Origin of the sequence: Micromonospora sp. PLK6-60 (assembly GCF_019890675.1) — a bacterium.
Lineage (GTDB): Bacteria > Actinomycetota > Actinomycetes > Mycobacteriales > Micromonosporaceae > Micromonospora.
The window spans coordinates 1-204,974 of sequence record NZ_JAIOAA010000010.1 but is presented as its reverse complement, the minus strand read 5'-3'; the positions used below and the strand labels follow the sequence as shown (position 1 = coordinate 204,974).

At 72.5% G+C, this 204,974-nt stretch carries 199 protein-coding genes, 4 tRNA genes, 2 pseudogenes and 1 riboswitch; of the genes and pseudogenes, 53 read left to right on the top strand and 152 right to left on the bottom strand.

Annotation, left to right across the window (positions count from 1 at the left end):
• The 3 genes and pseudogenes from K7640_RS20180 to K7640_RS20170 form a co-directional block, all read left to right on the top strand.
• Positions 1 to 871 (top strand): LiaF domain-containing protein (locus K7640_RS20180; protein ID WP_222956411.1); only part of this gene is annotated, 871 nt, incomplete at its 5' end.
• Positions 868 to 1,152: pseudogene (locus K7640_RS31025) on the top strand (hypothetical protein); the annotation flags it as partial. The gene K7640_RS20180 and the pseudogene K7640_RS31025, both read left to right, overlap by 4 nt.
• Positions 1,153 to 1,810: 658 nt before the next feature.
• Positions 1,811 to 3,058, top strand: a complete 1,248-nt coding sequence (locus K7640_RS20170) for a phosphatidylserine decarboxylase (RefSeq protein WP_222956410.1) — start codon at positions 1,811 to 1,813, stop codon at positions 3,056 to 3,058.
• A gap of 59 nt (positions 3,059 to 3,117) precedes the next feature.
• Here K7640_RS20170 and K7640_RS20165 read toward each other — a convergent pair whose 3' ends face one another.
• From K7640_RS20165 to K7640_RS20155, 3 genes are all read right to left on the bottom strand, one after another.
• Positions 3,118 to 4,032, bottom strand: coding sequence for a phosphatidylcholine/phosphatidylserine synthase (locus tag K7640_RS20165; RefSeq protein WP_222956409.1), 915 nt, complete (start codon positions 4,030 to 4,032; stop codon positions 3,118 to 3,120).
• Positions 4,033 to 4,394: 362 nt separating this feature from the next.
• The gene (locus K7640_RS20160) at positions 4,395 to 5,306 is read right to left on the bottom strand and encodes an NUDIX domain-containing protein (RefSeq protein ID WP_222956408.1); all 912 of its coding nucleotides are present in this window, start codon (positions 5,304 to 5,306) and stop codon (positions 4,395 to 4,397) included.
• Between the two features lie 64 nt (positions 5,307 to 5,370).
• Entirely contained in the window at positions 5,371 to 6,318 is a 948-nt protein-coding gene (locus K7640_RS20155) for an NUDIX hydrolase (protein ID WP_222956407.1), read from the bottom strand.
• A 144-nt stretch (positions 6,319 to 6,462) separates the two neighbouring features.
• On the opposite strand from K7640_RS20155, the gene K7640_RS20150 reads away from it, so the two are divergent.
• Positions 6,463 to 6,813 (top strand): PspC domain-containing protein, encoded by a 351-nt coding sequence (locus K7640_RS20150; RefSeq protein WP_222956406.1) that lies wholly within the window; start codon positions 6,463 to 6,465, stop codon positions 6,811 to 6,813.
• Between the two features lie 7 nt (positions 6,814 to 6,820).
• Here the strand turns inward: K7640_RS20150 and guaA are convergent, their stop codons facing one another.
• Positions 6,821 to 8,374: a glutamine-hydrolyzing GMP synthase gene (gene guaA / locus K7640_RS20145; RefSeq protein ID WP_222956405.1), complete on the bottom strand. Its 1,554-nt coding sequence runs from the start codon at positions 8,372 to 8,374 to the stop codon at positions 6,821 to 6,823.
• Positions 8,375 to 8,430: 56 nt separating this feature from the next.
• Positions 8,431 to 10,128, bottom strand: a complete 1,698-nt coding sequence (locus K7640_RS20140; protein WP_222956404.1) for an FAD-dependent oxidoreductase — start codon at positions 10,126 to 10,128, stop codon at positions 8,431 to 8,433.
• 126 nt (positions 10,129 to 10,254) lie between these two features.
• Here K7640_RS20140 and K7640_RS20135 point away from each other — a divergent pair, with 126 nt between their 5' ends.
• Positions 10,255 to 11,391 carry an LCP family protein gene (locus K7640_RS20135; RefSeq protein ID WP_222956403.1) on the top strand — a complete coding sequence of 379 codons (1,137 nt, stop codon included), beginning with the start codon at positions 10,255 to 10,257 and terminating at the stop codon, positions 11,389 to 11,391.
• Between the two features lie 55 nt (positions 11,392 to 11,446).
• Here K7640_RS20135 and K7640_RS20130 read toward each other — a convergent pair whose 3' ends face one another.
• The 4 genes from K7640_RS20130 to guaB form a co-directional block, all read right to left on the bottom strand.
• Positions 11,447 to 12,910: a M1 family metallopeptidase gene (locus K7640_RS20130; protein ID WP_222956402.1), complete on the bottom strand. Its 1,464-nt coding sequence runs from the start codon at positions 12,908 to 12,910 to the stop codon at positions 11,447 to 11,449.
• Between the two features lie 93 nt (positions 12,911 to 13,003).
• Positions 13,004 to 14,392, bottom strand: coding sequence for a M1 family metallopeptidase (locus K7640_RS20125; RefSeq protein ID WP_222956401.1), 1,389 nt, complete (start codon positions 14,390 to 14,392; stop codon positions 13,004 to 13,006).
• Positions 14,393 to 14,477: 85 nt separating this feature from the next.
• Entirely contained in the window at positions 14,478 to 15,596 is a 1,119-nt protein-coding gene (locus tag K7640_RS20120; protein ID WP_222956400.1) for a GuaB3 family IMP dehydrogenase-related protein, read from the bottom strand.
• A gap of 28 nt (positions 15,597 to 15,624) precedes the next feature.
• Positions 15,625 to 17,187 carry an IMP dehydrogenase gene (guaB, locus tag K7640_RS20115; protein ID WP_222956399.1) on the bottom strand — a complete coding sequence of 521 codons (1,563 nt, stop codon included), beginning with the start codon at positions 17,185 to 17,187 and terminating at the stop codon, positions 15,625 to 15,627.
• 207 nt (positions 17,188 to 17,394) lie between these two features.
• Here guaB and K7640_RS20110 point away from each other — a divergent pair, with 207 nt between their 5' ends.
• Positions 17,395 to 17,805 carry a DUF5319 domain-containing protein gene (locus K7640_RS20110; protein WP_222956398.1) on the top strand — a complete coding sequence of 137 codons (411 nt, stop codon included), beginning with the start codon at positions 17,395 to 17,397 and terminating at the stop codon, positions 17,803 to 17,805.
• Between the two features lie 136 nt (positions 17,806 to 17,941).
• Here the strand turns inward: K7640_RS20110 and K7640_RS20105 are convergent, their stop codons facing one another.
• Positions 17,942 to 18,760, bottom strand: coding sequence for a response regulator transcription factor (locus tag K7640_RS20105; protein ID WP_222956397.1), 819 nt, complete (start codon positions 18,758 to 18,760; stop codon positions 17,942 to 17,944).
• Positions 18,761 to 19,011: 251 nt separating this feature from the next.
• On the opposite strand from K7640_RS20105, the gene K7640_RS20100 reads away from it, so the two are divergent.
• A complete protein-coding gene (locus K7640_RS20100; protein WP_222956396.1) occupies positions 19,012 to 19,416 on the top strand; it encodes a WhiB family transcriptional regulator in 405 nt (134 codons plus the stop codon).
• Between the two features lie 176 nt (positions 19,417 to 19,592).
• Here the strand turns inward: K7640_RS20100 and K7640_RS20095 are convergent, their stop codons facing one another.
• Positions 19,593 to 20,261: a DUF998 domain-containing protein gene (locus tag K7640_RS20095; protein WP_222956395.1), complete on the bottom strand. Its 669-nt coding sequence runs from the start codon at positions 20,259 to 20,261 to the stop codon at positions 19,593 to 19,595.
• Between the two features lie 131 nt (positions 20,262 to 20,392).
• Here K7640_RS20095 and K7640_RS20090 point away from each other — a divergent pair, with 131 nt between their 5' ends.
• Both K7640_RS20090 and K7640_RS20085 read left to right on the top strand, forming a co-directional pair.
• A complete protein-coding gene (locus K7640_RS20090; RefSeq protein ID WP_222956394.1) occupies positions 20,393 to 21,682 on the top strand; it encodes a sensor histidine kinase in 1,290 nt (429 codons plus the stop codon).
• The gene (locus K7640_RS20085; RefSeq protein ID WP_222956393.1) at positions 21,670 to 22,341 is read left to right on the top strand and encodes a response regulator transcription factor; all 672 of its coding nucleotides are present in this window, start codon (positions 21,670 to 21,672) and stop codon (positions 22,339 to 22,341) included. The genes K7640_RS20090 and K7640_RS20085 overlap by 13 nt, the downstream gene beginning before the upstream one ends.
• On the opposite strand, the gene K7640_RS31020 is transcribed toward K7640_RS20085, so the two are convergent.
• From K7640_RS31020 to groES, 3 genes are all read right to left on the bottom strand, one after another.
• A complete protein-coding gene (locus K7640_RS31020; protein WP_222956392.1) occupies positions 22,328 to 24,112 on the bottom strand; it encodes a molybdopterin-dependent oxidoreductase in 1,785 nt (594 codons plus the stop codon). The genes K7640_RS20085 and K7640_RS31020 overlap by 14 nt on opposite strands.
• Before the next feature lie 126 nt (positions 24,113 to 24,238).
• A complete protein-coding gene (gene groL, locus K7640_RS20075) occupies positions 24,239 to 25,885 on the bottom strand; it encodes a chaperonin GroEL (RefSeq protein ID WP_222956391.1) in 1,647 nt (548 codons plus the stop codon).
• A 70-nt stretch (positions 25,886 to 25,955) separates the two neighbouring features.
• Positions 25,956 to 26,270 carry a co-chaperone GroES gene (gene groES, locus K7640_RS20070; protein ID WP_018222648.1) on the bottom strand — a complete coding sequence of 105 codons (315 nt, stop codon included), beginning with the start codon at positions 26,268 to 26,270 and terminating at the stop codon, positions 25,956 to 25,958.
• 267 nt (positions 26,271 to 26,537) lie between these two features.
• On the opposite strand from groES, the gene K7640_RS20065 reads away from it, so the two are divergent.
• Entirely contained in the window at positions 26,538 to 27,803 is a 1,266-nt protein-coding gene (locus tag K7640_RS20065; protein ID WP_222956390.1) for a methyltransferase domain-containing protein, read from the top strand.
• On the opposite strand, the gene K7640_RS20060 is transcribed toward K7640_RS20065, so the two are convergent.
• Genes K7640_RS20060 through K7640_RS20050 form a run of 3 tightly spaced genes read right to left on the bottom strand, consistent with a single transcriptional unit; the run spans position 27,800 to position 29,514 of the window.
• Positions 27,800 to 28,414: a TetR/AcrR family transcriptional regulator gene (locus tag K7640_RS20060; protein ID WP_222956389.1), complete on the bottom strand. Its 615-nt coding sequence runs from the start codon at positions 28,412 to 28,414 to the stop codon at positions 27,800 to 27,802. The two genes, K7640_RS20065 and K7640_RS20060, sit on opposite strands and share 4 nt — an antisense overlap.
• Before the next feature lie 30 nt (positions 28,415 to 28,444).
• Positions 28,445 to 28,762 (bottom strand): quaternary ammonium compound efflux SMR transporter SugE, encoded by a 318-nt coding sequence (gene sugE / locus K7640_RS20055; RefSeq protein ID WP_222956388.1) that lies wholly within the window; start codon positions 28,760 to 28,762, stop codon positions 28,445 to 28,447.
• A gap of 11 nt (positions 28,763 to 28,773) precedes the next feature.
• Entirely contained in the window at positions 28,774 to 29,514 is a 741-nt protein-coding gene (locus tag K7640_RS20050; protein ID WP_222956387.1) for an SDR family NAD(P)-dependent oxidoreductase, read from the bottom strand.
• A gap of 112 nt (positions 29,515 to 29,626) precedes the next feature.
• On the opposite strand from K7640_RS20050, the gene ybaK reads away from it, so the two are divergent.
• The 5 genes from ybaK to K7640_RS20025 all read left to right on the top strand — a co-directional run bounded on the left by ybaK (position 29,627) and on the right by K7640_RS20025 (position 34,831).
• On the top strand, positions 29,627 to 30,106 hold the full coding sequence (ybaK, locus tag K7640_RS20045) for a Cys-tRNA(Pro) deacylase (protein ID WP_222956386.1): 480 nt from the start codon (positions 29,627 to 29,629) through the stop codon (positions 30,104 to 30,106).
• A 205-nt stretch (positions 30,107 to 30,311) separates the two neighbouring features.
• Positions 30,312 to 31,415 (top strand): sugar ABC transporter substrate-binding protein, encoded by a 1,104-nt coding sequence (locus K7640_RS20040; protein ID WP_222956385.1) that lies wholly within the window; start codon positions 30,312 to 30,314, stop codon positions 31,413 to 31,415.
• Positions 31,416 to 31,534: 119 nt separating this feature from the next.
• Entirely contained in the window at positions 31,535 to 32,353 is an 819-nt protein-coding gene (locus K7640_RS20035) for an ATP-binding cassette domain-containing protein (protein ID WP_222956384.1), read from the top strand.
• A complete protein-coding gene (locus K7640_RS20030; RefSeq protein ID WP_222956383.1) occupies positions 32,350 to 33,609 on the top strand; it encodes a sugar ABC transporter permease in 1,260 nt (419 codons plus the stop codon). Before K7640_RS20035 ends, K7640_RS20030 begins: the two co-directional genes overlap by 4 nt.
• 40 nt (positions 33,610 to 33,649) lie before the next feature.
• Positions 33,650 to 34,831, top strand: a complete 1,182-nt coding sequence (locus tag K7640_RS20025; RefSeq protein ID WP_222956382.1) for an ROK family protein — start codon at positions 33,650 to 33,652, stop codon at positions 34,829 to 34,831.
• Between the two features lie 85 nt (positions 34,832 to 34,916).
• On the opposite strand, the gene K7640_RS20020 is transcribed toward K7640_RS20025, so the two are convergent.
• The 6 genes from K7640_RS20020 to K7640_RS19995 all read right to left on the bottom strand — a co-directional run bounded on the left by K7640_RS20020 (position 34,917) and on the right by K7640_RS19995 (position 42,752).
• Positions 34,917 to 36,161 carry an ROK family protein gene (locus K7640_RS20020; protein WP_374198106.1) on the bottom strand — a complete coding sequence of 415 codons (1,245 nt, stop codon included), beginning with the start codon at positions 36,159 to 36,161 and terminating at the stop codon, positions 34,917 to 34,919.
• A gap of 107 nt (positions 36,162 to 36,268) precedes the next feature.
• Positions 36,269 to 37,372, bottom strand: a complete 1,104-nt coding sequence (locus K7640_RS20015; RefSeq protein WP_222956381.1) for a sugar-binding protein — start codon at positions 37,370 to 37,372, stop codon at positions 36,269 to 36,271.
• 53 nt (positions 37,373 to 37,425) lie between these two features.
• On the bottom strand, positions 37,426 to 38,727 hold the full coding sequence (gene mmsB / locus K7640_RS20010; protein WP_255609504.1) for a multiple monosaccharide ABC transporter permease: 1,302 nt from the start codon (positions 38,725 to 38,727) through the stop codon (positions 37,426 to 37,428).
• Positions 38,724 to 40,271: a multiple monosaccharide ABC transporter ATP-binding protein gene (mmsA, locus tag K7640_RS20005; protein WP_222956380.1), complete on the bottom strand. Its 1,548-nt coding sequence runs from the start codon at positions 40,269 to 40,271 to the stop codon at positions 38,724 to 38,726. Before mmsA ends, mmsB begins: the two co-directional genes overlap by 4 nt.
• Before the next feature lie 433 nt (positions 40,272 to 40,704).
• Positions 40,705 to 42,057, bottom strand: coding sequence for an MFS transporter (locus K7640_RS20000; protein ID WP_222956379.1), 1,353 nt, complete (start codon positions 42,055 to 42,057; stop codon positions 40,705 to 40,707).
• Positions 42,054 to 42,752 (bottom strand): helix-turn-helix transcriptional regulator, encoded by a 699-nt coding sequence (locus K7640_RS19995; RefSeq protein ID WP_222956378.1) that lies wholly within the window; start codon positions 42,750 to 42,752, stop codon positions 42,054 to 42,056. The genes K7640_RS20000 and K7640_RS19995 overlap by 4 nt, the downstream gene beginning before the upstream one ends.
• 167 nt (positions 42,753 to 42,919) lie before the next feature.
• On the opposite strand from K7640_RS19995, the gene K7640_RS19990 reads away from it, so the two are divergent.
• Positions 42,920 to 43,660 (top strand): DUF4142 domain-containing protein, encoded by a 741-nt coding sequence (locus K7640_RS19990; RefSeq protein ID WP_222956377.1) that lies wholly within the window; start codon positions 42,920 to 42,922, stop codon positions 43,658 to 43,660.
• Between the two features lie 15 nt (positions 43,661 to 43,675).
• On the opposite strand, the gene K7640_RS19985 is transcribed toward K7640_RS19990, so the two are convergent.
• The 5 genes from K7640_RS19985 to ung all read right to left on the bottom strand — a co-directional run bounded on the left by K7640_RS19985 (position 43,676) and on the right by ung (position 46,996).
• Entirely contained in the window at positions 43,676 to 43,930 is a 255-nt protein-coding gene (locus K7640_RS19985; RefSeq protein ID WP_222956376.1) for a hypothetical protein, read from the bottom strand.
• A 16-nt stretch (positions 43,931 to 43,946) separates the two neighbouring features.
• Positions 43,947 to 44,993 (bottom strand): tRNA (adenosine(37)-N6)-threonylcarbamoyltransferase complex transferase subunit TsaD, encoded by a 1,047-nt coding sequence (gene tsaD / locus K7640_RS19980; protein ID WP_222956375.1) that lies wholly within the window; start codon positions 44,991 to 44,993, stop codon positions 43,947 to 43,949.
• 3 nt (positions 44,994 to 44,996) lie between these two features.
• Positions 44,997 to 45,440 carry a ribosomal protein S18-alanine N-acetyltransferase gene (gene rimI, locus K7640_RS19975; RefSeq protein ID WP_222956423.1) on the bottom strand — a complete coding sequence of 148 codons (444 nt, stop codon included), beginning with the start codon at positions 45,438 to 45,440 and terminating at the stop codon, positions 44,997 to 44,999.
• A 41-nt stretch (positions 45,441 to 45,481) separates the two neighbouring features.
• Positions 45,482 to 46,159 (bottom strand): tRNA (adenosine(37)-N6)-threonylcarbamoyltransferase complex dimerization subunit type 1 TsaB, encoded by a 678-nt coding sequence (gene tsaB / locus K7640_RS19970; protein WP_222956374.1) that lies wholly within the window; start codon positions 46,157 to 46,159, stop codon positions 45,482 to 45,484.
• Positions 46,160 to 46,294: 135 nt separating this feature from the next.
• Positions 46,295 to 46,996, bottom strand: a complete 702-nt coding sequence (gene ung, locus K7640_RS19965; protein WP_222956373.1) for a uracil-DNA glycosylase — start codon at positions 46,994 to 46,996, stop codon at positions 46,295 to 46,297.
• Positions 46,997 to 47,129: 133 nt separating this feature from the next.
• Between ung and K7640_RS19960 the strand changes: the two genes are divergently transcribed.
• On the top strand, positions 47,130 to 47,342 hold the full coding sequence (locus tag K7640_RS19960) for a type II toxin-antitoxin system HicB family antitoxin (protein WP_222956372.1): 213 nt from the start codon (positions 47,130 to 47,132) through the stop codon (positions 47,340 to 47,342).
• On the top strand, positions 47,339 to 47,563 hold the full coding sequence (locus K7640_RS19955; RefSeq protein WP_222956371.1) for a type II toxin-antitoxin system HicA family toxin: 225 nt from the start codon (positions 47,339 to 47,341) through the stop codon (positions 47,561 to 47,563). Before K7640_RS19960 ends, K7640_RS19955 begins: the two co-directional genes overlap by 4 nt.
• A 24-nt stretch (positions 47,564 to 47,587) precedes the next feature.
• Here K7640_RS19955 and tsaE read toward each other — a convergent pair whose 3' ends face one another.
• Genes tsaE through K7640_RS19930 form a run of 5 tightly spaced genes read right to left on the bottom strand, consistent with a single transcriptional unit; the run spans position 47,588 to position 52,210 of the window.
• Positions 47,588 to 48,070 (bottom strand): tRNA (adenosine(37)-N6)-threonylcarbamoyltransferase complex ATPase subunit type 1 TsaE, encoded by a 483-nt coding sequence (tsaE, locus tag K7640_RS19950; protein ID WP_222956370.1) that lies wholly within the window; start codon positions 48,068 to 48,070, stop codon positions 47,588 to 47,590.
• Positions 48,067 to 49,164, bottom strand: coding sequence for an alpha/beta fold hydrolase (locus tag K7640_RS19945; protein WP_222956369.1), 1,098 nt, complete (start codon positions 49,162 to 49,164; stop codon positions 48,067 to 48,069). The genes tsaE and K7640_RS19945 overlap by 4 nt, the downstream gene beginning before the upstream one ends.
• Positions 49,161 to 50,279 carry an alanine racemase gene (alr, locus tag K7640_RS19940; protein ID WP_222956368.1) on the bottom strand — a complete coding sequence of 373 codons (1,119 nt, stop codon included), beginning with the start codon at positions 50,277 to 50,279 and terminating at the stop codon, positions 49,161 to 49,163. Before alr ends, K7640_RS19945 begins: the two co-directional genes overlap by 4 nt.
• Positions 50,280 to 50,303: 24 nt before the next feature.
• Positions 50,304 to 51,797, bottom strand: coding sequence for an NAD(P)H-hydrate dehydratase (locus K7640_RS19935; RefSeq protein ID WP_222956367.1), 1,494 nt, complete (start codon positions 51,795 to 51,797; stop codon positions 50,304 to 50,306).
• Positions 51,798 to 51,841: 44 nt separating this feature from the next.
• The gene (locus K7640_RS19930) at positions 51,842 to 52,210 is read right to left on the bottom strand and encodes a holo-ACP synthase (RefSeq protein WP_222956366.1); all 369 of its coding nucleotides are present in this window, start codon (positions 52,208 to 52,210) and stop codon (positions 51,842 to 51,844) included.
• Positions 52,211 to 52,388: 178 nt separating this feature from the next.
• Here K7640_RS19930 and K7640_RS19925 point away from each other — a divergent pair, with 178 nt between their 5' ends.
• Together K7640_RS19925 and K7640_RS19920 are read left to right on the top strand one after the other, a co-directional pair.
• On the top strand, positions 52,389 to 52,685 hold the full coding sequence (locus tag K7640_RS19925; RefSeq protein WP_222956365.1) for a hypothetical protein: 297 nt from the start codon (positions 52,389 to 52,391) through the stop codon (positions 52,683 to 52,685).
• A 58-nt stretch (positions 52,686 to 52,743) separates the two neighbouring features.
• A complete protein-coding gene (locus K7640_RS19920; RefSeq protein WP_308042615.1) occupies positions 52,744 to 54,375 on the top strand; it encodes an alpha/beta hydrolase in 1,632 nt (543 codons plus the stop codon).
• A gap of 418 nt (positions 54,376 to 54,793) precedes the next feature.
• Here K7640_RS19920 and glmS read toward each other — a convergent pair whose 3' ends face one another.
• Positions 54,794 to 56,707: a glutamine--fructose-6-phosphate transaminase (isomerizing) gene (glmS, locus tag K7640_RS19915; RefSeq protein ID WP_222956364.1), complete on the bottom strand. Its 1,914-nt coding sequence runs from the start codon at positions 56,705 to 56,707 to the stop codon at positions 54,794 to 54,796.
• A 188-nt stretch (positions 56,708 to 56,895) separates the two neighbouring features.
• Between glmS and K7640_RS19910 the strand changes: the two genes are divergently transcribed.
• Together K7640_RS19910 and K7640_RS19905 are read left to right on the top strand one after the other, a co-directional pair.
• On the top strand, positions 56,896 to 57,498 hold the full coding sequence (locus K7640_RS19910) for an MmpS family transport accessory protein (RefSeq protein ID WP_222956363.1): 603 nt from the start codon (positions 56,896 to 56,898) through the stop codon (positions 57,496 to 57,498).
• Positions 57,499 to 57,503: 5 nt separating this feature from the next.
• Positions 57,504 to 58,697, top strand: coding sequence for a pyridoxal phosphate-dependent aminotransferase (locus tag K7640_RS19905; protein WP_222956362.1), 1,194 nt, complete (start codon positions 57,504 to 57,506; stop codon positions 58,695 to 58,697).
• Positions 58,698 to 58,745: 48 nt separating this feature from the next.
• On the opposite strand, the gene K7640_RS19900 is transcribed toward K7640_RS19905, so the two are convergent.
• Positions 58,746 to 59,354: a PadR family transcriptional regulator gene (locus tag K7640_RS19900; RefSeq protein ID WP_222956361.1), complete on the bottom strand. Its 609-nt coding sequence runs from the start codon at positions 59,352 to 59,354 to the stop codon at positions 58,746 to 58,748.
• A gap of 98 nt (positions 59,355 to 59,452) precedes the next feature.
• Between K7640_RS19900 and K7640_RS19895 the strand changes: the two genes are divergently transcribed.
• From K7640_RS19895 to K7640_RS19885, 3 genes are read left to right on the top strand one after another with little or no spacing between them, the layout of a single operon-like run.
• Positions 59,453 to 62,281, top strand: a complete 2,829-nt coding sequence (locus tag K7640_RS19895) for an ABC transporter permease (RefSeq protein ID WP_222956360.1) — start codon at positions 59,453 to 59,455, stop codon at positions 62,279 to 62,281.
• Positions 62,282 to 62,283: 2 nt separating this feature from the next.
• Positions 62,284 to 63,030 (top strand): ABC transporter ATP-binding protein, encoded by a 747-nt coding sequence (locus K7640_RS19890; protein WP_222956359.1) that lies wholly within the window; start codon positions 62,284 to 62,286, stop codon positions 63,028 to 63,030.
• Positions 63,031 to 63,074: 44 nt separating this feature from the next.
• The gene (locus K7640_RS19885) at positions 63,075 to 65,900 is read left to right on the top strand and encodes an FtsX-like permease family protein (RefSeq protein WP_222956358.1); all 2,826 of its coding nucleotides are present in this window, start codon (positions 63,075 to 63,077) and stop codon (positions 65,898 to 65,900) included.
• Between the two features lie 47 nt (positions 65,901 to 65,947).
• On the opposite strand, the gene glmM is transcribed toward K7640_RS19885, so the two are convergent.
• From glmM to K7640_RS19855, 6 genes are all read right to left on the bottom strand, one after another.
• Positions 65,948 to 67,303: a phosphoglucosamine mutase gene (gene glmM / locus K7640_RS19880; RefSeq protein WP_222956357.1), complete on the bottom strand. Its 1,356-nt coding sequence runs from the start codon at positions 67,301 to 67,303 to the stop codon at positions 65,948 to 65,950.
• A 111-nt stretch (positions 67,304 to 67,414) separates the two neighbouring features.
• Positions 67,415 to 67,879, bottom strand: coding sequence for a 30S ribosomal protein S9 (gene rpsI, locus K7640_RS19875; protein WP_139582597.1), 465 nt, complete (start codon positions 67,877 to 67,879; stop codon positions 67,415 to 67,417).
• A 20-nt stretch (positions 67,880 to 67,899) separates the two neighbouring features.
• Positions 67,900 to 68,343 carry a 50S ribosomal protein L13 gene (gene rplM / locus K7640_RS19870; RefSeq protein ID WP_088647410.1) on the bottom strand — a complete coding sequence of 148 codons (444 nt, stop codon included), beginning with the start codon at positions 68,341 to 68,343 and terminating at the stop codon, positions 67,900 to 67,902.
• 207 nt (positions 68,344 to 68,550) lie between these two features.
• Complete coding sequence (locus K7640_RS19865) at positions 68,551 to 69,915, bottom strand: NarK family nitrate/nitrite MFS transporter (protein WP_222956356.1); 1,365 nt, start codon at positions 69,913 to 69,915, stop codon at positions 68,551 to 68,553.
• 190 nt (positions 69,916 to 70,105) lie between these two features.
• Positions 70,106 to 70,399, bottom strand: coding sequence for a type II toxin-antitoxin system PemK/MazF family toxin (locus K7640_RS19860; protein ID WP_222956355.1), 294 nt, complete (start codon positions 70,397 to 70,399; stop codon positions 70,106 to 70,108).
• On the bottom strand, positions 70,389 to 70,646 hold the full coding sequence (locus tag K7640_RS19855) for a DUF6364 family protein (RefSeq protein ID WP_222956354.1): 258 nt from the start codon (positions 70,644 to 70,646) through the stop codon (positions 70,389 to 70,391). The genes K7640_RS19860 and K7640_RS19855 overlap by 11 nt, the downstream gene beginning before the upstream one ends.
• A gap of 172 nt (positions 70,647 to 70,818) precedes the next feature.
• On the opposite strand from K7640_RS19855, the gene K7640_RS19850 reads away from it, so the two are divergent.
• The 7 genes from K7640_RS19850 (at position 70,819) to K7640_RS19820 (ending at position 79,708) form a co-directional block, all read left to right on the top strand.
• A complete protein-coding gene (locus tag K7640_RS19850) occupies positions 70,819 to 71,286 on the top strand; it encodes a helix-turn-helix domain-containing protein (protein WP_222956353.1) in 468 nt (155 codons plus the stop codon).
• A 40-nt stretch (positions 71,287 to 71,326) separates the two neighbouring features.
• Positions 71,327 to 71,926, top strand: a complete 600-nt coding sequence (locus K7640_RS19845; RefSeq protein WP_222956352.1) for a PIN domain-containing protein — start codon at positions 71,327 to 71,329, stop codon at positions 71,924 to 71,926.
• A gap of 175 nt (positions 71,927 to 72,101) precedes the next feature.
• Positions 72,102 to 74,210, top strand: coding sequence for a molybdopterin oxidoreductase family protein (locus tag K7640_RS19840; RefSeq protein WP_222956351.1), 2,109 nt, complete (start codon positions 72,102 to 72,104; stop codon positions 74,208 to 74,210).
• Positions 74,211 to 74,259: 49 nt separating this feature from the next.
• Positions 74,260 to 75,690, top strand: a complete 1,431-nt coding sequence (locus K7640_RS19835) for an FAD-dependent oxidoreductase (RefSeq protein WP_308042614.1) — start codon at positions 74,260 to 74,262, stop codon at positions 75,688 to 75,690.
• Positions 75,691 to 75,771: 81 nt separating this feature from the next.
• A complete protein-coding gene (gene nirB / locus K7640_RS19830; protein ID WP_222956350.1) occupies positions 75,772 to 78,285 on the top strand; it encodes a nitrite reductase large subunit NirB in 2,514 nt (837 codons plus the stop codon).
• A complete protein-coding gene (gene nirD, locus K7640_RS19825) occupies positions 78,282 to 78,620 on the top strand; it encodes a nitrite reductase small subunit NirD (RefSeq protein ID WP_222956349.1) in 339 nt (112 codons plus the stop codon). The genes nirB and nirD overlap by 4 nt, the downstream gene beginning before the upstream one ends.
• Entirely contained in the window at positions 78,620 to 79,708 is a 1,089-nt protein-coding gene (locus K7640_RS19820; RefSeq protein WP_222956348.1) for a uroporphyrinogen-III synthase, read from the top strand. Before nirD ends, K7640_RS19820 begins: the two co-directional genes overlap by 1 nt.
• A gap of 7 nt (positions 79,709 to 79,715) precedes the next feature.
• Here K7640_RS19820 and K7640_RS19815 read toward each other — a convergent pair whose 3' ends face one another.
• The 5 genes from K7640_RS19815 to K7640_RS19795 form a co-directional block, all read right to left on the bottom strand.
• A complete protein-coding gene (locus K7640_RS19815; protein ID WP_222956347.1) occupies positions 79,716 to 80,675 on the bottom strand; it encodes a ferritin family protein in 960 nt (319 codons plus the stop codon).
• A 170-nt stretch (positions 80,676 to 80,845) separates the two neighbouring features.
• Positions 80,846 to 81,469, bottom strand: coding sequence for an ATP/GTP-binding protein (locus K7640_RS19810; RefSeq protein WP_222956346.1), 624 nt, complete (start codon positions 81,467 to 81,469; stop codon positions 80,846 to 80,848).
• On the bottom strand, positions 81,450 to 81,815 hold the full coding sequence (locus K7640_RS19805; protein ID WP_222956345.1) for a DUF742 domain-containing protein: 366 nt from the start codon (positions 81,813 to 81,815) through the stop codon (positions 81,450 to 81,452). The genes K7640_RS19810 and K7640_RS19805 overlap by 20 nt, the downstream gene beginning before the upstream one ends.
• A gap of 53 nt (positions 81,816 to 81,868) precedes the next feature.
• Entirely contained in the window at positions 81,869 to 82,276 is a 408-nt protein-coding gene (locus tag K7640_RS19800; protein WP_007465177.1) for a roadblock/LC7 domain-containing protein, read from the bottom strand.
• Positions 82,273 to 85,557, bottom strand: a complete 3,285-nt coding sequence (locus K7640_RS19795; protein ID WP_222956344.1) for a sensor histidine kinase — start codon at positions 85,555 to 85,557, stop codon at positions 82,273 to 82,275. The genes K7640_RS19800 and K7640_RS19795 overlap by 4 nt, the downstream gene beginning before the upstream one ends.
• Positions 85,558 to 86,313: 756 nt before the next feature.
• Here K7640_RS19795 and K7640_RS19790 point away from each other — a divergent pair.
• The gene (locus K7640_RS19790; protein ID WP_222956343.1) at positions 86,314 to 89,166 is read left to right on the top strand and encodes a hypothetical protein; all 2,853 of its coding nucleotides are present in this window, start codon (positions 86,314 to 86,316) and stop codon (positions 89,164 to 89,166) included.
• Between the two features lie 42 nt (positions 89,167 to 89,208).
• On the opposite strand, the gene thiC is transcribed toward K7640_RS19790, so the two are convergent.
• The 7 genes from thiC to thiE all read right to left on the bottom strand — a co-directional run bounded on the left by thiC (position 89,209) and on the right by thiE (position 95,028).
• Complete coding sequence (gene thiC, locus K7640_RS19785; protein WP_222956342.1) at positions 89,209 to 90,801, bottom strand: phosphomethylpyrimidine synthase ThiC; 1,593 nt, start codon at positions 90,799 to 90,801, stop codon at positions 89,209 to 89,211.
• Positions 90,802 to 90,818: 17 nt separating this feature from the next.
• Positions 90,819 to 91,607, bottom strand: a complete 789-nt coding sequence (thiD, locus tag K7640_RS19780) for a bifunctional hydroxymethylpyrimidine kinase/phosphomethylpyrimidine kinase (protein WP_222956341.1) — start codon at positions 91,605 to 91,607, stop codon at positions 90,819 to 90,821.
• Positions 91,604 to 92,233: a thiamine phosphate synthase gene (locus K7640_RS19775; RefSeq protein WP_222956420.1), complete on the bottom strand. Its 630-nt coding sequence runs from the start codon at positions 92,231 to 92,233 to the stop codon at positions 91,604 to 91,606. Before K7640_RS19775 ends, thiD begins: the two co-directional genes overlap by 4 nt.
• A 53-nt stretch (positions 92,234 to 92,286) precedes the next feature.
• A complete protein-coding gene (locus K7640_RS19770) occupies positions 92,287 to 93,057 on the bottom strand; it encodes a thiazole synthase (RefSeq protein ID WP_308042613.1) in 771 nt (256 codons plus the stop codon).
• A gap of 5 nt (positions 93,058 to 93,062) precedes the next feature.
• Positions 93,063 to 93,263: a sulfur carrier protein ThiS gene (gene thiS, locus K7640_RS19765; RefSeq protein WP_222956339.1), complete on the bottom strand. Its 201-nt coding sequence runs from the start codon at positions 93,261 to 93,263 to the stop codon at positions 93,063 to 93,065.
• Positions 93,254 to 94,408 carry a glycine oxidase ThiO gene (gene thiO / locus K7640_RS19760; protein WP_222956338.1) on the bottom strand — a complete coding sequence of 385 codons (1,155 nt, stop codon included), beginning with the start codon at positions 94,406 to 94,408 and terminating at the stop codon, positions 93,254 to 93,256. The genes thiS and thiO overlap by 10 nt, the downstream gene beginning before the upstream one ends.
• Positions 94,402 to 95,028, bottom strand: a complete 627-nt coding sequence (thiE, locus tag K7640_RS19755; RefSeq protein WP_222956337.1) for a thiamine phosphate synthase — start codon at positions 95,026 to 95,028, stop codon at positions 94,402 to 94,404. Before thiE ends, thiO begins: the two co-directional genes overlap by 7 nt.
• Positions 95,023 to 95,131: riboswitch (TPP riboswitch) on the bottom strand. It overlaps the preceding gene by 6 nt.
• Before the next feature lie 353 nt (positions 95,132 to 95,484).
• On the opposite strand from thiE, the gene K7640_RS19750 reads away from it, so the two are divergent.
• The gene (locus K7640_RS19750) at positions 95,485 to 101,262 is read left to right on the top strand and encodes a ThuA domain-containing protein (protein ID WP_308042612.1); all 5,778 of its coding nucleotides are present in this window, start codon (positions 95,485 to 95,487) and stop codon (positions 101,260 to 101,262) included.
• Between the two features lie 74 nt (positions 101,263 to 101,336).
• Entirely contained in the window at positions 101,337 to 102,032 is a 696-nt protein-coding gene (locus K7640_RS19745; protein WP_222956336.1) for a hypothetical protein, read from the top strand.
• Positions 102,033 to 102,305: 273 nt separating this feature from the next.
• On the opposite strand, the gene K7640_RS19740 is transcribed toward K7640_RS19745, so the two are convergent.
• The 4 genes from K7640_RS19740 to K7640_RS19725 are packed head-to-tail and all read right to left on the bottom strand — an operon-like array spanning position 102,306 to position 106,417.
• The gene (locus tag K7640_RS19740) at positions 102,306 to 103,268 is read right to left on the bottom strand and encodes an aldo/keto reductase (protein WP_222956335.1); all 963 of its coding nucleotides are present in this window, start codon (positions 103,266 to 103,268) and stop codon (positions 102,306 to 102,308) included.
• A gap of 1 nt (position 103,269) precedes the next feature.
• A complete protein-coding gene (locus K7640_RS19735; protein WP_222956334.1) occupies positions 103,270 to 104,094 on the bottom strand; it encodes a nucleotidyltransferase domain-containing protein in 825 nt (274 codons plus the stop codon).
• The gene (locus tag K7640_RS19730; RefSeq protein WP_222956333.1) at positions 104,091 to 105,770 is read right to left on the bottom strand and encodes an ATP-binding cassette domain-containing protein; all 1,680 of its coding nucleotides are present in this window, start codon (positions 105,768 to 105,770) and stop codon (positions 104,091 to 104,093) included. The genes K7640_RS19735 and K7640_RS19730 overlap by 4 nt, the downstream gene beginning before the upstream one ends.
• A 41-nt stretch (positions 105,771 to 105,811) precedes the next feature.
• Positions 105,812 to 106,417, bottom strand: coding sequence for a class I SAM-dependent methyltransferase (locus tag K7640_RS19725; RefSeq protein WP_222956332.1), 606 nt, complete (start codon positions 106,415 to 106,417; stop codon positions 105,812 to 105,814).
• Between the two features lie 124 nt (positions 106,418 to 106,541).
• Between K7640_RS19725 and K7640_RS19720 the strand changes: the two genes are divergently transcribed.
• Complete coding sequence (locus tag K7640_RS19720; RefSeq protein ID WP_222956331.1) at positions 106,542 to 107,705, top strand: hypothetical protein; 1,164 nt, start codon at positions 106,542 to 106,544, stop codon at positions 107,703 to 107,705.
• 119 nt (positions 107,706 to 107,824) lie between these two features.
• On the opposite strand, the gene truA is transcribed toward K7640_RS19720, so the two are convergent.
• From truA to K7640_RS19430, 58 genes are all read right to left on the bottom strand, one after another.
• Positions 107,825 to 108,658 (bottom strand): tRNA pseudouridine(38-40) synthase TruA, encoded by an 834-nt coding sequence (truA, locus tag K7640_RS19715; protein WP_222956330.1) that lies wholly within the window; start codon positions 108,656 to 108,658, stop codon positions 107,825 to 107,827.
• Positions 108,659 to 108,731: 73 nt separating this feature from the next.
• A complete protein-coding gene (rplQ, locus tag K7640_RS19710) occupies positions 108,732 to 109,289 on the bottom strand; it encodes a 50S ribosomal protein L17 (RefSeq protein ID WP_222956329.1) in 558 nt (185 codons plus the stop codon).
• Positions 109,290 to 109,323: 34 nt separating this feature from the next.
• The gene (locus K7640_RS19705) at positions 109,324 to 110,346 is read right to left on the bottom strand and encodes a DNA-directed RNA polymerase subunit alpha (protein ID WP_007073009.1); all 1,023 of its coding nucleotides are present in this window, start codon (positions 110,344 to 110,346) and stop codon (positions 109,324 to 109,326) included.
• 98 nt (positions 110,347 to 110,444) lie between these two features.
• Positions 110,445 to 111,071: a 30S ribosomal protein S4 gene (rpsD, locus tag K7640_RS19700; protein WP_089155247.1), complete on the bottom strand. Its 627-nt coding sequence runs from the start codon at positions 111,069 to 111,071 to the stop codon at positions 110,445 to 110,447.
• A gap of 14 nt (positions 111,072 to 111,085) precedes the next feature.
• A complete protein-coding gene (rpsK, locus tag K7640_RS19695; protein WP_014440747.1) occupies positions 111,086 to 111,493 on the bottom strand; it encodes a 30S ribosomal protein S11 in 408 nt (135 codons plus the stop codon).
• Between the two features lie 18 nt (positions 111,494 to 111,511).
• Positions 111,512 to 111,892: a 30S ribosomal protein S13 gene (rpsM, locus tag K7640_RS19690; RefSeq protein WP_222956328.1), complete on the bottom strand. Its 381-nt coding sequence runs from the start codon at positions 111,890 to 111,892 to the stop codon at positions 111,512 to 111,514.
• Between the two features lie 265 nt (positions 111,893 to 112,157).
• Positions 112,158 to 112,271, bottom strand: coding sequence for a 50S ribosomal protein L36 (rpmJ, locus tag K7640_RS19685; protein ID WP_012184307.1), 114 nt, complete (start codon positions 112,269 to 112,271; stop codon positions 112,158 to 112,160).
• A gap of 90 nt (positions 112,272 to 112,361) precedes the next feature.
• Complete coding sequence (gene infA, locus K7640_RS19680) at positions 112,362 to 112,583, bottom strand: translation initiation factor IF-1 (protein WP_007073013.1); 222 nt, start codon at positions 112,581 to 112,583, stop codon at positions 112,362 to 112,364.
• Between the two features lie 194 nt (positions 112,584 to 112,777).
• Positions 112,778 to 113,443 carry a DUF1707 domain-containing protein gene (locus K7640_RS19675; RefSeq protein ID WP_255609496.1) on the bottom strand — a complete coding sequence of 222 codons (666 nt, stop codon included), beginning with the start codon at positions 113,441 to 113,443 and terminating at the stop codon, positions 112,778 to 112,780.
• A gap of 332 nt (positions 113,444 to 113,775) precedes the next feature.
• The gene (gene map, locus K7640_RS19670) at positions 113,776 to 114,627 is read right to left on the bottom strand and encodes a type I methionyl aminopeptidase (RefSeq protein ID WP_222956327.1); all 852 of its coding nucleotides are present in this window, start codon (positions 114,625 to 114,627) and stop codon (positions 113,776 to 113,778) included.
• Positions 114,628 to 114,719: 92 nt separating this feature from the next.
• Positions 114,720 to 115,373 carry an adenylate kinase gene (locus K7640_RS19665; protein WP_222956326.1) on the bottom strand — a complete coding sequence of 218 codons (654 nt, stop codon included), beginning with the start codon at positions 115,371 to 115,373 and terminating at the stop codon, positions 114,720 to 114,722.
• Positions 115,374 to 116,702, bottom strand: coding sequence for a preprotein translocase subunit SecY (gene secY / locus K7640_RS19660; RefSeq protein ID WP_222956325.1), 1,329 nt, complete (start codon positions 116,700 to 116,702; stop codon positions 115,374 to 115,376). It lies immediately after the preceding gene.
• A 231-nt stretch (positions 116,703 to 116,933) separates the two neighbouring features.
• A complete protein-coding gene (gene rplO, locus K7640_RS19655; RefSeq protein ID WP_222956324.1) occupies positions 116,934 to 117,377 on the bottom strand; it encodes a 50S ribosomal protein L15 in 444 nt (147 codons plus the stop codon).
• Positions 117,377 to 117,559: a 50S ribosomal protein L30 gene (gene rpmD, locus K7640_RS19650; protein ID WP_013473693.1), complete on the bottom strand. Its 183-nt coding sequence runs from the start codon at positions 117,557 to 117,559 to the stop codon at positions 117,377 to 117,379. The genes rplO and rpmD overlap by 1 nt, the downstream gene beginning before the upstream one ends.
• Complete coding sequence (rpsE, locus tag K7640_RS19645) at positions 117,559 to 118,173, bottom strand: 30S ribosomal protein S5 (protein ID WP_222956323.1); 615 nt, start codon at positions 118,171 to 118,173, stop codon at positions 117,559 to 117,561. Before rpsE ends, rpmD begins: the two co-directional genes overlap by 1 nt.
• A gap of 33 nt (positions 118,174 to 118,206) precedes the next feature.
• Positions 118,207 to 118,596: a 50S ribosomal protein L18 gene (gene rplR / locus K7640_RS19640; RefSeq protein WP_222956322.1), complete on the bottom strand. Its 390-nt coding sequence runs from the start codon at positions 118,594 to 118,596 to the stop codon at positions 118,207 to 118,209.
• Positions 118,593 to 119,135, bottom strand: a complete 543-nt coding sequence (rplF, locus tag K7640_RS19635) for a 50S ribosomal protein L6 (RefSeq protein WP_222956321.1) — start codon at positions 119,133 to 119,135, stop codon at positions 118,593 to 118,595. Before rplF ends, rplR begins: the two co-directional genes overlap by 4 nt.
• A 16-nt stretch (positions 119,136 to 119,151) precedes the next feature.
• Entirely contained in the window at positions 119,152 to 119,559 is a 408-nt protein-coding gene (gene rpsH / locus K7640_RS19630) for a 30S ribosomal protein S8 (RefSeq protein ID WP_067301438.1), read from the bottom strand.
• 96 nt (positions 119,560 to 119,655) lie between these two features.
• Positions 119,656 to 119,841, bottom strand: a complete 186-nt coding sequence (locus K7640_RS19625) for a type Z 30S ribosomal protein S14 (RefSeq protein ID WP_007073023.1) — start codon at positions 119,839 to 119,841, stop codon at positions 119,656 to 119,658.
• Position 119,842: 1 nt separating this feature from the next.
• The gene (gene rplE / locus K7640_RS19620; RefSeq protein ID WP_222956320.1) at positions 119,843 to 120,412 is read right to left on the bottom strand and encodes a 50S ribosomal protein L5; all 570 of its coding nucleotides are present in this window, start codon (positions 120,410 to 120,412) and stop codon (positions 119,843 to 119,845) included.
• On the bottom strand, positions 120,412 to 120,732 hold the full coding sequence (gene rplX, locus K7640_RS19615; protein ID WP_018217055.1) for a 50S ribosomal protein L24: 321 nt from the start codon (positions 120,730 to 120,732) through the stop codon (positions 120,412 to 120,414). Before rplX ends, rplE begins: the two co-directional genes overlap by 1 nt.
• Positions 120,729 to 121,097 carry a 50S ribosomal protein L14 gene (rplN, locus tag K7640_RS19610; RefSeq protein ID WP_007465279.1) on the bottom strand — a complete coding sequence of 123 codons (369 nt, stop codon included), beginning with the start codon at positions 121,095 to 121,097 and terminating at the stop codon, positions 120,729 to 120,731. Before rplN ends, rplX begins: the two co-directional genes overlap by 4 nt.
• A gap of 101 nt (positions 121,098 to 121,198) precedes the next feature.
• Positions 121,199 to 121,477 (bottom strand): 30S ribosomal protein S17, encoded by a 279-nt coding sequence (gene rpsQ / locus K7640_RS19605; RefSeq protein WP_222956319.1) that lies wholly within the window; start codon positions 121,475 to 121,477, stop codon positions 121,199 to 121,201.
• Entirely contained in the window at positions 121,474 to 121,710 is a 237-nt protein-coding gene (gene rpmC / locus K7640_RS19600; protein ID WP_013288628.1) for a 50S ribosomal protein L29, read from the bottom strand. Before rpmC ends, rpsQ begins: the two co-directional genes overlap by 4 nt.
• Positions 121,710 to 122,135: a 50S ribosomal protein L16 gene (gene rplP / locus K7640_RS19595; RefSeq protein ID WP_007465292.1), complete on the bottom strand. Its 426-nt coding sequence runs from the start codon at positions 122,133 to 122,135 to the stop codon at positions 121,710 to 121,712. The genes rpmC and rplP overlap by 1 nt, the downstream gene beginning before the upstream one ends.
• A gap of 3 nt (positions 122,136 to 122,138) precedes the next feature.
• Positions 122,139 to 123,011: a 30S ribosomal protein S3 gene (gene rpsC / locus K7640_RS19590; protein WP_222956318.1), complete on the bottom strand. Its 873-nt coding sequence runs from the start codon at positions 123,009 to 123,011 to the stop codon at positions 122,139 to 122,141.
• The gene (gene rplV / locus K7640_RS19585; RefSeq protein WP_222956317.1) at positions 123,011 to 123,469 is read right to left on the bottom strand and encodes a 50S ribosomal protein L22; all 459 of its coding nucleotides are present in this window, start codon (positions 123,467 to 123,469) and stop codon (positions 123,011 to 123,013) included. Before rplV ends, rpsC begins: the two co-directional genes overlap by 1 nt.
• A gap of 40 nt (positions 123,470 to 123,509) precedes the next feature.
• On the bottom strand, positions 123,510 to 123,791 hold the full coding sequence (gene rpsS / locus K7640_RS19580; RefSeq protein WP_007465299.1) for a 30S ribosomal protein S19: 282 nt from the start codon (positions 123,789 to 123,791) through the stop codon (positions 123,510 to 123,512).
• Positions 123,792 to 123,803: 12 nt separating this feature from the next.
• Positions 123,804 to 124,643 carry a 50S ribosomal protein L2 gene (rplB, locus tag K7640_RS19575; RefSeq protein ID WP_222956316.1) on the bottom strand — a complete coding sequence of 280 codons (840 nt, stop codon included), beginning with the start codon at positions 124,641 to 124,643 and terminating at the stop codon, positions 123,804 to 123,806.
• Positions 124,644 to 124,655: 12 nt separating this feature from the next.
• Entirely contained in the window at positions 124,656 to 124,958 is a 303-nt protein-coding gene (rplW, locus tag K7640_RS19570) for a 50S ribosomal protein L23 (protein ID WP_222956315.1), read from the bottom strand.
• Complete coding sequence (rplD, locus tag K7640_RS19565) at positions 124,955 to 125,605, bottom strand: 50S ribosomal protein L4 (protein WP_222956314.1); 651 nt, start codon at positions 125,603 to 125,605, stop codon at positions 124,955 to 124,957. The genes rplW and rplD overlap by 4 nt, the downstream gene beginning before the upstream one ends.
• Positions 125,602 to 126,267 carry a 50S ribosomal protein L3 gene (gene rplC / locus K7640_RS19560; RefSeq protein ID WP_222956313.1) on the bottom strand — a complete coding sequence of 222 codons (666 nt, stop codon included), beginning with the start codon at positions 126,265 to 126,267 and terminating at the stop codon, positions 125,602 to 125,604. Before rplC ends, rplD begins: the two co-directional genes overlap by 4 nt.
• Before the next feature lie 11 nt (positions 126,268 to 126,278).
• Positions 126,279 to 126,587 (bottom strand): 30S ribosomal protein S10, encoded by a 309-nt coding sequence (rpsJ, locus tag K7640_RS19555; protein WP_007073037.1) that lies wholly within the window; start codon positions 126,585 to 126,587, stop codon positions 126,279 to 126,281.
• A gap of 357 nt (positions 126,588 to 126,944) precedes the next feature.
• Positions 126,945 to 128,138 (bottom strand): elongation factor Tu, encoded by a 1,194-nt coding sequence (gene tuf, locus K7640_RS19550; protein WP_091065773.1) that lies wholly within the window; start codon positions 128,136 to 128,138, stop codon positions 126,945 to 126,947.
• A 220-nt stretch (positions 128,139 to 128,358) separates the two neighbouring features.
• Positions 128,359 to 130,455, bottom strand: coding sequence for an elongation factor G (gene fusA / locus K7640_RS19545; RefSeq protein WP_222956312.1), 2,097 nt, complete (start codon positions 130,453 to 130,455; stop codon positions 128,359 to 128,361).
• 76 nt (positions 130,456 to 130,531) lie between these two features.
• Positions 130,532 to 131,002, bottom strand: a complete 471-nt coding sequence (gene rpsG / locus K7640_RS19540) for a 30S ribosomal protein S7 (protein WP_222956311.1) — start codon at positions 131,000 to 131,002, stop codon at positions 130,532 to 130,534.
• Between the two features lies 1 nt (position 131,003).
• The gene (gene rpsL / locus K7640_RS19535) at positions 131,004 to 131,378 is read right to left on the bottom strand and encodes a 30S ribosomal protein S12 (RefSeq protein WP_007465318.1); all 375 of its coding nucleotides are present in this window, start codon (positions 131,376 to 131,378) and stop codon (positions 131,004 to 131,006) included.
• Positions 131,379 to 131,851: 473 nt separating this feature from the next.
• A complete protein-coding gene (locus K7640_RS19530; RefSeq protein ID WP_222956417.1) occupies positions 131,852 to 132,232 on the bottom strand; it encodes a hypothetical protein in 381 nt (126 codons plus the stop codon).
• A 667-nt stretch (positions 132,233 to 132,899) separates the two neighbouring features.
• Positions 132,900 to 133,268 carry a hypothetical protein gene (locus tag K7640_RS19525; protein WP_222956310.1) on the bottom strand — a complete coding sequence of 123 codons (369 nt, stop codon included), beginning with the start codon at positions 133,266 to 133,268 and terminating at the stop codon, positions 132,900 to 132,902.
• Between the two features lie 81 nt (positions 133,269 to 133,349).
• Positions 133,350 to 137,240 (bottom strand): DNA-directed RNA polymerase subunit beta', encoded by a 3,891-nt coding sequence (locus tag K7640_RS19520; RefSeq protein ID WP_222956309.1) that lies wholly within the window; start codon positions 137,238 to 137,240, stop codon positions 133,350 to 133,352.
• An 80-nt stretch (positions 137,241 to 137,320) separates the two neighbouring features.
• Entirely contained in the window at positions 137,321 to 140,752 is a 3,432-nt protein-coding gene (locus K7640_RS19515) for a DNA-directed RNA polymerase subunit beta (RefSeq protein ID WP_222956308.1), read from the bottom strand.
• 580 nt (positions 140,753 to 141,332) lie between these two features.
• Positions 141,333 to 141,722 (bottom strand): 50S ribosomal protein L7/L12, encoded by a 390-nt coding sequence (rplL, locus tag K7640_RS19510; protein ID WP_222956307.1) that lies wholly within the window; start codon positions 141,720 to 141,722, stop codon positions 141,333 to 141,335.
• A gap of 54 nt (positions 141,723 to 141,776) precedes the next feature.
• Complete coding sequence (gene rplJ / locus K7640_RS19505) at positions 141,777 to 142,325, bottom strand: 50S ribosomal protein L10 (RefSeq protein ID WP_222956306.1); 549 nt, start codon at positions 142,323 to 142,325, stop codon at positions 141,777 to 141,779.
• A 330-nt stretch (positions 142,326 to 142,655) separates the two neighbouring features.
• The gene (locus K7640_RS19500; protein WP_222956305.1) at positions 142,656 to 143,345 is read right to left on the bottom strand and encodes a hypothetical protein; all 690 of its coding nucleotides are present in this window, start codon (positions 143,343 to 143,345) and stop codon (positions 142,656 to 142,658) included.
• Positions 143,342 to 144,220, bottom strand: coding sequence for an ATP-binding cassette domain-containing protein (locus K7640_RS19495; RefSeq protein WP_222956304.1), 879 nt, complete (start codon positions 144,218 to 144,220; stop codon positions 143,342 to 143,344). The genes K7640_RS19500 and K7640_RS19495 overlap by 4 nt, the downstream gene beginning before the upstream one ends.
• Before the next feature lie 80 nt (positions 144,221 to 144,300).
• On the bottom strand, positions 144,301 to 145,017 hold the full coding sequence (rplA, locus tag K7640_RS19490; RefSeq protein WP_222956303.1) for a 50S ribosomal protein L1: 717 nt from the start codon (positions 145,015 to 145,017) through the stop codon (positions 144,301 to 144,303).
• A gap of 83 nt (positions 145,018 to 145,100) precedes the next feature.
• Positions 145,101 to 145,532, bottom strand: a complete 432-nt coding sequence (gene rplK, locus K7640_RS19485) for a 50S ribosomal protein L11 (RefSeq protein WP_222956302.1) — start codon at positions 145,530 to 145,532, stop codon at positions 145,101 to 145,103.
• Positions 145,533 to 145,718: 186 nt separating this feature from the next.
• Positions 145,719 to 146,438 (bottom strand): transcription termination/antitermination protein NusG, encoded by a 720-nt coding sequence (gene nusG, locus K7640_RS19480; RefSeq protein WP_222956301.1) that lies wholly within the window; start codon positions 146,436 to 146,438, stop codon positions 145,719 to 145,721.
• A gap of 38 nt (positions 146,439 to 146,476) precedes the next feature.
• The gene (gene secE / locus K7640_RS19475; protein WP_222956300.1) at positions 146,477 to 146,866 is read right to left on the bottom strand and encodes a preprotein translocase subunit SecE; all 390 of its coding nucleotides are present in this window, start codon (positions 146,864 to 146,866) and stop codon (positions 146,477 to 146,479) included.
• Between the two features lie 218 nt (positions 146,867 to 147,084).
• Positions 147,085 to 147,157, bottom strand: a tRNA-Trp gene (locus K7640_RS19470).
• A 127-nt stretch (positions 147,158 to 147,284) separates the two neighbouring features.
• Entirely contained in the window at positions 147,285 to 147,677 is a 393-nt protein-coding gene (locus tag K7640_RS19465) for a MaoC family dehydratase (protein ID WP_222956299.1), read from the bottom strand.
• A 2-nt stretch (positions 147,678 to 147,679) separates the two neighbouring features.
• Positions 147,680 to 148,126: a MaoC family dehydratase N-terminal domain-containing protein gene (locus K7640_RS19460; protein WP_222956298.1), complete on the bottom strand. Its 447-nt coding sequence runs from the start codon at positions 148,124 to 148,126 to the stop codon at positions 147,680 to 147,682.
• Positions 148,127 to 148,251: 125 nt separating this feature from the next.
• Positions 148,252 to 148,419, bottom strand: coding sequence for a 50S ribosomal protein L33 (gene rpmG / locus K7640_RS19455; protein ID WP_067301359.1), 168 nt, complete (start codon positions 148,417 to 148,419; stop codon positions 148,252 to 148,254).
• A 133-nt stretch (positions 148,420 to 148,552) separates the two neighbouring features.
• Positions 148,553 to 148,625, bottom strand: a tRNA-Met gene (locus K7640_RS19450).
• Between the two features lie 25 nt (positions 148,626 to 148,650).
• Positions 148,651 to 148,723: transfer RNA gene (locus K7640_RS19445), tRNA-Thr, on the bottom strand.
• Positions 148,724 to 148,820: 97 nt separating this feature from the next.
• On the bottom strand, positions 148,821 to 151,349 hold the full coding sequence (locus K7640_RS19440; protein WP_222956297.1) for a bifunctional diguanylate cyclase/phosphodiesterase: 2,529 nt from the start codon (positions 151,347 to 151,349) through the stop codon (positions 148,821 to 148,823).
• A 35-nt stretch (positions 151,350 to 151,384) separates the two neighbouring features.
• A complete protein-coding gene (locus tag K7640_RS19435; protein WP_222956296.1) occupies positions 151,385 to 151,564 on the bottom strand; it encodes a hypothetical protein in 180 nt (59 codons plus the stop codon).
• Positions 151,565 to 151,882: 318 nt separating this feature from the next.
• Entirely contained in the window at positions 151,883 to 152,098 is a 216-nt protein-coding gene (locus tag K7640_RS19430) for a hypothetical protein (RefSeq protein WP_222956425.1), read from the bottom strand.
• Positions 152,099 to 152,221: 123 nt separating this feature from the next.
• Here K7640_RS19430 and K7640_RS19425 point away from each other — a divergent pair, with 123 nt between their 5' ends.
• Positions 152,222 to 152,578: a PadR family transcriptional regulator gene (locus tag K7640_RS19425; RefSeq protein ID WP_255609491.1), complete on the top strand. Its 357-nt coding sequence runs from the start codon at positions 152,222 to 152,224 to the stop codon at positions 152,576 to 152,578.
• Positions 152,575 to 153,483: a hypothetical protein gene (locus tag K7640_RS19420; RefSeq protein ID WP_222956295.1), complete on the top strand. Its 909-nt coding sequence runs from the start codon at positions 152,575 to 152,577 to the stop codon at positions 153,481 to 153,483. The genes K7640_RS19425 and K7640_RS19420 overlap by 4 nt, the downstream gene beginning before the upstream one ends.
• Before the next feature lie 683 nt (positions 153,484 to 154,166).
• Here the strand turns inward: K7640_RS19420 and K7640_RS19415 are convergent.
• From K7640_RS19415 to K7640_RS19370, 10 genes are all read right to left on the bottom strand, one after another.
• Positions 154,167 to 154,580, bottom strand: coding sequence for a hypothetical protein (locus K7640_RS19415; protein WP_222956294.1), 414 nt, complete (start codon positions 154,578 to 154,580; stop codon positions 154,167 to 154,169).
• A 22-nt stretch (positions 154,581 to 154,602) separates the two neighbouring features.
• Positions 154,603 to 155,322, bottom strand: a complete 720-nt coding sequence (locus tag K7640_RS19410) for an HNH endonuclease (protein WP_374198107.1) — start codon at positions 155,320 to 155,322, stop codon at positions 154,603 to 154,605.
• Between the two features lie 312 nt (positions 155,323 to 155,634).
• On the bottom strand, positions 155,635 to 157,074 hold the full coding sequence (locus K7640_RS19405; protein WP_222956292.1) for a tyrosine-type recombinase/integrase: 1,440 nt from the start codon (positions 157,072 to 157,074) through the stop codon (positions 155,635 to 155,637).
• Complete coding sequence (locus tag K7640_RS19400) at positions 157,071 to 157,256, bottom strand: AlpA family transcriptional regulator (RefSeq protein WP_091594889.1); 186 nt, start codon at positions 157,254 to 157,256, stop codon at positions 157,071 to 157,073. The genes K7640_RS19405 and K7640_RS19400 overlap by 4 nt, the downstream gene beginning before the upstream one ends.
• Complete coding sequence (locus tag K7640_RS19395; protein ID WP_222956291.1) at positions 157,253 to 159,022, bottom strand: replication initiator; 1,770 nt, start codon at positions 159,020 to 159,022, stop codon at positions 157,253 to 157,255. The genes K7640_RS19400 and K7640_RS19395 overlap by 4 nt, the downstream gene beginning before the upstream one ends.
• The gene (locus K7640_RS19390; protein ID WP_222956290.1) at positions 159,019 to 159,555 is read right to left on the bottom strand and encodes a DUF2637 domain-containing protein; all 537 of its coding nucleotides are present in this window, start codon (positions 159,553 to 159,555) and stop codon (positions 159,019 to 159,021) included. Before K7640_RS19390 ends, K7640_RS19395 begins: the two co-directional genes overlap by 4 nt.
• On the bottom strand, positions 159,552 to 159,740 hold the full coding sequence (locus tag K7640_RS19385; protein WP_222956289.1) for a hypothetical protein: 189 nt from the start codon (positions 159,738 to 159,740) through the stop codon (positions 159,552 to 159,554). The genes K7640_RS19390 and K7640_RS19385 overlap by 4 nt, the downstream gene beginning before the upstream one ends.
• Before the next feature lie 3 nt (positions 159,741 to 159,743).
• Positions 159,744 to 159,998: a hypothetical protein gene (locus K7640_RS19380; RefSeq protein ID WP_222956288.1), complete on the bottom strand. Its 255-nt coding sequence runs from the start codon at positions 159,996 to 159,998 to the stop codon at positions 159,744 to 159,746.
• The gene (locus tag K7640_RS19375; RefSeq protein WP_222956287.1) at positions 159,995 to 161,587 is read right to left on the bottom strand and encodes an FtsK/SpoIIIE domain-containing protein; all 1,593 of its coding nucleotides are present in this window, start codon (positions 161,585 to 161,587) and stop codon (positions 159,995 to 159,997) included. The genes K7640_RS19380 and K7640_RS19375 overlap by 4 nt, the downstream gene beginning before the upstream one ends.
• A gap of 180 nt (positions 161,588 to 161,767) precedes the next feature.
• Positions 161,768 to 162,163: a transcriptional regulator gene (locus K7640_RS19370; protein WP_222956286.1), complete on the bottom strand. Its 396-nt coding sequence runs from the start codon at positions 162,161 to 162,163 to the stop codon at positions 161,768 to 161,770.
• Between the two features lie 243 nt (positions 162,164 to 162,406).
• On the opposite strand from K7640_RS19370, the gene K7640_RS19365 reads away from it, so the two are divergent.
• Positions 162,407 to 163,684 (top strand): RES domain-containing protein, encoded by a 1,278-nt coding sequence (locus tag K7640_RS19365; RefSeq protein ID WP_222956285.1) that lies wholly within the window; start codon positions 162,407 to 162,409, stop codon positions 163,682 to 163,684.
• Positions 163,685 to 163,687: 3 nt separating this feature from the next.
• Here K7640_RS19365 and K7640_RS19360 read toward each other — a convergent pair whose 3' ends face one another.
• Entirely contained in the window at positions 163,688 to 164,209 is a 522-nt protein-coding gene (locus K7640_RS19360) for an SLATT domain-containing protein (RefSeq protein ID WP_222956284.1), read from the bottom strand.
• A 120-nt stretch (positions 164,210 to 164,329) separates the two neighbouring features.
• Between K7640_RS19360 and K7640_RS19355 the strand changes: the two genes are divergently transcribed.
• Positions 164,330 to 164,773, top strand: coding sequence for a hypothetical protein (locus tag K7640_RS19355; RefSeq protein WP_222956283.1), 444 nt, complete (start codon positions 164,330 to 164,332; stop codon positions 164,771 to 164,773).
• Here K7640_RS19355 and K7640_RS19350 read toward each other — a convergent pair.
• The 4 genes from K7640_RS19350 to K7640_RS19335 all read right to left on the bottom strand — a co-directional run bounded on the left by K7640_RS19350 (position 164,757) and on the right by K7640_RS19335 (position 167,115).
• Positions 164,757 to 165,533: a glycosyltransferase gene (locus K7640_RS19350; protein WP_308042610.1), complete on the bottom strand. Its 777-nt coding sequence runs from the start codon at positions 165,531 to 165,533 to the stop codon at positions 164,757 to 164,759. The two genes, K7640_RS19355 and K7640_RS19350, sit on opposite strands and share 17 nt — an antisense overlap.
• Positions 165,521 to 166,342, bottom strand: a complete 822-nt coding sequence (locus tag K7640_RS19345; protein WP_222956281.1) for a GntR family transcriptional regulator — start codon at positions 166,340 to 166,342, stop codon at positions 165,521 to 165,523. The genes K7640_RS19350 and K7640_RS19345 overlap by 13 nt, the downstream gene beginning before the upstream one ends.
• A 133-nt stretch (positions 166,343 to 166,475) precedes the next feature.
• On the bottom strand, positions 166,476 to 166,820 hold the full coding sequence (locus tag K7640_RS19340) for a hypothetical protein (RefSeq protein WP_255609490.1): 345 nt from the start codon (positions 166,818 to 166,820) through the stop codon (positions 166,476 to 166,478).
• The gene (locus K7640_RS19335) at positions 166,813 to 167,115 is read right to left on the bottom strand and encodes a hypothetical protein (RefSeq protein WP_255609489.1); all 303 of its coding nucleotides are present in this window, start codon (positions 167,113 to 167,115) and stop codon (positions 166,813 to 166,815) included. Before K7640_RS19335 ends, K7640_RS19340 begins: the two co-directional genes overlap by 8 nt.
• 580 nt (positions 167,116 to 167,695) lie before the next feature.
• Here K7640_RS19335 and K7640_RS19330 point away from each other — a divergent pair.
• A complete protein-coding gene (locus K7640_RS19330; RefSeq protein ID WP_222956280.1) occupies positions 167,696 to 168,118 on the top strand; it encodes a GntR family transcriptional regulator in 423 nt (140 codons plus the stop codon).
• Between the two features lie 139 nt (positions 168,119 to 168,257).
• On the opposite strand, the gene K7640_RS19325 is transcribed toward K7640_RS19330, so the two are convergent.
• The 3 genes from K7640_RS19325 to K7640_RS19315 all read right to left on the bottom strand — a co-directional run bounded on the left by K7640_RS19325 (position 168,258) and on the right by K7640_RS19315 (position 172,936).
• Positions 168,258 to 169,322, bottom strand: a complete 1,065-nt coding sequence (locus K7640_RS19325; protein ID WP_222956279.1) for a hypothetical protein — start codon at positions 169,320 to 169,322, stop codon at positions 168,258 to 168,260.
• 479 nt (positions 169,323 to 169,801) lie between these two features.
• Complete coding sequence (locus K7640_RS19320) at positions 169,802 to 172,192, bottom strand: class I SAM-dependent DNA methyltransferase (protein ID WP_222956278.1); 2,391 nt, start codon at positions 172,190 to 172,192, stop codon at positions 169,802 to 169,804.
• A 660-nt stretch (positions 172,193 to 172,852) separates the two neighbouring features.
• A tRNA-Tyr gene (locus tag K7640_RS19315) sits at positions 172,853 to 172,936 on the bottom strand.
• Positions 172,937 to 173,084: 148 nt separating this feature from the next.
• Here K7640_RS19315 and K7640_RS19310 point away from each other — a divergent pair.
• The 3 genes from K7640_RS19310 (at position 173,085) to K7640_RS19300 (ending at position 174,572) form a co-directional block, all read left to right on the top strand.
• A complete protein-coding gene (locus K7640_RS19310; protein WP_222956277.1) occupies positions 173,085 to 173,579 on the top strand; it encodes a YajQ family cyclic di-GMP-binding protein in 495 nt (164 codons plus the stop codon).
• A 118-nt stretch (positions 173,580 to 173,697) separates the two neighbouring features.
• The gene (locus K7640_RS19305) at positions 173,698 to 174,054 is read left to right on the top strand and encodes a hypothetical protein (protein WP_222956276.1); all 357 of its coding nucleotides are present in this window, start codon (positions 173,698 to 173,700) and stop codon (positions 174,052 to 174,054) included.
• A gap of 68 nt (positions 174,055 to 174,122) precedes the next feature.
• Complete coding sequence (locus K7640_RS19300; protein WP_222956275.1) at positions 174,123 to 174,572, top strand: MerR family transcriptional regulator; 450 nt, start codon at positions 174,123 to 174,125, stop codon at positions 174,570 to 174,572.
• 437 nt (positions 174,573 to 175,009) lie between these two features.
• Here K7640_RS19300 and K7640_RS19295 read toward each other — a convergent pair whose 3' ends face one another.
• Positions 175,010 to 176,269, bottom strand: coding sequence for an MFS transporter (locus tag K7640_RS19295; RefSeq protein WP_222956274.1), 1,260 nt, complete (start codon positions 176,267 to 176,269; stop codon positions 175,010 to 175,012).
• Positions 176,270 to 176,458: 189 nt separating this feature from the next.
• Between K7640_RS19295 and K7640_RS19290 the strand changes: the two genes are divergently transcribed.
• Positions 176,459 to 178,096 (top strand): hypothetical protein, encoded by a 1,638-nt coding sequence (locus K7640_RS19290; protein WP_222956413.1) that lies wholly within the window; start codon positions 176,459 to 176,461, stop codon positions 178,094 to 178,096.
• Positions 178,097 to 178,139: 43 nt separating this feature from the next.
• Here the strand turns inward: K7640_RS19290 and htpX are convergent, their stop codons facing one another.
• The 7 genes from htpX to K7640_RS19255 form a co-directional block, all read right to left on the bottom strand.
• Complete coding sequence (htpX, locus tag K7640_RS19285; protein WP_222956273.1) at positions 178,140 to 179,018, bottom strand: zinc metalloprotease HtpX; 879 nt, start codon at positions 179,016 to 179,018, stop codon at positions 178,140 to 178,142.
• A gap of 153 nt (positions 179,019 to 179,171) precedes the next feature.
• The gene (locus K7640_RS19280) at positions 179,172 to 180,638 is read right to left on the bottom strand and encodes an NADH-quinone oxidoreductase subunit N (RefSeq protein WP_222956272.1); all 1,467 of its coding nucleotides are present in this window, start codon (positions 180,636 to 180,638) and stop codon (positions 179,172 to 179,174) included.
• Between the two features lie 37 nt (positions 180,639 to 180,675).
• Positions 180,676 to 182,175: a NuoM family protein gene (locus K7640_RS19275; RefSeq protein WP_222956271.1), complete on the bottom strand. Its 1,500-nt coding sequence runs from the start codon at positions 182,173 to 182,175 to the stop codon at positions 180,676 to 180,678.
• A 58-nt stretch (positions 182,176 to 182,233) separates the two neighbouring features.
• Complete coding sequence (locus tag K7640_RS19270; RefSeq protein WP_222956270.1) at positions 182,234 to 184,183, bottom strand: NADH-quinone oxidoreductase subunit L; 1,950 nt, start codon at positions 184,181 to 184,183, stop codon at positions 182,234 to 182,236.
• Positions 184,180 to 184,530 carry an NADH-quinone oxidoreductase subunit NuoK gene (gene nuoK / locus K7640_RS19265; protein ID WP_222956269.1) on the bottom strand — a complete coding sequence of 117 codons (351 nt, stop codon included), beginning with the start codon at positions 184,528 to 184,530 and terminating at the stop codon, positions 184,180 to 184,182. Before nuoK ends, K7640_RS19270 begins: the two co-directional genes overlap by 4 nt.
• Positions 184,527 to 185,150, bottom strand: a complete 624-nt coding sequence (locus K7640_RS19260) for an NADH-quinone oxidoreductase subunit J (protein ID WP_255609487.1) — start codon at positions 185,148 to 185,150, stop codon at positions 184,527 to 184,529. The genes nuoK and K7640_RS19260 overlap by 4 nt, the downstream gene beginning before the upstream one ends.
• Positions 185,150 to 185,791, bottom strand: a complete 642-nt coding sequence (locus K7640_RS19255) for an NADH-quinone oxidoreductase subunit I (RefSeq protein ID WP_308042604.1) — start codon at positions 185,789 to 185,791, stop codon at positions 185,150 to 185,152. Before K7640_RS19255 ends, K7640_RS19260 begins: the two co-directional genes overlap by 1 nt.
• Positions 185,792 to 185,976: 185 nt before the next feature.
• Here K7640_RS19255 and K7640_RS19250 point away from each other — a divergent pair, with 185 nt between their 5' ends.
• Positions 185,977 to 186,552: a Uma2 family endonuclease gene (locus K7640_RS19250; protein WP_222956267.1), complete on the top strand. Its 576-nt coding sequence runs from the start codon at positions 185,977 to 185,979 to the stop codon at positions 186,550 to 186,552.
• Here K7640_RS19250 and K7640_RS19245 read toward each other — a convergent pair.
• On the bottom strand, positions 186,533 to 186,955 hold the full coding sequence (locus K7640_RS19245) for an ester cyclase (RefSeq protein ID WP_222956266.1): 423 nt from the start codon (positions 186,953 to 186,955) through the stop codon (positions 186,533 to 186,535). The two genes, K7640_RS19250 and K7640_RS19245, sit on opposite strands and share 20 nt — an antisense overlap.
• Before the next feature lie 237 nt (positions 186,956 to 187,192).
• Here K7640_RS19245 and K7640_RS19240 point away from each other — a divergent pair, with 237 nt between their 5' ends.
• Positions 187,193 to 188,218, top strand: a complete 1,026-nt coding sequence (locus K7640_RS19240; protein WP_222956265.1) for a glutathione S-transferase family protein — start codon at positions 187,193 to 187,195, stop codon at positions 188,216 to 188,218.
• 85 nt (positions 188,219 to 188,303) lie between these two features.
• Here the strand turns inward: K7640_RS19240 and K7640_RS19235 are convergent, their stop codons facing one another.
• Complete coding sequence (locus K7640_RS19235; protein WP_222956264.1) at positions 188,304 to 189,266, bottom strand: complex I subunit 1 family protein; 963 nt, start codon at positions 189,264 to 189,266, stop codon at positions 188,304 to 188,306.
• A 485-nt stretch (positions 189,267 to 189,751) separates the two neighbouring features.
• Positions 189,752 to 190,375 (bottom strand): annotated as a pseudogene (locus K7640_RS19230) (NADH-quinone oxidoreductase subunit C); the annotation flags it as partial.
• A 173-nt stretch (positions 190,376 to 190,548) separates the two neighbouring features.
• On the opposite strand from K7640_RS19230, the gene K7640_RS19225 reads away from it, so the two are divergent.
• A complete protein-coding gene (locus K7640_RS19225) occupies positions 190,549 to 191,595 on the top strand; it encodes a glucose 1-dehydrogenase (RefSeq protein WP_222956263.1) in 1,047 nt (348 codons plus the stop codon).
• A 9-nt stretch (positions 191,596 to 191,604) separates the two neighbouring features.
• On the opposite strand, the gene K7640_RS19220 is transcribed toward K7640_RS19225, so the two are convergent.
• Complete coding sequence (locus tag K7640_RS19220) at positions 191,605 to 192,174, bottom strand: NADH-quinone oxidoreductase subunit B (RefSeq protein ID WP_222956262.1); 570 nt, start codon at positions 192,172 to 192,174, stop codon at positions 191,605 to 191,607.
• Positions 192,175 to 192,310: 136 nt separating this feature from the next.
• Between K7640_RS19220 and K7640_RS19215 the strand changes: the two genes are divergently transcribed.
• The 3 genes from K7640_RS19215 (at position 192,311) to K7640_RS19205 (ending at position 195,190) form a co-directional block, all read left to right on the top strand.
• Positions 192,311 to 192,874 (top strand): RNA polymerase sigma factor, encoded by a 564-nt coding sequence (locus K7640_RS19215; protein ID WP_222956261.1) that lies wholly within the window; start codon positions 192,311 to 192,313, stop codon positions 192,872 to 192,874.
• Positions 192,867 to 194,105, top strand: coding sequence for a hypothetical protein (locus K7640_RS19210; RefSeq protein ID WP_222956260.1), 1,239 nt, complete (start codon positions 192,867 to 192,869; stop codon positions 194,103 to 194,105). The genes K7640_RS19215 and K7640_RS19210 overlap by 8 nt, the downstream gene beginning before the upstream one ends.
• 158 nt (positions 194,106 to 194,263) lie before the next feature.
• Positions 194,264 to 195,190, top strand: coding sequence for a hypothetical protein (locus K7640_RS19205; RefSeq protein ID WP_222956259.1), 927 nt, complete (start codon positions 194,264 to 194,266; stop codon positions 195,188 to 195,190).
• A gap of 84 nt (positions 195,191 to 195,274) precedes the next feature.
• Here K7640_RS19205 and K7640_RS19200 read toward each other — a convergent pair whose 3' ends face one another.
• The 3 genes from K7640_RS19200 to K7640_RS19190 all read right to left on the bottom strand — a co-directional run bounded on the left by K7640_RS19200 (position 195,275) and on the right by K7640_RS19190 (position 198,566).
• Entirely contained in the window at positions 195,275 to 196,759 is a 1,485-nt protein-coding gene (locus K7640_RS19200; protein WP_222956258.1) for an aminotransferase class V-fold PLP-dependent enzyme, read from the bottom strand.
• A complete protein-coding gene (locus K7640_RS19195; RefSeq protein WP_255609485.1) occupies positions 196,756 to 198,150 on the bottom strand; it encodes an MFS transporter in 1,395 nt (464 codons plus the stop codon). The genes K7640_RS19200 and K7640_RS19195 overlap by 4 nt, the downstream gene beginning before the upstream one ends.
• A 101-nt stretch (positions 198,151 to 198,251) precedes the next feature.
• A complete protein-coding gene (locus K7640_RS19190) occupies positions 198,252 to 198,566 on the bottom strand; it encodes an MGMT family protein (protein WP_222956257.1) in 315 nt (104 codons plus the stop codon).
• Positions 198,567 to 198,579: 13 nt separating this feature from the next.
• Between K7640_RS19190 and proB the strand changes: the two genes are divergently transcribed.
• Together proB and K7640_RS19180 are read left to right on the top strand one after the other, a co-directional pair.
• Positions 198,580 to 199,737 carry a glutamate 5-kinase gene (gene proB / locus K7640_RS19185; protein WP_222956256.1) on the top strand — a complete coding sequence of 386 codons (1,158 nt, stop codon included), beginning with the start codon at positions 198,580 to 198,582 and terminating at the stop codon, positions 199,735 to 199,737.
• A 67-nt stretch (positions 199,738 to 199,804) separates the two neighbouring features.
• Complete coding sequence (locus tag K7640_RS19180) at positions 199,805 to 201,046, top strand: glutamate-5-semialdehyde dehydrogenase (RefSeq protein ID WP_222956255.1); 1,242 nt, start codon at positions 199,805 to 199,807, stop codon at positions 201,044 to 201,046.
• 96 nt (positions 201,047 to 201,142) lie between these two features.
• Here K7640_RS19180 and K7640_RS19175 read toward each other — a convergent pair whose 3' ends face one another.
• From K7640_RS19175 to K7640_RS19160, 4 genes are all read right to left on the bottom strand, one after another.
• On the bottom strand, positions 201,143 to 201,961 hold the full coding sequence (locus K7640_RS19175; protein WP_222956254.1) for a prenyltransferase/squalene oxidase repeat-containing protein: 819 nt from the start codon (positions 201,959 to 201,961) through the stop codon (positions 201,143 to 201,145).
• Between the two features lie 78 nt (positions 201,962 to 202,039).
• Positions 202,040 to 203,287 (bottom strand): adenylyltransferase/sulfurtransferase MoeZ, encoded by a 1,248-nt coding sequence (moeZ, locus tag K7640_RS19170; RefSeq protein WP_255609484.1) that lies wholly within the window; start codon positions 203,285 to 203,287, stop codon positions 202,040 to 202,042.
• 41 nt (positions 203,288 to 203,328) lie between these two features.
• A complete protein-coding gene (locus K7640_RS19165; protein ID WP_255609483.1) occupies positions 203,329 to 204,192 on the bottom strand; it encodes a DUF3152 domain-containing protein in 864 nt (287 codons plus the stop codon).
• 57 nt (positions 204,193 to 204,249) lie between these two features.
• Complete coding sequence (locus tag K7640_RS19160; protein WP_374198105.1) at positions 204,250 to 204,972, bottom strand: DUF3152 domain-containing protein; 723 nt, start codon at positions 204,970 to 204,972, stop codon at positions 204,250 to 204,252.
• Positions 204,973 to 204,974: the final 2 nt, after the last annotated feature.

Below are 204,974 nucleotides of genomic sequence, written 5' to 3'. Positions count from 1 at the left end.
CCCCCCGGAGCAGCCGGTCTCCGCCGAGCCCGCCACGCTCGGCGGGGCGCCGACCGCGCCCGCCGCCGCCCCGCCCACGCCGGTCCCGCCGGTCGCCGAGCCGGCCGCCTGGTCGCCGCCGCCGGTCACCGTGCCGCCGGCCGCGCCGCCCCCGGCCGGCTACCGGCCGCCGTTCGCCCCGCACGGCCCGTTCGCCGGAACCCCGCAACCACCCCTCGGGTACGCCCCGGCGCGGCCGAGCCGCCCGCCGAAGCGACCCCGCGAGCGGTCGCCGCTGGGCGCGATCACCTTCTCACTGATCTTCCTGGCGCTGGGCGTGGTCGCCCTGCTCGACCTGCTGGACGTGTTCCCGATCGGGGCGGCCGCGTACTTCGCGGCGGCACTGGCCGTCATCGGCGCCGGGCTGCTCGTCGGCGCCTGGTTCGGCCGGGCCCGCTGGCTGGTGGCGCTCGGCCTGGTCACCGCCGCCGCGCTGGGCTTCGCCACGGTGGCCGAGTCGTACGACCGGGTCGGTGGCCTGGACGGCAACGTCACCTGGGCCCCGCAGAGCTACCGGGACGTCGCCGTGCGGTACGAGAACAACTTCGGCGACGCGGTGCTGGACCTGCGCGCGGTGACCTTCGACGAGCGGGACACGAACGTCAACGTGGTGGTCAACTTCGGCAACACGACAGTGGTGGTGCCGCCGAACGTCGACGTCACCGCGGTGGCCGACGTCAAGGCCGGCGAGGCGACGGTCTTCGGCCAGCACGCCGCCGGGATCGGTGGCCGGCCACGGCAGTGGACCGACCTGGGTGCCGACGGGGCCGGCGGCGGCCGGCTGCACCTGGTCATCAACGTCAACGCGGGCAACCTGGAGGTGACCCGGTGAAGGCGCACCGCACCGACGCTTTCTCACTCGTGTTCGGGCTGCTGTTCCTCGGGCTGTCGGCCTGGTGGCTGCTCGCCCAGCTGCTCGGGCTCGCGCTGCCGCCGGTCGGCTGGTTCCTCGCCGGTGGGCTGATCCTGGTCGGCCTGCTCGGGCTGCTGGGCGCGTTGCGCTCCGGCCGGCACACCGCTCCGGCGGCCCCGGCCGCGGCCGGGCAACAACCCGCCGGACCCGGCTGGCCGGTCGCTCCGGCGCCGCCGGCCGGTCCGCCGGGCCCGGCCGACTTCGCCCCGGGCGGATGGGGGACCCGGTGGCCGGGCGCGGCGGCGCCGACCACCGAGTGGCCGGCCGCACCGACCGGGCAGTGGCCGGGCGCGGAGCCGACGACCGCGCGGTGGCCGGGCGGTGAGCCGGTGACCGAGCAGTGGCCGGACGCGGAGCCCGCGACCGCCGAGCAGCGGCCGGGCGCGGAGCCCGCGACCGCCGAGCAGCGGCCGGGTGCGGAGCCGGCGACCGAGCCGCTGCCGGCAACCGGTCCCGGCGGACCGTCCGCCGCCGGCACCGAGCGGTCCGATGCCGCGCCGGAGGCCGCGGACGAGGTGCCGCCCGTCGCGGTGACCGACGCGCCCCGGGACGCGGTCGAGGACCGGACGGTCGACGAGCCGGTCGGACCGGCCCGCTGGTCGCCGGCGCTGCCCGACGCGGATCGACCGGGGGACGGTGCCGGGCCGGCGTCACCCGCCGAACCGCCCACGGTGGAACGACGCGGGGACCGCTGACCAGTGCGGTGCGGCTGCCCCGAACCGGCGCATATGCTGGCCGTGGAGAAGTCGCCTCCGCCGGCCGGTCCGCGCCGCCCGGCCCGACCGTCCCGAGCCGCCCGGCTCGCCCGGGTGGTCCCGCCGCGATTCCCACCGCTACCTCGTCAGGAGTCCTTCCGAGATGACCCAGTCCCCCGCCGTGCGGACCTCCGGCCGGTCCGGTCCGGTCCGTGTCGGCGAGCGCGCCGCCCGTACCCTCGTCAGCGAACTCGCCCGTCGCAACGACCCGAAGTCGGCCCTGCTGGTCGGCGCGACGCCGGAGTCCGTGGTGCTCGCCGCCGCGATCGACGCGCTGCTGCCCGGTGACGCGCTCACCGTGGTGCCGGCCGAGCCGGCGGGTGCCGCCGCGCTGCGTGACCACGTCACCGCCCAGGGGCGTTGGGTCGCCGACCGGGTACGCGTCGTCGACTCCCTCGCCGAGGCCGACGCCGCCGAGGTGGTGGTCGCCGCCGAGCCCTTCACCGGCACCGCCGACGAGACCCGGGCGGCGGTGGACGGCCTGGCCAAATACCTGACCGACGGTTCGACGCTGAGCGTCGCCGCCCCGCTGTACGGCACCGCCGGCGCGAGCGCCGAGCTGGACCGCCAGGGCGTCCTGCACGGGGTCCGCACCGACCTGGTGCTGCGCAACACCCCGCCGGTACGCGTGCACCAGCTGCGGTTCTCCCCGGCGGGCGCGGCGCTGGCCGGCCGGCTGGCCCCGGCGTACCGGCCGTCGAGTGTGCCGCTGACCCGGAGCATGCACCTCGACTCCAACGGCGTGGTCGCGGCCGGCATCACCCTCGGCCTGGCCGCGCTGGCCCGCGCCGCCCGGCCGAAGTCCAAGCTGTGGCTGCTCCCCGCGCTCGCCGCCGCCCCGGTCGCCGCATTCTTCCGGGATCCGGAGCGGGACGTCCCCGAGGACCCGGCCGCGGTGGTCGCGTCGGCCGACGGGCAGGTGCTGTCGGTGCAGCGGCTGCACGACGAGCGGTTCGGCGCGGGCGAGTGGCTGCGGATCGCGGTCTTCCTGTCCGTGCTGGACGTGCACGTCAACCGCTCCCCGGTCGCCGGCAAGGTGGTGGACTACTTCGTCGCCGACGGCGGCTTCGTCAACGCCATGAAGCCGGACGCCGAGCACAACGTCGCCGCGTACACGGTGCTGGACACCGAGCGCGGCACGGTGGTGGTGGCGCAGCGGACGGGCCTGATCGCGCGGCGGATCGTGCAGCGGGCGCCGATCGGCGCGCTGCTGGCCCGGGGCGAGCGCTTCGGGCTGATCCGGTTCGGCTCGCGCACCGACGTCTACCTGCCGGCCGACGCGGCGGAGCCGCTGGTCGGCCCCGGCGACAAGGTGGTCGGCGGCTCGACCGTCATCGCCCGCTGGCGCTGATCGCGGACACGAAAAGGGGCGCCGCTCGTCGCGGCGCCCCTTTTCGTCAGGTGCGGGGGTCAGGCGTCCCGGCGCTGGTGCAGCCAGAGCAGCGGGCCGCTGACCAGGTAGCCCACCACGACCAGGGCGAAGGTGAGCCGGATGTCGATCAGGGCGCCGACCACCGGGGCGAGCCACAGCCACGGCGGCAGCTTGAGCAGCCGGGCCAGCTTCGCGTACGGGAAGCTGGAGACCATGGCGAAGGCCAGCAGCACGACCCCGGCGACCATCACCGCGCCGGACACGGGCAGCCCGATGGCGACCGTCAGCGCCAGCACCGCCGCCGCCATCGTGGTCGGCACGCCGCAGAAGAACCGGCCGTCCTTGGGCGAGACGTTGAACCGGGCCAGCCGGACGGCGGCGCAGGCCGCGACCAGCACGCAGGCCACCCCGGCGGCGGCCGGCGGCACCGACCCGGCGAGCGAGGCGTACACGACGACCGGGGCGGCGAGGCCGAACGAGCACATGTCGGCCAGCGAGTCCATCTGGGCGCCGAACGGGCTGGCCACGCCGAACTTGCGGGCCAGGGCACCGTCGAGGCCGTCGAAGGCCACGCAGGCGATCAGGCAGAGCGCGGCGGTCCGGACGTCGCCCTGCATGGCCAGGAAGATGGCCAGCATGCCGAGCGCCAGGCTGCTCAGGGTGCAACCGTTGACCAGCGCGAACTTCATCCGGCGGGCGGCGGTGCGCTCGCCGGGGAGCAGCGGGATCGCCCGCGCCGGCGAGTCGTCCACCGGCTCACTGGGCGCGAGGGCCGGGCTGACCGGCATGATCGCCTCGATCTCGCGCTCGTAGCGACCGCGGGCGGGCCGGTGACGCCGGCCGGCGAGGCGGCGCTCGGGCAGGACCAGGTCGGAACCGGGGGTCAGGTCGCCGTCGCGGCGACCGACGCGGACCAGCAGCACCTGACGGGCGAACGTACTGCTGCGGCGCAACCTGCCCGCCCAGCGACGCCCTGCGGGGCGCGGACTGTCAGTCGTACGACGCCGGCGCCATGGGGCTCTCGGCACGTTTCCTCCATCACCGGATCGGGTGGCCCGCCACGTGGGGCGGGGTGTCCGGCTGTCTCGTGCCGGACCTTTCTGGCCCGGCAGCCGTTTCAGCGGAGTACACCATTGCACAGGGAACGGGGCTTGGCGATAGCTACCGGCGGTACTTATACCTGGCTTAACCCGCGCAGACCGCCCTCTTATTCCCATCCCGGGCTACATCGCCCATTTCTTTCATCGGCCGCCTTCTTCGCAGCTCGCCTCCTGACTGTACCGGAGTTGGCCGATGTCCGCCCCGCGAGCGGGGGCTACCGACCCCGGCGTCCGGTTGCCAGGGCGGCCACCCCGGTCATCGACAGGCCGTCGAGCTGCGCGGCGGTGAACCAGGCGGCGCGGGCGGTCGAGCCGCCGGCCAGCTCGGTGACCACCGCCTCGGTGGGGGCGTCCACCACCACCCGGTAGACCACCCGCACGGAGTGCCAGTCCATCGGCCGGCCCTCCGGTCCGAGCGCCGCCGGGTTGTGCAGGTGGTCCACGGTCACCAGCCCCAGCACCCGGCCGAGCTGGCCGGCCTCCTCGACCAGCTCCCGCAGCAACCCGGTGGCCGGCTGCTCGCCGTGGTCGGTGCCGCCGCCGGGCAGGTGCCACCGCCCGGCGCCCGGGTACCCCTCCGCGATCATCGTCAACAGCACCCGCCCCGCCGGGTCGGTGACCAGCCCGTACGCGGCGAAGCGCTGCCCACGGTCGAGCGGCGGCGGGGTGAGCAGCTCGGCGGGGGCGGCCCGGGGCAGCTCCGGCGGCAGGGGGGTGACCGGCACCCCGAGCAGCTCCGCGGTGAACGGCATCAACGGCAGCCCGGCCGCCTCCGCCGGGGTCACCCAGGCCAGCTCGTCGCCGCCACCGGCGGGCGCCGGCCGGAGCTGCCCGGAGCGCGCCTCGACGTCGAACACCAGCCGGTCGACGTGCAGCGCGACGTCGTCGTCGCGGAAGGTGACCACGTCGGCCACGGCGGCCCGCACCCCGGTCACCCCGACGGTCAGCCCGGTCTCCGCGCCGAACTCCCGGACCACCGCGTGGGCCGGGTGCTCGGCGTGTGCCAGGCCACCGCCGGGCAGCTGCCACACCCCGGGGAACGGGCCGGTGGCGGCGCCCCGGGCGAGCAGCACCCGCTCGCCGCGCCGCAGCACCCCGTACGCGCCGATCCGCCGCCGCTGCTCCATGGACCGCTCCCCCGCTCCCGCGCCACCTCGTCGATCATGAGGTTAGCCGCAGCGGGGGCGGCGCTCAGGTCAGCTGGGCGGCCTGGACGGCCTCGGCGGTGACCTCGGTGAGCCGGTCGGTGGGGAGCGCGCCCAACTCCTCGCGGGCGAACCAGCGCGCCTCGCAGGTGGAACCGCCCACGTCGGCCACGGTCGGCGGGGCCGGCTGGTCGACCACCACCCGGTAGAAGGCGCGGACCCCGTGCCAGTCGATCGGGTAGCCCTCCGGGCCGAGCGAGGCGGCGTCCCGGTGGCTGGCCACGCCGAGCAGCTCCACGAGCCGCCCGGTCTGTCCGGTCTCCTCGACCAGCTCCCGGATCAGCGCCGCGCCCGGCTGCTCGCCGTAGTCGGTGCCGCCGCCGGGCAGGTGCCAGCAGCCGGCCCCCGGGTAGCCGTCCGAGACCCGGGTGAGCAGCACCCGGCCGTCCGGGTCGGTCACCACCGCGTACGCGGCGAAGCGCTGCGCGCGGTGCAGCCCGTCGGGGCCCGGCACGGCATAGAAGGAGGGGAACTCCGGCGCCTCGTCCGGGACGATGTCGGCGGAGGAGGCGGGCAGTCCCAGGGCGCGCGCGGTGAACGAGCGCAGCGGCAGTTGCCGCGCCTCGTCGAGGGTGAACCAGCGGGCCAGGTCGGTGGGGCGGTCGATCCGCTCGGTGAGCGTGCCGCCGCGCACCGTCACCCGGTAGAGCAGCCGGTCGGTGTGGATGGTGATGCCCCGCTCCGGCAGCGCCCGCATGTCCGCCAGGACGTCGTGCAGGCCGGAGACGGCGACGGAGAGGCCGGTCTCGGCGGCGGTCTCCCGGACGACTGTGTGGTTCGGGTCCTCGCCGTGGTCGACCGCCCCACCGGGCAGGGACCACGTGCCGGGGGTGCCGGAGCGCTCCGATGCGCGGACCAGCAACACTCGGCCGACTGAATCAGCACAAACTGCGTATGCCGCGATCCTGCGGAGCGGCTCCAGCAAGGTGGTCACGGGGGGAAATTCTCCCCCTCGGCGGTTACCTCCATCGAAAACTGTCAGGTTCCTGACTCTTCGCTGGCACCTCAGGGGCGGGTCAGGGTATTGATCCGGGCGGTCACCGAGGTCGATCCGCCGGCCGGCGCGGACCGTGGAGACATGACCTCGACCCACGCACCCCAGCCCCCGTACAAGCAGCTCCGGCGACCCACCACCGACCGCATGGTGGCCGGCGTCGCCAGCGGCCTCGGCCGCTACTTCGGCCTCGACCCGACCCTGGTCCGGGTGGTCTTCGCGGTGAGCGCACTGCTCACCGGCGGCTTCCTCGCGCTGGCGTACCCGATCATGTGGTTCCTGATGCCCGAGGAGCCGGCCGGCGCCCCCGCCTGGCCGCACGGCCCGGCCGCCGCGCCCCGGCCCGGACCGGCCGGCTGGCCCACGGCCGACGCCACGCCGCCCACCGGTCCGGTGCCGCCGCAGCCCCGGCCGGCGGCTCAGCCGCCGGCCTGAGCCGCGCTCACTCCCACTCGATGGTGCCCGGCGGCTTGCTCGTCACGTCGAGCACCACCCGGTTGACCTCGGCGACCTCGTTGGTGATCCGGGTGGAGATCTTCGCGACCACGTCGTAGGGCAGCCGGGACCAGTCGGCGGTCATCGCGTCCTCGCTGGACACCGGGCGCAGCACCACGGGATGCCCGTAGCTGCGCCCGTCGCCCTGCACGCCGACGCTGCGCACGTCCGCCAGCAGCACCACCGGGAACTGCCAGACGCCCCGGTCCAGGCCGGCGGCGCTCAGCTCCTGCCGGGCGATCAGGTCGGCCCGGCGGAGCACCGCGAGCCGCTCCTCGTCCACCGCGCCGATGATCCGGATGGCCAGGCCCGGGCCCGGGAACGGGTGCCGCCAGACCATCGCCTCCGGCAGCCCCAGCTGGAGGCCGAGCGTGCGGACCTCGTCCTTGAACAGCGTGCGCAGCGGCTCGACCAGGGCGAACTTCAGGTCCTCCGGCAGGCCGCCGACGTTGTGGTGGCTCTTGATGTTGGCGGTGCCGGTGCCGCCGCCGGACTCCACCACGTCCGGATAGAGGGTGCCCTGCACCAGGAACTCGACGTCGCCGTGCGCGGCGACCTCCCGGGCGGCGGCCTCGAAGACCCGGATGAACTCGCGACCGATGATCTTGCGCTTCTGTTCCGGGTCGGTCACCCCGGCCAGCGCGCCGAGGAACCGCTCCCGCGCGTCGACCACCTTGAGCTTGATCCCGGTGGCCGCGACGTAGTCCTTCTCCACCTGCTCGGCCTCGCCGGCCCGCAGCAGCCCGTGGTCGACGAAGACGCAGGTGAGCTGGTCACCGACCGCCCTGTGCACCAGCGCCGCGGCGACCGCGGAGTCCACGCCCCCGCTCAGGCCGCAGATGACCTCCTTGTCGCCGACCTGGGCCCGGATCCGGGCCACCTGGTCGTCGATGATGTTCTCCGGCGTCCAGGTCGGCTCGATGCCGGCGATGTCGTACAGGAAGCGGGTGAGCATCTCCTGGCCCTGCGCGGTGTGCCCCACCTCGGGGTGGAACTGCACGCCCGCGCGGCGGCCGGCCAGGTCCTCGAACGCGGCGACCGGGGCGCCCGCCGACTCGGCGGTCACCGTGAAACCGGCCGGCGCCTCGGTCACCGCGTCGCCGTGGCTCATCCACACCGGCAGCTCCGCCGGCAGGTCCCGGAGCAGCACGCCGGCGTCGAGGCGGGGACGCAGCGGGGTGCCGCCGTACTCCCGGTTGCCGGTCCGCGCCACCGTGCCGCCCAGCGCCCGGGCCATCGCCTGGAAGCCGTAGCAGATGCCGAAGACGGGCACCCCGGCGTCGAACATGCCGGCGTCGATCTGCGGGGCGTCCGGCGCGTAGACGCTGGACGGGCCGCCGGACAGGATGATCGCGGCCGGGTCCTTCGCCAGCATCTCGGCGACCGGCATGGAGTGCGGGACGATCTCCGAGTAGACCTTCGCCTCGCGCACCCGGCGCGCGATGAGCTGGGCGTACTGGGCTCCGAAGTCCACCACGAGGACGGGGCGAGGCGTGCTCATGCGCAGAAAGCCTACCGACAGTCACCGCCGGCCGTGTGCGGGGTGCGGGACCCCGCCTACCACCGCAGCGCGGCGGGGGCCTCGGCGGGGACGGCCGGCGCTCGCGGCGGCACCGGGTCGAGCCGCCGGTACGCCGAACCCAGCGGCGGCCGGGGATCCTCGTCGCCCTTGTTCGGCCAGAACGACAGGGCCCGCTCGGCCTGCGCGGTGATCGTCAGCGACGGGTTGACGCCGAGGTTCGCCGAGACCGCCGCGCCGTCCACCACGTGCAGCCCCGGGTGCCCGAACACCCGGTGGTACGGGTCCACCACCCCGTCGGCCGGGGTGGCGCCGATCACCGCCCCGCCCAGGATGTGCGCGGTCATCGGGATGTTGAACGGCTCGGTCAGCGCGCCGCCCGGCGTACCGCCGATCTCCTCGGCGAGCAGCCGGACCGCCTGGTTGCCGGCCGGGATCCAGGTCGGGTTGGGCGCGCCGTGACCCGGGCCGGAGACCAGCCGCCGGCCCAGCGGCCCGCGGCGCAGCCGGGTGGTGAGCGAGTTGTCGACCGACTGCATCACCAGCGCGATCACCGTCCGCTCCGACCAGCCCCGCACGGACACCATCCGGGCGGCCAGGGCGGGCTGCCGCACGATGCTGCCCAGCCAGCGCCGGACCCGGCGCGGGCCGCCGTCGACCAGCAGGGACTGGAGCAGGCCCATCGCGTTGGAGCCGCGGCCGTAGCGCACCGGCTCGATGTGGGTGCGCGGGTCCGGGTGGAACGAGCTGGTGATCGCCACTCCCTCGGTGAAGTCCAGCCCCGCGTCGCGGGCCCGCCGGCGGGGCACCGAGGCGCCGAGGATCGCCTCCGAGTTGGTCCGGGTCAGCTCGCCCAGGCGCGACGACAGGGCGGGCAGCGCGCCGGTCGCCCTCATCTCGTGCAGCAGCCGCTGGGTGCCCAGCGCCCCGGCGGCGAGGACCACCTGGTCGGCGTGGATCACCTGACGGCGGCGGCGCAGCCAGGCCCCGGTGCGCTCGGCGGACACCTGGTAGCCGCCGTCGGCGGCCGGCCGGACGGCGGTCACCGTGGTGAGCGGGTGGACCTCGACGCCGAGCCGCTCGGCCAGCCACAGGTAGTTCTTGACCAGGGTGTTCTTGGCGCCGTGCCGACAGCCGGTCATGCACGACCCGCAGTGGGTGCAGCCGGTGCGGGCCGGCCCGGCCCCACCGAAGTACGGGTCGGCGACCCGCTCGCCGGGGCGGCCGATGTGCACGCCGACCGGGGTGGCGTGGAAGGTGTGCCCCACCCCCATCCGCTCGGCCACCGACCGCATCGCCCGGTCCGCGCCGGTGACCCTCGGGTACGTGGTGACGCCGAGCATCCGCTTCGCCTGGTCGTAGTGCGGGGCCAGCTCGGCCCGCCAGTCCGTGACGTCCCGCCACTGCGGGTCGGCGTAGAACGCGTCCAGCGGCTCGTAGAGGGTGTTGGCGTACACCAGCGAGCCGCCGCCCACCCCCGCACCGGAGAGCACCATGACGCCGCCGCCGGTCCTCCGGTCGGCCGAGCGGAGCAGGGTGATCCGTTGCAGCCCGTAGCAGCCCAGCCGGGGCGCCCACAGGAACCGCCGCAGCCGCCAGGAGGTCCGGGGGAACTCGTCGTCGGCGAAGCGCCGGCCCGCCTCCAGTACGCCGACCCGGTAGCCCTTCTCGGCCAGCCGGAGCGCGGTCACGCTGCCACCGAAGCCTGAGCCGATCACCAGCACGTCGTACCGCATGCACGCATCATTACCGACGGGTAGCCATCGCGCCAGGGCCGGTTTTGGGCGATCATGCTGCGGTCCGGCGACCGACCCGGCGGAGCATCCGTCCGGGCGGCCAGCCGGCACGGGGAGGGGATCGGCATGGTTCACCCGAGTGCGGCACCGCGACGCCGGCGCTGGGGCTGGGCGGCGCTCGCCGCGGTGGTCCTGATCGCGGCGGGCACGGTGACGGTCACCCGGCTGGTCGGCCGGCCGGTGGTCGAGGCGCCGTCCGGGCCGGTCGCGGCGTCGCCCTCCGCGACGGTGCCGGTCACCCCGAGCCCCACCGTCCCCGCGCCCACCGCCAGCCCCACCCCGCCACCCGGCGCCGACATCACCGGCCCGCTGACCCTGCTGCTGGTCGGTGTGGACACCCGGGTGAAGATCCCCGGCTGGGTGCCGCACTCGGATGCGGTGCTGGTGCTGCACGTGCCCAAGGGGCTGAAGCGGGCGTACCTCTTCTCGCTCCCCCGCGACCTGCTGGTGGACATCCCGGCGTTCCCCAAGGCCGGCTACCGGGGCGGGCGGACCAAACTCACCCACGCCATGAGCTACGGCGCCCGGGTGCCCGGCAAGCCGCAGCAGCCCAGCGCGGCCCAGGGGTACGAGCTGCTGCGCGCCACGGTGAGCCGGTACACCGGGTTGAAGATCGACGCCGGCGCGGTGCTCACCTTCGGCGGCTTCGACGGCCTGGTGGACGCCCTCGGCGGGGTGGACCTCTACGTCGACCAGCGGGTCCCGTCGAAGCACCGCCGGCCGGACGGCCAGCACCGGCCGGCCGGGGCGGGCGGCTACGTCGGCCCGCAGATGGTCTACGAGAAGGGCAACCGGCACCTGAACGGCTGGCAGGCGCTGGACTACGCCCGGCAGCGCTACATCCCCGGTGGCGACTACAGCCGGCAGCGCCACCAGCAGCAACTGGTCCGGGCGCTGGCCCGCAAGATCCTCAGCGCCGGGCTGGCCCGGGACCCGGAGCGGCTCCAGCGGGTGGTCCGGGCGCTCGGCGCCGCCCTGCTCTACGCCGGCGGCGAGCGCCTGATCGACCTCGCGTACGCCCTGGGCGGGCTGCCGTCGAACGCGTTCACCCTGGTCGGCCTCCCCGGCACGGGGGTCGGCTCGGGCGGCGCCTACCGGGGCGAGCAGCTGCTGCCGCTGGGGCGCGGCTTCCTGCCGGCGCTGCGCGCCGGCAAGGCCGACGCGTACCTCGCCGCCCACCCCCAACTCCGCATCCGCGCCTGATGTGCAAGGAGGGGCCCCTTATTAACAGACGTCTGTTAATAAGGGGCCCCTCCTTTCACTCGGGGCGGGCGGGGCGCTTCTTGCCGTAGAGCCAGGCGTCGAAGAGCTTGTCGAGCTGCTTGCCGGAGACCCGCTCGGCCAGCGCGACGAACTCGTCGGTGGTGGCGTTCTCGTTCTTCTTCTCCGCCGTCCAGGTCTTGAGGATCTTGAAGAAGGCGGCGTCGCCCACGGCCAGCCGCAGGGCGTGCACGGTCATCGCGCCGCGCTCGTACACCGAGGCGCTGAACAGGTCCTTCACCCCCGGCTTGCCCGGCGGCACCCGCCACACCTCCGGCGGCACCCCGGCGTAGCGCTGGTCGAAGGCCCGCTGGGCGGTGTCCCCGCCGGAGTGCTCCGTCCAGAGCCAGGCGCCGTAGCTGGCCAGGCCCTCGTTCAGCCAGATGTCCTGCCACCGGCTCAGCGCGATGCTGTCGCCGAACCACTGGTGGGCCAGCTCGTGCGCGACCACCTCGGTGTTCTCGCCCCGGTCGAAGAACCCGCCGGAATAGACCGGCCGGCTCTGCGTCTCCAGCGCGAAGTTGATCCGGTCGTCGGAGACGACCACCCCGCCGTACGCGTCGAACGGGTACGGCCCGAAGACCGTCTCCAGATAGTCGGCCACCCGTACGGTCTGCTCGATCGACCGGTCCGCCGCCCCCTCGGGCAGCCGGGTGGTCACCGCGCTGAACACCGGCCGGCCCTTGTGCTCGCCGGTGCGCACCCGGAACTTCCCGATCACCACGGTGCTCAGGTAGCTGGCCATCGGGGCCGCCTCGGACCACTTCCAGGTGGTCCAGCCGGCGCTGGTGCTCTTACCCTTGGGCACCCCGTTGCTGACCGCGACCAGCCCCTCCGGGACGGTGATCTCGAAGTCGTAGGTGGCCTTGTCGGACGGGTGGTCGTTGACCGGGAACCAGGTGCTCGCCGACTCCGGCTGGCCCAGCGCGATCGCCCCGTCCGGGGTGTGGAAGAAGCCGCCCGAGCCGGCCGTGGTGCTCTCCAGCGGCTTCGGCTTGCCGCCGTAGCTGATCTCGGCGACGAAGCCGTTGCCGCTGGCCAGGCCGCTGGCCGGGGTGATCACCAGCTCGTTGCCCTGCCGGGCGTGGGTGGCCGGGGCGCCGTCCACGGTCACCTTGCGCACGGTCAGCCCGGCCAGGTCCAGGTTGAACGAGGACAGGTCGGCGGTCGCCGTGGCCCGCACGGTGGCCGTGCCGGAGAGCTGGTCCTTCGCCGGGTCGTAGCGGACCTTCAACAGATACCCGCCGACGTCGTAGCCGCCGTTGCCGTACTTCGGGTAGTAGCCGTCGCCGGCGCCGGCCGCGCCGGGCTTGAACTGCCGGGTCGGCGACGGCGACGGCTCGGCCGCCGGACTGTCGGTCGCGCCGCCGCCGGCCGGCTCGTCGGTCGTGGTGCACCCGGTCAGCCCGAGGGCTCCGGCAAGCAGCAGCGCGACCCCACGTCGCGGCTCCCACCAGGTCATCTGCGAGGTCCTTCCCCCGTGCGTCCACGACGGACCGCCACCGTCGGGTCCGCCGTCCGCGGCAGACTACGCGAGGATCCGGCGCCGCCGGGTCTACAGCGGGGTCGGCGCGCCGGTGCCGATCAACCAGGCGTCCAGCAGGGGCTTCAGCGGGCGGTCGGCGACCCCCTCGGCGTACGCGACGAAGTCGTCCGTGGTGGCGTTGCCGCCGCGCCGCTCCGCCACCCAGCCGCGCAGGATCCGGAAGAAGGTGTCGTCGCCGACCGTCCGGCGCAGCGCGTGCACGGCCAGCGCGCCGCGCTTGTAGACGGCGTCGCCGAACAGGCCCGACCGCCCCGGGTCCACCGACGGCCGCGACCAGTCGGTCACCGCGTACTGGAGCTCCGCGTTGCGCTGCGCGGTACGGCCGCCGTCGTGTTCCTCCCAGAGCCACTCCGCGTACGTGGCGAAGCCCTCGTTGAGCCAGATGTCGCTCCACCGGGCCACCGACACCGAGTCACCGAACCACTGGTGGGCCAGCTCGTGGGCGATCACGTTGCCGTTCGCACCGGAGCGGAAGAAGCCGGGCCCGTACACCGGCCGGGACTGCGTCTCCAGCGCGTAGCGGATCCGGTCGTCGGCGATCGCGATCCCCCCGTACGAGTCGAACGGGTACGGCCCGAACCGGCTGGCCAGGAAGTCCACCACCGCCCCGGTACGGGCCAGCGAGGCGGCCGCCGGGCCGTCCGCGGGCAGCGCGGCGGCGACCGCGGTCACCATCGGCTTGCCGGCGTGCGTGCTGGTCTCGACCCGGTAGTCGCCGATCACCAGGGTGGTCAGGTAGCTGGCCATCGGGGTGGCCTCCACCCACCGCCAGGTGGTCCAGCCGCCGGTGCTGGTGCGCCCCTTCGGCACCCCGTTGCTCAGCGCGGCCAGCCCGTCCGGGACGGTCACCTCGATGTCGTAGGTGGCCTTGTCGGACGGGTGGTCGTTGACCGGGAACCAGGTGCTCGCCGAGACGGGTTGGCCGAGGGCGACGGCGCCGTCGGCGGTGGCGAGCAGGCCGCCGCTGCCCAACTGCCCGTCGGTGACCGGGGCGGGCACCCCGCCGTAGGCGACGTCGACGGTGAACCGTCGGCCCGAGTCGAGGCGGTGGGCGGGGGTGATCACCAGTTCGGCGCCGTCCTGGCGGTGCCGCGCGTCGGCGCCGTCGACGCGTACCGAGTCGACGGTCAGGCCGGCGAGGTCCAGGTTGAACCGGGAGAGCTTGGCGGTGGTGGTGGCGGTGACGGTGGCCTGCCCGGTGAGCCGGTCGGTCGCCGGGTCGTAGCGCACCCGCAGCCGGTAGTCGCCGACGTTGTAGCCGCCGTTGCCGCTGCCCGGCACGTACGGGTCGCCCGCGTCGGCCGCCCCCGCCCGGTACCCGTCGTCCCGCGCCGGGCAGCCCGTCAGCAGCAGCACCGTCACCAGCGCCGCCCCCGCGTACCGCCGCAGCTGCCTCATCCGCCGAGCGTAGATGCGCGGCGGCGCGGGCGGGACCGAAATCCCCACCCGCGCCGCCGGTCGCCACCCAGGTCAGCGGTCCAGGTCAGCGGTCCAGGACCAGGCCGACCTTCTGGAACTCCTTGAGGTCGCGGTAGCCGCACTTGGCCATCGCCCGGCGCAGCCCGCCGAAGAGGTTGAGCTGGCCGTCGGGCTCGTCGGCCGGGCCGAAGAGCAGCCGCTCCAGCGAGCCGATCGGCTCGCCGGCCACCTCGAACGCGCCGCGCGGCAGGGACGGGTGGCTGGCGGCGGAGTGCCACCAGGCGCCGCCGGCCGGGGCCTCCTCGCAGAGCGAGAGCGGCTCGCCGAGCATCACCGCGTCCGCGCCGCAGCCCAGCGCCTTGGCGATGTCGCCGGAGGTTCGCAGGTCACCGTCGGCGATCAGGTGCACGTACCGGCCGCCGGTCTCGTCCAGGTAGTCCCGGCGGGCGGCGGCGGCGTCGGCGATCGCGGTGGCCATCGGCACCCGGATGCCGAGCACCGACTCGGTGGTCGACCACTCGTCGCCGCCGATGCCGACGATCACACCGGCCGCGCCGGTCCGCATCAGGTGCAGCGCCGTCTTGTAGTCGGTGCAGCCGCCGACGATGACCGGCAGGTCGAGGTCGGCGATGAACTCCTTGAGGTTCAGCGGCTCGTCGGTGGTGGAGACGTGCTCGGCGGAGACGATGGTGCCCTGGATGACCAGGATGTCCACGCCGGCGTCGAGGATCACCGGGGCGAGCGCCAGGGTGTGCTGCGGGGAGACCCGGACGGCCACCGTGCCGCCGCCGGCCCGCAGCTCACGGACCCGCTCGGCGATCAGCTCGGGCCGGATCGGCTCGGCGTAGACCTCCTGGAGACGCTTGGTCGCCCGGGCGTCCTCGCCCAGGCCGGCCAGCTCCTCCAGCACCTTGGCCGGGTTCTCGTACCGGGTCCACAGGCCCTCGACGTTGAGCACGCCGAGGCCGCCGAGCTGACCGAGCCGGACCGCCGAGGACGGGCTCATCGTCGCGTCGGAGGGGTGCCCGACGCAGGGGATGCCGAACTGGTACGCGTCGAGCTGCCAGGCGGTGGAGACGTCGTCGACGTCCCGGGTCCGGCGGCTCGGCACGATGGCGATGTCGTCCAGGTGGTAGCCGCGCTGCGCGGTCTTGCCCAGCCCGATCTCGACCACGTCACGCATGGGGACTCCAGGTGGTTGGGGGTGATGGTCAGCGGGTGTGGTAGTTGGGCGCCTCGACGGTCATCTGGATGTCGTGCGGGTGGCTCTCCTTGAGCCCGGCCGCGGTGATCCGGATGAGCTGGCCGCGCTGGTGCAGGTCGGGGATGTTCTCCGCGCCCGCGTACCCCATCGCCAGCCGCAGGCCGCCGACCAGCTGGTGGGCCACCCGGGACAGCGGCCCACGGTACGGCACCTGGCCCTCGACGCCCTCCGGCACCAGCTTCTCGTCGCTTGTCACGTCCTGCTGGAAGTAGCGGTCCTTGGAGTACGACTTGGCCTGCCCGCGGGACTGCATCGCGCCGAGCGACCCCATCCCGCGGTATGCCTTGTACTGCTTGCCGTTCACGAAGATCAGCTCGCCGGGGCTCTCCTCGCAGCCGGCCAGCAGGCTGCCGAGCATCACCGTGTCGGCGCCGGCGACCAGGGCCTTGGCGATGTCGCCGGAATATTGGATGCCGCCGTCGCCGATCACCGGCACCCCCGCCGGCCGGGCCGCCCGGGTGGCCTCCATGATGGCGGTGATCTGCGGCACGCCCACGCCGGCCACGATCCGGGTGGTGCAGATGGCGCCCGGCCCCACGCCGACCTTGACCCCGTCGGCACCGGCGTCGACCAGGGCCTTCGCGCCGGCGTAGGTGGCCACGTTGCCGCCGACGATGTCGATGGCGACGTCCTTCTTGAGCCGGGCGACCATCTCCAGCACGGCCCGCTGGTGGCCGTGGGCGGTGTCCACGATGAGCACGTCGACGCCCGCGTCGACCAGCGCCCGGGCCCGCTTGTACGAGTCCTCGCCGACGCCGATCGCCGCCGCCACCCGCAACCGGCCGGCGTCGTCCTTGGTGGCCTCCGGGTACTGCTCGCTCTTGGTGAAGTCCTTGACGGTAATCAGCCCGCGCAGCTTGCCGGCGCCGTCGACGATCGGCAGCTTCTCCACCTTGTGCCGGCGCAGCAGCTCCAGTGCCTCGTCCTTGCTGACCCCGACCGCGGCGGTGACCAGCGGCGACCGGGTCATGATGTCGCGCACCGGGGTGGCCGGGTCGGAGACGAAGCGCATGTCCCGGTTGGTGACGATGCCGACCAGCTGGCCCTCGGCGTCCACCACCGGCACACCGGAGATCCGGTACCGGCCGCAGAGCTCGTCGACCTCGCGCAGGGTGTCGTCCGGGCTGGCGGTGACCGGGTTGGTGATCATGCCGGACTCGGAGCGCTTCACCAGGTCGACCTGGAGCGCCTGGTCCTCGACCGAGAGGTTGCGGTGCAGCACGCCGATGCCGCCCTGGCGGGCCATGGCGATCGCCATCCGCGCCTCGGTGACGGTGTCCATCGCGCTGGACAGCAGCGGGATGGTCAGCTCGACGTTGCGGGTCAGCTTGGTCCGGGTGTTCACCCGGCTCGGCACGACGTCCGACTCGCCGGGCTGGAGCAGCACGTCGTCGAAGGTCAGCCCGAGCGGCACCACCCGTGCCGAGCCGGCCGGCAGCTCCGGCAGGTGGCCGCCCAGCTCGCCGGGATCGGTGCCGGCTGGCAGGTCGGTGCTGGGCGAATTCTCCACGATTGCTCCCCTGAGCTGCTCGAACGGGCTTCAGCGAGGCGGCGCGCGCGGGCACCGGCGCACGCCGGGGTGACGGCGCGTGGCTTCATCGTACTCACCGGGCCGGGGCGCCTCCGCCGGTGGCGGGGCGGGTCGCGCGGGGCGGAGCACGCATTCCCGCCGGCCCGGGGGCGGACTTGGCCCGCGGGTTGGGACTACGGTGAGGGGGTGCACGACGAGCCCATGGACCCGTTCAACGGCGACCCCGCCGACCCGGCGGCCGGTCTGCACGGCCCGGGCGACGACGGCGAGCTCGATCCGCTGACCGACGTCGAGCGCCAGGACGTGCTGGAGGACCTGGCCGACCTGGAGATCTACCAGGCCCTGCTGGCGCCGATCGGGGTGCGCGGGCTGGTGATCGAGTGCGAGGACTGCCGCGAGCCGCACTACTTCGACTGGGACCTGCTCCGCGGCAACCTGCGCCACCTGCTCAGCTCCGGCCGGCCCCGGGTGCACGAACCGGCCTACGACCCGGATCCGGACCACTACGTGACCTGGGACTACGCCCGGGGCTACGCGGACGGCGTGCACGACACCCTGACCGAGGGCACCGACGAGGACGCTCCCCCGGCGCGCTGAACCGCTCGCCCGGCACCGACCCGACCGGCGCTCAGGCCACCACGCCGACCCCGACCCGACCGGCGCTCAGGCCACCACGCCGACCCCGACCCGACCGGCGCTCAGGCCACCACGCCGACCCCGACCCGACCGGCGCTCAGGCGACCAGGCCGGCGCGGAAGCCGGCGGCCACCGCGTGCGCCCGGTCGCGGGCGCCGAGCTTGCGGAACAGCCGCCGGGCGTGGGTCTTGACGGTGTCCTCCGAGACGAACAGCTCCCGGCCGATCTCGGCGTTGCTCTTGCCCTCGGCCATGCCGAGCAGCACCTGAAGTTCCCGCTCGGTCAGCCCGACCGAGGAACGGTCGGCCGGGGCGGGGCGCGGGGTCGCGCCCGCGTCGCCGTTCGCCTCCTCGGCGGGGTCGACCTCGTCGTCCCCGCGCTGCACGGGCACCATCGCCGGGCTGTTCCCGGTCGCCTCGGCGGGGCCGCCGGACCAGGCCGGCCCGGGCTTGCCGGGGGTCCGGGCGGGCGTACCGGACCGGGCCGGCCCGCCCACCGCGGCGGCGTCCCGCGCCGGGTCGGTGACCCGGGGCCGGGCCGGCCGGCCGGGCGCGGAGAGCAGCAGCAGGAGCGCCTTGGCCACCGCGGTGGTCAGATCGTGGTCGGCCCCCTGGATCAGGCCGCGGGCGCCCGCGTTCATCGTGGCCGTCGCGGCCTCCGACTCCTCGGCCCCGAACAGCAGCACGGCGGCCTGCGGGGCGCGGGCCAGGACCCGGCGTACGAAGCCGGCGCTGTCCGGCCGGGTGAGCGCCGTGTCGGCGAGCACCACGTCGGTCGGACGCTCGGCCAGCCGCAGCATCACCTCGGGATCGGAGACGGCGGTACGGATCACCGCGGACAGCCCCAGCCGGGCCGCCGCGGAGGTCAGATGCTGGGCCGCGACCGGTGTCCGGACGCACACGAGAACCGTACGCACAGTAGCTCTCCTCTCCGCCACAGAGCAGAACACGAGGGCGTCGCTCCGGGAGGAGGTTCCGGGCAATCCTCCGAACTTTTCCGACAGATGGGGCATATGCCGCAGACTGTCCAACCTTTTGGATCACAGAAGTGTGAGGTGCGGATCGGCAGGGTACCGACCTGCCAGGCCGGAAACGGTGTGCCTGCGCGGTCCGCCGCCCGGGTCGGTTCACAAGATCTCCGCGGTGCCGCGCGGGAGGAGGGGTGCTGATGTCCAACGTACGCAGACTGCCCGGACCTATCGTCGACCTCTGGGACTGGCAGCGGCTCGGCGCCTGCCGGGGTCGCGACAGCGCCCAGTTCTTCCACCCGGACGGCGAGCGGGGTTCGTCGCGGCTGCGCCGCGAGTCGGGCGCCAAGTCGGTGTGCCGGGCCTGCCCGGTGCGCGCCGAGTGCGCCGCCCACGCCCTGGCCGTGCGCGAGCCGTACGGCGTGTGGGGCGGGTTCAGCGAGTCCGAGCGGCTGCGGCTGCTCGCGCTCGGCTGGGAGGACCTGGCCGACCGCCGGCAGACCCGGGTCGACGTGGCCCGGCTGGAGGCGCGGCTCGGCTCGCCGCACAAGTCCACCGTCCCGGACCAGCTCAAGACCGTCCCGGACCAGCGCAAGGTCGCCTGACCGATACCCAGCTTTCGCCACCGGCGCCGCTCCCGCTCAGGGGGCGGCGCCGGTGCCGTTGCCGGGGGTGTGCGCCCGTGCGGCGCGGCCCGCGGCCGTTCGCCAGGTGCGATGGCGCCGCGTCGCGGGGGCCACACCGCCGGGCCGGGGCGACCCAGCGCGGCGTGCGCCCGGGGTCATCGGGACCGGTCGGCGGAGCGCAGCAGCCGCGCCCCGACGATCGCGGCCCAACCGAGCAGCGGGAAGACCGCCACCCGCTCCATGCCACCCACGCCGAAGCCCAGGTCGACCTGGGCCAGGAACAGGGCGGTACCGACCAGCCCCAGCAGGCCGAAGGTGACGCTGGCCCAGCGGACCGCGGCGAGCGCGGCGCCGCCGCCTCCCGGGTCACCCTCCCCGGACCGGCGGACCAGGGCCGCCACCGGCATGGCCAGGTTTCCCGACCCGAAGATCAGCAGGGCGCCGAGCACGTGGGCGTTCTCGTGCGCGTCCGCCGGGAAGAGCCCGACCAGGAGGTAACCGCCGGCGGCGCCGAGGACCAGCCAGCGGGTGACCCGCACCGCCGTGCCTCGGCCCAGCGCCGACCAGGCGAGCAGCACCCCCAGCGCCAGCAGGATCCCGGTGGTCACCGCGGCGGAGTTCAGCAGCAGGTGCCAGGGTGAGCAGACCTCGCGCGGGCGGGTGGTGTCCCACCGGCCACAGGTCACGTTCCCGAGGTCACTGATGTTGTGCTGGGTCCAGTCGTACGGCGGGCGACGCCAGCCCAACCCGGTCACCAGGTTCGCGGCGAGGAACAGCGGGCCGGCGAGCAGCCAGCACAGCCCGCCCAGTCGATTGGTGGTCATGCCGCCAGTCCAACCGGCCCGCCGGCCCGGCGCACGGGGCCCGGACCGACGATCCGGGTAGGGCTGGACCCACCACCACGGTGGCCCCAGGCGGCTGGGCCGGCGCCGGCGTCCCGAATAGCGTCGGCGACATGAGTCCACCCCCACCCACCCATCTGGCCGCCGCCCTGCCGCGCCGCCGTTACCTGCTCGGCCGGTGGCCGTGGCGGGCGCTGGTCTACCTGCTGACGACGGTGCCGATCGCCGGGGTGCTCGCCGCCGGGCTGGCCCTCGCCGGAGCGCCCCTCCTCGCCGTCGTCAACCGGGTGCGGCGGGGCGAGGCGGTGCCCGTCGCGCTGGTGGCGGTCCTGACCGTCGCCGTCGTCTTCGTCCTGGCGACGGCGCCGCTGGTCGGCCTGGCCGTCGCGGCGGTCGAGCGGCGGCGGCTGCGGCTCGTGGACGACCGCCCGCTGCCACCGCCCGACCGGCGGGGCTGGGCGGCCCGGTTCAGCACCGGCGCGGCGTGGCGGGAGGTCGGCTACGCCTTCCTGCTGGGCGCCGTCGTGCCGCTGGCGTACTGGTTGGTCGCCCTGCTGGTGCTCGTCGACCTGCTGGTGGTCGCCGGCCCCTGGCTCGCCGACGGGAGCGACCCGATCGTCCTGCTCTGGGCGACCGTCGAGACACCCACCGAGGCCGTCCCCTTCGCCGTGCTCGCGGCGCTGCTGCTGCCCGTGCTCTGGTACGGCCTCGGCGGGCTCGCCGCCGGCCAGGCCGCGCTGGCCCGCCGGCTGCTCGGCCGGCCCGCCGACGCCACCGCGTTGCGCGAGGTCTCCCGCTCCCGGGCCCGCCTGGTCAACGCGTACGAGGCCGAACGCCGACGGATCGAGCGGGACCTGCACGACGCGGTCCAGCCCCGGCTTACCAACCTCACCCTGCACCTCGGGCTCGCCCGACTGGACGTACCCGCCGAATCGGCGGCGGCCCGACCCCTCGCCGTGGCACACGACCAGGCCAGGTCCCTGATGTCCCTGCTGCGGCAGGTGGTGCACGGCATCCGTCCGCAGGGTCTCACCGACCTCGGCCTGGCCGGCGCCGTACGGGAACTGGCCGAGGAGGCGAGCCTCCCGGTGACCGTACGCGCGGACCTCCCCCACCCCCTGCCCCACGTCGTCGAGACCACCGCCTACCTCGTCGTCGCGGAGTGCCTGGCGAACGTCGCCCGGCATGCTGGCGCGACCCGCGCGGACGTCCGGCTCACCTGCTCCGGCGGCGGTCTCGTGGTCGAGATCGCCGACGACGGCCACGGTGGCGCCGACCCGGCCCGGGGCAGCGGCCTGACCGGGCTCGCCGACCGGGCCGCCGCGATCGACGGCCGGCTGTTGCTGGCCAGTCCGCCCGGCGGCCCTACGCTGGTGCGGGTGGAGCTGCCGTGCCGCCCCTGACCCGGATCGTCCTCGCCGAGGACGAGGTCCTCCTGCGGGAGGGCCTCGCCGGGCTGCTGACCCGGTTCGACTTCGAGGTCGTCGCGGCCGTCGGCTCGGCGCCGGAACTGCTGGACGCCGTCCGGTCCCACGAGCCGGACCTGGTGGTCACCGACATCCGGATGCCGCCGGCCCGGCGCGACGACGGCCTGCGGGCGGCCCTCACCCTGCGGACCGAACGGCCGGACCTCGCGGTCGTGGTGCTCAGCCAACACGTCCGGACCGAGTGGGCCGCCGCGCTGCTCGACAGCGGGGACGGCCGGCGGGTCGGCTACCTGCTCAAGGACCGGGTGGCCGACGTCGCCGACTTCCTCACCACGCTCCGCTCGGTGGCCGGCGGCGGCACCGTCATCGATCCCGACGTGGTACGCCGGTTGCTGCGCCGCCCCCGCGACCCGCTCGCCGCGCTGTCCCCGCGCGAGCGCGAGGTGCTGGCCCTGGTCGCCGAGGGCCGGTCCAACCAGGCCATCGCCGCGCACCTGCACGTCACCGAGGCGGCCGTGGGCAAGCACGTCGGCAACATCCTGACCAAGCTCGGCCTGCTGCCCAGCGACGACACCAACCGCCGGGTGCTGGCCGTGCTCGCCTACCTCCGGGGCTCGCCGGTCAGCGGACGGTGACCGGCACGGTGTGCCAGCCGGTGGCGCCGTCGGGGGCGACCGGGCGGCGCTGGCCGGTCTGGGTGTCGCCGGCGGCGTCGGTGGCCCGGACCTGGAGGGTGTGGTCGCCGGGGGTGGCCGACCACCGCCAGGACCACTGCACCCAGGTGTCCACCGAGGCGGTCGGGGCGAGGGTCGCCTCCTGCCAGGGGCCGTCGTCGACGCGTACCTCGACCCGGCGGACGCCCCGGTGCTGGGCCCACGCCACCCCGGCGACGGTGACCGGGCCGGCGGTGACCCGGTTGCCCCGCCGGGGGGTGTCGATCCGCGACTGCGTCTTGATCGGCCCCTGCGCCGACCAGCCCCGCGGCACCCAGTACGCGTCGAAGTCCGCGAAGCTGGTCAGCTCCAGCTCGGTCACCCACTTGCACGCCGAGACGTACCCGTAGAGCCCCGGCACCACCATCCGCACCGGGAAGCCGTGCTCCACCGGCAGCGGCTCGCCGTTCATACCCACCGCGAGCAGCGCGTCCCGCCCGTCGCGCAGCACCGCGGTCGGGGTGCCGCAGGTCCAACCGTCGACCGACCGGCCCACCACCTGGTCGGCGCCCTCCTCCGGCTGCGCCTCGTCCAGCAGCTCCTTGATCGGTACGCCCAGCCAGCGCGCGTTGCCGATCAGGTCGCCGCCCACCTCGTTGGAGACGCAGGCCAGCGTGACGTACCGCTCGACCAGCGGGCGGGCGAGCAGGTCGGCGAAGCTCAGCTCGATCGGGTTGCGCACCCGGCCGTGGATCCGCAGCCGCCAGGTGTCCGGGTCCACCTGCGGCACCACCAGCGCGGTGTCGATCCGGTAGAACCCGCTGTTCGGCGTGCTCCAGGGAGCGAGCTGGGTCAGCGACAGGTCCGCGCCCGCCGGCACCGGGGGCGCGGGCGAGGCCGGGGCCGGCAGGGTCACCGCCCGCCGGGCCGAGGACACCCCGCGCAGCCCGGCCAGCCAGTGCCCGCCGAGGCCGACCGCCACGGCCGAGCCGGTCAGCCAACCCACCCCGGCCAGGAACCGCCGCCGCCCGTCCGGGTCGACCTCCACCCGGGCCGGCGCACGACCGGCGGACTCGGCCCCTGACGCACCCGGCGTGGCCGGCTGGGGCACGGCCGGTTCGGGCTGCCCGGCCGGCGCGGCTCGCTCGGGTGGCTCGGCTGGCGCGGGTGGCGCGGCTGGCGCGGGTGGCGCGGCCGGCTCGGGTGGCGCGGCCGGCGCGGATGGCCCGGATGGCGCGATCGGCGCGGCTCGCCCGGTCGGCGCGGCGGATGGGACGGTCGATGCGGGCGGCTCGGGGGGCGTCCACGGCCAGAGGTCCGGTCGCAGCGGGCCGGCCAGCAGCAGCCAGAGCGTGCCGGCGCCGAGGCCCGCCCCGATCAGGGACGGCAGGGCGTCGAACGGGTCGGCGCCGGGCCGGGTCAGCGCGGCGGCCACCCCGAGGGCGGCGAAGGCCGCGATGCCGGCCAGCCCGATCCACAGCCGTCGGGCGGCCAGCACCCCCAGCAGCGCGGCGAACGCGGCCAGCAGCAGCACCGTGCCGGCCAGCAGCGCGATCTTGTCGTACCGGCCGAAGAGACCGATGGCGAACTGCTTGAGCGGCTCGGGGACGACGTCGACGACCAGCCCGCCGACCGCGATCAGCGGCGCGGACCGGGGGCCGGTGAGGACCGCCACCGGCTCGGCGGCGCCGATCGCCACCGCCGCGGCGGCGACCCCGGCCAGCGCGGCGTCCCGGCGCGGAAGAGGACTCATGGCGTCCAGTGTCGTCGCCCCGGTGCCCGGTCCGCCAACCACGTCAGCGTTCCGTAATCCGGCCCCGGAGATGCGGCAGGGCGCACCGCCTCATGGCGGTGCGCCCTGACCGGCGTACGGCTCGGGTCAGAAGCCCGGGCCGTGCTGGTGGCTGTGCCCGTGGCCGTGGCCGTGCCCACCGGCGGCGGCCGGCTCCGGCTCGGCGGGCTTCTCGACCACCAGGCTCTCGGTGGTGAGCAGCAGACCGGCGATCGACGCGGCGTTGGTGACCGCGTTGCGGGTCACCTTCACCGGGTCGATGATGCCGGACTTGACCAGGTCGACGTACTGGCCGGCGGCGGCGTCGAGGCCGTTGCCCCACTCCTGGCCGGCGACCTTCTGCACCACGACGTAGCCGTCGTGGCCGGCGTTCTGCGCGATCCAGCGCAGCGGCTCGACCAGCGCCTTGCGCACGATCGAGACGCCGACCTTCTCGTCACCGGTGAAGCCGAGGTCGTCGTCGAGCACCGGCAGGATCTGGGCCAGGGCGGCGCCGCCGCCCGGGACCGTACCCTCCTCGACCGCGGCCTTGGTCGCGGCGATGGCGTCCTCGATGCGGTGCTTGCGCTCCTTCATCTCGACCTCGGTGGCCGCGCCCGCCTGGATGACCGCGACGCCACCGGAGAGCTTCGCCAGCCGCTCGGCCAGCTTCTCCCGGTCCCACTCCGAGTCCGAGGCCTCGATCTCCTTGCGGATCTGCGCGACCCGGTCGGCGACCTCGGCGGACTGCCCGCCACCGTCGACGATTGTGGTGTTCTCCTTGTCGACCACGACCCGCCGGGCGGTGCCGAGCACCTCCAGGCCGACCTGGTCGAGCTTGTAGCCCAGCTCCGGCGCGACCAGCTCGGCGCCGGTCTGGATCGCCATGTCCTGGAGCATCGCCTTGCGCCGGTCGCCGAAGCCCGGGGCCTTGACCGCGCAGACCTTGATGGTCTTGCGCAGCGCGTTGACCACCAGGGTGGACAGCGCCTGGCCCTCGACGTCCTCGGCGATGATCAGCAGCGGCTTGCTGTTCTGGAGGACCTTCTCCAGCAGCGGCAGCAGCTCCTCGATCGCCGAGATCTTCTGCGTGGTGATCAGGATGTACGGGTCCTCCAGGACCGACTCCTGCGACTCCAGGTCGGTGACGAAGTTCGGCGAGATGAAGCCCTTGTCGAACTGGAGACCTTCGGTCACCACCAGCTCGGTGCTGAGCGCGGAGCCCTCCTCGACGGTGATCACACCGTCGCGGCCGACCCGCTCCATCGCCTCGGCGATCAGCTCGCCGATGGTGGCGTCCTGCGCGGAGATCGTCGCGACGTGCGCGATCGACTCCTTGCCGGAGACGTCCACGGCCTTGCCGAGCAGCGCCTCGGAGACCTTGGTGGCCGCCGCGTCGATGCCCCGCTTCAGGCCGGTCGGGTTCGCGCCGGCGGCCACGTTGCGCAGGCCCTCCCGGACCATGGCCTGGGCCAGCACGGTGGCGGTGGTGGTCCCGTCGCCGGCGACGTCGTTGGTCTTGGTCGCCACCTCCTTGACCAGCTGCGCGCCGAGGTTCTCGTACGGGTTGGTGAGCTCGATCTCCTTGGCGATCGTCACGCCGTCGTTGGTGATCGTGGGCACACCGAACTTCTTGTCCAGGACGACGTTGCGCCCGCGCGGGCCGAGAGTGACCTTGACCGCGTCCGCGAGGGCGTTGACACCGTGCTCCAGCAGGTGTCGGGCGTCGTCCGAGAAGCTCAGGATCTTCGCCATCAGTATCCCTTCGAAGCGACGTTGCCCCGGCCCGGCGAGCCGGACCGGGGCAGCGTCACTGATCGGTTGCTTACTTCTCGATGACCGCGAGGACGTCGCGGGCGGAGAGCACCAGGTACTCCTCGCCGGCGTACTTGACCTCGGTGCCGCCGTACTTCGAGTAGAGGACGGTGTCGCCGACCTTGACGTCGATCGGCACGCGGTTGCCCTTGTCGTCGATCCGGCCCGGGCCGACAGCGAGGACGGTGCCCTCCTGCGGCTTCTCCTTGGCGGTGTCGGGGATCACGATGCCCGAGGCGGTGGTGGTCTCGGCCTCGTTCGCCTGGACCACGATGCGGTCCTCGAGCGGCTTGATCGCAACCTTGGTCGCGGTAGTCACGGGCATACCCTCCTGGGGTACTTGGTTTCGTTGCTGGTCGGCACGCCGACCAGCGTCAATCTGCCACATGCCACCGGGCGGGGCCGTCGTCGCGGGTGCCGGTCCGCCTGGCGTTCAACCCCCGGGCGCGAGGCCCGGACGTTGGCACCCTCAGGGTGAGAGTGCTAATCGCAGGTTATTCCTCGGCTAGCACTCCGTCAAGGAGAGTGCCAACGCCGGGCCGTCGTGTCGCCCCCGTCACCCCGCCCGCGTACCGGGCCGGAGAATGGCCGGGTGGATCTGGACCAGCTCGCCGCCCTGCGTACCCCCGAGGGGTCGGCCGCGCTCGCCGCGGCGACCGAGGTGGCCGGCGGCGACCCGCTGGCCGCGGCGGCCGCGCTCCGCTCCACCGGCGTGCCGCCCGGGTTGGCCGCCGCCGCGCTGACCCAGGCCGAGCTGCGCCGCCGCGCGGTCGGCAAGTTCGGACCCGAGGCGGACGGCATGTTCCTCACCCGCCCGGGGCTGGAGCAGGCCACCCGCCGGGTGGTCGCCGACCGGCGGGCCGCCCGGCTGCGGGCCGCCGGGGTACGCACCCTGGCCGACCTGGGCTGTGGCCTGGGCGCGGACGCGCTCGCCGCCGCCCGCGCCGGCATCCGGGTGTACGGGGTGGAGGCCGACCCGCTCACCGCCGCGATGGCCGCCGCCAACGCCGAAGCCGCCGGGCTGGCCGAGCTGTTCACGGTCGAGTGCGGCGACGCCACCTCCTTCGACGTGTCCCGGGTGGACGGGGTGTTCTGCGACCCGGCGCGGCGCAGGGCGGGCACCGGCCGGCGGATCTTCGACCCGAACTCCTACTCCCCGCCGTGGGACTTCGTCACCGGGCTGGCTGAGCGGGTGCCACGGACCGTGGTGAAGGTGGCTCCCGGGCTCGACCACGCGCTGATCCCGGCCGGCGCCGAGGCCGAGTGGGTAAGCGTGGACGGCGACCTGGTCGAGGCGGCCCTCTGGTGCGGCGCGCTCGCCGAGGTCCCCCGCCGCGCCACCCTGCTGCGGTGCAAGGAGGGGCCCCCTGTTAACGCATTCGGTAGAGGCGGGGCCCCCTGTTATCACCCCGGCGCCGAGCAGCTGACCGGGCCGGGCACCGCCGAGGCGCCGGTCGGCCCCGTCCGCCGCTTCCTGTACGACCCGGACCCGGCGGTGGTCCGCGCGCACCTGGTCGCCGAGTTGGCCGCCGACCTGGACGCCACGCTCGCCGACCCGAGCATCGCCTACCTGTACGCGGACACCGCCACCCCGACCCCGTACGGCCGCTGCCTGGAGGTGATCGACGTGCTGCCGTTCTCGCTGAAGCGGCTGCGCGCCCTGCTCCGCGAGCGGGGGGTCGGCCGGGTGGAGATCCTCAAGCGCGGCTCGGCGCTGGAGCCGGACCAGCTCCGGCGGGACCTGCGACTGGCCGGTGCTCTGGCGGCGTCCCTGGTGCTCACCCGGGTGGCCGGCGCGCCCACCGCGCTGGTCTGCCGGCCGGTGACCGGCAGCCACGGTCGGTGGATCGAGCCCTAGCCGCGCGCCGTGGCCAGCACCTGGTCCCAGGAGGCGAGCGCCGCCTCGGCGATGGCCCGCAACGTCCGGTCCGAGGCGCCGTCGCGGGCGCGTACGGCCATGCCGAGCGCCACCGCGTGGAAGAACTCGGCCACGGCCGCGGTGTCGGTGCCGGCGGGTACGTCGCCGTCCTCGACACCGCGATCGAGTCGGCGCGCGAGGTCGGCGACGTCGGCCTGCCGGCAGTCCGCGAGGAAGCGACGGACGGGTTCGTTCTCCGCGCTGATGGTGGTGGCGGCCAGCGCCACCAGGCAGCCGGTGGGCCGGGCCGGGTCGACGTAGGCCCGCGCGTGGTGGCGCAACAGCGCCGCGACGCCTGCTCGGGCGGTGGGCGAGTCGTGCAGCGCCTGCTGCGGGACGCGCCCCTCCACCTCGTTGTACCGCGACACCGCTTCCCGGAACAGCTTCTCCTTGCTGCCGAAGGCCGCGTAGAGGCTGGGCGAGGCGATGCCCATCGCGGTGGTGAGGTCGGTCATGCTCGCGCCCTCGTACCCGCGCTGCCAGAAGACCTCCATGGCCCGGTGCAGCGCGACGGTCCGGTCGAAGGCACGAGGCCGACCCCGCCTACCCACCGACACCGCTTCCCGCCATCCCTGTCCCGGCTAGCCCCCGGACGTCTTCAGGCCGATGATGCCGATGCCGACGAGCGCGATGAAGACCAGTCGCTGTGGGGTGGCACTTTCGCCGAAGGCGACGATACCGGCCAGCGCCACGCCGACGGCGCCGATGCCGACCCACACGGCGTACGCCGTGCCGACGGGCAGGCTCCTGAGGGCCAGCGACAGCAACACGAAGCTGAGCAGCGCCGTCGAGCCCGCGAGCAGGCTCGGCCACAGTCGGGTGAAGCCGTCGGTGTGCTTGAGCGCCAATGCCCACACGATCTCCAGCAGGCCGGCGACGAGCAGCAACATCCAGGCCATGACTACCTCCTTCAGGCCGCGAATCCGCCGTCGACGGCGATCGAGGCGCCGGTGATGTACCGCCCGCCCGGGCCGGCGAGGTGCGCGACGGTCGCGGCGATCTCGTCGGGTGCGGCGTAGCGGCCGAGTGCGATGTAGCCCCGCTCGGCATCCGCGCCGTCGCCGTCGGCCGGGTTCATCTCGGTGTCGGTGGAGCCGGGGTGCACAACCGTGACGGTGATCCCGCGCGGGCCCAGGTCGCGCGCCAGTGCGCGGGTGAGCCCGACCAGGGCGCTCTTGCTCATCGCGTACAGGCTGAGGCCCGGGTAGGGGACCCGGTCGACGAAGCAGCTACCGATGTTGACGATGCGCCCGCCGTGCGCCATGTGCCGGAGCGCGGCCTGCGCCGCTACGTACACCCCGCGCACGTGGACGGCGAGGGCCCGGTCCACGTCCTCGACGGACGTCTCCTCGATCGGCCCGTACGGGAAGACACCCGCGTTGTTCACCAGGATGTCGAGGCGGCCGTACTCGGCGGCCACCCGGTCCACGGCGGCGGTGAGGGCCGCCGGGTCGCCGCTGTCGGCCGGCACCGCGACGGCGCGCCGCCCGAGCGCGGTGATCTGCCGGACGACCTGCCGCGCCCGGTCCTCGGCCCGCAGGTACGTCAGCGCGACGTCCGCGCCGTCCTGGGCGAGACGCACCGCCACGGCGGCGCCGATGCCCCGGCTTCCTCCGGTGACCAGCACGGCCTTGCCGGCGAGTGGGTCCACGTCGATCCCCCAATTCTGTGTCGATCGCTACATTATTAGAGGACTGTACGACACGGCCGCCCGCCCGGGAAACCCGGTGAGCGTCGGCGGGAGCCGCGCTAGCTTGTCGGGCATGGCGGGACAGGGCACTCCGGCGACGGCACTGCTGACCAAGCGCGGGGTCAGGCACAGCACCCATCCGTACCGGGTCTCGCCGGACGCGCCGAACTACGGCGCGCTGGTCGCGGCGGCCCTCGGGGTGCCCCCGGAGCAGGTGTTCAAGTCGCTGGTCGCCGAGGTCGACGGCGCGCTCACCGTGGCGGTCGTGCCGGTCACCGGGGAACTGGACCTCAAGGCGCTCGCCGCCGCCGTCGGCGGCAAGCGGGCCGCGATGGCGGAGCGGGCGGTGGCCGAGCGGGCCACCGGTTACGTGCGCGGCGGGATCAGCCCGCTGGGCCAGCGCAAGCGGCTGCCCACGGTGGTCGACGCGTCGGCCCTCGACCAGCCGAGCGTCTACGTCTCGGCCGGTCGCCGCGGCCTGCAACTGCAGCTCGCGCCGGCGGACCTGCTCGCATTGACCGACGCCGTCACCGCGCGGATCGCCACCGCCTGAGCCACCCCGCGTGGGCGAGCGCTCCGGCGCCGGGCGGGAGCGCTTCCACCCGGGGTGACGGCGGGGCGACAATCGCGTTGCTGAATTGTTACCGCCGCCAACAAACTTCCATCCACATCGCTCTTGCGCGCATGGTGTGGCCGGAAATACGTTGCCGGGCACAACAAATAACCGCTATCCCCCACCCCCGAAAGGACCCGTGCAGATGCGCAAGGGCTTCCTCACCTTCGCCGCCGTGGGCCTGCTGGCCACCGGCAGCATGGCCGCCTGCGGCGACGACTCCGGCGGCAACGAACCGGCCGGCGGCGGCAACGACAAGAAGCCGAAGATCGGCGTGATCCTCCCGGACAGCCAGTCCTCCGCCCGCTGGGAGAACGCGGACCGCAAGTTCCTGAAGGCGGCCTTCGACGCCGCCGGCGTGGAGTCCGACATCCAGAACGCGGAGAACGACAAGAACGCCTTCCAGACCATCGCCGACCAGATGATCACCGGCGGCGTGACCGCGCTGATGATCGTCAACCTGGACTCCGGCACCGGCAAGGCCGTGCTGGACCGGGCCAAGTCGCAGGGTGTGGCCACCATCGACTACGACCGGCTGACCCTGGGCGGCTCGGCCCAGTACTACGTCAGCTTCGACAACGAGGCGGTCGGCAGGCTCCAGGGCGAGGGCCTGAGCAAGTGCCTGACCGACAAGGGGGTCAAGAACCCGGCGATCGCCTACCTCAACGGCGCACCGACCGACAACAACGCGACCCTGTTCAAGAACGGGTACGACTCGGTGCTCAAGCCGAAGTTCGACTCGAAGGAATACACCCAGGTCGCGGACGACTCCGTGCCGAAGTGGGACGGCGGCCAGGCGACCACGATCTTCGAGCAGCAGCTCACCAAGGCCCGCGGCAAGATCGACGGGGTGCTCGCCGCGAACGACACGCTCGGCAACTCCGCCATCTCGGTGCTGAAGAAGAACAAGCTCAACGGCAAGGTCCCGGTGACCGGTCAGGACGCCACCGTGCAGGGCCTGCAGCACATCCTCGCCGGCGACCAGTGCATGACCGTCTACAAGGCGGTCAAGAAGGAAGCCGACGCCGCCGCCGAGCTGGCCATCGCCGTCGCCAAGGGCGAGAAGAAGGACACCGGCCAGACGGTGAAGGACCCGGAGGGCAACCGCGACGTCCCGGCCGTGCTCCTGGAGCCGAAGGCCATCTACAAGGACAACGTCAAGGACGTCATCGACGACGGCTACGTCACCAAGGAAGAGCTGTGCACCGAGGCGTATGCGAAGCTCTGCGCCGACGCCGGCATCAGCTGACCCTCGCCGAACCTCGTACCGCTGGTGAGGTGGCGTCGCCCGGCACGGATCACCCCGTGCCGGGCGACGCCCGCGCCGGACGGGACCCGAGATCTTCCCTCCGCCCGAAGGAGACCCCCGTGTCCGCAACCCCCCTGCTGGAACTGCGCGGGATCGACAAGAGCTTCGGTCCCGTCCAGGTCCTGCGTGACGTCGCCCTCTCCGCGCACGCCGGCGAGGTGACCGCGCTGGTCGGCGACAACGGCGCCGGCAAGTCGACCCTGGTCAAGTGCATCAGCGGCATCTATCCCACCGACGCCGGCGAGTTCCTCTTCGACGGCCGCCCGGTCAGCATCAACAGCCCCCGGGACGCCGCCGCCCTGGGCATCGAGGTCGTCTACCAGGACCTCGCGCTCTGCGACAACCTCGACATCGTGCAGAACATGTTCCTCGGCCGGGAGAAGCGCAGCGGCATCGTGCTCGACGAGCCGACCATGGAGCAGATGGCCGCCGAGACGTTGGCCGGGCTGAGCATCCGTACGGTCAAGTCGCTGCGCCAGCACGTGGCCAGCCTCTCCGGCGGCCAGCGCCAGACGGTGGCCATCGCCAAGGCGGTGCTCTGGAACAGCAAGCTGGTCATCCTGGACGAGCCGACCGCCGCCCTCGGCGTCGCGCAGACCGCCCAGGTGCTCGAACTGGTCCGCCGGCTGGCCGACAACGGTCTCGCGGTGGTGCTGATCTCGCACAACATGAACGACGTCTTCGCCGTCTCCGACCGGATCGCGGCGCTCTACCTCGGCCAGATGGTGGCCCAGGTGAAGACCGCCGACATCAACCACTCGCAGGTGGTCGAGCTGATCACCGCCGGCCGCTCGGGCAACCTCGGCCTCCCCGCCGAACCGGGTGGCAACGGCACCGGCGCCGCGCCCGCCGACACAATCCCAGGAGCCGTCCGATGACCACCACACTCGTCAAGAAGGACGGCCCGGCCGCGGTCGCGCCGCAGCCGACGGTCGGCAGCCACGTCCGCACCTACCTCAGCCGGGTACGCGGCGGCGACATCGGCGCGCTGCCGGCGGTGCTCGGGCTCGTCGTGCTCTGCGCGTTCTTCGCGATCCAGCAGCCGACGTTCCTCACCGCCGGCAACTTCGCCAACCTCTTCACCCAGGGCGCGGCGGTGGCCCTGATCGCGATGGGCCTGGTCTTCGTCCTGCTGCTCGGCGAGATCGACCTCTCCGCCGGTTTCGCCAGCGGCGTCTGCGCGGCCATCCTGGCCAACGTCGCCACCGTGCGCGGCTACCCCTGGTACGTGGCGGTGCTCGCCGCCATCGCCACCGGTGTCGCGATCGGCGCCCTGCTCGGCGTGCTGGTCGCGAAGATCGGCATCCCGTCCTTCGTCGTCACGCTCGCCGGCTTCCTCGCATTCCAGGGCATCGTGCTGATGCTGATGGACGAGGGCGCGAACATCTCGATCCGCGACGACACCCTGGTGGCCATCGCCAACCGCAACCTGTCACCGGCGATCGGCTGGGCGCTCGCCGCCGTCGCCGTCGCCGGCTACGCGGCCGTGCAACTGCTCCGGCACCGCAAGCGTTCCGCCCGCGGGCTGCTCACCGACCCCTTCGCCGTGGTGCTGGCCCGGATCGGCGGGCTGGCGCTCATCCTCGGGCTGGCCGTCTACATCCTCAACCTGGAGCGCAGCCGCAACGTGCTGATCTCGTCACTCAAGGGCGTGCCGATCGTGGTGCCGATCATCGCGGTGCTGCTGGTCTTCTGGACCTTCGTGCTGCAGCGGACCAGCTACGGCCGGCACGTCTACGCCGTCGGCGGCAACACCGAGGCGGCCCGCCGGGCCGGCATCAACGTCGACCGGATCCGCATCTCGGTCTTCGTGATCTGCTCCGGCATGGCCGCCATCGGCGGCATCGTGGCCGCTAGCCGGGCCAACTCGGTGGATCCGAACACCGGTGGCAGTAACGTACTGCTCTACGCCGTCGGCGCGGCGGTCATCGGTGGCACCAGCCTCTTCGGCGGCAAGGGCCGCGTCCTGGACGCGGTGCTCGGTGGCGCCGTGGTGGCCGTGATCGACAATGGCATGGGTCTGATGGGTTACAGCTCGGGTCGCAAGTTCGTCGTCACCGGTGTGGTGCTGCTGCTCGCCGCGAGCGTCGACGCGATCTCGCGACGGCGGGCCGCCGCGACCGGCACCCGTTGACCGGCGAACGCCGTCCACGGAACACGGAGTACCAGTAGCGATGCGCGCAGGACCGAGCCAGGAGGAGATCCGTCGGCAGAACCTGGGCGCCCTGCTGCGGTACGTCCACGTGCACGGGGCCACCACGCGGGCGGAACTCACCACCGCGCTCGGCCTCAACCGCAGCACCATCGGCGCGCTGACCGCCGACCTGGCCGGCGCCGGTCTGGTCAGCGAGGGGACGCCGAGGGAGACCGGCCGGGCCGGGCGCCCGTCGCTGGTCGTCCGGCCCGCGTCGGAGCGGGTCTACGCGTACGCGTACTCGATCGAGGTGGACCGGCTGCGGGCCGCGCGGGTCGGTCTCGGCGGTGAGGTGCTCGACCGCCGGGACCTGGACCGGCCGCGTGGCCTGGACGCGGCGGAGACCGCACCGCTGCTGGCCGCGGCGCTCAAGGAGATGCACCAGTACGCTCCGCCGGACGCGCTCTGCATCGGCGCCGGGGTGGCGGTCTGCGGCATGGTCCGCAAGGCCGACGGCCTGGTCCGGCTCGGCCCGACCACCGGCTGGGTGGACGAGCCGCTGGGCACCGCGCTCGCCGACGAGCTGGGCCTGGCCGTATCGGTCACGGTGGGCAACGTGGCCGACGTGGCGGCCTTCGCCGAGCACGCCCGGGGCGTCGCGGCCGGCTGCGACAACGTCATCTATCTCTACGGCGACGTGGGCGTCGGGGCCGGCATCATCGCCGGCGGCCGGCGGCTGACCGGCCACGGCGGGTACAGCGGCGAGGTCGGCCACATGGTGGTGGTCCGCGCCGGTGCGCCCTGCGACTGCGGCCGCCGGGGCTGCTGGGAGACCGAGATCGGCGAGCACGGGCTGCTCCGCGCCGCCGGGCGTTCCGAGGCCCGGGGGCGGGACGCGCTGCTCGCCGTCTTCGACGCCGCCGACCGGGGCGACGCCCGCGCCACCACCGCCGTCCGCCAGGCCGGCGACTGGCTCGGCTTCGGCGTGGCGAACCTGGTAAACATCTTCAACCCGGAGATGGTCATCTTCGGTGGCACCATGCGCGACCTCTACCTCGCCGCGGCGGCCCAGGTCCGCAGCCGGCTGCACGCCAACGCCCTGCCCGCCTGCCTGGAGCACGTCCGGCTGCGCACCCCGAAGCTGGGCGAGGACGCTCCGCTGATCGGCGCGGCCGAGCTGGCCTTCGACCGGCTGCTGGCCGACCCGCTCGACGCCGGCTGACCGCACGTCACCCGCCGGTCCGTGAGATGAAAGGAGGGGGCCCTTATTAACAGACGTCTGTTAATAAGGGCCCCCTCCTTTCACTTCAGGCATCCCGCCAACCGGCGGGCCGGGAGCCCAACGGGTCGGCCAGCAGCCGCTCGAAGGCGAGTTCGGCCGCGCCGATCAGCGGGGCGTCCCGGTCCAGCGCCGCCGCCCGCAACCGGACGTGCTCGCGTACCCCGGGCCGGGCCATCTCGCCGAGCCGGCGGCGGACCGCGTCCGCGCCGAGGATGTAGACGGCGCGCAGCGACCCGCCGAACACGACGACATCCGGGTCGACGACGTTCACCAGGTTCGCCACGCCGAAGCCGAGCCACTCGGCGACCCGGTCGACCGCGGCCCGGGCCACCGGCTCGTCGTCGGCCGCCGCGGCCAGGATCTCGCGTACCGCGTCCCGCCGGTCGGCCGTCCGGCCGGCGTGCCGCAGCAGCGCCGCCTCGCCGACCTCGGTCTCCCAGCAGCCGCGCGAGCCGCACCCGCACGGCAGGCCGTCCGGCCGGACCACCATGTGGCCGACCTTGCCGCTGTGCCCGCGATGGCCGACGACCAACCGGCCGTCGACGATGAGGCCGGCGCTGACCCCGACGTCGCCGTGCAGGTAGACGAGGTGGCTGCTGTCCGTGGCCACGCCCCGGACGTGTTCGGCGACGGCGGCGATGTCGGCCAGGTCCCCGGTGACGAAGTCCTGGCAGACGGCGAACTCGGCGGCGAGGGCCGCGCCGAGCCGGTCGTCGGCGCCGCCGGGCCGGACCGTGCCGTCGGCGTCGCGGACGGCGTCGGTGACCGCGACCGCGCCGCCCACGCACCGCCCGCCGGCGGTGATCCGCCGCTCCATGTCGCGGACCAGTCCGGCCAGCGGGCGTACGGCCTCGACGGCCGGGGTGGCCTGCGGGCGGCTCGCCTCGCGCAGGTCCAGGATGCGGCCGCCGAGGCCGATCCGGGCCGCCCGGAGGCGGTCGGTCTCGATGCTCAGCGCGTACGCGTACACCCGCTCGGAACGGGGGCGGACCACCAGCGAGGGGCGGCCGGCGCGGCGGGCACCGGTCGGCACCTCCTCGGTGACCAGGCCGATGGCGGCGAGGTCGGCGGCGAGCGCGCCGATGGTGCTGCGGTTGAGCCCGAGCCGGCTGGTCAGCTCGGCGCGGGAGGTCGGGCCGTGCAGGTGGACGTGGCGCAGCACGGCGCCGAGGTTCTGCCGGCGGATCTCCTCCTGGCTGTTACCCGCCGACGGGAGCAGCCGCTCCGAGGCGCGGCGGGGACGGGGAAGCCCAGGGTGTTCGGGATCCACCGGCGTCGGCCTCCTTACGGGTCGTTCGTCGAACCGGACACCGTGACGACGAAGGGTCCCGGAGTGACACCCCCCGGGACCCTTCGCGTCGTCGACCCGCCGTCAGCTCACTTGGTGAGCGGCGCGAGCTTCGGGTCGTTGGCGTACGCCTCGGCCGCGTTGGCCTTGGTGACGGCGACCGGCGGGAGCAGGTAGGTCTCGACGACCTTGCTGCCGTTGTTGTACGACTCCTTGTCGTTCACCTGCGGAGTCTCACCCTTCTGCAGCGCCTGGACCATGGCGATGGTCTCCTTGACCAGGTTGCGGGTGTCCTTGTTGATCGTCATGTACTGCTCGCCAGCCATGATCGACTTGACCGACTCGACCTCGGAGTCCTGGCCGGTGACGACCGGGACCGGCTTGCCGGCGCCCTTGATCGAGGTGATGATCGCCCGGGCGAGGGTGTCGTTCGGGGACAGGACGCCGTCCAGCTCCTTGTTGCCGTACGTCGAGGTCAGCAGCTGGTCCATGCGGGCCTGCGCACCCTCGGCCTTCCAACCCTGGATGGCGGTCTGCTTGACTTCGGTCTGCTTCGAGGCGACGACCACGTTGCCCTTGTCGATCTCCGGCTTGAGCACGTCCATCGCGCCGTTGAAGAACACCCCGGCGTTGTTGTCGTCCGGCGAGCCGGAGAAGAGCTCGATGTTGTACGGGCCGTTCGGCTTCTTGGCCTTCATGCCCTCCAGCAGGGCCTGGGCCTGGAGCTGGCCGACCTTGAAGTTGTCGAAGGCGACGTAGTAGTCCAGGTCCGGCGTGTTGGTGATCAGGCGGTCGTAGGCGATGACCTTCGCGCCCGCCTGGTGCGCCGCGGCGACCTGGGTGGAGAGCTGCGCGGCGTCGGTCGCGCCGATGACGATGACCTTGGCGCCCTTGGTGACCATGGCGGTGATCTGCGCCTGCTGGTCGGCGACCGTGGTCGACGCGCCGGCGTACTGCACGTCGCTCTTGAAGCCGGCCTCCTTCAGGCCGTTGGTGAACAGGTCACCGGCCAGGACCCAGTTCTCCGAGGTCTTGGCGGGCAGGGCGACACCGATCAGGGAGTCGGCCGGGAAGCCCTTGGCCGAGTCGCCCGAGCCGCTGCCCGAGTCGCCGTCCCGGCCGGAACCACAGCCGGTCAGCGCCAGCGCGGCGATGGCACCGACGGCCACCGTCTTGGCGAGGAAGTTACGCATGAGGATGTGAGGCCCTTCTGCAGAGGTGGAACGGGATGGTGAGGCGGTGCCCCTCAGCTGGGCGCCGTCGTGGCGGGCTCACGGTCCGCCGTCGACGCTGCCGGGGACGGGGACGAGCCGGGTGGGTCTCGGCGGAAGTTGCGGGTGAGGCTGCCGATGATGGAGAAGCGACCCTGGCTCTTGTTGTAGACGTCGAGGGCGACGGCCAGCAGCAGGACCAGTCCCTTGATGATCTGGACGCGGTCGGTGCCGACGCCGAGCAGCTGGAGGCCGTTGTTGAGCACGGCCATGACCAGACCGCCGACGATGGAACCGCTGATGGTCCCGATGCCGCCGGAGACCGCCGCGCCGCCGATGAAGACCGCGGCGATCGCGTCCAGCTCCCAGCCGTTGCCGTCCTGCGGCCCGGAGGCCGCCGAGCGGGCCACGAAGATCATGCCGGCCAGCGCGGCCAGGGTCGACATGTTCATCATGACGAAGAAGTTGACCCGCTTGAGCTTCACGCCGGACAGCTCCGCCGCCCGCGAGTTGCCGCCGACCGCGTAGATGTGCCGGCCGCCGGCCGTGTTGCGGGTGTAGAAGGAGTACGCCAGCATCAGCGCGACCAGGATGATGCCGGAGACCGGGAAGCTGGTGCCGACCCGGCCGCTGGCGAAGCGCAGCGTGACGAAGACGATCACGCCGACCATGACCGCCATCCGGAGCACCGAGATCCACATCGGGGCCGGATCGGCGTCCATCGCGTGGCGGGTCTTCCGCGCCTGGAACTCGCGCCACACCACGGCCACGCAGGCGGCCAGGCCGAGCAGCAGGGTCAGGTTGTTGTAGCCGGTGTTCGGCCCGACCTCGGGCAGGAACCCGGAGCCGATCACCCGGAAGCCCTCCGGCACGGGGATGGTGTTCGCGTTGCCGATGAACTGGTTGCCGCCCCGGAACAGCAGCATGCCGGCCAGCGTCACGATGAACGCCGGGACGCCGATGTAGGCGACCCAGAAGCCCTGCCAGGCGCCGATCGCCGCGCCGATCGCCAGCCCGAAGAGGATGGCCAGCGGCCAGGGCAGTGACCACTCGAACATCGCCTTGGCCACCAGGATGCCGGTGAAGGCCGCCACCGAACCGACCGACAGGTCGATGTGCCCGGCGACGATCACCATCAGCATGCCGATGGCCAGGATCAGGATGTACGAGTTCTGCTGGAACAGCGCGATCAGGTTGTCCGACCGCAGCGTCAACCCGTCCGTCAGGATCTGGAACAGGACGACGATCGCCACCAGCGTGAAGATCATCCCGAACTGCCGGGCGTTCGACGTGGTGCCGCCGAAGAGGTTCTTCTGCAGGTCCTTGTAGCGGCTCATGCTGTCTGCATCCTCTTGGTCGAGGTCATCTGCTTCATGAGGGTCTCCGGGTCGGCGTCCTTGCGGGCGATCTCGCCGGTGATGGCGCCTTCGAAGACGGTGTAGATGCGGTCGCAGAGCCCGATCAGCTCGGGCAGCTCCGAGGAGATGACGACGACGCCCTTCCCCTGGTCGGCGAGCCGCTGGATGATGGCGTAGATCTCGTACTTGGCGCCCACGTCGATGCCGCGGGTCGGCTCGTCGAGGATCAGCAGGTCCGGGTCGGTGAACATCCACTTCGCCAGGACGACCTTCTGCTGGTTGCCGCCGGAGAGCTTGGAGACGCTCTCGTCCACCGTCGGGGCCTTGGTCCGCAACTCCCGGCGGTAGCCCTCGGCGGCCTTGTACTCGGCGACCTCGTCGAGCACGCCGTGCCGCGAGATCTTGGACAGCTTGGCCGCCACCGTGGACGCCTTGATGTCGTCGAGCAGGTTGAGGCCGATCGCCTTGCGGTCCTCGCTGACGTACGCGAGCCCGTGGGCGATCGCGTCCGCCACCGACTTCAGCACGATCTCCTTGCCGTCCTTGATGATCGTGCCGGACTCGTACACCCCGTAGGAGCGGCCGAAGACGCTCATCGCCAGTTCGGTGCGGCCGGCGCCCATCAGGCCGGCGAAGCCGACGATCTCGCCGCGCCGGACCACGAAGCTCTCGTTCTTGCACACCTGGCGCTCGGCGGAGATCGGGTGCCGGACGTTCCAGTCGCGGACCTCGAAGAAGACCTCGCCGATGTTCGGCGTGTGGTCCGGGAACCGGCTGCTCAGCTCCCGGCCGACCATGCCCCGCACGATCCGGTCCTCGTCGACGCCGTCGGCCTTGACGTCGAGGGTCTCCACCGTCCGGCCGTCGCGCAGGATGGTGATCTGGTCGGCGATGGCCTCGATCTCGTTGAGCTTGTGCGAGATCATGATCGAGGTGATGCCGCGCGAGCGGAAGCCGCGCAGCAGGTCCAGCAGGTGCTGGGAGTCGGCCTCGTTCAGGGCGGCGGTCGGCTCGTCCAGGATGAGCAGCTTGACGTCCTTGGCGAACGCCTTGGCGATCTCCACCAGCTGCTGCTTGCCGACGCCGATGTCCTTGACCAGGGTGTCCGGGTCCTCCTGGAGGCCGACCCGGGCCATCAGGTCCAGCGCCATCCGGTTCGCGCCCTTCCAGTCGATCGCGCCGCGCCGCCGCGGCTCGTTACCGAGGAAGATGTTCTCGGTGATCGACATGTTCGGGATGAGCGCGAGCTCCTGGTGGATGATCACGATCCCGGCCTGCTCGCTGGCCCGGATGTCCGAGAACCGGGTCTCCGCGCCCTGGTAGCGGATCTCCCCCTGGTACGAGCCGTACGGGTAGACCCCGCTGAGGACCTTCATCAGGGTGGACTTGCCGGCGCCGTTCTCACCGCAGATCGCGTGGATCTCTCCGGTGCGCACCACCAGGTTGACGTCGGAGAGAGCCTTGACACCGGGGAATTCCTTGGTGATGCCACGCATCTCCAACAGGATGGGCACGTCGCTCATCGTTCGCACCACCTCGCCAACGTCATGACTCCTCCGGAGGGGTCGAGGCCTGGCAACGTTTTTTGTTGCCGTCGGCAACGTATTGCGGCGGGAACATGAACTGCAACTTTTGGGCGGAGCACTTTCGTAACAATCCGGCAATATAGGCGCGCCACCCTACCGCGAAGTAACCCCCGTCACTCCCCCGCCCACCGACCCCACGTGCCGACGCCTCTGAGTGCCGACCCATCGCTCCCGACAGCCCACCCTGCGCCCCCCTGGCGCGGCACGGCGGCGCGGCTCGCGGCGCACTGCGGCCATCCCCGACCAACGACGGCCCAACATCCGGCACGCTGCGGCATCCCCGATCAGCGACCGCGTTGATCATGGAGTTGGCGGGGGCGGAATGTCGAACTTTCCCCGGCCAACTCCATGATCAACGCCTGGCAAGCTGTCAGCGAGCGGCGGTTGTCCGGTGGTTCGTGCTCGGCACCGGGTCGGCGGGGAGGTCGGCGGGCGGCGGGTCGGTGGCGGGGGTGGTGCCGCCGGGGCGGTCCAGTTGCCGCCACGCCGGGCTGAGCAGCGGCCACAGGGTCACCGCCAGGTAGGCGCCGGCGAACACCAGGGCGGCCACCACCAGCGAGGTGCTGTCGGTGAGCAGCCCGGCGAGCAGGCCGCCCAGCGGGATCCCGCCCCAGGAGATGGCGTGCCCCAACCCGAGCACCCGGGCCCGCAGCGCCTCCGGGATCCGCTCGTACGTCAGTGCGCCCAGGATCGGGTTGATCGCGGCCAGCCCGAGCCCGGCCACGAACGAGATCAGGTAGACCGCCCAGAGCCGGTCCACCAGGGCGAGTGCCACGTACCGGGGCGCCCCGCCGAGCAGGAAGCCCACCGCGAAGGTGGCGAACCTCGGCACCCGGGGGGCGAGCACGGTGAAGACCACGTTGCCGAGCACCGCGCCCACCGCGAACGTCGCGGAGAGCACGCCGAGCGCCGCCGGGGAGCCGACCACCTCCCGCGCCCAGACCGGGGCGAGCACCGCGCCGTAGGCGGCGTCGGCCAGGTTGGTCACGAAGAGCAGCACGGTCACCACGCGGACCAGCCGGTCCCGCACCAGGAACCGCACCCCCTCCGCCAACGCGGCGAGGTAGCCGACGAACCGGCCCGCCGGCACCCCGGCCGCCGCCGTCGAGCCCGCGGCCGGCACGGCCGCCGGGTCCGCGGCGGGCCGGCGGGCGGCCGGCACCAGGGTGGCCAACACCAGGCCGGCGAGCAGGAAGCTCACCGCGTCCAGCGCCAGCACGGTCGGGGCGTCCAGCACCGCGATGAGTACGCCGGCCAGCGGCGCCCCGAGCAGCGTGGCGAGCCGGCCCAGCCCGTCGTGCAGGGCGGTGGCCCGGGTGAGCGCCATCCCGGACGCCGCCACCGCGTCGGGGAAGATCACCCGTTTCGCCGTCTCGCCGAAGCCGCGCAGCAACCCCACCAGCGCGATCAGCGCGACCAGCAGGCCGAAGTCGAGCCGCCCGGCGTGGTACAGCAGTGGCACGGCCACCAGCACGCCCGCGCTGGCCACGTCGGCCGACACGCTCGCCCGCCGGTGCCCGACCCGGTCCAGCAGCGGCCCGCCGAGCCCGCAGGCCAGCACGTACGGCAGCATCTCGGCGAACGCGACAAGCCCGGCCCGGCCCGCGCTGCCGGTGGTGGTCAGGGTGAACCAGGGCAGCGCCACCATGCTCATCCGGGTGCCGGTCAGCGAGATCAGCTCGGCGGCGAGCAGGCCGACCAGCGGGCCCCTCCGCCGGCTCACCGGCCCGCCCCCGCGCCGTGCCCCTCGCCTTCGGCGGGGTCCTCGCCGGAACGGTCCTCGGCGGAGTCGTCGCCGGGGCGGTCCTGGCCAGGGCGGTCCTGGCCAGGGCGGTCCTCGGCGGGGCGGTCCTCGGCGGGGCGCAGGAAGGGCATCACCTCGGCCTGCACCACCACGGACTCGGCGTCGGCCGGGGCCGCGACGTCCGGGTCGTCGCGCCGGTAGCTCTCCATCAGGGCGAACAGCCGGCCGTGCAGTTCGGCCGCCTCGGCGGCGGTGAGCCGCAGCCGCCAGTTGCTGAGCGTGAAGGTTTCCCGCCACTCGGGGGGCAGCGCCGGCAGCTCGCCCAGCCAGCGGTCGACCCGCTCGGCGTAGGCCGCCGCCACGGCCCGCAGGTAGGTCTCCGTCTCGGCCGGTGCGGCCTGCCCGACGTCCCCCTCCAGCACGGTGTTGCGGTGCGCCGCGCGCCACCAGCGTTCCCGGCCGGTGGCCCGGCCGGGCTCCTCCTCGACGAACCCGTACTGAGCGAGCTGGCGCAGGTGGTAGCTGGTCGCGCCGGTGGACTGGCCGAGCCGCACGGCGAGCAGGGTGGCGGTGGCCGGGCCCTGCTCGCGGAGCAGGTTGAGCATGCGCACCCGCAGCGGGTGGGCGAGCCCGCGCAGCGAGGTCGCGTCCGGCCGGATCTCCTGAGGCGTCATGTGTCCAAAGATAACTTTGCAAAGAAGTCTTTGCAAGCAGTTGTTGGCATGAGGAAGGCGGGCGCGACGGTGAACCGATCGGAAGATCGGGCCGTACCAGTGGGCGACGGGTGGCCGGTGGCCGCCGGGTCGATCAGGTCAGTTCCGCCAGGAGGAGGCACCGCAGGATGGCACCGCTGGATTCCGTACGTCGTCGGCCCGGGCACCGGCTCCGCCGGGCGGCCGTCCTGCTCGTGGCGGTGCTGGCCGGTCTGATCGCGCTGCCCGGCGCGGCGGTGGCGGCCCCCGGGGCACAGCTCAACGCCGCCGACATGACCCTGCTCAACGGCGTACGGCTGGCCGGGCTCTGGGAGATGCCGGCCGGGCAGATGGCGGCCGAGAAGGGCCGCTCGGCCAGGGTCCGCGAGATCGGCGCGGAGATCTCCCGGCAGCACGGCGTCCTCGACCAGCTGGTGGTGGACGCCGCCAACAAGCTGGGCACCACCCTGCCGACCGACCCGACCGCCGAGCAGAAGGGGTGGCTGGGTGAGATGCAGGAGGCCCGGGGCACCCAGTTCGACCAGATCTTCGTGACCCGGCTGCGGGTCGCGCACGGCAAGATCTTCCCGGTGATCGGGGCGGTCCGGGCCAGCACCCGCGACCCGATCGTGCGCAAGCTCGCCGACGAGGCGAACAAGTTCGTCGGGGATCACATGGCGATGCTGGAGAGCACCGGCCTGGTCCGCTGGCAGCAGCTCCCGCCGGCGGCGCTGCCGCCCGCGCAGAGCGACTCGCTGCTGGCCGCCGCCCGGGCCGGCGCGCCCGTCGGCCCGTCGACCGGGGTCAGCACCACGGTCGTCTGGCTGGTCTTCCTCGCCGCCCTGGGCACCGCCGGACTGGCCACCTACCGGATGCTGCGCCGCGGTTGACGCCGGCCCGCCCGGTCAGCGGTCGACCTGGGTGAAGTCCCAGGAGTGCGGTGGCCGGGCGAGCAGCGTCGCCGGCGGGTCGGGCAGCGGTCGCGGGTTGCTCCGCCACTTGGAGATCACCACCACCCGGTGGTCGGTGGCGGAGAAGACCTCGCTGGACAGGTGCAGCGGGTCGTGCTCGAAATCGGGCAGCGCGGTGTCGCACACCCAGCTGATCAGGTCGGCGAAGCCGTACGGCTCGGCCCGCGCCTCCCACATCCGTACGATCACGCCACCCTCCCCCGGCTCAGACACTGACCACGGTCAACGGCATGGCCGAGTCGGCCGGCAGGTCCAGCCGGCTCGGGGCGACCCCCGCGGCGACCAGGTGCGCGCCGAGCGCGGCCACCATCGCGCCGTTGTCGGTGCAGAGCTTCGGCCGGGGCACCCGGACCCGGATGCCGTACTTCTCGGCCCGCTGCTCGGCCATCGCCCGCAACCGCGAGTTCGCCGCCACGCCGCCGCCGATGACCAGCGTCTCGATGCCGTCGGCCCGGCAGGCCGCCAGCGCCTTGGCGGTGAGCACGTCGCAGACCGCCTCCTGGAACGAGGCCGCCACGTCGGCCACCGGCACCGGCTCGCCGGCCCGCTGCCGCGCCTCCACCCAGCGGGCGACCGCGGTCTTCAGGCCGGAGAACGAGAAGTCGTACCGGTGGGCGGCGAGATCCTTGGCCGCGGTGAGGCCGCGCGGGAAGGCGATCGCCGCGGCGTCGCCGGCCCGCGCCTCGCGGTCGATCGGCGGGCCGCCCGGGAACGGCAGGCCGAGCAGCCGGGCCACCTTGTCGAACGCCTCCCCGGCGGCGTCGTCGATGGTGGCCCCGAGCGGCGTGACGCCGGTGGACAGGTCGTCGACCCGCAGCAGCGACGAGTGGCCGCCGGAGACCAGCAGGGCGATCGCCGGCTCGGGCAGCGGGCCGTGCTCCAAAGTGTCCACGGCGACGTGCGCGGCGAGGTGGTTGACCCCGTACACCGGTTTCTCGGCGGCGAGCGCGTAGCCCTTCGCCGCGGCCACCCCGACCAGCAGCGCGCCGGCCAGCCCGGGACCGGCGGTGACGGCGATCGCGTCGACGTCGGCGATCGTCACCCCGGCCTCCTTGAGGGCCCGGTCCATGGTCGGCACGATCGCCTCCAGGTGGGCGCGGCTGGCCACCTCCGGAACCACCCCGCCGAACCGGGCGTGCTCCTCGACGCTGGAGGCGAGCGCGTCGGCGAGCAGCGTGTGCCCGCGCACGATGCCGACGCCGGTCTCGTCGCAGGAGGTCTCGATGCCCAGGATCAGGGGTTCGTCAGCCATCGCCTATTCGTCCGTCCCGCGCCGCATGATCAGCGCGTCGGTGTTGCTCGGTTGGTAGTAGCCGCGGCGCAGGCCGATCGGCTCGAAGCCGTACGCCGCGTAGAGCTTCTGCGCCGGCGCGTTGTCGGCGGCGACCTCCAGCAGCACGCTCGGGGCATGCCGCCGGGCCGCCTCGGCGAGCAGCGCCTCCAGCAGCAGCCGGCCCAGGCCGCGCCGCTGGGCGTCGCGGCGCACCGCGATGTTCTGCACCCACGCCTCGTCGGCCTGCACGGTGAGCCCCGCGTAGCCGAGCACCGCCCCGGTGTCGTCGGTGGCGACCAGATAGAAGTGCCCGTTGGCCAGCTCGTTCCAGAACATCGGCGCCGACCACCGCTCGGCGCCGAAGAGGTCCGCCTCGATCGGCAGCACCTGCGTGATGTGCCACCAGCGGAACCGCTCCAGCCGCACCACGGGACCACTCGCCGCCGGACCGGCTACGGCGGGACCGGTCACGGCAGGACCGGCTTGCGGCCGGTCGCCGCCACGGCGTCCGGACGACGCAGGTAGAGCGGGGTCAGCGGTTCCGTCGGCGCGCCCGCCCGGATCCGCTCGGCCGCCAGCCGGACCAGCGCCGCCGGGTCCGGGTAACGCGGCTCGTCCCGCACCGGCAGGCCCAGCACGTCGGCGTACCGGAGGGCGCCGTCACCGACCGCGACGGTGACGGCCAGGTCGCGGGCCCGCTCGGCGACGACCGCCGGGGCGTCCACGTCCGGTCCGGCGATCCGCTGGCCCGCGCCGTCGTAGACCGCCCAGTAGATCTCCTTGCGCCGGGCGTCGGTGGCCGCCAGGACCGGTTCGCCGGCCGCCGCCGGGTGGCCGACCCCGTCCAGCGAGCAGACGCCGTACGTGGGGATGCCGAGCACCTGGCCCATGGTCGCGGCGGTGACCAGCCCCACCCGCAGCCCGGTGAACGGGCCCGGGCCGAGCCCGGCGACCACGGCGGTCAGGTCGGCGGCCCGGGCGTCCGCGTCCGCCAGCACCGCGTCGACCTGCGGCGCGAGCAGCTCCCCATGGGCACGGGCATCGACGGTACGGCGGTACGCGCGCAACACGACGCCGTCCGCCGAGACCTCCGCCAGCGCCGCGGTCACCGCGGGGGTCGAGGAATCCACCACGAGTACGAGCACGGTATGCCAGCGTAGTCGCCCCACCGGTTACCACCCGTGACGCCCCCGCCCCGCCCGCCTGGCGGAACCGGGGGTCACGCTCGGTAGTCCCCGGCCCGGGCATGGGTCCGATCGAGTGTGAGCCTCAGCGGCGGGTCAGCCGGCGCTGCGTTCCCAGTCGATGGTGGGCAGGCCGGCGTCGGCGAGGGCCTTGTTGGCCGCGCTGAACGGGCGGCTGCCGAGGAAGCCGCGCGGATTCATCGGGCTGGGGTGGCCGGCCTCCAGCACCACGTGCCGCGGGTTGGTGACCAGGGCGGCCTTCTTGCGGGCGTAACCGCCCCAGAGCAGGAACACCACCCGCTGGTCCAGCGCGTCCAGCGCGCGGATGGTGGCGTCGGTGAACTCCTCCCAGCCGGAGTTGGCGTGCGACCCGGGGGTGGCCTGGCGGACGGTGAGCACCGCGTTGAGCAGCAGCACGCCCTGCGCCGCCCAGCCGTCCAGGTTGCCGCTGCGCGGCTTGGGCACGCCGAGATCCTCGCCCAGCTCCTTGAAGACGTTGCGCAGCGACGGCGGGACGGTCACCCCGTCCCGGACGCTGAAGCTCAGCCCGTGCGCCTGCCCGGCCTTGTGGTAGGGGTCCTGCCCCAGGATCAGCACCCGGCACTGCTCCGGCCCGCACAGCCGGTAGGCGGAGAAGAGATCCTCGACCGGCGGGAAGACGGTCCGCGTCGCGTACTCCCGGGCGACGAAGTCGGCCAGCGCCGCGGTGCGGGCCGGGTCGAGGTGCGGGGTGAGCGCGGCGCGCCACCCCTCCGGGAGCAGCGCCATCAGGTCGAGCGTGGGGGCGTCGTCGGGCATCGGCAACCTTTCACACGAGCGAGTCGGCCCTCTTCCTATCAGGCCGCACCGACACCCGCGGCCGACAGGACCGGCCCGCGCGGTCCGGACTTCCGTAGGATGACGACGTCGGATCACGACCTCTGGAGACGGCATGACTCGCACCTTCACCGCCGCGGTCCACCAGGAGGACGACTGGTACGTCGCCCGCTGCCTGGAGCTCGACGTCGCCAGCCAGGGCGAGACGCTCGACGAGGCGCTCACCAACCTGCGCGAGGCGGTCGAGGTCTACCTCGACGAGGTGGAGAATCCCGCGATCGAGACCACTCCCCTGGTGACGTCGTTCCAGGTCGGGCGGGCTGCGTGAGCCCAGCCCTGGCAGACCTTCCGCTACGCAAGGTCCTGCACGGTCTGGAGAAGGCCGGCTTCGAACACGTACGCACCAAGGGCAGCCACGCCGTCTACCGGAACCCGTCCGGGAACGTCGTCGTGGTGCCCCAGCACGGCACCGTGAAGCGGGGCACGCTGGCCTCGATCCTCCGGCAGGCCGGACTGACGCCGGCGGAGTTCCTCGACCTGCTGCGGTGACCGCTCGACCGTCAGCAAACGCTGTCAGCCGAGGGCCGTCAGCCGTACCGCCCAGTCGCCGCCGACCGGCTCCAGCTCCACCACCCGGGTGTCGTCGTCCCGGCGGTCGATGCGGACCCGCAGGTGGGCGTCGGCGAGCTGTTCGACCATGCCCTCGCCCCACTCGACCACGGTCACCGAGTCGTCCACCGAGGCGTCCAGGTCCAGGTCGTCGATCTCGGCCCGCGGGTCGGCGGCGTCGCCCAACCGGTACGCGTCGGCGTGCACCAGCGCCACCCGGCCGCCGCGCTCCGGGTCCGGCCGGTGCACCCGGGCGATGACGAAGGTGGGCGAGGTGATGTCGCCGCGTACGTGCAGGCCGGCGCCGATGCCCTGGGTCAGCGCGGTCTTGCCGGCGCCCAGCGGGCCGGTGAGCAGCAGCAGGTCGCCGGGGCGCAGCACGTGGGCCAGCCGGCGGCCGAACGCCTGGGTGTCGGCCGCGGTGGGCAGCTCGACGACGTGACTCACAATCCCTCCAGGAACCTCGTCAGCGCGGCGTTGACCTGGTCCGCGTGCTCCAGCATCACCACGTGCCCACTCTCGTGGATCTTGACCGCCGCGGCGTGCGGCAGCCGTCGCACGATCTCCTCGGAGTGGGTGGCCGGGATGATCAGATCCTTGTCACCCACCACCACCAGCACCGGGGTGCCGGCCAGCGCGGCCAGCGCCGGCAGGCGCGAGTGGGTGGCCAGCGTCCGAAGGTAGCGGGTCACCGTGTCGGCCGACGTCCGGGAGTTCATCGTCTCGACGTACGAGACCAGCGCCGGGCTGGGCTTCGGGGTGCCGAACCCGAGCCGGCGGGTGAGCAGCCAGGCCACGTTCTGGGTCGACCGGCGGGCGTGCTCGATCACCGTGCCGCCGTACCGGGTGGCGTTGTTGACCATGTAGAGCACCGGCGCGCCGACCCGGCTGAGCAGCGCCGGCGCGACCAGCCGGCTCTCCGCCAGCAGGCCGCCGGAGGTGGCCATCAGCACCGTGCCGACCACCCGGTCGCCGAACAGCTCGGGGAACAGCTCGGCGAAGGCCATGATGGTCATCCCGCCCATCGAGTGGCCGACCAGCACCAGCGGCCCCTCCGGGGTGGTCGCGTCTATCACCCGGCGCAGCGTGCGGCCGAGCCGTTCCAGGTCGTACTCGCCGGTCTCCAACCGGCCGGACCGGCCGTGCCCCGGCTGGTCGTACGCGACGACCCGGTAGTCGCCGCGCTCGGTGAGCAGCTTGCGCTGGAAGTGGAACGTCCCCATGTCCAGGCAGAAGCCGTGCACGAACACCACGGTCGGGTGCCCCTCGATCGGCCGCCTCGGCTCCACCACCTCGACGTGGATGTCAGTGCCGTCCGGCATCTCCAGCCGGTACGCCTCGTCGTACGACAGGTCGCCGAAGACCTCGTGCGCGTACGGGTCGGTCGGGTCGGCCTTGAGCCGGCGGACCAGGGCGCGTTCGCTGGCCACGCCGGCGGCGAGCCCGGCGGCGGCCACGCCCACCGCGGCCCCGACCACCCCGGCGACCCGCCCGGCGGCGGTCCGCGGCCGGGGCACGCGCAGCCGGTGGGGCCTGGTCATGGGCGCTCGCCGTCGAAGACCCGGGGCACCCGGCTGCCGCCGAACCGGGTGACGATCTCGTAGTTGATGGTGCCGGTCGCCTCGGCCCAGTCGTCGGCGAGCGGCTCGCCGTGCTCGCCGGTGCCGAACAGGGTCGCCACGTCTCCCGCCGCCACCGGGTCGTCGCCGCAGTCGAGCACGAACTGGTCCATGCAGACCCGGCCGGAGATGGTCCGCCGCACCTCGCCGAGCTGCACCGGGCCGACGTTGGAGGCGTTGCGGGGCACCCCGTCGGCGTAGCCGAGCGGCACCACGGCCAGGTTCGCCGCCCGCTCGGTGGTGTACGTGTGGCCGTACGAGACGCCGGTGCCCTCCGGCACCCGCTTGGTGAGCGTCACCCGGGCCCGGGCGGTCATCGCCGGGCGCAACCCGAACCGCTCCCCCGGGATCGGCGACAGCCCGTAGCAGGCGATGCCGGGGCGGACCAGGTCGAAGTGGGTGTCCGGGCGGGTGAGCGTGGCGGCCGAGTTGGCCAGGTGGCGGTAGCGGGGCCGCAGACCGGCCCGCTCGACCATGGCCAGGCCCTCGTGGAAGACGGCGAGCTGGCGGTCCGTGGTGGGGTGGCCGGGCATGTCCGCGTACACGAAGTGGCTCCACACGCCGACCACCTCGACCAGGCCGTCGGCCTGGGCCTTCGCGGCGGCCTCCAGCAGCGCCGGCCAGTCGGCGACGGTGGCGCCACCCCGGGACAGCCCGGTGTCGATCTTGAGATGCAGCCGGGCCGGGCGGTCCGCCCGGCGGCTCGCCTCGATCATCTCGTCCAGCAGGGGCAGGCTCGGCACGCCCAGGTCGACGCCGGCGGCGACGCCCTCGTGCAGCGGCAGGCCGGGCGCGAGCAGCCAGGCCAGCACCGGCGCGGTGATCCCGGCCCGGCGCAGCCCGAGCCCCTCGTCCAGGGTGCAGACGCCGAGCCAGTCCGCCCCGGCGTCCAGCGCGGCCCGGGCGGCGGGGACCATGCCGTGGCCGTAGCCGTCCGCCTTCACCACCGCCATCAGCTCGGCGCTGGTGCCCGACCGCAGTCGGGCCACGTTGTCACGGATCGCGTCGAGGTCGACGCGTACCTCGGCCTGCCACATGGACCCAGCCTACTTCCCGGTAGATCACCTCGGCCCGGAGCCGCGCGTTCCGACCAGCCGGCCGACCACCGGCCGCAGCGCGGTCGCCACGTCGGGCGCGGTCACCGGGCCGCCCCGGGCCGCCTCCCGGCCGGCCAGCCCGTGCAGGTACGCCGCCGCGGCCGCCGCCCGCTCCGGCGCCACCCCGGCCGCCAGCAGCGAACCGAGCAGACCGGCCAGCACGTCGCCGGTGCCCCCGGTGGCCAGCGCCGGGGTGCCGGTCGGGTTGACGTACGCCCGGCCGGCCGGCGTGCCGACGATCGTGCGGTCCCCCTTGAGCAGCACCACCGCGTTCATCCAGGCGGCCAGCCGCAGCGCGGCCCCGACCCGGTCCGCGCCCGGCTGCTCGCCGCAGAGCCGGGCGTACTCCCGGTCGTGCGGGGTGACCACGATCGGCGCCTCCCGGTCCCGCAGCCGGTCGGCCATCTTTCCGTCCACCAGCAGGGTCAGCGCGTCCGCGTCGAGCACCACCGGCACCGGCGCGGCGAGCACCGCGCGCAGCTCGGCGGCGGCCTCCTCCCCGGTGCCGAGCCCGGAGCCGCAGACCCAGGCCTGCACCCGGCCGGCGTCGGCCACCCGCCCGGTGGCGATCACCGACGGGTGCTGGTGCACCACCTCGGCCCGGGCCCCGCCCGCGTAGCGGACCAGGCCGGTCGGCCCGGCCAGCGCGCCGCCGACGGAGAGCACCGCCGCCCCCGGGTACGTCGCCGAGCCGGTCGCCACGCCGACCACGCCCCGGGTGTACTTCTCCGCCGACGCGCCCAGCTCCGGCCACCACCGCTCGACGTCGGCCCCCTCGACGACCTGGAGCGCCGGCGTGCCACGCAGCCACGGCCCGAGGCCGATGTCGACCAGCTCGACCTGGCCGGCCAGCGCCGCCGCCGGCCCCACCACCAGGGCGGGCTTCAGCGCGCCGAAGGCCACCGTCACGTCGGCGGGGACCGCGCTGGCCCGGCCGCTCGCGGTCACCGGCACGTGCCCGGTGTCCACCGCGACGCCGCTGGGCACGTCCACCGCGACCACCGTGGCCCGGGCGCCGTCCCGCCCGCAGCGGCCGGCGAGGCTCGCGGCGAGCTGCTCGGCGGTCTCCCGCAGCCCGCCCCGCCCGCCGATGCCGACGATCCCGTCGAGCACCAGGTCGACGGTGGCCGGCGGCCGGTCCACCAGCCGCCCACCGGCGGCGCGCAGCGCGGCCAGCCCGTCGGCGTGCGCCCGCCCCGGAGTGGTCGGCAGCGCCGACACGGCCGCCCCGCGACGGGCCAGCAGCGCACCCGCGTAGAGCGCGTCGCCCCCGTTGTCCCCGGTGCCGACCAGCAGCAGCACCCGCGCGCCGTACACCCCGCCCCGGTCGGCGAGCAGCAACGCGCAGCGGCGGGCCAGGCCGGCCGCCGCGCGCTTCATCAGCGTCCCCGGTGGCAGGGTCGCCATCAGGCCCGCCTCCGCCGCGCGTACGTCCGCGACCCGCCACACCGGCTTCATGCCACCCGTCCCGTCCCCCGGCGGACCCGCGGCCCGCCGGTCAGTCAACGCTCCGCCACCACCATGGCCGAGGCGATCCCACCGTCGTGCGACAACGACAGATGCCAGCGGTTCACCCCGCGGTCGGCCGCCGCGGCGGCCACCGTGCCGGACACGGTCAGCCACGGCCGGCCGTCCGGGTCCGGCACGATCTCGCAGTCGTGCCAGCTCAGCCCGGCCGGCGCGCCCAGCGCCTTGGCCACCGCCTCCTTGGCCGCGAACCGGGCGGCCAGCGACTCCGGGGAGCGCGGGTTGCCCGAGCGGGTGAACCGCTCCGCCTCGGTGAACAGCCGCTCCGCCAGCAACGGGGTGCGCTCCAGCGCGCGGGTGAACCGCGCCACCAGGACCACGTCGATGCCGACCGCGACGATCACGAAAACCACCCTACCGGCGCGCGGGGCCGGAGATTAGCCGCCGGATCCGCGCCGGGCAACACCTGTGGACAACCCCGGCGTACGGCCACCGCCCGCCGTCCACAGCGGCGGCGGAACCACCCCCGCACCGCCTAGCGTCGCCAGCTGTCGATGTCCGGCGAGGGCGAGGAGTCCGACCATGAGCGAGGAGCCGCTGACCGTCCACCCCGACCTGCTGTACCGGGTGGCCGGGGTGCTCGACGGCGACGCGTACCGGCTGGTGCGCGGGCTGGCCGGCGGGCTCCCACCCGCGCCGCAGGCGGCCGGCTGGCGGGCCGACGCCGAGCTGGCGGGGCTGGCGGCGGCGGTCCGGGGCTGGGCCGGTGACCTGGGCCGCCGGCTGGCGGAGAGCGCCGGTGCGGTCCGGGTGGCCGCCGACGGCTACCGGGCGGTGGACGACCGGGCGGCCCGCCGGCTGGCCGCCATCGAGCGGTGAGCGGACGGTTCCCGACCGCACGGCCCCGCGCGCTGCGCCACGGAGCGGTGCGCGGGCCGTGGGCGACCGGTCGCCCCGGCGGCTCGCCACCAGCGAGCGGTGCGGCGGCGGGGGCGTGGTGACCGGGCGTCCCGCCGCGCCGGTCGCGGCCTACGAGCGGCTCTGGTCCGCCGACCCGGCCGGCTGGTACGCCACCGGCGTCGCCTGGCGCGGGCTGACCAGCCAGGTCGACGCGCGGGCCGCCGAGCTGACCGAGGGGGCGGCGGCGTTGCGCGGTGGCTGGTCCGGGGCGGCGGCGGGCGCCGCACAGGCGCGGTTCGCCGGTTTGCGATCCGAGCTGGCCGCGATCCGGCCGGTCCTGATCGAGGTGGACCAGACGCTGGCCGTCCTCGCCGACCGGTTGCGGGTGGCGAAGGCGCGGCTGGCCGAGGCGGTCGCCCTGGCGGAACGGGCCGGGGTGGCGGTCGACCGGGCCGGCCGGGTCCGGGCCGATCCGGGCCGCCACCCGCCGGACCGGATCGGCCCGACGGTGACGCAGGTGTCGGCGGCGATCGGCGCGGCGCTCGCCGCGGCGGACCGGGCCGACCGGGAGGCGGCCGGCCGGCTGGCCGGGCTGGCCGACGCGGCCGGGTCGGGCTGGCTGTCGCCGCCGGCCTGGCGGCCACCGGCGGGGGCGGGACCGGCGCTGGTCGGCCGCTGGTGGCGCGGGCTCACCCCGGCCCAGCGCCGGTGGCTGGTCCGGCACGAGCCGCACCTGGTCGGGCGGCTCGACGGGGTTCCGGTGGCGGCCCGGGACCAGGCCAACCGGTCGCTGCTGGCCGCGCACCGGGGCGTCCTGCTCGCCCGGTGGAGCCGGTTCCGCGGCCGTCCCGGTCGTGGTTCCGCCGAGGCGGCCCTGGCCGGGCTGGACGCGCTGGCCGACCGGCTGGCAGCCGGGCCGCCGCGGGCGTACCTGCTCGGTCTCGACCCGGCCGGGGACGGCCGGGCGATCGTCGCGCTGGGCGACCCGGACCACGCCGACCACGTGCTGACCTACGTGCCGGGGATGACCTCCGACCTGGCCGGCGCCGCCGGTGAGCTGAGCCGGGCGGCCCGGGTGCTGACCCGGTGCGACGCCCTCGCCCCCACCGCGGCCACGGCCGCGGTGCTCTGGCTGGACTACGACGCGCCGGACTTCCTCGACGAGGCGGCCCGCTCCGGCCAGGCACGCGACGCCGGCCCGACGCTGAGCCGCTTCCAGGACGGGCTGCGGGCCAGCCACGACGGGCCGCCGGCCCGGCAGACCGTGCTGGGCCACAGTTACGGGTCGGTGGTGGTCGGGGTCGCCGCCCGGGACCACGGCCTCGGCGCGGACGCGCTGGTCTTCGTCGGCTCGCCCGGGGTGGGCGTGGCCGAGGCCCGGGAGCTGCGGGTGCCACCGGGCCAGGTCTGGGCGGCGACCGCGCCGGACGACGTGATCCGGCAGGCCCGCCCGTTGCCCGAGGTCCTCGGCCGGGCGCTGCTCGACCAGACGCCGATCGGGCCGGTGCTGCGCGGGTACGACCGCCACGAGCTGTGGTTCGGACACGACCCCAGCGACCCGGGGTTCGGCGGCCGACGCTTTCCCAGCGGCCGGTACGGCCATACCGGCTACTGGGAGCCGGAGAACCCGGCCCTGGACGGCATGGCCCGGATCGTCCTCGGCCGGTGACCGCCTCCCGCCCCCCCCCCGCAGGCCCCCCGACCCCGACGGCGCGGGATGCGGCAAGTCGGCCCCATCCCCGACGGGGACGGCGCGGGATGCGGCAAGTCGGCCCCACCCCCGACGCGGACGGCGCGGGACGCGGCAAGTCGGCCCCCGACCGGACGACGCAGGGGCGCGGCGAGCGGCCCCACCCCCGCCCCCGACAGCGCAGAACGCGGCAAGTCGGCCCCATCTACGGGCCGGACCGCGCGAGACGCGGCAAGTCGGTCCAACCCCGACCTCGACAGCGCGGGACGCGGCAGTCGGCCCGGCCCCGCTCCCGACACCGACGGCGCAGGATGCGGCAGGTCGGCCCCACTCCCGACGGGGACGGCGCGGGATGCGGCAGGTCGGTCCCGCCCGGCGGGCAGGCGGCCCAGGGCGGCTACTCGACGGTCACCGACTTGGCCAGGTTGCGGGGCTGGTCCACGTCGTGGCCGCGGGCGGCGGCGATCTCGGCGGCCAGCACCTGCAAGGGCACGGTGGTGACCAGTGGGGCGAGCAGCGTCGGGGTACGCGGCACGGAGATCAGGTGGTCGGCGTACCGGACCACGGCCTCGTCCCCCTCCTCCGCGATCACGATGGTGCGGGCGCCCCGGGCCCGGACCTCCTGGATGTTGGAGACCACCTTGTCGTGCAGCATGCCCCGGCCGACCGGGGACGGCACGACGCAGATCACCGGCGTGCCCTTGTCGATCAGCGCGATCGGGCCGTGCTTCAGCTCGCCGGCGGCGAAGCCCTCGGCGTGCATGTACGCCAGCTCCTTGAGCTTGAGCGCGCCCTCCAGGGCCACCGGATAGCCGACGTGCCGGCCGATGAAGAGCACGGTCGGCTCGGCGTGCAGTTCGCGGGCGAGCTCGCGGACCGGCGCCATCCGGCTGAGCAGCTCGCGCAACTTGCCCGGCATCTCCTGGAGCTGGGCGACCACCGCGCCCACCTCGTCGGCGAACTTGATCCCGCGCACCTGGGCCAGGTGCAGGCCGATCAGATAGCACGCGACGAGCTGGGTGAGGAACGCCTTGGTCGAGGCGACCGCGATCTCCGGGCCGCCGTGGGTGTAGAGCACCGCGTCGGACTCGCGCGGGATGGTCGAGCCGTTGGTGTTGCAGACGGCCAGCACCCGGGCCTTCTGCTCCTTGGCGTGGCGCAGCGCCATCAGCGTGTCCATCGTCTCGCCGGACTGCGAGATCACCACGATCAGGGTGGACCGGTCGAGCACCGGGTCGCGGTAGCGGAACTCGCTGGCCAGCTCCACCTCGCAGGGGATCCGGGTCCAGTGCTCGATGGCGTACTTGGCGACCAGGCCGGAGTGGTAGGCGGTGCCGCAGGCGACGATGAAGATCTTGTCGATGTCGCGCAGGTCCTCGTCGCTGAGCCGGACCTCGTCGAGGGCGATCTCACCGGTGGAGGTGAGCCGGCCGAGCAGGGTGTCGGCGACCGCCTGCGGCTGCTCCTCGATCTCCTTGAGCATGAACCAGTCGTAGCCGCCCTTCTCGGCGGCCGAGGCGTCCCAGTCGATGTGGAAGTCCTTGCCGGCGGCGGGCAGACCGGCGAAATCGGTGATCTCGATGTGGTCCGGAGTGATCAGCACGATCTGGTCCTGGCCCAGCTCGACCGCGTCCCGGGTGTGCTCGATGAACGCGGACACGTCGCTGGCCAGGTAGTTCTCCCCGTCGCCCCGGCCGACCACCAGGGGTGAGTTGCGTCGGGCGCCGACCACCGCGCCGGGGATGCCGGCGTCGACGGCGAGCAGCGTGAACGCGCCCGCCAGCCGCTGGCAGACCACCCGCATCGCGGCGGAGAGCAGGTGCGGGCCGTCGGCCTCGCCGGCCGCGCGCAGGTCGGCCAGCGCCCGGGCGAGCAGGTGGGCCGCGCACTCGGTGTCGGTGTCGCTGGTGAACTCGACGCCGTCCGCCTCCAGCTCGGCGCGGAGCGTGGCGAAGTTCTCGATGATGCCGTTGTGGATGACGGCGGTGCGGCCGTCCGGGGCGACGTGCGGGTGGGCGTTGCGGTCGGTGGGTCCGCCGTGGGTGGCCCAGCGGGTGTGCCCGATGCCGGTGGTGCCGTCGCCGATGTTGATCGGGCTGGCGGCGCACGACTCGGGGTCGGCCGCGGCCCGCTCGGCCAGCACCTTCTCCAGGTTGGCCAGCCGGCCGGCCTTCTTCTCGGTCAGCAGCACGCCGTCGCAGACGACCGCCACACCGGCCGAGTCGTAGCCCCGGTATTCGAGCCGCCGCAACCCGTCGAGCACGATGCCCAGCGCCGGGCGCGCGCCGGCGTAACCCACGATTCCACACATGAAGGCGAGCCTAGCCGAGTTTCGCTCATCTAGGGTGCTCGTAAGGCGGGTTTTCGAGCATCAGATTTGAGCGATTGGGCCGAGCCGGGTCCTCCGGGGGACAAACCACCGCCGGCACGGGGTCGACCGTCGGCGGTAGGATTTGGCAGGATGTCGCGGATCCGCCAGCAAGCCCGGAAGGCGACTTGATGTCCGACCCCACCCCGCCACCGTCCCGCCGAGGCCCGGCGGAGGACCCCCGGGACCCGTGGGCCGACCTGGGCGGCCGGCTGTCGGAGCACCCGTTCGGCACGCCGCGCCGGCCGTCGGCCCGCCGGGCGTTGCGCGGGCTGGCCGCCCTGGTCGCGGCGGCCGTCGTGCTGGCCACCGTCCTGCACCGGCAGGGCGTGTGGACCACCCCGGAGCCGGACCGCACGGCACCCGCGGCGCAGAGCGCGTCGCCCCGGCCGGGCGACCTGACCGGTGTGCTCACCCCGACGCCGAACGAGTCGGCCGGCGCGCACCGGGTGGTCTACGAGGTGACCGGCGACGGACCGGTCAGCGTCACGTACTGGGTGGAGGGTCGGGCGCCGGAAACCGTGGAGGCCGGCCGGCTGCCGTGGCGCGCCGAGCTGCGCGCCGCGCCCGGCACGACCGTCAACCTGCTCGCCAGCCGGCAGCGCGGCAACGGCGGCATCCAGTGCCGGCTGCTGGTGGACGGGGTGGAACGGGCGCGCAACTCCGCCGCCGGCGCGGTACCGGTCGCCGACTGCAGCGCCCGGGTGGCCGGCGGAGCGGCGAGCGTAGGCTGACCGGCGTGACGACCGCGAATGTCGATCCGCTGGTGGCCCGGATGCGGCCGTTCGGGACGACCATCTTCGCCGAGATGTCCGCGCTCGCGGTGCGCACCGGCGCGGTCAACCTCGGCCAGGGCTTTCCGGACACCGACGGCCCGCCGGAGATGCTCGCCGCGGCCGCCGAGGCGCTGCGCGGCGGGCGCAACCAGTATCCTCCGGGCCCCGGCGTGCCCGAGCTGCGCGCGGCCATCGCGGCGCACCAGGACCGCTTCTGGGGGCTGACGTACGACCCCGACGGCGAGATCGTGGTCACCGCCGGCGCCACCGAGGCGGTCGCGGCCAGCATCCTCGCCCTCTGCGAGCCGGGCGACGAGGTCGTCTGCTTCGAGCCGTACTACGACTCGTACGCCGCCTCGATCGCCCTGGCCGGCGCGGTCCGGCGGCCGGTGACGCTGCGTCCCGGCGCCGACGGCCGGTACGCGGTCGACCCGGCGGAGCTGCGCGCCGCCTTCGGGCCACGGACCCGGCTGGTGCTGCTCAACTCCCCGCACAATCCCACCGGCAAGGTCTTCACCGCCGGCGAGCTGGCCCTGGTCGCCGAGCTCTGTCAGGAGTACGACGCCTACGCGGTCACCGACGAGGTCTACGAACACCTGGTCTTCACCGACGCGGCGGCGCCGCACGTGCCGCTGGCCACGCTGCCCGGCATGCGGGAGCGGACCCTGCGGATCTCCTCGGCCGGCAAGACGTTCTCCTGCACCGGCTGGAAGGTCGGCTGGGCGAGCGGACCCGCGCCGCTGGTCTCGGCCGTGCTGCGGGTGAAGCAGTTCCTCACCTTCGTCAACGCCGCGCCGCTGCAACCGGCGGTGGCGGTGGCGCTGGCCCTGCCGGACGACTACTTCACCGGGTTCCGCGACGGCATGCAGGCCCGACGCGACCAGCTCGGCGCCGCGCTGCGCGCGGCCGGGTTCGAGGTGTTCAGCCCGGACGGCACCTACTTCGTCACCGCCGACGTCACCCCGCTCGGCGGGCGCGACGGGATCGAGTTCTGCCGGTCGCTGCCGCAGCGGTGCGGCGTGGTGGCCGTGCCGACCCAGGTCTTCTACGACGACGTCGAGGCGGGCCGGCGGCTGGTCCGGTTCGCCTTCTGCAAGCGACCCGAGGTGCTGGCCGAGGCGGGTGCCCGGCTGCGCCGGCTGGGCGAGGACGGGTGACCGGCCGGGCGGCCCGATTCCGGCGCTGACCCCCACCGGGCCCGGCCGTCAGCCGGCCGCGCGGGCCGAGCCCGGGTCGGCCGGCCGACCGGTGCCGCCGGTGCTCGGCTGGCCCGCCAGGGTGGCCAGCGTCGCGCCGCCGTCGGCGAGCAGGGCCGCCTCCGCGTCGTCGACGAAGGCCAGGTCGGCCTCCACGTGCCGGGTGGCCGCCGACAGCAGCAGCCGGACCACCGGAGCGTCGGCCCGGCGCCGCAGCCCGTCGAGGTTGCGCAGCTCGCGCATCAGGTGACCACGCTGGTTGCCGAGCACGGCCCGGACGGTCTCCGGCGCGCCGGAGCGGGCCGCCGCGGTGACCTTGAGGAAGAAGTCGTCCCGGAAGCCGCCGCTGCGCGGGCTGGGCTCGGCGAGCCAGCGGTCCAGTTCGGACCGGCCGTCGGCGGTGATCTCGTAGACCACCCGGTCGGGCTTGACCGCCTGCGGATGCCGCTCGGCGACGACCAGGCCGTCCCGGGAGAGCCGGTCGAGGATCTGGTAGAGGTGCCCGATGTTCAGCGGCCCCCACTGCGGCCCGACCGCCGTCTCGAAGGCGCCCTTGAGCTCGTACCCGTAGCTCGGGCCGCGCGCCAACAGGGCCAGGACCGCGTGCTGGATCGCCACCGTCTCCTCCGATCCGGTTCCGGAACAGGGCCCGCGACGGGCCTTGCATTGTGACAATGTATCGCCCAGAGTGGGGACAGCACACGGGGAGGCGCGACATGTTCCGGTTCATCTGGGCGCAGCTTCGCGGTCGTGCTGGACGGTCGGTGGCGCTGCTGGTCGGCGTGCTGGTGGCCACCACCGGTTTCGTCGTCCTGACCGGCGCCACCACCACCTCCCGGCTGGCCGTCACCGGCACCGTCGAGCGCAACACCCGCGCCGCGTACGACATTCTGGTCCGGCCACCGGGCACCCGCACGCCGCTGGAGGCCGAACGCGGTCTGGTCCGGCCCAACTACCTCTCCGGCCTCTTCGGCGGCATCACACTCGATCAGTACCGGCAGGTCGAGGCGATCGCCGGGGTCGACGTCGCGGCGCCCATCGCCATGCTGGGCCACTCCACCACCGGCGTGCCGGCCCCGATCGACCTCACCGACGCGGTGGACCGGTCGCTGGTCCGCCAGGTGATCCGGGTCGATCCCGTCTTCGGCGCCGAGCGCGGCCTGTCCGCCGCCCCCGGCAAACCCCGCTACGTGTACGTGACGAAGAACCCGCTCGTCCACCCGGACCGCACCCAACTGACCGGCGGCGACCGCTGGCGCTACTCGGACGGCCGCTCCTACCCGATCGAGGACGGCTGCGGCGTGGTCCCCCGCGAGGTGCTGCCCGGCGGGCGGACCGTGCCGATCTGCGACCCGAGGTACGCGTTGCTCGGTGACCGCGGGACGTACTCGGAGCGCGAGGACTGGTGGGTCGAGGCGGTCCGACTGCGACCCGACGGCAGGTTCGAGGCCGGACCGGATGTCCTGGCCACTGCCGACGACGGGGCCGGCACGATCGCCGATCGGCTGGTCATGGCGTACAGCGTGACCGTGCCGTTCCTGCTGGCGGCGGTGGACCCACCCGCCGAGCAGCGCCTGGTCGGCCTCGCCGACGCGGTGGTCGCCGGCCGGCCGGTGCGCGCCGACGACCCGGTCGAGGTCGTCAAGCGCGGCATGGCGGTCAACCACGGGTTCCCGGTCCTGGTCACCGCGCGGCCGTTCATCGACGAGACGCTGACCGCCCGGCTCAGCCGGCTGCCGGGGGTGAACCCCGGCGAGATCTCGGTGCTCGACCTGGCCCGGACGCTGGGTGACCGGACGGGCGTGCCCGCCGGTGAAAGCCGGGCCGACGTGGCGCGGGGACACCGGGCGATGGTCGAGGAGGGGCTCAGTGACACCGGCTGCTGCAACGGGCAGTTGCAGCGGGTGGTGCAGTCCGGCGACGTCCGGTACGAACGGTTGCCCGACGGCACGCTGCGCCCCGAACCGCAGCCGCCGGCCGCACCCGAGGTGTACGGCCAGCGCTTCATCTACAACCCGCTGCCCCGCCCCTGGCTCGCCGACGACCGGGGATCCCGGGCCGCCCGGCCGCTGGCGCTGACCGAGGGGCACACCGCGCCGTTCCGGCACTGGTCGGCGGTGGGCGTCTTCGACCCGGAGCGGCTGACGGGGTTCAGCGACGTCGGCAAGGTGCCACTGGAGACGTACGAGCCGCCGCGCGCCGAGGGCGCCGACGAACGCAGCCGCGCCGCGCTGGGCGGCAAACCGCTGGAACCGAGTGGCAACCCGGCCGGTTACCTCTCCGCGCCGCCCCTGCTGCTGACCAACCTGGCCAGCGTGGCCACGCTGCTCGACGGCGGGAGCAGCCCGCAGCGCACCGCGCCGATCAGCGCCATCCGGGTCCGGGTCGCCGACGTGGGCGGCTACAGCGAACGGTCGGCCGAGCGGGTCCGGCTGGTCGCCGAGCAGATCAACCGGGCCACCGGCCTCGACGTGGACATCACCCTCGGCTCCTCCCCCGCCCCCCAGACCGTGGAACTGCCGGCGGGCACGTTCGGCCGGCCCGACCTGCGGCTGACCGAGAACTGGTCCGCCCTCGGCGTCGCCTCGGTGATCACCCGGGCGGTGGACCGCAAGAGCGCCGTGCTCTTCGTGCTGGTGCTGGTGGTCTGCGTACTCTTCCTCGGCAACGCGGTCTCCGCGGCCGTGCGGGACCGCCGGCCGGAGCTGGCGGTGCTCGCCTGTCTCGGCTGGTCGGCCCGCCGGATCGGGGCGCTGATCCTCGGCGAGGTCACCGTGACAGGGCTGGCCGCCGGCCTGCTCTCGGTGGGGCTCGCGGTGCCGCTCGGCGCCGCCCTGGGCATCGACGTGGACTGGCGGCGGGCGCTGCTGGCCGTACCGGTGGCTCTGCTGCTGGCGCTGGTCGCGGGGCTGGCGCCGGCGCTGCGGGCCGCCCGGGCCCACCCGGCCGCCGCGCTGCGCCCGCCGGTGGCCGCCGCCGGCTGGGTACGCCGGCCGCGCACCCTGCCGGGCCTCGCCCTGGCGAACCTGGTCCGCACCCCCGGCCGCACGCTGCTCGGCGCGGGCGCGCTGGCCATCGGGGTGGCCGCGCTGACCCTGGTGGCCGCCGCCGCGTACGCCTTCCGCGGCGCCATCGTGGGCAGCCTGCTCGGCGACCTGGTGTCGCTGAGCGTGCGCGGCGCGGACGCCCTGGCGGCGGTGGCCACCGTGCTGCTCGGCGCCGCCGCGGTGGCCGACGTGCTCTACCTGAACATCCGGGACCGGGCCGCCGAACTGGCCACGCTGCGGGCCACCGGCTGGACCGACGCGGCGCTGGGCCGCCTGATCGGCTACGAGGGGCTGCTGCTCGGCCTGCTGGGCGCGTTGACCGGCGCCGGGCTCGGCCTCGGCGGAGCGGCCTGGCTGGTCGGTGCGCTGCCGGCGGCGCTGGTGCTGGTGGCCGCCGCCGTGGCCGCGGCGGGGGTGCTGGTCACCTGCCTGGCGGCGGTCGTCCCGGCCGCGCTGTTGCACCGCCTTCCCACCGCACGACTACTGGCAGAGGAGTGACCATGGACGCCACCACGGGCAGCGCGGTCCGCGTGGCCGGGCTGGTCCGGCAGTTCCGCAGCGGCGCCGAGCGGCTCACCGCCGTCGACGATGTGTCGCTGGAGATAGCGCCCGGGTCGGTGGTCGCGCTGACCGGGCCGAGCGGCTCCGGCAAGTCCACGCTGCTGCATCTGATCGGTGCGATCGAGCAGGCCGACCGGGGCACGGTGACGGTGGACGACGTGGCGGTCACCGCGCTGCGTCGGGCCGCGCTGGCCCGCTACCGGCAGGGCATCGGCTTCGTCTTCCAGCGCTACCACCTGCTGCCCGCGCTGACCGTGCTGGACAACGTGATCGCGCCCGTGCTGCCGCGCCGGGGGCGCGCCGACCACGCCACCCGGGCCCGGGAACTGCTGGCCGCGGTCGGCCTGGCCGACCGGGAACGCGCCCTGCCCGCCCAGCTCTCCGGCGGCCAGCAGCAGCGGGTGGCCATCGCCCGGGCGTTGATGGGCGAGCCGCGGCTGCTGCTGGCCGACGAGCCCACCGGCAACCTCGACTCGACCACCGGCGCCCAGATCCTCGACCTGCTGCTGGACCTGCGCGACCGGCACGGCATGACGATCCTGCTCGCCACCCACGAACGGGCCATCGCGGCCCGCTGCGACCGGCTGATCCGACTCGCCGACGGGCAGGTCGTGGAGGACGTCGACCTCACCGGTGGCGAGGACCCGGCCGACACCTACGACCGGGTGGCCCGGCTCCGGCTGTAGCCCGGCCGGCCGAACCCGCACCAGAAAATCGAGGAAGGGACGACATGTTCGGGTTCGTCTGGCGTCAGATCCGTGGTCGGGCCGGTCGCTCGGTCGCCCTGCTGGTCGGCGTACTGGTGGCCACCACCGGCTTCGTCGTGTTGACCGGGGCCACCACCACCTCCCGGCTGGCGGTCACCGGCGACGTGCAGCGGGAGACCCGCGCCGCGTACGACATCCTGGTCCGCCCGGCGGGGACCCGCACTCCGCTGGAGGCCGAGCGGGGGCTGGTCCGCCCCAACTACCTCTCGGATTCCTTCGGCGGCATCACCACCGAGCAGTACCAGCGGGTCAGGGCGGTGACCGGGGTGGACGTCGCCGCCCCGATCGCGATGCTCGGTCACTCCACCACCGTGGTCGACCTGCCGCTGGACCTGACCGCCGCCGTCGACCCGTCGCTGGACCGCCAGGTGATCCGGATCGACCGGGCCTTCCTCGCCGAGCGCGGGCTCAGCCACGCGCCCGCCGAGCCGCTCTACGTCTACGTGACGAAGCACCAACTGCTGTATCCGGACAACCCCGGCGGGTTCCGCTCCGACGCCATCCGGTACAGCGACGGCCGCCGCTACGACTCCGACCTCTGCGGCGACGTGCCGCGGGAGGTGCTGCCGGGCGGCCGGAGCGCCCCGGTCTGCGACCCGCGCTGGTACCTGGCCCCCTCGATGGCCACCCTCACCGAGCGCCAGACCTGGTCGGTACAGGCATTCCGGCTGCTGCCCGACGGACGTTTCGAAAGCCCCGCCCCGCAGGCCCCCGGCGCACCCCCCGCCCAATCGGCCGACCGACTGGTCGTCCGGCAGTCCCTGACGGTGCCGTTCCTGCTCGCCGCCGTCGACCCGGACGCCGAGCAGCGGCTGGTCGGGCTCACCGACGCGGTGGTGGGCGGCCGGCCCCTGGCGACCGGCGACGACGTACAGACCAGGCAGCTGGAGGGCGCCCGCATCCACACCCTGCCCGTGCTGGTCAGCGCCCGGCCCTACCTGGACGGCGCGATCCGCACCACCTGGCGCCGGATCACCCCGCGGGGCAGCATCGCCGACGTCGCCCCGGCGGACCTGGCCGGGGTGCTGCGCGGCGCGCCGAGCGTGCCGGCCGGCGGCACCGAGCAGGACGCGGCGGGCGCGTACCGGTCGCAGCTCGACGGCGGCGCGGACGGGTCGGAATGCTGCTCCGGGCAGCTCTCCCGGGTGGTGCAGCCCGGCCAGGTCAGCTACGACCGGAGCCCCGACGGGGTGTTGCGGGCCCGGCCCGCGGCCCCCAACCCCGACGTCTACGTGGGCACCGACCGGTCCATCGCGACCCCGCGGCCCTGGCTGACCGAGGACACCCCGTTCCGGCCGCTGGCCGCGCTCGGACTCCCCCAGTCCAGCCGGTCCACCGCCGTCCTGCGGCAGTGGCGGTCGGTGGGCCTGTTCGACCCGGAGAAGCTGACCGGGTTCAGCGACGTCGGCAAGGTGCCGCTGGAGACGTACCAGCCACCGCGCGCCGAGGGCGCCGAGAACCGCAGCCGGGCCGCGCTCGGCGGCCGGCCGCTGGAACCCAGCGGCAACCCGGCCGGCTACCTGTCCGCCCCGCCGCTGCTGCTGACCAACCTGGCCAGCGTCCAGAAACTGCTGGCCGGCAGCGTCAGCCCGCAACTCGCCGCGCCGATCAGCGCCATCCGGGTCCGGGTCGCCGACGTGGCCGGCTACAGCGAACGCTCCCCCGAGCACGTGCGGCTCGTCGCCGAGCGGATCGCCACCGAGACCGGGCTGGACGTGGACATCACCCTCGGCTCCTCCCCCGCCCCCCAGGCGGTGGAGCTGCCGGCGGGCTCATTCGGCCGCCCGGCGCTGCGGCTGGCGGAGAACTGGGCGGCGCTCGGCGTCGCGTCGGTGATCACGAAGGCGGTGGACCGCAAGAGCGTGGTGCTGTTCGCGCTGGTGCTGGTGGTCTGCGTGCTCTTCCTCGCCAACGCCGTCTCCGCCGCCGTCCGCGACCGGCGCTCGGAACTGGCGGTGCTCGCCTGTCTCGGCTGGCCGGCCCGCCGGATCGGCGCGTTGATCCTCGGCGAGGTGGCCGTGCTGGGACTGGCCGCCGGGCTGCTGGCCGTGGGCCTGTCGGTCCCGCTCGGCGCGGCCCTGGGCATCGACGTGGACTGGCGGCGGGCGCTGCTCGCCGTACCGGTGGCGCTGGGGCTGGCACTGGTCGCGGGCCTGACTCCGGCGCTGCGGGCCGCGCGGACGCACCCGGCCGCCGCGCTGCGCGCACCGGTGGCGGGGGTGGGCCGGGCCCGCCGGCCCCGCGCGCTGCTCGGGCTGGCGCTGGTCAACGTGCTGCGCACCCCCGGGCGTACGGCGCTCGGGGCGGGCGCGCTGGCCCTCGGTGTCGCCGCGTTGACCCTGGTCGGCGCCGCCGCGTACGCGTTCCGCGGGGCCATCGTCGGCAGCCTGCTCGGTGACACCGTCTCGCTCAGCGTGCGCGGCGCGGACACCACAGCCGCGGTCGCCACCGTCCTGCTGGGCGCGGCCGCCGTGGCGGACGTGCTCTACCTCAACATCCGGGACCGGGCGGCCGAGCTGGCCGCGCTGCGTGCCATGGGCTGGACCGACGCCGCGCTGGCCCGGCTGATCGCCTACGAGGGGCTCACGCTGGGTGTGCTCGGCGCCGGCACCGGGGCGGCGCTCGGGCTGGCCGGCGCCGCCGCGCTCGTCGGTGACCTGCCCGGCGAGCTGGCGTCGGTCGCCGGCGTGGTGGCCGCCGTCGGCGTCCTCCTCACCTGCCTGGCCGCGCTGGTGCCGGCCGCCCTGCTGCACCGGATGCCGGTCGCCCGGCTGCTCGCCGAGCAGTGAACCCGGCCCGCCGGGCCGCCGACCGCGGCCCGGCGGGTTCGGAAGCGTCAGCCGGCCGGGCTGGCGGTCCGCACCTGCTCGGCGATCCGCTCGGCGACCTCCCGGGCAGCGTCCTCGGTGGCCGCCTCGACCATCACCCGGACCAGCGGCTCGGTGCCCGACGGGCGCAGCAGCACCCGGCCGGTCTCGCCCAGCTCGGCCTCGGCCCGCTCCACCTCGGCCCGCACGTCCGGCGCCGACGCGCCGACAGTACGGTCGCCGACCGGGACGTTGATCAGCACCTGGGGCAGCTTGGTGAGCACCCCGGCCAGGTCGGCCAGCGACCGGCCGGTGGCGGCCATCCGGGCCATCAGGTGCAGCCCGGTCAGCACCCCGTCGCCGGTGGTGGCGTACGCGGGCAGGACGATGTGGCCGCTCTGCTCGCCGCCGAGGGCCAGCCCGGAGGCGCGCAGCTCCTCCAGCACGTACCGGTCGCCGACCTTGGTCTCCATCAGCCGGATGCCCTCGCGCTGCATGGCCAGCCGCAGGCCGAGGTTGCTCATCACCGTGGCGACCAGGGTGTCCCCGGTCAGCGTGCCGGCCTCCCGCATGGCCAGGGCGAGGATCGCCATCACCTGGTCACCGTCGACCTCGTCGCCGTCGGCGGTCACCGCGACACAGCGGTCGGCGTCGCCGTCGTGCGCGATGCCCAGGTGCGCGCCGTGCTCGACCACGGCCTGGCGCAGCGCGTCGATGTGGTTGGAGCCGCAGTCGTCGTTGATGTTCAGGCCGTCGGGCTCCGCGTGGATCGCGATCACCTCGGCGCCCGCCTCCCGGTACGCCACCGGGGCGACGTCCGCGGCGGCGCCGTTGGCGCAGTCGACCACGACCTTGATCCCGTCCAGCCGGTGCGGGACGGTCCCGACCAGGTGCTGCACGTAGTGGTCGGCGCCGTCGAGCAGGTCGTGCACCCGGCCCACGCCGGCCCCGACCGGCCGCGCCCAGGCGGTGGTGGCGTTCGCCTCGACGGCCGCCTCGATCTTCATCTCCAGCTCGTCGGGGAGCTTGTGCCCGCCGGCGGCGAAGAGCTTGATCCCGTTGTCGGGCATCGGGTTGTGCGACGCGGAGAGCATCACACCCAGGTCGGCCTTGGTCTCGGCGGTGAGGAAGGCCACCGCCGGGGTGGGCAGCACGCCGACCCGGACGACGTTCGCGCCGGCGCTGGTCAGCCCGGCGACCACGGCCGCCTCCAGCATCTCGCCGCTGGCCCGGGTGTCCCGGCCGACCACGGCCAGCGGGGGATGGCTCTTGTCCGTCTCGGCGAGGGTGTGCGCGGCGGCGACCGCCACCGCGAGCGCCAACTCCGGGGTGAGATCCGCGTTCGCCCGCCCGCGTACGCCGTCCGTGCCGAACAACCGGCCCATACCCGCCAACCTCCGATGAGCTGTTCCAGGGGAAAGGCGGACGGCCGGGCCACCTCCCGTGCGGGGAGGCGAACCCGGCCGTCCGTCAGAAGTACAACGTGCAGCTGTTGATCAGCGCTTCGAGTACTGAGGAGCCTTACGGGCCTTCTTGAGGCCGTACTTCTTGCTCTCCTTGACCCGGGCGTCCCGGGTGAGGAAGCCGGCCTTCTTCAGGGCCGGGCGGTCGTCCGGCTCGCTGACGATCAGCGCCCGGGCGATGGCGAGGCGCAGCGCGCCGGCCTGGCCGGTGGTGCCGCCACCGCGCAGGTTGGCGATGACGTCGAAGGCCTCGGGCTTCTCGGCGGTCACCAGCGGGTCCTTGATCAGCTGCTGGTGCACCTTGCTCGGGAAGTACGCCTCGAGGTCGCGGCCGTTGCAGGTGATCTTGCCGGTGCCCGGGACGATGCGGACCCGGACGATGGCCTCCTTGCGCCGACCCACGGTCTGGATCGGGCGGTCACCACGCGGCGCGCGGGCGACGGGCGCCGGCGCCTCGGTGGCCTCGGGGGCAACCTCGGTCTCGGTGATGTCGGTCATGCTGCTTCCTTCGCCCGCGCTCACTGCGCGATCTGCTTGATCTCGAACGGCACCGGCTGCTGGGCCAGGTGCGGGTGCTCGGCACCGGCGTAGACCTTCAGCTTCTTGATCAGCTGACGGCCGAGCTTGTTGTGCGGGAGCATCCCCTTCACGGCCAGCTCGATGGCCCGCTCGGGACGCTTGGTCAGCAGCTCTTCGTAGCCGACCTGCTTCAGACCACCCGGGTAACCGGAGTGGCGGTAGGCGACCTTGGTCTGCCGCTTGTTGCCGGTCAGCGCGACCTTGCCCGCGTTCACGATGACGACGAAGTCGCCCGTGTCGACGTGCGGCGCGAAAGTCGGCTTGTGCTTGCCGCGCAGCAGCGTGGCGGCGTGGGTGGCCAGGCGGCCCAGCACGACATCAGAGGCGTCGATGACGTGCCACTGACGCTCGATCTCACCCGGCTTCGGGCTGTACGTACGCACAGGTCTACCTTGTCTCGTCGTCGGTCTGGGGTCGCGCGCCGAGGTGACCCGTTTCCCAGGTCGAACCAGCGCGCACGAACGACCAAGCGTACCTGATGCGGCACGCCTCTGGATGTCGTACAACAGCAGGCAACGATACCCGCAGCCCCGTCGGCAGGTCAAAACGGGGTCACCCGGCGTCCCCGGTCGGCCCGACTGCGGTGCGGGTCACACCCCGGCCCGGGCCATCCGCGAGCCCGGCCGGACGTAGCCCACCCAGGTGACGACCAGCAGCAGGACGAAGAACCCGAGATAGAACCGGAGCGCCGGCTGGATGCCGCCGTAGGTCGATTTCGCCCAGGCGTAGCAGATGGGCACGAGGAACCCGCCGAACGCCCCGACGGAGGAGATGACGCCGAGCGCCCCCGCGGCCTGCCGCCGCATCGCCAGCATCGTCTCCGGGGAGCCGCCGAGGTCCTCGCCCTTGACCCGGAAGATCTTCGAGATCATCCGGTAGGTCGAGCCGTTGCCGATCCCGGTGGCGACGAAGAGCGCCATGAACGCGGCGAAGAAGACGCCCAGGTGCCGGTGTTCCACGGACCACAGCGCCGCGTACGCCCCGGCGGCCATCAGCGCGAAGCTGCCCACCGTCACCCGCGCGCCGCCGACCGCGTCGGAGAGCCGGCCGCCGAGCGGGCGGCACACCGAGCCGACGCCGGCACCGAGGAACGCCCAGCCCAGCGCGATGTCGGGGCGGCCGAAGACCGACGTGAGCAGGGTCGGGAAGGCGGCCGAGTAGCCGATGAACGAGCCGAACGTGCCGACGTACAGCAGGGACATCAGCCAGGTGTCCCGGTGCCGCAGCGCGGACCAGACCGGCCCGACGTCCGCCTTCGCCTCCGCCAGGTTGTCCATGAACAGGTAGGCGCAGGCGGCCGCGGCCACCGCCAGCGGCACGTACATCAGCCCGGCCCGGGCCAGCGCGAGCCCGCCGCCCAGCACGATCACCTGGGGCACCAGGAACTGCACCACGGCGACGCCGATGTTGCCGCCGGCCGCGTTCAGGCCCAGCGCCCAGCCCTTCTCCCGTTCCGGATAGAAGAAGGAGATGTTCGCCATGCTGGAGGCGAAGTTGCCGCCGCCGAGCCCGGCGGTGGCGGCGATCAGCATCAGCGGCAGGTAGCCGATCTCCGGGTGGCTGACCGCCCAGGCCAGGCCGGCGCAGGGCACGATCAGCAGCAGCGCGGAGGCGACCGTCCAGTTCCGCCCGCCGAAGACCGGCACCGCGAAGGTGTACGGCAGCCGCAGCAGCGCGCCGACCCCGCTGGGCAGCGCGGTCAGCCACAGCGCCTGGCTGGTGGTGAGCTGCCAGCCGGCGTCGTCGAGCCGGACGACCACGATGCTCCACAGCAGCCAGACCGAGAAGCCGATGTGCTCGGCGAAGATCGAGAAGATCAGGTTCCGGCGGGCGGTCCGCCGGCCCACGGCCCGCCAGAACGCCGGGTCCTCCGGCTCCCAGTGGCCGATCCACCGGCCGGGCCGGCGGCGCAGGTCGACCTCACCGCTCTCCGCGGGTTCGACAAGAGTGGTCATCAGCGGTTCTCCTCACGGCCCGGCGGCGTCCAGGGACGGTCGCCCGGTCCGCCGGCGGACCGGCGGGGGCGGGCGCCCGGCAGCACCGTAGGAAGCCGGAATTACCGCGAGGTTCGTCCGGGAAGTCGGGGAGGCAACGGGCCCCGCACCGACCGGCCCGACCGGTGGTGAGGTGAGCGGACGGGCCGGGTCAGAGCTCCTGGAGGATGCGCAACGCCCGACCGACCCGCTGCATGGTCTCGGTGTCCGCGACGTCCACGCACTCGGTGAACCACTTCTTCATGGGCGAGGAGAGCCGGTCGGGCATCACCACGTACCCGCCCATCCGGACGGCCAGCGGCGAGTCGCGCAGCAGCGTCTCCTCGACCACCTCGGCCACGATCACGATCGGCACCTCGGTGGAGTTGTAGACGTCGGAGCTGATCACCAGACCGAGCCGTTCCCGGGCGCCCTCGATGCGCCAGACCTCGCCCCTACGCAGCACGCGGGCGCCCGCCGAAGAGCACGTCGTCGACCATGCCCACCTCGTCGGCGTCGGCGAGGGCGGCGGACTCCAGGTCGAGGCCGGCGCGGCCGACCGCGGCGGCGTGCGCGGCGAAGACCTCGCGCAGCGCCTTCTCCCGGGCCGCCTGGTCCATCCAGGCGGAGAGCGACAGCCCCTCCGCCCGGGCGAACCGGCGCGCCTCCTCGATCGTCTCGTCGGAGAACGACAACGTCACCTTCGCGGTCATGCCGCTGAGACTACCCGCTGGTATGACCACCAGTCATCTTCTGCTCCCAGGAGCCGATCATTCGGACACCACCAAATGAAACAACCGAAGCCGCTTGCAGATATTTCGCTTGGCCGCGACGATGAGTCCGAACGGTTGGGACAATGGGTCCGAGGATCAGCAAGGGAGCATCATGAGCCTCAGCGCCGCGATGGCCGCCTCGGTCATGCCTTCCGAGGGAGCCGAGCGCCAGCAGGTGGCCGCCATGGAGGCATTCCTCCTGCGGCACCCTCGCGCCGCCGGCAGGAGCACGGCCCGCCTCGTCTCGTCCGACGGAGAAGAGGTCGAGGTCCCCGCCCAGTTGGTCGACGTACTCCGTCAGATCTCAGCGATGCTCGCACGCGGCGACGGCGTCGCGATCAGCGCCATCGCCCGCGAGCTGACGACGACCGAGGCGGCAAAGCTACTCGGCATGTCCCGCCCCACACTGGTCCGGCTCCTTGACAGCGGGGCCATCCCCGCCCACCGAGTCGGCAGCCACCGGCGCGTCTTCCTCAGCGACGCCCTCGCCTTCCGGCAGCGGCAGATGGATGAGCGCCGAAAGTCGTACGAGGCCCTCATGTGGGAGGCCGACGCGCTGGGCTTCAACGACGACGAGTAGATCCCGGCCGGAGCAGGGCGGGCTGGTTAGGGTGTCCACTGTGATCCCCGGCGCCCCCCTGGTGTTCCTGGATGCCAACGTGCTCTTCTCCAGGACGCTTCGCGACTGGATCAGCCTCCTCGCGCTGGACAGCGACTGCACCGTTTTCGATCTTCGGTACAGCGAGGATGTCCTGGCGGAGTGGATGTATCGCCTGCGCCGAAAGCGGCCCGAGCATTCCGAGCAGGCGATCGGGGGACAGCGACGCCGGTTCGTCCAGGCTTTCCCGGACGGCCTGGTCACGGGCTATACGCCGCAGGACGTCCCGTGCCCGCCAGACCCTGATGACCGTCACGTGCTGGCCGCTGCCGTCCACGGCGGCGTCCACTTCCTGGTCACCGACGATCGACGCGCCTTCCCACCGGAATGCACCCAGGAGATGCTTTCCGTCCTCACCGGTGACGAGTTCCTCAACTGGGTGGCCGACCGCTCGATGGTCCTGGTGCGGAGCGTGCTGGCTCGGCAGACCGACTACTACCGACGCAGCCTGGTGGCCCAGGACCGGGATGCCGTCGAGCTGATCGCCCACCTGCGGAAGGCCGGAGCACTCCGGTTCGCGCAGCGACTCGAGGATCAGCTACCCGACCCGTCGGCCCGCTGACCGCCGACTCCGCCGTCCGCGACGGCTGGACGCCCGACCGCCGCGGACGGCGAAGCGCTCCTGATCCAGGCCCATCGATCCGCTCGGTCGCCGCCGTGCGGTGTGAGCCGCTCTTGACAGGACCGAAACAGAAGAGACCCGGACCGGAAACCGCCCGCCGGCACGCTTTTCCGACATGACAGACGGTGCGCACGCGGCGACGCGATCGGGGGTACGCCCCCGGGAGGCCGCCACGCACTGCCCGTACTGCGCGTTGCAGTGCGGCATGGTGTTGCGTGCGACCGGAGCCGGCGTCGAGGTGGCCCCCCGGGACTTCCCCACCAACCGCGGCGGGTTGTGCCAGAAGGGCTGGACCGCCGCCGACCTGCTCGACCATCCGGACCGACTCACCACGCCGCTGCTGCGCGACCGGCCCGGCGGCGAACTGCGCCCGGCCGGCTGGGACGAGGCGCTCGACCGGGTCGCCACCGCACTGCGGGCGGTCCGGCAGCGGCACGGGCCGGACGCGGTCGCGGTCTTCGGCGGCGGCGGGCTGACCAACGAGAAGGCGTACGCGCTGGGCCGGTTCGCCCGGGTGTCGCTCGGCACCCGGCACATCGACTACAACGGGCGCTGGTGCATGTCATCAGCCGCCGCGGCCGGCAATCGGGCCTTCGGCGTCGACCGGGGACTGCCGTTCCCGCTGGCCGACCTCGGCCGGGCGGACACGCTGCTGCTGGTCGGCGCGAACCCGGCCGAGACCATGCCGCCGCTGATGCGTCACCTCGCCGACCAGCGGGCACGGGGCGGCCGGCTGATCGTGGTCGACCCGCGGGCCACCGCCACCGCCCGCCAGGCCGACCTGCACCTGCAACCGCTGCCCGGCACCGACCTGGCGGTGGCCAACGCGCTGCTGCACATCGCGCTCACCGAGGGCTGGCTCGACCGGGCGTACATCGACACGCGGACCACCGGATTCGACGAGGTCCGGCGTACCGTGGCCGGCTACTGGCCGGCGGAGGTGGAACGGCTGTCCGGGGTGCCGGTGGCCGACCTGGAAGCCACCGCCCGGGCGCTGGCCACCGTGGACCGGGCGGTCATCCTCACCGCCCGGGGCGCCGAGCAGCACGCCAAGGGCGTGGACACGGTCACCGCCCTCATCAACCTGGCGCTTGCGCTGGGCCTGCCCGGGCGCGCCGGTTCCGGCTACGGCTGCCTGACCGGGCAGGGCAACGGGCAGGGCGGCCGGGAGCACGGGCAGAAGGCCGACCAGCTCCCCGGCTACCGGCGGATCGACGATCCGGCAGCCCGGGCGCACGTGGCCCGGGTGTGGGGCGTCGACCCGGCCACGCTGCCCGGGCCCGGGGTGCCGGCCTATCAGCTGCTCGACTCGCTGGGCACCGCGTCCGGGCCGAAGGCGCTGCTGGTGTTCGGCTCCAATCCGGTCGTCTCCGCGCCGCGCGCGGCCCGGATCGAGTCCCGGCTGCGCGACCTGGACCTGCTGGTGGTGGCCGACTTCCTCCGCTCGGAGACGGCGGAGCTGGCCGACGTGGTGTTGCCGGTGGCCCAGTGGGCCGAGGAGGACGGCACGATGACCAACCTGGAGGGCCGGGTGCTGCGCCGCCGAGCGCTGCGCGAACCACCCGCCGGCGTCCGCACCGACCTGGAGGTCATCGCCGGGCTCGCCGCCCGCCTGCCCGGCGCCGAGCGGCTGCCGACCGACCCGCGGACGGTCTTCGAGGAGCTGCGGCTGGCCTCGGCCGGCGGTCCGGCCGACTACGCCGGGATCACCTGGGACCGGATCGACGCCGACAACGGCGTCTTCTGGCCCTGCCCGGACTCCGACGGGCCGGACCGGCCGCGGCTCTTCGCCGACCGGTTCCCCACTCCGGACGGCCGGGCCCGCTTCCATCCGGTGACCCACCGGCCGGCCGCCGAGCCGGTCTGCGCCGAGTACCCGCTGCACCTGACCACCGGGCGGGTCCTCGCGCAGTACCAGTCCGGCACGCAGACCCGGCGGGTCGCCGCGTTGCGCCGGGCCGCGCCGGGCGGCTTCGTCGAACTCCACCCGGAGCTGGCCGCCCGGCTCGGCGCGGCCGAAGGTGACGAGCTGCGGGTGGTCTCCCGTCGTGGGGAGCTGTGCGCACCGGCCCGGATCAGCCCGGCGATCCGGCCGGACACCGTGTTCACGCCGTTCCACTGGCCGGGCGCGGCGCGGGCCAACTCGGTCACCAACGACGCGGTGGACCCGGTCTCCGGGATGCCCGAATTCAAGATCTGCGCGGTCCGGGTGGAGCGGGCATGAGCGGCCGGACCGGCGGACGGGATCGGCCGGCGGGGGACGGAGGACGACCGTGCGGGTGGTGATCGTCGGGCACGGGATGGCCGGCTCCCGGCTCGCCGCCGAGCTGCACGCCCGGGGCGGGGACCGGAAGGTCACCGTGCTCGGCGCGGAGCCGCACCGGGCGTACAACCGGATCTTGCTCTCCACCCTGCTGGCCGGCAAGATCACCGAGCCGGACGTGGAGCTGGCCGAGGTCTCCGGGCAGGGGGTCGACCTGCGCACCGGGGTGACCGCCGTGGCAATCGACCGGGCGGCCCGCCAGGTACGCACCGCCGACGGCGACCGGATCCCGTACGACCACCTGGTGCTCGCCACCGGCGCCCGGGCCGTGGTGCCCCCGCTGCCCGGCCTCGATCCGGCCGGCCTGCCCGACCGGGTGGCCGCCTTCCGCACCCTCGCCGACTGCCGGCGGATCCTGGCCACCGCCCGGGGCGCCCGCCGGGCCCTGGTGCTCGGTGGCGGCCTGCTCGGGCTGGAGGCGGCGCGCGGGCTCGCCGCCCGGGGACTGGACGTGACCGTGGTGCACCCCACGCCGTGGCTGATGGAGCGGCAGCTCGACGCCGCCGCCGGGGCGGTGCTCGCGGACACCCTCGCCGGGCTGGGCGTCAGCACCGTCCTCGGCGTGCCGGCCACCGCGGTGACCGCCGACCCCGACCGGGTCCGCCTCGACCTGGCCGACGGCCGTACGCTCGCCGCCGACCTGCTGGTCCTCTCCTGCGGGGTGCGCCCGGACACCGCCCTGGCCACCGCCGCCGGCCTGACCGTCCAGCGCGGCATCGTGGTGGACGACCGGCTGCGCACCAGCGACCCGGACGTCTCGGCGATCGGCGACTGCGCGCAGCACGACGGCGTGCCGACCGGGCTGGTCGCCCCGGCCTGGGCGCAGGCCCGGGTGGTGGCGCGGCTGCTCAGCGGCGAGGAGCCGACGGCCCGGTACCGGCCCCGGCCGGCGGTGACCCGGCTCAAGGCGGCCGGCATCGACCTCGCCGCGATGGGTGACCCCGGCGCCGGTCCCGGCGAGGAACTGGTGTTCAGCGACGCGACCCGCGGCACGTACGCCCGGCTGCGGATCGACGGTGACCGGCTGACCGGCGCGATCCTGCTCGGCGACAACCCGGCGGTGGGCACGGTGGTGCAGCTCTTCGACCGGGGTGGGCCGGTGCCGGCGGACCGGCGGTCGCTGCTGCTCGGCCGGGCCTTCGGCACGGCGCCAGCCACCAGCTCCACCTCGCCGGCGCTGATGCCGGACGGGGCCACGGTGTGCCAGTGCAACGACGTCAGCAAGGGAGCGCTGGTGGCCTGCTGGCGCGGCGGCGCCCGGACGGTCGACGAGGTGGTCGCCGCGACCCGGGCCGGCACCGGCTGCGGCGGCTGCCGGGACGCGGTCGCCGGCCTGGTGGGTTGGCTGGCCGCCGCGGACTCGGTGGCGGTGCCGGGATGACCAGCTCCCTGGCGGTGCCGTGCTGGCCAGCTCCGTGGCGGTGCCGTGATGACCAGCGACGACGTGCGAGGAGGTGACACGATGACCGGTCCGAGGGTGGTGGTCGTCGGCAACGGGATGGTCGGCGAGCGGTTCGTCGAGGCGCTGCGGACGCGGGACCGGGACGGGCGCTGGCGGGTGACGGTGCTCGCCGAGGAGCGGCGGCCGGCGTACGACCGGGTGCGGCTGTCGGCCTTCTTCGACGGGGTGAGCGCCGAGGAGTTGAACCTGCACACCCCCGACGACGGGGTGGAGCTGCGGCTGGGCGAGCCGGCCCTGCGCATCGACCGGGAGCGGCGGCTGGTGACCACCGCGGGCGGCGAGGTCCCGTACGACGCGCTGGTGCTGGCCACCGGGTCGTACCCGTTCGTGCCACCGGTCGACGGCACCGACCTGCCGGGGGTCTTCGTCTACCGGACCCTGGACGACCTCGCCGCGATCCGGGAGCACGCCCGGGGCCGGCGGACCGGGGCGGTGATCGGCGGCGGCCTGCTCGGGCTGGAGGCGGCGAACGCGCTGCGGCTGCTCGGCCTGGACACCAGCGTGGTCGAGTTCGCGCCCCGGCTGATGCCGGCGCAGGTGGACGAGGCGGGCGGGGCGATGCTCCGCCGCTACGTCGAGGAGCTGGGCGTCACGCCGTACCTCGGGGTGGCCACCAGCGCGCTGCGCCCGGGGCCGGACGGCACGGTGGCCGCGCTGGAGCTGGCCGACGGCCGTACGGTCGACGCGGAGCTGGTGGTGGTGGCCGCCGGCATCCGGCCCCGGGACGAGCTGGCCCGGGCGGCCGGGCTGCCGCTCGGCCCGCGCGGCGGGGTGCTTGTCGACGCCGGCTGCCGGACGGCGGACGAGCGGATCTGGGCGGTCGGCGAGTGCGCGGCGGTGGACGGCACCTGCCACGGGCTGGTCGCCCCCGGGTACGCGACCGCCGAGGTGGTCGCCGACCGGCTGCTCGGCGGGGCGGCCACCTTCCCCGGCGCGGACACCGCCACCAAGCTCAAGCTGCTCGGCGTGGACGTGGCGTCGTTCGGCGACGCGCACGGCACCACCCCCGGCTGCCTCGACGTCACCTTCACCGACCCGGCCACCCGGGCGTACGCGAAGCTGGTCCTCTCCGACGACGCGCGGACGCTGCTCGGCGGCGTGCTGGTCGGCGACGCGAGCGCCTACCCGACGCTGCGGGCGAGCGTGGGCGGTCCGCTGCCCGCTCCCCCGCTGGCGTTGCTGGCGCCGGCCGGCGGCGCGGGCTCCGGCGCGGGAGCGCTGCCGGCCGCCGCCCAGGTCTGTTCCTGCAACGCGGTGACCCGGGCTGACATCGACGCGGCGATCGCCGGCGGGGCCGGCGACGTGCCGGCGCTGAAGGCGTGCACCCGGGCCGGTACGAGCTGCGGCTCCTGCGTGCCGATGCTGAAGCAGCTCCTCGACGCGGCCGGGGTGCGGCAGTCGACGGCGCTCTGCGAGCACTTCGACACCAGCCGGCAGGAGCTGTTCGACATCGTCCGGGTCCGCGGCATCCGGACCTTCTCCCAGCTCATCGCCGAGCACGGGCGGGGGCGCGGCTGCGACATCTGCAAGCCGGTGGTGGCCTCGATCCTCGCCTCGCTGGGCACCGGGCACGTGCTCGACGGCGAGCAGGCGTCCCTGCAGGACACCAACGACCACTTCCTGGCCAACCTGCAACGCGACGGCAGCTACTCGGTGGTGCCCCGGATCCCCGGCGGGGAGATCACCCCGGAGAAGCTGATCGTGATCGGCGAGGTGGCCCGGGACTTCCGGCTCTACACCAAGATCACCGGCGGGCAGCGGATCGACCTGTTGGGCGCCCGGGTCGAGCAGCTCCCGCAGATCTGGCGGCGGCTGGTCGACGCCGGCTTCGAGTCCGGCCACGCCTACGGCAAGGCGCTGCGCACGGTGAAGTCCTGCGTCGGCGAGACCTGGTGCCGGTACGGGGTGCAGGACTCGGTCGGGCTGGCCGTCGCGCTGGAGCTGCGCTACCGCGGCCTGCGGGCCCCGCACAAGCTCAAGTCGGCGGTCTCCGGCTGCGCCCGGGAGTGCGCCGAGGCGCGCAGCAAGGACTTCGGCATCATCGCCACCGAGACCGGCTGGAACCTCTACGTCGGCGGCAACGGCGGCTTCCGCCCCCGGCACGCCGACCTGTTCGCCACCGACCTGTCCACCGAGGCGCTGATCCCGCTGATCGACAGGTTCGTGATGTATTACATCCGCACCGCCGACCGGTTGCAGCGCACCGCCGCCTGGATCGAGGCGATGGACGGCGGCCTCGACCACCTCCGGTCGGTGATCGTGGACGACTCGCTCGGGCTCTGCGCCGAACTCGACGCCGCCATGGCGCGGCACGTGGCGTCGTACTCCGACGAGTGGCGGGACGTGCTGGAGGATCCGGAGCGGCTGCGCCGGTTCACCTCCTTCGTCAACGCACCCGACGTGCCGGACCCGTCCATCACCTTCACGGTGGCCCGCGGCCAGCCGGTGCCGGCGCGCGCCGCCGACCACCGCCGGCAGCCGGTCGCGCTCGGACTTCCGGAGGTACGGCGGTGAGGACGCTGAACTGGACGCCGGTCTGCCCGCTCGACCGGCTGGACCCCGACCGCGGGGTGGCCGCGCTTGTCGACGGCGTGCAGGTGGCCCTCTTCCGCACCGGCGGCGAGCTGTACGCGGTCGACAACCTCGATCCCGTCGGCGGGGCGTACGTGATGTCCCGGGGCATCGTGGGCAGTCGCGGTGGCCTGCCGACCGTCGCGTCCCCGCTGCACAAGCAGGTCTACGACCTGCGGACCGGGCGCTGCCTGGAGGTGGCCGGCGTGACCCTGCGCCGGCACCGGATCCGGTGCCGGGACGGTCTGGTCGAGGTGCGGTTGCGACAGGAGGAGTGATGCGGGAGGAACTGGCCGGCTTCACCGTCGGCGTGACCGCCGACCGGCGGCGGGACGAGCTGGCCGCGCTGCTGGAGCGGCGCGGCGCCCGGGTCGTGCTCGCCCCGGCCCTGCGGATCGTGCCGCTGGCCGACGACACCGACCTGCGCGAGGCCACCCGGGCCTGCCTGGGCCGGCCGCCGGACGTGCTGATGGCCAACACCGGCATCGGCATGCGCGGCTGGCTGGAGGCGGCGGAGGGCTGGGGGCTGGCCGAGCCGCTGCACGCCGTCCTCGCCCGCTCCTACGTGGTGGCCCGCGGCCCGAAGGCGACCGGCGCGGTGCGGGCCGCCGGCCTGCGGGAGCACTGGTCGCCGGCCTCGGAGAGCTGCGACGAGGTGATCGAACACCTGGTCCGGCGGGGCGTGGCCGGGCAGGTGATCGCGCTCCAGCTGCACGGTGAGCGGCAGCCGGAGTGCACCGAGGCGCTGGTGGCGGCGGGCGCCACGGTGATCGAGGTGCCCGTCTACCGGTGGGCGCCCCCGGCCGACCCCGCCCCGCTGCACCGCCTCGTCGACCTGGTCGCCGGCCGGCTGGTCGACGCGGTCACCTTCACCTCGGCCCCGGCGGCGGAGGCGCTGCTGCGGGCCGCCGGCGACCGGACCGAGACGGTGCTGGAGGCGCTGCGCGGAGACGTGCTGGCCGGTTGCGTCGGCTCGGTCACCGCCGAACCCCTGATCCGGCGCGGGGTGCCGGTGAGCGCCCCGAGCCGGGCCCGGATCGGGGCGCTGGTCCGGACCATCGTCGACGAGCTGCCCCGCCGCACGGTGACCGTGAAGGCGGGCGGTCACCTGGTGACCCTGCGCGGGCACGCGGCCGTGGTCGACGGCGAGCTACGCCCGCTGGCCCCCGCCCCGATGGCGGTGCTCCGGGCGCTCGCCCGCTCCCCCGGCCGGGTGCTGTCCCGCGCCGCGCTGCTGCGTACGCTGCCGCGCGGCGCGGACGAGCACGCCGTCGAGATGGCGGTGGCCCGGCTCCGGGCCGGGCTGCGGGCCCCCCGGGTGGTGCAGACCGTGGTCAAGCGCGGGTACCGGCTGCGCCTGGACTGACCCGGAGTCAGCTCCGCCGCACCGCCGCGCGCATTCCGCCGAGTTCCAGGTCGACCAGGGCGTACAGGAACGCCGAGGCGTGACCGGCCTCGTCGTGCGCGATCTCGGCGAACAGGTCCGCCGCCTCGTCCTCACCCACCGAGGCCGCCTGCCGGGCGAAGGACGGGTACATGGTGCCCGCCTCGTACGTCTCGCCCTCGATCGCCTTGCGCAGGTTCTCGGCGTCGGAGCGGACCAGACCGGCGAGGGTCGCCGCCTCGGAGAAGTGCTCGCCGAGTTCCTGACCGGCGGTGTTCGTCCAGAGGCGGGCCAGCCGCAGCCGGCCACCACTGCGGGCATGCTGGGCGTAGCGCGTGTAGCTGGCGTTCGCGAACGCCTCACCGCGCAGCGTCGCCTCCAGGTTGTCCTGCGTCACGCCCGAACAGACCGGCAGGCCGGCGACGATGGGCACCGGCGGGACCGCCGTGCCGATCGGGACCCGTACGCCGGAGCGCGGATGGGTGATCGCGTACAGGGCGAGGCGGAACTGGGCGGCGTGGGTCGCCTCATCGGCCGCCAGTTCCTGGAACAGCCGCGCGGCGCGCGGGCAGCCGTCCCGGCGGGCCTGCTGGGCGTACCCCGGGTAGACCACGGTGGCCTCGTGCCACTCGCCCTCGATCGACGTGCGCAGGTTGGCCACGTCCGTGCCGACGAAGTCGACAAGCGCCGCCTCCTCGGTGAAGTGCTCACCCAGCTCGGTCGCGGCGGTGGCGACGAACAGGTCGGCGATGTCGTCGTGCCCGTTGCGGGCCGCCTCCGCGCCGTACGCGAGGTAGCTGGCGTTGGCGAACGCCTCCCCGTGCATGGCGGTGAGCGTGTTGGCCCGGGTCGTGTCGTCCGCCACCGCCGCCCGGGCGGGCGCCTGCGCCAGGCCGACGCCGAGCAGGGTGCTCGCGACCACCGCGATGGCCGCTCTCACTGTCCTCATGAATCCCCCTCTTCATCCATGACGCAAAGCGAAGTTCACTTCACTCTGCGTAACAAATGTCGCGATGGATTCTATGTTTCTGCAGGTCAGAGTCGTGTGCGGCGACGCCGCGGAACGACGCTCGTCGGCGGGTCCACTACGGAGACCGCCGAAAACAACGACAAAACGGCTCAGCCGACCGGGGCCGGGTAGCCGCGGCCGTGCTCGGCCTGCAACCGCTTCATCGCGTGCTCGACCACCGTCACCAGCACCTGCTTCACCGAATCGCGGTGCCGAGCGTCGGTGAGCACCAGCGGCACGTCGCTCGCGATCGCCAGCGCCTCGCGCACCTCGTCCATCTCGTACTGCGGCGAGCCGTCGAAGTGGTTGAGCGCCACCACGTAGGGCAGGTTGCGGTTCTCGAAGTAGTCAAGCGCGGCGAACGCGTCGGCGATCCGGCGGGTGTCGACAAGCACGGCGGCGCCGACCGCGCCCCGGATGATCTCGTCCCACATGAACCAGAACCGGGTCTGCCCGGGCGTGCCGAAGAGGTAGAGGATCAGGTCCTGCGCCATGGTGATCCGGCCGAAGTCCATGGCGACCGTGGTGGTCTCCTTGCCGGGCACCTTCGACGGGTCGTCGACCCCGATGCCGGCGGAGGTCATCAGGGCCTCGGTGGTCAGCGGGGTGATCTCGGAGATCGCGCCGACCAGGGTGGTCTTGCCCACGCCGAAGCCGCCCGCGATGACGATCTTCGCGGAGACGATTCCCCGGTTCCGACCCGCCCCGGCGGGGTCATAGCCTGCGAAGTCCACTTAGCACCCTTTCAAGGATCTCCATCCGCCCCTCGTACCCCTCGGCGGGAGCGGCAGTGTGTAGCGTCAGCAGGCCATCGGTCACCATGTCGGCGACCAGCACCCGGGCCACCCCCAACGGCATCCGGGTGTACGCGGCGATCTCCGCCAACGACTGGGCCCGGCCCTCGCAGACCGTGGCGATGCGGTGCTTGTCGTGCCCGGCGAACCGCGACTCGACGACGGCGGTGGGACTGGCGCTCAGCACCGCCTCGATCGCCACGTCCATCCGCGCCTCGGTCCGGCCGCGGGTGACCGCGTACGGCCGCACCAGCGCGCCACGCGGGTCGTCACGCCGCTGATCCATCTCGCGATCACCTCCTCTCGGCCGGGGCCTGCCGGCGCCGGGTCACCGTCGGCCTAGGAGCGGACCGCGTCCCGGGGCAGCGGCACCAGGGCGGCGCCGACCCGTTCCACCAGCAGCGCCATCTCGTAACCGACCTGGCCGACGTCGCAGCTGCGGGCGGCGAGCACCGCCATCGACGAGCCGTCGCTGATCGACATGAGGAACAGGTATCCGCTGTCCATCTCGATCACGGTCTGCAACACCCCGCCGGCGCTGAACATCCGGGCCGCGCCCTCGGTCAGGCTCACCACGCCGGAGGTGATCGCGGCGAGCTGGTCGGCGCGGTCCCCGGGCAGATCCCGGGACGAGGCCAGCAGCAGGCCGTCCGCGGACACCGCAACCACGTGGGCGATGCCCGCCACGCTGTCCGCGAAGTTGGTGAGCAGCCAACCCATGTCCTGCATAGCCGCCGGGCGGTTCATCGACTCGTCTCCTTGGTGGGGGTGAAGGTGGGATCCGCGCCCACCGACCGGCCGCGCTGTACGCCCCGGTGGTAGGCAGACAACAGACCGCGGACGTCCTCGGGGGTGCGTCGGCTGCGGTCCCGACCGCTGTCCGACTCGATGCCGCCGGGGACGAGCTGCGCCTGCGGGACCCGCTTGGGCAGGCCGGAACGGGTGGTGTCGCGGACCTCCGGCGAGGCCGCGCGGGAGGCCAGCGACCAGCCCTCGTCGGCCGCCGTGCGCCAGGCGTCGGGGTCGATCGAGGGCGGAGCCGACACCGGCGGTGCGGGCTCCGGCTCGGCCGGTTGGGCCGCCGCCGGCTCGGCCACCGGTGCCGGCGGCGCGTACGCCTCCGGCACGGCGAAGGGCTCCGGCTCGCCGCTGGGCGCAGCGTACGACTCCGGCGCGGTGGTGGGCGCGGCGTACGACTCCGGCTCGGCCGCCGGGGTCGGCGGCGCGTACGGCTCCGGGGCGGCGGCCGGCGGGACGTACGGCGGCGGGGGTGGCGCGGCGGCCACCGGCGGCTCGGCCGGCGGTGCGGCCTCCGCCGGCCGGGGCGCGGCCGGCGGCTCCTCGTCGAAGCGCGGCCGGGTGAAGATGGCGGTGGCGTCGTTGCCGTGGGACCGGAACCAGACCGCCTCCATCTCCCGGAAGATCGGCGAGTCGGCCGGCCGGTCGGGCCGGGCCACCAGGGACGCGGCGGCGGATGCCGGTGCGCTGCCGACCCCGTGGCCGGCGACCGGACCGGTGGGCAGCGCCGGCTCGGGCTCGACCGGCGCGGTCCACCGGGACGGCGACTCGACCGGCGCGGACTGGGCCGCGGCCGGGCTGTACGCGGGCGGGGCGGAGACCGACGACATCGGGTGCGGCCCGGTCGCCGGCTGCCCGGAGACCGGGTACGCGGCGACCGGCTGCGCCGACACCGGCTGCGCGGACACCGGATATCCGGAGACCGGCTGGGCGGAGACCGGATATCCGGAGACCGGCTGCGCGGACACCGGATATCCGGACACCGGCTGCGCGGAGACCGGGTACCCGGACACCGGCTGCGCCGAGACCGGGACGGCCGACACCGGGGCGGCGCCGAAACCGACCTCGGGGGCGAGTTCCCGGGCGTCGGCCGGCCCGGGCCAGTGGGCCGCCGGTCGGGGGGTGCGCCACGCGTCGGAGAGCGTCGCGGTGCCGCCGGCGACCGGCGACCCGCCCAGGCCGGCCGGGGCGTACGGGCCCGGCTCGGCGGCCAGCGACGGCCGGGGCCGGGTGGGCAGCGGCATCGGTCCGGGGTCGGCGGGCAGCACCACGGTGGCGTTCGGCAGCGTCACCTGCGCCACCGTGCCGCCCTCGATGTTGCGGCGCAGCTCCACCCGGATGCCGTAGCGGTTGGCGAGCCGGCTGACCACCGCGAGACCCATCAGCCGGAACGCGGAGACGTCGACGGTCGGTGGCGCGGCCAGCCGGCGGTTGAGCGAGTCGAGCTGCTCCTCGCTCAGCCCGAGGCCCCGGTCCTCCACCTGGACCAGCACGTAGTCCCGGATCCGCCGGGCGTCGGCGACCACCGTCGTGTTCGGCGGGGAGAACCGGGTCGCGTTGTCGAGCAGCTCGGCGACCAGCCGCACCACGTCGTTCACGGCGTTCGCCGTGATCGAGATGTCGGTGTCGATGCTGCCGAACTCGATCCGGTTGTACTGCTCCACCTCGGACTGGGCGGCGCGGAGCACGTCGACCAGGAGCGCGTCCTCCCGGCGCGGCACGCCCGCGTCGGCGCCCGCCAGCACCAGCAGGTTCTCGTCGTTGCGGCGCATCCGGGTGGCGAGGTGGTCGAGTTCGAAGAGCTGGGCGAGGCGCTTGGGGTCCTCCTCCCCCCGCTCGATCGCGTCCAGCTCGCCGATCATGCGGTCGACCAGGGTCTGACTGCGGCGGGCCAGGTTGACGAACATGGTGGAGACGCTGGTCCGGAGGGCGGCCTGCTCGGCCGCGACGCGTACGGCCTCGCGGTGGACCACGTTGAAGGCGAGCGCGACCTGGCCCACCTCGTCGCGATTGTTGAGCTTGATCGGGTCCCGCATCTCGCGGACGATCTCCTCGACCCCGCCCTCGCCGACGTTGCCCATGTTCTGCAGCCGGGTAACCGCGTCGGGCAGGTCGTGGTTCGCCACCGCCAGCGCGCCCTCCCGCAGCCGGCGCAGCGAGATGTTGAGCGACCGGGCCAGCACCACCGCCAGGGTGATCGCGACGAGCAGGCTGAGCAGCACCAGCACCGACTCGAGCGCGGCCTGCCGGGTGGCCTCGATCCGGGCCCGCTCGGCGTCGGCCAGCAGCCGGTCCTGGAGCTCGACCTCCGCCTTGCGCATCAGGTCGTCCACCGCGCCGATGGCGGCGGCCGCCTCGGTGGCCCTGATGGTGGGCCGCTTGCCGATCGACCGGGTCAGGTCGCTGGTGACCCGGTCGGCCTGCTGGACCGCGTCGCCGGTGACGATGCGGGACGCCACCTCACGCTGCCCCTGCTCGGCGGTCTGGGAGAAGGCGAGCAGGGCGTCCTTGCGCTGGGCCAGCGTGGAGACGAAGGCGAAGTAGTCGGCCTCGGTGACCCGCCCGGCGGTCAGCGCGGTGAAGGCGACCGCCTCCTCCTCGGCGACCGCCGCGCGCGCCCGCCCGTACGCGGCGGTTGCCCGCCGGGCGTCCGCCCCGCGCCCCTCGGTGGCCGACTGGGCCAGGGCGTCGCCGTACCCGTTGAGCGCGGAGAGGACCGCCGCATACCGCTGGCCCGGGTCGCCGGCCGACGATCCCTGGCGGCCGAGCGCCTGCTTGCGGATGTCGGGCAGGGTGGCCAGTCCCTCGTCGATGTCGGTGAGCAGGTCGCCGACGAGCGGCGGCGGCTCCTCGATCCGACCCCGTCCGCTCTGGTACGCGGCGATCCGCTCGTCGGTGGCGCGGGCCAGCCGGTTGTAGTCGTCGGGCGCGCCCTTCGAATCGGCCAGGAAGGCCAGGGCGGCCATCCGCTCGGCGTGCAGCCCCTCGGAGAGCGCGGAGACGTCGAGGGAGAGCGCGGTCATCGACCGGACCCGGGTGGCGTCGTCGGCGCTCTCGGCGACCGCCACCAACCGGACGGTGGCCAGCGCGATGACGGCGGCGATCGGCACGACGAGGATCAGCGCGAGCTTGGTACGGATCCGGGCGTCCCGCAGCCGGGGCAGCCCGCGACGACGGTTGAGCTGGCCGGGGCCACCGCTTTCGGGCAGGGTCGTAGGTCCGGTGCTCACGACATCGCCTCCGTCGTTTCTTCCGCGCTCGTACCGCCGACCCGCGCCTGCTGCAGGGGACAGCGCCACGCGCGGCACGGCCGGAATTTCATCAGACAAGATCCTGTTTGGGAAGCGGCGATGCGGTGGAAATCAGCCGTTCGGCAATCCACCCTTGATCCGCGCGCCGAATACCGCCGAGTTGCCGAGTCCCTGAACAGGGCATGTAACTCCAGAGTGGTCATCTGCTTATTCAAGGTGAGCATTTGTTAACACTCAGTATCACCACGATGTGGGACGCGCATCCCGGCATGCAGCGCCCATCGCGGTGGATCACTCAGCTCCGACCACACCGTACGGCGTGCGGCGCAGATCATCTACTCAGGACCGGAGGTGGATCTCCCCGCCGGCCGCGCGCCACGGCGGGGGGCGAGATCACCGGGCCGACCCGGAAGATCGACGGTCCGGCGACCCCGGGGCCGCCATTCCGCCGGACGCCGACGCCGATCACCCGGAAATCGGATGCCCGGGCCCCTCGATCATCGACAGAAAGCGAAATACGACCGGCTGCCCGACATCGAGAACAATCGTCGCCCGGGCCGGCGGACGGAACCGTCCCGACACCGCCCGCAGGTCCGGGCGGGCCCCCGGGCGGGTGTCGGGGACCCGACCTGGCGGCCGGCTCCCGGGCCCCGGGATAGTCGCAGCTCGGGCGCGTCGCCGCGCCGCGCGGCGCCAAGGTGGCGATCGGGCGCACCGGCCCGTAACGTGCGCCACATGGCCAATCGGACGTGGGGCAGACTGCTGCTCACGGCGCTCGGATTGAGCGTGCTGGCCGGAGCCGGTCAGCTCGGCATCGCGTACGGGTTCGGCATCGTCCGGCTGACCGGCGAGTTCACGGACGGCTCGGTCAACCGGTGGCCGGCCCAACTGGTCTGGGTGAGCTGGTTCGCGGCGCTCGCCGCGGTGACCGGCGCCCTCCTCACCGAGCGGCTGGCTCGGCGCGAGGAGCTACCGGCCGAGACGACCGAGCAGCTCGCCGTCGCGGGGGCGGCCGCGCTCGGCGCGACGGTGGTGGCCCCGCTGTGCATGCAGCCGGCGCGGGCCGCCGAACTCCTCTCCGTGGACCCCGTCTGGGCGGTCGGCATCTGCGCGGTGCTCGGCGCGGTGATCGGCGCGGGCGCCGCGCTGACCGTGCTGCTCCGGCCGCCGCTGGGTTGGAACGTGGCGGTGCTGGCCGGCGTGGTCTGGCTGCTCGCCCTGATCTCGGCGGCGCCGTCGCTGGTGGGCAGCGGTCCGCTGCCCACCGTGCGGCTCGGGGTGCTGGAACCGGCCGGCCTCGCGCCGGACACGGCGGAGCGCCTGGCCCTGCTGATCCTCCCGGTGGTGGCCCTGGTCAGTGGCGCCGTGACGGGCGGCCTGGCCCGCCGGCGCGGCCACCCGCCCCTGGTCAGCGGGGCGACCGGCGCGGCCGGCCCGGCGCTGATCGCCTTCGCCTACCTCTCCGCCGGCCCCGGTGACAGCGTGGACCGATACCAGCTCGCGCCCTACTACGCGGCCCTGATCGCGCTCGCCACCGGCGTGCTCGGCTCGACCGCCGCGGCCCTGCTGCGCTGGCCGCTCCTGCCGGCCGGCCGGACCGGCGCGTGGTCGGCCGAGGACGCCGTCACGCCGACCGCCATCCTCCGCCCGCTGCCCGCCGGCACCGGCCTGCCGGCCGGCGCGCCACCGGCCCCGGCGCCCGGCGACGACCGCGCGAGCCTCGTGGCGGGCGACGCCCGGGACGGGTTCCGCGCCACGGCCGGCGGCGGGCACGCCGACCTCTTCGCGTCCGCCCCGCCCGCCGGGAGCACGCCGCCGCACTGGGACTGGCCGGCCACCGGCACGGACCCGGACGCCGCCCCGGCCCGCGTCGCCTCGGCCGCGATCCGGTCGGACCGGCCGGCCACCGACGTACCGGCCACCGGCACCGACCAGCCGCCGGTCACCGGGCTCGACCCGGCCCGGACCGCCGACCCGGACCGGTCGCCGGCCGCCGAGCCGGGCGGAGCGGAAGTGCGGCCCGCCACCGCCCCGGCGGACCCCTCGGCGGCGGCCGGATCGGGTACGCCCGCCGACGGCGTGGCGGGTGCGGTCGCCGCGACCGGGCCCGGCGCGGCGGCAACGGCCGGCCCCCCCCGCCGACCCCGGCGCACCCGCCGTCCGGCCGACCCGGCGGCTGCGGCAGCCACGACTCCCACGGCGGGCACGGAAACCCCGACGGCGGCCACCACCCCCACCGCGGGCGCGGACGCCCCGACGGCCGCCACAGCCGGCCCGGAAGCGGTCGCCACGACGGGCACGGAAGCCACCGCCACCCGGGCAGCGGGCACGGCAGCCGCGACGGCCCCCGAGGGGACCACCGAAGCCACCGGCCCGACGCCGACCGCGAAGCGCGCCCGACGCCGGACCGCCGGCGCCCCGGCGAACGGTGCGGACGCGGCGGGTGCCCCGGCAACCGGCGCGAACCCGGCGGGCGACCAGCCACCGGCGATGGCCGGTTCGCCCTCCCCCGCCACGGCCGAACCGGTGACGCCGCCCACCCCGCCGCCCAGCGACGCGACGGCAGCCAAGCCGGGCGCGACGGCGGCCAAGCCAGGCGCGACGGCGGGCGAGCCGGCTGGCGAGCCGGAACCGGCCACCGGCACGCCGGCCACGCCCCGGCCCAGGCGGACACGGACCTCCCGCGCCACCACGACCGGGGCACCGCCCACCGGCGGCGGCCCGGCCGCGCCGGGTGCGCCCGAAGCGGCCCCGCTCGACCCGGCCGGCGCCGTGAGCGGTGCCCCGCTCGGCCCCGCGCCGGCCCCCGCCACCCCCGTCGGGTCGCGGACGGAGCCCGCCGCCACCACGCGGAACGGCCCGGACGCCACCACGCTGAGCGGCCCGGACGCCACCACGCCGAGCGGCCCGGACGCCGCCGCGGCGGAGCCGGCCGCCACTGCGCCCGCCGGGGAGCCGCCGGCAACCCCGACCGGGGGCGACCGGACGGCCACGCCCGGCACCGACCCGGTCGAGGCACCCCCGCCGGACGAGGAGCGGCGTGGCCCGGTGCCGGCCTGGCCGGGCGCACCGGTGCGCCCGGCCCCGCTCGGCCGGACGCCACTGACCGGCCCGGTCGGCCGGGGGACACCGCCCGAGGAGCGCGACCGGGCGGCCCGGCCGGACGGCGTCGAACCGACCACGCCCCGGCCCCGGCACCGCGCGCCGCTGCCCGACCTGGACCGGGCGGGCAGCTGGGACGCCTTCGGCAACGGGTTCCGGCGTACCGCCCCGCTGGAGCCGGCACCCGCCGCACCACCGACACCGGCCCCCGCCGAGGAGCCGGCCGTCCCCCGGCAGCCGGACGGCAGCCGGGAGCCCGCCGCGCCGCCCGCCAGCGAGAAGGCCCGCCCGAAGCGGGGCCTGTTCCGGCGCAACCGGTCGCGGGCCGTGGAGCCGGACCGCCCGCCCGTGGACGAACCGCTGCCGGCCCCGGACGAGGAGTACGTCGACTGGGTCACCGGCCTGGCCAAGGAGGCGCCCGAGCCGGAGGCCGAGGAGCCGGGGCGCCGGTCGCTGCGCTCCACCGGCCGGCACCACCGCGACTGACCGCCGCCGTCCGGCGCCGACCACCGGCGCCGGACGGATCGGTCAGGCCAGCGGCAGGTACACCCGCCCGCCGGAGGAGACGAACTCCGCCGACTTGTCCCGCATGCCACGGGCGGCGTACTCCGACAGCTCCTGGCTGATCTTCATGGAGCAGAACTTCGGGCCGCACATCGAGCAGAAGTGCGCCGTCTTCGCCGGCTCGGCCGGCAGCGTCGCGTCGTGGTACGACCGGGCGGTCTCCGGATCCAGCGACAGGTTGAACTGGTCCTCCCAGCGGAACTCGAACCGCGCCCTGGACAGCGCGTCGTCCCAGGCCTGCGCCCCGGGGTGCCCCTTGGCCAGGTCGGCGGCGTGCGCCGCGATCTTGTACGCGATCACGCCCGCCTTGACGTCGTCGCGGTCCGGCAGCCCGAGGTGCTCCTTCGGCGTGACGTAGCAGAGCATCGCGGTGCCGAACATGCCGATCATCGCGGCGCCGATCGCCGAGGTGATGTGGTCGTACGCGGGCGCGATGTCGGTGGTCAGCGGGCCGAGCGTGTAGAACGGCGCCTCGTGGCACCACTCCTGCTGGCGGTCCACGTTCTCCTTGATCTTGTGCATCGGCACGTGTCCCGGGCCCTCGATCATCACCTGGACGTCGTGCTCCCAGGCCACCTTCGTCAGCTCGCCCAGGGTGCGCAGCTCGGCGAACTGCGCCTCGTCGTTGGCGTCCGCGATGGAGCCGGGCCGCAGCCCGTCGCCGAGCGAGAACGTCACGTCATAGCGCGCGAGCAGCGCACACAGCTCGCGGAAGTTGGTGTAGAGGAAGTTCTCCTCGTGGTGCGCCAGGCACCAGGCGGCCATGATCGAGCCGCCCCGGGACACGATCCCGGTCACCCGGCCGACCGCCAGCGGCACGTACGGCAGCAGCACCCCGGCGTGCACGGTCATGTAGTCCACGCCCTGCTCGGCCTGCTCGATCACGGTCTCCCGGAAGACCTCCCAGCTCAGCTTCACCGGGTCGCCGCCGACCTTCTCCAGCGCCTGGTAGATCGGCACGGTGCCGATCGGCACCGGCGAGTTGCGCACGATCGCCTCGCGGGTCTCGTGGATCCGCTTGCCGGTGGACAGGTCCATTACGGTGTCCGCGCCCCACCGGGTGGCCCAGGTCAGCTTCTCCACCTCCTCGGCGACCGACGAGCTGACCGCCGAGGTGCCGATGTTGGCGTTGACCTTGACCAGGAACGCCCTGCCGATGATCGCCGGCTCGCACTCCGGGTGGTTGACGTTCAGCGGCAGCACGGCCCGGCCGGCGGCGATCTCGGCCCGGACGAACTCCGGCGGCACCCCCTCCCGGATCGCCACGAACTCCATCTCCGGCGTGACGAGCCCCGCCCGCGCGTAGCCGAGCTGCGTCGGCCGCCGGCCGTCCGCCCCGGCCAGCGGCGTGCCCGCACCCCGCACCGGGGCGACGTCGCCGCGCTCGGCGATCCACGGTCCGCGCAGCGGCGGCAGCCCGGCCGCCGGATCGGAGCCGGGGCCCGAGGTGTCGTACAGCCGGACCGGTGGGTTGTCCCCGGTCAGCTCCACCTCGGCGAACGGCACCCGGACGTCCGGCCGGGAACCCTCCACGTACACCTTGCGCCGTGCCTGCATGGCAGCCTCCCTCTCGCTCACCGCGACCAGCCGAAGTGGTCCAGCGGGCCGCGTCCCGCGCCCAACTCCCAGTCCCGGGCGCCGGTCAGCGCCCGGGTGACGTACTCCTTGGCGGCGGCCACCGCCGCCGGCACCGGATCGCCGGCCGCCAGCCGGACCGCGACGGCCGCCGAGAACGAGCAGCCGGTGCCGTGGTTGTGCCGGGTGTCCACCCGCGGCGCGCGCAGCAGCGTGGTCCGCCCGCCGCCGCTGAGCACGTCCACCGCCTCGCCACCGGCGGCCACGTCGCCGCCGGTCACCACCACGTACGCCGGGCCGCCGGCCGCCAGGTCCTCGGCCGCCACGACCATCTGCTCGACCGTGCCCACCGGGCGTCCGGTGAGGGCCGCGGCCTCCGCGCAGTTCGGCGTCGCCACCTCCGCGTACGGCAGCAGCCGCTCGACCGCCGCCACCACGCCCAGGCGGTGCCCGCTGGTCGCCACCAGCACCGGGTCGACGACGAGGTGCGGCAGCCGGCCCGCCTTCGCCGCCCCGGCCACCGCGTCGGCGATCGCCGGGCTGCCGAGCATGCCGGTCTTCACCGCGCGTACGGCGAAGTCGCCGAGGACGCTGTCGAGCTGGTCGGTGACGGTCTGTGGCGGCAACGGCAGGACGGCGTCCACGCCCCGGGTGTTCTGCGCGGTGACGGCGGTGAGCACGCTGGTGCCGTACGCGCCGAGGGCGGCGAAGACCTTGAGGTCGGCCTGGATGCCGGCGCCCCCGCCGGAGTCGGAGCCGGCGATCGTCAGAAGGGTTCTCGGCGTCAATCTTTGCTCCTGCTCGCGGTTGGGGGCTGCGGCCGACCGGGCAGCGCCGTTTCGAAGGCGTCGCGCAGGGTGGTGGCGGCCTCGGTGGGGTCGGGGGCGCGCATGACCGCGCCGAGCACGGCCACCCCGACGGCACCCGCCCCGATGCACGCCGCCACCTGCGCGGGCGTCTCGATGCCGCCCAGGGCGAGGGCCGGGACCGGGCTGGCGGCGACCAGCCGGCGAAGCCCGTCCGGTTGCAGGGGCGGCCCGTAGCCGGGTTTGGTTCTGGTCGGGAAGACCGGCGAGAGGGTCACGTAGTCCTCGGTGGTGAGCCGGTCGAGTTCCGCCGCGTCGTGGCAGGAGCGGCCGACCAGGGCATGCTGGGGCGGCGGGTACGGGCCGGCGGCGGGCAGGTGGACGGCGTCGCCGCCGAGCGGGTCCGGGCCGGCGACGAGCAGGGCACCGCCGACCTCGGCGAGCACCGCCCGCAGTTCCGCCGCGAGCGCGGCCCGCTCGGCCCGGGGCAGGTCCTTCTCCCGCAGCACCACCCAGCGCACTCCCCCGCCGACGGCCCGGGCGACCACCTCGACCAGCGGCCGACGGGCCACCCGCCGATCGGTCAGCAGCACGACGCCGGACGGGATCCGCCCCGGCGGGAGCCCGGGACCGACCAGGGTCAGCCCCGGTGTCCGCGCCGTCACAGCTCGGGCCGGCCGTCGTCGGGAGTGGACGCCAGGGCGTGGAACCGGCGGGGGATCCGGCCGGCGCCGGCGGCCAGGCGACCGGCCTCGACGGCGTAGCGCATCGCCGTGGCCATCGCCACCGGGTCGGCGGCGCGGGTGACGGCACTGGCCAGCAGCACCCCGTCGCAGCCCAGTTCCATGGCGAGCGCCGCGTCGGAGGCGGTGCCGATGCCCGCGTCCAGGATCACCGGCACGTCGACGCTCTGCCGGATCAGCCGGATGTGGTGCGGGTTGCCCACCCCCAGGCCGGAGCCGATCGGCGCGCCGGCCGGCATCACCGCCGCGCAGCCCACGTCGGCCAGCCGCCGGGCCAGGATCGGGTCGTCCGAGGTGTACGGCAGCACGGTGAACCCGTCGGCCACCAGCTCCTCCGCGGCGCGCAGCAGCTCCACCCCGTCGGGCAGCAGGGTGCGCTCGTCGCCGATCACCTCCAGCTTCACCCGGTCGGTACCGAACGCCTCCCGGGCCAGGTGGGCCACCTTCACCGCCTCGGCGGCGGTGTAGCAGCCGGCGGTGTTCGGCAGCAGCCGCACCCCGCACCGGTCCAGCAGGTCGAGCAGCCCGCCGCCGGCGACCGCGGCGGTGTCGACCCGGCGCAGGGCGAGGGTGACCAGTTCGGCGCCGGAGGCCCGGATCGCCTGCTCCAGCACGTGCAGGTTGGCCGCGCCGCCGGTGCCGAGGATGAGCCGCGAGCGGTACGTCTCGCCGCCGATGGTCAGCTGCACCGCGCTCACCCGCCCTGGGCGGCGCTGAGCACCTCGACCCGGTCGCCGTCGCGCAGCACGGTGGCCGGCCAGCCGCCGCGCGGGACCACCTCCCCGTTCACCGCGACGGCGAGCCCGCGCCGCTGGTCGGTGACGGCGCGGACCAGGTCCTCGACGCTCGTTCCGCCGGGCACGTGCCGCCCGGCGCCGTTGACGGTCAGTTCCACGTCTCCTCCTGCGTGACGGGGTGCCCGGCCGGGCCGGCGAACCGGTCCGGCCGGAACGGGGCGAGCAGCGGGTCCGGGGTGCCGGTGACGATCAGCTCGGCGACCAGGTCGGCGGTGACCGGGGTGAGCACGATGCCGTGCCGGTGGTGCCCGGTGGCGGCGAGCACGCCGGGCCGGCCGGGCAGCGCGCCGATGATCGGCGCGTTGTCGGGCGTGCCGGGGCGCAGCCCGGCGGACGCCTCGGCCAGGTCGTACTCGGCCAGCTCGGGGACCAGGTCGACGGCGGCGCGCAGCAGCCGCAGCACCGCGCCGGCGGTCACCTCGGTGTCGGTGCGCTCCTCGACGGTCGCCCCGACCACCACCTCGCCGCCGGCCCGGGGCACCAGGTAGACCGACTCGCCGTCGGCGTACCCGCGGATCACGTGCCGGAAGCCCGGCGCACCGCCGCCGGGCGCGCGGAGCCGGAGCACCTGGCCCTTCACCGGCCGGACCGGCAGCCCGGTCAGCGCGGCCGTGCCGCAGCCGGCGGCGACGACGACCACCGGCGCGGCCACCTCGCCCAGCGCGGTGACCGCGCCGGGCAGCAGCGTGGCGCCGGCCCGCCGGGCGGCGGTGCGCAGCGCGGCGACCAGCCGGCGCGGATCGACCTGGTGGTCGCCGGGGGCGACCGCGCCGCCGCGCAGCCGGGGCGCCAGCGCCGGTTCGCGGTCCCGCAGCTGCGACGGGCGCAGGGCGGTGATGGGCAGCCCCAGCCCCTGCTGGTACGCCCAGAGCCGGCGCGCCTCGGCCAGGTCGTCGGCGGTCAGCCCGACCACCAGCGTCCCGTCGGTGCGGTAGCCGAGGTCGGCGCCGGACGCCTCGGTCAGCTCGGCGGCGAACCCGGGCCAGCGGGCGGCGGACTCGGCGAGCAGCCCGGTCAGCTCCCGCTCGCCGAAGTACGCCTCGGCCACCGGCGACAGCATCCCGGCGGCGACGTGCGACGCCCCCGACCCGGGCGCCGGATCGTGCACCACGACCCGCAGCCCCCGGGCCGCGCACCGCCACGCGATGGCCAACCCCACCGGCCCCGCCCCCACCACCCCCACATCGGCAAGGAAGGGCCCCCTGTTAACGCCTCCGGTAGAGGCGGGGCCCCCTGTTAACACGTCAGCGACGCGATCAGCTCGGCGGTGGCGCGGGCCGGGTCGGTGGCGCCGGAGATCGCGCCGACCACCGCCACCCCGTACGCCCCGGCGGCGCGCAGCGCCGGCACCGTCGCGGCGGTCACCCCGCCGATGGCGATCACCGGCACGGACACCGCCCCGGCGACCGCCCGTACGCCCGCCGGGCCGATCGGGTCGGGCAGGCCGGTCTTGGTGTCGGTGGCGTGGCAGGGGCCGACGCCGAGGTAGCCGGCCCCGGCGGCGACCGCCACGGCGGCGGTGCCCGGTGTCCGGGCGGTGGCGCCGAGCACCGCCGTGGGCCCGAGCACCCGGCGGGCCGCCTCGACGGGCAGGTCGTCCGCGCCGACGTGCCCGCCGTCGGCGCCGGCCGCCAGCGCCACGTGCAGCCGGTCGTTGACCAGGCAGGTCGCCCCGTACGGCCGGCAGAGCGCGACCGCCGCGCGGGTCAGCTCGTACGCCTCGCGGTCGGTGGCGTCGTCGGTCACCCGGACCTGGACGACCAGTTCGGCGCGGGCCACCGGCAGTGCGGCGCGCAGCACGCCGAGCGGGTCCCGGCCGGGCCGGGTGTCGGTGATCAGATGCAGTCGTCCCAGGGACGGCACGGCAACTCTCCTCCCTGCGCCGGCATTACCCGGATCAGGTTCGACGGTCGGGGGCGCACAGCCCCCCTCTCAGCCCGGTGCACCGGGCTCCCGTGGGTTACGTGGTTGTCACCGTACGACGGATCGGCGGATCCGCCAAGCCCGGGTGGGCGGAGGCGGCCCGCTATCCCCTTTGGATGCCTCTAGGAGGGAATGCGACGTGCCGTTACCGAACCGTTACAAGCATTTCCCTTGCCCGGCACACATGGACCGGAACTAATTTGTTCAGCGATTCGACAAAAATTCGCGGACCGGGGACGCCCTGCTGGCGGGGCGCCCCGCAGTCGGATCGGGCGGTCTTCGGCGAGCCGCTCCCGCAGGACGTCCACACCGGACGAAGGAGACCTCGTGTCCTTGTTCCGCCGTCACCCCCGGCATCGTCGACCAAGAATCCCCGTAGCCCTGCTCTCCCTCAGCGTGGCGTCGACCGTGCTGCTCGGCGCCCCCGCGCCGGCCTCCGCGAGCGCTGCCCCGGCCGCCGCGCCGGCACCCGCGGCCCAGGCCGCCGCAGCGGCACCCGCGGCCCAGGCCGCCGAGGCGTTCTCCGTGCTGATCTTCTCGAAGACCGCCGGTTTCCGGCACGACTCGATCCCCACCGGCATCGCCGCCATCCAGAAGCTCGGCGCCGACAACGGCTTCACCGTCGACACCACCGAGGACGGCGCGGCCTTCACCGACGCCAACCTCGCCAAGTACCGCGCGGTGATCTGGCTCTCCACCACCGGCGACGTGCTCGACGCCGACCAGCAGGCCGCCTTCGAGCGGTACATCAAGGCGGGCGGCGGCTACGTCGGCATCCACGCCGCCTCCGACACCGAGTACAGCTGGCCCTGGTACGGCGACCTGGTCGGCGCCTGGTTCGCCAACCACCCGGCCAACCAGCAGGCCACCGTCAAGGTCGAGGACCCGGCCCACCCGTCCACCGCGCACCTGCCGGAGCGCTGGTCCCGGTTCGACGAGTGGTACAACTTCCGGACCAACCCGCGCGCCAAGGTGCACGTGCTGTCCAGCCTGGACGAGACGAGCTACACCCCGGGCGCCGGCGCGATGGGCCATGACCACCCGATCGCCTGGTGCCAGGACTTCGACGGCGGGCGGGCCTGGTACACCGGCGGCGGGCACACCCGGGAGTCGTACGCCGAGCCCGAGTTCCTCACCCACCTGCTCGGCGGCATCCGGACCGCGGCCGGGGTGGAGCGCGGCGACTGCGCGGCCTCGAAGACCAGCAGCTTCGAGAAGGTCACCCTGGACAGCAACACCAGCAACCCGATGGAGCTGGACATCGCCGCGGACGGCCGGGTCTTCTACGCCGAGCGCGACGGCCGGGTGCAGATCATCAAGCCGGACAGCGTCAGCACGGTCACCGCGCTGACGTTGAACGTGTTCACCGGCAACGAGGACGGCCTGCTCGGCCTGCGCCTCGACCCCGATTTCGCCACCAACAAGTGGATCTACCTTTACTGGGCGCCGAACGACGGGGTGTCCCGCAACCTGATCTCCCGGTTCACCGTCAACGGTGACGCCCTCGACCCGGCCAGCCGCAAGGACGTGCTGCGGGTCGACACCCAGCGCAACACCTGCTGCCACGCCGGCGGCACGATGACCTTCGACAGCGCCGGCAACCTCTACCTGGCCACCGGGGACAACACCAACCCGTTCGAGTCCAGCGGGTACACCCCGATCGACGAGCGGCCCGGCCGGCAGGACTATGACGCGCAGCGCACCTCGGGCAACACCAACGACCTGCGCGGCAAGGTGATCCGGATCCACCCGGAGGACGACGGCAGCTACACCGTGCCGGCCGGTAACCTCTTCGCCCCGGGCACCGCGAAGACCCGCCCCGAGATCTACGCGATGGGCTTCCGCAACCCGTTCCGGATCGGCATCGACCCGGCCACCGACACCCTGTACGTCGCCGACTACGGCCCCGACGCCGGCAGCGCCAACGCCGAGCGCGGCCCGGGCAACACGGTGGAGTGGAACATCGTCAAGGCGCCCGGCAACTTCGGCTGGCCGTACTGCGTGGGGCAGAACGTCGCCTACAACGACTACCAGTTCCCGTCCGGTCCGAGCGGTGCGAAGTTCAACTGCGCGGCCCCGGTGAACGAGTCGCCGAACAACACCGGACTGACCACCCTGCCGCCGGTCGTCCCGGCCACCGTCGACTACAACTACGGCGGCAACCCGCGCTTCCCCGAGATCGGCGGCGGCGGCGCCCCGATGGGCGGCCCGGTCTACCGGTACGACGCCGACAGCACGTCGAAGCGCAAGTGGCCGGCCTACTACGACGGCAAGGCGCTGTTCGGCGAGTGGAACCAGTCCAAGATGTACACCATGCAGGTCGGCCGCTCCGGCACCGAGCTGATCGACATCAACCAGCTGCTGACCGGCATGAGCATGGTCCGGCCGATGGACTTCGAGTTCGGTCCGGACGGCGCGCTCTACCTGATCGAGTGGGGCAGCGGCTTCGGCGGCAACAACGACAACTCCGGGGTCTACCGGATCGACTACACCGCCGGTGACCGCGCCCCCATCGCGGTGGCCACCGCCGACCCGACCTCCGGCCCGGCGCCGCTGACCGTGCGGTTCTCCAGCGCCGGCTCGCGGGACCCGGACGGCGGGACGCTGACGTACGCCTGGAAGTTCGGCGACGGGCAGACCTCGACCGAGGCCAACCCGACCCACACGTACGCCACGGCCGGCAACTACACCGCGCAGCTCACGGTCATCAACCCCAACGGCCGTACCGCGGTGGCGAACGTGCCGGTCACCGTCGGCAACACCGCGCCGACCGTGACCATCGAGTTCCCCCCGGACGGCGGCTTCTTCGACTGGGGTGACCAGGTCCGCTACACGATCAAGGTGACCGACCCGGAGGACGGCACCATCGACTGCGACCGGGTCAAGCTCCAGGTGCTGCTCGGCCACGACGAGCATGCCCACCCGCTGGAGCAGCACACCGGCTGCACCGGCGTGGTGCAGACGTCGCTCGCCTCCGGACACGGCGCCGAGGCGAACGTCTTCACCGTCTTCGAGGCGACCTACACCGACAACGGGGGCGCCGGCGGCGCCGGCCCGCTCACCGGCCGGGCGATCGAGCAGTTGCAGCCCAAGCGGAAGCAGGCCGAGTACTACACCGCCACCGGCCGGGCCCCGGGCAGCACCGGCGGCGGTGACCCGGGCGTGCAGAAGGAGACCACCAGCGACACCGCCGGCGGCGGCCAGAACATCGGCTTCATCGAGGACGGCGACTGGTGGTCGGTGCAGCCGGCCGACCTGACCGGCGTCGACCAGATCCGGTTCCGGGTCGCCTCGGCCACCACCGGCGGCCGGATCGACGTGCGCGCGGGCGCCGTCGACGGACCGGTGGTCGCCACCGCCACCGTGCCGGGCACCGGCGCCTGGCAGACGTACACCGACGTCACCGTGCCGGTCACCGCGACCGACCGGGCCACCGGCAGCCTGTACTTCGTGGCGAAGGACCCGGCCGGCGGCACCGGCTCGCTGTTCAACGTCAACTGGATGGACTTCCTCGGCCGAGGCGTCACCGACAACGCGCCGCCGGTGGTCACCGCCACCGCGACGCCGACCGCCGGCACCGCGCCGGTCACGGTGGAGTTCGACGGCACGGCCACCGACGCCGAGGGCGACACCCCGCTGACGTACGCCTGGGACTTCGGCGACGGTGGCACCGCGACGACGTTGCAGGCGCGGCACACGTACACCTCGCCGGGCACGTTCGTGGCCAGCCTGACCGTGACCGACAAGCGCGGCGCGAAGGCGTACGCGACGGTCACCGTGAAGGTGGACGCCCCGAACACCTCCTGCTTCGGGGCCCGCTCGGACGACTTCCTCGGCAGCACCTTGGACAAGGACCGCTGGACGGTCGTCCGGGAGAACCAGCTCTACTCGGTCTCCGGCGGCTCGCTGCGGCTGCCCACCGCGGTGGGTGACCTCTACGGCACCCGCAACGACGCGACCAACCTGGTGCTCCAGCCCGCACCCAGCGGCGCCTGGCAGGCCACCACGAAGGTCACCCTGCCGGTGACCGCCAACTACCAGCAGGCGGGCCTGCTCCTCTACGGCGACGACGACAACTACGCCAAGGTGGATCTGCTCTACAACGGCAGCCGCCGGGTGGAGTTCATCCGGGAGACCGCCGGCACGCCGCGCAACGAGTCGGCGGACGCCACCGCGGCGCCGGCCGGTGACACCGTCTACGTGCGGCTGATCAGCGACGGCACCAACCTGACCGCCGCCGTCTCCGGCGACGGCAGCACCTTCACCCCGGTCGGCCGGGCCGCCGCCCTGGCCGGCATCACCAACCCGCGGATCGGTGTCTTCGCGCTCAACGGCGGCACCGAGGCACCGGTGGTGGACGCGGTGTTCGACTGGTTCCAGTTCGCGCCGGACGGTCCGGCCGAACCGGTCGCCCCGTCGGACGAGTTCACCGGCACCACGCTGGACAAGTGCCGGTGGAACGCCATCCTGCGGGAGGACCCGCTGACGTACCGGGTGACCGACGGTGCGCTGCGGATCGACGTGCCGAAGGGTGACATCTACGGCACGGACAACACCGGGCCGACCAACTTCATCCTGCAGACCGCCCCGTCCGGGGACTGGACCATCGAGACGAGGGTCGACGGCAGCCAGCTGGCCGAGCAGTACCAGCAGGCGGGTCTGATCGTCCACGCCGACGACGACAACTACCTGAAGTTCGACTTCATCGTGGACAACCAGGCCGGCCAGCCGGTCAGCCGGCGGATCGAGTTCCGCAGCGAGATCGGCGGAGCGGTGCAGGACCCGCAGCCCCAGGTGAGCGACCTGACCTCGGCGGTCTGGCACCTGCGGCTGGCCCGCACCGGCAACACCTTCACCGCCTCGTACTCGCCGGACGGCGAGAACTGGCAAACGCTGCAGGCGTTGACCAACGCCGCCGTCGGGGCGACCCCGAAGGTCGGCCTGTTCACCCTCGGGGCCAACGCGGCGGTCTCCAAGCCGGTGTTCTTCGACTACTTCCGGCTGACCGCCGGGCAGGTCGACGGCACCGCGCCGGTGACCACCGCCACGGTCTCCGGCACCCCGACCGCCGGCTGGCACACCGGGCCGGTCACCGTCACGCTGGCCGCCACCGACGGGGCGAACGGCAGCGGGGTGGCGCGCACCGAGTACCAGCTCGACGGGGCCACCACCTGGACGGCGTACACCGCCCCGGTGGCCGTCAGCGGCGACGGTGAGCACGAGGTGCGGTTCCGCTCGGTCGACGAGGCCGGCAACGTGGAGGAGACCAAGAAGGTCGCCATCAAGATCGACGCCACGGCGCCGGTCAGCTCGGCGGCGTTCGCGCCGCCGAGTGACGAGGGCTGGCACGCCGGCACGGTGCCGGTGGTCCTCACCGCCACCGACGCCGGTTCCGGGGTGAAGTCGCTGGAGTTCTCCCTCGACGGCGGCGCGTGGACCCCGTACACCGAGCCGGTGCAGGTGACCGGCGACGGGCGGCACGAGCTGCTCTACCGGGCCACCGACAACGCCGGCAACGCCGAGACGCTGAAGTCGGCGGTGCTCCAGATCGACGGCACCGCGCCGACGCTGCTGGTGTCCGGGATCGCCGACGGTCAGCTCTACGGGGACAGCCAGGACGTCCGGATCTCCTGGCAGGCGGTCGACCCGACCTCCGGGCTGCGGAGCACGGTCGGCAAGCTGGACGGCAAGGCGTACGCCAGCGGCACCCTGCAGGCCATGTACGAGCTGCCGCTCGGCCTGCACGAGCTGACGGTGACCGCGACCGACAAGGCGGGCAACAGCACCACCTCGAACGTCCGGTTCTTCGTCACCACCTCGTTCCGGGACATGCAGAACCTGCTGGACCGGTTCAAGGCGACCGGGCGGCTCACCACCAAGGCCCACCAGCAGCTCAGCACCAAGCTGGACGCGGTACGCAAGGCCGAGGCGGCGGGCAACGACACCCGGGCGATCAAGCTGCTCGGCGAGTTCCGGACGCTGGCCGCGGACACCAAGCTGGTGACCGAGGCTGAGATCCGGGACGTCCTGGTCCGGGACGCCGACGCGATGATCGTCCGGCTGGGCGGCACCGTCGGCCAGACCGGAGTAAAGGCGAACAAGGGCAAGCCGGTCCAGGGCACCGGCCGGCTCGACGGCGATCCCACCCGGATCGCCCCCGGCCGCAAGCTCTGACCCACCCGGGCTCCCCGCCCGCCGCCGACCCGGCGGCGGGCGGGGAGCCCACCCGTATCGGGAGGAGTGACACGATGCGTACCCGCAGAGTGCTCGCCGTGCTGGCCGGCCTGTGGCTGGCGGTGCTGACCGTCGCCCCGGCCGCCGCGCACGGCGGCAAGCTGAAGCTGGTGGTGGCCGGGGACGGCGCCACCGGGGTCACCGTGCAGGCCAGCCACGCCGACGGGCACCCGCTGACCGAGCCGGTCCGGCTGGTGCTGACCGCGGCCGGCGCGGACGGCCGGAAGGTCGGCCCGGTGCAACTGGTGCCGAGCGTCGAGGGTGAGGGCTTCTACTCCAGCGGCCCGCTGCTCTCGCCGGGCCGGTGGAAGGTCACCGTCACCGCGCCCGCCCCCACCGCGGCCCGGGCGACCGCCCAGGTCGATGCCCGTCCGGCGGCCGTGCCGGTACCCGCCGGTCAGCAGGTCGACGGGCAGCGGCCGGCGGGCAGCCCGTCGCCGAGCGGACCGGCCGGGAAGCCGGCGGCCGGCGGGGCGACCGGCGGCGCGAGCGACCCGGCGACCGGCCGGGCGAGCGGGGCGACCGGCGGGCCCGCGACCGGCGCCGGGGCGGAGAACCGGGCGGCTGCTGGTGACGCCGGCCGGCCGTGGTGGCCGATCGCCGTCGCGGTACCCGTCCTCGCCGTGCTGGCGCTGCTGGGCGTGCTCGCCGCCCGCCGCACCCGCCAACCGGACAACCCCGGCCCCGGCCCCGGCGACCCCACCACCTGACAGTCCGGGCCCACGCCGGCACCCGACAGTCCGGGCCCACGCCGGGACCGCCGCTGTCCCGGGCCCTACCAACTTGATGTCACAAACGAATCGTCCGGCTCCAGCACGGCCGAGTTTTGCCTGTTCGCCACGAGGCGGACAGCGGGCGGTGATTCGTTTACGTCATCAAGTTGGTAGGGCACGAACCGACCCCACCGCCCCCGGGACGGCACTCACCTCGGGCACCACCACCACCGGCGCCGCGCCGCGCGGGGCAGGGCGGGGCGGGGCGGGTCAGAGGATGACGTCGAGCGCGGCCAGGTCCTCGTCGGTGGGCTGCCACGTGCCGGCGGCGGCGTTGGCGCGGACCTGGTCGGGCGTGGTGGCACCGGCGATGACCGAGGTCACCGCGGGCCGGGCGGCCAGCCCGCCGATCGCCACGTCCAGCAGGCCGATCCCCCGCTCGGCCGCGTACGCCTCGATCGCCTCGATGACGTCCCACTTCGCGGCGGCGAGCCGCCGGGCGTACCGGCCGCCGCCGGAGAGCCGGCTGCCGGCCGGCGGCGCCTCGCCCCGCTTGTACTTGCCGGTGAGCAGACCGTCCGCCAGCGGGAAGAACGGCAGCAGGCCCAGCCCGAACCGCTCGCAGGCGGGGACGACCTCGTCCTCGACGTCCCGCTCCAGCAGGGAGTACTGGTTCTGCGCGCTGACGAACCGGGTCCGGCCCCGCGTCGACGCCGTCCAGTCGGCGTCGGCGATCTGCCAGCCGGCGAAGTTGGAGTTGCCCAGGTAGCGGACCTTGCCGGCGCGGACCAGGTCGTCCAGCGCGGCGAGGGTCTCGTCGATCGGGGTGCCCGGGTCGGGTTCGTGCATCTGGTAGAGGTCGATGTGGTCGGTGCCGAGCCGGCGCAGCGACGCCTCGACCGCGCGGGCGATGTACCGCCGGGAGCCCCGGGCACCGTGGTCGGGGCCGTTGCGCCCGTTCATGTCCATGCCGAACTTGGTGGCGATCACCACGTCGTCCCGGTGCCCCTTGAGCGCCTGCCCGAGCAGTTCCTCCGAGCCGCCCTCCGGCTCGCCGTAGATGTCGGCGGTGTCGAAGAAGTTGATCCCGGCGTCCAGCGCGGCGTCGACCACCGCCCGGGTGCCGTCGAGGTCGAGCTTGCGGCCGAAGTTGTTGCAGCCGACGCCGACCACGGACACCACGAGCCCGGAGTCGCCCAACCGGCGGTAGGTCATCTCTGTCACGAGATCCACCCTATGCCGGCCCGCCGCGCCCCCGACGGTCGCCGACCACGTCGGCGACCAGCCGCCGCGCGTCGGCCAGGGTCCGCGCCAACTCGTCGGGGGTACGCCCGACGGCACCGAGCAACGCCTGCGCGCGGGACGCGAAATCGGGCGGCGCACCGGGCAGCCGCCCCGCCGCGGCGACCATGCCCTTCTCGTTGACCAGCCACCGCCCGGCCCGGCCGTGCAGCGCCTGGACCAGCACCCCGACCGCCCGGAACAGGCAACCGGCGACGTACGCCGCGTCGCCGGTGGAGGCCGCCTTCGCCGCGTTGTCGACCAGGAATCCGGCCTCCCACCCGCCATCCACCAGCGCGTCGCCCAGCGCCGCCGGGTACGCCAGCGTCTGCGCCCGCAGCGCGGTCAGCTCGCCGGTCGGGTCGGCCAGCACCCGGGACAGCGCCACCTCCCCGGCGTACGTGTGGGAGTAGAAGCCGAGCGGGTGGCCGGCCTGCACACCCACCTCGTACCGGCCGGCGCGGCAGTCCGCCCAGACCCGGTGCACCCGGTCGAGGTCCCGGTAGATCCAGTCGACGTCGGCCCCGCCGACCCGCAGCCAGCCACCGCCGTCCACCCACGGCCCCCAGCCGCCGGGGGCGGTCGGCTCCGCCGGCTCGTCGGCGACGTCGGCGGCCAGCGCCCGCAGCCCGGCCACGTCCAGCTCGCCCCGGTAGTAGAGCCCGAGGTCCCAGTCGGAGTCGGGCCGGTGTGTGCCGCGGGCCCGACTGCCACCCAGCGCGACCGCCAGCACGCCGTCCACCGCGCACAACCGCGCGGCCGACCGCTCGTCGATCACGCCACGTCCCAGACCGGTTCGGCGGTCTCCACCACTTCCCCGTCGCCGCGGAACAACACGAACCGGTCGAAGGACCGGGTGAACCACCGGTCGTGGGTGACCGCGACGACCGTGCCGTCGAACGCCGCCAGCCCGGCCTCCAGCGCCTCCGCCGAGGCCAGGTCGAGGTTGTCGGTCGGCTCGTCGAGCAGCAGCAGGGTCGCCCCGGACAGCTCCAGCAGCAGCACCAGGAACCGGGCCTGCTGGCCGCCGGAGAGGCTGCCGAACCGCTGGTCGCCCTGGCCGGCCAGCTCGTACCGGCCGAGGGCCGCCATGGCCGAGTGCCGGTCCATGCCGCTCCGGTGGGCGTCGCCCCGCCAGAGGATGTCGACGAGCGTCCGCTCGGTCAGCTCCGGCCGGTCGTGGGTCTGCGAGAAGTGGCCGGGCCGGACCCGGGCGCCGAGCCGGACCACCCCGTCGTGCGCCACCGGGGCCAGCGCGGGCGCGCCGTCGACCGGCCCGTCGACCGGGTCGGGATCGGTGCCGCCGCGCGCCAGCAGGCGCAGGAAGTGCGACTTGCCGGTGCCGTTGGCGCCCAGCACGGCGACCCGGTCGCCGTACCAGAGCTCCAGGTCGAAGGGGTAGGTCAGGCCGTCCAGCTCCAGCTGCTCGGCGATCACCGCGCGCTTGCCGGTCCGCCCGCCGGTCAGCCGCATCCGGATGTCCTGCTCCTTCGGGGGTACGGGCGGCGGCCCGGCCTCCTCGAACTTGCGCAGCCGGGTCTGCGCGGCCTGGTAGCGCGAGGCCATGCCGTCGTTGTACGCGGCCTTCTGCTTGTACATCAGCATCAGCTCGCGCAGTTTCTGGTGCTCCTCGTCCCACCGCTTGCGCAGCTCGTCGAGGCGGGCGTGCCGGGCCACCCGGGCGGCGTGCCAGCTGGCGAAGCCGGCCGGGTGCACCCAGGCGCTGCCGCCCTCCACGGCGACCACCCGGTCGGCGGTCTGCGCCAGCAGCTCCCGGTCGTGCGAGACGTAGAGCACCGACTTGGCGGACTCGCGCAGCCGGCCCTCCAGCCAGCGTTTGCCCGGCACGTCGAGGAAGTTGTCCGGCTCGTCGAGCAGCAGCACCTCGTCGGGGCCGCGCAGCAGCAGCTCCAGCGCGAACCGCTTCTGCTGGCCGCCGGAGAGGGTCCGGACCGGGCGGTCCCGGGCGGCGTCCCAGGGCAGGTCGAGCACGATGGTGGTGACGGTGTCGAAGAGCACCTCGGCGTCGTACCCGCCGGCTTCGCCCCAGGCGGCCAGCGCGTCCGCGTACGCCAGCTGGGCCTTGCCGGCCGCGGTGCTGAACTTGCCGCGGGCCTCGGCCGCGCGCATGGCGGCCTCGGTGTCCACCAGCCGGCGACCGGCGTCGCGCAGCGCCGGCGGGGCGAGCGAGAGCGCCAGGTCGGCGAGCGTGGACTCGTCGCCGATCATGCCGATGAACTGCCGCATCACCCCGAGCCCGCCGGAGCGGGCGATCGCGCCGGTACGCACCGGCAGGTCGCCGGAGACCATCCGGAGCAGCGTCGTCTTGCCGGCGCCGTTGGGACCGACCAGGGCCACCTTGGCGCCCTCGCCGACCCGGAACGACACGTCGGCGAAGAGCTCCCGACCGTCGGGGAGGATGTGCCCGACCGCTGCCACGTCCACGTAACCCACGCCGGCATCCTGCCCGAGGTGCCGGGCCGGGCGACACTCGATTACCGGGTGACCCGCAGCACCCGGTAGCCCTTCTGGCTGGCGTGCCGGTCGACCCGCCAGCCCTGCTCGACCAGCCAGCCGTGCAGCGAGTCGCCGCCGAGGTGCCGGGCGACGACCAGCCAGGCCACCCCGTCCGGGGCGAGCCGGGGCAGCCAGCGCCGCAGCAGCTCGTGCAGTTCGGCCTTGCCGATCCGGATCGGCGGGTTGGACCAGAGCTGGCTGAACGAGAGGTCGGCCGGGACCTCGTCCGGCGCCACGGCGTGCACCCGGTCGGCGGCGCCGACCCGTTCGGCGTTGGCCGCGGTCAGCGCCCGGGCCCGCTCGTTGACGTCGACCGCCCAGACGGTGGCTGCCGGCGCGGTGCTGGCCAGCACGCAGCTGATCGGGCCGAAGCCGCAGCCGAGGTCGAGCAGCGCTCCGGTGGTGTCCGGGGCCGGCAGTTCGGCCTTGCGCAGCAGCACGGCGGTGCCCGGGTCGAGGCGGGCGGCGGAGAAGACACCGGCCGCGGAGCGGAGCGCGTAGTCGCGGCCGGCGACGGAGAACTCGACCTCGCGCGGCGCCGCGGCGGTGGACGGTTCAGCGGTGAAGTAGTGGTCGCCGGTCACGCCCGCATTGTCGCACCGCCGGTGCGGCCCGCCGTCGACGGTAGGCCGGTACCCTCCACACGACTCGCGCCGCAATTTCCGGATATTACCCTCTAAAGGGATAATGGACCCTACTCTATGTCACATGGTGCATCGGTACGAGTCCGCTGAGGACGACTACGGGGACCCGCGGCAGGACGTCGAGCTGCCGGGGCCCCGCCTCGGCCCGCCCCCGTCGGCGGGGCCCTCGCCGTCCCGCTTCCCGACACCGGCGCTGCCCCGGACCACCCGGCTCGCCCTGCCACCGTCGGAACCGACGTACGCCCCGACCGACCGCGGGCCGTACCCGCCACCGGCGCCGGCGTACGCCCCGACCGACCGGGGCGGGTCGTACCCGCCGCCACCGGACCGCCCGGCGCCCGTCCGGTCCGCCGGGTACCCGCCGCAGCCGGCCCCCCAGGCGTACCAGCCGACGGTCCCCCCGCAGCAGCCCCCCGGCCGGCACACCGGCCAGGGCGGCGGACGGCTGTGGCCGGCGCTGGCCGGCGGGGCGGCCGTGCTCGTGCTGCTCGCCCTCTTCGGGCTCGGCGGCGCGGCCCTGCTCGCCGACCGCACCGGCGACCCGGGAGCGGGGCAGACCGACCCGCCGGCCGCCCTGCCGTCCACCCAGGCCGCCGACAGCGGCCGGCAGGACCTGGACTCCCGGGACACCGACCAGGCGCCGCTGACGGCGAAGGAGGTCTTCCCCGGCCAGAAGCTGATCGTCGCGGACGGCCGGCCCGCCTACCGGGTGCTCAAGACCCAGGCCGGCGGCGACTGCAAGGTCGCGGCCACCGGCGAGGTCGCCGACCTGCTGGTCCGGCTCGGCTGCAACCAGGTGGTCCGGGCGACGCTCCGCTCCCCCGACGGCGACCACCTGCTCACCGCCGGGCTGTTCAACCTGACCGACGTGGCCAGCGCCCAGCGGGCCCGGGACCGGGTCCGGCAGTTGCTCGACGAGCGACAGGGACGGTTCCGCGGCATGGCGGCCGGCGAGGACACCGAGGCGGTGGCCCGGGCGGCGGCCCGGGTGGGCTGGCAGGTACGCGGCCACTACCTCGCCTACTGCCTGGTCACCCGGGCCGACGGCGAGGCGGTCAAGGCCGGCGACCCGGCCGCCCGGGAGATCCTCTTCGACATGATCGAGCTGTACCTGAACCAGGGCGTGCTGGAACGGCGGGCCGCCGGCGGGGTGGCCAGCCAACCCACCGCCGGCAGCTCGACGGCCACCCAGCGCGGCACCGACCCAGACGAACTACCCGGCGACTGACCCCCTCCCGCGTGTCGATCATGGAGTTGGCGGCCCCGAACTGGGACATCTCACCCGGCTAACTCCATGATCGACGAGATGGGGAGCGGGCTGGCCGCCGCAGGCGGCAGCGGGCGGGGTCAGGCCTCGGTGAGCGGCACGCGGAGGCGTCGGGTCAGGTCGGCGCGGCGGGCGTACTCGGCGGGGTCGGTGGGATAGCCGACCTCGACCAGGGCCAGGCCGTGCGCCGGCGCGACGGTCACCTCGCTGGCGCGCTCCCGCCGGCTGAGCAGGCTCGCCGGCCACTGGACCGGCCGGCGGCCGTCCCCGGCGACCAGCATCGCGCCGACCAGGCTGCGCACCATGTTCTGGCAGAACGCGTCGGCCCGCACGGTGGCGACCAGGATCCCGTCCGGGTCGCGCCGCCAGTCCAGCCGGGTCACCTCGCGCAGCGTGGTGGCGTTCTCCTTGCGCCGGCAGTACGCGGCGAAGTCGTGCTCCCCCACCAGGCCCGCGGCGGCGGCGTTCAGCGCCGCCAGGTCCAGCGGCTTCGGCCACGCGAGGGTGTCCCGCCGGCGCAGCGGCTCGGCCCCCCACGGGGCGTCGGTGACCCGGTACTCGTACCGCCGGAAGGTGGCCGAGAAGCGGGCGTCGAAGGTGGCCGGGACCTCGGTCATGGCGCGTACCCGGACGTCACCGGGGAGCAGCCGGGCCAGCCGGCGCAGCAGCCGCCCCTCGTGCTCGCGCCAGACGGCGGTGGGCAGGTCGAGGTGACACACCTGCCCGGTGGCGTGCACCCCGGCGTCGGTGCGCCCCGCCACGGTCAGCCCGGTGGCGGTGCCCGCACCCAGCACCAGGTCCACCAGCTCCATCAGCACCCCGGCGACGGTCCGCCGGGTCGGCTGGGCGGCCCAGCCGGAGAAGTCGGTGCCGTCGTACGAGACGTCCAGCCGCAGCCGGGTCCGCTCGTCCACCTCGTACCTCCCGTTCACGCGTCGGGCCCGGCACCCCGTGAGGGATGCCGGGCCCGACGATGCTGCCTGACGCTCAGGCCTTGTTCTCGGTGGCCTCGTCGCTGTCCTCGCGGGCGGCGGCGGTGTCACCGGAGGCCGACACCGGAGCCTCGGCGTCCTGGTCGCCCTCGGTGGAGCGCGGGGTCTCCTCGGCCGGGGCCAGGGCCTCGACCTTGTCCTGCTGGGCGGCCTTGCGACCGGCGGTCTTCTTGTTCGCCTTCGGCGCGGCGACCGCCAGCTCCTCGACCAGCTCGATGATCGCCATCGGAGCGGCGTCACCCTTGCGCGGACCGGTCTTCACGATCCGGGTGTAGCCGCCCTGCCGGTTGGCGTACCGGGGCGCGATCTGGTCGAACAGGTTGAAGACCACGTCCTTGTCCTTGACGACGCCCGCCACCCGCCGGCGGGACGCGAGGTCGCCGCGCTTGGCCTTGGTGATGAGCTGCTCGGCCAGCGGACGCAGCCGCCGGGCCTTCGTCTCGGTGGTCTGGATCTTGCCGTGCTGGAACAGCGCGGTGGCCAGGTTGGCCAGCATGAGCCGCTCGTGCGCGGGGCTGCCGCCGAGGCGGGGGCCCTTGGTGGGCGTGGGCATTGTTGGTGCTCCTCAGATGTGGCGGCAGCCGGACTTAGAGCTGCTCGGTCTCGCGGTAGTCGTCGGTGTCGTAGTCGGCCTCACCGAAGGCGTCCACGACGTGCGCCGGGTCGAAGTTCGGAGCCGAGTCCTTCAGACCCAGGCCCATCCCGGCGAGCTTCATCTTGACCTCGTCGATCGACTTCTGACCGAAGTTGCGGATGTCGAGGAGGTCGGCCTCGGTGCGCCCGATGAGCTCACCAACGGAGTTGATGCCCTCGCGCTTGAGGCAGTTGTAGGAGCGGACGGTCAGGTCCAGCTCCTCGATCGGCAGGGCCAGGTCCGCCGCGAGCTGGGCGTCCTGCGGGGACGGCCCGATGTCGATGCCCTCGGCGGTCTCGTCCAGCTCCCGGGCCAGTCCGAAGAGCTCCACCAGCGTCGACCCGGCGGAGGCCAGCGCGGTACGCGGGCCCATCGACGGCTTGGTCTCGACGTCGATGATCAGCCGGTCGAAGTCGGTCCGCTGCTCGACCCGGGTCGCCTCGACCCGGTAGGTCACCTTCAGCACCGGCGAGTAGATCGAGTCGACCGGGATCCGGCCGATCTCGGCGCCCGCCTGCTTGTTCTGCGCCGCCGTGACGTAGCCACGACCCCGCTCGACGGTCAGCTCCATGTCGAGCCGGCCCTTGCCGTTGAGGGTGGCGAGCTTCAGGTCCGGGTTGTGCACCGAGACACCGGCCGGGGGCTGGATGTCACCGGCGGTCACGTCGCCCGGGCCCTGCTTGCGCAGGTACATGCTGACCGGCTCGTCGTGCTCGGAGCTGACGCAGAGCTCCTTGATGTTCATGACGAGCTCGACCACGTCCTCCTTGACCCCGGGGATCGTGGTGAACTCGTGCAGCACACCGTCGATCTTGATCGAGGTGACCGCCGCGCCCGGGATGGACGACAGCAGCGTGCGCCGCAGCGAGTTGCCGAGGGTGTAGCCGAAGCCCGGCTCCAGCGGCTCGATGGTGAACCGGGAGCGGGTCTCGTTGATCGACTCTTCGGAGAGAGACGGTCGCTGGCTGATGAGCATTTCTTCTCTTCTCTTCCGGGGCGCCCGCTATTTGACGCCCACGACACAAACTGTTCCGGTGGCCCGCCCCGGTGAGGGCGGGCCACCGCAACGAGCCCCTACTTGGAGTAGAGCTCGACGATCAGCTGCTCCTGGACCTGGGTGTCGATCACCTGGCGGGCCGGGAGCGAGTGCACGAGAACCTTCATCTGGCTGGGGATGGCCTCGAGCCACGCCGGAACGGTCTTGGAGCCGGCCTCGGCCTGCGCGACGATGAACGGGGTGAGCTCCTTGCTCTTGCCCCGGACCTCGATGATGTCGTGCTCCTTGACGCGGAACGACGGGATGTCGACCTTCTTGCCGTTCACGGTGAAGTGGCCGTGCTTGACCAGCTGGCGGGCCATGTCCCGGGACTTGGCGTAGCCGGCCCGGTAGACCACGTTGTCCAGCCGCGACTCGAGGATCTGGAGCAGAACCTCACCGGTCTTGGCCTTCTTGCCCACGGCCTCTTCGTAGTAGCCGCGGAACTGCTTCTCCAGCACGCCGTAGACCCGGCGGGCCTTCTGCTTCTCACGGAGCTGGAGCAGGTACTCCGTCTCCTTGGTGCGGCCGCGGCCGTGCTGCCCGGGCGGGAACGGCCGGGACTCGAACGGGCACTTCGGGCCATCGCACTTGCTGCCCTTGAGGAACAGCTTCATCTTCTCCCGCCGGCAACGGCGGCAGTCAGCACCGGTGTAACGAGCCATCTCTCTCTAACCTCTCAGACCCGGCGACGCTTCGGCGGACGGCACCCGTTGTGCGGCTGCGGGGTGACGTCGGAGATCTGCCCGACCTCCAGCCCGGCGGCCTGCAGCGAACGGATGGCGGTCTCCCGGCCGGAGCCGGGACCCTTGACGAACACGTCGACCTTGCGCATGCCGTGCTCCATGGCCCGACGCGCGGCGGCCTCGGCGGCCAGCTGCGCGGCGAACGGGGTCGACTTGCGGGAGCCCTTGAAGCCCACCTGGCCGGACGAGGCCCAGGAGATGACCGCACCGGTCGGGTCCGTGATGGACACGATGGTGTTGTTGAAGGTGCTCTTGATGTGCGCCTGCCCGTGGGCGACGTTCTTGCGTTCCTTGCGCCGGACCTTCTTGACGGCGGCTCCGGCACGAGCCTTCGGTGGCATAAGTCTGTGCGCTCCTAGTTACTTCTTGCCGGGCTTCTTCTTGCCGGCGACGGTCCGCTTGGGGCCCTTCCGGGTCCGCGCGTTGGTCTTGGTGCGCTGACCACGCACGGGCAGACCGCGGCGGTGCCGGATGCCGGCGTAGCAGCCGATCTCGACCTTGCGGCGGATGTCGGCGGCGACCTCGCGGCGCAGGTCGCCCTCGACCTTGTAGTTGGCCTCGATGTGGTTCCGGAGCTCGACCAGCTCCTCGTCCGTGAGGTCCCGAACGCGCTTGTCCGGCGAGATGCCGGTCGCGCTGAGCGTCTCCAGGGCGCGGGTGCGACCGACCCCGAAGATGTAGGTGAGCGCGATCTCCATCCGCTTCTCGCGGGGGAGATCCACGCCGACTAGACGTGCCATGTGCGGGCGTACTCCTCGTGATGTTGTGGCGGAGGTGTGGACCCGTCCCACCCCGCTGACCGACCGTCCCTGTCCTTCCGGCGTCACGCGCCGGCGACCGGGATCGGTCGCTGCCCGAGCGGGCCCCGGCCTCCGACCGGGGGTCAACCACGAGGGAGTACGCGCTGCGTACCGCTCGCGGCTGGGACGAGCTTGGTGATGTGCGATCGGGGATCTGCGGCCCGAGCGAACCCTCCGACCGGCCGTCACGACCGGTGCGAGTGGGTCAGCCCTGGCGCTGCTTGTGGCGCGGGTCGGTGCAGATGACCATGACCCGGCCGTGCCGGCGGATAACCCGGCACTTGTTGCAGATCCTCTTGACGCTCGGCTTGACCTTCACGGTTGCCTTACTTCCCATCTGGCCCGGAGTCGCGAGGCGCGACGCCGGACGTCGAAGACGGACACGGGACGTCCCCGGCCGCCGTCAGGCTTACTTGTAGCGGTAGACGATGCGCCCGCGGGTCAGGTCGTACGGCGAGAGTTCGACGACGACCCGGTCCTCCGGCAGGATGCGGATGTAGTGCTGCCGCATCTTGCCGCTGATGTGAGCCAGCACCTTGTGACCGTTCGCGAGCTCCACCCGGAACATGGCGTTCGGCAGGGGCTCGATGACCCGACCCTCGATCTCGATGGCTCCGTCTTTTTTCGGCATGTCCTCCGCTGTCCTGACGTCGGTTGCTCCGGACGGCCCACAACGTCTTACACGGACCACCCGATGGTGGTCCGAGCCAGCCGCGGCTCCGGCTCCCACAGAAGCGCGGGTGGGCATGCCGGAGTGGACGCTGTGCGCCGATCAGAAAGTGTACGCCCGTCGGCGGGCGGTCGCCAAACCGACCACCCGGGCGGTCACCCGGCCGGACGAGCGGGCCGGTCGCTGTGACCCTCGTCACGCCCCGTGGCGGCGTCGTCCTCGATCGCGGTGGCCTCCCGGCGCGCCTGTCGCTGCACCTGCCGGCGCTCGTGCCGCTCGGCCCTGCGCCGCCGCTGCCGCTCCACCGCCCGCTGCGGCTCCCCGGTGGCCAGGCCACCGGCGGTCTGCATCAGCACCACCGCGCCCCACGGCCCGAGCACCCACAGCGGCCAGTAGTAGCCGAAGCCCCCGCCCACCCCGCTGACCAGCCAGATGGCGGTCAGGATCGCCGCCACCCGGAGCCAGGGCAGCCACACCTCGGCCAGCCACTGCCGGCGGACCCGGCCCGGATCGACCGGCCGCTCCCCCGCCGGGTCACCCGTCCCGGCCGGCATCCCGGACAGGTCACTCGCCCCGGGCGGGGGCGGGGCGGTCACCGGCGCGTCGGCCGGGCGGGGCGCCGGGAGTGCCGCCGGGATCGCCCCGGGCAGGTCGGCCAGCAGCGCGTCCAGCTCGCCGTAGGTCTTCGCACCGTACGCCCGTTGCAGGCGCTCGTCGTACTCGTGCAGGTCGAGCCGGCCCTCGTTCAACGCCACCCGGAGCCGCTCCGCCGTGACCTCGCGGTCAGCGTCGCCCGCCCGCATCCCGCTGCGCCCCTCCATGGGGGCAAGCATGGCACCCGCCCGCCAGCCCTCACCAGCGCCCCGGACCCGGCCCCCTGGTCGGCCCCCTGGTCGGCCCACCGAGCCGCCGGCGGCAGTCGCGCCCGGGCCCGCGGCGGGGTGACGGCCACGGAGAGTCACCTGCCGGGCAGCGGGGACTCCCGAACGGCTGATACCTCTGAGTCATCAATATGCCTCAGAGGTATCACGCTCGATTCGCCCCCACCGGGACGAGCGACGCCCGCGAGCCGAGAACAACCACCGAGAACAGCCACGACGTAGCGGCGGCCGGTCACTGGAAGGCGCCGCCGGCCGCCGGAGCGGGTCGTCGGTCAGGGCGCCGGGGAGCCGGCCGGCTGCCGGGCGGTCACCAGGTCGCCCAACCGGCCCCGGCCGCCGTCGAACGCGGTCAGCACCCAGACCCCGTCGTCCAGCAGCGCCATCGAGTGCTCCACGTGCACGGCCATCGAGCCGTCCCGGGTGACCACCGTCCAGCCGTCCGCGAGCTCCACCGTACGGGGCGAACCCATGGTGATCATCGGCTCGATGGCCAGCGCCATGCCGGGGACCAGCTTCGGCCCGCGTCCGGGGCGCCCGTGGTTCAGCACGTGCGGGTCCTGGTGCATCTCGGTGCCGATGCCGTGCCCGCCGTAGCCGTCGACGATGCCGTACCGGCCGCCGCGGCGGACCGCGTTCTCCACGGCGTGCGAGATGTCGGTGAGCCGGCCCCTGCCGCCGGCCGCCCCGCGCGCCGCCGCGGCGATCCCGGCCCACATGGCGTCCTCGGCCACCGCCGCCATCTTCAGCAGCGCCGGGTCGACCTCGCCCACCCCCACCGTGATCGCCGCGTCGCCGTGCCAGCCGTCGAGCACCGCGCCGCAGTCGATCGAGATCACGTCGCCGTCCCGCAGCACCTGCTTCGGGCTCGGGATGGCGTGCACCACCTGCTCGTTGACTGAGGAGCAGATCGACGCGGGGAAGCCGTGGTAGCCCTTGAACGAGGGGACGGCGCCCGCCTCGCGGATGGTCGACTCGGCGATCGCGTCCAGGTCGGCGGTGCTGACCCCGGGGGCGACCGCCTCCCGCATCCGGCGCAGCGCCTCGGCGACCACCAGGCCGGCGGCGCGCATCTTCTCGATCTGGGCCGGGGTCTTCAGCTGGATGTCCAGCTGGGGACGGCGCATGGAGGCGTTACCTTTCGTTCTACGCGGAACAGCGGGGCACGTCTCGCGTACCCCGCTGTTCGCACTCTATCCGCCGGCGGACCGGCGGGACGTCATCCGCCGTACGAGCGGAGGGCGTCGATGGCGCGGACGGTCACGTCCTCCACCGGGCCGGTGGCGTCGATCCCCACCAGCTTGCCCTGGGCGCCGTAGTAGTCGACAAGCGGCGCGGTCTTCTCGGCGTACTCCCGCAGCCGGGCGGCGATGGTCTCCGGCTTGTCGTCGTCGCGCTGGAACAGCTCGGCGCCGCAGCGGTCGCAGATGCCGTCCCGGGTGGTGGCGTCGAACTCGACGTGCCAGATCTTGCCGCAGCCCCGGCAGGTGCGCCGGCCGGAGAGCCGCCGGATCACCTCGTCGTCGTCGACGACCAGCTCCAGCACCAGGTCCAGCGCGGTGCCCAGGTCGGCGAGGAGCTTGTCCAGCGCGGCGGCCTGCGGCGTGGTGCGCGGGAACCCGTCGAGCAGGAACCCCTCCGCGGCGTCCGCCTCGGCCAGCCGGTCGCGGACCATGTTGATGGTCACCTCGTCCGGCACCAGCTTGCCGGCGTCCATGTACCGCTTGGCCTCCACGCCCAGCGGCGTGCCCTGGGAGACGTTGGCCCGGAAGATGTCACCGGTCGAGATCTTCGGCACCGAGAGGTGAGCGGCGATGAACTCCGCTTGGGTGCCCTTGCCCGCGCCCGGCGGGCCCACCAGAACGAGTCGCATCTACCGCAGGAACCCTTCGTAGTTCCGCTGCATGAGTTGGCTCTCGATCTGCTTCACGGTCTCCAGACCGACGCCGACCATGATGAGCACAGCGGTGCCGCCGAACGGGAAGTTCTGGAACTGCTGGCTGTTCAGCCAGATGAAGAAGAAGTTCGGCAGGACCGCGACGATGCCCAGGTAGAGCGCGCCCGGCAGGGTGATCCGGCTGAGGATGAAGTCGAGGTACTCGGCGGTCGGCCGGCCCGGGCGGATGCCCGGCACGAAACCGCCGTACTTCTTCATGTTGTCCGCGACCTCGGTCGGGTTGAACGTGATCGACACGTAGAAGTACGTGAAGAAGATGATCAGCAGGAAGTAGATCGCGATGTGCAGCGGGCTGGCCGGCGCGACGACGTTGTTCTGGATCCAGGCCTGGGTCTTGCCCGGGTTGGTCTGGTCGAAGAACTGCAGGGCCAGCTGCGGCAGGTAGAGCAGCGACGAGGCGAAGATGACCGGGATGACACCCGCCTGGTTGACCTTCAGCGGGATGTAGGTCGAGGTGCCGCCGTACATCCGCCGGCCGATCATGCGCTTCGCGTACTGCACCGGGATCCGGCGCTGCGCCTGCTCGATGAAGGTGACCGCGGTGATGACCACCAGGACCAGCGCGAGCACCAGGATGAACTTGCCCCAACCCTGCTGGGTCTTGATCTTCCAGCCCTCGCTGGGGAGCCGGGCCGCGATCGAGGTGAAGATCAGCACGGACATGCCGTTGCCGACGCCGCGGTCGGTGATCAGCTCGCCGAGCCACATCACCATGCCGGTGCCCGCGGTCATGGTCATGACCAGGATGACCAGCGTCAGCCAGTCCGGGATGCCGGTGCCCTGGGGGACGATCGGCCACTGGTCGCAGCGGTTCTGGAAGAGCTGGCCGGAACGAGCCAGCGCGACGAACGCCGAGGACTGCAGGACGCCCAGGCCCAGGGTCAGGTACCGGGTGTACTGGGTGATCTTCGCCTGGCCGGCCTGACCCTCCTTGCGGAGCTGCTCCAGCCGCGGGATGACCACGGTGAGCAGCTGCAGGATGATCGACGCGGTGATGTAGGGCATGATGCCCAGCGCGAAGACCGAGAGTTGCAGCAACGCGCCGCCGGAGAAGAGGTCCAGCAGGTTCAGCACCCCGGTGGTGTCACCCTGGATGCTGTCGAGGCACTTCTGCACGTTGCCGTACGAGACGCCCGGGCTGGGCAGCGTGGCGCCCAGTCGGTAGACCGCGATGATGCCGACTGTGAACAGCAGCTTCTTGCGCAGGTCAGGCGTACGGAACGCACTGAGAAAGGCGGACAGCAACTTCTTCCTCCTGCGCGACGCGGGCCGCCGGTGTTCCCTGGCGGGGCGGGGTGGGTGCCGGGCGGACTGCCCGATATCCATAGCTGGGAAGGGACTCTAACAGCCCGATCCCGGTCCGGGCAGATGTGCCCGGCTACATAAACCGAATCCGATGTTACTTGGCGCACACGTGCCTGGTAGACCAGGGCGCCCGCCCAGTCGGTGACAACTGAGCGGGCGCCTGGATCCGCCTTACAGCTCGGAGACCGAGCCACCGGCGGCGGTGATCTTCTCCTTGGCCGACGCGCTGAACGCGTGCGCCGACACCTGGAGAGACACGCCGCCGAGGTCGCCGGTGCCGAGCACCTTGACCGGGTGGCCCTTGCGGACCGCCCCGGCGTCGACCATCTCCTGCGGGCCGATCTGGCCGCCGTTCGGGAACAGCTCGGCCAGCCGGTCCAGGTTGACCACCTGGAAGACGACCTTGAACTTGTTCTTGAAGCCCTTCATCTTCGGCAGGCGCATGTGAATGGGCATCTGCCCACCCTCGAACGCCGGCGAGATGTTCTTCCGGGCCTTCGAACCCTTGGTACCGCGACCGGCGGTCTTGCCCTTGGAGCCCTCACCGCGACCCACGCGGGTCTTCGCGGTCTTGGCACCGGGCGCCGGACGCAGGTGGTGCACCTTGATCGTCATTACTCGACCTCCTCGACCTTCACGAGGTGGTTGACCGTGAAGATCATGCCGCGGATCTCCGGACGATCCTCCTTGACCACCACGTCGTTGATCCGCTTGAGACCGAGCGAACGCAGCGAGTCACGCTGGTTCTTCTTGGTCCCGATCTCGGACCGGACCTGGGTGACCTTCAGGCGAGCCATCAGGACGCCACCCCCGCCCGCGAGGCGAGCATGGCGGCCGGCGCGACGTCCTCGACCGGCAGGCCACGGCGGGCGGCGACGGCCTCCGGGGACTCGAGCCCCTTCAGCGCCGCGACCGTGGCGTGCACGATGTTGATCGGGTTCGACGAGCCGAGGCTCTTGGAGAGCACGTCGTGGATGCCCGCGCACTCCAGCACGGCACGCACCGGACCACCGGCGATGACGCCCGTACCGGCGGAGGCCGGCTTGAGCAGCACCACACCGGCGGCGTCCTCGCCCGTGACCGGGTGCGGGATCGACTGACCGATCCGCGGCACCTTGAAGAAGTGCTTCTTGGCCTCCTCGACACCCTTGGCGATCGCCGCGGGCACCTCCTTGGCCTTTCCGTAGCCCACGCCGACGGTGCCGTCGCCGTCGCCCACGATCACCAGGGCGGTGAAGCTGAAGCGACGACCACCCTTCACGACCTTGGCGACGCGGTTGATCGCGACGACCCGCTCGAGGTGCGGGGTCTTCTCGACGGGCGCGTTTCCGCGGCCGCCCTCACGGCGGTTGTCGCGGCGACCACCCTCGTTGCCACCGGACCCGCCGCCACGGCGCTGTTGACCTGGCATCAGCAGCCTTCCTTCTCTCTCGTGACGGGGTTTCTAGAACTCGAGCCCGGCTTCGCGGGCGGCGTCGGCAAGCGCGGCGACCCGCCCCGCGTACCGGTTGCCACCGCGGTCGAAGACGACCTTCGAGACGCCGGCGGCCTTGGCCCGCTCGGCGAGCAGGGCGCCGACCTTGCCGGCCAGGGCGCGCTTGTCGCCCTCGGCACCGCGCAGCGAGGCGTCCATCGTCGAGGCCGACGCCAGGGTGTGACCCTTGGTGTCGTCCACGATCTGGGCGACGATGTGCCGCAGCGAGCGGGTGACCACCAGGCGGGGACGCGCAGCGGTGCCGCTGATGTTCTTGCGGACCCGGAAGTGCCGGCGCGCACGCCCGACGGCGCGCTTGGCGGCAACGCCGCGGCGGCGCTTGAGCAGCGTGGCGCTCACTTCTTACCTGCCTTTCCAGCCTTACGGCGGATGACCTCGCCCTGGTACTTGATGCCCTTGCCCTTGTAGGGCTCCGGCGGGCGGATCTTCCGGATGTTGGCGGCGATCTCACCGACCTGCTGCTTGTCGATGCCGGCGATGTGGAACAGCGTCGGCCGCTCGACGGTGAAGGTGATGCCGTCCGGCGCCGGCACCAGCACCGGGTGCGAGAACCCGAGCGCGAACTCCAGGTCCTTGCCCTTGGCGGTGACGCGGTAACCGGTGCCGGCGATCTCCAGGCTCTTGCGGTAGCCCTCGGTAACCCCGACGATCATGTTGGCCACCAGCGTACGGCTCAGGCCGTGCAGCTCCTTGGCCTTGCGCTCGTCGTTCGGCCGGTTGACGTGCAGCTCGCCGTCGTCGCCCCGCTCGGCGGTGATCGGCTCGGCCAGCACGTGGCTCAGCTCGCCCTTGGGGCCCTTGACCTTGACGGTCCGCCCCTCGATCGTGATGTCGACGCCGGAAGGCACCGGGATCGACTTACGTCCAATACGCGACATTTCTACCAGTCTCCCGTTACCAGACGAAGGCGAGGACTTCCCCGCCAACGCTCCGCTTGCGGGCCTGCCGGTCGGTCAGCAGCCCCTGGGACGTCGAAATGATCGCCACGCCCAGCCCACCGAGCACCCGGGGGAGCCCGTCCGACTTGGCGTACACCCGGAGACCGGGCTTGGACACGCGCTTGATGCCGGCCAGGCTCCGCTCCCGGTTCTGGCCGTACTTCAGCTCGACGACCAGTCGCTTGCCGACGGCGCCCTCCTCGGGCTCCTCGACCAACCAGGTGGCGATGTAACCCTCGGCCTTGAGAACCTCGGCGATGTTCGCCTTGATCTTCGAGTAGGGCATCGTCACCCGGTCGTGGTACGCCTGGTTGGCGTTACGCAGACGCGTGAGCATGTCTGCGATCGGGTCGGTCATCGTCATGAAACTCGTCAACCTTTCTCGCCGGGGTTCCCCGGGCCAGGCCCGGGGCCTACGGCGAAGAGACAGTTCAGCTGACGCGCGGAGCGCGCCGGGCTATTACCAGGAAGCCTTGGACACGCCGGGCAGCTCACCGCGGTGGGCCATCTCCCGGATGCACACCCGGCAGAGACCGAACTTGCGGTAGACCGCCTTCGGACGCCCGCACCGCTGGCAGCGGGTGTACGCGCGAACCGAGAACTTCGGCTTCGCGGCCGCCTTGAGGATCAGCGCCTTCTTGGCCATCTCAGTTCTCCTTGAACGGGAAGCCCAGGAGCTTGAGCAGCGCCCGGCCCTCGTCGTCGGTCGTGGCGGTGGTGACCACCGTGATGTCCATGCCCCGCTGGCGATCGATCTTGTCCTGGTCGATCTCGTGGAACACCGACTGCTCGGTCAGCCCGAACGTGTAGTTGCCGTGCCCGTCGAGCTTGCGCCCGTCCAGACCGCGGAAGTCGCGGATACGCGGCAGCGCGATCGACAGCAGCCGGTCCAGGAACTCCCACATCCGGTCGCCGCGCAGGGTCACCTTCGCGCCGATCGGCATGCCCTCGCGGAGCTTGAACTGCGCGATGGACTTGGTCGCCCGCCGGACCAGCGGCTTCTGGCCGGTGATGGTGGCCAGGTCGCGGACCGCGCCGTCGATCAGCTTGGCGTCCCGAGCGGCCTCGCCGACACCCATGTTGACGACGATCTTGACCAGCCCGGGCACCTGCATGGGGTTGCCGTAGGCGTACTGCTCCTGCAGCTTCGCCACGACCTCGTCGCGGTACCGCTGCTTGAGGCGCGGCAGGGTCTTGGTTTCGGTAGCCGTGGTCATCACAGGTCCTTACCGGTGCTACGCGCGATGCGGACCTTCTGGCCGTTGTCGTCGATCCGGTAGCCGACGCGGGTCGGCTTGCCGTCGGAGTCCACGACCATCACGTTCGAGACGTGGATCGGGGCCTCCTGGGTGACGATGCCACCGGTCTTGGCGCCACGCTGAGTGGTGCTGATGCGAGTGTGCTTCTTGACCCGGTTCACGCCCTCGACCAGGACCTTGTCCTGCCGCGGGTAGGCCGCGATGACCTTGCCCTTGGCACCCTTGTCCTTGCCGGCGATGACGACGACCGTGTCGCCCTTCTTGACCTTCACGGTCACAACACCTCCGGCGCGAGAGAGATGATCTTCATGAACCGCTTGTCCCGCAGCTCCCGGCCCACCGGGCCGAAGATGCGGGTACCGCGCGGGTCCCCGCCGTCCTTGATGATGACGGCGGCGTTCTCGTCGAAGCGGATGTACGAGCCGTCCGGCCGCCGCCGCTCCTTGGCGGTGCGGACGACGACGGCCTTGACCACGTCGCCCTTCTTGACACCGGCACCCGGGATCGCGTCCTTCACGGTGGCCACGATGACGTCGCCGATGCTCGCGTAGCGCCGACCGGAGCCACCGAGAACGCGGATGCACAGGATCTCCCGGGCACCCGTGTTGTCGGCGACGCGCAGTCGCGACTCCTGCTGAATCACGTCTATCTCCTATGTCTGCCGGTTCTCCGGCCGCCCCGCAGGACGGCCGGAGCCTGGCGGAACCTCGCCCGACCGGTTCGCCGGCCGAGCTCGAGCCTTCGCTACTTGGCCTTCTCGAGGATCTCCACGAGCCGCCACCGCTTCGTGGCGGACAGCGGCCGGGTCTCCATGATCAGGACCCGGTCGCCGATGCCGGCGGTGTTCTGCTCGTCGTGGACCTTGAGCTTGCTGGTACGGCGCATGATCTTGCCGTACAGCGCGTGCTTGACCCGGTCCTCGACCTCGACCACGACGGTCTTTTCCATCTTGTCGCTGACCACGAGGCCCTCACGGACCTTGCGGCGCGCGCGCACGGTGGCGGTCGCGTTCTCGTCACTCATGATGCAGTCACCTCAGTCGGCGCGGCCGAGAGACCCAGCTCGCGCTCACGCATGATCGTGTAGATCCGGGCGATCTCCCGACGGATGACCTGCAGCCGCCGGTTGTTGTCCAGCTGCCCGGTTGCGGCCTGCACGCGGAGGTTGAACAGCTCCGCCTTGGCCTCGCGCAGCTTCGTGACCAGCTCCTCCTCGGAGAGCTCACGCAGCTCGGAAGGCTTGACGCCCGCTGCCATCAGGATTCACCCACTTCGCGCGTAACAATCCGGCACTTCATCGGGAGCTTGTGGATCGCGCGGCGCATGGCCTCGCGCGCGATCTGCTCGTTGGGGAAGGACATCTCGAAGAGGACCCGCCCCGGCTTGACGTTGGCGACCCACCACTCCGGCGAACCCTTACCGGAACCCATCCGGGTCTCGGCCGGCTTCTTGGTGAGGGCCTGGTCCGGGAAGATGGTGATCCAGACCTTGCCGCCACGCTTGATGTGACGGGTCATCGCGATACGCGCCGACTCGATCTGCCGGTTCGTCACGTACGCCGGCTCGAGAGCCTGGATCCCGAACTCGCCGAACACCACCCGGTTACCACCCTTGGACGCGCCACTGCGGTCCGGGTGGTGCGGCTTGCGGAAGCCCTTCGGGGGCTTGCGCGGCATCAGCATCTGTCAGCCCTCCTGCTGCGTTTCTGCCGGCTGGGTCGCGGCCGCGGCCACGGCCCCGGCGTCGACCGGGTCACCGGCCGGCGTCTCGGCCTGCTGCGCGATGGTGGTCGCGGCAGCCCGGCCGGCCTCGGTGCCACCGGCGGTCGTACCCGACGAACCCGAGCGGCCACGGCGCGGCCGCTCCGGCCGGTCGCCACGGTCGCGGCGCGGGCCGCGCGACGGGGCGGCCTCGGCCGGGGCCTCCCGGCCCGGAACGGCGTCGCCCTTGTAGATCCAGACCTTCACACCGATCCGGCCGAAGGTGGTACGGGCCTCGAAGAAGCCGTACTCGATGTTGGCCCGCAGCGTGTGCAGCGGAACCCGACCCTCGCGGTAGAACTCGGTCCGGCTCATCTCGGCGCCGCCCAGACGACCCGAGACCTGCACCCGGATGCCCTTGCAGGCCGGGTTCTTCATCGCGGACTGCATCGCCTTGCGCATGGCCCGACGGAAGCTGACCCGGCTGGACAGCTGCTCGGCCACGCCCTGGGCGACCAGCTGCGCGTCCGACTCGGGGTTCTTCACCTCGATGATGTTGAGCTGCACCTGCTTGCCGGTGAGCTTCTCCAGCTCGCCACGGATCCGGTCCGCCTCGGCGCCCTTGCGGCCGATGACGATGCCCGGACGGGCGGTGTGGATGTCGACCCGAACCCGGTCCCGGGTGCGCTCGATGTCGACCTTGGAGATACCCGCCCGCTCCAGGCCCTTGGACATCATCCGGCGGATCTTGACATCCTCGCCGATGTAGTCCTTGTAGAGCTTGTCCGCGAACCAGCGGGACTTCCAGTCGGTCGAGATGCCGAGCCGGAACCCAGTGGGGTGAACCTTCTGACCCATTACTCGGCACCCTCCGTCGTGCTCTGCCCCTCGGCGGCCTGGTCCTGCTTGGCCGGGGCCGTCTTCTTGGCCGACGCCTTCTTCGGCGTCGCCGGCGCCACCGCCTCGACCGCCACCGTGATGTGGCAGGTGCGCTTACGGATCCGGTACGCCCGGCCCTGCGCCCGCGGCCGGAACCGCTTCATCGTCGGGCCCTCGTCGACGAACGCCTCGCTGACGAGCAGCGCGTCGGGGTCCAGCCGCTCGTTGTTCTCCGCGTTGGCGATCGCGCTCGCGAGCACCTTGTACACCTGCTCGCTCGCAGCCTGCGGCGCGAACTGCAGCACCGTGAGCGCCTCCTTCGCGGGCAGGCCGCGGACGAGGTTGACCACCCGGCGCGCCTTCATCGGCGAGATGCGCACGTGCCGCGCAACCGCCCGCGCGCCCGGAAGCACCGGAGCGTCGCCCTTTCCTGGCATCGCTGTAACCCCTTGTTCCTCTATCCGTATGCCCGCGGCGTCAGCGCCGACGGCTCTTCCGGTCGTCCTTCTCGTGACCCTTGAACGTGCGGGTCAGCGCGAACTCGCCGAGCTTGTGCCCGACCATCGCCTCGGTCACGAACACCGGGACGTGCTTGCGTCCGTCGTGCACGGCGATCGTGTGCCCCAGCATCTCCGGGATGATCGTCGAGCGCCGCGACCAGGTCTTGATCACGTTCTTCGAGCCCTTGTCGTTCTGCACTTCCACCTTCTTGAGCAGGTGGTCGTCTACGAACGGGCCCTTCTTCAGGCTGCGAGGCATGTCTTATCTCCCTCAGCCGCGCTTACGCGTGGCGTAGCGGCGGCGGACGATCAGCTTGTCGCTCGGCTGGCCCTTACGGCGGGTGCGGCCCTCGGGCTTACCCTGCGGGTTGACCGGGTGGCGACCACCGGAGGTCTTACCCTCACCACCACCGTGCGGGTGGTCGACCGGGTTCATGGCGACACCACGGACGGTCGGGCGCTTGCCCTTCCACCGCATGCGGCCGGCCTTACCCCAGTTGATGTTCGACTGGTCGGCGTTGCCGATCTCGCCGACGCTGGCGCGGCAGCGCACGTCGACCCGCCGGATCTCGCCGGACGGCATGCGCAGGGTCGCGTACGCGCCCTCGCGGCCGAGCAGCTGGATGCCGACGCCGGCCGAACGGGCCAGCTTCGCGCCGCCACCCGGACGCAGCTCCACGTTGTGGATCGTGGTACCGACCGGGATGTTGCGCAGCGGCAGGTTGTTGCCCGGCTTGATGTCGGCGCTCGGCCCCGACTCGACCCGGTCGCCCTGCTTCAGGTCCTTCGGCGCGATGATGTAGCGCTTCTCGCCGTCGGCGTAGTGCAGCAGCGCGATGCGCGCGGTGCGGTTCGGGTCGTACTCGATGTGGGCGACCTTCGCCGGCACGCCGTCCTTGTCGACCCGCTTGAAGTCGATCAGACGGTACTGGCGCTTGTGACCGCCACCGTGGTGCCGCGTGGTGATCCGGCCGTGGGCGTTGCGTCCGCCCTTCTTCGGCAGCGGCGCCAGCAGCGACTTCTCGGGCGTCGATCGGGTGATCTCGGCGAAGTCGGCGACGCTCGAGCCACGCCGGCCCGGCGTCGTCGGCTTGTACTTACGGATAGCCATTGTCTACACCCCTCAGCTGACCGGGCCGCCGAAGGCCTCGATACGGTCACCGTCAGCCAGCTTCACCATCGCCCGCTTGGTGGCCTTGCGCTGGCCGAACCCGGTACGGGTCCGCTTGCGCTTGCCCTCGCGGTTGAGCGTGTTGACCGTCAGGACGCGGACGTTGAAGATCTGCTGGATAGCGATCTTGATCTCGGTCTTGTTCGCGTCCGGGTGCACCAGGAAGGTGTACCAGTTGCGGTTCAGCTCGCTGTAGCTCTTCTCCGAGACGACCGGCGCGACGATGACGTCACGCGGATCGGCGATCGTGCTCACTTGCCACCCTCCTCGGTGGTCTCGGCCGGGACGCCCAGGAACTCGTCCAGCGCCTCCTTGGTGAAGACCACGTCGTCGGCCACCAGCACGTCGTACGTGTTGAGCTGGCCGGCCTCGATCAGGTGCACCCGCGGCTCGTTGCGCAGCGACACCCAGTTCAGCTCGTCGGTGCCGCTCAGCACGACCAGGACCCGACGGGCCTCGGTCAGCTTGGCCAGCGTGGCCAGGGCGGCCTTGGTCGACGGCGTCTCGCCCGAGACGAACGCCTCGACGACGTGCACCTGGCCGGCGCGCGCCCGGTCGGAGAGGGCGCCACGCAGGGCGGCGGCCTTCATCTTCTTCGGGGTGCGCTGGCTGTAGTCGCGCGGCACCGGGCCGTGGACCACGCCACCGCCGGCGAACTGCGGCGCGCGGGTCGAACCCTGGCGGGCCCGACCGGTGCCCTTCTGCTTGTACGGCTTCTTGCCGCCGCCGCGGACCTCGCCCCGGCTCTTGGCCTTGTGCGTGCCCTGGCGGGCCGCCGCGAGCTGAGCCACCACGACCTGGTGCATCAGGGCGAGGTTCGCCTGGACGTCGAAGATGTCGGCCGGCAGCTCGACGGAGCCGCTCTTGGCGCCTTCGACGTTGCGGACGTCAACGGTGGTCACTTGGCCGCACCGCCCTTCTTCGCCTTGGTCTTGGCCGCGGTACGGACCAGGACCAGCGCGCCCTTGGGGCCGGGGATGGCGCCACGGACGAGCAGGAGGTTGTTCTCGGTGTCGACCGCCTGGACGGTCAGGTTCTGGACGGTGTAGCGCACGCCACCCATCCGGCCCGCCATCCGGGTGCCCTTGAAGACGCGACCCGGGGTGGCGCAGGCGCCGATGGAGCCGGGCGAGCGGTGCTTGCGCTCGACACCGTGGCTCGCGCGCAGACCGTGGAAGCCGTGCCGCTTCATCGGGCCGGCGTAGCCCTTGCCCTTGGTCTTGCCGGTGACGTCGATGACGACGCCGACCGGGAACTCCTCGACCGTGACCTCCTGGCCCAGCGAGTAGTCCGCGGCGTCAACGGTGCGCAGCTCGACGATGTGCCGGCGCGGCGCAACGTCCGCCTTCGCGTAGTGCCCGCTGATCGGCTTCTTGACCTTGCGCGGGTCGATCGTGCCGTAGGCCAGCTGGACCGCGGAGTAACCGTCCTTCTCGGCGCTACGAACCTGGCTGACGACGCACGGGCCGGCCTGAACCACGGTCACCGGGACAACACGGTTGTTGTCCCAGACCTGGGTCATGCCGAGCTTTGCGCCCAGGATCCCCTTGACTTGCCTGTCCATTTGTCCGATCCCTACAGCTTGATCTCGATGTCGACGCCAGCCGGCAGGTCGAGGCGCATGAGCGAGTCGACCGTCTTCGGGGTCGGGTCGATGATGTCGATCAGCCGCTTGTGCGTGCGCATCTCGAAGTGCTCGCGCGAGTCCTTGTACTTGTGCGGCGAGCGGATAACGCAGAAACGGTTGATCTCCGTGGGCAGCGGCACCGGGCCAGCGACCTGCGCCCCGGTACGCGTCACCGTCTCGACGATCTTCCGAGCCGAGGAGTCGACGACCTCGTGGTCATAGGCCTTGAGCCGGATGCGGATCTTCTGTCCCGCCATGGTGGCTTCTGTTCCTTCTCTCGATGCCGCTGTGTTGCGGGCACCTGCGCCGGCTGGCACAGGCCCACTTCGCCGACCCCCGCGGTCGGGCGTGTCGCGCCCTCGGGCCAGGCTCCGCCCCGGGACTCCGGAGCGACTGCCGACCTCGCGGTGGGTCAGGGCGCCGATCGCATCACAGCGATCTGGACGCCGTGCGAGGGTGGTTGACCGCCACGGGGGCGATCAACCACCCAACGCCCGACTGTTGGTCATAGCCGGAGGTCCAACTTTCGCCGGACACGGTCGACCAACCGTCGTTACGCAACCTGACCAGTATGCCGTACTACCGCACGGCAACGCCAATCGGGGTTACCTAGCTCACTTGATGATCTTGGTGACGCGACCCGCGCCGACCGTCCGACCACCCTCGCGGATCGCGAACTTCAGGTTGTCCTCCATGGCGATGGGCTGGATCAGCTTCACCGACATCGAGGTGTTGTCGCCCGGCATGACCATCTCGGTGCCCTCGGGCAGCGTGACGACGCCGGTGACGTCCGTGGTCCGGAAGTAGAACTGCGGACGGTAGTTCTGGAAGAACGGGGTGTGCCGGCCGCCCTCCTCCTTGGAGAGGATGTAGACCGTCGCCTCGAACTCCGTGTGCGGGGTCGTGGTGCCCGGCTTGACGACCACCATGCCGCGCTCGACGTCCTCGCGCTTGGTGCCCCGCAGCAGCAGGCCGACGTTCTCGCCTGCGCGGGCGTCGTCCAGGGTCTTCCGGAACATCTCGATCGCGGTGACCTTGGTCTTGAAGCCCTTCTCGCGGATGCCGACGACCTCGACGTCCTCGTTCGGGAGCAGCACGCCACGCTCGACACGACCGGTGACGACGGTGCCGCGACCGGTGATCGTGAAGACGTCCTCGACGGGCATGAGGAACGGCTTCTCGGTCTCGCGCTCCGGCTGCGGGATCGCGGTGTCGACCGCGCTCATCAGCTCGAGCAGCTTCTCGGTCCAGACCGGGTCGCCCTCGAGCGCCTTCAGCGCGGAGACCTGGACGACCGGCAGGTCGTCACCCGGGTACTCCTGCGAGGAGAGCAGCTCGCGGACCTCGAGCTCGACGAGCTCCAGGAGCTCCTCGTCGTCGACCATGTCGCTCTTGTTGAGCGCCACGACGATGTACGGCACACCGACCTGACGGGCCAGCAGCACGTGCTCGCGGGTCTGCGGCATCGGGCCGTCGGTCGCCGCCACCACCAGGATCGCGCCGTCCATCTGCGCGGCACCGGTGATCATGTTCTTGATGTAGTCGGCGTGACCGGGGCAGTCGACGTGCGCGTAGTGCCGCGCCTCGGTCTGGTACTCGACGTGCGCGATCGAGATCGTGATGCCGCGGGCCTTCTCCTCCGGCGCCTTGTCGATCTCGTCGAACGGCGTGTACGGGTTCAGGTCCGGGTACTGGTCGTGCAGGACCTTGGTGATGGCCGCCGTCAGCGTCGTCTTACCGTGGTCGATGTGACCAATGGTGCCGATGTTGACGTGCGGCTTAGTCCGCTCGAACTTAGCCTTCGCCACTGGTGTCCTCCTGTGGACTTCTTGGTTCGTTCGCCCCGGTGCGCCGGGTCGGCGCTTAGGACTCTGTCGACAGCCTTTCCGGCCTGACGGCCGGGAAGCCTTTGTGGGTTCTGCGGCGATGAAGCCTACAGGCCCGGATTCATGCGATCCGCCCGGGTGGTCGCGGGTGGGAGAGCGTTCCCGCGACCGGACCCGGCTCGCGCCTCAGCTCAGGTGAGCGTCACTCACCCGTCGCCTTGGCGATGATCTCCTTGGCCACCGAGTTCGGAACCTCGGCGTAGGAGTCGAACTGCATGCTGTAGCTAGCCCGGCCCTGGGTCTTCGACCGCAGGTCGCCGACGTAGCCGAACATCTCCGACAGCGGCACCAGGGCCCGGACGACGCGAGCGCCGCTGCGCTCCTCCATCGCCTGGATGATGCCCCGCCGGGAGTTGAGGTCGCCGATGACGTCACCCATGTTCTCCTCAGGAGTGGTGACCTCAACGGCCATCATCGGCTCGAGCAACGCGGGGTCGGCCTTGCGGGCCGCCTCCTTCATCACCATCGAACCGGCGATCTTGAACGCCATCTCGGACGAGTCGACCTCGTGGTACTGACCGTCGAGCAGCGTCACCTTGACACCCACCAGCGGGAAGCCGGCGAGGATGCCGTACTGCATGGCGTCCTGGGCGCCGGCGTCCACCGACGGGATGAACTCCCGGGGGATGCGGCCACCGGTGACGGCGTTCGCGAACTCGTAGGTCGGCGCGTCGTTGCCCAGCGGCAGCGGCTCCACGCTGATGATGACCCGGGCGTACTGGCCGGAACCACCGGTCTGCTTCTTGTGGGTGTACTCGATCTTCTCCACCTTGCGGCGGATCGTCTCGCGGTACGCCACCTGCGGCTTACCGATGTTCGCCTCGACGTTGAACTCGCGGCGCATCCGGTCGACCAGGATGTCCAGGTGCAGCTCGCCCATGCCGGAGATGACCGTCTGACCGGTCTGGTCGTCGAGCTTGACCCGGAAGGTCGGGTCCTCCTCGGCGAGCCGCTGGATGGCGGTGCTGAGCTTCTCCTGGTCAGCCTTGGTCTTCGGCTCGATGGCGACCTCGATGACCGGCTCCGGGAAGGTCATCGACTCCAGGATGACCGGGTTCGCCGGGTCGCACAGGGTGTCACCGGTGGTGGTCTGCTTCAGACCCTGCACCGCGATGATGTCGCCGGCCTGGGCCGAGCCACGCTCTTCCCGCTTGTTGGCGTGCATCTGGTAGATCTTGCCGACCCGCTCCTTGCGGTCCTTGGTGGAGTTGACCACCTGGGTGCCGGTCTCGACGATGCCGGAGTAGACCCGGACGTAGGTGAGCTTGCCGAGGTGCTTGTCGGTCTGGATCTTGAAGGCGAGACCGGAGAACGGCTCGGACTTCGACGGCTTCCGCTGCAGCGGGGTCTCGCCGTCGGTCGCGGTGCCCTCGATGGCCGGGACGTCCAGCGGCGACGGCAGGTAGTCGATCACGGCGTCGAGCATGGGCTGCACGCCCTTGTTCTTGAACGCCGAGCCGCAGAGGACCGGGTTGGCCTTGCTGGCGATGGTGGCCCGACGGATGGCGGCCTTGATCTCCTCGACGGAGATCTCCTCGCCCTCCAGGTACTTCTCCATCACCGAGTCGTCGACGTCGGCCAGGGTCTCCATCAGCTTCTCGCGCCACTCCGCCGCGGAGTCGGCCAGCTCGGCCGGGATCTCCTCGATGGCGTAGTCCTCACCCTTCTGGGTCTCCCCACGCCAGGTGAGGGCGCGCATGCCGACCAGGTCGACGACGCCGATGTGGTCGCCCTCGAGGCCGATCGGGATCTGGAGCACCAGCGGGGTGGCGTTCAGCCGGTCGATCATCATCTGCACGCAGCGGAAGAAGTCGGCACCGGTCCGGTCGAGCTTGTTGACGAAGCACATCCGCGGGACGTGGTACTTGTCGGCCTGACGCCAGACGTTCTCCGTCTGCGGCTCCACGCCGGCGACACCGTCGTAGACCGCGACCGCACCGTCCAGCACGCGCAGCGACCGCTCCACCTCGACCGTGAAGTCGACGTGGCCGGGCGTGTCGATGATCTGGATCGTGTGGCCCTTCCACTCGCACTTCGTGGCGGCGGAAGTGATGGTGATACCGCGCTCCTGCTCCTGCTCCATCCAGTCCATGACGGCGGCGCCCTCGTGGACCTCACCGATCTTGTACGTGATACCGGTGTAGAACAGGATTCGCTCGGTGGTAGTGGTCTTACCGGCATCGATGTGCGCCATGATGCCGATATTGCGTACGTTGGCGAGCGCGTCTGCGGCGGCCACTTCAATCCCTACTTATCGTCGTCCCGACACAACTGGTGGCGGTTCCGGCGCCGGTCGGGCGCCGGAACCCCCGGTGTTACCAGCGGTAGTGCGCGAAGGCCTTGTTGGACTCCGCCATCTTGTGGGTGTCCTCGCGCCGCTTGACGGCGGCACCGAGGCCGTTGCTCGCGTCGAGCAGCTCGTTCATCAGCCGCTCGATCATGGTCTTCTCGCGACGGGCCCGGGAGTAGCTCACCAGCCAGCGCAGACCCAGGGTGGTCGCGCGGGACGGCCGCACCTCGACCGGGACCTGATAGGTGGCGCCACCGACCCGACGGCTGCGGACCTCGAGGGTCGGCTTCACGTTGTCCATCGCCCGCTTCAGCGTGACGACGGGATCGGTGCCGGACTTCTCGCGGCAGCCCTCCAGGGCGGCGTACACGATGCGCTCGGCGAGCTGACGCTTGCCGCGCATCAGGATCTTGTTCACCAGCTGGGTGACCAACGGCGAGTTGTACACCGGGTCAGCGACCAGCGGCTTCCGCGGAGCGGGTCCCTTACGCGGCATGTCAGCTCTTCTCCTTCTTCGCGCCGTAGCGGCTGCGAGCCTGCTTGCGGTTGCGGACACCCTGGGTGTCCAGCGAGCCGCGAACGATCTTGTAGCGCACGCCGGGAAGATCCTTGACCCGACCACCGCGGACGAGCACGATCGAGTGCTCCTGCAGGTTGTGGCCGACGCCCGGGATGTAGGCGGTCACCTCGATCTGGCTGCTGAGCTTGACACGCGCGACCTTGCGGAGCGCCGAGTTCGGCTTCTTGGGGGTGGTGGTGTACACGCGGGTGCACACACCGCGCCGCTGAGGGGAACCCTTCAGCGCCGGGGTCTTGGTCTTGGTCGTCTTGGCCTGACGGCCCTTTCGGACCAGCTGCTGGATGGTGGGCACCGGGTTTCTCCGCTCCCTTCGGCCGCTGCTAGGCGACCGCGCCGTCTGCTCTTAGCCGGCCGGATGGACGGCTCTCCTACATTCCAACCGGGTCCGCCTGACGGCGGCCCCAGCACCCGCGGTCGGGCGTGTCGCCCGGATCGCGGTCCGGTGTCGTCGCTCGCGCGCGTAACCGGCTTTCTGTCACCGGCACGCGGCTCACCACGCGCCGGGTCTTGGGCCTTTGTCGTGTCGCCGCGCGATCACCGGGGGCACCGGCGCCAGCGCACGCACGAGTTGCCCGGGCGGGCCCGGGCACAAGGGGAAAGAGTACCTACCACAGCCGCACAGGTCAAAACGGAACGGTCGGAGTGGGCTGCGTCGCAACCCGTCGTCCTCGAACCGTCGTCCCCGTACGCCCACGATGGGCACCTACGACGTCAAGTGTACCGGCTCGCCCCGGGTACGGCCGCTCGGGCCCGTAGCGACCGCCGTCACGTGAACTGCAGCACCAGGGCCAGCGCCAGGCCGAGCAGGCTCAGCCCCAGCCCGACGCAACCGCAGATCAGCCCGGCCCGGGCCAGCCCGCGGCCGGCGAACCGGACCTCCGGCGGGGCGGCCGGCCGGCGGATCTGCCGCGACCCGAGCAGACCGGTCACGATCGCGGCCGTCCCGGCGATCGCGCCCAGCACGGTGATGGCGCCGGCGGCCCAGACCCCGCCCGCGCTCCGGGCGGCGAGGCCGACGCAGAGCACCAGCAGCGAGACCAGGATCGAGACGATACCCACCAGCAGCGACGCGGTGGCCAGGCCGGAGGTGACCGGCGGCACGTCCAGGTGGACCACCCCGAACGGCGTACCCGGCACCGGGTCGATCCGCTTCGGCGGCCGGGCCGGCTCACGCGACGGCCGGGGGCCGCCCCAACCGGGGTGGGCCGGCGCGGGCGGCCACCCGGGCCCCGGCGGCGGACCCCACGAACCGGGTGCCGGCCAGCCGGGCCGCATCGGGCCGCCGGACGCCGGCCCGCCCGGAGGGTACGGCCCAACGGGCCCCCCGCCCGGGTAGGGCTGCCCCGAGTGCGGCGGGCCCGAGTACGGCTGGCCGGGGTACGGCTGGCCCGAGTACGGCGGCCCGGGGTACGGCTGCCCGGGGTACGGCTGCCCGGGGTACGGCTGCCCGGGGTACGGCTGGCCCGAGTACGGCTGCCCGGAGTACGGCTGGCCCGGGTATGGGCTGGTCCCCGGCGCGGGCTGGCCGGTCGGCGGCACGGGCGGTGGCGCGTACCCGACGGAGGCGGTCTCCGGCGGCAGGCTCGCCGGTTCGTCCCACCGCGCCGACGCCGGACTCCGGTCGCCCGGCCCGCCGTCCCCGCCCGGCGCGGAGCCCTCCCCGGAGCGTCCCGGGTCACCCGCCGCCGGCGGCACCGGTTCCGTCACGCGCTCCTCCTCCTGGCCAGCCACGCCCACCGTCACGCGACGGACACCGGTCAGGCTACCGCCGGCACGCTCCCCGTCCGGGCCCGGCGCGAGGATCCGGCGGCGGTCAGTCGATGTTGGGGGCGTAGTCCTGCCCGAAGGGCGCATCCGCCCACCGGACCACCCCGACGACCAGCGCGCCGACCAGCGCTACCGCGGCGAGCACCAGACCGACCCAGGCCAGCCGCTCGCCGCGGCGCAGCCAGGCGCCCCCGGTCAGGAAGCCGCCGGAGGCCCACGCCTCACGGCGCGCCTGCCGGGACAGTTGCAGGGCGATCGTCGCCGGCACGATCCCGCCCACGAACAGGCCGGTCAGCGCCGCGATCAGCCCGAGCGCGAAGACCGCCCGGGCCTTGGTGGCGCGGGCCGGGTCCGGATCCAGCGGGTGGCGGGTGCCCGCGTACCCGACGGGTGCCGGCCCGGGTGCGGTGGTCATGGCCCCATCATGCCCGGTGCCGGGCGGCCCGGGCACGACGAAGCCCCCGGCGGGAGGCCGGGGGCTTCGTCGTGTCACTGCTTAGCGGTACGACCCGAAGTCGAAGTCGTCCAGCGGCACCGCCTGGCCGCTGGCCGGCCCGAAGCCGTAGTCGGTCTCCGGGTAGCCGGTCATCGAGTAGACCTTGGCCTTCGCCTCCTCGGTCGGCTCGACCCGGACGTTGCGGTACTTGCTGATGCCGGTACCGGCCGGGATGAGCTTACCGATGATCACGTTCTCCTTGAGGCCGATCAGCGAGTCGCTGCGGGCGTGGATCGCCGCGTCCGTCAGCACCCGGGTGGTCTCCTGGAAGGAGGCCGCCGACAGCCAGGAGTCGGTGGCCAGCGAGGCCTTGGTGATACCCATCAGCACCGGACGACCGGCGGCGGGCTCGCCGCCCTCGCCGACGAGCCGGCGGTTCTCCGACTCGAACAGCGCCCGGTCGACCAGCACGCCCGGCAGGAACTCGGTCGAGCCGGAGTCGATGACCGTCACCCGCTTGAGCATCTGGCGGATGATGATCTCGATGTGCTTGTCGTGGATGAGCACACCCTGCGAGCGGTAGACCTCCTGGACCTCCTGGGTCAGGTGGACCTGGACCGCGCGCGGGCCGAGGATGCGCAGCAGCTCGTGCGGGTCGATGGTGCCCTCGGTGAGCTTCTCGCCGACCTCGACGTGATCGCCCTCGTGGGTCCGCAGCCGGACCCGCTTGGAGATCTTGTCGTAGACGATCTCGTCGCTGCCGTCGTCCGGCACCACGATGATCTTCCGCGACCGCTCGCCGTCCTCGATCCGGACCCGGCCCGGGGTGTCGGCGATGGGCGCCTTGCCCTTCGGGATCCGGGCCTCGAAGATCTCCTGGACCCGGGGCAGACCCTGGGTGATGTCCTCACCCGCGACACCACCGGTGTGGAAGGTACGCATCGTCAGCTGCGTACCCGGCTCACCGATGGACTGGGCGGCGATGATGCCGACCGCCTCGCCGACGTCCACCGTCTTGCCGGTCGGCAGCGAGCGGCCGTAGCAGGCGCCGCAGACGCCCAGCTTCGACTCGCAGGTCAGCACGCTGCGCACCCGGATCGTCTCGACCCCGGCCGCGACGATCTTGTCGACCACGATCGAGTTGACGTCGGTGCCCCGGGTGGCGACGACGGTGCCGTCCGGCCCCTTGATGTCGTCGGCCAGGGTACGGGCGTGCACGCTGGTCTCGGCGTGCTCGTGCACCACCAGGGCGCCACCCTCCAGGCGCTCGCCGATCTGCATCGGGATCGCCCGGTCGGTGCCGCAGTCCTCCTCGCGGATGATGACGTCCTGCGAGACGTCCACCAGACGCCGGGTCAGGTAACCCGAGTCGGCGGTACGCAGGGCGGTGTCCGCGAGACCCTTACGGGCACCGTGCGTGGAGATGAAGTACTCCAGCACGGACAGACCCTCCCGGTACGAGGCCTTGATCGGCCGCGGGATGATCTCACCCTTGGGGTTGGCCACCAGACCACGGATCGCCGCGATCTGCCGGAGCTGGAGCAGGTTACCGCGGGCACCCGAGTTGATCATCTTCCACAGCGGGTTCTCCTGCGGCAGCGCGGTGTCCATCTCCTTGGCGACCTCGTTGGTCGCCCGGGTCCAGATCTGGATGAGCTCGCCGCGCCGCTCCTCCGGGGTCATCAGACCGCGCTGGTACTGCTTGTCGATCTGGTCGGCTTCCTTCTCGTACCGAGCCAGGATCTCCGCCTTGCGCGGCGGCGCGATGACGTCCTCCATGCCGATGGTGACGCCGGACCAGGTCGCCCAGTGGAAGCCGGCCTCCTTGAGCCCGTCCAGGGTGGCGGCCAGGGCCACCTTCGGGAAGCGCTCGGCGAGGTCGTTGACGATCGCGGAGAGCTGGCCCTTGCGGATCTCGTAGTTCACGAAGCGGTAGCCCGGGGGCAGCGTCTCGTTGAACAGGACCCGGCCCAGGGTGGTGTCCACCGTCACCGGCTCGCCCTCGACCCAGCCCTCCGGCGCGACCCACGGCTCTGCGCCGCGGCCGTTGTCGACCCCGACGACGTCCCGCAGGCGGATCCGGACCGGCGCCTGCAGGTGCAGCTCGCCGTTGTCGTACGCCATCCGGGCCTCGGCGTCCGAGCTGAACGCCCGGCCCTCGCCCTTGCCACCCGGCGTCTCGTGGGTGAGGTGGTAGAGACCGATGACCATGTCCTGGGTGGGCATGGTGACCGGCTTGCCGTCGGCCGGCTTGAGGATGTTGTTCGACGACAGCATCAGGATCCGCGCCTCGGCCTGGGCCTCGGCGGACAGCGGCACGTGGACCGCCATCTGGTCACCGTCGAAGTCGGCGTTGAACGCGGTGCAGACCAGCGGGTGGATCTGGATCGCCTTGCCCTCGACCAGCTGCGGCTCGAAGGCCTGGATGCCCAGCCGGTGCAGGGTCGGCGCCCGGTTCAGCAGGACCGGGTGCTCGCCGATGACCTCTTCCAGCACGTCCCACACGACCGGCCGCTGCCGCTCGACCATCCGCTTGGCGGACTTGATGTTCTGTGCGTGGTTGAGGTCGACCAGCCGCTTCATCACGAACGGCTTGAACAGCTCCAGCGCCATCTGCTTGGGCAGGCCGCACTGGTGCAGCTTCAGCTTCGGGCCGACCACGATGACCGAACGGCCGGAGTAGTCGACGCGCTTGCCGAGCAGGTTCTGCCGGAACCGGCCCTGCTTGCCCTTGAGCATGTCGGACAGCGACTTCAGCGGGCGGTTACCCGGGCCGGTGACCGGCCGGCCGCGGCGGCCGTTGTCGAACAGCGCGTCGACGGCCTCCTGCAGCATCCGCTTCTCGTTGTTGACGATGATCTCGGGCGCGCCGAGGTCGATCAGCCGCTTGAGCCGGTTGTTCCGGTTGATCACCCGGCGGTACAGGTCGTTCAGGTCGGAGGTCGCGAAGCGGCCACCGTCGAGCTGCACCATCGGGCGCAGGTCCGGCGGGATGACCGGGACGCAGTCCAGCACCATGCCGAGCGGCGAGTTGCGGGTGTTCAGGAACGCCGCGACGACCTTCAGCCGCTTGAGCGCCCGAATCTTCCGCTGGCCCTTGCCGCTGCGGATGGTCTCGCGCAGGCTCTCCGCCTCGGCGTCGAGGTCCATGTTCTGCACCAGGGCCTTGATGGCCTCGGCGCCCATGGAACCGGTGAAGTACTCACCGAACCGGTCGCGCAGCTCGCGGTAGAGCAGCTCGTCGGTGACCAGCTGCTTCGGCTCCAGCTTGCGGAAGGTGTCCAGCACCTCGTCCAGGCGGTCGATCTCGCGCTGGGCCCGGTCGCGGATCTGGCGCATCTCGCGCTCTCCGCCCTCCTTGACCTTGCGCCGGACGTCCGCCTTGGCACCCTCGGCCTCCAGCTCGGCCAGGTCGGCCTCGAGCTTGGCGGCCCGCTTCTCGATCTCCGAGTCACGGCTGTTCTCGGACTGCCGCTTCTCGGCGAGGATCTCGTTCTCGATGGTCGAGAGGTCACGGTGACGCGCCTCGGCGTCCACGCTCGTCACGACGTACGAGGCGAAGTAGATGATCTTTTCGAGGTCCTTCGGGGCGAGGTCCAGCAGGTAGCCCAGCCGGCTCGGCACGCCCTTGAAGTACCAGATGTGGGTCACCGGAGCGGCCAGCTCGATGTGACCCATCCGCTCCCGGCGAACCTTGGAGCGGGTCACCTCGACGCCGCAGCGCTCGCAGATGATGCCCTTGAAGCGGACCCGCTTGTACTTACCGCAGTAGCACTCCCAGTCCCGCTGCGGACCGAAGATCTTCTCGCAGAAGAGCCCGTCCTTCTCCGGCTTGAGGGTGCGGTAGTTGATGGTCTCGGGCTTCTTGACCTCGCCGTGGGACCACTGACGGATGTCGTCAGCGGTGGCGAGGCCGATGCGCAGCTCGTCGAAGAAGTTGACGTCGAGCACTATGTCCCCTATGTCGTCGTCTGTACTGCTAGCTAGTGGGTGGGGTCGGGAGCCGGCGAACCGGCTCCCGACCGTTCACCTCAGACCTCTTCGACCGAGCTCGGCTCGCGCCGGGACAGGTCGATGCCCAGCTCCTCCGCCGCCCGGAACACCTCGTCGTCGGTCTCGCGCATCTCCAGGGCCACGCCGTCGCTGGAGAGCACCTCGACGTTGAGGCACAGCGACTGCAGCTCCTTGAGCAGCACCTTGAACGACTCCGGGATGCCCGGCTCGGGGATGTTCTCGCCCTTGACGATCGCCTCGTAGACCTTCACCCGGCCGAGGACGTCGTCGGACTTGATCGTCAGCAGCTCCTGCAGGGCGTAGGCGGCGCCGTACGCCTGCATCGCCCAGCACTCCATCTCACCGAAGCGCTGGCCACCGAACTGCGCCTTACCACCCAGCGGCTGCTGCGTGATCATCGAGTACGGGCCGGTCGACCGGGCGTGGATCTTGTCGTCGACCAGGTGGTTGAGCTTGAGGATGTAGACGTAGCCGACCGCGATCGGGTCCGGCAGCGGCTCGCCGGAGCGACCGTCGAACAGCTGCGCCTTGCCGCTGCGCCCGATCAGCTGCTTGCCGTCCCGGTTGGGCAGGGTCGACGCGAGCAGACCGGAGATCTCCTCCTCGCGGGCACCGTCGAAGACCGGGGTGGCCACGTTGGTGTCCGGCTCGGACTCGTGCGCGTCGATCGAGCGGAGCTGGCGCTTCCACTCCTCGTCCTCGCCGTCCACGCTCCAGCCGGTCTTGGCCACCCACCCGAGGTGGGTCTCCAGGACCTGGCCGATGTTCATCCGGGACGGCACACCGAGCGGGTTCAGCACGATGTCGACCGGGGTGCCGTCCTCCAGGAACGGCATGTCCTCGACCGGCAGGATCTTGGAGATGACGCCCTTGTTGCCGTGCCGGCCCGCGAGCTTGTCACCGTCCTGGATCTTGCGCTTCTGGGCCACGTAGACCCGGACCAGCTCGTTGACGCCCGGGGGCAGCTCGTCGCCGTCCTCGCGGGAGAAGGTACGCACGCCGATGACCGTGCCGGTCTCACCGTGCGGCACCTTCAGCGAGGTGTCCCGGACCTCGCGCGCCTTCTCACCGAAGATCGCGCGGAGCAGCCGCTCCTCCGGGGTCAGCTCGGTCTCACCCTTCGGGGTGACCTTGCCGACCAGGATGTCGCCGGGGACGACCTCGGCGCCGATCCGGATGATGCCGCGCTCGTCGAGGTCGGCGAGCATCTCCTCGCTGACGTTCGGGATGTCGCGGGTGATCTCCTCCGGACCGAGCTTGGTGTCCCGGGCGTCGACCTCGTGCTCCTCGATGTGGATCGAGGTGAGCACGTCCTGCTGCACGAGGCGCTGCGACAGGATGATCGCGTCCTCGTAGTTGTGGCCCTCCCAGGTCATGAACGCCACGAGCAGGTTGCGCCCGAGCGCCATCTCGCCCTCGTCGGTGCACGGACCGTCGGCGATGACCTGACCGGCCTCGACGCGGTCGCCCTCGAAGACGACCGGCTTCTGGTTGACGCAGGAGCCGGCGTTGGAGCGGCGGAACTTGTGCAGCAGGTACGTCCGGCGGTGGCCGTCGTCCTGGTGGACCGTGATGTAGTCCGCGCAGAGGTCCTCGACCACACCGCCGACCTCGGCGACGACCACGTCACCGGCGTCCACGGCCGCGCGGTATTCCATCCCGGTGCCGACCAGCGGGGACTCGGCCTTGACCAGCGGCACCGCCTGGCGCTGCATGTTCGCGCCCATCAGTGCCCGGTTGGCGTCGTCGTGCTCGAGGAACGGGATCATCGCGGTCGCGACCGAGGTCATCTGCCGCGGCGACACGTCCATGTAGTCGACGGCCCCCGGCGCGACGTCCTCGGTCTCGCCGCCCTTACGGCGGACCAGGACGCGGTCCTCGGCGAACGTGCCGTCCGCCCGCAGCGGGGCGTTGGCCTGCGCCTTGACGAACCGGTCCTCCTCGTCCGCGGTCAGGTAGTCGATCTGGTCGGTGACCCGACCGTCGATGACCTTCCGGTACGGCGTCTCGATGAAGCCGAACGGGTTGACCCGGGCGAAGGTGGACAGCGCGCCGATCAGGCCGATGTTCGGGCCTTCCGGCGTCTCGATCGGGCACATCCGGCCGTAGTGGGACGGGTGCACGTCGCGGACCTCGAAGCCGGCCCGCTCCCGGGACAGACCACCCGGGCCGAGCGCGCTCAGCCGGCGCCGGTGGGTCAGGCCCGCCAGCGGGTTGGTCTGGTCCATGAACTGGGACAGCTGCGAGGTGCCGAAGAACTCCTTGATCGCCGCCACCACGGGGCGGATGTTGATCAGGGTCTGCGGCGTGATCGCCTCGACGTCCTGGGTAGTCATCCGCTCGCGGACGACCCGCTCCATGCGGGAGAGGCCGACCCGAACCTGGTTCTGGATCAGCTCACCCACGGTGCGCAGGCGCCGGTTGCCGAAGTGGTCGATGTCGTCGGCCTCGTAGCCCTCCTCACCGGCGTGCAGCCGGCAGAGGTATTCCACGGTGGCGACGATGTCGTCCTCGGTCAGCGTGCCGGTGGTGATCGGCACACCCACTTCGAGCTTCTTGTTGAACTTGTAACGACCGACCTTGGCGACGTCGTACCGCTTCGGGTTGAAGAAGAGGTTGTCGAGCAGGGTCTGGGCGTTCTCGCGGGTCGGCGGCTCGCCAGGGCGGAGCTTGCGGTAGATGTCGAGCAGCGCCTCGTCCTGGCTGGCGATGTGGTCCTTCTCGAGCGTGGTCATCATCAGCTCGGACCAGCCGAACTTCTCACGGATCTGCTCGGCCGACCATCCGATGGCCTTGAGCAGGACCGTGACGGCCTGCCGGCGCTTGCGGTCGATGCGGACGCCGACCGTGTCGCGCTTGTCGATGTCGAACTCCAGCCAGGCACCCCGGCTCGGGATGACCTTGACGCTGGAGAGGTCGCGGTCGGAGGTCTTGTCCGGCTGCTTGTCGAAGTACACGCCCGGCGAGCGGACGAGCTGGCTGACCACGACGCGCTCGGTGCCGTTGATGATGAAGGTGCCCTTCGGCGTCATCATCGGGAAGTCACCCATGAACACCGTCTGGCTCTTGATCTCGCCGGTGGTGTTGTTGGTGAACTCCGCGGTCACGAACAGCGGGGCGCAGTAGGTCAGGTCCTTCTCCTTGCACTCCTCGATCGAGGCCTTGACCTCGTCGAAGCGCGGAGCCGAGAAGGACAGCGACATGGTGCCGGAGAAGTCCTCAATGGGACTGATCTCGTCGAGGATCTCCGCGAGACCCGATCGTGCGTGCGGGTCGTCCGCCGACCGGCCCTGCCAAGCCTCGTTGCCGACGAGCCAGTCGAAGGACTCGTTCTGGATGGCAAGGAGGTTGGGGACCTCGAGATGTTCGGTGATCCGACCGAATGAAACTCGGCGGGGAGCGAAAGCACTCGACGTACGACTGGTCTTCGCAGGGCGGGAAGCTGCCAAGATGCGTCCTTCCGAGGACCGGTGCTGCAGAACGGCTGGTACGCGTGCACTCCAATGACCCCACCAGAATTATCCGTAAACGGACATTTCCGAGCAGGGGTCAAGTCGGAAGGCAGCGCAAACTAGCAGTGTAGCCGAGAGGCTAACCGCTGTCCAGCCCACCCCGCAGGCCGTTGCGGAACTTGCCTCGGGAGCCCCTTGAACGGGGTGTCCCGGGCCGCTCGGAACGCAACGTTCCCGTGGGCCGCTCGGGTTTGTCGGCGGCGTTGTGGTGCCGCCGCTGCCATTACCCAAGTGGTGGCCGTCGCAAGCGCGGAAGGTCTTGCTGATGTCAGCGTGCCTGGCAGCGTGGTGCCGCGTCAAGGGCCGGTACCGGTCGGTCGGGCTCTTTCCCTCCGGCGGGCTACCGCGGCAGGGCGCCGGAAACCCCCGATCCGGGCGCCACCGGCCCTGCTCACGCCGTCGCGGGGCGTACACCGACAACCACAGCGGGCGGTGATCCTCGAATGAGGAACACCGCCCGCCAGGAGATGGTGTGCCCCGGCTCACGCGAGCCGGACACGCATCAGGGGAAGCAAGGTCACTTCATGGTGACCTTGGCGCCCTCGCCCTCGAGCTTGGCCTTGGCCTTCTCGGCGGTCTCCTTGTTGGCCTTCTCCAGGATGGCCTTCGGCGCGGCCTCGACCAGGTCCTTGGCCTCCTTGAGGCCCAGGCCGGTCAGCTCGCGCACGACCTTGATGACCTGGATCTTCTTGCCGCCGTCAGCCTCGAGGATGACGTCGAACTCGTCCTTCTCCTCCTCGGCCGGGGCGGCAGCGCCGCCGGCGGCCGGGGCACCCGCGGCCATGGCGACCGGGGCGGCGGCGGTGACCTCGAAGGTCTCCTCGAACTGCTTCACGAACTCGGAGAGCTCGATCAGCGTCATCTCCTTGAACGCGTCGAGCAGCTCGTCGGTGCTGAGCTTCGCCATGTCTGGCGTCCTTTCCTGAAACTGTTAGGTAAGAATCTGGTGCGCCGGGGGGCCTCAGGCCGCCTCGGCGCCCTCCTGCTCGCGCTTCTTGTCCGCCAGGGCGGCCGCCGTACGGACGGCCTTGGAGAGCGGAGCCTGGAACAGGGCCGCGGCCTTGCTCAGGTTGCCCTTCATGGCACCGGCCAGCTTGGCCAGCAGCACCTCGCGGGACTCCAGGTCGGCGAGCTTCGTGACCTCGGCCGCGGTGATGGCCTTGCCCTCGAAGACGCCGCCCTTGATGACGAGCTTCGGGTTGGCCTTCGCGAAGTCGCGAAGCCCCTTCGCCGCCTCGACGACGTCGCCCGAAACGAAAGTCAGCGCGGTAGGACCGGTGAACAGCTCGTCGAGGCCGGAGATGCCCGCGTCGGTCGCCGCACGCTTCGCCAGCGTGTTCTTGGCGACCGTGTAGCTGGTCTCCTTGCCGAGCGAGCGTCGCAGCTGGGTGAGCTGGGAAACCGTCAGACCGCGGTACTCGGTCAGCACCGTGGCACCGGCGCTACGGAAGCTCTCGGTCAGCTCAGCGACGGCCGTGGCCTTGTCGGACCGGATCGGCTTGTCCGCCATGTCCCTCCTCTCTCGTTGCTCGAGGCTGGTCACCGTCGACGAGCGGCGCTCGCGACGGCGGCGGAGGCGACCCGACAACGAGAAAAGCCCCGGCGCAGGGCGCACGGGGCGAGGGCCGGCCGGTAACCGTCGCAGTCGGCGGACCACGAGGAACACAGCCGAGTTTCGCTTGCCGCCCTGCGCGGGTCGCCCGTTGTGGCGGGACCTTCGACCGTGCCGGGGCACGGTGACCAGCGGTCTCTGGGTGGAACTTCGGGGTGAAGCGTACGCGACACTTGCCGTATCGACCAAATCCGGGTAGGGGTGCTCCGGGTCACTCCCCCGGCGCGGTCAGGCCCGGAACCGGCGACGCCAGGCGTATCCCGCCACCGCGAGGGCGGCCCAGGCCAGCGCCCAGCCGGTCAGCCCCAGGCCGGGACCGACGGCCAGCGGGCCGCCCAGCGCGCGGGCGGTCGGCAGCAGCGGCGGGGCCAGCCACGGCGCGACCGACCCGCTCAGGCCGAGGACCAGGCCGCCGACCGCGCCCAGGGCGAGCACCGCGACGCCGTACCCGGCGGCACCGGCGCAGGCCCGGCTGGCCAGCGCGCCGAGCGCCACCGCCGGGGGCACGGCGAGCAGGTGCGCCCAGCCGCCGAGCAGCAGGCCGGCCAGCAGCGTGCGGTCACCCGGGTGCACCGGCCCGGTCACGCCGCCGACCAGCCACGGGAAGACCAGCGCCACCGCCACCGTGCCCAGCGCCGCCACCGCCGCCGCGAGCAGGCCGGCGGCCCGCTCCCGACCGGCGCCGACCAGCACCCCGGCCAGCCGGCGCTGCACGTCGGGCTCCACGTCCAGCAGGATCTTGGTCTGCCAGGCCAGCACCGGGAAGAGCACCACCGCCGAGACGCCGTACGCCTCCGCCGGCTGGGCCCGGCCGCCGCCGTAGAGGACGCCGAGGGCCAGCAGGCCGGCGAGGACCGGCGCGAGCGCCCGTCCGGTACGCAGGAAGCCGGCCAGCCGCTGCCGGACCAGGGCGGTCACCCGGCCTCCCCGGCGGCGCTCGGCACCCCGGCTCCCCGCCGGCTGACCTCGGGCGAGCCGCCGTCGGGCGACCCGTCACCGTGCCGGCCGGCTTGGGGCGGGCCGGTGTCGGCTCCCTGCCGGCTGACGTCGGGCGGGTCGGTGCTGTCGGCGCGTACTCGGAGGATCTGGTGGCCCTCGGCGCGCAACCGGGCGACGGTGCCGGTGACCCGATCGGCCGGCACCAGCAGCTCGACCACCGACATGGCCGCGCCGGCGGTCGGCGCGGTCTCGCGCACCGTCGAGTCGGCCACCGTCCAGAGCCGGGCGCCGGGGAGCCGGGCCGTCTCGCCCCGGTGGTCGCTGACCAGCACCGAGCCACCCCGGGCCCGCACCTCCTCGACCAGCTCGGGCACCAGCTCGCGGGCGGCCGCGTCCAGCCCCTCCCAGGGCTCGTCGAGCACCAGCAGGCCCGGCGGGCGGAGCAGGGCCTGGGCCAGCCCGACCTTCTGCGCGGTGCCCTTGGAGAGCTGGGCCAGCCGGACCGGGCCGAACCGGGCCAGGCCCAGCCGGTCGGCCCAGTGGGCCACCGCCCGGTCGGCGGCGCCGGCGCCGAGCCCGGCGACCCGGGCCATCGAGGTGAGGTAGGCCGTGACGGTGAACGGCTGGTCGGCGGGGAACCGCTCCGGCACCCAGCCCACCGCGGCCGGCCGGTCGGCCACCCGGCCCCGGGCCGGGCGTAGCACCCCGGCGGCGAGTTGGAGCAGGGTGGACTTGCCGGCCCCGTTGCGGCCCAGCACCACGGCCGCCTCGCCCGGGGCGAGCGCGACCTCGACCGCGCGCAGCACCCACGGGCCGCGCCGCCGGTACCGCGCCCAGACGCCCTCCAGCCGCATGCGGGCCAGCGTGCCACAACCACCGCACGCGAAGGGGCCCCGCCACGACGTGACGGGGCCCCTTCGGGAAGCTGCGGTGCTCAGGCGTCGGCCGGAGTCTCCGTCAGGTTCTTGACCACCTTCGGGTCGACCGGCACGCCGGGGCCCATGGTGGTGGTGAGGGTGACCTTCTTCAGGTAGCTGCCCTTCGCCGCCGACGGCTTGGCGCGGAGCACCTCGTCGAGCACGGCGGCGTAGTTCTCCACCAGCTGGGTCTCCGAGAACGAGGCCTTGCCGATGATCAGGTGCAGGTTGGAGTGCTTGTCCACCCGGAAGGTGATCTTGCCGCCCTTGATGTCCGCGACCGCCTTGGTGACGTCCATGGTCACCGTGCCGGTCTTCGGGTTCGGCATCAGGCCGCGCGGGCCCAGGATCCGCGCGATCCGGCCGATCTTGGCCATCTGGTCCGGCGTGGCGATCGCCGCGTCGAAGTCCAGCCAGCCACCCTGGATCCGGGCGACGAGCTCGTCCGTGCCCACCTCGTCGGCACCGGCGGCGGCGGCCTCCTCGGCCTTCGCGCCGGCGGCGAACACGATCACGCGGGCGGTCTTACCGGTGCCGTGCGGCAGGTTGACCGTGCCGCGGACCATCTGGTCCGCCTTGCGGGGGTCGACGCCGAGGCGCATCGCGACCTCGACCGTGGCGTCGAACTTGACGTTGGTGGTCTCCTTGGCCAGCTTGACGGCCTCGGCGGGGCTGTAGAGCTTGGACCGGTCGATGACGTCGGCGGCCTTGCGGTAGCTCTTGCTGCGCTGCATTTCTCAGTTACTCCTGTGGTTGCTGGCGGGCCGCGGTCATCGCGTGCCCTCCCACGAACGGATCGGGAACGAACGGGGCGACGTCAGTCGCCGACGACGATGCCCATCGACCGGGCGGTGCCGGCGATGATCTTCGCAGCCTGGTCGATGTCGTTGGCGTTGAGGTCGACCATCTTCTTCTCGGCGATCTCGCGCACCTGGGCCTGCGACACGGTGCCGACCTTGTTCGACTGCGGCACGCCGGAGCCCTTGTCGACCCCGGCGGCCTTCAGCAGCAGCCGGGCGGCCGGCGGCGTCTTCAGGACGAAGGTGAAGGACCGGTCCTCGTACACGCTGATCTCGGCGGGGACGATGTCGCCCCGCTGCGACTCGGTCTGCGCGTTGTACGACTTGCAGAACTCCATGATGTTGACGCCGTGCTGACCGAGCGCCGGGCCGACCGGCGGAGCCGGGGTGGCCTGGCCCGCCTTCAGCTGAAGCGTGAACGTCTTGACGAGCTTCTTCTTCGGAGGCATGTCTCTTCCTGGGGCTTGGAACTGGGATTTTCCGCCGCCCGCGGGCGCGCACGGTCAGCGCGATGCGGACGGCCGACGTTAAAGGGTAGCGCAAACCTCTACCGAGTTCTCGCAGAGGTCGGCGAGTCGGTGCAACGACGCACCGGCGGGCCGCCCGCGAAGGCCGCCCGCCGGTGCGGACATACGTCAGATCTTGGCGACCTGGTTGAAGTTCAGCTCGACCGGGGTCTCCCGGCCGAAGATCGACACCAGCACCTTCAGCTTCTGCTGGTCGGCGTTGATCTCGCTGATCGTCGCCGGCAGCGAGGCGAACGCGCCGTCGGTGACGGTGACCGAGTCGCCGACCTCGAAGTCGAGGACCTTGACCTCGGGCTTCGCCTTCTTCTGCTCGGTCTCGACCGCCGGGGCCAGCCACTTCAGCACCTCGTCGAGGCTCAGCGGCGCCGGGCGGTCGGCCCGGTCGGTGGCCCCGACGAACCCGGTCACGCCCGGGGTGTTCCGCACGCAGGAGTAGGACTCCGCGGTCAGCTCCATCCGGACCAGGATGTAGCCGGGGAACACCTTGGCCTGCACCTGGGAGCGCTTGCCGTTCTTGACCTCGACCTCTTCCCGGGTCGGCACCTCGACCTGGTAGATGAAGTCCTCCATGTCCAGGGAGGTGATCCGGGTCTCGAGGTTGGTCTTGACCTTGTTCTCGTAGCCGGCGTACGAGTGCACCACGTACCAGTCGCCGGGCGCGTAGCGCAGCTTCTGGCGCAGCTCGGCGACCGGGTCGAATTCCTCGTCCACCGGCTCGGTGGCCGGGAACTCGGTCTCGCTGGCGGCCTCGACCGACTCGTCACCAGCCGCCGTCGCCACCGCGGACTGCTCGTCCGGGGTCTCAGCGGTCTCGTCGTACTCAGGCACGCTCGCTCACTTCCGTCACTATCGGCACAGTCGGCCGGTCAGCTGGGGTTGCCGAAGACCCACAGCACGCCCTTCGCGAACGCGAAGTCGAGGAGGCCCACGATCGTCAGCACCACCGCGACGAACGTGACCACCACGGCGGTGTAGGTCAGCAGCTCCTTGCGGGTCGGCCAGATGACCTTACGCAGCTCGGCCACGACCTCGCGGAAGAACCGCGCGATGCGGGCGAAGAGCCCGATCCGCTCGCCGTCCTTGCGGGTCTTGCGCTCGGGCGACTCGGCCTTGGTGCGCTCCCGGGTGGCCGTGCCACCCCGCGAGACCGGCTCGTCACCAGTGGCCTCGTCGTCGGCCACGTCGTCGACGACCTCGTCGCGCTCGTCGCGCAGCTCGTCGCCGGCGTCCTCGCCGCGCCGCTTGTTGTCGGCCACTTCGCCCTCCGTAGCGGGATCTCGGGTCGCACGCCGGTGCGGCGTACGCGGCGCTTGGTCACGCCGGCCGGACCAACCGTCCCGCGACGGGCCGCGGCCGGCGGATCGACCAGGACGGACCCGAATCGCCTCGGATACCACCCCGCCGATGCCACCACCACGGGCCGGGCGCCGCCAGGACGGCGGCGCGACCCACGGGAACGGTCAGGCCTGAGGCGCAGGGGTGACAGGACTTGAACCTGCAGCCTGCGGTTTTGGAGACCGCTGCTCTGCCAATTGAGCTACACCCCTGTGCGGCAACTCACACCCACCCGGCCACGATCGACCGCGCAGGGGTCACTTGCCCCACGGCGGACCAGTGTACGGGTAGACGTGCGACTTTCCCAACCGGTCCACCCCTCGCGCGTCGCGAGGGTTGTCAGCGGGCCGCCCGGACGGTCGCCCGGGCCTGCGACAGCACCTTCTCCCCCTGGCAGGTCGCGGTGATGTCGAGCCTGGTCAGGCCGTCCTCGGTGACCTCCTTGACCACCGCGGAGACGGTGATCTCGGTGCCCTCGTCGGTGTCCGGCACCACCACCGGCCGGGTGAACCGCACGTTGTAGTCGACCACCGCGTCGGGGGCGCCGGCCCACCCGGTGACCGCGCGGCCCACCAGGGCCATGGTGAACATGCCGTGGGCGATGACGCCGGGCAGGCCGACCGCGGTGGCGACCCGGTCGCTCCAGTGGATGGGGTTGAAGTCGCCCGAGGCGCCCGCGTAGCGGACCAGGTCCGCCCGGGTCACCCGGAACGTCTGGGTGGGCAGTTCCATGCTCACGCCTCCCCGCGTACGACGATCTTGGACCAGACGGTGACCACCGGTTCGCCGGCGACCGTGGCGACCTCGGTGCGGGTGGTCAGGAAGCCGTGCCCGCCCCGGGTGGTGACCTCGTCGATGGTGCTCACGCAGACCAGCTCGTCGCCGGCCACCACCGGACGGGTGTACGCGAAGCGCTGGTCGCCGTGCACGACGCGGCGGTAGTCCACGCCGAGCGCCGGGTCCTCGACGATCTGGGCGGTCGCGGCCATGGTGAGCACCTGGGGGAAGGTCGGCGGGGCGACCACGTCCGGATGCCCGAGCGCGCGGGCGGCCGCCGGGTCGTGGTGCGCGGCGTCGGTGGCGCCGATCGCGGTGGCGAACTCGCGGATCTTTTCTCGGCCCACCTGGTAGGGGGCGGTCGGCGGATAGCTGCGGCCGACGAAGGACGGGTCCAGGGACATGCCGCCGAACCTACACGCAGAAAAGATCGCCGATCCGTACGGGCGGTCGGCCCGGGTGGGCCGCCGGCCGCGCGGATCGGCGATCGGATGCTGCTGGTGACCGGGCCGGCGACGCCGGCCGCGAATCAGCGGGTCTCGCGGTGGATGGTGTGCTTGCCGTCCCGGGGGCAGAACTTCTTCAGCTCGATGCGGTCCGGGTCGTTACGGCGGTTCTTGCGCGTGATGTAGTTGCGCTCCTTGCACTCCACACACGCCAAAGTGATCTTCGGCCGGACATCGGTAGCCTTCGCCACGGCGGAGTGCCTTCCTCGCTAACGGATAACAACTACGGCGCATCAGCCTACGCGCTGATGTCGCAGACATGCAAAGTGGGCGCCTGTGGCGCCCGTCCCACCGACCACCGGGAGTTAGCCCGGAGGACGAGAGTAGCGGTGGCCGGACTTGAACCGGCGACACAGCGATTATGAGCCGCTTGCTCTGCCATCTGAGCTACACCGCCGTGGCGGGTCCAGCCGGACCCTTTGAGCCCCCTTACGGAATCGAACCGTAGACCTTCTCCTTACCATGGAGACGCTCTGCCGACTGAGCTAAGGGGGCCTGCTTGATCACCCCGTGGGGTGTCGCGCAGGAAGAACAGTACACGACCGCCCCTCGGCAGGTGAAATCGGATCCCCCCACACCGCGTACCCGCAGCTCAGGGCACCACGCGCAGCCTCGGGAGCTCGCCAGGGGCGACCGATTCCGGGTCCACCTGGGCGCCGAACCAGGCCTCCAGCCGCTCGTACGGCAGCGGGCGGCTGAACAGGAAGCCCTGCCCGATCTCGCACCCGATGTCCTGCAGCAACTCCAGGGTCAACTCGCTCTCCACCCCCTCGGCCACCACCGCCAGGCCGAACTGCTGGGAAAGCGTGACCACCGCGTTGACGATCGCCAGGTCTCCCGGGTCGGTGGCCATCCCCTGCACGAACGACCGGTCGACCTTCACCTCGTGCACCGGCAGCCGGCGCAGGTAGGCCAGTGAGGAGGAACCGGTGCCGAAGTCGTCCACCGAGAGACGCACGCCCAGGTCACGCAGCCGCCGCAGGGTCGGGATCGGCCGGTCCGTGCCGTCCAGCACCCCGGCCTCCCGGATCTCGAAGGTGAGCCGCTGGGGCGGTACCGCGTACTCGGTGAGCAGCTCGCGGACCCGGTCCGGGAAGTCCCGGTCGGTGAGCGTACGGGCGGAGAGGTTGACCGCGACGGAGAGCGGCTGCTCGGCGGACGCCCAGTCCCGGCTGCGCCGCAGCCCCTCCCGGAGCACCACCTCGGTGAGCCGGCCGAGCTGCCCGGTGTGCTCGGCCACCGCGACGAAGTCCTCCGGCGCGACCACGCCGTGGGTCGGATGCTCCCAGCGGGCCAGGCACTCGACGCCGACCAGCCGGCGGTCCCGCAGCGTTACCTTGGGCTGGAAGTAGACCTCCAACTCCCCCTCGTCCAACGCCCGACGCAGGTCGCCGGCGAGGCCGAGGCGGCGCAGCGACCGCGACTCCAGCGCCGGGTTGAACAGCTGGACGCTGCCGGGCACCGACTTGGCCGCGTTCGCGGCCAGGTCGACCCGTTGCAGCAGGGTCGCGGCATCGCTGCCGTGCTCCGGGTGTACGACCACCCCGACCGCCGTGTCCACGTCGAGCGTGATCGCGTCGAAGGCCAGCTCGCCGCGGATCTGCCGACGTAGCTGCCCGGCCAGCTCCAGGGCCGCCTCGGCGCTCTCCAGCCGCAGGGTGACCAGGAACTCGTCGCCTCCGGTGCGGCCCACCAGGGCCGAGGACGGCGCGCTGGCGCGCAGCCGCGCCCCCATCTCGGCGAGGACCTTGTCGCCGGCGGCGTGCCCCAGCGACTCGTTTACCTGCCGCAGCCCGTCCACGTCGAAGAGCAGGACCGCGACCACCTCACCGGGCGCCCGGATCTTCACCGCCTCCGCCAGCGCGCCGGTGATCCGGCGCCGGTTGGGCAACTTGGTGAGCGCGTCGTGGTATGCGTCGTGGCGCAACCGGTCGACCAGCCGGGAATTCTCCAGGGCCACCGCCGCGTGCGCCGCCACCGTCTCGAAGACCGGCAGGTCGGCCGGGGTGAACCGACCGACGTCGCTGAGCCGGTTGACCACCTCCAGCGTGCCGATCACCACCGGCCCGGAGCGCAGCGGCACGATGATCAGATCCTTGACGTGCCCCCGGTCCAGCTCCCCGCGGGACTCCGCGGCGTCGCCGAACGCCCGGCCCACCGCGAGCAGCCGCCCCCGCTCCCGCACCTGCTCGCGCAGCTTGGCGGGGGTGACCGCGACGTCGAGCAGGCCCTTGTCGTCGAGCCGGGCGGTGAGCAGCACCTCCGGGTGCCGGCCCTGGGCGGGCAGCCAGAGCGTCGCGTACTCCGCCTGCATCAGGGCGCGGATCCGGCCCAGCAGGATGTCGGCCAGCTGCCCCTCGTCGCCGCCCTCCCCCATCACCCGGGTCAGCTCGTACATGTCGCCGAGGGTGCGGTGCTGGCGGAGGAACTGGGAGTAGGAGCGGTAGAGCAGGACCCCGGCGACGGTCAGCGCGAGCAGCAGGACCACCGACCAGGGTGTGGTGGTCAGCGCGATGAGGATGACCAGGCCGATGGTCACGTTCACCACCGCGGTGAGGAGCACCTGCACCGCCGTCCGGGCGGTCTCCCGGCCGCCCTGCCAGCCCTGCAGCAGGGTGATCACTCCCACCACGGCGACCAGGCTCATCACGTTGTAGGCGGTGACGGCTATGAAGGTCACGGCCCAGGTCGCGGGGCCCACCCCGGAGACCGCTGGCAGGGCGACGACCAGCAGGACCGCCACCGAGGCGGCGGCGGCGCTCTTGGCCACGTTGAACCACAGCTTCGCCGGCCCGTGCCGCCGTTGGAGCTGGGTGATCACCGTGGCCGCCGTCATCACCAGCACGACGAGCAGGGGCGAGAGCCAGTAGAGCGCGAGGACGAGCGGGATCTCGGTCAGGCTGACGACGACCGCCTGCCGGCGCACGACGAAGCTCAGCGCCGGGATTTCGGTGACCACCGTGAGGGCCAGCAACAGCAGCGCGATCGGCCACTCGGCGAATTCGGTCCGGGTGCCCAGGGCGAAGAAGATCGCGCTCACCAGCGCGAAGCCGGCCAGCGGACCGGTGATCAGCCAGGCGTGCTCATTCGAGAGACGCTGCTTGGCCTTGGAGGCAACCATGACATCCCGTCAGCGGCGCCGCCGCCCGGCAGCGCTCACCGAGCGTCGACGGCAGGCGAGATGACGTACGTGTGAGATGCCGGCGCGCCCCAGTCGACCCCGTTGGCCTGGAAGTCACCTTCACCGAGCACCCCGGCGACGCTGAGACCCAACGCGGCGGCTGCGACGAGTGCGAGCGTCCTTCCCAGCAGCCGGCCAAACTTGTGACCAGACATCTTGGTACTCCTGTCGACAGGGGTGCGAAGCGTGGAGATTCCACGATGGTGCCATAACCAGCAGGGGCAACAAAGTCCTCGCCGGCCCGGCTCCACCTCGGTACCAGCAAGTCCGACCGAACGTCCCGACCGGCTGGCTGGCGAGGTGATACCCGTACCGGCCACTCCCGTCACACCTGGTTCGTCTGGTGATCACACAGACCATAGGCACTATCGGCGGAATACCGGCAACCCGCCCGAATGCCCCCTGCTCGCTCGGCCGGCCCCGCCGGTCCGGTCCACTTGCGACGCTCCCTCCTCGGCCGGGCGGCGGCCTCGTCAGCGGTCTGGCTGTTGGCCGACGGTCCGGGACTCGCTGACCGCCGCCTCGATGCGGAACCCGACCCCGGCGACCACCAGCAACGCCGCCAACACGTACGGCTCGACCGCTCCGGCATCGTTACCCAGAGTGATGATGGCGACCAGGAAGCCGGCGAGCAGAGCCATGGTGCCGAGCAGGCGGACCGTGGCGGCGCGCCGCGGAGCGGAATTCACCGGAGGACCGTACCCGGATATCGGCCATTGTCGCTGCCCGGCTTCTGACAGTGGCGCCGGCGGGGCCGCGCGCCGCCTGCCAGGTCTTGACCTATACGTCGATCATCTGCTTATGTCGACGGCATGACCGGATCCTTCGCGTCGATGCGCGAACCCACCTACTTCATCCTGGCCGCGTTGCAGGACGAACCGCTGCACGGCTACGCGATCGTCAAGCGGGCGCAGGAGTTGTCCGACGGCCGGGTGCGCCTCACGACGGGCACCCTCTACGCCGCCCTGGACCGGCTCGCCCGGGAAGAGATGGTGCGTGTCGCCGAGGAAGCAGTGGTCAACGGCCGCGCCCGCCGCACCTACCAGCTGACCCCGCGAGGCATGTCCGCGCTGCGCGCGGAAGCGGAGCGGATGGCCGCGGCGGCGAGCGTCGTTCGGGACCGTTCCGTCCGCGCGGCGCCGGCGCCGGGTCGGGTGCTGCCGGCATGACCGAGCTGGAACGCCGCTACCGGTGGCTGCTGCGGGCCTACCCCCGCGCCTACCGGCGATACCGCGCCGACGAGATGCTCGAAACCCTGCTCGCCACGGCCGACCAGCGGCGGCGGCCCGACCTTCGCGAAGCGGCGGCGCTCGTGGTCGGCGGGCTCCGCGCCCGCACCGGTGTCGACCGCCTCGGCTCGCGGTCAGCGCTGGGACACTCCGCGCTGCGCCTGTCCGCGCTGCCCCTGCTCGTCTACGGCGTGACGCTGTGGGCCGGGGGACCGATCTCGTTCCTGGCGACGATGCTGTCGGATGGCCCATACCGGCCCGACGCATGGTGGTTCATCGTCATTCCGGCACTGCTGACCACCGCGCTTTTCGCTGCGGCGTGGGGTAGCTACCGGCTGGCATTCGCCGCCACGACACTGACCCTGGCGGCGCAACTCTGGTCGGCCAACTGGTGGAACCAATCGCTCTGGTCGGTGTACAGCCTCCAAGGCGCGATCGTTCCCCGGTTCTGGCCAGCGGTGCTGGCCTCGCTCGCCCTGCTGCCGCTGGTCCGCGTACCCCGAACGCCGGTGACCAGGCCATGGGCCTGGCCAGTCCTCGGGGCGCTGACCGTCGCGGTGCTGACGCCCAGCCCGATCAACGGCTGGTCCGACGCGCCACTGATGTCCCTGTACGCGTTCGCCGCCCTGGCCGTCATCGGCGCACCCATCGATGCACGGCTGCCGATCGTCGCCTCGGTGCTTCTCCTGGCGCCAGCCTTGGCGCAGGCGAGCTACCAGCTCTATTTCAGAGAGGCAGGGTGGGAACTGGGGGTTTCCACCACCACGATCCTTGTACTTACGGCGGTCATGGTGAGCACGCTTGCAGCCGGCACGATCGCAGGCCGTCGTCAAGTGCGGATGTAGCCCGGAAGCGCTCTCGCTACCACTTCTCGTGGATAGCCGACGAGCCGGATCCTGCCGGACAAACGCAACGGCCCCCGATCAGCATTCCTGCTGGTCAGGGGCCGTTCTCGCACCTGGTGGCGGGTAGAGGATTCGAACCTCTGAAGCTTTCGCGACGGATTTACAGGGCGTCCGCGACCTTCTCAGCTACAGGCGGGCTGAGCTGCGGCTTCGCCTCGGGCATCCATCCGCTGGCGATCGACCGCCCACCATCTGCCCACGCCCACGACACCAGCTCAGCGAAGGAGCCTGCAGGTCCCCCGACGATCCCCAACAGCATGACGGTTCCAGACGACGCTCTGTCACTTACCTCATCGGCCCCAGCTGCACCGGGGTTGATGGACCAGGGCCCTGCTTCTTACTCCACAGGGGCAATGAAACAAGGCTTCAGGACGCGCGCTTGCTCAAGCTCTACAAACCGACTCTCCCCCTCTTCCCGCTCATTGAGAAGAACTATGTCGGCCGTCTCACCAATGACTTGCATGCTAGCGCTGAGACGCCTTCGCGCTTCTATCGCTTCCGAGGTTTTTCCCGAGGGATAAACCACCAACAAATCAACATCTGACCTAGAACCTTGTCCCGCACACGTCACGGGGCGCCCAGGACATCGAGCTGCGCTACCAAATACATATATGGACCAACCGCTAGGAACTACTTCGTCCGCGAAGCGCTTCACGCTGAGCAGGAGACAGATACCCGAGAAACGCTTCTCCATCAAAGTAAACCGCCCCAAGGAACTCGACTGCCTTGAAAAGGCCCACGCCTCGCTCAGTCGCCAGGGCTTTGGCCTCTGATGAGTAGTGATTGTAGTCCATGGTAGAGACGATGCAGGTAGTTTCAGGAGCCTCAGCGAGAATTTCTTCGACATCGGCAACGCCGATCTCATACGAGTTGGTGAGGTAGACGCGGACGCCGGACATACCTCGCCGTCGTACAACGAGCCGGAAGTCGTCCAACTCCTCGACAGTCTCGACTACGTCTCTCGCTTCGAGATACCTCCTTAAGTAATCTCGATGCTGTGGGCGCGGCCGCTTCGCGTAGTATCCGGACTCAGGCATTCATTCCTCCAATGAAGTGTCATTAATCCCGCAACAGGTTGTTCAATTCTATGGGAAATCGGGGAGCTGCCGGATTGATGATCCCACCAAGATGGCGGTCCTCCATGCTTCTCACGTGCATTCGTAGCCTGGTCACCACCGGACGTTCCTGCTCGTTTAGAAGCGCCTGGTTGGCTTCGAGGAGTCGGAGCATCCGGGCATTGTTGGGCAGAACCCGAGCAACAACTTCCCGCCGCCATGCTGCGCTCACATCGCTGAATAGCGTCCTATTGGCCGCCTCCGAATCAGGACCATAGGTTTCCCATATCTGCCGATTCTCCGATAGATAAGGGTCGAGGGACCGCCGGAGTTCGGCACGGGTCCCATAAGTCTGGATTCCAAGAATCTCCCGTACGCGCGCTTCATGCGAGTCCTTCCATTCCTTGAGCAAGCTCACCGGATACAGACTCGGCGCGGCGTCAACAATGCTGTGGCAGTTCGGACACAGCAGAATTAAGTTCTGAAAAGAGGTTAGTTCCGCTTCGGTAGCCTCAACGTCGCTGCGAGGTCCACCCTCACCCGCCGCTACGATATGTGCCACTTCAGCCAGCTTAACGGCTCGGCCGTCTTCCAACTCGTGCCAAAGAGAGCCGATTGGACACGCGGGCTTATAGCAGTACCCCGCCCCTGCGGCGATAAGCCGCACCACCGTCTCTCTAGAGATCTTTCGCCCGCGATTAGGTGCGCAGCGGCTTGATACCATCTCTGTCACACTGTCAAGCCTCCCACGGCAGGCAAGCTAGCTGACATACTCCCTACGGTGGAGTACGCGCCGAACTTATGGCTATCGCCATGATGGATACTCCGGAGAGCCGGTGCAGTCATCAACCTGCCTCATGTGCTGTTGGACTGCCAGGCACCTGAACAGCAATTAAGTGCGGCAAACCCAGGGCCCGGATCAGGCGGGACGACGCTGGAACTTGCGCGTGACCTTGTTCGGGGCTTCATCGTACTCAGCTGCTGTCAACAGCCGGCCAGGGAAGAGTATTAGCGTCCCGATCCTGAGCTGGACGGATCACCCGAGGACCCTGCCGATCTTGTCGTTGATGGTGTCGTCGCCGCCGTCGATGCAGTTGGCGTAGACGCGGAGGAGGACGGCGACACCGTGACCCAGGCGCCGGGCGACCTCGGTCGGCGGGACGCCGGCATTCAGCCAGAGCGAGGCCGCCGCGTGCCGCAGGTCGTACGGCCGGCGGATCAGCGGCGAGGCAACCTGTGATTCGGTCAGCGCCTTTTCGCGGGCGAGCTTCCACCACCGGTCGTAGACCGACTCGGAGAGCGGCCCGCCGTGCAGGCCCCGGAAGAACCGACCGTCCGGACCGACCCCGTGGTGGTCGACGTGCTCGCACAGCAGCTCGACAAGCCGGGGCGGGATCGGGACCGTACGGGTCTCAGCCCTCCCCCGGTGCTTGAGGCCACGCCGCTCGTGGGAGCCGCCGTCATCGGTCCAGTGGGAGCCGGCGCGCGGCGAGGTGCCGGCGAGCACCAAGCGGCCCCAGCAATATTCGATCTTCTCGTGGTCGCAGGACCGGGATGGCCTGACCGCCGCCAGGTCGTCGAAGTCAGCGCCGCAGTCGACGCACCGGCCGGGCAGGTCGCAGTCCTCCCGTCGAAGATCGGCAGCTTCGGACGGGCGCATGCCGGCGTAGTAGAGACAGCCGAAGAACGCCGTGACTTTGTCGGCGCGTTTGCCGAGAGATTTCACCGCCTCCAGCAGCGCGGCGACCTGGGCCGGGTTCGCCACTACCCGCCGGTCGATGGACTGCGCGACCTCGGGAGCGGTCCACTGCACCCGGTCGACCGGGTTGGAGGCGATCAGCTCCAGCTCGACGGCGTACCCGAGCACGTTGTAGAAGGTGGCCCGCTTCCGCTGGACGGTGGAGGCAGCCGCGGGCTTGCCGTCTAGGCGTACGCAGAGGCTGTCGAGGACCCGGCGGACCATCGCGGGCGAGTCCAGCTCGACGACCGGCAGGGACGCGGATTCCAGCCAGGCGAGGGCCGCCGCGTGTTCGGTGGGGATCTCCTCGGACCAGCGGCGCGGGTTGAGGCCGTAGAGGTACAGCGCCTCACGGAGCAGGGCGTCGGCCGGTCGGCCCCGCTTCGTCGGCCGGGTCAGGGTCACCGTGATGGACGTCAGCGCCTCGACGATAGAGCGCCGGGTCTTGGCCGCCGCCCGGGGCCACTTCATCTCGACGTACGCGCGGCTGTGCGCGTACCAGGTCGTGAGGTTCTTGGTTCTGGCCTCGGAGACCGGGCGGCCGGTGGCCGGGTCGAAGGGCTCTCCGGCGTTGGCCGCCTGAACCAGCTCGGCGCGGAACGAGTGCGCCAGGGCCTTGGTACGGAACATCTCCTCGAAGCGCTGGCCAGCCACCGCCCAGCGGACCCGCCACGGTCGAGCCTTCCGGTCGGCGCGCTTGCCGATCTCCCAGATCTGGACCTCGTAGCTCTTCTTCATGCCGCGTCCTGCTCCAGCTCACCGAGCCACCGCCCGAGCGCGGACCGGCGGACCCGCAGCTGCCCGTTCGGGAGCTTGATCACCCGTGGCCCCTTGCCGGTCTGCCGCCAGTAGAACCAGGTCGAGCGCGATACCCGCAGCTCGGCGAGCACTTCCGGCACGGTCAGCAGTTCCTCGTTCAATGCGACTCCTCCCCCATGTCCTGCGCGTCGTGCTGAGTTGCCGAAAGATCTGGCGACCCCTGGGCGGCCCGGTCCTTGGCGGCGAGGAGTTCCGTCCGCCAGCGGGCGCGTTCGCTGATCGAGCGCATGAGCCGGTGGGACATCGGTCCGACGTCCGGGTCGTCGGGCCGGGCGAGTTCCCAGGCGTGCCGGACGCGCTCAGCGGTGTCGCCCTGGTCGTCGACGAGCTGCCCGGCGGTGGCGCTGTCGGTGGTGACGCCGAGCAGTGCCCGGACCCAGGCGCGTACGTCGTGCTTGTGGTCGGCGAGGGTCTTGCCGGACCAGTCGCGGGAGATGAGGATGCGCCGGCCGCCGATGCCGAGGGTGTCGCGTTGGTGGACCTTGCCCTTGCAGCGGCCGGGCTTGAGCTTGGCGTGTGCCTTCTTGGGTTGGACGCCGTAGAGCAGCCAGTTGGCGCACCGGTCGGTGCACGGGGTGACCCGGAGTTCCTGCCAGAGCCGGTCGAGGTGGGCGCGTTGCCGGTCGGTGGTTGCCTTGTGGCAGTCGCCGGTGTGCTTGGTGATGTACTTCGTGACGTACCGGATGGTGCGCTCGGCGTCCTCGGTGCCGGGCATGACGCCGCGGGCGTCGACCTGGGCGCCGAAGCGGACGACGTGCACCGGCTCGGCGTCCGGGTCGTCGTCGATGGCGTCGAGGGCTTCCATCCAGCTGGCCAGCGGCTCCCGGGTGTCGGGGTCGACCCACGCGGCCGCCTGCTCGTCCCAGACGGGGAGCCGGTCGAGGGTGTACCGCTGGACGTCGACCGCCGGCCACCACACCTGGTGATAGGTCGCCGCCGCCACGGTGCGGAGCACGTCCCGTGGGATGGTGCCCCGGATGGCGAAGTGGGCGTGTGGGGCGAGGCGGCGTTGCGGCTCGACGCAGCCGGCGTACTGGACGTTCCAGCCCTCGCAGCGGCGCAGGTTCTGCCAGAGCCGGTCGAGCAGCCGGGGGAAATGCACGGCGTCCCAGGCTGCTCGGCGGTAGTCGTACCGAGCTGGGTTGACCGGGGTGCCGTCGGGGCGGACCGGGCCGTAGGAGTCGAGGGTGAGCGTGAGCCACATCGACGGCCGGAAGGTCGAGCCGTCCCGGGCGGTGTAGGTCTTGCCGACGGTGCGCCGCTCGACCTTGCGGCGGGGCAGGTCGGGGGCGTCCTGGCGCCGCCGGGTGGAGCGCTTGCGCCTGCGGCCGGGCTCGTCGTCCTGGTCCTCGTCGGCGCCCGCATGGGGTGGGCCGACGCGCCCGCGCAGGCCCTCCGCTGCGATGGCTTCTTCTACCTCGCGGATCGCCTCGTCGAGGTCGGTCACCTGGTCCCACTGGGCGGCGCGGACGGCCTCGTCGCGGGAGAACTCCAGGTGTGCCCGGAACAGGATCAGGGACTTCTGTGCCTCGGTCGCGGGTTCGGGGCCGGGTAGGGGTTCGTCGTCGCGGTGCCAGCCCTCGCGGATCTGGGCCTGCCGCAGCCGGCGGTTCTTCTTGGCGCAGGGCGGGCACTTGTCCTCGCGGGTCGCCCCGCAGGGCAGGTCGATGACCTCGGTCAGGCCGGTGTCGAGGTCGGTGCGGCGCATCGCGAGGGGGCGGACGCAGACGCCGTACTCGATCGCGATCTGTTTGAGCACGTCGACCGAGCGGGGCAGCGCCATGCGGGCCGCCCGCGACCCCGGCCGAGGAGCAGCAGCCGGGGTCGGGGCGGCCGGCGCGAGGCCGGGCAGGGTCGGCGCGGTCATCGGATGATCCCCACGACCTGCGGCCGGGTGGGCTGGACGACGCCGAGCGGAGGCAGCACCGCGGCCGATGCCGGCGGCATCACCGGAGCCGGCGGGACGGGTTCGACAGGCTGCGGCTCGTCGTACCAGTCGGCTTGCGGCTGGTCGGGCTCGGGCGCCGGTGGTACGGCGGGTGCGCTGGACAGGACGACCTTGACCAGGGCGAGGAAGGCCAGCGACGGCACGGCGGCGACGATCCAGCCCCACACGGACGGTTCGGCTTCCGCGACCTGGGCGGCGAGGGACAGCAGGGCGAAGGCGACCAGGAGCACGCCGACCATTCCGACCGGGCGGCCGGCGCGGCGGCGGGCGCGGATCTCCAGCCCGAGGTAGATCGCCATCAGCTCGACGGCCACCGCGTTGGCCCAGCCGATCCAGTCCGGCTGCCCGTGCGCCACGGTCAGGTCATGGACGTGGGTGAAGGCGGCGGCGCCGGCCATGATGCCGACGGTGAGCAGGATCAGCAGCCGGGCAGCCGGCTCGGCGCGCATCATCGGCGGCCCCCGCGGTCGCGCACGGTCAGGGTGATGTGGATGCGCTGCCCGTGCAGGTCGCGGCGGTGGTCGACGAAGTGCGCCAGGCCATGCAGGGCGGCGGCGAGCCGGTCCGGGGACTCGTTCAGCTCGATGTGCAGCGGCTTGATGCGGTGGGTGCCGAGGAAGAAGCGCTTGAGGGACATCGGTTACCTCCGGGCCGGGGCGACGCGGGTACGGATGTGCTCGGGCGGCTCGCCCAGGGAGGCGACCGCTTCGGAGAGGCAGCGCCACAGCGCCCACGCCTCGTCGGGGGTCAGGTGCATGCGGCGCCGGCCGCCGCCGACGGCGAGATAGACCGGGTACGGGTCGGGCCGCTCCGGGTCGACGCGGACGGACACGGCGGTGCTGCTCGCGCCATCCGCGTTCGGGGCGCGCAGCCGGTAGAAGGCCGGGGCGGTCACCGCGGCTCACCCCCGTCGGCGTCGCGGTCGAGGAAGGTCAGCAGCGAGTCCGGCAGCAGCGGCCCGCGAGGGCGGGGCAGCGGTTTCCGGTTGGGCTCGTCGGCGGTTTCCCGGCCGACCTGGGCGAGGATGTCCGCCGCGTCGGCCGGTGCGGCGTAGCCGGCGGCCAGCTCCCGGATGTGGTCGTCGGAGATGTACGAGAACCGCACCCGGGCCGGCTCCGGGGTGCCGTCGAGGATCACGTAGCCGACGCCCTTGGCCCACCGGGGCATCTGGTCGGCCAGCGCACCTCGGTTGCGGGCGCCGTCACCCAACACCAGGTCGACCTGAGCGGCCTCGGTCAGGCCAAGCGCGATCCGGGTCGGGAACAGGTCCCGGAACGGCAGCACCTCCTTGCGGGGGTCCTGCAACGCAGCCACCACCAGCACGCCGACGCCGGCACCCTGAGACAGCAGCAGCCCCAGCGAGGACGCGATGCGCTTGCGCAGGTCGACGTCCTGGAGGTACGCGGTCAGCGCCGCCATCTCGTCGATGACGACCACGACCAGGGGGTCAGCCTCGGTCGGGGTGTGCACCCGCACCGCGCCGGCCAGCCGGGTCTGCCGCTCCCGCATCACCGCCACGGCCTCGTCCAGCAGGTCCGCCATCGCCTCGAACGACTTGCAGGCGAACCGGGCGAACAACGGCCGACCCATGGCGAACTCCATCCCGCCCTTGGGGTCAATCACCCACAGCCGCACCAGCCCCGAGGTGATCCCACCAGCAAGCGCCCGCACCAGCGACCACAGCACGGAGCCCTTCCCGGAGCGGGTAGCGCCGCCAATCAGCACATGGGTGGCAAGCAGGTGCAGACGCCAGTGCCGCAGATCCTCGCGACGGGCCAGCGGCAGCGCGGTGAAGTCCGGCACCGACGGCACGTCGAACGGCTTCACCACCGTCCGCAGCGCATCCGTGCGGACCACCACCAAATAGACCAGCGACGGCCGGTCCCGGTACCGCAGCCGGTCCACCCAGCCGAGCACCATCGCCCAATAGCCGGTACGAACCGGCGGCTCCCCGGGACGCTCCGAGTAGACCCGGGCGTGGCGGCGGCCGAACGCGTACGCCAGGTTCGCCGTGACCCGCTGGAACTCCTCCGGCGTCTGGCCCCGCACCATGCGGATGGTCAGCACGTCGAGCGCCTGATCCGAGCGCACCCGCAGCAACCGCGGCAGGACGACCCGATGGTCATACGTGCGGGTCAACCCGCACAGCGTCATGGCCTCCCGCCACGCCCGCCGATAGACGAACACCTGACGGCACCGACCCAGCACCGGGCCGGCGCACCAGGCCCACCAGGACGCCTCGTGCTTCCACCGCCACACAGCCGACACCAGGCCGGCCAGGACCAGCGGAACGATCAGCCCGGAGCGGCCGAACTCCCGGTAGAGCACCACCGCGGCCACCGCCAGGCCGACGGAGACCGGGTGACGCACGCACCACCACAGACCGCGCCACAGCCACCGCAGCACCAGGCCGAGCACGATCAGCCAGACCGGCAACTCCAGCCGGCGCGGCCGGATCACCATCAGGTCCCCGGCCGTGGTCATCACGACCTCACCACGCGGCCGGCGGATCATCGCGCACCCCGAACGACCGCCACCAGCACCCGCCCGACGGCGGGCATACCCTTGGACATGTCACTACCTCTCTCGCCAGAGCAGGGGAAGAGACAGAGGGCGGGGCTGCCGTCCGCCAAGACCTGACAGCCCCGCCCCCACCTGATGCGGCTACGCCGCCGCCTTCTTGGCCACGCCCGCCGGCGCCCGCAGCCCGGTCGCACGTAGCGAGTACGCCATTCGGTTGTTGTTGCTCACGTACGGCGTGACCGTCATCCCGTCGAACTCCACCGCCTCGAACGGCGCACCCGTCGGCGGCACCGGCTGGTAGTCGGCGGAGATCTTCACCGTCGTCTCCCGTGACCGCTTCCCCAGCTCGGGATCCAGGTCCATCACCCGCACCTGCCACACCCGCTGGCCGGTCACCTTGTCCTTTGCCGGGGTGCGCCGGCCGGTCTTCTCGTCGTAGTCCTCGACCTCACCCATCGACTCGGGCACCAACGCGCACCCCGCCGGGAACACGTCCTCGAACCGCACGGCGAACCGCGTGCCGCCTCGCAGAGCCATCGCTCAACCTCCAGGTTGTTAACTTGTCTGCCAAGTTGCGGTCCAAGGTAGACGGCACTTGGCAGACAAGTCAACAACTTCCTAGATGCGGGCTGGCCGAGAGGTTTTGCGCAGTCCCACATCTGCCGACCAAGGGGGCAGTCGGACGCCCCAGTGCGGCTTGAGCCCCTGCACCCTGGTTGATCTTTGTGCAGGGGCCGCATCTCGCTGCTTGGGGCCGGCAGACGTCTAGCGTTCAACAGATTGATCAGCGCCGCTACGCTGGTGGCTGGCGGCGAGGCAGGTGACTTGATGGAATCGGATAATCACATCGTGAATGACGAATGGCCGTACGACGACGAGGATCTTGACGGGCTGAGCCGCGTAAAGCTGATCTGTGAAGGCTGCGCCGGCACCGATCCCCACCTGCAGGATGCGGTCGCACGAGCGACCTCGCCGAACTACGCGTGCTCATACTGTGGTTTTCATCCGGCCGCCCCGATCGACGTCCTCATCCGCGCGTTCATGGTAGGCGTCCACCACACGTTCGATCGAGCCGATGATGTGGGAATGCCGCTCGACGAGGAGCTCGTCACTCTATTCCGAGGCGACGAGCTTCCCTACCACCTCGACGGACTTGGCTCCGACCCGTACGGCTGGAATGTCTCCGATGACGTCGGGCGACGGGTACCAGAGGGCGTCTACATCCTGAAGTCCTGGAAATCGCGCGAACCCACGGAAGAGTACGCCCTCACATGGAGTAGGTTCCGCCAACAAATCATGCATCGCACACGCTTCGTGTTCTGGGCCGTACAGCGGAAGGCAGGCAGCGGCGGCGTCGACCAGATGTCAGTGGCGGCCGCACTTGACGCTATCGGCCGATCGCTCAGGGAACTGGGCGCGATCAGGACTTTGCCCCCTGGCACGTCCATGTACCGAGTACGCGGTCATGACGCCACAGATGAGTCGAAGAGTTGGGCCGCGCGCGACCTCGGGACCAACCGACCAGAGTTGTCAGTGAACGCCTCACGTATGAGCCCGGCCGGCATCCCGCTGTTCTATGCAGCCGAAGACGTCGAGACCGCACTCGCGGAGGTAGCGCGCACAGATCCCCGCGAGTACTTCACCTCAGGACGCTTCGCCACGACGAAAGCGATCGACATAGTGGATCTGAGCGCGATTCCTTCGGTGCCGAGCCCATTCGATCCAGAACTCGGCGGCGCACGACACGAGATCGAGTTTCTGCACGAATTGATCGGCGAGCTACGGCAGCCAGTCGATCATCAGCGCGGTCACCTTGACTACATCCCCACACAGGTGTTTAGCGAGTACATGCTGCATGTCTTCGATGGTGCCGATGTGAAGGGTATCGCCTGGAATTCGGTGGCCTCGCTTGAAGGCCGCCTGTGTTTCGCGGTGAACATCGCTCATGAGAACTGCATTGGCGAAGAAGAAGCCTCGACCAGCGAGCCTCAGTTGCGGCTCGCCAATGGCAGCCTGGCTACTCACCAACGCCGCACCAACGAGTTCCGCACCCTATAGAAGTCACCGAGCGATTCCCTCGCTGCTCTCCCGCCGCTCGGCGGACGCCGCATTCCGAATTTCGGTCCAGGCCGTTAGATCATCATCTAAGATCTGATTCAGCATCAACATGCAGTGATTCGCAACCTCGCTGCGGCCCTCGCCCGACGCCCGACGCAGATAAACTTCCCTCTGAACCGTGTGCAGCCGGCTCACAATTACCGACCGTTGAATCCACAATTCACGGTGACGAAAAAGACCATCCCATGCGGCAAGCACCGCAATAATTGCGGTTACACCTACGCTGCATAGCCCTAGCCAAGCCAGCCCGGTGAAAGTTGTGGTCGCTCCTAGTAGCGCGATCAGCCCGTTGGCCGCCGCAGTCGCGACTACCACCACACGGGCCCGGCGCTTGGCCACGCCGCGCGCTCGGGAGAAATCGGCAAGGTAAAACTCCAGATAATACATGGCTACGTCAAGGGTGTCCGCGTCCGCGGGTGGGCTGCCGGGCAGGCGGACACCGCTCGACTGCTTCTCCCGGATCACGCGCATCACCCTAAGGGATGCCCGCAATCCTGGCACCTGCCTGTCCGGACCGACGGAGGATGCCCGAGCCCTGAGCCGCGACTGACGAATGAAGCGCTTGACGATGGATAACTAACGGTGATGACACCTAAAAAGAGATCGGTAGACGACCAACATTCCCGCCCTGAGGGCGTCAACGACGCCACGGTCAAGGCACTCGGAGAGCTAAGCAAGGCGCTGGAGACGATTCACCGGGTACGCGGACACCTCTATGCGGCACACCAACTCGTCGGCGGGGCGGACCTGACGCTGGACCGCGTCGTCGAGCTGCTCCGGGAGGCGGGGCACAGCGAGATGGCCGAGCGTGTGGAACGCGACCTACTGGGTCGGAACGTGCTTCCCGGGCGTTGGACGTTCCAGATCATGGAGGAGTTCGACGACGGCTACTACGCGGCCTTCCAGGAGGTCGAGCGCGAAGCCCGCGAGAAGCTAGCCGGCGGCCGGCGGCACATCTACGAGGCCGAGATGAAGCAGCGGCGCCGCACCCTCGGCATGCCAGGGCACGAAGCTACGCCGCAGGAGTGAGCGGTAGGCCGTTGGGCAACATCGAGGCCAGGGCTTCGGCTCTGGCCTCGATGATCCTCATCCGTCCCTCGTACTCTGCCGGCTCCCGGTGGGCGGCCTGGCTGGTGACCTGGCCGGGCCACTTGCGGTAGAGCAGGCCGTATTCGCGGGTGAAGTAGCCCTCGCTGATCGCGTTGGCGGCGAGCAGCAAGCCGGTGTCTTCGGAGGCGGGCAGGGCCATCCAGCCGCCCAGAGCGAAGACGAGATCCCGGCGGAGACAGAGTGTCGCCGGGTGCACCGAGGCGCGGTAACCGTTGGCCTTCCAGAAGGACAGGACATCGCCGCGGGCGATGACCCCGCCGGCCGGATCCTTGTCCCACCCGGCGGTCGACCCGTCGGGCAGCAGATCGAGAACGCGCGAGGTAGTCCAGCCGATCTGCGGGTGATCGTCGAACGCGGCGATGTCCCGGGCGAGGGCGCCGGCGGTCAGTTGGTCGTCGGCGTCCAGAACCTTGATGAGTTGACCGGCAACCCGGGAAAGCGCGAGGGTCCGGGCAACACCGGGACCGCCGGGTCGACCGGCGCCGAGGCTGATCCGCGGATCGTCGGGGAGCACGTCGAGCAGGGCGCCGGTCTGCCCGTCCTCCTGGACGAGCCACTGCCAGTCCCAGCCCGGGGGCATGTCCTGCTTGACCAATGACTCGTAGGCGCCAGCAAGGTGCTCGATGCTGGGCGCGTGGACGGGCGTGACGACCGAGACGATCTGCGTCAAGTTTTCCACCGTTGGAGTTTGTGGGAGTAGACAAGCTCGGTCCGGTCGCCCGGCATCACCACGTCAGCGACCTCGACGACGCGGCCCGTGGTGTCAATCGAGGTCTTGCGCACGGTGAGCACGGAGACGCCCGGGTCGATGTCCAGTAGCTCGGCCTCGTCGGGGGACGGTGGGCGGGCTCGGATCACGTCGTCGATCCGGTCCACCTCGATGCCGAGCGTATGGAGCTGGTGCTGCGTGCCGCCCGGCCAGGGCTCTTTGCCCGCGTCGAGCAGATCCGGGTTCGCGGCCACCAGGTCGTAAGGCAAGAATGAGTACGACATGGTCAGCGGCGCGTTCTCGTGCTGGGAGGACGTCCAGTAGACGCGGCGCAGCAGCGGAGTACCCGGCTCGACCCGTAGGGCCGCGGCCATGTCCTCGTCCGCCTCAACGCGGGTGTACTCAGCGTGGAACTTCAGGTCATCAACGGTCAGGCCGGTGTCGTGCTCAATGGCACCGGTCTTGATCCGCTCGGCCTCGTCGAGCAAGGCACGATCCTTCTCCCACTGGTACCGCTCGGCGTTGCGCCGGCGCACCCGTTGCCGGGGGGCGCGGACGTAGGTGCCGCGCCCCTGCTCGGCCCGGACCAGGCCCCACTCCCGGAGCTGACGAATGGCGTTGCGCACGCTGGTGCGGGACAGGCCCGACGTGTCGGCCAACTCCGTCTCGCTCGGCATCAGCGTGCCGGGGGCTAGCTCTCCGCGCGTGATCTTTGCCCGCAACTCTTCCGCGAGTTGCAGGTATCGAGGGCGCCAGTCCCGGCCATGCACACCGGTCACCGTACCCCCTAGTCGTTCCAACGTCTGCCAGGTGGTCCCGCCAGCGGGCCGCTCGGGTAGCGCGGCGACGGGAGCCGGTACCCGCCGATGCTGCTGCTTGCCTACGGCGGCTGCCCGCGTCGTGAGCCGTCGGTCAGTGGCGCCCATCGCGCTCCTCCAGGGACTGCCCTCTGGTCATCATCACCAGCCGGGCGTAGGTCAGTTCGTAGATGAGCCGGTCCAGCTGGATCCGGTCGAGCACGATCGGCTGAGTAGCGCCGTCGCGGGTCGCGTCGAGCTTCACCGCCAGCTCGCGCCGCGCGAAACGGTCGAGGAGCAATTGAAGGCTTACCCAACCGGTCCGCTCCCGGCCAATGGTGGACAGGAACCCACGGTGCATCGGATCGTTCGGCCCACAACCTCGGCACCAGTTCGGGCAGCCGGCGGGAGTTGACTGCACCCTTTGGAGCTTGTCGGCCTGGACCTCGCGTTCAGTCATCGCCGCCTCCAGTCGCTGCGGTGGCCTGGTCCAGCAGACTGCGAAGGCGCTCGGCCAGTTCGGCGGCCTGCGCCAAGGACAGTTCCGCCCAGGCTTTGCCGGCACGGCAGGTCGCGTGGACCGCGATGAGCGGCGTCCGGGCGTCGGCGCCGATCAGGTACGTGACGACGACGCCGCTCGTGCGAGCCTCACCGAAGCGGTAGATCCGGCCGCGGTGGCGGCGGGCCATGTGCGTCATCAGCGGCGGGACCAGATGGCCGCACCGGTCCGGGGCGCACCAGTCGGGGTGACTCATCTCGTCAGCCGGCTTGCTAGCAGGTGTCACTGCGACCACCGCCCACCGTTGCCCCGATACGCCTGCGCCAACGTCATCAGCGGCGCGTACCGCATCACGGGCACTTCCTTCGTCGGACCGACCGACCACCAGGGCGCAGCCGCCGCAGGCACCTGACGCGCAGTGAGTTGGATCCTGCTACTGGTGTTCCCGGTCAGTTGGCGCTTTCGGGACCACCAGGACGACAACCAGTGGCGCCGGCGGTGAGAGCCAGGCACTACGCCTCCACAGGTAGACGGGGACCGGTGGCCAGCCACGGGGGAATGCAGCCGGCCACCGGCCCGGATGAAGGCACGGCGCACCGTCCGACGCAGACGGGTCGGGTATCGCCGAGCCAACTTGTCCGCGCGGCTACCGCAACCGGTCCGACAGGACGCCGCGCCTCACGTGCGGCCAGGACCGGCGCGGCACCACCCCTGATACGAACCGTCACCCCGGCCGCACACCAGGAAACGTATCTACAAGTGGACGAGTTGTCTAGACGTCGAAACGGGTCACTTGGTTGGCACTTGGTAAGACAAGTGCCAGGTACGGTGAGCAGGTGCCCACCCCGCACTACGGACAGCCCCGCTACCGCACAATCGCCGACGAGTTGAGGGAGCGCATTGAGAGCGGCACCATCCCACCGGGTGCGCTTCTGCCAACCGAGAGCGCCCTCACCGCCGAGTTCAGGGCAGCCCGTGGCACGATCCGTCAGGCCATAGCCGCACTACGTGAAGCAGGGTTAGTCGCCACCGAACATGGTCGCGGCACTTACGCGAGCCTCTACCGGCACGAGAGCGTCCCAGATAAGGGCATGGGGCCGGAAACGCGGCAACGTCGAATCGCCGCCGATCCGGGGCTAGCCGCTCTCTTTGCTGTCGAGATTGGCACGCCTTTGATCGAGCAAGAGCGCATCAGTCGAACGGATGGAGCCGTCGAAGAGGTCGTCCGCGTATATCGATTGCCCGGCCCGACCGCTTGAAGGTTGGTTCGCCCAAACCCCCGCAGGGCACCGGCATATAGTCTGCAATGCCCAGCGCTGGGCCGCCTGGCGGCCGGGATCGGTAAGCCAGATCCTTTTACCAAGGACCGCGCCGGCCACTTTGCTAGGGCCGCCAGGGTCACACGCGCACGCTGGGGTACAAAAGTTCCAACTTAAGAAGAAGCTCCTCAGCGTTCAGGAAGCCGTCAACTTTTGCGTCCTTCTTGATCGCCCCATGCCTCAAAAGCTGCTCGGTGAGAGCCGAGGAGTCCTCACAGATGAGCCGGCGCGCTCTACGCGTCACCGGCTCGAACCCCGTTAAGGCTGCCCGATAGGCGGCAGATACAGCTTCGGCCCGCTCGATTAGTTGAGTCGGAAGCACAACGTCAAGCAAGTCCGTTGGACTTAGCTGAGTCTGACCAGTGGAGCCAGTCATCAAGCTGGTGGTCTGCACCCGGCCCCAAGTACTGTTGAGCCAACAACTCACTGCGTCTGCCACCGGTACTCCGCCAGCGATACGGCAGCGTGCCACATGAGAATCAACGGTGCCGTCGGCGGCGCCTTCGTAAACTGCAGCTTTCCCGAGGGACCCATCGCCATCCATTGCCACCAGAAGATCCCCGAACTTCACCGGAAACCTTTCGACCGATCGACCGGTGGTCGGCTTAGCCCGGTCCCATGCAATAGTCCCAGCCTGTATGGTTGCCGTGGCCACAGCATAGAGAGTGTCTTCGTCAACTTCCTCCTCAGCAACCCAAGTAGGTTGCCGGCCTTTGAGTGGCAGCCCTCGCATAGCGGAGGATAGACGAGTAACACAAACTTTATCAAGCATTGAGCGTATTGCGCGATTGGCGGGGCTATGCCACCGATTGTCACATCTCAGACCCCTAGTCGTTGCAACGTCTTCCATTGCCACCCGCACAAGCTGCACGCGGGAGTCAGGGACAAGGGGGGCGGCTAGTCCTAGGGACTTGTGAAGAACGCCATCACAGACTGAAGCGAAGGCACTCTCGCCTTCATAAAGAGCCGCGATTTTAGCGAGCGTTTGACGATAGCGATCAGCAGCAATCTCCATCTCATTCGCAGCAAGCTTAGGAATAGGAACGGGGGAGATAAGTTCTTGGCTCAGATTGTCCTGCGATTTACCGGCGGCAAGCGCCGCAGTGAGCAGTCGCCACGCCGGATGGTTCAAGACTGCGGCCACAAAGGCGGGCGGAACGCCCGGGCCAAGAGCCGCCCGGATAATGAAGCCAGCCGGAATCACCGGAAGGCCAGCTGGCGCCAGGTCACCCGGCCAAGCAAGACCAGGGGCCGACGCCCTCGACCTTGTGATCATGACTTCGTTATCGGCAACGGCCAAGTCACGCGCTTTGTACGAAGTCCCAGCAATAATCGCTGGGTCATTGACCGAACTCTTTAGCGGGACACAAGCTTCCGATCTGAAAGCAAAGGGAGCGATAGGAGCGACCGATGCGTACAGAGCCAGTGGATCGCCCGAATCGTCTGAGTATGCGGACCGCGGTAGGTTTACCCCATTCGTAAAGCTTGCCAGATCTCCGAAGCGGTGCGCAGATGCGAGAGAGCCGATTACCGGAGCGGCAAGCTGACGCAGGTAGTGGTGGCGAGGGTCAAGGCGAGCTGCACCCGAAGCAACCACTGAGTCTGGAGTCACCCGTGTAATGGTCAGGCCCATAGCGCCTCCCTGCGCAGGGCGGCCAGCGCGTCGGCTCCGCCATCTGCTACGACGATACGCCAACCGTCCTTCGCATCATTGAGGTTGCGGATGGACTCGACACCGCCTTCTCCGTCGTCCTGCACTGCATGGAATAGATCGTTACGCGCGGAGTTTTCCGCCCGCTTGGTTCTACGGAAGCCTACCTCGTTGACGATCACCCCCAAATAGCTATCACCGCCTAGGTCAGCGACGGTTGCAGCGAACGCCAAGGAATCCACATTCATGGCCCTTGCACTAGCCTGCGCAGCTTCTGCCCATGACGTCTCGTCCGAGGAGTCGCACGGAACCTCCAGGCCGAGCCGGTCGAGCGCAGCGGCAGCCGCTCGGGCGTGATTAGCTAGTTGCTCTGGGGTTGTTCTGCGGCCGGGATTTAGGATCGTTCGTGTAGCAGCGATAATCGAGTTACGGTCAGCTGATTTCTGCGCGTAGTGTGTTCTAAACGAAGCAACCCAGCGAGCCTCGTCTTCTGGGGACTTTTTCTGGGCAAATAGTAGGCTAGTGCGGGTCGGGGTCCACGGCTGAAAGGCGTGAACCGGAAGGCTCACAATTGCCCGGACATCAAAGTGCTGGAAAAGAAAGAGCCTTGCTTGAAGGTTCTCCGTAGTAGAAAAGAAGCTCTCGGGAAGCACGGCGGCGAGTCTCCCCCGGTGCTTGAGCAACTGATACCAGCGCTCGAGGAAGAGATTTTCGGAGTTGCGATCGGCGGCAAGCTCGAAGTTTTCCAGAAGGCGCTGTCTGACTGAGCCGTCCAATGTGATGCTGAACGGCGGGTTCGTGACAACAACGTCAAACGTTCCGGCTATGGCCTTTTCGTATGCGTCGCCACCACCTGGCGCAGGGCGAAACTTCTGTTCGCGATGCTTGCTCGCAAGTTCATCAAGTGGAGCCAGTCCATCATCGTGATAGATGTGAGTGTGACCATCGCGATGCAGGACCATGTTCACTTTCGTTGAGATCGCAAGGTCTTCGCGCTTTTCGATTCCGTAGATGAACTCACGTGCCCACTCGTTGGGGGCGCCCGGGGGGAACTTCGATGCGAGCTGTTCACGCACATCCCTGTTCCGCGACAAGTGGTGCCGCCGGGTCGCTATGTGTTGGCTTATAAGCCGCATAGCCGCAAGCAGGAAGCTGCCACTACCACAGGAAGGGTCGATAATATAAGGCAGGCGTTCATTTGTATGGACGCGGCTCGTCAGCTTTTCCTCGGCCAGCTCCCCAATTCCGATGACCTCAAGCATAAAAACGGCTAAATTGTAGTGCGTGAAGAAGAGGCCCTTGCTCTGCTTGAAACCGTCTCGGGTAATTGCCTCAAAGAAGGCGCCCAGCAAATCGCCAGTGGTTTGACCAGCCGCTGTGAGCGAGAAGCCCTGCAGCGTTTCGACCACCCATTGCATTTCCTCCGCAGAGAACAGCGATTCATCGAGAGGTTCAACGCGGCTTGCGTCTTGGTCAACGTATCGTTGATACGCCTCCTGGTAGCATTCATTCACGCGGCGGAGGGTTTCCCTTGGCGACTCCTTATCCACGCCAACATGACGAACCTGGAAGCGATATGGCTCCCCCTCGTTCGTGACTTTCTCGTCATGAATCTTGGTTAAGAAGAGCCGAACCAGCCATGCATAGATCTGGTTATCGTCTCGCGAACCACCCCACAGCTTGTTGTGCAGCTCCCGGCGAAGCCGTTCTAGCTGTGAGCGGGTTAGATCGTTGCGGAGGTCACGACCCGTGCCTGGGGCGTATGGGATAGGGGTTGGTTCCTGATAGTTGACGGGAAAATCCTCGATATGAGGGCGTCCACTGCGCTCCCATCTTTGGAACGTAAGCCCAGGCCGATAGTCGATGGTGACGGTGTTCAGGAAAGGCCTTCCGTCGTTCCCAACCTGGGCAGTAACGAGGGAGAGCACGCTTGCGTCCGGGTCCTCCGCCGTCAAAGCGAACAACTGGCCCCGAATGCGCGGATCCGCCGCACCCCCCCAGTCCGCCGGCGGCTTAGTCTCGATCAAAGCAAAAGCTTTGTCAGAGCCTTCTGGGTGGGACACCCGGACGTCCAGTTGAGCTTGCCCACCCCGGCCGTATGAGTACGCACGCTCCAATTCCAGAGCCTCCGGCGGATAGAGACCGGCAGTACAAAGCCAAGCCACCAAATACGCTCGTACTACCTCCTCCTCGCCGACGAAGTCCCGGATCAGTTCATGCTGCTTGATTCGGGGTGAATATGTCACCTGTCTGGCGTTGACATCCAACGAGACGAACTCACCCTCAGGGTCGAGTTCCTGGATGGCCTCGGCAAGCGCCAGTTGCCCGGCAGAGCCCAGATGAGGGAGCGACAACGGTTCCACCTGTCTCGACGATCACAAAGTCGGCCAGCGGGGCATGCTCGCTGACCGGTAGAACCTACGGGATGGTGCCTGTTCCGTGGAACCACCGATCCTGTGGCTCGTCTGACGTCCGCTTCTGCGTCACCCACCTCACCCGTCATGCTGCCGAGTTGTTCTGTTCTGGATCAAGGCGCCGCGCTCCGCGCGGCGCGGGGCGGTAACCCGGCCGGCGGCAAGCCGCCCCGGCCGCCTCCGGCGCCGGGGCGGAGAGCCACCGACAGCCGCCGGACCGCCGCCCCGAGTCTGTTGATCCGGCCAGGCGGCACGATCACGGCCAGGCGGTACGGAAGCCGAACCGGTCGGCCTCGTCGACAGTCAGGGCTCCCGACTGCCGCGCCAGTCCAACCCCGGGACTGGCTTGCCCCCGATTCCTCTCCCGCAGCCGCCGACACTCCACCGCGGACCCCTCAGCCGATCGATACACGCACGAACTCCGCCGGACCGGACCCAGGCCACCAACCCAGCATTCACAGCTCCAGAAAAGCCCTCAGCGGGCAAGATCGTCCTGCCCACCATCTGCCCACAACCAGTCGTCAACGGCTGGACTCAGCCGGACCAGGCCGGACAGACGACAACGGCCCCTAATCAGCATCTCTGCTGGTCAGGGGCCGTTGTCGCACCTGGTGGCGGGTAGAGGATTCGAACCTCTGTAGCTTTCGCGACGGATTTACAGTCCGCTCCCATTGGCCGCTCGGGCAACCCGCCAGGGCGTACCACCGCGTCGCAACGCGGCGGCGGAAGCAAGGATAGCGGTCGCCCCCGGGCCGGACGCAACCGGGTACCGTCAGGGGGTCGCAACGCTGGTCAGTGGGCGACAGAACGGTACAGACCGCCGGACAGCAGGAGCATGAGCATGGCAGCGAACCCGTCGTTCGACATCGTGAGCAAGGTCGACCGGCAGGAGGTCGACAACGCCCTCCGCCAGGCGGAGAAGGAGCTCGCGCAGCGGTTCGACTTCCGGGGCACCGGCGCGGAGATCTCCTGGTCGGGCGAGGAGGCGATCAGCCTCCAGGCGGAGACCGAGGAGCGGGTGCGGGCCGCGCTGGACGTCTTCAAGGAGAAGCTGGTCAAGCGGAACATCTCCCTGAAGTCGCTGGACGCCGGCGACCCGCGCTCCTCGGGCAAGGTCTTCAAGATCGACGCCAAGGTGATCCAGGGCATCGACCAGGACAAGGCCAAGGCGATCAGCAAGAAGATCCGCGACGAGGGCCCGAAGGGCGTCCAGGCCCAGATCCAGGGCGACCAGCTGCGGGTCACCGGCAAGAAGAAGGACGACCTCCAGGCCGTCATCTCGCTGCTCAAGGGCGAGGACTTCGGGGTCGCCCTGCAGTTCACCAACTACCGGTAGGGCACAGGCTTCCGCACGTCGTCGCCCGGTCCGACCGCGCCGGTGGCCGGGCGACGGCCGGAAGCTTTCCGGATTTGGGCTTGCATCCGGTACCTGGGTACGGGCTTACCGTCGGGTCATGAGCGACGGTAACGCCACCACCGATGATGCCTGGGTGCCGGATTCCTGCGCCCTGCCGACGGCCGAACGGCCGCTGCGGCTTGCCGAGTTCGACCAGTTCTTCCGCGATTCGGTCCGGGGCGTCGACCGGCGGTCGGGGCGGCATCTGCGGCTCTGGCTCGCCGGTGACGGGCAGGTCGAGGAGGCGGCGCGGGAGCTGACCGCCCGGGAGTCGTCCTGCTGCTCGTTCTTCGCGTTCGACGTTTCCCGGTCCGGCCCCGACCTGCTGGCGTTGGACGTCCGGGTGCCGGCGGCCCACGTCGACGTGCTCGACGGCCTCGCCGCCCGTGCCGCGTCCGCCGCGGCCTCGCGATGAGCGGGTCGGGGCTACCCGGCGGCAGGCCCGCTAGGAGCGGATCAGGGCCGCGCGGCGGCGGGATCGTCATGAGCGGGTCGGGGCTGCGCAGCGGTCAGCTCGCCGACGCGGCCGGGGTCAATCCGCAGACGTTGCGGTACTACGAGCGCCGGGGGCTGTTGGCCGCTCCGCGGCGGTCGCCGGGCGGGCACCGGCTCTATCCGCCCGACACGGTCACGCTGCTCCGGATCATCAAGACCGCGCAGCGTCTCGGCTTCACCCTCAACGAGGTCGCCGACCTGCTGGCCGCCGGCCGGCACCGGCACGGCGGTCGCCCGGACATCGGCCTCCAGGCACGTGCCAGAGCGAAGCTTGTCGAGGTGGAACAGCGGTTGGCCGACCTCACCGTCATCCGCGACACCCTCCGCGCCGCCATCTCCGCCGGCTGTGACGACCTGGTCGCCTGCGCCGGCAGTTCCTGCTGTCCGCTGCCGTTCGCCGAACTCGCCGAGAGGAACGACGGTGCCGACACCTGTTGACCGGCTGCGCCGCCTGCTTCCCTCCGGTATGACCGGGCTCGCCGGCGTGGCCTGCGCCGCCTGTTGCCTGCTGCCGGCGCTGCTCGCCGCCGGGATCCTGGGTGGCGCCGGCTGGGCTGCCGTCAATCGGTTCCTGCCGGGCGTCGCCGTCGCCCTGGCCGGGCTCGCCGGCCTGTCCTGGTGGTGGGCCGGCCGGCGCCGCCACGCCACCGGCTGCGCCGGCGGCACGTGCTCCTGTCGAGCGGGCCTCAGCGCGAGAAGATCAACAGCAGGATCACCGTCAGGATCGCGCTGACCAGGAGCGAGCCCAGGCAGCCGACCCGGTTCGAGAAGAAGACGAACATGCCGGTGGAGTACCCGCCGGCAGCGGCTTGAGACCGCCTCCGCACCGGCCGTCCGGGTCGAGCGTCCGTCCGAAGGCGGCCGACCCGCCCGGCTCAGACGGCGACCGGCTGCTCCCGGCGGAGCGCCGCCGCCTCGGCCCGGGCGATCGGGCCGGCGGGCAGCGCGGCCACCACCGCGCCGACCGCCACCGCGCCGCCGGCGAAGACGAACGCCCAGGGCACGCCACCCGCGTGGTCGACGATCAGGCCGGCCACCGCGCCGCCGGCCGCGCTCGCCCCGATCGAGGTGGTGACCACCCAGGTGTACGCCTCGTTCAGCATGCTGGCCGGGGTGATCCGGCCGACCAGGGTGTTCTCCAGGGTGAGCGCGGGGGCGATGGTGGCCCCGCCGACCGTCAGCGCCACGCCCAGCGCCACCGGGCCGGGCATCAGCGCGAACAACGCCAGACTGGTGGCGACGGCGGCGAGCAGCCAGGCGAACTGCCGGGTCATGTTCGGCGCCGGCCGGCGTACGCCGAACCAGAAGCCGCCGATCGCGCTGCCCACTCCCCAGACGGCGAGCAACAGTCCGGCCAGGCTCTCCGGGTCGTCCGTCGGTTGCCCGGCGGCGAAGGCGGGCACGATGACCCCGGCGGCGCCGAACGCGATGCCCAGGCCGGCCACGCAGATCAGGAGTGCGGGGAAGCCGCCCAGGCCGAGCGGCCCCAGCCCGCGGGTGTGCTGCTCCCGGGGGTGCGGTCGCCAGCCGCGCATCACCCGACCGAGAGCCACCGCGACGGTGCCCACCAGGGTGACCACGGCCGAGCCGACCAGCGCGGCCGCGGCGTCGGCGACCAGCACGAAGCCGGCCACCAGCAGCGGGCCGAGCACGAAGACGATCTCGAAGAGCGAGGTCTCGGCGGCGAGCGCGGTGTTGCGGAGCTGGTAGCGGCCGGTGGCGGGGCCGGTGAGGTCGTTCCAGGCGCCGCGGATCGCGGCGGTCAGCGGCGGGTACGTGGCGCCGGCGACCCCGGCGGCCAGGTAGATCAGCGCCAGGCTGCCCGCCTCGGCGCGACTCGCCCAGAGCAGCCCGACCAGGGCCAGCGGGTGCGCGACGGCGGTGGTCAGCAGCACCGGGGTGGGGCCGGTCCGGTCGGCGATCCGGCCGGCGACCGGGCTGAGCGCGGCGCCGGACAGGGCGTAGATGCCTCCGGCGACGGCGGCCAGCGAGTACCGGCCGGTGACCTGCTGCACGACCAGCAGCAACGCCAGCGGTGTCATGCCGATCCCGAGCCGCCCGACGATGCCGAAGATCAGCAGCAGCGGAGCTCCGGGGATCCGCCAGACGCCCGCGTACTGGCGCAGTCCGGCCACCGTCGACCTCCAATGTAATGACCGAGAGAGGTTTCGACCCTAACGCCGGGGACGCCTCGGGTGGAACGGTCTGGGGCGCGGGTCACCAGCACGGCCGCCGGCGACCCCGTTATTTCCGGCGTTCCGTCCCGGCGCCGGGGGCAGCCAGGGAAGAGTCGTTGGCAGGGGTCGCGGGTGGCCGAGGAGGAGATGGTGCGTCACCGGAGGGGCAGCTTCCTCGGGCTGCTCGTGCTCGCCGCCGCCGTCCCGGCCGTGCAGAACCTGCTCTTCGTGGGGATGGACTACCGGGGGGCGGAGGGCCTCTCGCCGCAGGGCTCGGCCGTCTGGCCGTACGACTCGTACAACGACATGCGGTGGCTGCTGGTCTACCACAACTCCTGGGCGACCTATCTTGGCGGACTGGTCCTCGCGATCGGGGTGCGCGGGCTGCTCTCCGGCGCGCTGGTGAGCCTCGCCTGGCCCGGCGACGTACCCCGTCCCGGTTTCCGGCGCGTCCTGCTGCGCAACCTCGGCGTCGCGGCGATGACCGCCGCGATCGTCAGCCCGTTCGCGGCGCTGGCGGTGGCCGCCGGGGTGGTGTCGCTGTCCTGGTTCGTCTTCGCCTCGGTGGGGCCGATGCTGCTGCTCGCGCCGTTCCTGCAGCGGGCGGGGGTGGGCCCGGGCTGGTGGCGTGGCCTGCCGTCGGCGGCGCTGGTCGGCTGGTCGCTGCTCGACTTCGTGGTGATCACCGTCACCGGGGCGCTCGTCTGGTGGGTGCCCGGGTGGTGGACGGTGCTGTTCGCGGCGGCCTGCGGGGCGGTCAACGGCCTGCTGTGGAACCGGACGGTCCACGCGGCGGTCCACCCGACCCACGTCCGCTGGCGACGGGTGCCGGTGGCGCCGATCGCCATCGTGGTCGCGCTGGTCACCCCGCTGGTGATGCAGGGGGTGACGGCGGGCGGCGGCCGGCAGCGGAACAACTTCCGGCCGCCGGTGCTCACCGAGCGGCTGCCGCCGTCGGTCCCGTACGCGGTGGTCGTGCTGGGCGGGCACAACTCGGCGTACGACGGCGTGCCGGCCGTCGACCCGGCGGTGCAGCAGTTCTCCTACGCCGGTCTGGACGGCGCCGGGCGCCCGCTGCCGTACGACACGCTCGCCACCCACCGGTCGCTGGAGTCGAGCGCCGACCTGCTGGCCCGGCAGGTGGACCGGCTGCACGCCCGGACCGGCCGGCCGGTGGCGCTGCTCGGCGAGAGCGAGGGGGCGATGGTGGCGCGGACCTACCTGCGTAACCGTCCGGACACCCCGGTCCGGGCCCTGCTGATGTTCAGCCCGCTGGTCCGCGCCGCCCGGACCTACTACCCGCCGCCGGACGCGGACCGCGGCTGGGGGTTGGCGGCCGGCTGGCAGCTCCGTGGCATCTTCGCCACGGTGAACCTCTTCACCGGTGGCCAGAGCAGCCCGGACGAGCCGTTCATCCGGTCCCTGCTGGAACAGGGGCCGTTCTACCGGTTCGAGACCATGTGCACAATTCCCAACGTCCGGGTCATCGCGTTCCTGCCGACGGTCAGCGCCGCCGAACTGCCGCCCGGCCCGTACGCGAACATCCCGGTGTTCGAGGTGCCCTCGTTGCACGGCGGCCTGCTCAGCCGGGATGTCGTCAACGACCGGCTGGTCGACTACCTCGCCGGCGCGGACATCAACGCGCCGCGCCAGGAGTATCCCCTCTATCAACTGGTCGGCGCGGCCTGGCAGGCCCCCGGGCTGGCGGTCACCATCAACCCGGCCTGGCGGCCGTCCCCCGGACCGCCCTTCACCCAGCAGCGGATCTGCCAGAAGCAGCCGTGAGCCCGGTCACCGCGACCGCGGTGACCGGGCTCGTGCTCGTGGCTCAGCGCTGGAACCGCACCGGACCGCTGTTGGCGGCCATCCGCTCCAGCCGGGCCACCCGCTGCTCCATCGGCGGGTGGGTGGCGAACATCGCGGCGATGCCGCCGCCCCGCTTGAACGGGTTGTCGATCATGAGGTGCGCGGTGCTGGTGAGCTGCCCCTGCGCCGGCAGCGGACGGGTCTGCGTACCCATGTGGATCTTTCGTAGGGCGCTGGCCAGGGCCAGCGGGTCGCGACTCAGCTCGGCGCCGGACTGGTCGGCCTGGTATTCGCGGCTGCGGCTGATCGCCAGCTGGATCACCGTGGCCGCGATCGGGCCGAGGATCAGGGTGAGCAGCAGCACCGCCGGGTTCGGGGCGTCCTCGTCGTCGCCCCCGCCCAGCGGGATGAAAAAGGCGAGGTTCGCCAGCATGGTGATGATGCCGGCCAGGCCGGCCGCCACGCTGGAGATCAGGATGTCCCGGTTGTAGACGTGGGACAGCTCGTGCCCGATCACGCCGCGCAGCTCGCGGTAGTCGAGGATCTCGACGATGCCCTGGGTGACGCAGACCGCCGCGTGCTGCGGGTTGCGCCCGGTGGCGAACGCGTTGGGCTGCGCGGTCGGGCTGATGTACAGGCGCGGCATCGGCTGGCCGGCCTCCGTGGCGAGCTCACGGACCATCCGGTACAGCTCGGGGAACTGGGCCTCGCTGACCGGTTGCGCCCGCATCGAGCGCAGGGCGAGCTTGTCGGAGTAGAAGTAGGTGACGCCGTTCATCAGCAACGACACGACGACGGCGACGACCAGGCCGCCACTGCCGCCGAACCAGTAGCCGACCGCGAGGATCAGCGAGGTCAAGAGGCCGAGCAGCGCTGCGGTCTTCAGACGGTTGTGATGCACGATGACTCCTTCGGTGCGCGGATCGAAGGATCCGCCGACCGGTTCAACAACCCGGTACCCGCCAACCATCCTGCTCATGGCTGAAAGTTGACTGAGGGATGCTGTGAACCCGCTGGACGACCCGGACAGCGGGGAGGAGTCGGGACGAAGCCGTCAGCGGGCGGCCAGGTCCAGCACCACCTGCGGGGCGAAGCCGACCAACACGGCCACCGCGGTGGTCACCGCCAGCGCGGCGAGCACCGTACGGGCCGGGCGGGCGGGGGCCGGGCCGGCGCCCGGAGCCCACAGGACGGCCGCGAACCGCAGGTAGTAGGCGAGCCCGACGACGGCGTTGACGGCCACCACCAGGGCCAGCCAGCCGGCCCCGCCGTCCAGCAGTGACCGGACGACGGTGACCTTGGCGAACAGCCCGGCCAGGCCGGGCGGCAACCCGGCCAGCCCGACCAGGGCCAGCGCCAGCGCCCCACCCACCCAGGGGTGGCGGCGGGCCGCGCCGCGCAGCTCGTCGAGCGTGCCGCCGTCCGCACCGGCCGGGCGCAGCGCCACCACCGCCGCGAAGGCCGCCAGCTCCAGCAGCACGAAGAAGACCGTGTACGCGACGGCGGCGGCGTACGCCCCGGCCCGCGCCTCGTCGGTGCGCCCGGCGGCCAGCGCCAGCGCGCCCAGCGGGGCCAGGATGTAGCCCGCCTGGGCCACCGACGACCAGGCCAGCAGCCGGACCGTACGCCGCTGGCGCAGCGCCACCAGGTTGCCCACCGTCATGGTCAGCACCGCCAGCACGGCCAGCACCGGCCCGGTGACCGTCGCCGGCAACGCCAACCCGGTCACCGCCAGCAGGGCGACCACCCCGCCCAGCTTCGACGCGGTGGAGAGGTAGGCGGCGACGGGCAGCGGCGCCCCGTCGTAGGTGGCCGGCGCCCAGGCGTGGAACGGCACCGCGGCCACCTTGAAGGCCAGCCCGAGCACCACCAGCGCCACCGCCGCCGTGGTCAGCGGCAGGTCCAGCAGCTCCGGGCGCTCGCCGAACAGCGCGCCGAGCCGGCCCAGGTGCAGCCCGCCGGTGACCGCGTAGAGCAGGGCCGCGCCGAGCAGGGTGAGCGTCGTGGCCACCACGCTCACCACGAAGAAGGTGACCGCCGCCTGGGCGCCGGCCACGCTGCCCCGCCGCAGCCCGACCAGCACGTACAGCGGCAGGGTCAGCGTCTCCAGGGCCACGATCAGGGTGATCAGGTCCCCGGCCGCGCCCAGCACCACGCCGCCGGTCAGCGAGCAGGCGAGCAGGAAGCAGTATTCCCCCACCGGCGTCCCGCCGGCCCGCAGCAGCGGGCCGGATATCGCCAGCACCCCGAGGGTGAGCAGCGCGAACAGCGCCCCGACCAGGGCCGCCCGGTCGTCGTACAACCAGGAGCAGTCGGCGCCCACGCAGAACGTCCGCCGGGTCTCCCCCGCACCGACCAGCGCCGCGCCGACCGCGGTGCCGGCGGCGCCCCCGGCGGCCACCGCCCACGTGACGCCCGCACGGGCCACCACCAGGTCGGCCAGCAGCACGAGTACGGCGGTGCCGGCGGCCAGGTACGCCGGCAGCAGGGCCACGTTGTCCACGCTCTGCACCAGGCTCATGCCGCTACCTCGCTCCGCGTTCCGGTCCGCCGGCCGCTCACCGGACCACCTCCAGCAGGGCGTTCACCGGTCCGGACGCGTAGCCGAGCACCAGGGTCGGCACCAGGCCGACCGCCAGCGCGAGCAGCACCAGCGGCGCCCAGGCGGTCAGCTCGGCCACCGCCACCCCGGGCCCGATCCGCCCCACCGCCGGGCTGGGCCGGCCGTGGGTGACCCGGCGCAGCAGCCGCAGGAAGTACGCGGCGGTCAGCGCCCCGCCGACCGCGGCCAGCACCGCCAGGGTGGTCCAGAGCGGCCCGCCCCGCTGCACGGCGGCCACCACGGCGAACGCCTCGCCCCAGAAGCCGGCCAGCCCGGGCAGCCCGAGTGAGGCCACCGCGGCGAAGCCGAGCAGGCCGGCGAGCCGGGGCGCGGTCTCCCGCAGCCCGGACAGCTCGGCGAGCGCGCCGGTGTGGGCCCGGTCCTTGACCGCGCCGGCCAGGAAGAACAGCAGGCCGGTGATCACCCCGTGCGCGACGTTGCCGATCAGCGCCGCCTGGATGCCGGTGGCGGTCAGCGTGGCCACCCCGAGCAGCACGAAGCCCATGTGCCCGACGCTGGAGTAGGCGATGAGCCGCTTCAGCTCGTCCTGGGCCAGGCAGACCAGCGAGCCGACGATGATCGCGGCGACGGCGAGCACGCCGAGCACCGGGGCGGCCCAGCGGGCCCCCTCCGGCGCCACCCCCACCGCCACCCGGATCAGCCCGTACGTGCCCATCTTGAGCAGCACCCCGGCCAGGATCACGCTGCCCACGGTGGGCGCCTGGGTGTGCGCGTCGGGCAGCCAGGAGTGCAGCGGCCAGAGCGGGCTCTTCACCGCGAAGGCGAGCGCCAGCAGGGTGAACGCCGCCAGCTGGGTGCCCCGGGACAGGCCCGACCCGCCGGTCAGGGTCACCAGGTCGGCGGTGCCGGCGGCGGCCACCACCACGTACACGCCGACCAGCAGCAGCACCGAGCCGAAGAGGGTGTAGAGCGCGAACTTGCGGGCCGCCCGGCGCCGGTCCGCGCCGCCCCAGCCGGCGATGATCGCGTACATCGGGAGCAGGACGACCTCGAAGAAGAGGAAGAACAGCACCAGGTCCAGGGCGAGGAAGGTGCCCAGGATGCCCACCTCGACCACCAGCAGCAGCGCGACCAGGGCCTTGCCGCTGCCGGCGCCCTCGGGCACCCGCCACAGGGTGTATCCGCAGCAGAGCAGGGTGAGCAGCGCGGTGAGCACCACCAGCGGCCAGGAGATGCCGTCCACCCCCAGGTGGAAGCGCAGCTCCAGTCCCGGCACCCAGGGCAGGTCGAGCTGGTGCCAGGGCTGCACGGCGGGCCGCGGCCCGTAGCCGAACCAGCCGTGGTCACCGGTGACCAGCAGCACCGCCGGCACCAGGGTCAGCGCGGCCACGGCGGTGCCGACCGCCCGGGCGGCCCGGTCACCCGGCGTGGCGGCCACCACCAGCGCGCCCAACGCCGGCAACGCCAGCACCGAGATCAGCAGGAACGCGCTCATGGCAGGGTCTCCGTCATTCGCGACCGCAGGGCTCGCACCCCGGGCTCACTCCTCGCGCTCACGTGGACCAGCCTCCGATCAGGACGGCGGCCAGGCCGATCAGCAGCGCGCCGGCCAGCACGGCGGTCGCCGCCCGGGGCAGCGCGGCCCGGTGCAGCGCGGCCAGCCCGCCGCCGAGCCGGTACGCGCCCCGCCCGCTGCCCTCGACCGCCCCGTCGACGATCCGCTCGTCGCCGGCGCGGGTGGCGGTGGCCAGCGCGGTGACGGGGCGTACGACCAGGGTGTGCTGGACGTCGTCGAGCCGGAACGCCCGGGCGAACACCGGCCGCAGCGGGCCCAGGAAACGGGCCGGGTCGGCGGCCGGATCCCGGCGCCAGCCGGCCCAGGCCAGCCCGACCCCGACGGCCAGCAGCGCCAGCGGCAGCAGGACCGCCGGGGTGAAATGCACCAGCCCCTCCGGGGGCAGCAGGTCCGACGGCTGTTCCCGGGTGGCCGGCGCGGCCGGGCGGAGCCGCTCGGCGAACGTCCCGGCGAACCCGGCCAGGCCGAGCAGCGCGGCGGGCACGGCGAGCAGCAGCACCGGCCAGCGCAGCACCGCCGGCGGGTCGTGCGGCTCGGCCAGCGGGATGCGGGTGGCGCCGAAGAAGGTGCGCAGCAGCAGACGGGTCGCATACCAGGCGGTGACGGCGACGCCGAGCAGCCCGGCCAGCCAGACCAGCCAGCCCACCCAGGACGGGGTCGGCCCGGCGCCGTCCAGCGCGGCGGCCTCGGCGGCGGCCAGCACGCCCTCCTTGCTGAAGAAGCCGGACAGCGGCGGCACCCCGGCCAGCGCCCCGAGCCCGATCAGCGTGCACCAGAAGGTGACCGGCATGGCGGTCCGCAGCCCGCCCATCCGGGACATCAGCGTGGTGCCCACGGCGTGGATGACCGCGCCGGCGGCCAGGAACAGCAGTGCCTTGAACGCGGCGTGGGTGAGCAGGTGGAACAGGGCCGCGCTGGGCGAGCCGACCGCCAGCGCGCCGGTCATGTAGCCGATCTGGGAGACCGTGGACCAGGCCAGCACCCGTTTGAGGTCGTCCTGTGCGGTGGCCGCGAACGCCCCGAGCAGCAGGGTGATCGCGGCCAGCACGCCGAGCACGGTCAGCGCGACCGGGGCGGCGGCGAAGAGCGGGAAGAGCCGGGTGACCGCGTATACGCCGGCGGCGACCATGGTGGCGGCGTGGATCAGCGCGGAGATCGGCGTCGGGCCGGCCATCGCGTCCGGCAGCCAGGTGTGCAGCGGGAACTGGGCGCTCTTGCCGGCCACCCCGGCCAGCAGCAACAGGCAGGCGGCGGTGAGGGTGCCGGTGGAGTGGTCGTGGGCGAGCACGTCGGCGATCCGGAAGCTGCCCGCCGACACGCCGAGCAGGGCGATGCCGAGCAGGAAGCCGACGTCACCCACCCGGGTGACCAGGAACGCCTTCACCGCCGCGGCGGGCGCCTCGGGCAGCCGCCGGTCGTGCGCGATCAACAGGTAGGAGCAGAGGCCCATCACCTCCCAGCCGACCAGCAGCAGGATCAGGTCCCCGGCGACCACCACGGTCAGCATGGCCGCGGTGAAGAGGCTGATCTGGGCCGCGTAGGGCGGGTAGCGGTGGTCGACCTCGACGTCGTCGTGCGGGCCGCGCCGCAGGTAGCCGATCGAGTAGACCTGCACGGCCAGGGCCACCGCGCTCACCGCGACCGCGACCAGGGCCGCCGCGCCGTCGAGGCGTACCCCGAGGGTCACCCGCAGGCCGCCGAGGTCGATCCAGGTGGCGGACGTCTCGACCGGGGCGCCGACCCGCAGCGCCAGCAGCACCGCGACGAGCAGCGCGCCGGCCGCACCGGCCACGCCGAGCCCGATCGCCAGCCGGCGGGCGGTGCCCTCGCCGGTGGCCGCGCCGCGCGGCGACGGCGGCAGCAGCAGGCCGAGCAGGCCGGCGAGCAAGGGTACGGCCGGCAGCGCGGCCCCGAGCAGCCCGGTCACCGGCCCCCCTCCACGGTGGCCGCGACCGGCTCGGCGGCGGCGTCCTCGTCGAGCGGCACCTCGTCGACCACCACGCTGGCCCGCAGCCGGTAGAGCTGGAGCACGATCGCCAGGCCCACCCCGACCTCGGCGGCGGCCAGCACGATCACGAAGAGCGCGAAGACCTGCCCGGCGTGCGGGAGCTGGGCGCGGACCGTGGTGTCGGCGGTGACCAGGATCAGGTTGACGGCGTTGAGCATCAGCTCGACGGCCATCAGCACCAGCACGGCGTTGCGCCGGCGCAGCACGCCGTACACCCCCAGGCCGAACAGCAGCGCGGCGGTGACGTACGGGATGACCGGCCTCACCGGCGGCCGTCCTCGTCGGCCCGGGTCGGGGCCGGCGGCGTCCGGCGGCCCGGCTCCCCGGTGGCCTGGGCCGGCGGTGGCGGCCGGCGGCCCAGGTCGGCCGGCGGCCCGCCGGCCTCCGCGCGGCGGCCGATCTCCGGCCGGGCCAGCACCACCGCGCCGACCAGGGCGGCCAGCAGCAGCACCGAGAGCACCTCGAAGGGCAGCACCCAGGAGCGGAAGACCTGCTCGCCGAGGCGCTCGGCGGTGCCCGCCGCCGGCAGGTCCACCCGCGACCAGCGGAACGCGTCCACCAGCAGCGCGGTCAGGCCGAGGCCGGCACCGCCGCCGACCAGCGCGGCCGGCCAGCCGGGCCGGTCCAGGTCGTCGGAAGCGCCGATCGGCGCCCGGGTGAGCATCACCGCGAAGAGCAGCAGGACCACCACCGCGCCGACGTAGATCAACACCTGCACCCAGGCGACCAGCTCGGCGGTGAGCACCAGGAACATGCCGGCCAGCGCGCCCAGGCAGACCACCAGGTGCAGGCCGGCCCGGACCAGGTGCCGGGTGGCGACCACCAGCAGGCCCGCGCCGACCGCCACCGCGCCGAACGCGAGCAGCAGCACGTCCGCGGCGGTCATCAGGCCCCGCCCTCGCCCTCGCCCGCCGGGGGTGCGGCCGGCGGGGCCGCCGGGGGCGTGGCCGGCGGGGCCGCCGGGGGCGTGGCCGGCCGGGCCGCCGGGGGCGTGGCCGGCCGGGCCGCCGGGGCGGCGGCCTTGCGCGCCGCCACGGACTCCTCCTTGGCCGGCTCGCCGTTCGGGTCGTGCGCCGGCGGCGGCGGGACCGTGCCCATCCACTCGCCGAGGTGGTCCTTGTCGTGCAGCAGGTCCTTGATGTCGTACTCGGCGTATTCGAACTCGGGCGACCAGTAGAGCGCGTCGAACGGGCAGACCTCGATGCAGATGCCGCAGTACATGCAGAGCGAGAAGTCGATGTCGAAGCGGTCGAGCACGTTGCGCTGCCGGGGGCGGGCCGCGCCGGGCACCGCCATCTCCTCCTTGTGGGAGTCGATGTAGATGCACCAGTCCGGGCACTCCCGGGCGCAGAGCATGCAGACCGTGCAGTTCTCCTCCAGCAGCGCGATCACGCCACGGGACCGGGGCGGCAGCTCGGGGGCCACGTCCGGGTACTGCTGGGTGGTCGAGCGGCGGGTCATCGTCTTCAGCGTGACCGCCAGCCCCTTCACCAGCCCCTCGCCGGGAATGCCGCTGCGCTCGCTCACGCCGTCGCCTCGCTTCGCTCGCCCACGCCGGGAGACCTCACCGCGCAGAGCTGGCCGATTCGCTCGCTGCGCTCGCTCATGCCGCTCATCCTGCCCTGTGGCCACGGCGCGCGCGACCACCACCCTGGGGATTACACCGGTATCGTGGGGCGCGGGGAGAACGACGCACCGGGAAGGGCCTGTCGATGACCGCCGCGCTGGAGAGCGACCACCCGCCCGAGCGCGCGTGGACGACCGACGATCTGGACGCGTTGCCGGAGGACGGTCGCCGCCGCGAACTGCTCGATGGAGTGTTGCTCATGTCCCCCTCCCCCACCCGGATGCACCAGAGCATCGCGATGCGGCTCGGCGTCGCACTGGACGAGGACTGCCCCGACGGGTACGACGTGACCCAGGGGGTGGAGGTGCGGATCAACCGGACCCGCTCCTTCGTTCCGGACGTGCTGGTCACCACCTCGGCCGCGGCCGCGCGTGAGCCGTCCCGGTACGAGCCGCACGAGGTGGCGCTCGCCGTGGAGATCGTCTCGCCCAGCACCCGGTCCATCGACCGGGTGCTCAAGCCGGCCCTCTACGCGCAGGCCGGGATCCCCTTCTACTGGCGGATCGAGATCGAGGACGAGGGCATCGTCGTCTACACCTACAAGATCGACCCGGTGCACGAGGTCTACACCGAGACGGGCCGGTGGACGAAGTTCGTCGACACCGGCGAGCCCTTCCCGGTGAACCTGCCGATCAGCCGGATCACGCCCCGGGGCCGGTGAGCGGGGGCAGCATCTCCACGCCGAGCTGCTGGAGGGTCTGGAACAGCTCGTTGACACTCCACACGTCGGCGATCCGCCCGTCCGGGTCGAACCGCAGGAACGTCGCCCCGGAATAGCTGGCCACCCGGCCGGTCGGCGGCACCGGGCCGAACTGCCCGGCCTGGGTGCCGGCGGCCCGCCAGCGCACCGCCACCCGGTCACCGGCCGCCACCAGGTCGACGATCTTGTAGCGCAGGTCGGGGAACGCCGCCCGCCGGTCCCGGTGCCAGGCCAGCGTCGCCGCCGGCCCGGTCCCGCCCAGCCCAGGACAGCCGGCGGCCACCAGCTCGTACGCCGAATCCTCCCGCCCGCCGTTCCACACGTCCGCGACGAACCGGCGGGCCGCCGCCTCCACGTCGATCATCCGCGCAGCGTAACCGGCGCTCGGCGAGCCGGCCGGCGGAGCTGGCGCTCGTCGGACGAGCCCGGCGGACCTGGCGTTCGACGGCCCGGCCGCGCGGACATGGCCCGCCATGGACGTGCCCGGCGGACCTGACAGTCGCCGGACGGGCCCGGCGGACCTGGCGCTCGGCGGGCCGGCCGGGCGGCGATCGGCCAAGATGGGGGCGGAGACGGACGACGGGATCTTCGAGGGGGCGGCGTGGCCGAGCAGACAGGTGGCAAGTACGTCGAGCCGGGCGGTGAGTTCACCCGGGACCAGCGCTACATCGCGACCCGGATCACCGCCGACGGGCGGGACGGGTGGCCGGTCGAGCCGGGCCGGTACCGGCTGGTGGTCAGCCGGGCCTGCCCCTGGGCCAACCGGCTGATCATCGTCCGGCGCCTGCTCGGCCTGGAGGACGCCCTCTCGATGGCCGTCGCCGGCCCCACCCACGACGCGCGGAGCTGGACGTTCGACCTGGACCCGGGCGGGCGGGACCCGGTGCTCGGCATCGAGCGGCTCCAGGAGGCGTACTTCGCGCGGTTCCCCGGCTACGAGCGGGGCATCACCGTGCCGGCGATCGTGGACGTGCCGACCGGGCAGGTGGTCACCAACGACTACGCGCAGATGAGCCTGGACCTGTCGACCGAGTGGACGGCGTACCACCGGCCCGGGGCGCCGCAGCTCTATCCGGAGCCGCTGCGCGGCGAGATCGACGAGGTCAACGCGGTGGTCTTCGCGGACGTCAACAACGGCGTGTACCGGTGCGGCTTCGCCGGCAGCCAGGAGGCGTACGACAAGGCGTACCACCGGCTCTTCGACCGGCTGGACTGGCTGACCGAGCGGCTGGCCGGGCAGCGGTACCTGGTCGGCGACACGATCACCGAGGCGGACGTACGGCTGTTCACCACGCTGGTCCGCTTCGACCCGGTCTACCACGGGCACTTCAAGTGCAACCGGCAGAAGCTGGCCGAGATGCCGGTGCTCTGGGCGTACGCCCGGGACCTGTTCCAGACCCCCGGCTTCGGCGACACCATCGACTTCGACCACATCAAGCGGCACTACTACGAGGTGCACCGGGACATCAACCCGACCGGCGTGGTCCCGCTCGGGCCCGACCTGTCCAACTGGCTCACCCCGCACGGCCGGGAAGAGCTGGGCGGCCGTCCGTTCGGCGACGGCACCCCGCCGCCGCCTCCCCCGCCGGCCGAGCGCGTCGACCCCGCGCACACCCCGCTGGGCTAGCGGGGCGCTGCGGTGTTAACAGGGGGCCCTTCCTATTTAACAGGGGGCCCTTCCTATACCGAATGCGTTAACAAGGGCCCCCTCCTTACACCGCCAGCCGAACGCCCGCCGTGAGCACCAGCTGCCCCAGGGAGACCGGCACCAGCACCAGCCAGCAGAGCCGCTGGAGCTGGTCCTCCCGCAGCCGCGGGTAGCTCACCCGCAGCCAGATGATCACGAACGAGACGGCGAAGACCTTGAGCAGCGTCCAGAGCCAGCCGAGCTGGGCGTCGGCGAACGGCCCCTGCCAGCCGCCGAGGAACAGCACGGTGGTCAGCGCGGCGATCACCACGATGCCGACGTACTCGGCGAGCAGGAAGAACGCGAAGCGCAGCCCGGTGTACTCGGTCAGATAACCGAAGACCAGCTCGGAGTCGGCGATCGGCATGTCGAACGGTGGCCGGCGGATCTCGGCCAGCCCGGCCAGGAAGAACACGATCATCGCGGGCGCCTGCCAGAGCAGCCACCACGGCCGCCACGCCTCGACGATGCCGGACAGGCTGAGCGTGCCGGCCGCCATCGCGACCGACGCGGCGGCCAGCACCAGCGGCAGCTCGTACCCGAGCAGCTGGGCCGCGCCGCGCAGGCCGCCGAGCAGGCTGTACTTGTTGGCCGACGCCCAGGCCGACATCAGCACCGCCACCACGCCCACGCCCACCACCGCGAGCACGAAGAACAGGCCGATGTCCAGCGGCTGGCCGACCAGGTCGTTCGGGCCGAGCGGGATCACCAGCAACGCCAGCAGGTAGGGCACCAGGGCCACCACCGGGGCCAGCCGGAACACCGCCCGGTCCGCCTCCCGCGGGGTGACGTCCTCCTTCTGCACGAACTTGACCCCGTCGGCGACCAGCTGGGCCCAGCCATGGAAGCCGCCGGCGTACATCGGGCCGAGCCGGCCCTGCATGTGGGCCATCACCTTGTGCTCGGCCTGGCCGACGATCAGGGGCAGGGTGAGGAAGGCGACGAGCACGCCGCCGACCCGGATCACCAGCTCCAACCAGGTCGGCATCAGTGCGTCCCTTCCTCGTGGTCGGCCCGCTCGGTGGCGGCCGGGCCCCGGGCCGAGGGCCGGTCGGCGGGCGGACCGGAGCGGGCCGGCCCGTCCCCGGGGCCACCGGTGGCCCCGGGCAGCGGACCCGACGCCGGCTCGGCCGGCATCGCCTCGGTCTGGGCCGCCTCGGTGGGGGTCACACCGGCCTGGGCCGCTTCGCCCGGGGTCGCACCGGCCTCGGCCGCCTCGCTCGGCGCCGCACCGGCCTCGGCCGCCCCGCTCGGCGTCGCACCGGCCCGGGTCGCGTCGCTCGGGGCCACGCCGGCCTGGGTCGCGTCGCTCGGGGCCGCGCCCGCCTGGGTCGCGTCGCTCGGGGTAGCGCCGCCGGGTGCCGGGCCCGCGCTCCGGTCACCCGGGGTCGCCGGGCCGGCCGGCCGGGGCGTACGCGCAGGGCGGTTGCCCGGCGCGGGCCGGGCCGGACGCTCCCGGGCCGGGCGGGCCGGGGTGCCGCCGCGCGGCCCCTCCCCGACGCCACCGGCCCCGGCCGGCGTAGGCGTGGTGCCCCACTCCCCCGGCGCCGGCACGCCCGGCGGGCGGATCGGGCGGCGCCCGCCGCCGGCCTCGGACTCGCCCGGCTCCTTCGCCCCGGGCCACGGCTTGGCCACCCGGGAGGCGAGCACGAACTCCTTGCGCAGCGGGTGCCCCTCGAACTCGGGGGGCAGCAGCAGCGGTCGCAGCTCGCCGTGGCCGGTGAAGTCGATGCCGAACATCTCGTGCGTCTCACGCTCGTGCCAGGCCGCGCCCGGATAGAGGTCGACCACCGAGGAGACCGCCGGGCTGTCCCGGGGGATCCGGGTGCGGATCAGCAGCCCGTGCCGATGGGTGGTCGACCACAGGTGGGCCACCACGTCGAAGCCGTCGGCCAGCTCGTCCACCGCCGACAGCCAGTCGAAGAAGTCGCAGCCCAGCTCGGCGTCGTCCCGGGCCGCGCGGAGCGCCTCCCGCCAGCTCGCCGGGGGTACGTCGACGGTGGCCCGGGCGTACGACTGGCCGCCGGAGGCCGACGGGGTGACCTCGACGGGCCCGAGCAGCGTCGCCAGCCGACGGCCGACCTCTTCCGGAGTCATGCCGCTGATCCTATGGCCCGGGCCCGCCCGGACGAGCCGCGCGCCGTCCGAGGTGCAAGGAGGGGCCCCTTATTAACAGACGTCTGTTAATAAGGGGCCCCTCCTTGCACCCGCACCTCGAGCTTTTGTGGGTTTTCGGGCGGGCGGGCGGTGGGCGGGGAAAGATGAGCATCGTGCGCGCTGTGACTGTGATCCCCGGTGTCCCCGGCTCGCTGCGCCTGACGCCGGATCACCCGGAGCCGCCGACCGAGGAGGGCGGGATCCTGGTCGAGGCGCTCGCCGTGGGCATCTGCGGCACCGACCACGAGATCATCGACGGCCACTACGGTGAGCCGCCGCCGGGCACGGACACCCTGGTCCTCGGGCACGAGGCGCTCGGCCGGGTGATCGAGGACCCGAGCGGCACGCTGCAACGCGGTGACCTGGTCGCCGGCATCGTCCGGCATCCGGACCCGGTGCCGTGCGCCAACTGCGCGGTCGGCGAGTGGGACATGTGCCGCAACGGGCAGTACACCGAGCACGGGATCAAGGCCCTGCCCGGCTTCGCCCGGGACCGCTGGCGGTTGCAGCCGAAGTTCGCCGTCGGCCTGGACCCGATCCTGGCCCCGGTCGGGATGCTGCTGGAGCCGGCGAGTGTGGTGGCGAAGGCGTGGGACCACATCGAGCGGATCGGCGGCCGGGCCGAGTGGAAGCCGCAGCTCGTCCTGGTCACCGGCGCCGGGCCGATCGGGCTGCTGGCGGCGCTGTTGGCCGTGCAGCGCGGGCTCGCCGTGCACGTGCTGGACCGGAACACCACCGGCCCGAAGCCGGACCTGGTGCGGGCGCTCGGCGCCACGTACCACACCGGGACCGTGGGCGAGCTGGATTTCGAGCCGGACATCGTGGTGGAGTGCACCGGCGCGCCCGTGGTGGTGCTGGACGCCATGTGCAAGGCGGGACCGGCCGGGGTGGTCTGCCTGACCGGGGTCTCCAGCGGCGGGCGGACCATCGACTTCGACGCCGGGGCGCTCAACCGGGAACTGGTCCTGGAGAACAACGTGGTCTTCGGCTCGGTGAACGCCAACCGCCGGCACTGGGACCTGGCCGCCGAGGCCCTGGCCCGCGCCGACCAGGACTGGCTGGGTTCGCTGATCACCCGCCGGGTGCCGGTGGAGCGGTACGCCGAGGCGTACGCCCATCAACCGGACGACATCAAGGTGGTGCTGGAATTCGCCCGCTGACCGGGAGGGTCAGCCGGTCGGCGGACGGACCGTGGGCGCGGTCAGCGACTCGACCGAGCGGGCCGGCGGGGCCGGCGGGTCCACCGGCGGGGCCAGCCGGTCCGGGCGGGGCACCCCGCCCACCCCGGACTGCTCGGCGGCGATCTTCTCCTGGAGGCGCAGGATGCCGTGCAGCAGCGCCTCCGGGCGGGGCGGGCAGCCCGGTACGTACACGTCGACCGGGATGAGCTGGTCGACGCCCTTGGTCACCGAGTACGAGTCCCAGTACGGGCCGCCGCAGTTGGAGCAGGCGCCGAAGGAGATGACGTACTTCGGCTCGGGCATCTGGTCGTAGAGCCGCTTCACCGCGGGCGCCATCTTGTCGGTGACCGTGCCGGAGACCACCATCAGGTCGGCCTGCCGCGGGCCGTGCGCGAACGGGATGACGCCGAGTCGCATGAAGTCGTGCCGACCCATGCTGGTCGCGATGAACTCGATGGCGCAGCAGGCCAACCCGAAGTTGAACACCCACAGCGAGTAGCGCCGGCCCCAGTTGAGCACGAACCGGATCGGCTCGCCGAGCACCGCCGGCAGCTGCACCTCGGGCCCCCTTCCGCTGTCCCCGAACCGACAGTCAACCACAGCGCTGAATCGGCGACCGGTGCAACCGGAACAGGCATCGAGGCGTGTGACCGGAGTCGAACCGCGTGGGCGGGCGACCTACGGGGAGGATCAGGTGACGGTGACCAGGGAACCGAGGCTCGACAAGCCTCCACCCGGCACAGCCGGGCCGGACGAGGACGGGCGGTCCGGGGCGGTCGACTTCGACCAGCTCTATCACGCGCACTTCCGGTCGTTGACCATCCAGTTGACCGCCTACTGCGGTGACCTGCCGCAGGCGCAGGACCTGGTGCAGGAGGCGTTCTGCCGGGCGTTCGCCCGCTGGTCCCGGGTGTCCCGGTTCGACGACCCGGTGGCCTGGGTCCGCCGGGTCGCCTGGAACCTGGCCACCAGCCGGTGGCGCCGGCTGCGCACCGCCCAGTCCTTCCTGCACCGGCAGCGGGTGGAACACGTGCCCGGTCCCGGCCCGGACCGGGTGGCGCTGCACGCGGCGTTGGCGCAACTGCCCGCCAACCACCGCCGGGCGGTGGTTCTGCACTACCTGGCGGACCTTTCCATCACCGAGATAGCGGCCCAGGAGGACGTGGCGGAGGGCACCGTCAAGTCCTGGCTGCACCGGGGACGAGCGGCGCTGGCCAGCCAGCTGGCCGCGACGAGCGAGGTGAACAACCGTGACTGAGTACGAGGACCGGCTGGTGGATGCCGAGTTCACCGCCTACCGCGACGCGCTCGTCCCGGCCGTCCAGCCGGCCGGGCCGGACGCCGCCCGGGCCACCGTCCGCCGCCGCCGGCACCGTGCCGTCGCCGTCACCGCCGCCGCCGTGGTGCTCGCGGTGGCCGTGCCGGTCGCCGGCCGGGCCGCCCTCGACCGGGAGTCCGGGCCGCCGGATCCGGGACCCGCGCAGTCCGTCGAGCCGTCACCGACCGGTACGGGCGCACCGTCCCCGTCGGCCGCGCCGTCCACGTCGCCCCCGGTCTCCCCGCCGGCCGGCTCCCCGACCGGGTCCGCCGGCGCGGAGGTGCCGACCGTGCCGGACGGCCGGATCAGCCGGGCCCAGCTGCTCGCCGGCAAGGTCGACCTGCCGGCCTGGACGCCCGAGGAGTGCGCGGCCGGCGGCGGGGTTCGGCTGCGCAAGACGGACCAGGACGTCGGGGTGCCGGCCCTGCTCTCGCTCGCCCACGGCGACATCGACGCCGACGGCGCGGACGAGACGGTGGCCCTGCTCGGCTGCCGGTACGGCGAGGCGGTCGGCAAGCAGGTGGTGGCCTTCGACCGGGACACCGCCGGCCGGATCGTCACCCTCGGGCAGGTGACCCGCACCGGGGAGGGGCAGCGCGACATCCTGGCGTACGAGGTGACCGACGGCGGGTCGGTCCGGGTGCGGGTGGCCGACATCCAACCCTGCTGCGACGTCCCTACGTACCTGGCCCGGGACCAGTGGCGCACGTACCGGTGGCAGGGCGGGCGGTTCGCCCAGACCGGCGGCCCGACGGAGTTCGGCCCGGACGATCGGCTCACCGACCTGGCCCTGACCGCCGGTGAGCTCGTGCTGAGCACGCCGGGCGCGGACGGGAAGCGGACCGGCTCGCTGACCGTCACCGTGGTGAACAAGGGCCCGGTCGACGTGCCGCTGCTGGGGTTCGTCGGCCTGGACCGGTTGGGTGAGCGGGCCGGTGGGGACTTCGCGCAGTGCCGCGACCTGCCTGAGGTGGGACCGCACTGGGCCAGCTGCGTGACGGGCGGGCTGCCCGCCGGGCAACGCCGAAGCTTGACCTTCACCGTCCTGGTCGACGGGTCCACGTCCGGCGACCCGGCGGTCGTCCGGGTCGTCCACTACGACGCGCAGAACAAGGGCTGGCCTGATCTCGTCGAGACGAACAACGGGGCCGACGTCCGCAGCGCGGGCTGATTCGCCACCGCTCGCGTCCGCCCGGCACGGGGCAGGCGGACGCGAGCGGTTGGTCCCTATCCGTCCACTGGGGACGAAATGGTCCGCCGGTCGTCGGTAGGGTGCCCGGTGCGCGCCGAGGCTTCCCGGCGCCGCCGCATCACGGGGAGGAACACCGCATGTCTCGTACCATCCTGCGCCTGGGCACCGCCGCCCTGGCCGCCGCGACCGGGCTGGCCGTCGCCGCCGCGCCCGCCGTCGCCGCCGATCCGGTCGCGAACCTGACCGTCTCGACCAACCGGCTGGTGCTGGACCCGGCCGACCGGGGTTACCAGGGCACCCTCAAGATCACCGTAGCGAACACCGGGACGGCCGGCGCCTACCCGACCGTCCGGATCACCGAACCGGTGGCGGCCTCGCTGCGGCTCAACGGGACCGGCCTGAGCTGCAACTGGAACGAGTCGACCACCAGCCGGCAGGCCATGCACTGCGACGACCTCCAGAAGCTCGCACCGGGCCGCAGCCGCATCTACCGCATCCCGTTCGAGGTGCTGACCACCGTTCGGGACCGGGCGATGAGCGTCGACGGCGGCGCGGTCGCGGTCAACACCACCGGCGATTACCCGCTCAGCGCGGACGTCCCGTTCGCCACCCTGTTCCGGGCCAGCGACGGCAGCCTGCGCAACCCCGAGCCGTACGTGCAGAGCACCCGGCCGGACGCGTCGGTGAGCGTCGGCGACGCGGTGCTGACCCAGCAGGAGGACGGCAGTTGGTCCGGCCGGCTGCCGGTCACCGTCCGGTACGCCAACGACGCCCCGCATCGCCTGATCATCGGTGAACTGTCCCTGCCGGACGGGGTCCGCTACCGGGGGACCGACCCGGCGACGGGGCCGAGCGGGGGGTCCGACTTCGACGTGCCCGGCGGCCCGTTCCTGGCGGGCGAGGAACGCACCGTCGACGTGCTGCTCTCGGCCGACGCCGACGCGGGGATCACCCCCGGCGAGGTGGGTCCGGTCACCGTGTCCCTGTTCATCCACTGGTTCCCGCAGGTGGAGGACCTGAACCCGGCCGACAACGTGGCCACCGGCACGATCAGCGCCAGCTGACCGTCGCTCGCCCCGGCCGGATCCGCTCCGGCCGGGGCGACGTCGTTAGGGCACCTCGGGGCGACGCCGCCACGGCGGCGCCCGTCACCAGGCCGGGCGCTGGAGCAGCCCGACGAACTCCACCAACAGCCGTTCCCGCACCGCCACCGGCACGACGTCGAGCAGCGTGTTCACCACCGCCATCCGCGCCGGCAGCGGCCCACCGGCCGGGTCGCCGCCGAGGCCGAGGCCGGCGGCCAGCCCGGCGACCAGCTCCGGGGTGAGCGCCTCCGGGGTCAGCGCCCCGGCCAGCGCCAGCAGCTCCGCCGACAGCCGCACCGGCCCGGCGGCCCGGGTCGCCGCCACCGCGCCGGCCAGGTCCGGGCCGAACTCGGCCACCCGGGGGGCCACCGCCGCGGTCACCGTCAGGTGCACGCTGGCCGGCAGCCCGGCGTACGACAGCTGGGGCTGGGTGTGCCAGCCCCGCTCGGCCAGCTCGTCGACCAGTACGAACAGGTCCAGGTCGGCGTCGTCGGCGGTGAAGCAGACCACCGTCGCCTCGGGTTCGGCCAGCAGCCGCAGCCCGTCCACCGCGCCGACCGCGGCGGCCAGCCCGCGTACCGCGTCCCGGGTCTGCTCCGCCAGCCGCAGGTAGCCGTCCTCGCCCAGGTGCCGCAGCGTGGCGTACGCGCCGGCGATCGGGCCGCCGGAGCGGGTGGAGGCGATCACCGGGTTGACCATCGTGTACCCGGGCCAGTCGGCGTACCCGAAGTACTGCGGGGCGCGCAGTGCCGGATCCCGGTGCAGCAGCACCGACACCCCCTTCGGGGCGTACGCGTACTTGTGCAGGTCGACGGAGATCGAGGTGACCCCGTCGACGGCGAAGTCGAACGGGGGCACCGGCTCGCCGAGGCGGCGCAGCCAGGGCAGTGCCCAGCCGCCGAAGCAGGCGTCCACGTGGCAGCGCACCCCGGCGGCGGCGGCCACCGCCGCGATCTCCGCGACCGGGTCGACCACGCCGTGCGCGTACGACGGGGCGGAGCAGGCCACCAGCACCGTCTCCGGGCGGATCGCGGCGGCCACGTCGGCCACCGCCGGCCGCAGGGTGGCCGGGTCCACCGGCACCCGGTCGAGCGCCACCCGCAGGTAGTGCGCGGCCTTGGCGAAGGCGGCGTGCCCGCTGGCCGGCACCACCAGCCGCGGCTCGGCGATCTCGGGCCGGGCGTCCCGGGCCGCCTTGACCGCCAGGATCAGCGACTCGGTGCCGCCGCCGGTGACGCTGCCGACCGCCTCCGGCGCGCTGCTGCCCGGGCCGCCGCCGAGCAGCCGGGCCGCCGCCCCGACCAGCGCGTTCTCCATTGCCAGCAGGGACGGGAAGGCGGTCGGGTCGAGCCCGTTGACGTGCGCGCACTCCGCGTACGCGGCCCGGGTCAACTCGTCCAGCCCGGCCACCCCCGGGTCGTACACGTAGGCGAACAGCCTTCCCCCGTGCGTGGGCCGGTCCCCCGCCCGCAGCGCCCGGATCTCCGCCAACACCCGCCCCGCGGCCACCCCGTGCTCGGGCAGCGCGCTCCACTTCTCGTCGATCATGGACTGGTGGCGCCCTTCTTGTAGTGGTCAGCGGCTTTCCTCCCCCACCACGACTCCATGATCGGCGGAGCGGGGGGTGGGGGTGGGGGGAGGGTGTAGTGGCGCAGCAGCACCAGGGGGGTGGCTACCAGGAGGGCTGGTAGGGCGGTGAAGCCGAGGAGGATGCCGAGGCGGGCGGTGGCCGGTTGCGTCGCCGCGACGCCGGTGGACGAGGAGACGTAGCCGGAGAGCTGGAGGACCAGGCCGTAGATGCCGGGACCGAGGGCGAGGCCGAAGGTCTCCCCCGCCGTCCACAGGCCGGTGAACACGCCGGCCTGGCGGCGGCCGGTGCGGGCGGTGTCGTACGCGATGCAGTCCGGCAGCATGGCCAGGGCGAAGACCTGCTGGCCGGCGTAGCCGGCGCCGATCAGCGCGACCACCGCGTACACCCCGGCGGCCGGCAGCGCCGGCGCGGCGACCAGGGCGGTCGCGCCGGCGGCGAAGAGCAGCGAGGCGACGACCAGGCCGGCCCGTTTCCCCGCCCGGGCGCCGACCCGGGTCCAGAGCGGCATGACCAGCAGCGCCGGGCCGACGAAGCAGGCGAAGAGCAGCGTCGGGCCGGTCTCCGGGGCGGCCAGCACCTGGTCGGCGAAGTACTTCACCCCGGCCAGCACGGTCGCCACCCCGGCCGACTGCACCACGAAGCAGACCAGCAGCACGCGGAACGGCCGGTTACCGGCGGCCACCGCGAGCTGGGCGCGCAGGCTCGGCTCGCTCTCCCCGACCGCTCCGACCGGCGCGGCCCGGGTGCCCAGGAAGGCCCCCACCGTGCCGGCCACGATCAGCGCGGCGACGAACAGGCCCATCCAGCGGTGCCCCGGCACGCCCCCGCCACCGCCGGTCACCACGGCCGGGGCCACCGCCCCGGAGACCAGGATGGCCAGCGCCAGCACCGCGATCCGCCAGGTCATCATCCGGGTACGCTCCGCCGGGTCGGCGGTCAGCTCGGCCGGCATCGCCACGTACGGCACCTGGAAGAAGGCGAACGCCGTCGCCGTCGCCAGGAACGCCACCGCCACGTACGCCCCGGCGGCCGGCCCGCTGCCGAACGGCGCCGCGAAGATCGAGGCGAAGAGCAGTGCCAGGGCCAGTCCGCCGCCGAGCAGGTACGGCCGGCGGGGCCCCCAGCGGGACCGGGTGCGATCGGAGATCCGCCCGGCGACCGGGTTGACCAGCACGTCCCAGGCCTTCGGCAGCAGCACCAGCAGGGCGGCCACGCCCGCCGCGACGCCCAGCGTGTCGGTCAGGTACGGCAGCAGGAGCAGCCCCGGCACCGTCCCGAAGGCACCGGTGACCAGGGAGCCCAGCGCGTACCCGAGGTGCACGCGGCGCGGCAGCCCGGAAACGGTCATGGAGCCGAATGCTACTCACGTTATGGCCTCGGTCACAGCCCCTCGCCGGCTCGGTCTCCGCTCCGGTCAGCGCGCCTCACCGGCTCGCCGCACCCCCGGGTTCAGTGCCCCTCGTCCGGCCACCAGGCCGCCGCCGGCATGTCCACCCCGGACGGGCGCAACGGGCAGCCCTCGGCGCGCAGCCGGGCCCGCGCCTCCCGCTCGTGGCCGGGCGGCAGCCGGCCGGCCGAGTTCACCACCCGGTGCCAGGGCACCCCGCCCCCGTGCCGGGCCATGATCGAGCCGACCAGCCGGGCCGAGGCCCGCCCCGATCGCTCGGCCAGCGCGTCGGCCACCGCCCCGTACGACATCACCCGGCCGGGCGGGATCCGCTCGACCAGCTCCAGCACCGCCTCGACGTACTCGTCAGGTGTCACGAGCTGCCAGAGTATGGGAACGGCGGCGGGCACGGCGGACCCGAGCGCGCAGAATGGTCGGGTGCGTGAAGCAGTCACCTCGGCCCGGCGGGTCGTCGTCAAGATCGGCTCGTCCTCGCTGACCACGGCGACCGGCGGCCTGGACGACTCCCGCGTCGACGCGCTCGTCGACCCTCTCGGCGCGCTGGCCGCCCAGGGGCGGGAGGTGGTGCTGGTCTCCTCCGGCGCGATCGCCGCCGGTCTCGCCCCGCTCGGCCTGCCCCGGCGCCCGCGCGACCTGGCCACCCAGCAGGCCGCCGCCAGCGTCGGCCAGGGGCTGCTGATCGGCCGGTACGCCGCCGCCTTCGCCCGGCACCGGCTGACCGTCGGGCAGGTGCTGCTCACCGTCGACGACGTGACCCGCCGCGCGCACTACCGCAACGCGTACCGGACCCTGCGCAAGCTGCTCGACCTGCGGGCGGTGCCGATCGTCAACGAGAACGACACGGTGGCCACCGAGGAGATCCGGTTCGGCGACAACGACCGGCTGGCCGCGCTGGTCGCCGCGCTCGTCGACGCCGACCTGCTGGTGCTGCTGTCGGACGTGGACGCGCTCTGGACCGGTGACCCGACCCGGCCGGAGAGCACCCGCATCACCGACGTACGCGGCGAGGCCGACCTGGCCGGGATCGACATCGGCGGCGCCGGCCGGGCCGGGGTGGGCACCGGCGGCATGGTCACCAAGGTCGAGGCGGCCCGGATCGCCACCGGGTTCGGCATCCCGGTGGTGCTCACCGCCGCCCCGCTGGCCGCGCCGGCGCTGGCCGGCGAGCCGGTCGGCACCTTCTTCCATCCGAGCAGCCGGCGCCCGGCCGCCCGGCTGTTCTGGCTGGCGCACGCCACCGCGCCCCGGGGGCGGCTGCACCTCGACCCGGGCGCGGTGCAGGCGGTGGTGGGCCGGCGCAAGTCGCTGCTGCCCGCCGGGATCACCGCGGTGGACGGCGCGTTCACCGCCGGCGACCCGGTCGACCTGGTCGACACGCAGGGCGCGCCGGTGGCCCGCGGGCTGGTCAACTACGACGCGGTGGAGCTGCCCGGGCTGCTCGGCCGCTCCACCACCGAGCTCGCCGCGGCCCTGGGCCCGGCCTACGAACGCGAGGTCGTCCACCGCGACGACCTGGTACTGCTGTAAGCAGGGGCCCCCTTTTAACACACGTCTGTTAATAAGGGGCCCCTCCTTTCACCTCAAGGGAGTGGGAATGAGCGTGACCGAGCAGGCCCGGCGGGCCCGGGACGCGGCGGAGGCCCTCGCGGTCGCCACCCGTACGGCGAAGGACGCCGCGCTGCACGCGATGGCCGACGCGCTGGTGGCGCGTACGCCGGAGATCCTGGCCGCCAACGAGGCGGACCTGGCGGCCGGGCGGGCGGCCGGGCTGACCGCGGCCGTGCTGGACCGGCTGGCGCTGGACGCCGGCCGGGTGGCGGGCATCGCCGACGCGCTGCGCCAGATGGCCGCACTGCCCGACCCGGTCGGCGAGGTGGTCCGCGGCTCGACCCTGCCCAACGGGCTCGAACTGCGGCAGATCCGGGTGCCGTTCGGGGTGGTCGGCATCATCTACGAGGCGCGGCCGAACGTGACCGTGGACGCCGCCGGGATCTGCCTGAAGTCCGGCAACGCGGCGCTGCTGCGCGGCTCGTCGTCGGCGGCGCACTCCAACGCCGCCCTGGTCACGGTGCTGCGCGACGCGGTCGCCGGGGCCGGGCTGCCGGCCGACGCGGTGCAGCTGCTCGACGCCACCTCGCGCGACTCGGTCAAGGAGCTGATGCGCGCCCGGGGCCTGGTCGACGTGCTGATCCCGCGCGGCGGGGCGTCGCTGATCCGGACCGTGGTCGAGGAGTCCACCGTGCCGGTGATCGAGACCGGGGTGGGCAACTGCCACGTCTACGTGGACGCCGCCGCCGACGTGGCGAAGGCCGTGGCGATCACCCTGAACGCCAAGACCCAGCGGCTGTCGACCTGCAACACCGCCGAGTCGCTGCTGGTGCACGCGGCGATCGCGGACGCCTTCCTGCCGCCGGTGCTGGCCGCGTTCGCCGAGGCCGGGGTGACCGTGCACGGTTCCCCGGAGGTGGCCGCCCACTCCGCCGCGGTGGTGCCGGCGACCGACGAGGACTACGCCACCGAGTACCTCTCGGCCGACATCTCGGTCGCCGTCGTCGACTCGCTGGACGCGGCGGTCGCGCACATCCGGCGGTACGGCACCGGCCACACCGAGGCGATCGTCACCGACTCCCAGCCGGCGGCCCGGGAGTTCGTGGCCCGGGTGGACGCGGCGGCGGTGATGGTGAACGCCTCCACCCGGTTCACCGACGGCGGCGAGTTCGGCTTCGGCGCCGAGATCGGCATCTCCACCCAGAAGCTGCACGCCCGCGGCCCGATGGGCCTGCCCGAACTGACCAGCACCAAGTACGTCGTCACCGGCGACGCCCACCTCCGCTGACGTACCGGCCCGCCCGGGGGTGACGTGCGGCAAGTCGTGGCCTCCCGGGCGCGGGAGGGGCCGACTTGCCGAAAGTCGCGCCAAGCCACGCGGGGGTCAGTGGGGGCGGCAGGCGCGGAGGGCGGTGAGGGTGGTGTGCACGTCGAAGCGGTGGCCGTCGTCGCTGTCCCAGCCGCCGTCGGTGCGTTGCGTCTCGGCGAGCCGCTTGCGGGCCCCGGCCAGCACCCACTCCTCGTCGCCGAGCCCGATCCGGCGCAGGGTGGCGGCCAGCCAGGCCACGTTCGACGGGGACAACCGTGGGATCCGCTCGGCGAGCACCACCTGGATGCGGGCCGACTCGTAGAACATCTGCTGGCGGTGCAGCACGGCGGCGGCCAGCCAGCCGGTGGCCAGGAACGACGGCCAGCTCCCGTCGGGCGCGAGCTGCCCGGCGAGCAGCTCCGCCGCGCCCCGCACCACCGGCGCGTACGGGCCAGGGTCGTCGTACGGGCCGGCGGGCCCCGCGAGGCTGAGCCAGAAGGCGGCACCCGCGGTGAGGTAGAGCCGGGCCGCCGGGTCGCCCGGGCGGGCCCACTCCGGCGCGGCCTCGGCCAGCCGCTCGTCCTCGTCCCAGCCACCGTCGGGCAGCTGCCGGCCGGCCAGCCAGTCCAGCGCCCGGCGGGCCGCCGGGCGGTCCAGGGCGCCCAGGTCGTCCAGCTCGACCAGCCGGAAGCAGGTGGCGTCGACGGAGGCGACCTGGGCGTCGGAGAGCGCGGGCCAGCCGCCGTCCGGGGTCTGCCCGCCCTCCACGGCGGCGAGCACCTCCGCCGGCACCGGCGCGCCGGTGCGCAGGTGGGAGAGGCGGGCGCGTTCCACCGGGTCGCCGTGCGCCACCACGTAGCCGACGGCCGCGTCCAAGTCCACCACGGCGGACACGTTAACGCAGGTTAACGCGAGTCCGCCTCGGCGGATCGGCCAGCGCCGGCCGACCCGTCGAGGCGGGACGGGACGCGCTCAGTACTCGGGCAGCGACGGGTCGATCTGCTTGATCCAGGAGAGCACGCCGCCCTGGACGTGCACCGCGTCGGAGAACCCGGCGGCCTTCAGCGCGGCGAGCGCCTCGGCGGAGCGGACGCCGGACTTGCAGTGCAGCACGATCTGCCGGTCCTGCGGCAGCCGCGCCAGCGCCTCGCCGGAAAGGATCTCGCCCTTGGGGATCAGGGTCGACCCCGGGATGCGGACGATCTCGTACTCGGCCGGCTCGCGGACGTCGACCAGGAAGACGTCCTTGCCGGCGTCCTGCCACTCCTTCAGCTCGCGGGCGGTGATGGTGGAGTCCGCCGCCGCCTCCTGCGCCTCGACGGAGACCGCGCCGCAGAAGTCCTCGTAGTCCTCCAGCAGGTCGGTGACCGTCGGGTTCTCGCCGCAGAGCGCGCAGTTCGGGTCCTTGCGAACCTTGATCTTGCGGTAGCTCATCTCCAGGGCGTCGTAGACCATCAGCCGGCCGACCAGCGGCTCGCCGATCCCGGCGAGCAGCTTGATCGCCTCGTTGACCTGGATCGACCCGATCGAGGCGCAGAGCACGCCGAGCACGCCACCCTCGGCGCAGGACGGCACCATGCCGGGCGGCGGGGGCTCCGGGTAGAGGCAGCGGTAGCAGGGGCCGTGCTCGGCCCAGAACACCGACGCCTGGCCGTCGAACCGGTAGATCGAACCCCAGACGTACGGCTTGCCGAGCAGCACCGCCGCGTCGTTGACCATGTACCGGGTGGCGAAGTTGTCGGTGCCGTCGACGATCAGGTCGTACCCGGAGAAGATCTCGCGGACGTTCTCCCGGTCCAACGCGGTGTTGTGGATCTCGACGTTGACCAGCGGGTTGATCTCGCGGATCGACGCGGCGGCGGACTCGGCCTTGGACCGGCCGACGTCGGAGACGCCGTGGATGATCTGGCGCTGGAGGTTGGACTCGTCGACGGTGTCGAAGTCGATGATGCCGAGGGTGCCGACGCCCGCGGCGGCGAGGTACATCAGGGCCGGCGAGCCCAGGCCGCCGGCGCCCACGCAGAGCACCCGGGCGTTCTTCAGCCGCTTCTGCCCCTCGACCCCGACGTCGGGGATGATCAGGTGACGCGAGTAGCGGCGGATCTCGTCTACGGTCAGCTCGGCGGCGGGTTCGACGAGCGGGGGCAACGACACGGTGGACTCCCCGGGTTCGGCGGTGGGACCGCGCCATTGTCGCTCGCTACCGGGGGCATCGGCCATGATGAGGGCCACCCCGCCCGGCATGCGGGAGCGGGAATAACTCAGACCCCCTCGGCCGACTCGCCCTCGTAGCGGGTCCCGTCGACGTACGGCCAGGCATTCGCGACGCACCCGTCCAGGCCGTACGTCTGCTGCTGCATCACCGGGGCCGGGGCGCCGGGCCGGGGGCAGGCCTGGTGCAGCTCGCCGAACTCGTGCCCGACCTCGTGGTTGATCACGTACGTCCGGTAGACCGCCAGCGGGGCGCCGTAGTCGGGCACCCCGTCCATCCAGCGCGCCAGGTTGATGATCACCCGTCCGGGCAGCCGGCACGAGGTGTAGCCCTCGGTGTGCAGGCCGCCCTCGGCGCACATCTGCTCGGAGGTGCCCGGGGTGGCCAGATAGACGGTGAAGTCGGCCGCGTCCGCGTCGGCCACCCGCTGCACCCGCAGTTCGCCCGAGGCGGTCCAGCTCCGGGCGTCGCCGAGCACGTCGTCCACCTGGGCGGCGAAGGCGTCAGGGTCCCGGCCGCTGTCCTGTTCGACCGCCACCCGGTAGCGGCGCAGCGGCCCGGCGGAACCCCGTACGGGCGAGGCGCCGGAGGCGGTGGCGAACGACCCGGACCCGGTGGCCGGGTAGCCGGCCGCGGTGTCGGGGTGCGGCGCCACGGCGTCGGGATGGGTGTCCGCCCCACCCCCGCCGCCCTGGGCGACCACGGTTCCGCCGCCCGCCGGTCGGCCGGCCCGGTCCCCGACGGTGCCGTTCCCGGTCACCTCGACCACCCCGACCACGGCGCCGAGCAGGGTCAGCCCGATCAGCGCGGCGCGGCGGCGGCGCCGGCGCATCCGGAGCCGGCGACGCACGAGGTACGGATTCGGCTGCGGGTCGGGCCGGACGGCCGGACCCGGAGGGGACACGGGTGGCATGAGACCAGCATGACAGGCAAATCGGACTAAATCCGGCTATCTGCCACCTTTAGTGCCTCACCGTCGCGGGCCGGTGTACCGCCGGCCGTTCAGGTAGGGCCACGGGTTGGGCCGACAGCCGTCGAAGAACAGCGTCTGCTGCTGCATCACCGGCGCCGGCCGTCCCGCGCCGGGGCAGCCCTCGTGCCGGTACCCCAACTGGTGGCCCACCTCGTGGTTCACCACGTACAGGCGGTAGGTGTCGAGCGGGACGCCGGCCGCCACGAAGTGCGGCACCGAGGTGCGCCACCGGTCCAGGTTCAGGATCACCTTCCCCGAGGTCCGGCAGGACGTGTACGGCCGGCCACCCACCCGGATGTCGACCCCGCCCGCCGCGCACATCCGGCCCGCGGTCGCGGCCGTGGCGAGATAGACGGTGAAGTCCGCCCGGACCCCCGGGCCCACCCGCTGCAACCGCAGCCCGCCACCGTCCACCCAGCTTCCCGGCCCGGCCAGCGCGGCCTGCACCGTCGCGGCGAAGGCGGGCACCTGCTCGCCCGAGCCGACCTCCACCGCGACCCGGAACCGGCGCAGCACTCCGGAACGGCCGAGCACCGGCCCCGGCTGCTCCACGTACCCGAAGACGCCCCGGCCCCGGGCCGGAACCGGCCCCGGCAACCGCAGCACCGGGGCGGGGTCGGCCACCTCGCCCACCAGCGGACTCGCCTCCGGTGCGCCGCCGGCGGGTGCCGTGGTGGGGCTGGTCGGGAGAGCCCACGTCTCAACCCCCGGCACCCGCAGCT

What these genes read in the sequence shown, in the direction of transcription:
- proB (WP_222956256.1), top strand. Translation starts at nt 198,580, where the DNA reads ATGGGAACGGCGGCGGGCACGGCGGACCCGAGCGCGCAGAATGGTCGG.
- rplK (WP_222956302.1), bottom strand. Translation starts at nt 145,532, where the DNA reads ATGCCTCCGAAGAAGAAGCTCGTCAAGACGTTCACGCTTCAGCTGAAG.
- K7640_RS20120 (WP_222956400.1), bottom strand. Translation starts at nt 15,596, where the DNA reads ATGCGTGACGTGGTCGAGATCGGGCTGGGCAAGACCGCGCAGCGCGGC.
- tsaD (WP_222956375.1), bottom strand. Translation starts at nt 44,993, where the DNA reads ATGGCTGACGAACCCCTGATCCTGGGCATCGAGACCTCCTGCGACGAG.
- K7640_RS31020 (WP_222956392.1), bottom strand. Translation starts at nt 24,112, where the DNA reads ATGAGTCCTCTTCCGCGCCGGGACGCCGCGCTGGCCGGGGTCGCCGCC.
- rpsK (WP_014440747.1), bottom strand. Translation starts at nt 111,493, where the DNA reads ATGCCACCGAAGGCTCGTGCCGGAGCCGCCGTCAAGAAGGTCCGGCGC.
- infA (WP_007073013.1), bottom strand. Translation starts at nt 112,583, where the DNA reads ATGCCGAAAAAAGACGGAGCCATCGAGATCGAGGGTCGGGTCATCGAG.
- rpsI (WP_139582597.1), bottom strand. Translation starts at nt 67,879, where the DNA reads ATGACCGACATCACCGAGACCGAGGTTGCCCCCGAGGCCACCGAGGCG.
- K7640_RS19235 (WP_222956264.1), bottom strand. Translation starts at nt 189,266, where the DNA reads ATGCCGACCTGGTTGGAGCTGGTGATCCGGGTCGGCGGCGTGCTCGTC.
- K7640_RS19280 (WP_222956272.1), bottom strand. Translation starts at nt 180,638, where the DNA reads ATGAGCCTGGTGCAGAGCGTGGACAACGTGGCCCTGCTGCCGGCGTAC.
- K7640_RS19840 (WP_222956351.1), top strand. Translation starts at nt 72,102, where the DNA reads ATGACAGACGGTGCGCACGCGGCGACGCGATCGGGGGTACGCCCCCGG.
- K7640_RS19245 (WP_222956266.1), bottom strand. Translation starts at nt 186,955, where the DNA reads ATGATCGACGTGGAGGCGGCGGCCCGCCGGTTCGTCGCGGACGTGTGG.
- mmsB (WP_255609504.1), bottom strand. Translation starts at nt 38,727, where the DNA reads ATGAGCCGCTACAAGGACCTGCAGAAGAACCTCTTCGGCGGCACCACG.
- rpsM (WP_222956328.1), bottom strand. Translation starts at nt 111,892, where the DNA reads ATGGCACGTCTAGTCGGCGTGGATCTCCCCCGCGAGAAGCGGATGGAG.
- rpsJ (WP_007073037.1), bottom strand. Translation starts at nt 126,587, where the DNA reads ATGGCGGGACAGAAGATCCGCATCCGGCTCAAGGCCTATGACCACGAG.
- K7640_RS20090 (WP_222956394.1), top strand. Translation starts at nt 20,393, where the DNA reads ATGAGTCCACCCCCACCCACCCATCTGGCCGCCGCCCTGCCGCGCCGC.
- groES (WP_018222648.1), bottom strand. Translation starts at nt 26,270, where the DNA reads ATGCCCGTGACTACCGCGACCAAGGTTGCGATCAAGCCGCTCGAGGAC.
- ung (WP_222956373.1), bottom strand. Translation starts at nt 46,996, where the DNA reads ATGCCCGACGACGCCCCCACGCTCGACCTGATGGCGCTGCTCCCGGAG.
- K7640_RS19525 (WP_222956310.1), bottom strand. Translation starts at nt 133,268, where the DNA reads ATGACCACCGCACCCGGGCCGGCACCCGTCGGGTACGCGGGCACCCGC.
- sugE (WP_222956388.1), bottom strand. Translation starts at nt 28,762, where the DNA reads ATGGCCTGGATGTTGCTGCTCGTCGCCGGCCTGCTGGAGATCGTGTGG.
- K7640_RS19720 (WP_222956331.1), top strand. Translation starts at nt 106,542, where the DNA reads ATGGTGCATCGGTACGAGTCCGCTGAGGACGACTACGGGGACCCGCGG.
- K7640_RS19820 (WP_222956348.1), top strand. Translation starts at nt 78,620, where the DNA reads ATGCGGGAGGAACTGGCCGGCTTCACCGTCGGCGTGACCGCCGACCGG.
- K7640_RS20095 (WP_222956395.1), bottom strand. Translation starts at nt 20,261, where the DNA reads ATGACCACCAATCGACTGGGCGGGCTGTGCTGGCTGCTCGCCGGCCCG.
- K7640_RS19850 (WP_222956353.1), top strand. Translation starts at nt 70,819, where the DNA reads ATGAGCCTCAGCGCCGCGATGGCCGCCTCGGTCATGCCTTCCGAGGGA.
- K7640_RS19625 (WP_007073023.1), bottom strand. Translation starts at nt 119,841, where the DNA reads ATGGCCAAGAAGGCGCTGATCCTCAAGGCGGCCGCGAAGCCGAAGTTC.
- rplQ (WP_222956329.1), bottom strand. Translation starts at nt 109,289, where the DNA reads ATGCCCACGCCCACCAAGGGCCCCCGCCTCGGCGGCAGCCCCGCGCAC.
- K7640_RS19890 (WP_222956359.1), top strand. Translation starts at nt 62,284, where the DNA reads ATGGACGCCACCACGGGCAGCGCGGTCCGCGTGGCCGGGCTGGTCCGG.
- K7640_RS19855 (WP_222956354.1), bottom strand. Translation starts at nt 70,646, where the DNA reads ATGACCGCGAAGGTGACGTTGTCGTTCTCCGACGAGACGATCGAGGAG.
- K7640_RS19335 (WP_255609489.1), bottom strand. Translation starts at nt 167,115, where the DNA reads ATGAGTCACCCCGACTGGTGCGCCCCGGACCGGTGCGGCCATCTGGTC.
- groL (WP_222956391.1), bottom strand. Translation starts at nt 25,885, where the DNA reads ATGGCGAAGATCCTGAGCTTCTCGGACGACGCCCGACACCTGCTGGAG.
- K7640_RS19665 (WP_222956326.1), bottom strand. Translation starts at nt 115,373, where the DNA reads ATGCGACTCGTTCTGGTGGGCCCGCCGGGCGCGGGCAAGGGCACCCAA.
- K7640_RS19385 (WP_222956289.1), bottom strand. Translation starts at nt 159,740, where the DNA reads ATGTCCCTCAAGCGCTTCTTCCTCGGCACCCACCGCATCAAGCCGCTG.
- K7640_RS20040 (WP_222956385.1), top strand. Translation starts at nt 30,312, where the DNA reads ATGCGCAAGGGCTTCCTCACCTTCGCCGCCGTGGGCCTGCTGGCCACC.
- rplA (WP_222956303.1), bottom strand. Translation starts at nt 145,017, where the DNA reads ATGCAGCGCAGCAAGAGCTACCGCAAGGCCGCCGACGTCATCGACCGG.
- rpsH (WP_067301438.1), bottom strand. Translation starts at nt 119,559, where the DNA reads ATGACGATGACCGACCCGATCGCAGACATGCTCACGCGTCTGCGTAAC.
- K7640_RS20160 (WP_222956408.1), bottom strand. Translation starts at nt 5,306, where the DNA reads ATGGAGCAGCGGCGGCGGATCGGCGCGTACGGGGTGCTGCGGCGCGGC.
- rpsE (WP_222956323.1), bottom strand. Translation starts at nt 118,173, where the DNA reads ATGCCAGGTCAACAGCGCCGTGGCGGCGGGTCCGGTGGCAACGAGGGT.
- K7640_RS20100 (WP_222956396.1), top strand. Translation starts at nt 19,012, where the DNA reads ATGTCCAACGTACGCAGACTGCCCGGACCTATCGTCGACCTCTGGGAC.
- K7640_RS19995 (WP_222956378.1), bottom strand. Translation starts at nt 42,752, where the DNA reads ATGACGCCTCAGGAGATCCGGCCGGACGCGACCTCGCTGCGCGGGCTC.
- K7640_RS20135 (WP_222956403.1), top strand. Translation starts at nt 10,255, where the DNA reads ATGGTTCACCCGAGTGCGGCACCGCGACGCCGGCGCTGGGGCTGGGCG.
- K7640_RS20150 (WP_222956406.1), top strand. Translation starts at nt 6,463, where the DNA reads ATGACCTCGACCCACGCACCCCAGCCCCCGTACAAGCAGCTCCGGCGA.
- K7640_RS19305 (WP_222956276.1), top strand. Translation starts at nt 173,698, where the DNA reads ATGAGCGACGGTAACGCCACCACCGATGATGCCTGGGTGCCGGATTCC.
- rplV (WP_222956317.1), bottom strand. Translation starts at nt 123,469, where the DNA reads ATGCCAGGAAAGGGCGACGCTCCGGTGCTTCCGGGCGCGCGGGCGGTT.
- moeZ (WP_255609484.1), bottom strand. Translation starts at nt 203,287, where the DNA reads ATGGCCGATGCCCCCGGTAGCGAGCGACAATGGCGCGGTCCCACCGCC.
- K7640_RS19395 (WP_222956291.1), bottom strand. Translation starts at nt 159,022, where the DNA reads ATGACCGCGCCGACCCTGCCCGGCCTCGCGCCGGCCGCCCCGACCCCG.
- K7640_RS20030 (WP_222956383.1), top strand. Translation starts at nt 32,350, where the DNA reads ATGACCACCACACTCGTCAAGAAGGACGGCCCGGCCGCGGTCGCGCCG.
- K7640_RS19895 (WP_222956360.1), top strand. Translation starts at nt 59,453, where the DNA reads ATGTTCCGGTTCATCTGGGCGCAGCTTCGCGGTCGTGCTGGACGGTCG.
- rpmD (WP_013473693.1), bottom strand. Translation starts at nt 117,559, where the DNA reads ATGGCTCGCCTGAAGGTCACCCAGGTCCGGTCCGAGATCGGGACCAAG.
- K7640_RS19340 (WP_255609490.1), bottom strand. Translation starts at nt 166,820, where the DNA reads ATGACTGAACGCGAGGTCCAGGCCGACAAGCTCCAAAGGGTGCAGTCA.
- K7640_RS19805 (WP_222956345.1), bottom strand. Translation starts at nt 81,815, where the DNA reads ATGGATCAGCGGCGTGACGACCCGCGTGGCGCGCTGGTGCGGCCGTAC.
- glmS (WP_222956364.1), bottom strand. Translation starts at nt 56,707, where the DNA reads ATGTGTGGAATCGTGGGTTACGCCGGCGCGCGCCCGGCGCTGGGCATC.
- rplE (WP_222956320.1), bottom strand. Translation starts at nt 120,412, where the DNA reads ATGACCACGGCTACCGAAACCAAGACCCTGCCGCGCCTCAAGCAGCGG.
- guaA (WP_222956405.1), bottom strand. Translation starts at nt 8,374, where the DNA reads ATGAGCACGCCTCGCCCCGTCCTCGTGGTGGACTTCGGAGCCCAGTAC.
- rplP (WP_007465292.1), bottom strand. Translation starts at nt 122,135, where the DNA reads ATGCTGATGCCGCGCAAGCCCCCGAAGGGCTTCCGCAAGCCGCACCAC.
- K7640_RS19440 (WP_222956297.1), bottom strand. Translation starts at nt 151,349, where the DNA reads ATGGTTGCCTCCAAGGCCAAGCAGCGTCTCTCGAATGAGCACGCCTGG.
- K7640_RS19290 (WP_222956413.1), top strand. Translation starts at nt 176,459, where the DNA reads ATGGTGCGTCACCGGAGGGGCAGCTTCCTCGGGCTGCTCGTGCTCGCC.
- K7640_RS19435 (WP_222956296.1), bottom strand. Translation starts at nt 151,564, where the DNA reads ATGTCTGGTCACAAGTTTGGCCGGCTGCTGGGAAGGACGCTCGCACTC.
- K7640_RS19300 (WP_222956275.1), top strand. Translation starts at nt 174,123, where the DNA reads ATGAGCGGGTCGGGGCTGCGCAGCGGTCAGCTCGCCGACGCGGCCGGG.
- thiC (WP_222956342.1), bottom strand. Translation starts at nt 90,801, where the DNA reads ATGCAGGCACGGCGCAAGGTGTACGTGGAGGGTTCCCGGCCGGACGTC.
- K7640_RS19275 (WP_222956271.1), bottom strand. Translation starts at nt 182,175, where the DNA reads ATGAGCGCGTTCCTGCTGATCTCGGTGCTGGCGTTGCCGGCGTTGGGC.
- alr (WP_222956368.1), bottom strand. Translation starts at nt 50,279, where the DNA reads ATGTGGCAGGCCGAGGTACGCGTCGACCTCGACGCGATCCGTGACAAC.
- rplO (WP_222956324.1), bottom strand. Translation starts at nt 117,377, where the DNA reads ATGACGATCAAGGTGCACCACCTGCGTCCGGCGCCCGGTGCCAAGACC.
- rpsC (WP_222956318.1), bottom strand. Translation starts at nt 123,011, where the DNA reads ATGGGTCAGAAGGTTCACCCCACTGGGTTCCGGCTCGGCATCTCGACC.
- rpmC (WP_013288628.1), bottom strand. Translation starts at nt 121,710, where the DNA reads ATGGCAGCGGGCGTCAAGCCTTCCGAGCTGCGTGAGCTCTCCGAGGAG.
- K7640_RS19390 (WP_222956290.1), bottom strand. Translation starts at nt 159,555, where the DNA reads ATGATGCGCGCCGAGCCGGCTGCCCGGCTGCTGATCCTGCTCACCGTC.
- K7640_RS20015 (WP_222956381.1), bottom strand. Translation starts at nt 37,372, where the DNA reads ATGCGTAACTTCCTCGCCAAGACGGTGGCCGTCGGTGCCATCGCCGCG.
- K7640_RS19675 (WP_255609496.1), bottom strand. Translation starts at nt 113,443, where the DNA reads ATGGAGGGGCGCAGCGGGATGCGGGCGGGCGACGCTGACCGCGAGGTC.
- rpsD (WP_089155247.1), bottom strand. Translation starts at nt 111,071, where the DNA reads ATGGCTCGTTACACCGGTGCTGACTGCCGCCGTTGCCGGCGGGAGAAG.
- K7640_RS20170 (WP_222956410.1), top strand. Translation starts at nt 1,811, where the DNA reads ATGACCCAGTCCCCCGCCGTGCGGACCTCCGGCCGGTCCGGTCCGGTC.
- K7640_RS20140 (WP_222956404.1), bottom strand. Translation starts at nt 10,128, where the DNA reads ATGCGGTACGACGTGCTGGTGATCGGCTCAGGCTTCGGTGGCAGCGTG.
- K7640_RS19460 (WP_222956298.1), bottom strand. Translation starts at nt 148,126, where the DNA reads ATGTCCCTGGACCCGTCCTTCGTCGGCCGCAGCTATCCGCCGACCGCC.
- mmsA (WP_222956380.1), bottom strand. Translation starts at nt 40,271, where the DNA reads ATGAGCGACGTGCCCATCCTGTTGGAGATGCGTGGCATCACCAAGGAA.
- K7640_RS19945 (WP_222956369.1), bottom strand. Translation starts at nt 49,164, where the DNA reads ATGACCAGGCCCCACCGGCTGCGCGTGCCCCGGCCGCGGACCGCCGCC.
- K7640_RS19925 (WP_222956365.1), top strand. Translation starts at nt 52,389, where the DNA reads ATGAGCGAGGAGCCGCTGACCGTCCACCCCGACCTGCTGTACCGGGTG.
- K7640_RS19465 (WP_222956299.1), bottom strand. Translation starts at nt 147,677, where the DNA reads ATGGAACTGCCCACCCAGACGTTCCGGGTGACCCGGGCGGACCTGGTC.
- rpsQ (WP_222956319.1), bottom strand. Translation starts at nt 121,477, where the DNA reads ATGAGTGACGAGAACGCGACCGCCACCGTGCGCGCGCGCCGCAAGGTC.
- K7640_RS19200 (WP_222956258.1), bottom strand. Translation starts at nt 196,759, where the DNA reads ATGATCGACGAGAAGTGGAGCGCGCTGCCCGAGCACGGGGTGGCCGCG.
- K7640_RS19910 (WP_222956363.1), top strand. Translation starts at nt 56,896, where the DNA reads ATGTCCGACCCCACCCCGCCACCGTCCCGCCGAGGCCCGGCGGAGGAC.
- K7640_RS19425 (WP_255609491.1), top strand. Translation starts at nt 152,222, where the DNA reads ATGACCGGATCCTTCGCGTCGATGCGCGAACCCACCTACTTCATCCTG.
- K7640_RS19405 (WP_222956292.1), bottom strand. Translation starts at nt 157,074, where the DNA reads ATGAAGAAGAGCTACGAGGTCCAGATCTGGGAGATCGGCAAGCGCGCC.
- K7640_RS19205 (WP_222956259.1), top strand. Translation starts at nt 194,264, where the DNA reads ATGTCTCGTACCATCCTGCGCCTGGGCACCGCCGCCCTGGCCGCCGCG.
- K7640_RS19195 (WP_255609485.1), bottom strand. Translation starts at nt 198,150, where the DNA reads ATGACCGTTTCCGGGCTGCCGCGCCGCGTGCACCTCGGGTACGCGCTG.
- K7640_RS19260 (WP_255609487.1), bottom strand. Translation starts at nt 185,150, where the DNA reads ATGACCGCCGCGGACGTGCTGCTGCTCGCGTTCGGCGCGGTGGCGGTC.
- K7640_RS19935 (WP_222956367.1), bottom strand. Translation starts at nt 51,797, where the DNA reads ATGAAGCCGGTGTGGCGGGTCGCGGACGTACGCGCGGCGGAGGCGGGC.
- rplB (WP_222956316.1), bottom strand. Translation starts at nt 124,643, where the DNA reads ATGGCTATCCGTAAGTACAAGCCGACGACGCCGGGCCGGCGTGGCTCG.
- rpsG (WP_222956311.1), bottom strand. Translation starts at nt 131,002, where the DNA reads ATGCCGCGTAAGGGACCCGCTCCGCGGAAGCCGCTGGTCGCTGACCCG.
- K7640_RS20025 (WP_222956382.1), top strand. Translation starts at nt 33,650, where the DNA reads ATGCGCGCAGGACCGAGCCAGGAGGAGATCCGTCGGCAGAACCTGGGC.
- K7640_RS19800 (WP_007465177.1), bottom strand. Translation starts at nt 82,276, where the DNA reads ATGAACCGCCCGGCGGCTATGCAGGACATGGGTTGGCTGCTCACCAAC.
- rplC (WP_222956313.1), bottom strand. Translation starts at nt 126,267, where the DNA reads ATGGACAGGCAAGTCAAGGGGATCCTGGGCGCAAAGCTCGGCATGACC.
- K7640_RS19375 (WP_222956287.1), bottom strand. Translation starts at nt 161,587, where the DNA reads ATGACCACGGCCGGGGACCTGATGGTGATCCGGCCGCGCCGGCTGGAG.
- K7640_RS19410 (WP_374198107.1), bottom strand. Translation starts at nt 155,322, where the DNA reads ATGGTATCAAGCCGCTGCGCACCTAATCGCGGGCGAAAGATCTCTAGA.
- K7640_RS19180 (WP_222956255.1), top strand. Translation starts at nt 199,805, where the DNA reads ATGAGCGTGACCGAGCAGGCCCGGCGGGCCCGGGACGCGGCGGAGGCC.
- K7640_RS19165 (WP_255609483.1), bottom strand. Translation starts at nt 204,192, where the DNA reads ATGCCACCCGTGTCCCCTCCGGGTCCGGCCGTCCGGCCCGACCCGCAG.
- K7640_RS19745 (WP_222956336.1), top strand. Translation starts at nt 101,337, where the DNA reads ATGCGTACCCGCAGAGTGCTCGCCGTGCTGGCCGGCCTGTGGCTGGCG.
- K7640_RS19705 (WP_007073009.1), bottom strand. Translation starts at nt 110,346, where the DNA reads ATGCTCATCAGCCAGCGACCGTCTCTCTCCGAAGAGTCGATCAACGAG.
- K7640_RS19355 (WP_222956283.1), top strand. Translation starts at nt 164,330, where the DNA reads ATGACACCTAAAAAGAGATCGGTAGACGACCAACATTCCCGCCCTGAG.
- rpsS (WP_007465299.1), bottom strand. Translation starts at nt 123,791, where the DNA reads ATGCCTCGCAGCCTGAAGAAGGGCCCGTTCGTAGACGACCACCTGCTC.
- K7640_RS19990 (WP_222956377.1), top strand. Translation starts at nt 42,920, where the DNA reads ATGGCACCGCTGGATTCCGTACGTCGTCGGCCCGGGCACCGGCTCCGC.
- K7640_RS19865 (WP_222956356.1), bottom strand. Translation starts at nt 69,915, where the DNA reads ATGACCACTCTTGTCGAACCCGCGGAGAGCGGTGAGGTCGACCTGCGC.
- K7640_RS19815 (WP_222956347.1), bottom strand. Translation starts at nt 80,675, where the DNA reads ATGAGGACAGTGAGAGCGGCCATCGCGGTGGTCGCGAGCACCCTGCTC.
- K7640_RS19250 (WP_222956267.1), top strand. Translation starts at nt 185,977, where the DNA reads ATGACCGCCGCGCTGGAGAGCGACCACCCGCCCGAGCGCGCGTGGACG.
- K7640_RS20130 (WP_222956402.1), bottom strand. Translation starts at nt 12,910, where the DNA reads ATGACCTGGTGGGAGCCGCGACGTGGGGTCGCGCTGCTGCTTGCCGGA.
- map (WP_222956327.1), bottom strand. Translation starts at nt 114,627, where the DNA reads ATGCGCCGTCCCCAGCTGGACATCCAGCTGAAGACCCCGGCCCAGATC.
- K7640_RS19885 (WP_222956358.1), top strand. Translation starts at nt 63,075, where the DNA reads ATGTTCGGGTTCGTCTGGCGTCAGATCCGTGGTCGGGCCGGTCGCTCG.
- rplL (WP_222956307.1), bottom strand. Translation starts at nt 141,722, where the DNA reads ATGGCGAAGCTCAGCACCGACGAGCTGCTCGACGCGTTCAAGGAGATG.
- glmM (WP_222956357.1), bottom strand. Translation starts at nt 67,303, where the DNA reads ATGGGCCGGTTGTTCGGCACGGACGGCGTACGCGGGCGGGCGAACGCG.
- rplF (WP_222956321.1), bottom strand. Translation starts at nt 119,135, where the DNA reads ATGTCGCGTATTGGACGTAAGTCGATCCCGGTGCCTTCCGGCGTCGAC.
- K7640_RS19420 (WP_222956295.1), top strand. Translation starts at nt 152,575, where the DNA reads ATGACCGAGCTGGAACGCCGCTACCGGTGGCTGCTGCGGGCCTACCCC.
- K7640_RS19495 (WP_222956304.1), bottom strand. Translation starts at nt 144,220, where the DNA reads ATGCGGCTGGAGGGCGTCTGGGCGCGGTACCGGCGGCGCGGCCCGTGG.
- K7640_RS19370 (WP_222956286.1), bottom strand. Translation starts at nt 162,163, where the DNA reads ATGGCTCTGCGAGGCGGCACGCGGTTCGCCGTGCGGTTCGAGGACGTG.
- K7640_RS19960 (WP_222956372.1), top strand. Translation starts at nt 47,130, where the DNA reads ATGACTCGCACCTTCACCGCCGCGGTCCACCAGGAGGACGACTGGTAC.
- rplJ (WP_222956306.1), bottom strand. Translation starts at nt 142,325, where the DNA reads ATGGCGGACAAGCCGATCCGGTCCGACAAGGCCACGGCCGTCGCTGAG.
- K7640_RS19310 (WP_222956277.1), top strand. Translation starts at nt 173,085, where the DNA reads ATGGCAGCGAACCCGTCGTTCGACATCGTGAGCAAGGTCGACCGGCAG.
- K7640_RS20125 (WP_222956401.1), bottom strand. Translation starts at nt 14,392, where the DNA reads ATGAGGCAGCTGCGGCGGTACGCGGGGGCGGCGCTGGTGACGGTGCTG.
- K7640_RS19415 (WP_222956294.1), bottom strand. Translation starts at nt 154,580, where the DNA reads ATGCCTGAGTCCGGATACTACGCGAAGCGGCCGCGCCCACAGCATCGA.
- nirB (WP_222956350.1), top strand. Translation starts at nt 75,772, where the DNA reads ATGACCGGTCCGAGGGTGGTGGTCGTCGGCAACGGGATGGTCGGCGAG.
- K7640_RS19790 (WP_222956343.1), top strand. Translation starts at nt 86,314, where the DNA reads ATGGCCAATCGGACGTGGGGCAGACTGCTGCTCACGGCGCTCGGATTG.
- ybaK (WP_222956386.1), top strand. Translation starts at nt 29,627, where the DNA reads ATGGCGGGACAGGGCACTCCGGCGACGGCACTGCTGACCAAGCGCGGG.